This window comes from Nonomuraea sp. NPDC049725 (assembly GCF_040674795.1).
Lineage (GTDB): Bacteria > Actinomycetota > Actinomycetes > Streptosporangiales > Streptosporangiaceae > Nonomuraea > Nonomuraea ceibae.
Window position 1 is genome coordinate 1 of record NZ_JBFANJ010000019.1, and the last position, 185,552, is coordinate 185,552.

Genomic DNA, 185,552 nt, shown 5'->3' on the forward strand with positions numbered 1-185,552 from the left:
GTTACATTCCGAACCCGGAAGTTAAGCTTCCCTGCGCCGATGGTACTGCACTCGGGAGGGTGTGGGAGAGTAGGTCACCGCCGGACAATCTTTCAAGAGAAGGCCCCGACATTCAGTGTCGGGGCCTTCTCTGCGTTGTGTGACGGAATAGGGCCCTCGGGGGTGATCCCGGGGGCCTTTTCGCGTTCTGGAGGCGAACCGGCCCTGCCCCTCGGGTATCTCCGGGGGCCTATTTTGCGTTATGTCGCGCGGGCCGAGGAGCAGCGGTCGCTGATGGCGGCGAGCTGGTCGAGGAGGTCCGCCGGTCCGTCCACGGTGAAGTCCAGGCCCAGGGCCGCCAGGTAGACCGCCAGGGCCAACGGGGTCGCCGCGCCGATGTGCAGACGGCATCGGCCGGCGTCGACGTGCTCGACCCTGGCCACCGGGGGGATGCGCTCGGCGACGACCTCGGCCGGCGCGTACACGGTGGCGATCGTGCGGCAGGGGCCGAGGACGGAGGCGACGCCCTTGGTCACGTACGCGATGACGTCGCCGTCCGGCAGCGGGCGGGCCGGGAAGGCGGGTCCGGGCGGGGTGCGCGGGGTGAGGCGGTCGACGCGGAAGGTGCGCCAGGCGTCGCGGCCGACGTCCCAGGCGACCAGGTACCAGCGGCGGCCCGTGGCGACGAGGCGGTGCGGCTCGGTGTCGCGCACGGTGACGTTGCCGTCGTGGTCGCGGTAGTCGAAGCGCAGCCGCCGCCGGTCGCGGCAGGCGGCGGCGAGCGTCGCCAGCAGCCCTGAGTCGACCGCTGGGCCGCTGCCGGGCACCGGGACCGTGTAGGCGGCCACGGCGCCCAGGCGGGGGCGTAGGCGGGCGGGCAGGACCTGTTCCAGCTTGGCCAGGGCGCGCAGCGACGTCTCCTCGATGCCGCCTACGGTGCCGGAGGCGGCCGTGCGCAGGCCGACGGCGACGGCGATGGCCTCCTCGTCGTCGAGCAGCAGCGGCGGCAGCCGGGCCCCGGGGCCGAGGCGGTAGCCGCCGGCGGTGCCGGAGGTGGCCGACACCGGGTAGCCGAGGCCGCGCAGGCGTTCGACGTCGGAGCGGATGGTCCTGGTGCTGACGCCCAGCCGCGCCGCCAGCTCCGGTCCCGGCCAGTCGGCGCGTGACTGCAGCAGCGACAGCAGGCGCAGCAGCCGTCCAGCGGTGTCCCGTTTCGCGCTCACCCGGACGATTGTCGCGCGCGTCGCGGAAGTCTTCCTTCCGCGAGCACCGGCAGGGTGAAGCGCGAGAGGGACGGACGACTGAAGGAGCAGGGAATGAACGCAGCCGCAGTGGTGACGGGCGGGTCGCGCGGGATCGGCCGGGCGGTGGTCGAGCGGCTCGTCGCCGACGGCGCCACGGTGGTCTTCAGCTACGTCGCCGACGAGCGGGCGGCGCGGGAGGTCGCGGACGGGCTCGGCGGGCGGGCGACGCCGGTGCGGGCGGATGCCGCCGACGTGGCCCAGATCGAGGGGCTGTTCGAGCGGGCGGACGAGGTGTTCGCGGCGGCGGGCGCCGGGCCGCTGACGGCGCTGGTGAACAACGCGGGCGTCCTGCGGCACGCGCCCATAGCCGAGGTGACGCCGGAGGCATATGACGAGGTGATGGCGGTGAACGCGCGCGGCGCGTACTTCACGCTGCGCGAGGCCGCGCGGCGGATGGCGGACGGCGGGCGGATCGTGAACGTCTCCACCACCGGGACGGCCTGGCCGAGCCCCGGCGAGTCCGTCTACGTCGCCGGCAAGGCGGCGATCGAGCAGCTCACGCGGGTCGCGTCACGGGAGCTCGGGCCGCGGGGGATCACGGTCAACTGCGTGTCGCCCGGCGCGACCGACACCGACCTGCTGCGGGAGGGCGTGCCGCGGGAGGCGTACCAGGCGGTCGCGCACATGACCGCGCTCGGCCGGGTGGGCACGCCCGCCGACATCGCCGCCGTCGTCGCGCTGCTGCTCAGCCCCGACGCGGGCTGGCTCACCGGCCAGAACCTGCGCGCTGACGGCGGACTGGTCTAGAGATGACGCAAGGAGGGCCACCCCCAGCAGCCGGGGTGGCCCTTTCTTGCGTTCGGATGCCCAATCAGACGCGCTGCCACAAAGCGGGCACGTTGGGAGGTTCCCAGCCGGGAGCGGCTGTGTGCCCCTGAAGGCAGCGATACGTCGCGCCACCATAGGTGACCTGGGCACCCGCCTGGTAGGTCACCCCTGCCTGCCAGGTACCCCCGCCCGGAGGCGGAGTCGTGGGGGAACCGGTCGGCTGCGGGCCGCCGGGGACGTTCAGCACGAAGTCGAACGTCGCCTCCCTGCCCGAGCCGACCGTGCGGACGTTCATCAGCAGTCTCGGGTCGAAAATCGAGTCGGTGTTGTTGCGCGGTTCGCCCGGGAAGTACGTCTGCGTGGTGAGGACCGGCCGGTTGGGCGCCTGGACCTTCATGTGGATGTGCCGCGTGCGGCCCGGGTACAGGCCCGGCACGATCGTGGTGAGCTTGTAGGCGCCGTTGGCGTCGGTGAACTGGTGGCCGCGGAAGTTGAAGCCCACGTTGTCGTAGGCGCCGTTCCGGTCGGCCTGCCAGAAGTCCAGCAGCACGTTGGCCAGCGGCTGGCACGCCAGCCCGAACACGTACCCGCTGACGGTGAGCAGGGTGCCGCTGCCCGGCAGGGTCGAGCGGCGAGGTGAGTTGGGCTTGAAGTACGGGCCCTCGGTCTGGGGCGGCGTGGGGTCGTCGCCGTCGTCACAGAACGGGGTGGGCTCCAGCGGCCCGCTCATGTCGCGTGCGAGAGCCGGCACCTGACCGATGAGCAGGGGGGCCGGCGCAGCTATGAATGCCGCTCTCAGTAGCGTCTTCCGGGTGATGCCCTTGTCCGGGTCGCGAGTGTTCTCGCCTTCCACGATGGCCTCCTCGTAGGAGCCTGCCGGGGGGTGAGGCAGGCTGTTTCCCAAGGTGACACCTGGTGGACGGGGTGAGTACCCTCCAACGTTCTATACAGTCCACGATATGATTCCCCGCGTGGTGACCCGCTTCCCGAGGTCAGTAGGCTGAGGGGGTGGATTTTCGTGGGGTTGAACGCGCCATCATGGAGCGGGGCGTCGAATGGGACTTCGAGCCGACGCTCGACCGGATCGCGGCTCTTCTTGACCTGCTCGGCTCGCCTCAGCGGGCCTATCCCGTCGTGCACATCGCCGGCACCAACGGCAAGACGAGCACGGCGCGGCTGACCGAGGTCCTGCTCAGGGAGCGCAACCTGCGGGTGGGCCGGTTCACCAGCCCCCATCTGGTCACGATGCGCGAGCGGATCACCGTCGACGGCGAGCCGCTGAGCGAGGAGCGGTTCACCGAGGTCTACGAGGAGATCGCGCCCTACGTCGAGCTGGCCGACACGCAGGGGCGGCGGATCCAGTTCTTCGAGATGCTGACCGCGATGGCCTACGCCGCGTTCGCCGACACGCCGGTCGACGTGGCCGTGATCGAGACCGGCATGGGCGGCTCCTGGGACGCCACCAACGTCGCCGACGGCACCGTGTCCGTGATCACCCCGATCTCGCTCGACCACACCGACCGGCTCGGCCCCGACGTCGAGAGCATCGCGAAGGAGAAGGCCGGCATCATCAAGCCCGGCGCCACCACCGTGCTCGCCCAGCAGGAGCTGGCCGCCGCCGAGGTGCTGATGCGCCGCGCGGCCGAGGTGGGCGCGGTCGTGGCCCGCGAGGGCCTGGAGTTCGGCGTGCTCAGCCGCGAGGTGGCCGTCGGCGGCCAGCTGCTGACGCTGCGCGGCCTCAAGGGCGTCTACGACGAGGTCTACCTGCCGCTCTACGGCGCCCACCAGGCGAGCAACGCCGCCTGCGCGCTGGCCGCCGTCGAGGCGCTCACCGGCGGCGACGACCCGCTCGACCTCGATCTCGTACGGCACGCGTTCGCGCAGGCGTCGTCGCCGGGCCGCATGGAGATCGTCCGGCGCAACCCCACGGTGGTCGTCGACGCCGCGCACAACCCCGGCGGGATGCAGGCGACGCTCGACGGCATCCACGAGGCGTTCGACTTCGCCAAGGTCGTCGGCGTGGTCGCGGTCATGGCCGACAAGGACGTGACCGGGCTGCTGGAGCTGCTGGAGCCGGTGCTCGACCAGATCGTCGTCACCCGCAACTCCTCGCCCAGGTCGCTGTCGGCGCAGGAGCTGGGCGAGCTGGCCGAGCCGCTGTTCGGCGAGGACCGGGTGCACGTCGTCGAGCGCCTCGACGACGCCATCGACCTCGGCATCGGGATCGCCGACGCCGAGGGCGAGTTCAGCGGCACCGGTGTGCTCATCACCGGGTCCGTGATCACGGCGGGAGACGCCCGCCACCTGCTGAAGGCGGAGGGCGCCTGATGGACTTCCAGGTCACGCCCGGCATGCGCAGGCTGGGCGCCAGCGTGCTCGGCATGGAGGCCGTCGTCGCCGGGCTCACCACGCCGGTGGCCATCAGCGTCGGCGGGGTGGCGCCCGCGCTCGCGGTGACGGTCGGGATCGGGCTGGCGCTGCTCTGCGTGGTCGGCGCGGGCCTGCTCAAGCGCCCGGCCGGCTACGTCGTGGGCAGTGTCGCGCAGGTGCTGGCGATCGCCGCCGGGTTCGTGGTGCCGGCCATGTTCGTCCTCGGGGCGATCTTCGCGGCGCTGTGGATCACCGCGATTCTCGTCGCTCGGCGTGTCGAGGGCGTGACTTCCCGCTAAAGTCGGGCTTCATGGCCGTCCCCCCATTTCAGCGGTCCTCCGGCACCGCGACTCAAGGCGCGAGGTCCGGGTGGCTGTCCGACGCCGTGCTCGGGCTGCTCATCGTGGTCACGCTGCCGCTGGCGATCGTCGCGATCCCCAACACCGTGTCCGTGGTCGCCGACCTGCTGCCCGCCGAGATCGACCGGCTCGGGCTGATGCGCGCCCACGGCCTCGCCCTGCCGGCGATGATGCTGACCGTGCCGCTGGCCGCCGTGGCGCTGCGCCGGGTGAAGGTCGCCCACCTGCTGCTCGGCGGGCTGCTGCTGCTCGCCGTCGCCGACGCCGCCGGCGGCTATGCCGGGTCGGCGTTCCTCGTGGGCGTGCTGCGGGTGGCCCACGGCGTGGGCGCCGGGCTGCTCGTGCCCGCCACGCTTGCCGCCGCCTGGGACCGGCCGCCCGTGCTGCGCGCGCTGTGGACCGGCATGCTGGCGCTCAGCCTGCTCGGCGCGCAGGCGCTGGCGCTGTGGCCGCTCGACGGCGTGACGCGCTGGCAGGTCACCCTTCAGCCCTATCCGCTGGTGACCGGCATCGCGCTCGTGCTCGCGGCCGCCTACTTCGTGCTGTGGCTGGTCGGCGAGCGGCCCGCCGCCCCGCGCCTGCGGGCCAAGGAGCGCAGCCGCCTGCTGCTGGCCACCGTGCCCGCCGCCGGCATCGCCGTCGTCGCCATCAGCACCGCGAGCCAGGACTGGCGGGCCGGGCTGGTGGTCCTGCTGGCGCTGCTCGCCATCGCCGGGCTGCTCGCGCTGGCCACGGTCGGCACCCGGGAGAGCCGCACGCTGGCCTACACGATGGTGGCCGTCGGCGTGGTGCTGCTGCCGACCGTCGCGCAGGTGACGTACGTGGAGATGGGCGGGCTCGGCGGGCCGGGGCTGCGCGGGCTGTGGCTGCCGTTCTGCGTGGCGGGGGCGCTGGCCGTGGCGGCGGCGGTCGTGGTGCGGCTGTCGTCGGTGACGAGCGCGTGGGTGACGCCGCTGGGGCTGCTGTCGATGGTCGTCGGGCTCTGCTCGGTGCGGGTCGTGGCGCCGTCGCCCGACGGGCTGGTGCTCGTCGTGCCGTTCACGCTGCTGGCGGTGGGCGCGGCGGTGGCGATCACGGCGGCGCTCGGCCAGGTGGGGGCCGGGGCGGGCATGTTCGGGCTGGCGCTGTGCCTGCCCGGGGTGCTGGCCGGCTACCTGCTGGGCACCGGTGTGCAGATGGTGGCCCTGGAGGGTGACCGGACCAGGCAGGAGCTGGTCGACAGCTTCGTCACCGCGCTGCACCTGTGGGCGCTGGCGGGCGGGTTCTTCGTGGTGGCGGTCATCGTGCTGGCCGCGGTCGTGGCCAGGCGCGCTCCCTCCTCGGAGGACGTACTGGATGTACAGGACGTGCAGGATGAGGCCGGTGACGGCGGGGAGCCGGAGCCCGCGGTGGTGGGCGCGGCGGTTCAGCGGGACGGCGAGGAGGACGACGAGGACCGGCCGACCGGGGTGATCCCCCGAATCGGCGTGCAGCCGTTGCCGCAGGCGCGCGACGGCGAGGAGGACACGGCGCCCGTGCCGCCGCCCGCGGCGTCCCCGGAGGACGGCGAGCGGGCGTGACGGGACGGTAAGCTGTGCCGCAGTTTCCGCGACCTGTTCAAAGGAGAACCTCAAGTGTCCGAGCGCACTCTTGTCCTGATCAAGCCCGACGGGGTGAAGCGCGGCCTCATCGGTGACGTGATCGCCCGTGTGGAGCGCAAGGGCCTCAAGGTCGTGGCGATGGACCTGCGCACCCTCGACGCCGACACCGCCAAGGCGCACTACGCCGAGCACTCCGAGCGGCCGTTCTTCGGCGAGCTCGTCGAGTTCATCACCTCGGGGCCGCTGGTCGCGATGGTGCTGGAGGGCCCGCGTGCCGTCGAGGCGTTCCGCGCGCTGGCCGGGCTCACCGACCCGGTGAAGTCGGCTCCCGGCACGATCCGCGGCGACCACGCGCTGGAGATCGGCGAGAACGTCGTCCACGGCTCCGACTCGCCGGAGTCGGCCGCGCGGGAGATCAAGATCTTCTTCCCGGACCGGTTCTGATCACCTGCCCCTGATCACGGGGGCACGCTCAGGAGTGCTCGTCAGGCAGGCCGCCTGGCGGGCACTTTCGCGTTTGCGGACAACGTACCCGGCGCGGTCGGGTGGTATCGCGCAATACGGGCAAAATCGGGGTTGGGGGTGGGGCGGGAGAATTTTGTGGGGCGCGTGGGCTCGTTGCGGGGCGTGGTGGGTACGTCACGTTACGATTCGAATTCGATCCGTAGTCATTCGCGAACGACGTTACGGAAGGCTCCGTTCCCCATGGGCAGCAAGCTCGCCTTTCTAGGCCGTGACATGGCGGTCGACCTGGGCACCGCCAACACGTTGGTGTACGTCCGTGGCCGCGGCATCGTCCTCAACGAACCGTCCGTCGTGGCGATCAACACCTCGAGTGGGAAGATCGTCGCGGTCGGCATCGAAGCCAAGCGCATGATCGGGCGCACGCCCGGCAACATCGTGGCGGTCCGGCCGTTGAAGGACGGTGTGATCGCGGACTTCGACGTCACCGAGCGGATGTTGCGCTATTTCATCCAACGGGTGCACAAACGGCGGCACTTCGCCAAGCCGCGCATCATCATCGCCGTGCCGAGCGGGATCACCGGAGTGGAGCAGCGGGCCGTCAAGGAGGCCGGCTACCAGGCGGGGGCGCGCAAGGTCTACATCGTCGAGGAGCCCATGGCGGCGGCGATCGGGGCCGGGCTGCCGGTGCACGAGCCGACCGGCAACATGGTGGTCGACATCGGCGGCGGCACCACCGAGGTCGCGATCATCTCGATGGGCGGCGTGGTGACCAGCCAGTCCATCCGGGTCGGCGGCGACGAGCTGGACCAGGCGGTGATCACCTTCGTGAAGAAGGAGTTCTCGCTGATGCTCGGCGAGCGCACCGCCGAGGAGATCAAGATGGCGATCGGCTCGGCCTGCCCCACCGGGGAGGAGGCGCACGCCGAGATCCGCGGGCGCGACCTGGTCAGCGGCCTGCCGAAGACGATCATCGTGTCGGCCGAGGAGATCCGCAAGGCCACCGAGGAGCCGGTCAACGCGATCGTCGACGCGGTCAAGACGACCCTCGACCGCTGCCCGCCGGAGCTGTCCGGCGACCTGATGGACCGGGGCATCGCGCTCACCGGCGGCGGCGCGCTGCTCAAGGGCCTGGACGAGCGGGTCAAGGCCGAGACGGGCATGCCGGTGCACCTGGTGGAGAACGCGCTCGACTCGGTCGCGCTCGGCTCCGGCAGATGCGTGGAGGACTTCGAGGCGCTGCAGCAGGTGCTGGTGCCGGAGTCGCGACGCTGATGAGAGACTCGCGCCAGGCCAGGCTGATCCTCGGCACGCTGCTCGCGGCGGCGCTGGTCATCCTGACCGTCGACCACCGCGCCGGCGAGAGCTCGCCGCTCACCCCGCTGCGGTCGGCCGGCGCGTGGGTGTTCGGGGCGGCCGAGGAGGCCGGCGGCGCCGTGGCCCGGCCCGTCGGCGGGTTCCTGCACGCGATCGCCGCGGCGCCGAGCGCCCAGGCCGACATCGAGCGGCTCAAGGCGGAGAACGCCCGGCTGCGCTCCAGCCTGTCCGCCGACCGCCTCGACGCGGCCCGCGCCGCCGAGCTCAAGCGGATGCTCGGGCTGGCCGGGCTGGGCGGCTACAAGGTGGTGTCCGCCAACGTGATCGCCCGGCGCGGCCAGCCGGGCTTCGAGGACGCCGTGCAGATCGACGCCGGCACCGACGACGGCGTCCGCACCGACATGACCGTGCTCAACGGCGACGGGCTGGTGGGCCGCGTGGTGCACGCCTCGGCCCGCACCTCCACCGTGGTCCTGCTGAGCGACCTGGCCTCGGCGGCGGGCGCGCGGCTGGAGGGCGGCCAGGAGATCGGCGTGGTGCACGGGGTGGCGGAGAACGGGCGGCTCCTGCAGTTCAAGCTGCTCGACTCCACCGCGCCGATCGAGCGGGGGGCGCGGCTGGTCAGCTTCGGCTCCCATCGCGGCGCGCCGTACGTGCCGGGGGTGCCGATCGGGGTGATCGAACAGGTGGAGTCGACTCCCGGGCAGCTCGTCCGGATCGCCTACGCCAGGCCGTACGCGGATCTGACCGCGCTGGACGTGGTGGGGGTGGTGGTGCAGGGGCCCGCCCGTGATCCGAGAGACGCGGTGCTGCCGCGCAGGGAGGGGGCTCGATGACGGCGGTCCTGGTGGTGCCGGTGGCGCTGCTGCTGCAGGTCATGCTGGTGAACCGGCTGCCGCTGCCCGCCGGGGGCGTGCCCGACCTGGTGCTGCTGGCGGTGGTGGCGGTGGCGCTGATACGCGGGCCGGCGGCCGGGGCGGTGATCGGGTTCTTCACCGGGCTGGTGGTGGACGTGGTGCCGCCGACGGCGCACGTCGCGGGGCTGTACGCGTTCGTGTTCGCGCTGGTCGGCTACCTGGCCGGGCGCGGGGCCGGCGGGCGGGTCACCACCGTGGCGCTGTGCGTGGTGCTCGCGCCGCTGATGGCGGCGGCGGTGGGCGGGCTGATGTCCGACCCGAGGGTGACGATCTCCACGCTGACCGAGCAGGTTCCCGTGACCGTCGCCTACACGATGATCGCCGCGCCCGTGGTGATCTGGCTGGCGACCCGCGGCCGACGGCAGAGGTACGAGATATGACCCGGATGCGCACCCGGCTGGTCGTGATCCAGGCGCTCGTGCTGGTGCTGCTGGCGGCGCTGGCCGTCCGCCTGTGGCAGGTCCAGGTCGTACGAGGTCCCGAGCTCGTGCACCGGGCGACCGAGACGCGGACCCGCACGGTGATCGTGCCGGCGGTGCGGGGGCAGATCCTCGACTCCTCCGGGCGCCCGCTGGTGCGCAACAAGACCTCGCTGGTCGTCTCCGTCGACCGCACCGGGCTGGCCGGGATGCGCGACGGCGGGATGAAGGTGCTGGGCAAACTGTCGGAGGTGCTCAGCCGGCCCGTCGCCGAGCTGCGCAAACGCATCACGCCGTGCGGCCCCGGGGTGCCCAAGCCGTGCTGGACGGGATCGCCGTACCAGCCGGTCCCGCTGGACGAGAAGGTCGACACGCGTGAGGCGCTGCAGATCCTGGAGCGCCAGGAGGAGTTCCCGGGGGTCACGGCGGAGATCCACGCGGTCCGCGAGTACCCGGGCGGCCGGGCCGGGGCGCAGATGCTCGGCTACCTGTCGCCGGTGACGGAGGCGGAGCTGGAGAAGCGGGTCGGGCTGAAGGCCGCCTTCTCCGGCGTGGACCTGGCCGGGCGTGACGGGCTGGAGTACGTCTACGACGAGGAGCTGCGCGGCAAGGCCGGGCTGCGGCGGGTGCAGGTCGACCGGATGGGCAAGGCGCTCGGCGTGGAGAAGCAGGTCGAGCCCGTCAGCGGGCACCACCTGGTGACCAGCATCGACTCGCGGATCCAGGCGGTGACGGAGAAGGCGCTGCAGGACGCGATGAAGTCCGCGCCCGGCGCCGACGGGGGCGCGGCGGTGGTGCTCGACGCGAAGACCGGACGGGTGCTGGCGCTGTCCAGCGCGCCCGGCTACGACCCGGCGGTGTGGGCGGGCGGCATCTCCGCGAACATGTACAAGCATCTGCTGTCGGAGAAGTCCGGCAAGCCGCTGGTGTCGCGGGCGATCAACGGCCAGTTCGCGCCCGGTTCGACGTTCAAGGTGTCGTCGGTGGCCTCGATGCTGCGCGCCGGCTACCCGCTGAACGGCAAGTACAACTGCCCGGGGTCGGTCACGGTGGGCGGCCGGGCCTTCAACAACTTCCGCGGCATCCCGCTGGGCACGCTCAGCCTGCACCTGGCGCTGGTCAAGTCGTGCGACACGATCTTCTACCAGGCGGCGTACGAGCAGTATCTGCGCGACGGCGGCCGCACGCCGAAGAAGACGGCCAGGGAGGTGTTCGCCAACACCGCCCGCGGGTTCGGGTTCGGCGGGCCGACGGGGATCGACCTGCCGGGCGAGTCGGCCGGGCGCATCCCCGACCGCAAGTGGAAGAAGGAGATGTGGGCGCTGACCAGCGCCACCAACTGCAAGCGGGCCCAGACCGGCTACCCCGAGGTCAAGGACGGGGCGCGGGCGGCGTTCCTCAAGCGGCTGGCGCACGAGAACTGCACCGAGGGGTTCGTGCTGCGGCCCGGTGACTCGGCCAACTTCTCCATCGGGCAGGGCGACGTGCTGGTGACGCCGCTCCAGCTCGCGCGGGCGTACGCGGCGCTGGTCTCCGACGGCAAGGTGCGCAGCCCGCGCATCGGCTGGGCGCTGGTGCGGCCCGACGGCAAGGTGGTCAAGACGATCCCGGTGCCGGTCGTGGGCAAGCTCCCCGTCACCGAGAAGGAGCGGCTCTACATCAAGAACGCGCTCAGCCAGGTCGCCTCCGACGGCACCGCGGCCGGGGCGTTCGCCGGCTTCCCGATGGACAAGGTGCGCATCGGCGGCAAGACCGGTACGGCGGAGGTGTGGGGCAAGAAGGACACCTCCTGGTTCGCCTCGTTCGCCCCCACGCAGAACCCGCGCTTCGTCGTCGTGGCCATGGTGTCGCAGGGCGGCATGGGCTCCCAGACCGCCGCGCCCGCCGTGCGGCAGATCTACGAGGGCATCTTCGGCATCAAACGGCCCGCCGCGCTGCCCGGCGGCAAGCCCGTGTCGCGGCTGCCCAGGTTCGCCCCCGACGGGACGGTGATCTGGCAATGAGCGCGCTGGCGCCCGGACGGCGCTCGTTCGCCAGGCGGGCCTTCGGCGCCGAGTCGCCGGTGTGGCGGCTCGACGGGGTCCTGCTCGTGGCCGTCCTCGCCCTGTCGGTGATCGGCACGCTGCTCGTCTGGTCCTCCACCCGCACCTGGGCGCCCGGCTCCACCGGCCTGCTCAAGAAACACCTGCTCAACGAGACGATCGGGCTGGCGCTGTGCGGCGTGGTCGCCTCCGTGGACCACCGGGCCGTGCGCGCCTACGCGCCCGTGCTGTTCCTGCTCTCGCTGATCGGACTCGGGCTGGTGCTCTCGCCGCTCGGCGCCACGATCAACGGCTCGCACTCGTGGATCCTGCTGGGCGGCGGGTTCGCCGTGCAGCCGTCGGAGTTCGCCAAGGTCGGGCTGCTGCTCATCACCGCGATGCTGCTCGCCCAGCCCGCCGAGGGACGCGACCGGCCGAGGCCGCTCGACATCGTGCTCGCCCTGCTCGCCGCCGCGGTGACGCTCGTGCTCGTCATGCTCCAGCCCGACCTCGGCACCGCGCTCGTGCTCGCCGCCATCACCGCCTCCGCGCTGGTGATCTCCGGGGTGCGCAAGCGGCTGATCGCGCTGCTGGCCCTGGTCGGCGCGGCCGGGGTCTTCAGCGTGTTCTACTTCCAGATGCTGGAGGACTACCAGGTCGCCCGGTTCACCGCGTTCGTCGACCCGAACGTCGACCCGCGCGGCGTCGGCTACAACAGCACCCAGTCGCTCATCGCGATCGGCTCCGGGCAGCTGTTCGGCAAGGGGCTGCTCGGGGGCGGGCAGACCACCGGCAGGTTCGTGCCGGAGCAGCACACGGACTTCATCTTCACCGTGGCGGGCGAGGAGTTCGGCTTCCTAGGCTCGGTCACGGTCGTGCTGCTGCTCGGCGTCGTGCTGCTGCGCGGCCTGAAGATCGCCCGGCAGTGCGAGGACCGGTTCGGCACGCTGGTCGCGGGCACGATCGTGTGCTGGTTCGCGTTCCAGACGTTCGTGAACGTGGGCATGACGATCGGCATCATGCCGATCACCGGCCTGCCGCTGCCGTTCGTCTCCTACGGTGGCACCGCGACCTTCGCCAACCTGATCGCCGTGGGCATGCTGCTGTCGATCCGCTCCCGGCAGCGCCCCTACGCCTAGGGCGTCCCAGCCACGGTACGGGTTTCGCTACCCTGGGTGTCATGCCTGTCGAGTCGATTTTTCCCCGCCTGGAAGCGCTGCTGCCCAAGGTGCAGAAGCCGATCCAGTATGTCGGGGGTGAGCTCAACTCGACGGTGAAGGACTGGGACTCCGCCGACGTGCGCTGGGCGCTCATGTATCCCGACGCGTACGAGGTCGGGCTGCCCAACCAGGGCGTCGCGATCCTCTACGAGATCCTCAACGAGCTGCCCGGCACCCTGGCCGAGCGCACCTACGCGGTCTGGCCCGACCTGGAGGCGCTCATGCGCGCCGAGGGCGTGCCCCAGTTCACCGTCGACGCCCACCGGCCGGTGCGCGCCTTCGACGTGCTCGGCCTGTCGTTCTCCACCGAGCTCGGCTACACCAACATGCTGACCGCGCTCGACCTGGCCGGGATCCCGCTGGTCGCCGCCGACCGTGGCGACGACGACCCGATCGTGCTGGCGGGCGGCCACGCGGCGTTCAACCCCGAGCCGATCGCCGACTTCCTCGACGCGGCCGTGCTCGGCGACGGCGAGCAGATCGCCATCGCCATCTCGGAGGTCATCCGGGAGTGGAAGGCCGAGGGCAGGCCCGGCGGGCGCGACGAGCTGCTGATGCGGCTGGCCGAGTCCGGCGGCGTCTACGTGCCCAAGTTCTACGACGTCGACTACCACCCCGACGGCCGCATCAAGCGGGTCGCGCCCAACCGTCCCGACGTGCCGTGGCGGGTGCACAAGCACACGGTCATGGACCTCGACGAGTGGCCCTACCCGAAGAAGCCGCTGGTCCCGCTGGCCGAGACCGTGCACGAGCGGTTCAGCGTGGAGATCTTCCGCGGCTGCACCCGGGGCTGCCGGTTCTGCCAGGCGGGCATGATCACCCGTCCGGTGCGCGAGCGGTCGATCACCACGATCGGCGCGATGGTCGAGAACGGGATCAAGGAGTCCGGCTTCAACGAGGTCGGCCTGCTGTCGCTGTCGTCCGCCGACCACAGCGAGATCGGCGAGGTGGCCAAGGGCCTGGCCGACCGCTACGAGGGCACCAACACCTCGCTGTCGCTGCCCTCGACCCGGGTCGACGCCTTCAACATCGACCTGGCCAACGAGTTCTCCCGCAACGGGCGGCGCTCCGGGCTCACCTTCGCCCCCGAGGGCGGCTCCGAGCGCATGCGCAAGGTGATCAACAAGATGGTCACCGAGGAAGACCTCATCCGCACCGTCACCGCCGCCTACTCCCAGGGCTGGCGGCAGGTCAAGCTCTACTTCATGTGCGGGCTGCCCACCGAGACCGACGAGGACGTGCTCGGCATCGCCGATCTGGCCAAGAAGGTCATCCAGGCCGGTCGTGAGGCCACCGGCTCGCGCGACATCCGCTGCACCGTGTCCATCGGTGGCTTCGTGCCCAAGCCGCACACCCCGTTCCAGTGGGCGGGGCAGGCCGACCACGAGACCGTCGACCGGCGGCTCAAGGCGCTGCGCGAGTCGCTGCGCGGCGACAAGCAGTACGGCCGGGCCATCGGCTACCGCTACCACGACGGCAAGCCGTCCATCGTGGAGGGGCTGCTGTCGCGCGGCGACCGGCGGGTCGGCGCCGTCATCCGCGCCGTGTGGGAGGACGGAGGGCGCTTCGACGGCTGGAGCGAGCACTTCTCCTACGAGCGCTGGATGGCCGCCGCCGCCAAGGCCGGCGTCGACGTCGACTGGTACACCGTGCGCGAGCGCGAGGAGAACGAGGTCCTGCCGTGGGACCACCTCGACGCGGGCCTCGACCGCGAATGGCTCTGGCAGGACTGGCAGGAGGCCGTCTCCGGCGGCGAGGTCGAGGACTGCCGCTGGACCCCCTGCTACGACTGCGGCGTCTGCCCGACGATGGGCACCGAGATTCAAATCGGACCGACGGGTAAGAAACTCCTTCCCCTCACGGTGATCTAGCCGCGCTCGGTGGCCGCCCGGTGTCACGCCGTACATGATCCTGAGACGTGCAGGCGTCCGGGCGGCTTATCCTGAGATGAAGGAACTCTGACACGGGAAGGACGACAAGGCTCTGAAACCTGTTCCCGATGGGCCCCCGCCCGCGCCGACGACGCAGCGCCTTCGCGTGCGCTACGCCAAGCGCGGACGCCTGCGCTTCACCAGTCACCGCGACATCTCGCGGGCCGTCGAACGAGCGGTCCGCCGTGCCGGCATTCCGGTGGCCTACAGCGCGGGTTTCTCGCCTCATCCGAAGATCTCCTACGCGGGAGCGGCGCCGACCGGCGTCGCCAGCGAGGCCGAATACCTCGAGATCGGCGTCACGACGCCGTGCGATCCGCAGCAGGTCAAACGTGACCTCGACGAGTCGCTGCCGCCTGGTCTCGACGTGCTCGACGTCGTCGAGGCGGCCCCCGGAGCGCTGGCCGACCGCCTGGAGGTCTCCGAGTGGGAGGTGCGGCTGCCCGGTGCCGACCGCGAGCTCGCCGAAGTCGCGGTGGAGAAGTTCCTCGCGGCGGGCACCGTGGAGGTCGAGCGCCTCACCAAGAAGGGCCCGCGCCGCTTCGACGCGCGGGAGGCCGTGCTGAGGCTCACGGCGCTGAGCGCCCCGGACTCGCAGGGATCAGAGGGAACAGACAGAACTGCAGCTCAGGTGGGCGGACAGTCGTGTGTCATACTGCGCATGGTTGTTCGGCACATGACTCCTGCCGTTCGACCCGACGATGTGCTCACAGGGCTGCGCCTTGTGGCCGACTTCGCGCCGCCGGTTCCCCCCGAGGTGACCAGGCTGGCGCAGGGGCCGCTCGACGCACGCACCGGTGCGCTTGCCGACCCGCTCGACCTGGACCGCGAGACTACGCGCGGCGGCGAGGCGGGACCGGCGGGTGAGCACGTCGCCGGTTAAGGAAGCGCCCTGCCGGGCGCTGCCGCTGACAGGACTTGGCGCCATGCCCCCGCGAGGGGGCGTGGCGGACAACGAGACACGAGAGCTCCTGCGCGGCGCGGCGACGCGCCCGGGAGCTGACGGGAGAGCGCCCGCATGCTCGACGAGAACGAGCCCAACGCCGGGGCCCAGGGCCCCGACGGGGAGACAACAGAACAGACCAAGGTGACCAAGCGCCGCGCGGCCAGCCGCCCGGCCGGGCCGCCGCCCGAGCTTCCCGAGACGCCGGCCGCCGCGCCGGCCACCGGACCCATCACCGTGGTCGCCGCCCAGGCGGCCCCGTCGGTGGCGGAAGGGCGTCCCCTTCCGAGCACCGCCGCGCAGCGCGCCGCCGGACGGCCGGAAGACCTCATCGCCGCGCGGCCGGCCACGGCCGAGGTGACGAGCCCGGCCGAGGCCGCCGTGGCCCAGGCCGTCGAGGAGCCGGCCGGGCAGGACGCGCAGGCCGCCGAGGAGGCGGTCAAGCCCAAGAGGGCGACGCGGACCCGGTCGACCGCCACCACGACGCGCCGCCGTACGACCAAGAAGGCCGCCGAGGCGGCCGAGGCGGCTGCGGACGGTGCCGAGGGCGCCGCCGAGGGTGCCGTGACGGCTCCTGAGGGTGCCGTGGCGGGCGCGGAGAGTGCCGTGGCGGTCCCCGAGACCGCCGCTGCCGCCGTGACGCCGGAGGCGGCCCCCGAGGCCGCGGAGGCGCCCGTCAAGCGCCGCCGCACCCGCAAGAAGGCCGAGCCCGAGGAGACCGTCGCGACCGCGCCCGCCGAGGCCGTCGCGGAGCCCGTCGAGCCCGTCGAGGCCGTCGAGGCGGCCGAGGCGCCGGTCGAGCGCGCGGATGACGACATTCTGGAGATTCTGCCCGAGGACGAGCCCCTCGACGACGAGCCCGCCGGCGAGGACCTGGACGAGGAGGACCGGCCGAGCCTGCTGGCCGACCCGTTCGGGCTGACGGTGCGCCGCGAGGACCAGCCCGGCACCGCGTTCCAGCGGCCCGCCGCGATCTTCGCGCCGCTGTTCCAGGCGCCCGACCCGTCGCAGGCCAAGCCGGTGCGGCCGGAGCCCCAGCCCCAGCCCGCCGTCGAGGTGAGCGAGGACGAGGCCGAGGACGAGATCACCGCCGAGGACGAGGGCGACGACACCTCCGACGAGCAGGAGGAGGAAGAGGGCGCCGGTCGCCGTCGCCGCCGCCGCAGGGGCGGCCGCGGGCGCGGCAAGTCCCGCGAGCGCGACGAGTCCGACGAGGGTGACGAGGGCGAGGACGAAGGCGACGAGGAGCAGGGCGAGGAGCCCCAGGAGGAGGCCTCCAGCTCGCGCCGCCGCCGTCGCCGCCGCCGCAGGGGCACCGACGACGAGGGTGGCGAGACCACGCCCGACGACCCGCCCAACACGGTGGTGCGCATCCGCGCGCCCCGCTCGGGCCGCTCGGCCGCGCACGACACCTCCGCCGACGGCGTGCAGAGCGTCCGCGGCTCCACCCGGCTGGAGGCCAAGAAGCAGCGCCGCCGCGAGGGCCGCGAGCTGGGCCGCAGGCGCCCGCCGATCATCACCGAGTCGGAGTTCCTGGCCCGCCGGGAGTCCGTCGACCGGATGATGGTGGTGCGCCGCCAGGGCGACCGCACGCAGATCGCGGTGCTGGAGGACGGCGTCCTCGTCGAGCACTACGTCAACCGCGAGGCCAGCCAGTCCTACGTCGGCAACGTCTACCTCGGCAAGGTGCAGAACGTGCTGCCGTCGATGGAGGCCGCGTTCGTCGACATCGGCAAGGGCCGCAACGCCGTGCTGTACGCGGGCGAGGTCAACTTCGACACCGCCGGGCTGGAGGGCCAGCCGAAGCGGATCGAGTCGGCGCTGAAGTCCGGCCAGTCGGTGCTGGTGCAGGTCACCAAGGACCCGATCGGCCACAAGGGCGCCCGCCTGACGTCGCAGATCAGCCTTCCCGGCCGCTACCTGGTGTACGTGCCGGACGGGTCGATGACCGGCATCAGCCGCAAGCTGCCCGACAAGGAGCGCACCCGCCTCAAGAGCATCCTGAAGAAGGTCATGCCGGAGAACGCCGGCGTGATCGTGCGCACCGCCGCGGAGGGCGCCTCGGAGGAGGAGCTCGCCCGCGACGTGGCCCGCCTGTCGGCCCAGTGGGAGAACATCCGCAAGAAGGCCAAGTCGGCCAGCCCGCCCGAGCTGCTCTCGGCCGAGCCCGACCTGACCATCCGGGTGGTGCGTGATGTCTTCAACGAGGACTTCACCTCGCTGGTCGTCCAGGGCGACGAGGCGTGGGAGACGGTCGACGAGTACGTCAAGTACGTCGCGCCGCACCTGGGCGAGCGGCTGTCGAAGTGGGACCCCGGCCAGGGCGACGTGTTCGAGTCGTACCGGATCGACGAGCAGCTCGGCAAGGCGATGGAGCGCAAGGTGTGGCTGCCCAGCGGCGGCTCCCTGGTGATCGACCGGACCGAGGCGATGACCGTCGTCGACGTCAACACCGGCAAGTTCACCGGCCAGGGCGGCAACCTGGAGGAGACGGTCACGCGCAACAACCTGGAGGCGGCCGAGGAGATCGTCCGCCAGCTCAGGCTGCGTGACATCGGCGGCATCATCGTCATCGACTTCATCGACATGGTGCTGGAGTCCAACCGCGATCTGGTGCTGCGGCGGATGCTGGAGTGCCTGGCGCGCGACAGGACCAAGCACCAGGTGGCCGAGGTGACGTCGCTGGGCCTGGTCCAGATGACGCGTAAGCGGGTCGGTCAGGGCCTCCTGGAGGCGTTCTCGACCCCCTGCGACTGCTGCAACGGGCGTGGCCTCATCGTCTCCACGGAGCCGGTGGAGAGCCGGTCCGAGCCGCGGGGCACCCAGGGCAAGATGGCGGTGGAGAAGGCGGTCTCGGACAAGGTGTCCGCGGCCAAGGACTCCTCCGGTCGTGATACCGTGACCGGTGCGCTTGAAGACGTCCCGTCCGAGGACGACCAGGCAGGACAGACTTCCGGCAGGGGGCGGCGACGCTCTCGCCGAGCCAAGTCCGCCGACTAGTTCGGTGGGCTTCCGATGAATCGTCCGGTTCGCCTAGGGCCCCGGTCATCCGGTACTCTAGTCAACCGGTGCGTCAGGTGACGTGCCCTGTTGGCGCGCCCCCCGGTTCGTCGGTTCCGGATGAGCCGAATGACGGGCGCAGCATTCGGAGTCAGCGGCCATCCCGCACGGGATGGCCGAGGGATCGCAACAGTGAGTCAGTAGAAGGGTTCCGCGGTGTACGCGATCGTTCGTTGCGGCGGCAGGCAGCAGAAGGTCTCCGTCGGTGACGTCCTCGAGGTGGACAAGGTCGCCGGCGAGGTCGGCTCTTCGGTTTCGCTGCCGACGGTGCTCGTCGTCAACGACGGCGATGTGACCACGGAGGCGGGCAAGTTCACGGTCAGCGCCGAGATTCTCGGTGAGACCAAGGGCCCCAAGATCCGCATCCTCAAGTACAAGAACAAGACCGGTTACAAGAAGCGCCAGGGTCACCGCCAGCGGTACACCCAGGTGAAGATCACCGGTATCGACCAGGCCTGATCGGGAGTTTGAGAGATGGCACACAAGAAGGGCGCGTCGTCCACCCGGAACGGCCGCGACTCCAACGCTCAGCGCCTGGGCGTCAAGCGCTTCGGCGGCCAGCTGGTCAACGCGGGCGAGATCATCGTCCGTCAGCGTGGCACCCACTTCCACCCCGGCGACAACGTCGGCCGCGGTGGCGATGACACGCTGTTCGCGCTGGCCGCGGGCCACGTGCAGTTCGGCACCAAGCGCGGTCGCCGCGCGGTGAGCATCGTCCCGGTCGCGGAGTAAATCTCCAGCGCCACGGGTTGTACGAAGGGGTGGATCGTCTTCCGGTCCGCCCCTTCTTGCTGTTGTGAGACGCCCGTGAGGGCTGATGGAGGAGAAGCTCAATGCCGGACTTCGTGGACCAGGTGGTTCTGCACGTCAGGGCCGGTGACGGAGGAAACGGCTGCGCCTCCATCCACCGGGAGAAGTTCAAGCCGCTAGGCGGCCCCGACGGGGGCAACGGCGGGCGCGGCGGCGACGTGATCCTGGAAGTGGATCCCAGCACCGCCACGCTGCTCGACTACCACCGCCGCCCGCACCGCAAGGCCGACAGCGGCAAGCAGGGCCAGGGCTCCAACCGCGACGGGGCCAACGGCGCCGACGTGATCCTGCCCGTGCCCAACGGCACCGTGGTCAAGGACGCCTCGACCGGCGAGGTGCTCATCGACCTCGTCGGCACCGGCACCCGCTACGTGATCGCGCAGGGCGGCCACGGCGGCCTCGGCAACGCGGCGCTGGCCAGCACCAAGCGCAAGGCGCCCGGGTTCGCGCTGCTCGGCGAGCCGGGCGACGCGCTCGACGTGATGCTGGAGCTGAAGAGCGTCGCCGACGTGGCGCTCGTCGGCTTCCCCAGCGCCGGCAAGTCGTCGCTGATCGCGGCGCTCAGCGCGGCCAAGCCGAAGATCGCCGACTACCCGTTCACCACGCTGATCCCCAACCTGGGCGTGGTGACCGCGGGGGAGACCGTGTTCACCGTCGCGGACGTGCCCGGGCTGATCCCCGGCGCCTCCGAGGGCAAGGGCCTCGGCCACGAGTTCCTGCGCCACGTCGAACGCTGCGACATGCTCGTGCACGTCATCGACTGCGCCACGATGGAGCCCGGCCGCGACCCGGTCACCGACTACGAGGTCATCGAGGCCGAGCTGCACGCGTACGGAAAGCTGGAGGGCCGGCCGCGCATGGTCGTGCTCAACAAGGCCGACGTGCCCGACGCCCGCGAGCTGGCCGAGCTGGTGCGCCCCGACTTCGAGGAGCGGGGGCTGCGCGTGTTCACCGTGTCCGCCGCCACGCACGACGGGCTGCGCGAGCTCACGTTCGCGATGGGCGAGTGGGTGGCCGCCGCCCGGGCGAACAAGCCGGTCGAGGAGCCGACGCGGCTGGTCATCAGGCCCAAGCAGCTCGGCGACACCGGGTTCAAGGTGCGCCGGGTCAACGAGAACATGTTCCAGGTCACCGGTGAGAAGCCCGAGCGGTGGATCCGGCAGACCGACTTCACCAACGACGAGGCCGTCGGCTACCTCGCCGACCGGCTGGAGCGGCTCGGCGTGGAGGAGGAGCTGGTCAAGGCCGGCGCCACCGCCGGGGCCGAGGTCGTCATCGGGTCGATGGAGAACGGCTACGTCTTCGACTGGCAGCCGACGCTCAACGCCGAGGCCGTCCGGCAGGGGCCGCGCGGCACCGACAGCCGGCTGGGGTGAGGATCTTCCGGGGGCGAGCCGCTACCCTCTGAGAGGACGCCCCCTCGTGAGGAGCATGGTCCCTTCGGGAGAGGTGCTGTCCCTTCCGAGGGGGCGTCTCCGTACGGGCCGCGCGCCCGTCCCCGCGCCCGTCCCCGCCCGATGCCCGCGCAGTGCCCGGGTTGGGGGAGGGGCGGGCTCGGATAGGGTTTGAGCGTGCGGGAACGGATCAGCTCCGCGTCGCGGGTCGTCGTCAAGGTCGGCTCGTCGTCGCTCACCACCTCCCAGGGCATGATCGACGTGGACCGGGTCGACGCGCTCGTCGACGTGCTGGCCGCCAGGCGCGGCACCGGGACGCAGATCGTGCTCGTCTCCTCCGGCGCCATCGCCGCCGGGCTCGGCCCCCTCGGGCTGGCCGCGCGACCGCGTGACCTCGCCACCCAGCAGGCGGCCGCCTCCGTCGGCCAGGGCGTGCTGGTCGCCCGCTACACCTCCTCCTTCGCCCGCTACGGCCTGCGCGTCGGCCAGGTGCTGCTGACCGCCGACGACATGATGCGCCGCGCCCACCACGCCAACGCCCGGCGCACGCTCGACCGGCTGCTGGAGCTCGGCATCGTGCCGATCGTCAACGAGAACGACACCGTCGCCACCGACGAGATCCGGTTCGGCGACAACGACCGGCTGGCCGCGCTCGTCACCCATCTCACGCGCGCCGACGCGCTCGTCCTGCTCTCCGACGTCGACGCGCTGTACGACGGGCCGCCCAGCCGCAGCGGGTCGCGGAGGCTGGCGGAGATCCACGGCCCCGAGGACCTGGCGGGCGTCGAGCTGGGCAAGGGCGGCTCGGTCGGCACCGGCGGCATGGTCACCAAGGTGCAGGCGGCCAGGATCGCCACCGGCGCGGGCGTGCCCGTGGTGCTCACCGCCGCCGCCCACGCCGCCCACGCGCTGGCCGGGGCCGACGTCGGCACCTACTTCCACCCCGGCGGCCGCCACCCCGGCACCCGGCTGCTGTGGCTGGCGCACGCCACGACCGGGCGCGGGCGGCTGCACCTCGACGACGGCGCCGTCGAGGCGGTCGTGTCGCGGCGCAAGTCGCTGCTGCCGGCCGGGGTCACCTCGGTCGAGGGCGAGTTCGCCGCCGGCGACCCCGTCGACCTGTGCGCGCCGCGCGGCCGGGTGGTGGCGCGCGGGCTGGTCAACTTCGACGCCGGCGAGATCCCCGGGCTGCTCGGCCGCTCCACCCGTGACCTGGCCAGCGAGCTCGGTCCGGAATATGAACGCGAGCTGATCCACCGCGACGACATCGTCATACTGGAGACCCACAGCTGACGCCCTGATGAGGAGCACGCGATGTCCGAAGAGTTCCTGAAGGTCGCCCGCGCGGCACGTGAGGCCGCCGCCGAGCTGGCCCCGCTGCCGCGGGCGCCGAAGGACCGGGCGCTGCGTGCCGTCGCCGACGCCCTGGTCGCGCACGCCGCCGAGCTCGTCGAGGCCAACGCCGCCGACGTCGAGCGGGCCAGGGAGCAGGGCATCTCCGAGGCCATGATCGACCGGCTGCGGCTCGACGAGGCCCGCATCGGCGCGATCGCCGAGGCGGTGCGCCAGGTGGCCGACCTGCCCGACCCGGTGGGCGAGGTCGTCCGCGGCTCGACCCTGCCCAACGGGCTGGAGCTGCGCCAGCTCCGCGTGCCGCTCGGCGTCATCGGCATCATCTACGAGGGCCGCCCCAACGTCACCGTCGACGCCGCCGCGCTCTGCCTCAAGAGCGGCAACGCGGTGCTGCTGCGCGGGTCCTCCAGCGCCTACTCCTCCAACACGGCGCTGGTCGAGGTCATGCAGGAGGCGCTGGCCGGCACCGACGTCCCGGCGGGCGCGGTCCAGCTCGTGCCGGGGCAGACGCGCGACTCGGTCAAGGAGCTGATGCGCGCCCGCGGGCTGGTCGACGTGCTCATCCCGCGCGGCGGCGCGTCGCTGATCAACTCGGTGGTCGAGGAGTCGACGGTGCCGGTGATCGAGACCGGCGTCGGCAACTGCCATGTGTACGTCGACGCCGAGGCCGACGTCGACCTGGCCGTGCAGATCCTGGTCAACGCCAAGGCGCAGCGGCCCTCGGTGTGCAACGCCGCCGAGACGTTCCTGGTGCACGCCGACGTGGCCGACGCGTTCGTGCCCAAGGCGCTGGCCGCGCTCGCGGACGCCGGCGTGACCGTGCACGGCGACGACCGGATCGCCGGTTATGGCGAGGTGGTGCCCGCGACCGAGGACGACTACCGCGCCGAATACCTCTCGCTCGACATCGCCGCCGCCGTCGTCGGCTCGCTGGAGGAGGCCGTGGCCCACATCAGGCGCTACGGCTCCGGCCACACCGACGCCATCGTGACCCGCTCGCAGGGCGCCGCCCGCCGGTTCGTGTCGCTGGTCGACTCGGCCGCCGTCGCCGTCAACGCCTCCACCCGGTTCACCGACGGCGGCGAGTTCGGGTTCGGCGCGGAGATCGGCATCTCCACCCAGCGGCTGCACGCGCGCGGCCCGATGGGGCTGCCCGAGCTCACCTCCACCAAGTGGGTCTACACCGGCGAGGGCCACCTGCGCACCGCCGAGGGCACGGTAATCCCCGGGCCAGGATGCTGACCGGATCCGGTAGCGGGCGGTGTGTCGGCCGCTGACGCCCCGCGCGCGCCGCGTTGACTGGGGCCCATGGAGATCGTCATCGCCCTGGGCTCCGCCGCGGCCGTGCTGTTCGGCGCCGACCGGCTGATGCTCTGGCTGGAGAGGCACGGGCACGTCCGCTGGCGGCGCACGCGCCGCGTCCCGCCCGCGCAGCAGCCCACGGCCGGCCTCGACAGCCTGCTGTCCGAGCAATCGTCGCGATAAACCTGCGCGTGCTCCGGCGCGCCGCGGCCCTTCCTCCTGGCCTCGGCGCTAGGGTTGTATCCCTTATGGGCGCGCCGAGCGGGGAGGGACGGTGAGCAAGCTCGGCAAGGTCGGGCCATACACCCTCCTCGAGCGGCTTGGCCGGGGCGGCATGGGCGAGGTCTACCTCGCCAGCGCACGCCGCGGCGAGCGCGTCGCGCTGAAGGTGCTGCACGACCTCAACCAGGACGACTCCTCCCGCGTCAGGCTCGAACGCGAGGTGCGCGCGCTGCGCCGCGTCGAGAGCCCGTACGTGGCCACCGTCCTCGACGCCGATCTCGCGTGTGCCAGGCCCTACCTGGTCATGGAGCACATCGACGGCTCGACGCTGCTCGACCTGGTGCGCCAGGAAGGGCCGCTGGACCTGCCCCGGCTCATGCAGCTCGCGCAGGGCATCGCGGCGGCGCTGGCCATCATCCACGCGGCCGGGGTGGTCCACCGCGACCTCAAGCCCGGCAACATCATCATGGGCGCCGACGGGCCGGTGCTCATCGACTTCGGCATCGCGCAGGTGCTCGACGCGACCCGGCTCACGATGACCGGCACGTTCCTCGGCACGCCCGGCTACACCGCGCCGGAGATCTTCGCCGACGAGCAGGTCGACTCGCCCGCCGACGTGCACGCCTGGGCGGCGACGGTGGCGTTCGCGGCGACCGGGCGGCCGACGTTCGGGCGGGGGACGGCCGAGGCTCAGATGTACGCGGTCCTCAACGGGCAGGCCGACCTCAAGGGCGTGCCCGTGGCGCTGCTGCCGCTGGTGCGGGCCGCGCTCAACCGGGAGCCCGGCAAGCGGCCCACGGCGGCGCTGCTGGCCGACCGGCTGGCGCGGCTGGCCAAGGCCACCGGGGCCGATCCTGACGTCCGGGCCGCCGGGGACGAGGCCAAGGGGGCCGCCGCCCGCGCCCGTACGGGTGAGGACGGGTCGTCGCGGGGGCGGACGAACGACGAGGCCGCCGCGTCGCGGACGGAGGGCAAGGTGCCCGCGCCCCGGCGTACGGGCGTGGACGGGAAGGGCGGGCGCGGCCGTCCGGGGCTGGAGGGCAAGACGCCCGCGCCCCGCAACCGCGCGGGCGACACCCCCGTCCCCCGCAGCGCCTCCGGGGACGGTCCCCGTGGCCGGTCGGGAGACGCCGCCGCGCCCCGCGGCGGCACCGGTGACACGCCGGTGCCGCGGAGCCGGGCCCAGGAGGGCACGGGGACGCGCAGGGGCGGGGAGGTGCCCGCGCCGCGCGGCCGAGCGGGGGACACGCCCGTTCCCCGCAACAGGGCGGGTGACGCGGCCGTTCCTCGCAACAGAACGGGTGACGCGGCGGTTCCCCGGGGGCGGGCCGGGGAGGCGGCCGTTCCTCGGGGGCGGGGTGCGGAGGGGCCTGCGGCGGCGGTGCGGAGCCGGGGCGGCGACGGGAAGAGCGCCGTGGTGCGGAGCCGGGCCGACGACGGGAAGGTGGCGGCGGTCCGGAGCCGGGCCGGCGACGGTGTGAAGGCGGCGCGCTCGCGCGGCAGGGCGCAGGCGGGCGGCGGACGGCTCAGGTCCGAGACGGCGGCCACCACGCTGCCGGCGGGCAACACCGCGCTGCTGCTGCTCGCGGTGCTGGCCGTGCCGTGCGTGGTGGCGTCGGTGATGTGGCCGATCGCCTGCGTCGGCATCACCGCCGTGTTCGTGGTGCTGATCAGGACGTGCTGGATGAGCCACTGGATGGTCAGGAAACGCGCCTCACGGCGGGTGCGGGTGACGCTGCGGGTGCTGCTGTTCCCGTTCGCGCTGACGGGGGCGGCGACGACGGCGGCGGTCTGGCCCGGGGTGCCCGCGGCCGTGGCGGCGGGCGGTGCGCTGTGGATCACCGGGGGCGGCGAGATCGACTCCACCTGGTGGCAGCAGCCCGCGCCGGTGACCGCGGCGGGTGTGGTGTTCGGGATGTTGTGCGGCGGCATCACCGGGCGGGAGATCGAGCGGATCGGCGCCCGGCTGCCTGAGCTGCGCAGGGAAGGGCTGCGCGCACTGGCCGTGCTGGGCGGTTTCGTCGCCCTGTGCGCGGCTGCCGTGCGCGCGATCGCCCTGCTGCTGTGAGACTGCCGCCGAGAGAGCGCGCGGTGAGAACGTAGGTGTTCGGGTGTGACGGACGGTGAGCCGGGCGGCGGGTCAGCCCTGGCCGCCGTCGCGGCGCGCGAAGCGGTTGAAGATGCGCTCGCCGGCGTTGACGGCGCCCTCGGCCACGTCGCGCAGCACGCCGATGAACGGGTCCTGGGACTCCGACCACGAGCGGCGGTAGGACTCGGCGGCGGCCTTCATCTCCTCGGTGACGCGCGCGTTGGGGTCGTCCTCGCGGCGCGGGTAGTCGCCGCCGATGATGCGGTCGTACTCGCCGCTGCGCTGCCACTTGTCGAGCTCGGCCACGCGAACCACGGCGAACGGGTGGGTGGTGCCGAGCAGGTTGAGCACCTTGAGGAAGCCGTCGCGCAGGTCGCCGGCGGTGTCGTACTCGGCGTACTGTTCCAGGAACGCCTCGATGTTCATCTCGTGCGTGTAGTCGCCGCCGGCGAGCTTCATCAGCGCGCGCTTGGCGGCCTCGGGGTTCTGGCTGGTGAGCAGGCCGCCGCGGTCGGAGGAGAGCTCGGACTTGCGGTACCACTCCTCCAGGCCGGCCACGATCGCGCGCAGGCCGATGTAGCCGAGCGGGATCCAGGCGACGCGGGCGGCGAGGCGGGTGAGGATGTCGAGCATGGTGCGGTAGACCGCGTGGCCCGACAGGATGTGGGAGGTCTCGTGGCCGATGACGAAGCGCTGCTCCTCCTCGTTCATGAGGTTGAGCAGGCCGGTGGTCACGACGATGAACGGGTCGTCGAAGCCGATGGCCTTGGCCTGGACCTGCGGATCCTGCTGGACGTAGATCTCCGGGATGCGGTGCAGGTCGAGCGTGTAGGCGGCGTCGCGGCCCATGTCGTAGAGGGAGCGGAACTGGGTCTCGCTCACGCGCACGGCGGAGGCGAGATACATCAGGCGGAGACGCCGCTCGCTCACGAGACCGGACATCTGCTTGAGCACCGTGTCGAACCCGCTCAACTTGCGCAGAGCGACCAGAGCCGACCGGTCTGCGGGGTGTTCGTAGGCACGGGAAGAGATGCCGGGCAGTTGGACGCGGCTGCGGTCCGGGGTGGTCGTCATGCCCGGCATGCTACGTCCGCAACCGGTGTGATGCGCGGTCATCATCGAGGGGGGTGCCCGCATGTTGGGGAGAGAGTCCGCGTAAGGTCCGTTTCATGATGAACGCGCCTGGTGTCCAGGGGAAGCGACGCGTGGGTGTTATGGGCGGTACGTTCGATCCCATTCACCACGGTCACCTGGTCGCGGCCAGCGAGGTCGCTCACCATTTCAATCTCGACGAGGTCGTGTTCGTGCCCACGGGCAGGCCGTACCAGAAGTCGGAGCGGGAGGTGTCCGCGCCCGAGGACCGCTATCTGATGACGGTCATCGCGACGGCGTCGAACCCGCGCTTCTCCGTCAGCCGGGTGGACGTGGACCGGCCGGGACCGACGTTCACCATCGACACCTTGCGGGACATCTCCCGGGTCTACGGGTCCGGGGTGGAGCTGTACTTCATCACCGGGGCCGACGCCCTCGGCGCCATCCTCGGCTGGCAGGACGCCGAGGAGCTGTTCGACCTGGCGCACTTCGTCGGCTGCACCCGGCCCGGGCACACGCTGCACGACCCCGGGCTGCCCGAGGGGCGCGTGACGCTGCTGGAGATCCCGGCGCTGGCGATCTCGTCGTCGGAGTGCCGGCAGCGGGTCGAGAAGGGCGAGCCCATCTGGTATCTCGTGCCGGACGGCATCGTGCAGTACATCAACAAACGCGGCCTCTATCACGCCCACGGCTGACGCGCGTGAGGCGGGGCGGCTGAAAAGGGTACCCTCAACATAAGGGCATGTTGCCGACACAGGAGGACCGACCCGCATCGTGACAGCATCCGACAGAGCCGTCCAGCTCGTGCAGATCGCCGCCGAGGCGGCCGCCGACAAGCTGGCCGACGACATCCTCGCCTACGACGTCAGCGAGCAGCTCGTCATCACCGACGCCTTCCTGCTCTGCTCCGCCACGAACGATCGCCAGGTCCGCGCCATCGTCGACGAGATCGAAGACAAGCTGCGCACCGAGGCCGACGCCAAGCCCGTCCGCCGCGAGGGCGAGCGCGAAGGCCGCTGGGTGCTCCTCGACTACATCGACATCGTCGTGCACGTCCAGCACGAGGAGGACCGCACCTTCTACGCCCTGGAGCGGCTGTGGAAGGACTGCCCGGCCATCGGCCTGCCGGAGAGCGTGATGCAGGCCAACATCCAGAGGGCCCGCACTTGAGCAAGCGCATCGTCTGCCTCCGGCACGGGCAGACCCTGTGGAACGTCGAGCACCGCTTCCAGGGCCATTCCGACATCCCGCTCGACGAGACCGGGATCGCCCAGGCGGCCCGGGCGGCCTCGCTGCTCGCCTCGCTCCGGCCCACCCTCATCGTCTCCTCCGACCTTCAGCGGGCCAACGAGACGGCCCTCGCCCTGGGCCGGATCGTCGGCCTGGAGGTCGGCGTCGACAAGGACTTCCGCGAGCGCGGCGGCGGTCAGTGGGAGGGCCTGACCCGCGAGGAGATCGCCGCCCGCTGGCCCCAGGAGTACGTCAACTGGGAGGCGCCCGACGGCGAGGCCGTGCCGGACGTCGCCGCCCGGGTGGGCGCCGCGATGCGCCGCTGGGCCGCCAAGCTCGACGACGACGGCCTGCTCGTCGTCGCCTCGCACGGCGCGGCGCTGCGGCTGGGCATCTGCGAGCTGCTGGGGCTGCCGCAGGAGCTGTGGTCGGCCATCGGCGGGCTCGGCAACTGCTCGTGGTCGGTGCTGGAGGAGGGCCGCCGGGGCTGGCGGCTGCTCGAGCACAACGCGGGCACGCTGCCCGAGCCGATCAGCAGCGACGACAGTCCCGACGCGGAGGGCCGGCGCTGACGCGGTCCGCCGGCGTGACGGCGCCGGCGGTCTTCGGCGTGCCCCCAGGCAGCGCATCGGGCAGTGCGTGCCCCCGGACAGCGCGTGCCTCCTGACAGCGCGTGCCCCGGGCAGCGTAGGCAGCGTGGGCAGCCGCGATTATGCGAATCCCGCGGATGGCTATATGCTCTCCGAGCGCCGCAAAGAGCACACTCCGCGCGGTGACCAGGGGCTATGGCGCAGTTGGTAGCGCGCCTCCATGGCATGGAGGAGGTCTGGGGTTCGAATCCCCATAGCTCCACCCCTCAGCACGTTTCCCAGCCCGTCATCGTGGTCATCACGGTGGCGGGCTTTTCCGTGTCCCGGATGACCCGAGCCGGAGGCTGACGGAGGGAGAGGCGGACATGGGGTCGCTGCACGAGATCGGGCCCGGCGTCTACGCGTGGGTGCAGCCGGACGGCACCTGGTGGCTCAACAACGCCGGGGCCGTGGCCGGCGACGACGGACTCGTGGTCGTCGACACCTGCGCGACCGAGCGGCGCACCCGGCGCTTCCTCGGCGCGCTGGCCGAGGCGACCGGTGGCGCGCCGGTGCGGGTCGCGGTCAACACCCACCAGCACGGCGACCACGCGTACGGCAACAGCGTGCTGCCCGCCGAGACCGTGATCTTCGGGCACGAGGCGATGCGGGCGGCGCTGCTCGTGGATCCGATCATCGACGGGTGCCCGCCCGTGTGGGAGCCGGTGCCCGACTGGGGGAACGTGACGCGCCGGCCGCCCTCCGTGGTGTTCCGCGACGAGGTGGCCGTCTACACGGGCGGGCGGCGGGTGGAGTTCCGGCATCCCGGTTACGCCGCGCACACGCCGGGGGACGTGGTGGCGTGGCTGCCGGAGGAGCGGGTGCTGTTCAGCGGGGACCTGCTCTTCCACGGGCTGACGCCGCTGGTGTTCATGGGGTCGCTGGAGGGGGCGCTCCGGTCGCTCGACTGGCTGGCGGCGTTCGGCGCCGAGCGGGTGGTGCCGGGGCACGGGCCGCTGACCGACGCGGCGGGGCTGCCCGGGGTGCTGGCTGCGCACGAGCGCTACTACCGGTTCGTGCTGGACGTCGCGCGGGCGGGGCGGGCCGGGGGGCTCACGCCGCTGGCCGCCGCCCGGGAGGCCGACCTGGGCGAGTTCGCGGGGTGGGCGGACGCGGAGCGGCTGGTGCTCAACCTGCACCGGGCGTACGCGGATGCCGAGGGCGCGGAGATGGACCTGCTCGCCGCCCTCGGCGACGCCGTGGCCTACCACGGGGGGCCGCTGCCGACGTCGGTCTGACTCGGGATCATGGCCGCGGAGCCCGTACGCGCCGGTCCGGACTCCGTGCGCGGGGGATTCGGCGGGGGCCGGAATGCGCAACATTCCATACTTACCGGACACGAAGGAAAGTTTCAATAGGGTCATAAAGCAGGAAAATTTCTGCCCGAAAATCATTGACCACGGGGGTTAACACTCGGAAAGCTGGCCGCGAAGCCCAGGTGAAAGGACCGGCCGATGGTCACTGTCCGAGCGTTCGCCGCGGGGGACGAGGGCTCCCTCGTCGACGCCTGGAACCGGAGCATGCCAGGCGACCCCACGACCGCCGGGTGGCTGCGCGACTGCGTGCTGCTCGACCCGAACTTCGACCCCGGCGGCCTGCGGGTGGCCGTGGCGGACAGCCGCGTGGTCGGCTGCGCGTACGGGGTGCGCAGGCGGACGCCGCTCGCGCCGGGCACGGACCTGGAGCCCGGCATGGGATGGATCCCGTTCTTCTTCGTCGCGCCGGAGCACCGGGGCCGGGGGCTGGGCCGGAGGCTGATGGAGGAGGCGCTGGGCTTCCTCGACGGCAGGACGGTGGACTTCGCCTCCTACACGCCCGGCTACGTGCTGCCGGGCGCCGACCCCGAGCTCTATCCCGACGGGTTCCGGCTGCTGGGCGCGCTGGGGTTCGAGACGCTGTACTCGCCGGTCGCGATGGACCGGACGCTCGTCGGCTACGTGGCACCGGACGAGGCGGGCGAGCTGCGGGCCGCCCGTGAGGCCGAGGGGTACGCGTTCCGGTCCCCGGTGGACGGGGAGCTGCCGGAGCTGATCAGGTTCGCGGCCGAGGAGTTCAACCCGGACTGGGGCGAGGCGATCAGGCGCCACGCGAACCCCGACCGCATGGTCATCGCGACAAAGGGCGGCATCGTCGGGTTCGCGCTGTACGGGGCCTACCGGGGCATCCCCGAGAGGTTCGGCCCGTTCGGGGTCGACCCGGCGCAACGCGGCACCGGCCTAGGCAAGATCCTCCTGCATCTCACCATGACCAGGATGCGCGCCGAAGGGCTGCACTCGTCGTGGTTCCTGTGGACCGGCGAGACCAGCCCGGCCGGTCACCTCTACACCAAGGCGGGCTACGAGATCACCAGGCGGTTCCACGTGATGAGGCGGCCGGCATGACCCACGTCCTGGCCATCGGCGCCCACGCGGGCGACCTCGACCTGACGGCGGGCGCCGTGCTCGCCCAGCACGTCCTGCGCGGCGACCGCGCCACGCTGCTGCACCTGACGCTCGGCGAGCGCGGCCACCCGCGCATGAGCGTCGCCGACTACGCCGAGCAGAAGCGCGAGGAGGCCGAGACGTTCGCCGGGCAGATCGGCGCGGGCGTGCGCTTCCTCGACTACGAGGACGGCCTGCTGCCCGAGGACGACGACGTCAAGATGCGGGTCGGCGACCTGATCAGGGAGCTGCGCCCGGACGTGATCCTCACCCACTGGGGCGAGTCCATCCACAAGGACCACGCCCGCACCCACCGCATCGTCCAGGACGCCCGCTTCTACGGCGGCCTGAAGACCCTGGCGCGCGACCTGCCCGCCTACTGGGCCGGCGAGCTCTACTACGCCGACAACTGGGAGGACGCCGACGGCTTCACCCCGGACGTGTTCGTCGAGCTGAGCGACGAGGCGTACGAGATCTGGTCGCAGGCCATCACCGGCTACGCCTACGCCAGGGGCGAGACGTACGGATTCCCGTACGTGGACTACTACCGGGCGCTGACGGTCGTGCGGGGCGCCCCGGCGGGGTTCCGGCGGGCGCAGGCGTTCGCCGCGCCGAAGGGGTCGCGGAACCTGCGGACGAGCTACTTCGGAAAGGCGTCGCAATGAAACGCAGCCTGGCGGCCGTGGCGGCCCTGGTCCTGGCGGTGGCGGGATGCTCCGGCGGCGGTGGCGCCGGGGCCGGGCGGACGGCGAGCGCGCCCCCGCTGATCATCCACGCCATCGACTCGGGGACGTTCCAGGAGAACTTCAACCCGTTCCACCTCGAAGGCGTGAACTTCGGCACCAGCGGGATGATCTACGAGACGCTGGAGTTCTTCAACCGGCTCAAGCCCGGCGAGGTCACCCCCTGGCTGGCGCTCAAGCACGAGTGGTCCGAGGACGGCAAGTCGCTCACGTTCACCCTGCGGCAGGGCGTCAAGTGGAGCGACGGCAAGCCGTTCACCGCCGAGGACGTCGCCTACACGTTCGAGATCATCAGGAAGCACCCCGAGCTCAACAAGAGCGCGCTGGAGCTGGAGGGCGCCGAGGTGCTGGCGCCGGACAAGGTCCGCGTCGACTTCGCCGGCACCTCCTACGCCAAGCTGTTCAACATCGCCGGGAACACGCCCATCGTGCCCAAGCACGTGTTCGAGAAGCAGAACCCGGTCACGTTCACCAACCCCAAGCCCGTCGGGACCGGCCCGTACACGCTGTCGTCGTTCAACGCCCAGCTGTACGAGATGGCGAAGAACCCGGGCTACTGGCAGCCGGGCAAGCCCGAGGTGCCGGTGCTGAAGTTCCCCGCCTACACGGCCAACGGCGTGCAGACGGCGCTGCGGCAGGGCGAGGTCGACTGGGCGGGCGCGTTCGTGCCCGACATCGAGAAGATCTACGTGCAGGGCAAGCCGGAGACGAACAAGTACTTCTTCCCCGCCGAGGGCGTCGTCGCGCTGCTGCCCAATCTGACCCACCCGGTGCTGTCCAAGCCCGAGGTGCGCAAGGCCATCAGCCTGGCCATCGACCGGGAGAAGATCGTCCGGGTGGCCGAGCGCGGCTACACCAAGGTCGCGCACCCGACCGGCATCCCGATGCCCGGCGGCGAGGCGTACCTGCCGCCCGAGCACAAGGACGCCGCGTTCACCGTCGACCCGGCCGAGGCCAAGGAGCTGCTGAAGGGCTTCGACCCGGGCGAGCTGAAGTTCGAGCTGCTGGTGCCGTCGCCGTTCACCGACTGGGTCAACGCCGCCCAGCTCATCCGCGAGGACCTGGCCAAGGTCGGCATCACCGTCGAGACCCGGGGCGTGGCCTTCCAGGACTGGGTGTCGAAGGTCGGCAAGGGCACCTTCGACCTGTCGATCCGCGCCACCCCGGCCGGGGCCGAGCCGTACTTCCAGATGCGCTCGATGCTCTACGGCAAGCTGGCCACGCCCGTCGGCAAGTCGGCCACCGGCAACTACCAGCGGTGGAAGGACGCCGAGACCGACCGGCTGATCGACGCCTACGCCGCCACCGAGGACGAGGCCGAGCACCACAAGGCCACCCAGGCGCTCGGCCGGATCATGGTGGAGAAGCTGCCGACGCTGCCGCTGTTCTACAGCCCGAGCTGGGCCCAGTACCGCACCGACAAGTACGTCGGCTGGCCGAGCGAGCAGGACCCGTACGCGATGCCGTCGCCCTACACCTCACCCGACGCGGCCGTGGTGCTGCTGCGGCTGAAGCCGGCGGGCACGTGAGGTTTCTCGCCAGGCGGCTCGGGTTCTACCTGCTCACGGCCTGGGCCGCCGTCACGCTCAACTTCCTCATCCCGCGCCTCATGCCGGGCGACCCGGTCGACCTGCTCGTGGCGCGGCTGAAGGGGAACGTGGACCCGGCCGCGATCGACGCGATGAAGCGCGCGTTCGGCATCAGCGACGCCAACCTGTGGCAGCAGTACGTGGACTACCTGGGCAACCTGTCGCGGGGTGAGCTCGGCCGGTCGATCACGTTCTTCCCCACCGAGGTGTCCACGGTGATCGCCGACAGCCTGCCGTGGACGATCGGGGTGGTCGGCGTCGCCACGCTGATCAGCTACGTGGCCGGCACCGCGCTCGGCGTGCTCATGGCGTGGAGGCGCGGCACCTGGCTCGACGGGGTGCTGCCCGCGGCCACGTTCATGCACGCGGTGCCGTACTTCTGGGTCGCGCTGGCGCTGGTGTTCGTCTTCGGGGTGACGCTGGAGTGGTTCCCCGTCAGCCGGGCGTACGCGCTGGACGTGGTGCCGGGGCTGACCGGGGAGTTCGCCGGCAGCGTCGTCTACCACGCGGCGCTGCCCGCGATCACGATCGTGCTCGCCTCGATGGCCGACCGCATCCTCGGCATGCGCAACGTCATGGTGACCACGCTGGGCGAGGACTACGTGGTGATGGCCGAGGCCAAGGGGTTGACGTCGCGCCGGGTCATGTGGGCGTACGCGGCCCGCAACGCGATCCTGCCCAACATCACCAGCTTCGCGCTGTCGCTCGGCTTCGTGGTGGGCGGCTCGGTGCTGACCGAGATCGTCTTCTCCTATCCGGGCATCGGGTCGATGCTGCTCAAGGGCGTGGAGAACGAGGACTTCCCGCTCATGCAGGGCATCTTCCTGGTGATCTCGCTGGCCGTGCTGGTCGCCAACTTCCTGGCCGATCTGGCGTACGTGATCCTCGACCCCAGGACCAGGCAATGAAGATCAAGATCGGGGCGGGCATCCTCGCCTTCTTCGCGCTGGCCGCGATCCTCGGGCCGCTGCTCATCGACGCCGACCCGGCCGCCACCAGCGACGCCGGCCTCCAGGGGCCGTCGGCGGCGCACTGGCTCGGCACCACCCAGACCGGGCAGGACGTGCTCGTCCAGCTCGTCTACGGGGCCCGCGTGTCGCTCGGCGTCGGCGTGCTCTCGGCGGTGATCGCCACCGTGCTCGCCGTCGCCGTCGGGCTCGTCGGCGGCTACTTCGGCGGCGCGGTCGACGAGGTGCTGTCCGTGCTCACCAACATCTTCCTGGTGCTGCCCGCGCTGCCGCTGATCATCGTGCTGGCCGGCTACCTGCCGCAGCGCGGCGTCGCCTCCGTCGCCGTGGTGATCGCCGTCACCGGCTGGGCGTGGGGGGCGCGCGTGCTGCGCGCCCAGACCCTGTCGGTACGCCGCCGCGACTTCGTGGAGGCGGCCAGGGCCGGCGGCGAGGGGGCGTTCCGGGTGGTGTTCTTCGAGATCCTGCCCGTGCTGCTCCCGGTGATCGCCACCAGCTTCCTCGCCACGGTCGTCGCGGCGATCCTGGCCGAGGCCGGGCTGTCGTTCCTCGGCCTGGCCGACCTGTCCACGGTGAGCTGGGGCAGCATGCTCTACTTCGCGCAGAACGGCCAGGCGCTGCTCATCGGCGCGTGGTGGTGGTTCATCCCGCCTGGGCTGTGCATCGCGCTCATCGGCACCGGGCTGGCGCTGGTCAACTTCGGCATCGACGAGATCGCCAACCCGCGCCTGCGCACCGTCAAGCCCGCGCGCCGAAGGCCCGCGCGTGAAGGGAAGGTGAAGGCGTGAACGTCCTGGAAGTACGCGGCCTCGGCGTCGACTACCAGTCGGCCACGGGCGCCGTGCACGCGGTCGCCGACGTGACGCTCGACCTGCGGCGCGGCGAGATCCTCGGGCTCGCGGGGGAGAGCGGCAGCGGCAAGTCCACGCTGGCCAACGCCGTCGCCCGGCTGCTGCGCCCGCCCGCCGCGATCACCTCCGGCTCGGTGCTCTACCGGCGGCGCGACGGCACCGAGGCCGACGTGCTCGCGCTCGGGCCGAAACAGCTGCGCGCCTTCCGCTGGAAGGAGCTCGCGGTCGTCTTCCAGAGCGCCATGAACTCCCTCAACCCGGTCGCCACGATCGGCGCCCAGATCGACGACGTGCTGCGCATCCACGCGCCGGACCTGTCGCGCAAGGCCCGCGCCGCCCGGGCCGCCGAGCTGCTCCAGCGCGTCGGCATCAACGCCGACCGGCTGCGCGGCTACCCGCACGAGCTGTCGGGCGGCATGCGCCAGCGCGCCGCGATCGCCATCGCGCTCGCGCTCAACCCCGAGATCATCATCATGGACGAGCCGACGACCGCGCTCGACGTGGTCGTCCAGCGCGACATCCTGCACGAGATCGGCGCGCTGCGCGAGGAGTACGGGTTCGCCGTCGTGTTCATCACCCACGACCTGTCGCTGCTCATGGAGATCTCCGACCGCATCGCCGTCATGTACGCCGGCCGCGTCGTCGAGGTCGGCACCGCCAGGGCGCTGCGCACCGCGCCCCGCCATCCGTACACCGAGGGGCTGCTGCGGTCCTTCCCCCGGCTGCGCGGGCCGCGCGAGGAGCTGCTCGGCATCCCCGGCACCCCGCCCGACCTGCGCTCGCCGCCGCCCGGGTGCGCCTTCCACCCGCGCTGCCGCCACGCCTTCGACGGCTGCGCCGACGAGCGCCCGGCACTGCTGCCGGTGCCGGGCGGCGAGGTGGCCTGCCGCCTCAACGAGGGCGCCGGGCTCGGAGACGGGGGTGCCGGGGTCCGAGACGAGGGCGCCGGGGCCGACGACGAGGGCGCCGGAGCTGACACTGCCGCACGGGAGGCGTCGTGATCGTCCTGGAAGGGCGCAACCTCACCAAGCACTTCACCGCCGCGCGCGGCCGGTGGGGGCGGCGGCCGCCGGTGCGGGCCGTGGAGGACGTGTCACTGGCGCTGCGGGCCGGGCGGGTGAGCGCGCTGGTCGGCGAGAGCGGCTGCGGCAAGAGCACGGTCGCCCGGCTGCTCGCCCAGGTCTACCCGGCCACCTCCGGCGACGTGCTGCTGCGCGGCGAGGTCGTGCGGGCGCACCGGGGAGCGGCGTTCCGCTCCTACCGGCGGCAGGTGCAGCTCATCTTCCAGGACCCGTTCGCCTCGCTGAACCCCTTCCACCGGGTCCGCTACCACCTGGCCAGGCCGCTGCGCGTGCACGGCCACGCCAAGTCCGACGCGCACGAGCGGGAACTGGTCGCCGAGCTGCTCGAACGCGTCAGCCTGACGCCCGTCGACCAGTTCATGGACAAGCTGCCGCACGAGCTGTCCGGCGGGCAGCGGCAGCGCGTCGCGATCGCCCGCGCGCTGGCGGTGCGGCCCGTCGCGCTGATCGCGGACGAGCCCGTGTCCATGCTCGACGTGTCGATCCGGCTCGGCGTGCTGCGGCTGCTGGAGAAGCTGGCCGACGAGAGCGGGCTGGCACTGCTCTACATCACGCACGACATCGCCAGCGCGCGCTACTTCGCCGAGGACATCACGGTCATGTACGCGGGCCGGCTGGTGGAGAGCGGGCCCGCCGAGGCGCTCACCCAGGCGGCGCGGCACCCGTACACGCGGCTGCTGCTGGAGTCGGCGCCGGACCCGGACCGGGTGACGCCGCGCGAGCGGCAGCGGCACGGTGAGCCGCCCAGCCTCGCCGACCCGCCCGGCGGGTGCCGCTTCCACCCTCGCTGCCCGGTGGCGCTGCCGGTCTGCTCGACCACGGTGCCGGGGCGCACCGAGCTGGGCGACGGCCGCTGGACGCACTGCTGGGAGGCCGCCGGGGACTGATCAGAACGAGCCGCCGCCCCCGCCGCCGCCCTCACCGGGGCTGTGGCTCGGCGTCCCGCCGGGCTGGCCCGCGTGATAGCCGTGGTCGCTGTAGGAGCGGCCGGCACGGCCGCGCGCGGGACCGGACCGGCGGCTGAGCGGGCGGCGGGCGCGGCGTTCGACGAGCACCAGGACGCCGGTCACCAGCACCGCCATCCCGGCGAACACCCACCAGGTGCCGTCGTAGGTCTCCGTACCGACCGGGCCGCAGGCTGCGCCGCCCGCCGAGGTCACCGGCTGACGCCCGGCGCGCAGCTCCGCCAGCGTGGCCGAGCCGTCGCCCTCGCCGCGCAGCACCTTGCCGCCGGTGCTCGGCAGGTCGAGCCGGGCGGGCGGGAAGGCCAGGTCGAGCGCGAGCGCCTGGGCGCCGGGCACGGCCCGCGCGCTCGCCCTGGTCACCTGCCCGGCGGGCCCGGCGGCCAGCCTGCTCGCGGGCTGCCCGAACGCCTGGTGCCCGCCGCTCCCGGGCGGTCCGGGCAGGCGGACCGTGACCTCCAGCAGGTCCACGCCGCCCCGCCAGTGGGCGCCGCGCACCGGCAGGTGCAGGAAGGCGTGCCCGCCGAACACGGTGACCGCGTTCTTCAGCGTGTAGCCGAGCCGGAACGTCCGGGTGCTGCCGGGCGTGGCGGCCAGGTGCCACACCACGCGGTGCGGCCCGTCGGTCCCGCACGCCCGCTCGCTGTAGGTCCCGGCGCGTCCCGAGGCGTCCGGCTCCGCCGGGGCCACCTGCTCGTAGGCCGCGGACTCGCGTACCGACACGTCCTCCACCACGACGCCGGGCGCGCGCGGGATGTCCACGTACGCGCCCTTGCCCGGGCTCCGGTACGTCAGCGTGTGCTCCTCGACCACGGCCACCGTGCCGTCGGCGCGGACGGTGGCCGTGATCTCCGCTCTGGGCTGCGTGACGTGCGGCCCGGCGACCGGCTGCGGCAGCAGCCCGGCGGCCAGCACCATCAGCAGCATGCGCAATGTCGCCCCCGAAGTGCTGGTTGATCCTTTTGCGGCATTCTGTCCGGAGGCGCTTGCAGCTCGCTTAACCGGCGCGGTAGAGGCCGACCATCCGCTCGGCGACGGCGAGCAGCCGTTCGCGCAGCTCGGGCGGGCTGATCACCTCGGCGTCCGCGCCCAGCCTGAGGAACTCGCCCGTCGCGTGCTCGACCGACTCGATCGGCACCGTCACCCGGGTCCAGCCGTCCGCCTCCGGTTCGGCGCTCTCCCGCGCCGCCGCCGCCACGCCGGGCGTCATCAGGCCGGGCAGCCGTTCGAGCCCGCCCGGAGACAGCCGCAGCACCGCCTCGCCGCGCCGCAGCCGCGCCTCGAACTCCACCAGGTACGCCTGCCAGTGCGCCGCCAGGTCGAACCCCGCCGGCCTGGCGAACCGGCCCGGCAGCGGGTGCAGGTCGAGGATCTGCGACACCCGGTACGTGCGCACCTGCTCGTCGCAGCGGGCCACCAGATACCAGCTCCCGGCCTTGACGACCAGGCCGTACGGCTCCAGCCGCCGCTCGACCTCCTGCGGGGCGCGCCAGCGGCGGTAGCGGACCCGGACCGGGCGCTCGTTCCACACCGCCTCCGCCACGGCGGGCAGGTGGGCCACCGGCTCCCGGTCGCGGTACCAGCCCGGGGCGTCGAGGTGGAAGCGCTCCCTGATGCGCCCGGCCCGGTCACGCAGCTCCACGGGCAGCGCCGCCATCAGCTTGAGCTGCGCCGCCGTCACCACCGCGCCCAGCCCCAGTTCGGCGGCCGGACCGGGCAGCCCGGCCAGCGGCAGCGACTCGGCCTCCTCGGTCGTCAGCCCGGTCAGCTTGGTCCGGTAGCCGTCGAGCAGCCGGTAGCCGCCCCTCGGCCCGGCGTCGCCGTAGAGCGGGATGCCGGCCGCGTGCAGCGACTCCACGTCGCGGTAGATCGTGCGCACCGACACCTCCAGCCGGTCGGCCAGCTCCCCGGCGGTCATCCGGCCGCGCGTCTGCAGGAGCAGGAGGATCGACATCAGGCGGGAAGCGCGCACATCGCTGACACTACCTGTCAGTGACCCGGCCGTACGGTGCCCGGCATGAACGATTTCGACTTCCTCGAAGGCACCTGGAACGTCCACAACAGGCGCCTGGTCAAGCCGCTCACCGGCAGCGACACCTGGGACGAGTTCCCCGGCCGGATCACCGCCACCCGGCACTTCGGCGGCGCCGCCAGCTTCGACGAGATCACCTTCCCCACCAAGGGCTTCAACGGGCTGACCCTGCGGCTGTACAACCCCGAGACGCGGCAGTGGTCGATCTACTGGGCCAACAGCTCCCGGGGCGTGCTCGACCTGCCGCCCATGGTCGGCGGCTTCGACGGCGATCAGGGCCTGTTCTACGCCGACGACCAGCACGAGGGGACGCCGGTGCGGTGCCGGTTCCTCTGGACGCTCCAGGGGCCGGACGCCTGCCGGTGGGAGCAGGCGTTCTCCGTCGACGGGGAGCGGACCTGGGAGACGAACTGGACGATGGACAGCGTCCGGGCGTGACCCTGGGCTACGCGCCGCCGTTCACCCAGAGCAGGAAGCCGGCGGTGAGCGCCGCCGCCAGCAGGGCGACCCCGCACACCAGGATCATCCACCACCACCCGGACTTGGCCGCCTTGGCCTCGTACACGGGCACGTCGGGGAGCATGTCCGGGGTGTAGGGCAGGCGGCGGGTGAACGAGCCCGGCGGGTCGTCCTGCCGGTGCGGGGGCACGGGCCCGCCCCCGTACGGCTGCGGACCGGGCTGGGGGCCGGGGTGCGGCCTCGGCCGGGACCCGGCCGGGGGAGCGGGGTACGGGCCGGACGGGGGCGCGGGGTGCGGCCCGGTCGGCTGCTGGGGCCAGCGGCGCCGGATCGTCACGTCGGGGTCGGGCTGGCCGGGCTGCTCTGGATTCATGGTCCCCTCGACGCGCGCGCGGAGCCGGATTTTCCCACCATTGTCACATCTCCTGTGGCTGCCCGAGGACGGCTCAGGCGGGCCCGTCGGCGGGCGGCTGCCACCCCGGCTGTGGCCCCTGCGGCCCCTGCGGCCCCTGCGGCCCGCTCGGCGGCTGCTGCTGCCAACCGGGCTGCGGCCCCTGCGGCTGGCCGTACGGGCCCTGCGGTCCTTGCTGCTGCCAGCCCTGCTGCGGACCCTGCTGCCAGGGCTGGGGCTGCTGCGGGGCCTGGGGGCCGGCCTGCTGGGGCGGGGTGCGGCGGGCGATCACGCCGGCGATCAGCAACGAGATGCCCGTCACCATGAGCGCGAAGGAGACCAGGTTCACCAGCAGGAAGACGACGTCGATGCCGCCCGGGCCGAACGACTCCAACAGAACGCCGATCATCAGCAACTGCGCGAGCCGCACCAGCGAGTCGAGGAACAGCGCGAGGCAGCCGAACATGCCGAGGGTCGCCCCGCGGCCGTGGTTGCGCCGGTTCATGCCCAGCAGCACGGTGCCGGCCAGCAGCAGCACGCTGATCAGGGCGGTGGTGCCGATCCCGACGTAGTTTCCGATGTTGAACATGCGGTTCAGGTCTCCAGCCCGTTGAGGGGATGTCCGCGTAGAGACGTTACGGGGTGGGACGCGCGAGATCCACCGCCTCACTCAGGGACTCCAGGTCGAAGTCACCCTGATGGCGCAGGCCGTTGACGAACAGGGTGGGCGTGCCGCGGACGCCGCCGGCGTGGCCGGACGCCTCGTCGCGGGCGACGCGGGCGCTCTGGGCGGGCACGTCCGGCCACGGTTCGACGCCGAGCCCGGCGGCGTAGCGGGCGAGGTCCTCGTCGGTGAGGTGGCGCTGGTTGCGGAACAGCAGGTCGTGCATCTCCCAGAACCGGCCGCCCCGGGCCGCGCCCTCCGAGGCCAGCGCGGCGGCGACGGCACGCGGGTGCACGGTGCGCAACGGGTAGTGCCGGAAGACGATCCGCAGGTCGGGGTGGCGGCGGCGCAGTTCCTGGAGCACCGGGTGGAGGCGGCCGCAGTAGGGGCATTCGAAGTCGCCGTACTCGACGATCGTCACCGGCGCGTCGGGCGGGCCGAGCACGTGGTCGTCCGGCCCGACGGGCTCGCTGAGCAGCACCGGCAGCTCCTCCTCCGGCTCCGTGCCCGGCGGGGCGCACACGCCGCCCCGGTCCCAGGCCAGCTTGAAGATCACCCAGCCGAGCAGCGCCGACATCAGCGACCCGGCCAGGATGCCGATCTTCGCCTCGCTGTGCACGAGCGGGTCCTCGAAGGCCAGGTCGACGATGAACAGGGCGACGGTGAACCCGATGCCCGACACCGCCGCGCCGCCGAGGATCTGGCCCCACACCAGGTTGCCCGGCAGCACGCCCCAGTTGAGCCGCAGCGGCAGCCAGGTGCCGAGCGTGATGCCGGTGATCTTGCCGAGGAGCAGGCCGAGCGCGACGCCGAGCGCGATGGGCGAGGTCGCGGCGGCCCGCAGCGTGTCGCCGTCGAGCCGGACCCCGGCGTTGGCCAGGGCGAAGACCGGCACGATGACGTAGCTGCTCCACGGGTGCAGGCGGAGCTGGAGCCGTTCGTTGACCGAGACCGCCCGGCGCACCAGCCGGGTGGCGCGCTCGGCCGCGCGCGGGCTGGGGGAGGAGGTGAACTCCTGCACGGCCTCCCCGGCGCGCAGCAGCTTGTGGTCGCTGGGCGCGTACACGAACACGAGGACGCCGAGCGCGATGCCGACCAGGGTGGGGTGGACGCCGCTCTCCAGCGTCGCCACCCACAGCGCGAAGCCGAGCACGATGTAGGCGGGCGCCCGCCAGATGCGCAGCCAGCGCAGGGTCACGATCGCGGCCAGCAGCAGGATCGCGGTGACCAGCGCGGGGACCACCAGCGTCGCGGTGTAGAAGATCGCGATGATCATGATGGCCAGGATGTCGTCCACGATGGCCAGCGTGAGCAGAAAGGCCCGCAGCGGGTACGGGCACCGGGCCCCCACGACGGCGAGCAGCCCGAGCACGAACGCGGTGTCGGTGGCGATCGGCACGCCCCACCCGGCGGCGCCGGGCCCGCCCGCGTTGAAGACGAGGTAGACGGCCGCGGGCACGATCATGCCGCCGAACGCGGCGATCGCGGGCACGGCGATCAGCCGCCGGTCGGCGAGCTGGCCCAGCCGCGCCTCGTACGAGATCTCCAGGCCGATGACGAAGAAGAAGATCGTCATGAGCCCGTCGTTCACCCAGTGGCGCAGGTCGAGGGAGAAGGTGGCGTCGCCGAAGGACAGGCCCATCGGGGTGTGCCAGAACGCCTCGTAGGTGTCGCCCCAGGGCGAGTTCGCCCACAGCAGGGCCAGCACCGTGGCCGCGAGCAGCACGCTGGTGCTGCCCGCCTCGGTCTTCAGAAACGCCCGCAGCATGCCCCGACCCCCTGAAGCCATGATCCCCGGCCGGCCTTCCGGGTTGGGTGAGGCGATGCGAGCCGAAAGGGTAAAGACCTGGAGAGCAGCAAACCAGTGAAATGACCCCCATTTATGGGTCTTTTCAGGAGGCGGCGGGCTCGTTACGTTCCAACAGCGTGCAAGAAATCGGGGGACACCGAAACACTCACCCTCTTCGCGGAGGAGCCATATGCGCTTCCACCTCCCCAAGGGAGTGGCCCGAGCCGGCACCCTGGCCGTGGCCCTCACCCTTCCGCTCGCGCTGGTCACCCCGGCCCAGGCGGACCCGAGCCCCTCGTCGCTCGCCAGGTCCGTCAAGGCGCAACTCGTCACCCGGCACCTGGAGGCGTTCCAGCGGATCGCCGACGCCAACGGCGGCACCCGGGCCTCCGGCACCCCCGGCTACGACGCCTCCCGCGACTACGTGGCCGGGCAGCTGCGCCGTGCCGGATACCGGGTGACGCTGCAGCCGTTCGAGTTCCCGTTCTTCCAGGAGAACGCCACGGCGGCCATGCAGCGCGTCTCGCCGAACCCGCGCACGTTCACCCCGACGCCGCCGGACGGCAGCTCGGTCGGCGAGTTCGCGACCATGACCTACTCCGGCTCCGGCGACGTCACCGCCACCCTCCAGAACGTCGACCTGCAGCTCCCGCCGCCGCCCACCCCCGGCTCCACCTCCGGCTGCGAGGCCGCCGACTTCGCCGGGTTCACGCCGGGCAACATCGCGCTCGTCCAGCGCGGCTCCTGCGACTTCCGGGTCAAGGCGGAGAACGCCCAGGCGGCAGGCGCCGTCGCCTTGATCATCTTCAACGAGGGCCAGCCCGGCCGCACCGACACCCTCCAGGGCACGCTGGGCGTGCCCGTGACGATCCCGGTCGTCGGTACGAGCTTCGCCGTCGGCCAGGAACTGGCCGCCACCGCGGGCACCGTGATGCGCGTGGCGACCGACACCGAGAGCGAGATCCGCGTCACCCACAACGTGATCGCCGAGTCGCGCGGCGGCAACCCGGACAACGTCGTCATGCTCGGCGCCCACCTCGACAGCGTGGTGCCCGGCCCCGGCATCAACGACAACGGCACCGGCAGCGCGGGCATCCTGGAGACCGCCCTGCTCATGTCGCGGCTGCCGACGGTCAACAAGATGCGCTTCGCCTGGTGGGGCGCCGAGGAGCTGAACCTGCTCGGCTCGGAGCACTACGTGGCGAACCTGACGCCCGACGAGCTGGCCAGGATCAAGCTGTACCTGAACTTCGACATGATCGGCTCGCCGAACTTCGCGTACAAGATCTACGACGGTGACGACTCCGACGCGACGGGCGCGCCGGCCGGGCCGCCCGGATCCGCCGAGATCGAGCAGACCTTCGCGCGCTACTTCGACACGCTGCGCCTGGGCCACGTCGGCACCGACTTCGACGGCCGCTCCGACTACGGGCCGTTCATCGCGGCGGGCATCCCCGCGGGCGGGCTGTTCACCGGCGCCGAGGGCGTCTAGACGCCGGAGGAGCAGGCGCTGTTCGGCGGCACCGCCGGCGAGCCGTACGACCCGTGCTACCACAAGGCGTGCGACACGATCGCCAACGTCAGCACCAAGGCGCTGCTGGTGAACACCGGCGCGATCGTGCACTCGGCCGTCACCTACGCCTACGACCGGAGCCTGCCGGGAGCGGGCGGCGCGCGCACGACAGCGGCCAAGGCGAGTGCCGCCGCTGTGACCGCGCAGGTGCAGGCCACCCGCTGACCGGGTGAGGGGAGCGGCGCGGGCCGCTCCCCTCCAGGTCACAGCCCGCGCAGGTAGGCCAGCGACGGCATGAAGAAGTACTCGCCGCCCTTCATCGTGACCGTCTGGGGCACCTGCCGGTGCGGCGGCGACTGCTCCGGCTCGCCCCACACCTTCGGGAAGGTGACCTTGACGTCACGCGCCCCCTGGCCGATCACCGGGTCGTGGCCGGTGGCCGGGCGCTCGAAGTCCGGGTTGTCGGCCCAGCTCTGCTGGGTGAACTCGAACTGGTCGAGCAGGCTGCTGTTGAAGGCCATGAACAGCAGGCCCACCTCGCCGCTCGGGCGCGTGTGCGGGGGCGCGTCGTCCCACGGGTCGTCGGCGCGCTCCCCGTAGGTCTGGCCCCGCCTGGCCATGAGCACCTCACGGCCGAACGAGCGCGGGTTCGTCTTCCTGATGTGCCCGCTGAACGGGCACTTCGTGCCGTCCGGGTCGGCGTCGAAGGTGAAGTCGTTGACCACCGGGCCGCCGCCCGCCTTCGGCTTGAGCGTGAGCGGGGTGCCGTCCTTGAACCGGCCGACGAGCATCGCGCCCGCCCGGTCGCGGTCGGCGCCCGTCAGGCCCAGGCTGTCGGCCAGCTCCTGCTCGATCTCCTTGAACGCGCGGACGTTCTGCTCCAGCTTGCGGAAGACGAAGTAGCTGCCGAAGTGGCGCTCCGGGTCCGGCGCCAGCGGGTCCGGCACCAGGACGCCGCTCAGCGGGAACGCCGGGTTCCAGTGCTTCCCGGGCTCCTTGTCCACCTCGTCCTTGAGGAACAGCGGCTGGCTGCGGCCGTCGACGTAGCCGAAGTGCTCGATGCCGTCGCCCGCCGGGTTGCGCATGCCCTGGCCGCTCTCCTCGCCCAGCAGCCGGGCGCTCTCGGGCAGGTCGCGCAGGAACCGCTCGCGCAGCGCCGCCACCGGCTCCGGCTCGGCGTCGCCGATGAGGATGACGGCGTGGATCTCCCGCTGGTAGCAGTTCTCCCACTCCTCCACCGGCGGGTCGTTCACCTCGGCGACGCGCCGCTTCATCCCGTCGCGGAACACCACGTCGCCGAACCTGCGCATGTCCTCGACCGAGTGGCCGAGGTCGCGGTAGCCGGCCTTGCTCAGGCCGACGCCCACGTACGGGGTGCCGCGCCGCCCGTCGCGGGCGTGGTCGCGCACCTCCTTCAGGTGCTCGCGGGCCGACTTCATGCTGGTCACCGCGATCTTCCTCAGGTAACGCCTGCCCTCCGCGACGTCGTTGAAGCGGACGAACAGCACCGTCAGGTGCTCGCGGACGTGCGCGCGCAGGATGTTCGGCTGGAGGTTGTCCAGCATCGCCCTGGTGTCGGCGTCGAGCGTGGCCGAATCCCAGGCCAAGGGCTGTTCGTTGGTCAGGTCGACTGGCATGGCCGAGTCCTCTCCCCGTTGGCGAATCGTGTTCGTGCCCGGGCCCCTGCCTCTAAGGACTCCCGGGAGAGGCAGAAGGTTTCCGCGAAGGGGACTTTCTGATTTCCCGATCCCCGGGCTACCCCGGCGGTCGTATCCGGCGGCCACCCTCAGGGAGGATTCGCCGCCCCCGCGCGGGTGGCAGCGTGGGGGCATGGACGTGTTGCGGACGGCGCTGGGCGCCGCATGCCTGGTGTACGGGGTGGTCTTCGCCGTGGCGGCGCTGCTGCACGCCGGGATCGCGGTGGTGCCGCTGAGCCAGCCGGTGATCGTCCCGGCCGCGATCGTGGAGACGGCCTGCGCGTGCGCGCTCGCCGTGGCCGGCTACGGCGCGCTGGCGCGGCGGCCGTGGGCGTGGGACGGGATCGTCTACGCGCACGCCGCCGCGCTGTCGGGGGTGCTGCTGGGCATCCTGGCCGTCGCGTTCGGCGCGACCGACCCCGACCCGCTGCTCGACTGGTATCACCGCTCGGTCGCCGTGCTGCTCGGGATCGGGCTGGGCGGCGCCTTCTACGTCTCCAGGGTGCGCAGGTAGGCGGCTGCCTCGGCGACCTGCTCCTCGGTGAAGACCCGGATGCCGTGCTCCTCCAGCAGCGCCGTCGTCACGCCCTGACCGGCGACCCGGCGGCCGGCGAACGTGCCGTCGTAGATCGCCAGCGCGCCGCACGACGGGCTGCCCTCCTTGAGCACGGCCAGCCGCGCCCCGGCGTCACGGGCGGCGGCCAGCGCGGCCCGCGCGCCGGCCACGAACTCGGCGGTGACGTCGGAGCCGTCGGCCGCCAGCACCCGGGCCGTCCCGGCCAGCACCGCCGCGCCGCCCGCGCCGCCCTCGATCTCGGCGGCCGGGCGCGGGATCGCCAGCCCGCCCTCGACCTCCGGGCAGAACGGCACCAGCCGGCCCTCCCGCCACCAGGCGGCCAGCCGCTCGTCGGAGCTGGTCTTGGCGCCGCCGTCGTAGCGCACCCGACGGCCCATCAGGCACGCGCTGACCAGGATGCTTTCCACGCCTTCGATCCTATGAGCGCGATCGGGGCGAGCGGGACGGCGGCCAGCGCCAGCACGCAGCCGAAGACCCACGCGTACGGCCGGTCCGTGCCCGCCCGGGTGAACACCTGGAGCAGCACGGCCGCCAGCGCGACGCCCACCGGGGACGCGACCCGTACGGCGATGGTGCTGAGCGTGGTCGCGGCCGGGAGCGCGGCCCGGTCCAGGGTGCGGAACGCGGCGGCCATCAGCGACGGCGACACCAGCCCGTGCCCGAGCCCCAGCACGAGCACCGGCAGCACCCCGCCCCACGCCGCGTAGCCGGCGATGCCCGCCACCACCAGCGCCACCCCGGCGGTCGCGACGCCGCGCGGGCCCCGGCTGTCGGTGAGCCTGCCCGCGAGGGGCATGGTGAGCGCCGCGCCGACGCCCAGGGGGGCCAGCAGCAGGCCGGCCTCCAGCGCGCTGCCGCCCTGGGCGAGCTGGCTGTGCAGCGGGATGAGCACGATCACGCCGAACGCCGCCGCCGAGTAACAGGCCAGCGCCGCCACCGCCGCCGCGAACGCGCGGTCGCCGAACAGCCGCAGGTCCACGAGCGCCGGCGGCGTCCGCGGCCCCCGTGCCACGGGCGCCGCCGGGGTCCGCAGGCCGCGTGCGACGAAGGCCGCCAGCAGGGCCGCGCCGATCCACAGCGCCGGATGGGCGGGCGAGGCGCCGTCGCCGACCTCCGACAGGCCGAACACCAGCGCCGCCAGCCCGGGAGACAGCAGGGCCAGCCCGGCGACGTCCAGCCCGGCCGCCCCGGCGGGCTCGTCGCGCGGCAGCAGCAGCGCCGCCGCGACCAGCGCGGCGGCGCAGACGGGCAGGTTGACCAGGAACAGCCAGCGCCAGCCCGGCCCGTCGAGGAGCACGCCGCCGAGCACCGGCCCCGCCACGGGCGCCAGCATCGCCGGCACGGAGATCAGCGCCATCGCCCGGCCCATCCGCTCGGGGCCCGCCGCCCGCGCGAGCATCGCCTGCCCGACGGGGAGCAGCAGCCCGCCGCCGAGCCCCTGGAGCGCGCGGAAGGCCACCAGCGAGCCCACCGACCAGGCGGCGGCGCACAGGGCCGACCCGGCGCCGAACAGCAGCAGGGAGACCAGCCACACCTTCCGGGCGCCGAACCTGCCGACCGCCCAGCCCGAGAGGGGCACGGTCATCACCAGGGCGAGCAGGTAGCCGGTCGCCACCCACTGCGTGTCGGCCAGGCTCGCGCCGAACCCGCCCGCCAGGGGGCCGAGCGCCACGTTGACGATCGTCGTGTCGAGCATCGTCATGACCACGCCGAGCAGCACGACTGCCCCGGTGGTCCGTACGTCGTCTCGCATGCCGTACAGCGTATCACTTTCGTACACTGTAGCGGCTGGCTTAGGATGGCGGTGTGAGTTCCGTCTGGTCACGCCCCGCGCCGCAGCGGCGCCCCGCGCTGACCCGGGAGGCGATCGTCGCCGCAGCCGTGGCCGTCGCCGACGCCGAAGGGCTGGCCGCGGTCTCCATCCGCCGCGTCGCCGCCGAGCTCGGCGCCCGCGCGATGAGCCTCTACACCTACATCGAGCGCAAGGAGGACCTGCTCGCGCTCATGCTCGACGAGATCAGTGCCGAGCTCGACACCGGCGAGCCGCTGCCCGCCGACTGGCGCGAGGCGCTGGTCCGGCTCGCCAGGGCCGAGCGCGACCTGGTGCGCCGCCACCCCTGGCGGGTCGAGCTGATCTCCCAGCCCGTCGCCGTCGGCCCCAACGGGCTGCGCCACGTCGAGCGCAGGCTGTCCGCGTTCGACGGGCTCGGCCTGGACCGGCTCCAGACCTGGCGCGCGATGGCGGCGGTCGTCGACTACGTGACCGGCTTCGTCGTCCGCGAGGCCGCCGAGCGCGCCCGGCCCCGCGCCGACGGCGTCAACGACGCCGAGCGCGCCGCGCTCGCCGAGCCCTACATCCGCGACCTCGTCGCCACGGGCGAGTTCCCCCGGCTCGCCCCCATGATCGAGCAGGGCGTGCGGGGCGCCGACGACACCTTCGAGCGCGGCCTGCGCTGGGTGCTGGACGGAATCGAGGGCGACCTGCCCGGGCGATAGCCTTGCCCCCGATGAACACCACCGTCGCCACGATCGTCATCGCCGGCTCGCTGCTGCTCGCGCTGGCGAGCCTGATCACCGCCATCCGCGACCGGCCCATGGGCATGGTCCTGCTGGGCGGCTTCGCCGTCCTCGAAGTGGCCGTGCTCGTGCAGCTCGGCATCGTGATCGCGGCGGTGGCCGGCGGCGCCGGGCCGGACGACACCGTCACGCTCTTCGGCTACCTCGGCGGCATGGTGCTCATCCCGCCCGCCGGGGTGTTCCTCGCCCTGGCCGAGCGCAGCCGGTGGGGCCCGGCGATCCTGGTCGTGGCCGGGTTCGCGATCGCGGTGATGACCGGGCGGGTGCTGCAGATCTGGCAGGGCGTCGCATGAGCCACGCCCCCATCGGCGCCGGTCCCGGCCGCGCGCTGATCGCCCTGTACGGGCTGTTCGCGCTGGCCGCCGGCGCGCGGGCCGGCGTGCAGATCGCCACCCGGTTCGGCGAGGCGCCGCTGGCCTACTCGCTGTCGGCGTTCGCCGCGCTCGTCTACGTGCTGCTCACCGTCGCCCTCGTGCGCGGCGCCCGGCGGCTCGCGCTGGCCGCGCTCGGCATCGAGCTGGCCGGGGTCCTCGTCATCGGCACCGCGAGCCTGCTCGACCCGGCCGCCTTCCCCGACGCCACCGTGTGGTCCGGTTACGGCCGCGGCTATCTGTACATTCCACTGGTGTTGCCGCTGGTGGGCCTCTACTGGCTGCTGCGCAGGCGTTAGCGAGCCGTCTGGACGGGCAGCAACGTCACCCATGAGTACGATCGAACACTCCGTAGACGTCAATGTTCCCGTCAGGGTCGCGTACGACCAGTGGACCCAGTTCGAGAGCTTCCCCGAGTTCATGGAGGGCGTCGAGTCCATCAAACAGCTCACCGACACGCGCACGCACTGGATCACCGAGATCGCGGGCGTCAAGCGCGAGTTCGAGGCCGAGATCACGGAGCAGCACCCGGACGAGCGCATCGCCTGGCGGTCGATCGACAAGCCGAGCCAGTCCGGCGTGGTCACCTTCCACCGGCTCGACGCCGACACGACCCGGGTCAAGCTCCAGATGGAGTACGACCCGCAGGGGTTCGTGGAGACCGCCGGTGACTGGCTGCAGCTCGTCAAGCTCCGCGTCCGCGGCGACATGGAGCGGTTCAAGACGTTCATCGAGTCGCGCGGCGGCGAGACCGGCGCCTGGCGCGGCGACGTGCCCGGCCCGCACCAGCACGGCTCCAGCCTCGGCGGGAGCGACCGGCCGATGCCGCCCGGCACCGTAGGCGGCGGCGACCCGTACTCCGACGGTCCTCCGCTGCCCCCGCCCGGCCCGCTGGGCGGCACCCACGACGACCCCCCGCAGGGACCGCGCCCGGTCCTGTAGACGCTCAGGAACGGTCCCGCAGGCAACCGAAGGCCCCCGGCTCAGCCGGGGGCTTTGCCATGTCCGCGTCCCGGTTGAGCGGGGAGTTTGTCAGGTTGCGGAATAGATGCGCGTTTTGGTCCTGTTAAGATGATGATTCATCCCATGATTAGATGAGTGGAGGACCAGACCCGGCATGACTGTGCTCGCCGCCCCCGAGTCCCGAGGAAGAACCAACTCCCTCGCCTGGCTCCTCGTGCTGGGAATCGTCCTCGCGGCCCTCAACCTGCGCACCGCCGTGACCAGCGTCGGCCCCCTGCTCGACCAGCTCGCCGCCGGCCTCGGCATGACCAGCGTCGGGACCGGCCTGCTCACCACGCTGCCCGTGCTGGCCTTCGCCACAGTCGGCGCGATCACGCCCACGCTGGCCCACCGCGTCGGGCAGCACCGCCTGCTGCTGCTCGCGCTCGTCACGCTCGGCGCCGGCATGCTCGTCCGGGCGCTCGTCGACTCCGCGCCGGTCTTCCTGCTCAGCAGCGCGGTCGCGCTCTCGGGCGGCGCGGTCGGCAACGTGCTCATCCCGTCGCTGATCAAGCGCCACTTCCCGGCCCGCACCGGGGTCATGACGACCGTCTACACCACCGCCCTGGCCACCGGCACCATGCTCGCCGCCGCGGCCACCGTGCCGATCGAGCGCGCCTCCGGCGACTGGCACGTCGCGCTCGGCGTGTGGGCCGCGTTCGCCGCGATCGCCGCCGTGCCGTGGCTGGCGCTGCTGCGCAGCGAGCCGGAGCGCGCCAAGGCCCGCGCCGGCGCCGGCATGCGCAGCCTGGCCAGGAGCAAGCTGGCCTGGACGGTCGCCGTCTACTTCGGCACCCAGTCGATGATCGCCTACATCATGTTCGGCTGGCTGGCCACGATCCTCACCGACTCCGGCTACACCACCGCGCAGGCCGGGATGGTCCTCGGCGTGTTCACCGCGCTGAACATCCCCGTCTCCGTCCTGATCCCGGTCGTCGCCTCGCGCTTCCGCGACCAGCGGCCCATCGTGGTCGGCCTGGTCGTCGCCTACGTCATCGGCTTCTTCGGGCTGTGGTTCGCGCCCGCCTCGACCGCGCCGGTCTGGGTGGTGTTCGTGGCGATCGGCATGGGCTCGTTCCCGCTCGCGCTGACCATGCTGGCACTGCGCACCCGCACGCCCGAGGCCACCGGCGCGCTGTCGGCGTTCGGGCAGAGCGTCGGCTATCTCATCTCCGGCGCCGGTCCGCTCCTCGTCGGGGTGCTGCGCGAGGCCGGCGGCGGCTGGGCGCTGCCGTACACGATGATGCTGGCCGTGATCGTCGTCCAGCTCGTGAGCGGCCTGTACGCCGGGCGCAACCGATACCTGGAGGACGAGCGCTCTGCCAGGATGACGGGGTGAACTCGACAGTCGTCACCTTCCCGCACGGTCATGTCAACGGCCGTTCCACGATCGTCGGGGCCGTGCCGGTGGGGGAGCGGCACGGCCTCGTCACCGCCGAGACGCCCTTCCACCCGCTCGACCACACCTGGCCCGACCAGCCCGCCGACCGGGGGACCATCGGCGGGCTGACCGTCGTGGACTGCGTGACCGGCGCGCTGCCCGGCTCCGGCGGCGAGATCGCGCTCGGCTCCGGCATCCCGGTGCGGCGCGGCTCCGACGGCTGGCGGTGGCTGGTCGTGCACGTGACCGAGGAGCCGCTGCCGGTCGGCGCCGAGGTCGACCTGGTGGTCGACGCCGGCCACCGGGCCGCGCTCTCGGCCGGGCACACCGCCTGCCACCTGGCCGCGCTCGCGCTCAACGCCGCGCTGGCCGGGCGCTGGCGCAAGGAGACCGCCGCCGACGGGCTCGGCCACCCCGACTTCGACCAGAGCGCGATCACCTCCTCGCGGATCGTCCCGTACGGGAGCGTGGACGTCTACCGGCTGGGCAAGTCGCTGCGCAAGAAGGGGTTCACCGCCGAGGGGCTGGACCCGGCCCAGGTCGCGGCCGAGGTGAACGAGCGGCTCAAGGGCTGGGTGGCGTCCGGCGCGCCGGTGCGGCTGGATGTGCCGGGGCCGGAGCTCACCGCCCGCCGCACCTGGTCGTGCGCGCTGCCCGAGGGCGAGGCGTCGATCCCGTGCGGCGGCACGCACGTCGGCTCGGCCGCCGAGCTGGGTGAGGTCACGGTCGAGCTGGCCCTGGAGGAGCAGGCGCTCACCATGCGCACGACCGTGACGCCGTGAACCGTCAGCACGCGCTGACAGCCATAAGCGTGTCAGCGCGTGTTGACAAGCGGGTGCTTGTCAGCGCATGCTGACAGCATGAGCGTCACCGAACTCGCCGAAGCGGCGGCCGATCGCGACCCGGGCACCGGCCTGGCCGCCGTCGCCGCACTCCGGGTCCTGCTGGAGGAGCTGGAGGCCATGCACGTCTCCAACGCCCGCGCCCAGGGCTGGTCCTGGGAGCAGGTGGCCGACGCGCTCGGCGTCAAACGGCAGTCCGCCCACCGCAAGCACGCCCGCCGGATCGGGAGGTAACACGATGCTGACGAGATTCACCGACGGCGCCCGCCGCACGATGATCAGGGCCGGCACGCTCGCCCTCGACGCCGGCCGGCCCGTCCTCGACACCGACCTGCTCCTGCTCGCGCTGGCCGAGATCCGGCCCTTCACGCTCGACGCCTTCACCGCCACCCCCGAGGCCGTGCGCGAGCACGTCGACACCGGCGACGCCCGCGCGCTGCTGGCCACGCTCGGCATCGACCTCGCCGAGGTGCACCGCCGCACCCGCGCCGGGGCCGACCGGCCTCACCTGTGGCGGCTGCGCCGCACGCCGCTGCGCCCGCTGCGCGTCGTGCTGTACGGGCCGCTCGGCGCGATCCCGCTGGCCATGCACGCCCGCAAGGCCGTCGAGGTGGCCCAGTGGAAGCCCGGCCCCGTCACCGGCGAGCGCCTGCTGTGGGGCCTGCTCGCCGACGGCGCCAACGGAGCCGGCCGCATCCTCCACGCGACCGGCGTCGACCTGCCCCGGCTCGTCGACGAGGCCGGCATCCCGCGGGCCGTTCACGCCTGATCGACGGCCAGGCGGGTCAGCTTGTCCGGGTTGGCGATCAGGTAGATCGTCTCGATCCGCCCGTCCACGACGACGAGGGACGCCACGGTCACCACGCGTCCCGCCGCCCGGATCACCGCCGCCGGGCCACCGTTCACCTCCGCGACGTCGAACGACAGCTCCGCGTCCGGCGGCGTGCCCACCGACGCCAGGAACCGGGCGATCCCCTCCTCCGAGCCGATCGACACCAGCCAGCGGGAGATCGGGTCCGCCCCCGTCATCACCCGCAGCGGCGCCCTGGCCTTGCCGCCGCTGTCGGTGATCAGCGTGACCTCGTCGGCCAGCAGCTCGATCAGGCCGCCGAGGTCGCCGTTCGCCGAGGCGCCGATGAAGCGCTCGGTGATGCGCCGCCGGGCCGCCCGGTCCGCCTCGTAGCGCGGCCGCTTCTCCCGCACGTGCTCGCGCGCCCGCCTGGCGAGCTGCCGGGTGGCCGCCTCGCCCCGCCCGATCACCTCCGCGATCTCCCCGAACGGCAGGTCGAACGCCTCCCTCAGCACGAACACGGCCCGCTCCAGCGGCGACAGCGTCTCCAGCACCACCAGCAGCGCCAGCTCCACGCTGTCGGCCAGCTCGGCGTGCTCGGCCACGTCCGGCGTCGTGCCCACCGGCTCCGGCAGCCACGGACCCACGTACGACTCCCGCCGCGAGCGCGCCCATCGCAGCCGGTCCAGCGCCAGCCTCGACGTCACCCGCACCAGGAACGCCTTCGGGTCGGCGATCTCGCTCTCGTCCACCCCGGACCAGCGCAGCCACGCCTCCTGCACGACGTCCTCGGCGTCGGCCATGCTGCCCACGATCCGGTAGGCCACCCCGATCAGCAGGCGGCGATGTTCTTCGAAGGTAGACATGAACCCATAGACGTATCACGGCCACCTGGGCGTGACACGGGGGTGCCGAGATTCCGATACACTGGCGTCGCATCGCAAGGGGCTATGGCGCAGTTGGTAGCGCGCCTCCATGGCATGGAGGAGGTCTGGGGTTCGAATCCCCATAGCTCCACCCACGATCGGCGAAGGCCCCGGGGACGTCCCCGGGGCCTTCGCCGTGCTGCCCGTCAGTAGCGGTAGTGCCGGTGGTGGCGCCGCTTGCCGAAGGACTTGCTCACGTGGAAGCCGCCGGGCAGGCGCACGGTGACGTGACGGCGGCCGTCGGGCGTCGTCGACACGTGGAAGCGGCGGTTGCCGAAGCTGTGGCCGACGCCGTGCCGTGAGAGGTTGACCCGGAACGGGCCCACCTTGATCGACTTTCTGTAGTGCCAGCCCACTGCCCCTCCTCCGGAGTACGCGTCGTTCTCCTGGTGAAACGATCGGCGTCCGCGCGAGGTTCCCTGCCCCATTGCACGAATGTCATCGAATGGGCTGATCGCCCAATGAAAGTTTCATTCTGATCTGCGGGAGAATGTCGCGCTCGCTATGCTCCGAACGCATTCGACGCCGATCGACGAGGTGGCTCATGGGCGAGGGAACCCCCAGCTGGACGCATCAGGACCCGGATTACCTGCCGCCGGAGATCGACGCGAGCAAACCCAGCATCGCCCGCGTCTATGACGCTTTCCTGGGCGGCAAGGACAATTTCGCGGTCGACCGCGCGATAGCCCTGGAAGGCATGAAGCATTTCCCCGACGGCGGCGAAGGCGCCCGGCAGAATCGCGCGATGCTTTTCCGCGGCGTGCGCTACATGACCGAGCAGGGCATCGACCAGTTCCTCGACCTCGGCTCCGGGCTGCCGACGATGGACAACACCCACTCGGTCGCCCAGCGGATCAACCCGCGCGCCAAGGTCGTCTACGTCGACAACGACCCGATCGTGCTCGCCCATGCCCGCGCGATCCTGCAGACCAACGACAACACCCGGGTCATCACCGCCGACCTGCGCGAGCCGGAGGCGATCTTCGAGCATCCGAAGGTGGCCGGCTTCCTGGACTTCTCCCGGCCGATCGGCCTGCTGCTGGTGGCCGTCGTGCACCATCTGGGCGACGAGGAGGGCCCGGAGGAGCTGGTCGGCACGTACAAGGCGAAGCTGGCGCCGGGCAGCTTCATGCAGCTCACGCACTTCTGCTCGTGCGCGCCGGAGGTGCGGGCGCTGGAGGGCGTCCTGCTGGCGATGCTGGGCACCGGGCGGGCCCGCGACCTGAAGGAGATCGTGCGCTTCTTCGACGGGCTGGAGCCGGTCGAGCCCGGCGTGGTGCACGTGCCGCTGTGGCGGCCGGAGCAGCCGGTCGAGCTTCCCCTCACGCTGGGCGGCGTCTGCATCGCGGGCGGCGTGGCCCGCAAACCCTGACCGCGCCGCCGGTGACGCGGCCGTAATCGAACCGACGCTTGACGAGACTGGTTGTTAACGTTCACAGTCTTCCCAAGCCCGGAAAGGAGCACGGCTGTGGCATCCATCCAGGGGCGCCGCCCGCCTGTCATGGCCGACGTGGCCAGGGAGGCGGGAGTGTCCCACCAGACGGTCTCCCGCGTGCTGAACGAGCATCCCAACGTGCGCGGCGAGACCCGCACCAGGGTTCTGGAGGCGATCGACAAGCTGGGCTACCGCCGCAACCTCGTCGCCCGCGCGCTGGTCACCAGGCACTCGCGCACGCTCGGCGTGGTCAGCTTCGACACCACCCTGTACGGCCCCGCCAGCACGGTCTACGGCATCGAGCAGGCGGCCCGGGCGGCCGGTTACTTCGTCAGCATCGTCAGCCTCAAGTCCATCGACAGGAGCGGCGTCCGCGACGCCCTCGACTACCTGGCTGACCAGGGCGTCGACGGGATCGTGGTGGTCGCCCCGCAGCGGTCGGCCGCCCAGGCGCTGGCCGACCTGCCGCTCGACATCCCGGCCGTCGCGGTCGAGGGCGGCGAGGCCGGCGACGTGCCGGTGGTCTGCGTGGACCAGGTCGAAGGGGGCAGGCTCGCCACCGAGCACCTGCTCTCGCTGGGACACGAGACGGTCTGGCACGTCAGCGGGCCGTCCGACTGGCTGGAGGCCGAGGGCCGGGTCGCCGGGTGGCGGGCCGCGCTGAAGGCGGCCGGCCGGGAGACGCCGGAGCCGCTGGCCGGTGACTGGAGCCCGCGTTCCGGTTACGAGGCCGGTCGCCGCCTGGCGGCCATGCGCGACGTGAGCGCGGTCTTCGTCGCCAACGACCAGATGGCGCTCGGCGTGCTGCGCGCCTTCACCGAGCAGGGGGTGAGAGTGCCCGGTCAGGTGAGCGTCGTCGGCTTCGACGACATCCCCGAGTCGGAGTTCTTCTCGCCGCCGCTCACCACTGTCAGGCAGGACTTCGGCGCGGTCGGCAGGCACAGCATCGGCATGCTGCTGCGCCAGATCGAGGGCGGCGGCGAGCATGAGCGGCTCGTCGTGCCCCCGGCCTTCGTCCGGCGCGCGAGCACCGCTCCGCGCTGACGGGCGGAGCGGCCGGACGGTGAACGCCGTCCACAAAATGTTAACGCTCACAATTTCAGAAAGGACACCCCCCACGTGTTGAAGAAGATCTCTGTGCTGGTGGCGGCCGTCGTCGCCCTGGCCGGATGCGGCTCGAACGGCGGCTCGACCGGCAGCGGCCCGGCGGGCGGCGCGGGCGACTCGATCACCATGGGCTTCTCCCAGGTCGGCGCCGAGAGCGGCTGGCGCACCGCGAACACCAAGTCCGTGCAGGAGTCGGCCAAGAGCGCCGGCATCGAGCTGAAGTTCTCCGACGCCCAGCAGAAGCAGGAGAACCAGATCAAGGCGCTCCGCTCGTTCATCCAGCAGAAGGTGGACGTGATCGCGTTCTCGCCGGTGGTGGAGTCGGGCTGGGACACCGTGCTCAAGGAGGCGCAGAACGCCAAGATCCCGGTCATCCTGACCGACCGCGCCGTCGACTCCAAGGACACCTCGCTCTACAAGACCTTCCTCGGCTCCGACTTCGTCGAGGAGGGCAAGAAGGCCGGCCAGTGGCTGGTGGAGGAGTACAAGGACGAGTCCGGCCCGGTCAACATCGTCGAGCTGCAGGGCACCACCGGCTCGGCCCCGGCCAACGACCGCAAGGCCGGTTTTGCCGAGGTCATCGGGGCCGACCCCAAGTTCAAGATCATCGCTTCGCAGACCGGCGACTTCACCCGGGCCAAGGGCAAGGAGGTCATGGAGGCGTTCCTGAAGTCCAACCCGGACATCGACGTGCTGTACGCGCACAACGACGACATGGGCCTGGGCGCGATCGAGGCCATCGAGGGCGCGGGCAAGACGCCCGGCACCGACATCAAGATCATCACGGTGGACGCCGTCAAGGACGGCATGCAGGCCCTGGCCGACGGGAAGATCAACTACATCGTCGAGTGCTCCCCGCTGCTCGGCCCGCAGCTCATGGACCTGGCCAAGAAGGTCGTCGCGGGCGAGCAGGTGCCGCCCCGCGTGGTGACCGAGGAGACCACGTTCACCCAGGAGCAGGCCAAGCAGGCCCTGCCCAGCCGCCAGTACTGATCCCAAGGGGCCGGGCCGCGGCCCGGCCCCGCCACCGGAAGGGGATGGCGATGGCCACACCCGCGCCGGTCCTGCGGATGAGCGGGATCGGCAAACAGTTTCCTGGCGTGCGCGCGCTGGACGGCGTGGACCTGAGGCTGCTGCCCGGCGAGGTGCACGCGCTCATGGGCGAGAACGGCGCCGGGAAGTCCACCCTGATCAAGGTGCTGACCGGCGTCCACCAGGCCGACGAGGGCGCGATCGAGCTGGCCGGCCGGTCCGTCGCGTTCGGCAGCCCGCTGGAGGCCCGCCAGGCCGGCATCAGCACCGTCTACCAGGAGGTCAACCTCTGCACCAACCTGTCGGTCGCGGAGAACATCCTCATCGGCCGCGAGCCCCGCAGGTGGGGCCGCATCGACTGGAAGCGGATGCGGGCCCGCGCCCGCGAGCTGCTCGCCCGGCTGGAGCTGGACCTGGACGTGTCGGCGCCGCTGTCGGCCTACTCGCTGGCGATCCAGCAGATGGTGGCGATCGCCCGCGCCCTCGACGTCGAGGCCCGGGTGCTCATCCTGGACGAGCCCACCTCCAGCCTGGACGCCGACGAGGTGGGCCAGCTCTTCCGGGTGATGCGCAGGCTCAAGGACGACGGCATCGCGATCCTGTTCGTGTCGCACTTCCTGGACCAGGTGTACGAGATCTCCGACCGGATGACGATCCTGCGCAACGGCCGGCTCGTCGGCGAGTACCCGACGCGCGAGCTCAGTCAGGTCGACCTCGTCGCCAAGATGATCGGCCAGGAGCTGGCCGCGCTCGACCGGCTGCACGGCGAGGCCGCGGCCTTCGACCGGCCCCTGGTGGAGGCCCGCGAGCTGGGCCGTGCCGGGGCCATCGAGCCGTTCACGCTCACGATCCACGAGGGCGAGGTCGTCGGGCTCGCCGGGCTGCTCGGCTCGGGCCGCACGGAGGTGGCCCGGCTGCTGTTCGGCGCCGACCACGCGGGCGGTGGGCGGGTGGCGGTCGGCGGCGCGCCCGCGTCGCTGCGCACCCCGCGCGCCGCGATGGGCCACGGGATCGCGTTCTGCTCGGAGAACCGCAAGGCCGACGGCCTCATCCCGGACCTGACCGTCCGCGAGAACATCATCCTCGCGCTCCAGGCGACCCGGGGCTGGACCAGGCCGGTGCCGCGCGAGCAGCAGGACGAGCTGGTCGAGCGCTATGTCAAGGCGCTGCGCATCAGCCCGCCCAACCCCGAGCACCTGGTGCGCGACCTGAGCGGCGGCAACCAGCAGAAGGTGCTGCTGGCCCGCTGGCTGATCCTGGAGCCGCGGCTGCTCATCCTCGACGAGCCCACCCGCGGCATCGACGTGGGCGCCAAGACCGAGATCCAGCGCCTGGTCGCCGAGCTGTCCGGCGGCGGCATGGCGGTGCTGTTCATCTCCGCCGAGCTGGAGGAGGTGCTGCGGCTCAGCCACAAGGTCGCCGTGCTGCGCGACCGGAGGCTGGTCGCCGAGCTGCCCAACGGGCCCGAGCTCACCACGGACGTGCTGATGGAGACGATCGCGAGCGGAGGCCGTACGTGATGGCGGCGATGCGGCGGCTGATCTGGCCGCTCCTGATCCTGGCCGCGCTGTTGCTGGTCAACGTGGCCTTCATCCCCGGCTTCCTGTCGGTGGAGGTGCGTGAGGGGCACCTGTACGGGAGCCTGATCGACATCCTGCGCTTCGGCGCGCCGCTCATCCTGGTCTCGCTCGGCATGACGCTCGTCATCGCGACCGGCGGCATCGACCTGTCGGTGGGCTCGGTGGTGGCGATCTCCGGCGCGCTGGCGTGCCTGCAGCTCAGCCAGGACCAGGGCGTGTTCACCGCGATCGTGCTGGCCCTCGGGCTGAGCACGCTGCTGGGCGCCTGGAACGGGTTCCTGGTGGCCGGGATCGGCATCCAGCCGATCATCGCGACGCTGATCCTCATGGTCGCCGGGCGCGGCCTGGCCCAGCTCATCACCGACGGGCAGATCATCACCGTCAACGACCCGGCCTACAAGCTGATCGGCGGCGGCTACTGGCTGACCGTGCCGTTCGGCGTCCTCGTCGTGCTGGCGGTGCTGGCGATCACCGCGTTCCTGACGCGGCGGCTGGCGCTGGGCCTGCTCATCGAGTCGGTCGGCGGCAACGCCGAGGCCAGCCGCCTGGCCGGCATCCGCGCGCGCGGGATCATCGTCATGGTGTACGCGTTCGCGGCCCTGTGCGCGGGCGTCGCCGGGCTCATGATCAGCTCGAACGTGTCGAGCGCCGACGGCAACAACGCCGGGCTCTGGATCGAGCTGGACGCCATCCTGGCCGTGGTCATCGGCGGCACGTCGCTGGCCGGCGGCCGGTTCTCGCTCGGCGGGACCGTGCTCGGCGCGCTCATCATCCAGACGCTGACCACGACGATCTACTCCGTCGGCGTGCCGCCAGAGACCACGCTGCTGTTCAAGGCCCTCGTGGTGGCGGTGGTCTGCCTCGTGCAGTCGCCGGCGTTCCGCGAGAAGGTGTTCCACCGCCGGCGGCGGCCGTCCTCCGCCCGCCCGGCCGAGGAGAAGGTGCGGGTGACGGCATGACGACGCTCTCCCTGGGCGGCGGGCGGGCCGTCCCCGCCAGGTACGTCCCGGTCCTGGTGACGGGGTGCCTGTTCGCGGCCATGTTCGTGGTGGGCGGGATCCGCTACGAGGGGTTCGCCAGCGGGCAGGTGGTGCTCAACGTCTTCATCGACAACGCGTTCCTGCTGGTCGTGGCCGTCGGGATGACGTTCGTGATCCTGACGGGCGGCATCGACCTGTCGGTGGGCTCGGTGGTGGCGCTGTCGACGATGATCTCGGCGAGCCTGATGGCCGGGCCGGGCTGGCCGCCGTACGTGGTGGTGCCGCTGGTGCTGCTCGTGGGGTCGGGCCTGGGCCTGCTCATGGGGTGGCTGGTGCACGCCTTCGACATCCAGCCGTTCATCGTCACGCTGGCCGGGATGTTCCTGGCCAGGGGGCTGTGCTACACGATCGGCACGGAGTCGATCCCGATCGAGGACGCCACGTTCACGGCGTTCGCGCAGACCAGGATCGACCTGTTCGCCGATCTGTGGATCTCGCCGAGCGTGGTGATCGCGGCCGTGGTGGTGCTGGCGGCGGCGTACGTGCTGCACTACACGCGGCTGGGCCGGGCCGTCTACGCCACCGGGGGCAGCGAGCAGTCGGCGCTGCTCATGGGGCTGCCGGTGGGCCGGACGAAGGTCGCCGTCTACACGATCTCCGGCTTCTGCTCGGCGCTCGGCGGGGTGCTGCTGTCGTTCTACATGCTCTCCGGGTACGGCCTGCACGCGGTGGGCATGGAGCTGGACGCCATCGCGGCGGTCGTCATCGGCGGCACGCTGCTGACCGGGGGCACCGGGTTCCTGTTCGGCACCGTGCTGGGCGTGCTCGTGCTGGGGCTGATCCAGACGATCCTCAGCTTCGAGGGGACGCTCAGCTCGTGGTGGACGAAGATCTTCATCGGCCTCCTGCTGTTCGCCTTCATCCTGCTGCAGCGGCTGTTCTCGGCCCGGAGACGCCCCTGACCTGGCCACCTGTGGTTACCGGACCGTTTCCGGGAGGTTACCGTCGTCCATTGACACCAGCGTTGTTAGCGATAACAATCAGCCCAGACGTAATGCGAACTTTGTTCCGGTTTATCACGGTTTAGCACCGCAACCCCCATACGAGGAGAGTCAAGGATGAGGTTGGGACGAATCGGGGGCGTGGTGTCCGCCATCGCGCTCGCCGCGACCATGACGGCCTGCGGCTCCGCCCAGAAGACCATCGACGCCGAGGCGTCCGAGGCCGCCGCGGGCGGCAACGCCGGCGCCCTCGTCGGCGTCACCATGCCGACCAAGTCGTCCGAGCGGTGGATCCACGACGGCGACAACGTCAAGAAGCAGCTCGAAGCCCTCGGCTACAAGGTCGACCTGCAGTACGCCGAGAACGACATCCCCACCCAGGCCAACCAGATCGAGAACCAGATCACCAAGGGCGCCAAGCTCCTGATCGTCGCCTCGATCGACGGCACCGCGCTGACCTCCCAGCTCCAGCAGGCGGCCGACAACAAGATCCCGGTCATCGCCTACGACCGGCTCATTCGCAACAGCCCCAACGTCGACTACTACGCCACCTTCGACAACTTCAAGGTCGGCGTCCAGCAGGCGACCTCGCTGCTGCAGGGCCTCGGCGTCGACAAGGGCGAGAAGGGCCCGTTCAACGTCGAGCTGTTCGGCGGCTCGCCCGACGACAACAACGCCACGTTCTTCTGGAACGGCGCCATGTCGGTGCTCCAGCCGAAGATCGACGACGGCACGCTGAAGGTCAAGAGCGGCCAGACCGACTTCAAGACCGCCGCCATCCTCCGCTGGGACCCGGCCACCGCGCAGAAGCGCATGGAGGACATCCTCACCAAGACCTACACCGGCGGCGCCGAGGTCGACGGTGTCCTGTCGCCCTACGACGGCCTGTCCATCGGCATCCTGTCGGCGCTCAAGAGCAGCGGCTACGGCACCAGCGGCCAGCCCTACCCGGTCGTGACCGGCCAGGACGCCGAGCTCGCCTCGGTCAAGTCGATCGTCGCCGGTGAGCAGTACTCCACCATCTTCAAGGACACCCGCAAGCTCGCCGAGGTCACCGTCAAGATGGCCGACGCCGTGCTCAAGGGCGGCAAGCCCGAGGTGAACAACACCAAGGACTACGACAACGGCACCAAGGTCGTCCCCTCGTACCTGCTCGACCCGGTGATCGTGGACGAGAGCAACTACAAGGACGTCATCATCGGCGGCGACTACTACACCGAGGACCAGCTCAAGTAGGAGCGCGCTCCGGGGGCGGCACGCCCCCGGGGCCCTCCCGGGCGAGGGGCTTGAGACATGACCGACCACATCTTGCGGATGAGCGGGATCACCAAGACGTTCCCCGGCGTGAAGGCGCTGCAGGACGTCACCCTGTCGGTGCGACGGGGCGAGATCCACGCCATCTGCGGCGAGAACGGCGCCGGGAAGTCGACGCTGATGAAGGTGCTGTCCGGCGTCTATCCGCACGGCACGTACGAGGGCGAGATCCACTTCGACGGCGAGCGGGGCGAGTTCGGCGGCATCCGCGACAGCGAGCGCGCCGGCATCGTCATCATCCACCAGGAGCTCGCGCTCAGCCCGCAGCTCTCGATCGCCGAGAACATCTTCCTCGGCAACGAGCGGGCCAGGCGCGGCTTCATCGACTGGAACCGCACCAACTACGAGGCCGCCCAGCTCATGGCGCGCGTCGGCCTGCGCGAGAACCCGACGACCGTCGTCTCCGACATCGGCGTCGGCAAGCAGCAGCTCGTCGAGATCGCCAAGGCGCTGTCGAAGGAGGTGAAGCTGCTCATCCTCGACGAGCCGACCGCCGCGCTCAACGACGACGACTCGGCCCACCTGCTCGACCTGCTGCGCGGCCTGCGTGACGAGGGCATCACCTGCGTGATCATCTCGCACAAGCTCAACGAGGTCACCGCGATCGCCGACTCCGTCACGATCATCCGCGACGGCCGCACGATCGAGACCCTCGACATGGCCACCGACGCGGTGACCGAGGACCGGATCATCTCCGGCATGGTCGGCCGCGCCCTCGACAACCGCTACCCGCCGCACGAGCCGACCATCGGCGCGGAGGTGCTGCGCATCGAGGACTGGACCGTGCACAGCCCCAGCCAGCCGGGCCGCAAGGTCGTCGACGGGGCGGCGCTCACGCTGCGCCGCGGCGAGATCGTCGGCCTGGCCGGGCTCATGGGCGCGGGCCGCACCGAGCTGGCGATGAGCCTGTTCGGCAGGACGTACGGGGTGAACATCTCCGGCAGGGTCTTCAAGGACGGAAAGCCGATCGAGATCCGCACCGTGCAGGACGCCATCCGGCACGGCATCGCGTACGCCACCGAGGACCGCAAGCGCTACGGCCTCAACCTCATCGAGGACATCAAGCGCAACGTCTCGGCCGCCGCGCTGTCCGGGCTGTCGCGCCGGGGCTGGGTCGACGAGCACGAGGAGTACGCGGTCGCCCAGCGCTTCCACAAGAGCATGAACATCAAGGCGCCGAGCGTGTCGAGCGTCGTCGGCAAGCTGAGCGGCGGCAACCAGCAGAAGGTCGTGCTGTCCAAGTGGATCCTGACCGAGCCCGACGTGCTCATCCTCGACGAGCCCACCCGGGGCATCGACGTCGGCGCCAAGTACGAGATCTACACGATCATCAACAGGCTCGCCGACGAGGGCCGGGCCGTGCTGGTGATCTCGTCGGAACTGCCCGAGCTGCTCGGGCTGTGCGACCGCATCTACACCCTCTCCGAGGGCCGCATCACCGGTGAGGTGCCGCGCCGGGAAGCGACGCAGGAACGCCTCATGCATCTCATGACCAAGGGACAGGAGTAGCTCCAATGAGCAGCATCACGCCCGCCGGCGTCCAGGCCGGCACTCAGGGCGGCGGGGGAGGGGAGCCGCGGCGGCCCGGCCGGGTGTCACTCGGCGGCCTGTCGCTCAACCTGCGGGCCAGCGGCATCTACATCGCCTTCGCGCTCATCGTCGTGTTGTTCTCGGTGCTCACCGACGGGGCCCTGCTCACGCCGCAGAACATCTCCAACATCATCGTCCAGAACTCCTACGTGCTGATCCTGGCGATCGGCATGATCCTGGTCATCATCGCCGGGCACATCGACCTGTCGGTGGGCTCGGTGGTCGCGGTAACCGGGGCGCTGGCCGCGGTGCTCATGGTCAACATGGGCCTGCCGTGGCCGCTCGCGCTGGCGCTCACCGTGCTGGCCGGCGGGCTCATCGGCGCCTGGCAGGGCTACTGGATCGCCTACTTCGGCATCCCGGCGTTCATCGTGACGCTGGCGGGCATGCTGCTGTTCAGGGCGCTGACGCTGACCGTGCTCGGCAACCGCGGCATCGGCCCGTTCCCCGACCAGGTCCGCACCCTGGCCAACGGCTTCACCAGCGGCTACCTGGGCAACGTCGGCCTCGGCGCGCTCGGCGGCGCCGACCTGTTCAGCCTGCTCATCGGCGTCGTCGCCATCGCCGGCATGGTCACCGCCCAGTGGCGCTCGCGCGCCGCCCGGGCCGGCTACGGCCAGAGCGTCGAGCCGATGGCGCTGTTCGCGCTCAAGATGGCCGCAGGCGCCGCGGTCATCCTCTTCCTGGTCGTGCAGCTCGCCCGCTTCCACAACCTGCCCTGGGTGCTGGTGCTGCTGGCGATCCTGGTGCTGGCGTACTCGCTGATGGCCAACCGCACGGTCTTCGGCCGGCAGATCTACGCGATCGGCGGCAACCTCCAGGCGGCGGTCATGTCCGGCGTCAAGGTCAAGAAGGTCGTCTTCTGGATCTTCGTCAACATGGGCGTGCTCTCGGCGATCGCCGGCATCATCTTCGCCGGGCGCCTCAACCAGGCGGGCCCGACGGCCGGCAACAGCTTCGAGCTCGACGCGATCGCGGCGGCCTTCATCGGCGGCGCGGCCGTGCAGGGCGGCGTGGGCAAGGTCGTCGGCGCGATCACCGGCGGCCTCATCATGGCCGTGATCAACAACGGCATGTCCCTGATCGGCTCCCCGAGCGAGCGGGTCATGCTCGTCAAGGGCGCCGTCCTGCTGGCCGCCGTCGCCTTCGACGTGTGGACCAAGCGCAGGGCCGGCGCCGCGGGCTGACGGCCGCGCACTACGATCTGCTAGCCGACGGAAGGAGAGAGCGTGGGAGCGATCCCCAGGCGACGCCTGCCTGTCATGGCCGACGTGGCCAGGGAGGCGGGCGTGTCGCACCAGACGGTCTCCCGCGTGCTCAACGACCATCCGAACGTCAGGGCCGACACCCGCGCCCGCGTCGAGGCGGCCATCACCAGGCTCGGCTACCGGCGCAACCTGACCGCCCGCGCGCTGGTCACCCGGCGCTCGCGCACGCTCGGCGTGATCAGCTTCGACACCACCCTGTACGGGCCGGCCAGCACGATCTACGGCATCGAGCAGGCGGCCAGGACGGCGGGCTACTTCGTCAGCATCGTCAGCCTGAAGTCGATCGACGCCGACAGCGTGCGCGACGCCATCGCCTACCTGACCGACCAGGGCGTCGACGGGATCGTGGTGGTCGCGCCGCAGCACTCGGCCAGCCAGGCGCTGGAGAGCCTGCCGATCGGCACGCCGGCCGTCGCGGTGGAGGCCACCCACCGGGCCGACATCCCGGTGGTCCGCATCGACCAGGCGGAGGGCGCCGCGATGGCCACCCGCCACCTGCTCGACCTGGGCCACGAGACGGTCTGGCACGTCAGCGGCCCGGCCGGCTGGCTGGAGACCGAGGGGCGGCTGCGGGGCTGGCGCGAGGCGCTGGAGGAGGCGGGGCGGCCGGTGCCGGAGCCGCTGACCGGCGACTGGAGCCCGCGCGCCGGCTACGAGGCGGGCCGGCGGCTGGCCGCGACGGCCGGGGTCACGGCCGTCTTCGCCGCCAACGACCAGATGGCGCTCGGCGTGCTGCGCGCGCTCTCCGAGGAAGGAGTGAAGGTGCCCGGCCGGATCAGCGTCGTGGGCTTCGACGACATCCCCGAGTCGGCGTTCTTCTCGCCGCCGCTCACCACCGTCAGGCAGGACTTCGACGTCGTGGGCCGCCACTGCATCGAGATGCTGCTGCGGCAGCTCGACGCCGGGCCCGGCCCGTACGAGAGGCTGGTCGTGCCGCCCGGCTTCGTCGTCAGGTCCAGCACCGCACCGCCGGCCGCCGCCGCAGGGTAAGAACCACGTGGCAGCCGTCCCCATCGAACCCCCATGGAGTCACATGTGAACGCTAACAAGTTCGTGGTCGGCGTGGACTTCGGCACGCTCTCCGGACGCGCCGTGGTGGTCCGCGTGTCCGACGGCGCCGAGCTGGGCAGCGCCGTCCACGAGTACGCCCACGGCGTCATCGAGCGCGAGCTGCCCGGCTCGGACGTCCGGCTCGGGCCCGACTGGGCGCTGCAGTCGCCGCAGGACTGGATCGACGTGCTGCGCGTCGCCGTCCCCGCGGCCGTCGCGGCGGCCGGGGTGTCACCCGCCGACGTGATCGGCATCGGCACCGACTTCACCGCCTGCACCGTGCTGCCCGCCACCGCCGACGGCACGCCGCTCTGCTTCGAGACCCCCGAGCTGCCGCACGCCTGGCCCAAGCTGTGGAAGCACCACGCCGCCCAGCCGCACGCCGACCGCATCAACGCGCTGGCCGCCCGGCGCGGCGAGAGCTGGCTGCCCCGCTACGGCGGCAAGATCTCCTCCGAGTGGGAGTTCGCCAAGGCCCTCCAGGTCCTGGAGGAGGACCCCGGCACGTACGAGCGCGCCGAGCGGTGGATCGAGGCCGCCGACTGGATCGTCTGGCAGCTCACCGGCGTCGAGAGCCGCAACATCTGCACCGCCGGCTACAAGGGGATCTTCCAGGACGGCGGCTACCCGTCCGAGGACTTCCTCGCCGAGCTGAACCCCGCGTTCGCCGGCTTCACCGGCAAGCTCGCCACCGGCCAGGTCGGCGAGGACGCGGGCAAGGGCGTCCGGCTGGCCGCGCTCGGCGCGCCCGCCGGCACCCTGTCCGCGCGCGCCGCCGCCTGGACCGGGCTGCCCGAAGGCGTCGCCGTCGCCGTCGGCAACGTGGACGCGCACGTCACCGCCGCCGCCGCGGACGCCGTCGCCCCCGGCCGGATGGTCGCCATCATGGGCACCTCCACCTGCCACATCATGCCCAGCGACCGGCTCGCCGAGGTGCCCGGCATGTGCGGCGTCGTCCGCGACGGCATCGTGCCCGGCCTGTGGGGCTACGAGGCCGGGCAGTCGGCCGTGGGCGACATCTTCGCCTGGTTCGTCGACGCGTTCGTGCCCGCCGCCTACACCCGGCGGGCCGCCGAGCAGGGCGTCAGCGTGCACGCCCACCTGACCGCGCTGGCCGCCGAGCAGGCCGTCGGCCAGCACGGCCTGGTCGCCCTCGACTGGTTCGGCGGCAACCGGTCCGTCCTGGTGGACCACAACCTGTCCGGCGTCGTCCTCGGCCAGACCCTCGCCACCAGGCCCGAGGACGTCTACCGGGCGCTCATCGAGGCCACCGCCTACGGCGCGCGGACCATCGTGGAGACGTTCGAGAAGTCCGGCGTCCCCGTCGAGGAGTTCGTCGTCGCCGGCGGCCTGCTGAAGAACCCCTTCCTCATGCAGGTCTACGCCGACGTGCTGCGCCGCCCGCTGTCGGTGATCGGCTCCGACCAGGGCCCCGCACTCGGCTCGGCCATCCACGCCGCCGTCGCGGCGGGCGCCTACGACGACATCCAGGCCGCCGCCGCGGCCATGGGCAAGCGCACCGAGGCCGCGTACGTGCCGGACGAGGCCAGGGCCGACGCCTACGACCGGCTCTACGCCGAGTACCGGGACCTGCACGAGCACTTCGGCGACGGAAAGGCGCTGCACCGGCTGCGCGCGATCAGGAACGAGGCCAGAGCATGAGGAAGACCGTCAGCGACCTGCACGCCGAGCTGGTCCGCTACAACCTGGTGGCCTGGACGGCGGGCAACGTCTCCGGCCGCGTCCCCGGCGAGGACCTGTTCGTCATCAAGCCCTCCGGCGTCTCCTACGACGAGCTGTCGCCGGAGAACATGGTGGTCTGCGACCTCGACGGCAACCTCGTCGAGGGCGCGCACGCGCCGTCCAGCGACACGGCCGCGCACGCCTACGTCTACCGCAACCTGCCCGAGGTCGGCGGCGTGGTGCACACCCACTCCACCTACGCCTCGGCGTGGGCGGCGCGCGGCGAGGCCATCCCGTGCGTGCTGACCGCGATGGCCGACGAGTTCGGCGGCGAGATCCCCGTCGGGCCGTTCGCGCTGATCGGCGACGACTCCATCGGCCAGGGCATCGTCGAGACGCTCAAGGGCCACCGCTCGCCCGCCGTGCTCATGCGCAACCACGGCGTGTTCACCATCGGCAAGACGCCCGAGGCCGCCGTCAAGGCCGCCGTGATGTGCGAGGACGTGGCCCGTACCGTGCACGTCGCCCGCCAGCTCGGCGAGCCGCTGCCGATCGCCCGCGACGACGTCGACCGCCTGTACGACCGCTATCAGAACGTCTACGGACAGAGGAGCCCGCGTTGAACATCTGGTTTCTGACCGGCAGCCAGGGGCTGTACGGCGAGGACACGCTGCGGCAGGTCGCCGAGCAGTCGCGGCGCATCGCCGAGGCCCTGCCGGTGGCCGTCGAGTGGAAGCCCGTGCTCACCGACGCGGCCGCCATCCGGCGCGTCATGCTGGAGGCCAACGCCGACGACTCCTGCGCCGGCGTCATCGCCTGGATGCACACCTTCTCCCCGGCCAAGATGTGGATCGCCGGGCTCGACGCGCTGCGCAAGCCGCTGCTCCACCTGCACACGCAGGCCAACGTGGAGCTGCCGTGGAGCTCCATCGACATGGACTTCATGAACCTCAACCAGGCCGCGCACGGCGACCGCGAGTTCGGCCACATCCAGACGCGGCTCGGCGTGCCCCGCAAGACCGTCGCCGGGCACGTCAGCGACCCGGCCGTGGGCGAGCGCATCCTGGCCTGGGAACGCGCCGCCAAGGGCGTGGCCGAGGTGCGCACGCTGCGGCTGGCCCGGTTCGGCGACAACATGCGCGACGTGGCCGTCACCGAGGGGGACAAGGTCGAGGCGCAGCTCCGCTTCGGCGTCTCCGTCAACACCTATGGCGTCAACGACCTGGTCGAGGCCGTGGACTCCGCCACCGACGCGGACGTGTCGGCGCTGGTCAAGGAGTACGCCGAGCTGTACACCGTGGCCCCCGAGCTGCTCGGCGAGCGCAACGAGTCGCTGCGCTACGCGGCCAGGATCGAGCTGGGCCTGCGCCGCTTCCTGGAGGACGGCGGGTTCCGCGCGTTCACCACGAACTTCGAGGACCTCGGCGGCCTGCGCCAGCTCCCCGGCCTGGCCGTGCAGCGGCTCATGGCCGACGGCTACGGCTTCGGCGGCGAGGGCGACTGGAAGACCTCGGTGCTGCTGCGCACGCTCAAGGCGATGTCTGACAAGGCGATGTCTGACAAGGAGCGGCCCGGCGGCACGTCCTTCATGGAGGACTACACCTACGACCTGACGCCCGGCGGCGAGCTCATCCTGGGCGCGCACATGCTGGAGGTGTGCCCGTCGATCGCGGCCGGCACCCCGTCGTGCGAGATCCACCCGCTCGGCATCGGCGGCCGGGAGGACCCGGTCAGGCTCGTGTTCGACGCCGAGCCCGGCCCCGGCATCGTCGTCGGCCTGGCCGACATGGGCGACCGGTTCCGCCTGGTCGCCAACGAGATCGACGTGGTGACGCCGCCCCAGCCGCTGCCCAAGCTGCCGGTGGCCCGCGCCGTGTGGCGCCCGCGCCCCAACCTGCGCACCTCCACCGAGTCGTGGCTCACCGCCGGGGCGCCGCACCACACCGTGCTGTCCACGGTCGTCGGCCGCGAGGAGCTGACCGACCTGGCCGAGATGCTGGGCGTCGAACTGGTGATCATCGACGCGGAGACCACGACCGAGCGGTTCACCAAGGAACTGCGCTGGAACCAGGCCTACTACCGCCTGGCCCAGGGGTTCTGACCGTGTGGGAAGGTGGGGCCGTGACGCTGACGAACTGGGCTGGAAACACCACGTTCCGGGCAAGCCATCTGCACCGTCCCACCTCCCTCGACGAGCTCCGGCGTGCCGTCACCGGCGCGCCCCGGGTGCGGGCGCTGGGCAGCGGCCACTCGTTCAACGACGTCGCCGACACCCCCGGCGAGCTGGTGTCCCTCGACCGGATGCCGTACCTGGTGGAGATCGACGAGGCCGCGCGCCGGGTGCGGACCGGGGCGAGCACCACCTACGCCGCGCTCGCGCCCGAGCTGCACGCGCGCGGGCTGGCGCTGGCCAACCTGGCCTCGCTGCCGCACATCTCCGTCGCCGGCTCGGTCGCCACCGGCACCCACGGCTCCGGCGTCGCCAACGCGAGCCTGTCGGCGGCCGTGTCGGAGCTGGAGCTGGTAACGGCCGACGGCTCACTCGTCACGCTGCGGCGCGGCGACGACGGCTTCCCCGGCGCGGTCGTGGCCCTCGGCGCGCTCGGCGTCGTCACCGCGCTCACCCTCGACCTGGTGCCCGCCTTCGAGCTGCGGCAGTACGTACGCGAAGGCGTGCCCGCCGACGCGCCGTTCGGCGAGCTCATGGCCGACGGCTACAGCGTCAGCCTGTTCACCGACTGGCGCGACACCCGCGCGTGGGTCAAGCGTGACGCCGAGCTCAGCGGCGACTGGTTCGGCACCACCGCCGCCGGCGGGCCCCGCCACCCGGTGCCCGGCATGCCACCCGGCAGCTGCACCGGGCAGCTCGGCGTCCCCGGGCCGTGGCACGAGCGGCTGCCGCACTTCCGGGCCGACGCGCCGCCCAGCAGCGCGGGCGACGAGCTGCAGTCGGAATGGCTGATGCCGCGCGAGCACGCCGCCGACGCGCTGCGCGAGCTGCGTGCCGTCGGCGGGCGGATCCGGCCGGTGCTCCAGATCGCCGAGGTGCGCACGGTCGCCGCCGACGACCTGTGGCTCAGCCCCTCCTATGGGCGCGACAGCGTCGCCGTGCACTTCACCTGGGTCAAGGACCCCGCCGCCGTGCTGCCCGTGATCGAGCTGGTGGAGGACGTGCTGGCGCCGTTCGACCCGCGGCCCCACTGGGGCAAGCTGTTCACCCGCCTGCCGGCGTGTCCCGAGCGGTTCGGCGAGCTGGTGCGCCGCTACGACCCGCACGGGCGCTTCGCCAACGACTTCACCCGCCGGCTGCTGGGAGAGTAGCGCCGCCGGCTCCTGCTGGGGCCCGTAGCGTCCGCGCCCGGTTTCCCGGCTACTGCCGGGGGAGTAGCGTGCGCGGCCGGGCTTGCGTCCGGCGGCGTACGGCGGGACCGGTCCGGCGGACGATGCGCCAGGGCGGCCGGCGGGCGATCGTATAGGGCATGATCCCCCATGCCTTCCGGTTCGGCGTCGTCGCCGGCCGCTCGCCCGACTGGGCCGGCCTCGCCCGGCGCGCCGAAAGCCTCGGCTACTCGACGCTGCTGGTCCCCGACACGCTCGGCACGCTGGCGCCGTTCGCCGCCTGCGCCGCCGCGGCGACCGCCACCACCACGCTGCGCGTCGGCACGTACGTGCTGTGCGCCCCGCTGCGCCACCCGCAGGCCGTCGCCTGGGAGACGGCCACGCTGCGCGAGCTCAGCGGCGGCCGCTTCGAGCTCGGCCTGGGCGCCGGCCGGGCGCACGCCGAGGCCGACGCCGCCCGGCTCGGCCTCTCCTTCGGCACCCCCGGGCAGCGGATCGAGCAGGTCGCCGCCACCGCCGACGCCGTCGAGGACGTGCCGGTCCTCATCGCCGCCGCCGGCTCCCGGCTGCTGCGCGTCGCCGCGGCGCGGGCGGCCACGGTCGCGGTCGCGCTGCCGCCCAACGGCACCGAGGCGCAGCTCGCCGCCCGCCTCGACGAGCTGTACGAGCTGGCCGGCGACCGCTTCGACGACCTGGAGCTGAACGTCAACGTCGCCGCCGTCGGCGAGGAGCTGCCCGCCTGGCTGACCGCCCGGTTCGGCCCGCCCGGCGACGACGCCGTCGGCGTGCTGCCCGGCGGCCCTGACCAGATCGTCGAGACGCTGACCAGGCGCAGGGACAAGCTCGGCGTGTCGTACGTGACCGTCCCGGCCGACCGCATCGACGCCTTCGCACCCGTCGTGGAACGCCTCGCCGGTACCTGACCGGACCTGACAGGTATGACCGGCATGCTGGGCGCATGATCGCACAAGGACCCTTCGACACCGCCGGCTGGAACGCCGAGCCGCCCTTCGACGACCGCGACGGCGTCTCGCTCGGGCGCGTCTCGATGAGCAAGACCTTCCACGGCGACCTGACCGCCACCAGCGTCGTCCACCTCACGGTGGTGTCCACGCCGGTGGCGGAGTCGAAGGCGTACGTGGCCGTCGAACGCGTCGACGGAGTCCTGCACGGGCGCAGGGGCTCCTTCGTCGTCCAGCACAGCGCCGCCGACGACCGGGGCGCCCAGTCGCTGCGGGTCAGCGTCGTCCCCGACTCCGGCACCGGCGAGCTGGCCGGGCTGCGCGGCGAGATGACGATCGGCATCGCGCCCGACGGCGCCCACTCCTACAGCTTCGACTACACGCTGGCAGGCTGAGCCGCCCCCGCCGTCAGAGCCCTTCGGGGACCGTGGTCAGGCGGTTGAGCAGGGGGACCAGCTGCTCCTCCTCGTAGTCGAGGTGCGCCTCCAGCTCGGTGGCCAGCCGGTCCAGCTCCTCCCGGACGCCGTCGCCCGTGCCGCTGAGGGCGCGGACGCGGGCGAGCAGCCCGGCCACCACGTGATGCTCCCTCCGCAGCCGCGCCAGCACCTCCGCCAGCTCGGGGTGCTCGCCGTCCAGGTGCGGGAACAGCACCGAGTCCTCGCCCTCGTGGTGCGCGTGCAGCGCGTCGCAGAACGCCAGGCAGTGCTCCCGCAGCTCCGGCGCCCCCTGAGTCCCTTGGCGCAGGGCGGCGAGCTGCCGCCGGAACCCGTCGTGCAGCTTCACCAGCTCATCACCCAGCGCGACCATCCGCTCCGTCATACTGCCCCTTCCGTCTATTTTTCATACGCGTATAGAAAGTAGCATCCAGGGGAACCACTCGCCACGCCCCCTCCGGCGTGAAACGGCCGAGACCTGATGATTCGGTGGACCGAGGCAGGACGACAACGCGAAGCGGCCTGGCGATCGGCCGCCGCAGCGCCACCACCCGCCCGCGTGGCGCGGGCCGGCGACCGGACGAACGCACCACCGCCTACCAGCTGGCCTGCGAAGGCACCGCCCTGCTCTGGCGGGGCGACTTCCACAACGCCCGCCAGCTCCTCAGCGCGCTCGGCCGCCGTCTTCTCCCCGGTACGCGGCGAGTACGTGAACCTGGTCGCCGAGGCGCCCCTGCCGTCCGGACGCGCTGCCTTCGACATCGGCACCGGCACCGGCGTGCTGGCAGCCCTCCTGGCCCGTCGCGGCGTCCGGCACGTCGTGGCCACCGACCTCGACCCCCGCGCCGTCGCCTGCGCCGGCGAGAAGGCCGACCGCCTCGGACCCCAGGGACCTCTCAGAGCCGACTGCTCAGAAGGGACCACCACCCTCTGGCGCCTCACCCACGGCTGACACCATGTGCGCAGCCGTCACGGGATGAGCCGATACAGGCCACGGCCGACCCGTTCCAGGTCGTCGTAAGTCCTCGCCGCGTTGTCCGGCGCGTTTCGGCACATGTGCCCGGTGACCATGGTCCGGATCGTCGTATCCGCGTACCGAGTGCCGCGATCTTTCATCTCACTGAGGACCTGGGCCGGAGTGAAGGTGGCGCCTCCGCTTCGGGTGAGCAAGGCGTGGATCGCCATGAGAATCTCCTGCCGCACACCCTCCCGGCTCCCGGCTGACATCTCGTGAGGTTGTACGAGCACAGGCATCGGGTCGTCGGAAGCATCGTCGGCGGCAAGGCTCGCGGAGGCCGGATCCGGAGGCGCCCCCAGCGGATCCACCTCGTACACAGCCAGCCGTAGCCCGTCATCCACCTCGATCAACACGTCGCGCCACGCCTGGACGTGGTGGGCGGCCAACTCGGCGCCGATGATCTGGGCAGCGGTCGTCGGCAGCTTCGCCGTGTCGGCCGGGCGCAGGCTGATCCGCTCGCCTTCGATGGTCATGCCGTACCGCCGGGCGGCGCCGGTCATGTATCGGCGCAACCGTGCCGTCTCCACATAGACGAAGAGACGCTTCGCCACTCCTGGGAACGCGGCGAGCCGATAGAAGTCCTTGAGCACCTCGCCCAGCGCCATGGTCCACGCCGCGTTCTTCTCGTTCGGTTCTCGTGGGAACTTGAACTCGATCACGACGGGCGGATGATCGTCGACCACCAGATCGATACGCGAGCCCCTGAGCGCCGGATGGGGCCATTCCGCGCGAAGAGCGGCAGGGGCGACGCCCGCGTCGACCAGAGCCCGTGCCGAGGCGAACCGCACGGTGTCCTCCGTCAGCAGCGGGCCCAGACCATTGTGCCGATGAGCACGAAGCTCGGCAGCGACCGCCTCCCAAACTGGGCGCGCGATGCTCTCGTTCACCGGGCCCACTACGCGTCAATCTTGAAGTATTGGGTGGCCTGCTCGATGCTGAACTTCGACCGGAGTCTGCAGGCTGAATTCTGGTTGGCGAACATGCCGGGCTTCCACAATGCCTGGCCGCGTGGAACCGTCGCCTGCCAGTCCACTGGCACGACCCACTCACGACGATCTTGCTCGTCCTGGGGAGCCTCGGTGTGGACGTAGCTGCCCGCCAGGTCGAGCTCCTCCATCCTCCGGGTGACTCCGCCCGTGCTGAGAAGGGCCTCCGGGTAGGGACGTGCCTCAGCTGTGACGGTTCCGACGCCGACGTACCCTGACTGCGGTATGTGGACGAACACCCGGGCGCCGACGGGCAGCGCCCGCAGGGTTCTCGAGTAGAAGTCTCCGCCGCCGGCGGAGACGAAGCCGTAACGGCGCGCGTCTTCCCAGTTGCGTCCCCCCGGCTCGTCACCGAAGGCGACGTACCAGTCCTGTCCGTTCCAGGGCTCCTTCTTGCCGCGGCTCGTGGAGTTGGCGGCCGGGCTGGCGGCTTTGACGTCGTCCATCAGCCAGGTGCGCGCCAGGTAGGACCGCCCATCGTCTTCGAAGTAGCGGAAGAACAGCACGTTGACCGGAACCTGGTGCTCCGTGGCCAGATAGGTGACGATTCGCTCGGTAGCTGCGTCAATCTCACTGGCGACGACCGTCAGCGTATGACCGGTGTTAAGTGATTCGGGAGGGTTTGTGCCGAACCATTCCGCAAAAGCCTGATCGAACTCGCCGCTGTGTCCTCGTCTTCTCGCATAGTCGTCGTAGATGGCGCGGATCTCCTCATTGGTGAGGTTCCGCACCCACGAGCCGTAATCCAGAACCTGCGCCACGACATCCCGCGGAGTCCGGTCTCGCTTCAGTTCCAGGACGTGCAGCGCCCCCTCGGCGTCGATGCCGAGGAGGTCGATGAACTTGCCGTGTGCTGTCGGGACCTGCCTGCCGATGAGGAGCACGGGCAGCCCCAGGATGCTCGGGTCGGTCTCCAGCAGCTCTTCCAGCCGTGATTCCCGGGGCATCTTCGACGTCCCCACCTTGACCGGCTTGCCATCGACCCGCCACAGCCCGATCTCCAACGGCACGGCACGTACCTCCAACGCCCTAGACCGAAGCCTGGCCCCGATCGAGGCGGAGCAGGCAATGGCGTCGATACCCCCGTCAAGGGCGAGGAGTGTTTCCGTCTGGCGATCGTCATCAAGTCGCAAGCAACTCCGATGGGCACCACCCGTGTCAAGAAAGCGGGGTGCGGGGGGTGGTGAAGGTGCGGCGGTAGGCGGAGGGGGTGGTGTGCATGGCCCGGGTGAAGTGGTGGCGGAAGGTGACCGGGCTTTCGAAGCCTACGGCGGCGCCGACCTCCTCGACCGGGGCGGCCGTGGACTCCAGGAGGGGGAGGCTGGCGGCGATGCGCTGGGCGATGACCCAGCGGAGCGGGCTGGTGCCGGCCTGACGCTTGAAGTGCCGGATGAAGGAGCGTTCCGAGAGGCTTGCCGCTCTGGCCAGGTCGGCGACGGTGATGGGGTGGGCCAGGTGGGCCAGGGCCCAGGACATGGCGCGGGACACGGCGTCGTCGCCGCCGACCGGTGTCACCGCCGCCTCCACGTACTGGGCCTGGCCGCCTTCCCGGTGCGGGGGGATGACGAGGCGGCGGGCGACGGCGTTGGCGACGCGGGGGCCGTGGTCGGCGCGGATGAGGTGGAGGAGCAGGTCGAGGCCGGCGGCGCTGCCGGCGCTGGTCAGCACGTCGCCGCCGTCCACGTACAGGACCGAGGGGTTGACCTGGACGGTGGGGAAGCGTTCGCGGAGGAGGGGCGCGTACTTCCAGTGGGTGGTGGCCTCGCGTCCGTCGAGGAGGCCGGCGGCGGCGAGGGCGAACGCGCCGGAGCAGATCGACACCATGCGCGCGCCGCGCTCGTGGGCCTGGCGCAGGGCGGCGACGAGGGGCGCGGAGACGGGGCCGCGGACGTCGGCGACGCCGGGCACGATGACGGTGCCGGCCGAGGCGAGCGTGTCGAGGCCGTGTTCGGCGTGGAGGGTGAAGCCGCCGACGGCGCGCAGCGGCCCGGCGGTCTCGGCGCACACCTTGAGGTCGTACCAGGGGACGCCGAGCTCGGGCCGGGACAGGCCGAAGATCTCCACCACGCAGCCGAGCTCGAACGGCGACATCCTGTCGAAGGCGAGGACGGCGACCGTGGGAGGCGGAGCGGGCGGGGGCATGTCCGGATGTTAGCCCGCGCCTCTCAGCGGCAGAGAACTGGTCATGTACATACAGGGCGTGCAGACCGTTCTGCCGGACCACCGCTACGAGCAGGAGGAGATCACCGAGGCGTTCTCCCAGCTCACGGCGGCGGACGGGGAGCTGCTCAAGCGCTTCCACAGCGCCACCGGCGTCACCGGGAGGAACCTGGCGCTGCCGCTCGAGGACTATCCGAAACTCGACTCGTTCGAGCGGGCCAACGAGATGTACGTGGAGATCGCCCTGGACCTGGGGGAGCGGGCGATCGCGGGGGCGCTGGAGAGGGCGGGGCTGCCGCCGGAGAAGGTCGACCATCTGGTGTTCTGCTCCACGACGGGGCTGGCGACGCCGTCGCTGGACGCGCGGCTGGCCAAGCGGGCGGGGTTGCGCGCGGATGTGAAGCGGGTGCCGGTGTTCGGGCTGGGCTGCGCGGCGGGGGCGTCCGGGCTGTCGCGGTTGCACGACTATCTGCGTGGCTGGCCGGAGCAGACGGCGTTGCTGGTGTGCGTGGAGCTGTGCTCGCTGACGATCCAGCGGGACGACACCTCGATCGCGAACCTGGTCGCGAGCGGGCTGTTCGGGGACGGGGCGGGGGCGGTGGTCGCGACGGGGCACGGCGAGGGCCGGGAGGTCGTGGCGACGCGCAGCAAGCTCTATCCGGACACCGAGCACCTGATGGGCTGGGAGGTGGGCGGTCACGGCTTCCGCATCGTGCTGGACGCCGAGCTGCCCGCGTTCGTGGAGTCGGTGCTGGCGGGGGACATCAGGACGTTCCTCGCGGATTACGGGCTGACGCCCGACCAGGTGGGCACCTGGATCTGCCATCCGGGCGGCCCCAAGGTGATCGACAAGATCGTGGCGAACCTGGCGCTGCCGCCGGAGGCGCTGGAGGTGACCTGGCGGTCGCTGCGCGAGCACGGCAACCTGTCGTCGGTGTCGGTGCTGCACGTGCTGCAGGAGACGCGCGGACGCACGGGGGAGCCGGCCGTGCTGCTCGCCCTGGGGCCGGGGTTCTCCGCCGAGCTGCTCCTGCTGCACTGGTGAGCGCGTACCTGGTCCTGATCGGGCTGGTCGTCGTGGAACGGCTGGCCGAGCTGGTGGTGGCCCGCCGCAACCTGGCGTGGGCGCGCTCGCGGGGCGGCGTCGAGCACGGCGGGCGGCACTATCCGTGGATCGTCGCGGCGCACGTGGGCCTGCTGGTGGCGGCGCCGGCGGAGGTGTGGCTGCTGGGGCGGCCGTTCCTGCCGGCGCTGGGCTGGCCGATGCTCGCGCTCGTGCTGCTCGCCCAGGCGTTGCGCTGGTGGTGCATCGCCAGCCTGGGCAGGCGCTGGAACACGCGGGTGGTCGTGCTGCCGGGCGTGCCGCTCGTCACGTCGGGGCCGTACCGGTGGCTGCGCCATCCCAACTACGTCGCGGTGGTCGTGGAGGGGATCGCGCTGCCGCTGGTGCACACCGCGTGGCTGACCGCGCTCGCCTTCACCGTGGCGAACGCGGCCCTGCTCACGGTGCGGATCAGGGTGGAGGAGCGGGCGCTGGCCTGATCAGGGCTTGGAGACGGGGATCCGTTCCAGGCCCTCGGGCTCCTTGCCGGGGTACGTGCCGGTCAGGAGGGTGCTGACCGTGTAGAGGTGCCAGGCGGTGGCGGGCTTCTTGACCACCGGGTCGGCGAACAGGGCGCGCACCTCGTCCGGGTTCACGACGGGGGTGAGCGCGTCGAGGTTGCCGAGCACCTGCTGCCGCAGCACGTCGGTGAGGTCGGGGCCGGGGCTGGTGCGCCAGCTCCAGCCGCCGCCGGTCTTGGTCGTCGGCATGTGGGGCGGCGGCACGTGGGTCCGTTCCCACCAGCGGGGCGGCTTCATCCCTTCGACGAACCGCCACGGCTTCCCTTCGATGGGGACATCCCGCAGCTCGGGGGCGAATCTCAAAATAAGCGAATAAATCACCTCTTCCGAGAGTCGCCAGCCCTGGTCCAGCGCCAGCGCGGCCCGTACCACCCGGTTGTCCAGGAACGGCCGGACCGGGTCGCCCCGCCGCAGCGACCCCGCGCGAGCGCTGGCCTGCCAGCGGCCGACCTTGTACCAGATGTAGATGTGGTCCAGCGCCTCCAGCCGGTTCTTGCGCGCCTGCCAGGGCTTGGCGAGGGCGCGGGCGTGCTCGTTCGCCTCGGCGGTGAACAGCTTCTCGTCCTTGTAGAACGTGTTGTTGATCCGGCGCAGCAGGGCCTTGTCGCTCAGGTCGGTCTGGAGCAGGTTCAGGCTGCCCGCGCGCAGGGTCTCACCGCTCTGCCCGGACATGGTGGGCTTGCCGGAGTAGGGGAGGTAGCTCACGATCGTCTCGTACGCCGACGTCATCCCCTCGCAGGTGCGCAGCGTCTCCCACGCCCGGCTCAGCGGGTGCTCCACCAGCACGGCGTCACGCTCGGCGGTCTGCTGCGGGGCGATCACCGTGTGCTCGACCTTGAGCTGGGTGGCGATCTGCCGGGCCAGGATCACGTCCGGGTGCGTGTCGAGCCCGTTCGTGGTCACCCGGAACGGCACCCGCGCGGCGTGCAGCAGCGCGGCCAGGATGCGGGTGTCGCGCCCGCCGGTCAGCGCCAGGTTGACCGGCTCGCCCAGGTCGCGCAGCGGCGCGACGGTCGCCAGCAGCGCGTCGGCCAGCTCGCCGATCGCCGCCCGCTTGCGCCGCGCCGTGTCCGGCGCGCCCGCCGCCTCCGGCAGCGGCGTCTCCGTGATCGTCCGCTTCCCGTCGCGCACGTCGATCCGCGAGCTCGGGCGCAGCGCCGTCACTCCCCGGTACGGCGTCTCGTCCGACAGGAAGAAGCCCTGGCGGATCATCGTCTGGAGGGCGAGCACGTCATGGTCGATCCGGTCGGCCTGCTGCGCCGCCAGGTGCACGAGGAGCGCCCGGCTGCCCACCACGTGCAGCTCGGGCGTCTCGGCGTAGAAGACCGGGCAGACGCGGTTGATCGCGGTCGCGGCCGACAGCTCGCCGTCGCGCGCCACCCAGGCGGAGAAGCAGCCGCCCACGTCGCCGGCCGACGGGTCGCCGAGCAGCCGGGCGGCGTCGGCCGGGTCGGCCAGGTGGCCGTTCAGCCCGAGCACCCGCCCGCCGCTCTCGGTGAGCAGCGGCGGCTGCCGGGAGTCGTCGGGCTCGTTCGACCAGCCGAACAGCGACACCCCCCGGCCGTGCCACTCGCCGCCCCGGATCACCTCGGGAGGCACCGGGAAGGCGGTCTCGATAACGGATCGGACCTTGTCCAGGACACGGGCGGGGATCTCGTGGCCCTTCGCGGCCAGCCCCAAATAGACGCGCACGACGACCATGCCTACCGGATATCACCGGTTCACCACAATCGATCACGCGTGGATCGCGGTTTGCCGTCGCTTGCGTCACCGGCCCGGCCACACCGGGGATCGGAGCCGTCATACGGCCTGGAGGTGGCAAAAGCGATGAAATTTCGTCCGTTAATGGCAACTGTCGGAATCGCCGGGCTGCTCGCGCTCGCCGCGTGCGGCGGCCCCGGAGGTCAGCCCAGCGCCGGCGAGCGAGCGGCCCCCCAGGAAGCCCCCCGGGCCACGGCCCAGGCCGAGGACCAGACAGGGCAGGACCGGACCGGGCGGGACCAGGAAGACCGGAAGAACGAGGAACAGGACACGACCCAGGCGCAGATCTCCACGTTCGCCCTGGACGTGGACACCGCCTCGTACGCCTACACGCGCCGCGTCCTCCAGGAGGGCCGCTGGCCCGAGCCCGCCCGGATCCGGCCCGAGGAGTTCGTCAACTCCTTCAAGCAGGACTACGCCGAACCCCCGGACGACGGCTTCACCGTCCACACCGACGGCGCCCGCCTCGACACGCCGGGCCAGGCCGTCCTGCGCGTCGGCCTGCAGACCCGCCGCTCCTCCGCCGAGGCCCGGCGCCCCGCCAACCTCACCTTCGTCATCGACGTCTCCGGCTCCATGGCCGAGACCGGCCGCCTGGACCTGGTCAAGCAGGCCCTGCACACGCTGCTCGACCAGCTCGCCCCCGGCGACCAGGTCTCCGTCGTGGCCTTCAGCGACCAGGCCAGGGTGCTGGCCACGATGACCCCGCTCACCGCCAGGGACGACCTGCACCGGGCCGTCGACCAGCTCACCACCGAAGGCGGCACCAACCTGGAGGCCGGCCTCGTCCTCGGCTACCGGGAGGCCGCCGCCGCGCACCGCCCCGCCGCCACGAACCGCGTCATCCTGCTCTCCGACGGCCTGGCCAACCAGGGCAGCACCGCCTGGCAGGCCATCCTCGACCGGGTCAAGGAGCACGCCGGGCGGAAGATCACGCTCCTGACCGTCGGCGTCGGCCGCGAGTACGGCGACGAGCTGATGGAGCAGCTCGCCGACAACGGCGACGGCGCGGCCGTCTACGTCTCCACCCAGGAGGAGGCCGACAAGATCTTCGCCGCCCAGCTGCCCGCCAGCATCGAGCTGCGCGCCCGCGACGCCAAGGCGCAGGTCGTCTTCAACCCGTCGGTGGTGGAGAGCTACCGGCTGCTCGGCTACGAGAACCGCGCCCTGGCCACCGAGGAGTTCCGTGACGACTCGCGTGACGGCGGCGAGATCGGCCCCGGCCACGCGGTCACCGCGCTGTACTCCGTACGCCTCAAGGCCGGAGCCGAAGGCCAGCTCGCCACCGCCACCGTGCGCTGGCAGGACCCCGACACCCGCGCCCCCAGCGAGGCCACCGGGGCGGTGACCGTCGCCGACCTGGCGGAGACCCTGTGGCAGGGCGCGCCGCTGCGGCTGCAGGTCGACGTGCTGGCCGCCGCGTTCGCCCTTCACATGCGCGACGGGGAGGCGTTCGGGCTCGGCCTGCCCGCGCTCGGCGAGCACGCCAGGAGGCTGGCGGGCGCGGCCGAGGACCCGATGGTGGGCGAGCTGGCCGATCTCATCGCCAAGGCGGGCGCCGTGACCTCCTGAAACGCCGTCCGGCGGCGCGCGGGCCGGGCGCGCCGCCGGATAAAGGCGTACAGAGGGGTGGCTGGAGTCCGTTAGACTGATGCACGCATCGCAAGGGGCTATGGCGCAGTTGGTAGCGCGCCTCCATGGCATGGAGGAGGTCTGGGGTTCGAATCCCCATAGCTCCACCCCTCGTCGCGGCCCTCTGGTGGCCGCCGTCCGTCACAGGCCCAGAGAGGCGAGTTCCGCCCTGGTCGTGACGCCCAGCTTGGGATACGCCTTGTAGAGATGGTGCCCGACGGTGCGCGGGCTCACGAACAGCCGCTCGGCGATCTCCCGGTTGCTCAGCCCGGTCGCCGCCAGCCGCACGCTCTGCAGCTCCTGCGGGGTGAGCCGGTCGGCCAGCCCCGCCGCGTGGTCGCGCGCCGCACGGGTCTCCCCGGTGGCGCGCAGCTCGGCCCGCGCCCGCTCCGCCCAGGGACGCGCGCCCAGCCGCTCGAACGTCTCGGCCGCGCCGCGCAGGTGCGTGCGGGCGTCGGCGGTGCGCCGGTCGCGCCGCAGCCGCTCGCCGTAGAGCAGCGCGGTCCGTGCCTGCTCGAACGGGTAGGTCCGCATCCGTACGGCCCGCTCGAACAGGTCGGCGTCGTCGGCGATCAGCGCCCGGCAGCGCAGCGCCACGGCCTCGGCCCACGGCTGCGCGACCCGGCCGGCCCAGGACGCGAACAGCTGAGTAGCGGCCTCGGCGGGCCCCCTGCGCCCGAGCCGCACCGCCGCCTCGACCAGGATCGGCAGGTGCCCCATCACCCCCATCGGCCGCGAACCGGACACCACCGACTCCATCCGGTCCAGCGCCGCCTCGTGCCGCCCCAGGCCCAGGTCGAGCAGGCTCAGCGCGACCACCGCGTGCACCGCGCTCGGCGCGAGGTCACGCTCGATCGCCTCGGCCGCCAGCTCCCGGCAGCGCTCCTCGTCGCCCTCGACGGCGGCCAGCTCCGCCAGGGTCACCGACAGCTCGATGCGCGGCATGCGCTGGCAGGTGTCGGCGGCGATCTGCAGCCCGTCGGCCAGCGTGGCGCGCGCGTCGGCGTGGCGGCCGGTGAACAGCAGGGTCCGCGCCAGCACGGCCTGCACGGCGGGCAGCACGCCGAGCGCCCCCCGCGCCCGGCACTCCCGCTCCAGCGCGGAAGCCAGGCGCATCGCGCCCTCCATGTCGCCGATGACCAGGTGCAGCCGGGCGAACAGCAGCCGGTCCTGGAGGTCGTCGTGGGGCGGCCCGGCCAGCAGCTCCCTCAGGGTCTCGATGCCGCCGTCGTCGAGCCGGTTGGTGGCCAGCGCCGCCGTGGCCAGCCGGTGCACGTCGGAGTCAGGCGGCACGCAGGCGGCGATCCGGTCGAGCGCCGCGAAGTCGTTGGCCCGCCAGGCCGCCCGCGCGGCGCCGCGCAGCAGGGCGGGCAGCTCCGCCGGGGTGACCTGCCCGGCCGACTCGAACAGCAGGGCGTGCGCCTCCTCCGTCCGGCCCAGCCCGTCGGCGATCACCGCCTTGAGCGCGGCGGCCTCCGCCGAGGCGCCGACCTGGCCGGTCAGGCGGTCGGCCCGCTCGAACTGGCCCGCATCGGCGGCGGCGCGGGCCGCGGCCAGCAGCCTGCGCTCGCGCGTGACCGGGTCGGGGGTGAGGGCGGCGGCGCGTTCGTAGGCGGCGGCGACGGCCGCGTGGCCCCGCCGCTCCCCGGCCCGCAGCGCCGTGCTCTCCAGGGCGGCGGCCACCCGCTCGTCGGGGCCCGTCGCCGCCGCCGCGAGATGCCAGGCCCGCCGGTCGCCGTCCAGGACCTCCGCCAGCGCGCGGTGCGCCTCGGCCCGCCGGCTGGCCGTCGCCCCCTGGTAGGCGGCGCTCCTCATCAGCGGATGGCCGAAGACGAGCCGGTCGCCGTCGATCCGCAGCAGCCCGGCCGCCTCCGCCGGGTCGAGGTCGGGCAGGCCCGCGCCCAGCCGCCCGGCGGCCCGCAGGACGGCGGCCGGCTCGCCGGTGTCGTCGGCCGCCGCCACCAGCAGCACCGTCCGCGTCGCCGCGGGCAGCGCGCCGATCCGGTCGCCGAACGTCCGCACGATCCTGTCCCGTACGGGGACGGGCCCGGGACCCGGCGTGAGCCCCCCGGCGTCACGACTCCGGCGGGCCCGGGCCAGCACGCGCAGCGCCAGCGGGTTGCCGTCCGCCTCGGCCAGCACCTCCTCGCGCACGTGCGGCGGCAGGTCGCCGACCAGCGCCCGCGCCGCCTCACCCGTCAGTCCGCCCAGGCGCAGCTCCGGCAGCCCCGTCGTGGGGAAGCCGGGAGCGTGCGGCTCGCGTACGGCGAACATCATCACCACGCCCTCGGCCCGCAGCCGGCGCGCGGCGAACAGCAGGGCGGCGGCGGAGGCGCTGTCGAGCCACTGGGCGTCGTCGACCAGGCACAGCAGCGGCGCCCGCTCGGCCAGCAGGCCGAGCACCGCCAGTCCGATCATGAACGTGTCGCCGTCACCGTCACTCCCGGCCAGCCCGAGCGCGCCCGCGAGCGCGGCGGCCTGGCGGGGCGGGAGGGCGTCGAGGCGGTCGAGGAGGCCGCCGGTGAGCAGGCTGAGCCCGGCGTACGGCAGCTCGCTCTCCGCCTCGATCCCGGTCGCGCGGAGCACGTGCATGCCGTGGGCTCGGGCCAGGCCGGCGGTGTGGTCGAGCAGCGCCGTCTTGCCGATGCCCGCCTCGCCGCGGACGACCAGCGCCCCGCTCGTGCCCTCGCGGGCGGCGGCGAGCAGGGCGCCGACCGCCGCCTTCTCCTCCGTCCGCCCCCGCAGCATGCCTCAGAGGCTACCGCCAGTGATCGGCCGCCCAGGCGCGGTAGGTCCTGGCCGGGCGGCCGGTGAGCTCCTCGACGGTCGCGGTGACCGGCTCGGGCTCGGGAGCCGGGCCCGTCATCCTGGCGACCAGCCCCTCGGCCACCTCGGCTCCGAAGACGGCCGCGTACTGCTCCCTGACCTCCTCCGGGGACGGCTGCTCGAAGCGCAGCTCGCGCCCCAGCACCTCCGACAGCACGGCCACCCGCTCGGGCGCGGTCAGCGCCTGCGGCCCGGTCAGCACGTGGGCCGTCCCGTCGTGCCCCTCGCCCGTGAGGACGCGCACGGCCGCGGCCGCCACGTCGGCCTCGTGGATGTGGGACCGCGCCCACCCGGCGGACGGCTCGCGGACCACGCCGTCGCGCCGGATGCCGTCGGCCCACTTGAGGTCGTTGGCCGCCAGCCCGGTGATGCGCAGGAACGTCCACGCCGAGGCGTGCTCCCTGATCAGCCGCTCGATCTCGGCGTGCGAGGCGTTGATCGGGTCGCCCGCGCCCGCCGCCGCGGAGGAGAAGTAGACGACGTGCCTGCCCGCCAGCCTCTTGATCGTCTCGGGTGCGGCATGGTCGGCCCGGAGCGTCGGCCAGACGAGGAAGACCTTGCTCACGCCCTCCAGCGCCGCGTCGAGCGAGCCCGGCACGGCCAGATCGCCCTCGGCCACCGGCACGGGCAGCCGCGCCCGGCCCCTGTCACGGGCCAGCGCCCGCACCCCCGGCACCCCGGCCGCCGTCAGCTGCCTGACGACCTCGCCGCCCACGCGGCCTGTCGCCCCTGTCACCAGAATCATGCCTCGACGGTAGGAGCGGCCCTGCCCGGTCAGCATCAGTCGATCGACTGATGCTGACGGTCACGGCGCGACCGTAGCGTCGGCGTCATGAACGAGACGATTCTGGTGACAGGCGCCACCGGCCACACCGGCGGGCACGTGGTGCGGCAGTTGCACGAGCGCGGCGGCGTGACGATCAAGGCGTTGACCAGGGACCCCGCCAAGGCGGAGTTCCCCGAGGGGGTGCTGGCGGTCAAGGGCGACCTGAGCGATCCCGCCTCCCTCGACGAGGCGCTGGAGGGCGTGACCAAGATCTTCCTGGTGTGGCCGACGATGTTCGCCGAGCGGTCGCCCGGTGTGGTGATCCCGGAGCTGGCGGCCCGGGCACGCCGGATCGTCTACCTGTCGGCGGGCGGCGCCGAGACCAACGACGACCCGGACAACGCCTCGCACGGCCGGATCGAGCAACTGATCAGGCAGCACGCCCAGGAGTGGACGTTCCTGAGGTCCGGCGGCCACATGAGCAACGACCTCGGCACCCCGGTGCCCGCCGACGGCGTGGTGCGCGGGCCGTTCCTGAGCTGGGCGCGCTCGCAGATCCACCCCCGAGACCTCGCCGCGGTGGGCGTGCGGGCGCTGCTCACCGACGACCTGCTCAACACGGCGACGCCGATGCTGACCGGTGAGGAGCTGATGACCGGCGCCGAGCGGATCCAGGTCGTGGCCGAGCTGGTCGGCAGGCCGGTGAAGAGCGTGGAGGAGCTCGCGCCCGAGGAGGCCAGGGAGTGGTTCCTGGCGTGGGTGCCGCCGGAGGACGTGGACGCCGTCATGGCGACCATGAAGGAGGTCGCCGCGCGGCCCGAGCCGGTCGTCCCGGCCGTCCGGGAGATCCTCGGCCGGCCGGCCACGCCCTACCGGGAGTGGGTGCTCGACCACCTGCCGGCGTTCGTGGAGCCGACCGCCGAGGGCGTCGGCCTGGCCTTCGTCAGCCTGGTCAACCGGGGCGAGAGCGCCGCCGTGACCCGCCACCTGATGGCGTCCGGCCAGGTCAGCGGGCCGGTCGAGGGGCCCTACCTGCGGGCGGGCGACGACCGGTTCGCCGTGCGGTTCACCGCCGAGTCCGCCGTCGGCCTCTACACCGTGCGCGACGGGCGGATCGTCGCCGAGGAGCGCTTCTCCACGCCGTGAACCCCGGGGCCCGGCTCGCCCGGCCGGCGCGAGGACTGCTATGAAGGCAGGCCGGGAGAAGAGGGGCGTCTTGCTGGAGATCTTGACCTTCGTGCTGCTGATCGGCCTGTTGCTGCTGGCGCTGGCCTGGCCGGTGGCGGTGCTCGCCGTTCTCGCGCTCGCCGCCCTGTCCTGGTGGCGCCACGGGCGGCGGCCGGCGTGGGCGCCGCCCGCCGTGGCGGCGGCCACGGCCCTCGCCGCCTACGGCTACGGGCTGAGCACGACGACGTTCGGGGCGTGGACGGACCCGGACGACCGGTGCGGGCTCGCCAGGCCCGACCTGTACGCCTACGGTCATCGCGGCCCGGAGTCCGGGGCGCTGAGCATGTGGCCGCTGGGCGACACCACGTGCGGCCCCGACCTGGTGCCCGGCTTCGTCAATCCGCTGATCGTGGGATCGGCGGCGGTAGCGGTGGCGGCGACGGTGGCGCTGGTGGCCCGGCGTCGCCGGGCGGCGCTCGCGGGGGAGCGGGGCTAGTCCTTGGGGCTGGTCTTCGAGTCGAGCCAGTCGTCGATCAGCGCGGTGAAGTCCTCGCCCGTGTGGTGGTTGACCCAGGCCGTGAACGACGCCCGGTCCTGGCCGGTGTTGCGGTGCTCCTGGGCCCAGGCGCGGGTCATGGCGAAGAACCGCTCGTCGCCGATCCGCTCGCGGATCTCGTGCAGCATCAGCGCGGGGCCGTAGTAGATGTTGCTCCCCGCGAACCAGTCGCGCCGGTAGTCGCCGGGCGGGCCCTGCCTCTTGCGCAGGTCCCTCTCGTGCACGCGCACGTCGGCCATGAGCTCGTCCATCGTGCCCGGCTCGTGGTCGGCGTGCCACTGGAGCTCGAAGTACATGGCGAAGCCCTCGTTCAGCCACACGTCCTTCCAGGTGCGCGGGCCGACGCTGTCGCCGAACCACTGGTGGGCGAGCTCGTGCAGCACCACGGAGGGCTTCAGGTACTCGCCGCCGAGGGTGATCATCTGCTGGGTCTCCATGCCGGTCTCGCTGGTGGAGACCAGACCGGCGCTGGGGAAGGGGTACGGGCCCACCCTCTTCTCCATCCAGCGGATCAGCTCCGGCGTCCGGCGGGCCACCGGCAGGGCGGTCCTGGCGTCGCCGGGGCGGATCCAGTAGGTGATCGGGAGGCCGCGCGGCCCCTTGTCCCGGTGCAGCCGGTACCGGTCGGCGGTGAACAGCGTCAGGTAGCTGGCGACCGGGTCGGTCGACCTCCACAGGTAGGTGGCCTTGCCGCCCTTCTCGCTCCTGCCCCGGTACGTGCCGTGCGCGACGCCCGCCCAGCCCTTGGGCACGGTGATGGCGACGTCGTAGAGTGCCTCGTCCGACGGGTGGTCGTTCACCGGGAACCAGGTGAAGGCGCCGTAGGGCTCCTGCAGCGCCCAGATGGACCCGTCGAACTGCGGCTGGGCGCCGAGGTAGCGGAGGTCGTAGCGCCGCTGCCCGGAGGTGTGCGGCTCGGGCACGCCGTGATAGCGGACGACGACCCGGGCGCCCTGGTCGGCGGCGAGCTGGGCGGGCAGCGGGATCGTCAGGTCGTCCTTGCGCCGCTGCGGCTTGACGGCCCTGCCGTCCACGGTCACCTTGTCGATCTTGAGGGCGTGGCCGAAGTCGAGCCTGATCTCGCTGATCGGCTCCACGGCCCGCAGGGTGAGCGTGGCGGTGCCCGTCAGGGTGTGGGCGGACGGCTTCCAGCCCAGCTTGAGGTCGTAGTGGAGGACGTCGATCGACGGGTTGCCGTAGGCCGGGTAGACGGGATCCTCGACCGGCTGCGAGCGTCCCTTGGCGTAGGGGGTCAGGTCCACCGGTGGGGAGGCGGTGACCGCCGAGGCGGTGCCGCCGCTGGTGGCGGTCAGCGCCGCAGCCAGGACGAATATGGATAATCTCCGCATCCGCGTCAGCCTAGGGATCTTGGGAGCGCGTGTCGAGACGCGTCAGGACATGACGTACAAGACCCTTTTGGTATGGGGTGGGAGGGTGGAGCCGCGTTACCCTGCGCTCAGAATCGGGTTCTGAGCCATAGGGAGAGCCATGCCGGACAACCTCGTCTTCCGCCAGCCCCCGACCTTCGACAGCCTGGAGGAGGAGCGACTGCATCGCAAGCAGCGGCTCGCGGCGGCGCTGCGCATCTTCGGCAAGTTCGGCTTCGAGGAGGGGATCGCCGGGCACATCACCGCCCGCGACCCGGAGCTGACCGACCACTTCTGGGTCAACCCGTTCGGCATGTCGTTCAAGCACATCACGGTCAGCGACCTGCTGCTCGTCGACCACGACGGCAACGTGGTCGAGGGTGACCGGCCGGTCAACCGGGCGGCGTTCGCCATCCACTCCCAGGTGCACCAGGCCAGGCCCGACGTGGTCGCGGCGGCGCACAGCCACTCGGTCTACGGGCGGGCCCTGTCGGCGCTCGGCCAGACCATCGAGCCGATCACCCAGGACGCCTGCGCCTTCTACCGGGACAACGCCCTGTTCGACGACTACACGGGCGTGGTGACCGAGGTGGAGGAGGGCAAGCGCATCGCCGCCGCGCTGGGCGGCAACAAGGCCGTCGTGCTGCGCAACCACGGCCTGCTCACGGTCGGGGAGACGGTCGACTCGGCCGTCTGGTGGTTCGTCACGATGGAACGCTCGGCCCAGGTGCAGCTCGTCGCCAAGGCCGCCGGGCAGGTCGTGCCCATCGAACCGGCCAACGCCGCGCTCACCCATTCGCAGGTCGGCACCGAGCTGGCCGGCTGGGTGAGCTTCCAGCCGCTGCACGACCAGATCGTCCGCGAGCAGCCCGACCTGTTCGACTGACGGCTAGGCGCGGGCCACGCCGGCCAGGATGCCCGGCCGCTTCAGGTCGGGCGCGGCCGGCGGCGCCTGCGGGTCCCAGTCGGCGACCGGGACGAGGCCCGGCTCCAGCAGGTCGAGGCCGCCGAAGAAGCCGGCGATCTGGTCGCGGTCGCGCCGCGCGATGCCGCCCGCCGCCGTCGCCGCGTAGACCTGCTGGCCGGAGCGTGCCACCCCGTCGTCGGCGTCGCCCGCGTAGATGTGCGACAGCACCAGGTGGCAGCCCGGCCGCAGCCGCTCGCGGATCCGCGCGGTGACGCGCGCCGCCTCGGCGTCGTCGGTGACGAAGTGCAGCACCGCCACCAGCAGCACCGCGTACGGGCGCGTCAGGTCGAGGTGGCCGGTGACGCGCGGGTCGTCGAAGATCGCGTCGGGGTCCCTGAGGTCGCCCTCCACGGCGATGGCGCCCGCGTCGCCGGCCAGCAGCGCCCGCGCGTGGACCTGGACGATCGGGTCGTTGTCGACGTAGACGACGCGCGAACCGGCGGCGTGCCGGCGGGCCACCTGGTGCACGTTGTCCTGGGTGGGCAGGCCCGCGCCGATGTCGACGAACTGGCGGACGCCGGCGTCGGTCAGCTCGCGGACGGCCCGGCCCAGGAAGGCGCGGTTGGCGCGGGCGATCTCGCGGGCGTCGTTGCCCATCTGGCGGCCGATCTCGATCATCCGCTCGGCCGCCTCCCGGTCCGAGGCGAAGTTGTCCTTGCCGCCGAGGTAGTAGTCGTACATGCGCGCGACGCTCGGCACCCGCACGTCGATCCCGGCGGGCGCCTGCTCGGGGCCGCTCACGCGACCACCCCTCTCGTGGACGACACGTAGACGATCTTCCCGGAGGCGATTCTAGGCACGCCGGAACGTGTGCCGATAGGCCAGCGGCGAAACCCCCACGGCGGCGTGCAGGTGCTGGCGCAGCGACACCGCCGAGCCGAACCCGGCCCGCCGCGCCACCTCCTCCACGCCCAGATCGGTCGTCTCCAGCAGGTGGCGGGCGTGCTCGACGCGCTGCCTGGTCAGCCAGCGGGCCGGGCTCATCGCCGTCTCCTCGCGAAAGCGCCTGGTGAACGTCCGCACGCTCATCCCGGCGTGCCCGGCCAGCGCCTCCAGGTCGAGCGGCGCGTCGAGCCGCGACAGCATCCACGCGCGGGTGGCGGCGGTGCCGTTGCCGGAGGCGGGCGGCAGGTGGCGCTCGATGTACTGGGCCTGGCCGCCCTCCCGCCACGGCGGCATGACGCACCGCCTGGCCGCGCGGTTGGCCACCTCGCTGCCGTGGTCGCGCCTGACCACGTGCAGGCACAGGTCGAGCCCGGCGGCGACCCCGGCCGAGGTGAGCACGTCGCCGTCGTCGATGAACAGCACGTCGGGATCGAGCCTGACCTTCGGGAACAGGGCGGCGAAACGGGCGGCGTCGCGCCAGTGGGTGGTGGCCCGGCGGCCGTCGAGCAGCCCCGCTGCCGCCAGCACGTACGCGCCGGTGCAGATCGACATCACCCGGGGCCGCCCGCGCAGCGCCTCGCGCAGCTCGCCGGGGATCGTGCCGTCGCGCATCACCTGGCCGCCGTGCACACCCGTGACCACGACCGTGCCGGCGGTGTCGAGCACGTCCAGGTCGTGGTCGGGCAGCACGCTGTAGCCGGCCGAGCAGCGCACCGGCGCCCGGCCCGGCGAGCACGTCACCACCTCGTACAGCTTCTCCCCGGCCGGCGACTCCGCGGTCCAGAACACCTGGCCCGGCACGCCCAGGTCGAGCGGGGCGAACTGGTCGAGCACGACGACCGCGATCCGATGCGCCATGGCCGGATTCTTTCACATCATGGCCAACCGGCCACTCGCGGCCATATCGGCAGTTGTCCAAGGATGGACGCATGACTGTGAGCACCACCCCTGCCAGGCGCGTCCGGGTGCACCGGGCCTGGTTCGTCGCGGCCGTCGCGTTCGTCGCCATCCTCGGCGCCGCCGGCTTCCGCGCCACCCCCGGCGTCCTGATCACACCGCTCCAGGAGGAGTTCGGCTGGGGCAAGGGCGTGATCTCGCTGGCCGTCTCGATCAACCTGGTGCTCTACGGCCTGACCGCGCCGTTCGCCGCCGCGCTGATGGACCGCTTCGGCATGCGCCGCGTCGTCTCGCTGGCGCTGCTGCTCGTCGCCGTGGGCAGCGGGCTCACGGTGCTGATGACCGCGACCTGGCACCTGATGCTGCTGTGGGGCGTGCTCGTCGGGCTCGGCACCGGGTCCATGGCGCTGGTGTTCGCGGCCACGGTGACCGACCGGTGGTTCGTCCGGCACCGCGGCCTCGTCACCGGCGTGCTCACCGCGGCGGGCGCCACCGGGCAGCTCGTCTTCCTGCCCGTGCTCGCCCACCTGGCCCAGGGGCCCGGCTGGCGGGTCGCCTCCCTGGCCGTCGCCGGGTCGGCCCTGGCCGTGGTGCCGTTCGTGTGGTGGCTGCTGCGCGACCGGCCCGAGGACGTGGGCACCACCGCGCTCGGCGCCGACCCGGACGCGCCGCGTACCCCGGCCTCCACCGTGAACGCCGCCGTCCGCGCGCTCACCGTGCTGCGGTCGGCGGCCCGTACGCGCCCGTTCTGGTATCTCGCGGGCGGGTTCGCGATCTGCGGCGCCAGCACGAACGGGCTCGTCAGCACCCACTTCATCCCGGCGGCGCACGACCACGGCATGCCCGAGCCGATGGCCGCCGGGCTGCTGGCCGTGATCGGGATCTTCGACATCGTCGGCACCGTCGCCTCCGGCTGGCTCAGCGACAAGGTGGACCCGCGCATCCTGCTCGGCGTCTACTACGCGCTGCGCGGGCTGTCGCTCATGGTGCTGCCGAGCCTGTTCGCCGCCACCGCCGAGCCCAGCATGCTGATCTTCATCGTGTTCTACGGGCTGGACTGGGTGGCGACCGTGCCGCCCACGGTCGCGCTGTGCCGCAGCGTCTACGGGACCGACGGGGCCGTGGTGTTCGGCTGGGTGTTCGGCGCGCACCAGGTCGGCGCCGCGATCGCCGCCGTCGGCGCCGGGCTCGCCCGCGACCAGCTCGGCGCGTACGACGTCGCCTGGTACGCCTCCGGCGCCCTCTGCCTCCTGGCCACCGGCATGTCCCTGGCGATCAGGCATAGTAAGGGGCGATGAACGACGCAGAGCTGATGGTCCTGCCCCTCGTGGTCAGGATCGAACGGGCCACGCCCCCCGAGCGCACCGACGCCCTGGAGGCCGCGGCGACGGCCGTGCTGAGCCTGCTCGACGACCCCGGCGAGTGGGCCGCCGAGCTGCATGCCTGGCAGTCCACCGGCAAGATCCGCAAGGTGGTGCGGCGGGCCAGGGGCGCCGAGTGGCGCCGGGCGCTCGCGCTGCCCGGCCGCACGATCGAGCACCGCAGCGCCGAGGTGCGCGTGCACCCGCCGGTGCCGCTCGACGACTGGCCGCGCGACCTGGCCCGGCTGCAGGTGTCCGGCACCGAGCTCGCCGACACGCGCGAGCCCGGCCCGGCCGAGCCGCCGGTCCTGTGGGAGAACGCGCGCCTGGCCATGTCCGCGGGCAAGGCGATGGCGCAGGCCGGGCACGCCGCCCAGCTCGCCTGGTGGGCCAGCGACGACGCCGGGCGGGCGGCCTGGCGGGAACGCGGCCTGACCGTGTCGGTGCGCGCCGCCGCCCGCGAGCCGTTCGACGCCCTGGCCGCCGCCGGGCTGCCGGTGGTGCGCGACGCCGGGTTCACCGAGATCGAGCCCGGCTCCAGCACGTTCGTCGCCGACGTCCCGTGGCTGCGGGCCGACTCGGCTAGAGCGTGAAGACGTCCGCCAGCACCCCGCCCGCGGGCGTGATCCGCGCCGGTGACGGGCTGTCGTAGACGACCATCAGCCGCCCGTCGTCGAGCAGCGCCAGGCCCTCCGGATGGTCGCAGCCGACACCGTACGGAAGCTCCAGGACCGTCTCCAGCTCGTCCGCCGGGACCAGGAGCTCGCGCCGGGCGCCGATCCGCCAGCGCACCACCCGCACCGGCCCGTCCAGGTCCATCGTCGGCCCGGCCAGCAGCAGGAGCGAGCCCCGGTCCGGGCACATGTCGCGCACGCCGAGCCCGCCCAGGTCCAGGAAGTGCTTGCGGCACGGCTCGGCCAGGCTCAGCCGGCCCAGGCCCGCCTCCTGCGGCCGCAGCTCCAGCACCACCGCCCAGCCGCGCAGCACCGGCCCGCGCAGTCCCAGGTAGACGCGGCCGGCGGTGACCGCGATGCCCTCCACGTCGAAGCCGTTGTCCTTGCCCGGCAGCGCCAGGAACGGCCCCAGGTGCGGGTCGTCGCGCAGGTGGCCGGTCAGCTCGCGCGGCCCCGACATGATCGCGCCGGGCTGCGGCGCGCCGGTCCGCGGGTCCAGCGGCAGCCGGACGAGGATGAACCGGTTCTCCTCCCGCACCACCGTGGCCAGCCGGGCGGAGGCGCGTCCGGGGTCCTTGGACTTGACCTTCTTGCGCTTGAGCGCGTGCGAGCCGGTCAGCCACAGGAAGCCGTCGGACCTGGCCAGGCCCTCGATGTCGGCCTCGTCGTCCGGCCCGGCGGGCAGGTCCACGTAGTCGGCCAGCCGGTGACCGCGCTGGTCACCGTAGTGCTCGCCCGTCCACGACAGGTGCTCGAACGTGGCGGTCTCGTCGCCGGCCACCCACAGCCCGTGCGGGCTCTGCCGGACCGCCGACAGGTTCGTGTGCGTCCGGGCGGTCCGGGACGCGAGGTCGAAGCGGAGCTCTACCTGTTCCACGCAGTCATGATGACACTTCGATAGCTTCCGCCACTTAAAGGGCTGTTATGCCGTACGCTCCCGTCGTGCTCGATGGGGAAGACGGGACAGAGGGTGCCCGAGTGAAGACCAAGATCCGGCCTGGCAGCCCTCCGCCCAAGCGCTCCCGCATCGGGGACCTGCGCATGGGGGTGGTCTACCGCGGGCTCGCCGTCGTGGCGGTCGTGGCCGTCGCCGCCGTCACCGTGGTGCTCGTCCGCCCCTCCGACCCGGACGAGGCAGGGCAGCGGCCGATCGCCGCGCCATCGGCCGTGCCCGCCTCGTCCGCGCCACCCGCGTCCACCCCGCCGGCCTCGCTCGATCCGGCTCCGACGCCCGTCGCCGTCGACTCCACCCCCACCCCCAAGCCGGGCTCGTCGCTCGCGCCCGGCTACACGGCGATGGAGGCCCTGTACGCCGACGACCGCCTGCCGAGACTGCCCGCCAAGATCCGGCGGCTGAAGCTGCCCGCTCCCGCCAAGCGCCTGCTGAAGGACAAGCGCGCCGGCCTCGCCCTGCCGGACCTCGGCCGCCCCTGGAAGACGTACGGAGCCGCGCCGTTCACCAGCAAGCAAGTGCTGCCCAAGCTGCGCGGCGACAGCAGGCGCGGCATGCTCGTGAGCTGCCCGGTGCCGATCAAGCCGCAGAAGTCCCCCCGCGACACCGCGCTGCTGGCCGCCCGCTGGACGCTCAACCACCACCCCGAGGGCGCCAAGGTCCGCTGGCTGGCCTCCCAGCCGGTCAAGCGCGGCTGGATGCTCGTCTACCAGGTCTCGTACGGCAAGCGCAGCTCGCGCGCGGCCGTCGTGGTGGCCGACAGCGGAATGGCCAAGCCGGGTTTGGCGTTTGTGACAGTGCCTGACTCGCAGCGCAAGAGGTGGCGCGACATCACGCGTGTGGTCTCCGGGGTGCGTGTCCTAGGCTAATTGATCATCATTGCGGCGATTTGGGGGAGTGGCGCCGTGGAAGAACGGACTGGATCGCCGCAGGTGCCGAAGAAGGGCAAGGTCAAGCCGCCCTGGCGGGCCGAAGGGCTGCCCGGCACCCCAGGCGGCCGCCCGAAGATCAACTGGTGGCGGTTCGCCGTCACCCTGCTGGTCGTCTACGCGGCGTTCTTCTTCGTCTCGTCCTTCTTCGACAGCAACCAGGTCGAGACCGTCTCCTACACCGAGTTCACCAAGCAGGTGAACGGCGGGAACGTCAAGGAGATCTACGCCACCGGCCTGTCGGTCGAAGGTCATCTCAAGAGCGCGGCCAAGGACCCCGGCAGCGGCAACCAGTCCTATACGGACTTCCGCACCGAGATCCCCACCTTCGCCAACACCGACCAGCTCTCGCAGCAGCTCAACGCGGCAGGCGTGGAGATCAAGGCGGAGCCGCTCACCTCGGGCCGCGGCTTCTTCCTCAACCTCCTGCTGTCGCTGCTGCCCGTGCTGCTGCTGGCCGGGCTGTGGATCTGGATCATGCGCCGCGGCGCCAGCATGATGGGCGGCGGCGGGCTCGGCGGCCTCGGCAAGTCGAAGGCGGCCAAACCCCTCGAAGCGGGGCAGGTGCGGGTCACGTTCGAGGACGTGGCGGGCATCGACGAGGTGGAGAACGAACTCGTCGAGATCGTCGACTACCTCAAGGATCCCGACAAGTACCGCAGGCTCGGCGCCAAGCTGCCCAAGGGCGTGCTGCTCGCCGGCCCGCCCGGCACCGGCAAGACGTTGCTCGCGCGGGCCGTCGCCGGCGAGGCCAAGGTGCCCTACTTCTCGGCCAGCGCGTCCGAGTTCATCGAGATGATCGTCGGCGTCGGCGCGTCCCGGGTCCGCGACCTGTTCGAGGAGGCGCGCAAGGTCGCCCCGTCGATCGTGTTCATCGACGAGATCGACGCCATCGGCCGGGCACGCGGCGGCGCGGGCGGCATCGGCGGCCACGACGAGCGCGAGCAGACGCTCAACCAGATCCTCACCGAGATGGACGGCTTCTCCGGCGCCGAAGGCGTCATCGTCATCGGCGCCACCAACCGGCCCGAGGTCCTCGACCCGGCCCTGCTGCGGCCCGGCCGCTTCGACCGCACCGTCCAGGTCGGCCTGCCCGACCAGGCCGGCCGCACCGCCATCCTCGGCGTCCACAGCAGGGGAGTGCCGCTCGACGGCGCCGTCAGCCTCGACCAGCTCGCCAAGACCACGCCCGGCATGACCGGCGCCGACCTCGCCAACCTCGTCAACGAGGCGGCCCTGCTCGCCGCCAAGCGCGGCAAGGAGAAGGTCGGCATGGCCGACTTCGCCGACGCGCTGGAGAAGCTCCAGCTCGGCGCCGCCCGCAGCATCGTCATGCCCGAGGACGAGCGCACCCGCACCGCCTACCACGAGGCCGGGCACGCCCTGCTCGGCATGCTCCAGCCCGGCGCCGACCCGGTCAGGAAGATCTCCATCATCCCGCGCGGCCGGGCGCTCGGCGTCACGCTGTCCACCCCCGACACCGACCGCTACGCCTACGACGAGAAGTACCTGCGCGGCCGCATCACCGGCGCGCTCGGCGGCATGGCGGCCGAGGACGTCATCTACGGCGTCATCACCACCGGCGCCGAGAACGATCTGGAGCAGGTCACCATGATCGCCCGCGGCATGGTCGGCCGCTGGGGCATGTCGGCCAAGGTCGGCCCGCTCACCATCCTGCCCAGCGACGGCCAGCCGCAGGCGTCGCCCGCCACCCTCGCCATCGTCGACGAGGAGGCGCGGCGGATCGTGGACGAGTGCTACGCCGACGCCGTGCGCATCCTGCGCGAGAACCGCGACAAGCTCGAAGGCATCGTCGCCGCCCTGCTGGAGCACGAGACCCTCGACGAGGCCACCGCCTACGGAGCCGCCGGTTTGGCCAAAAGTTAGCGAGGGGCCGACGTAGGCTCGGCCCACGCCGGGGAACGACCATCGGAACGACGATCGGGAGGACTTGGCGTGACTCTGACGGACCAGCTCGTCGCCGAGCTCGGCGATCCCGGCCTGGAGCAGCTCGCCGGGATGCTCGGCACCGACCCGGCCACGGTCCGCGAGGTCCTCAGGGCGGCGACCGGCGTCGTCGTCGCCGGCATGGTCCGCAGCTCCGAGCACCCCGACGGCGCCGAGGCGCTGCGCGGCGCGCTCGACGACCACGTCGACGCCGACCCCTTCAACGGCGACGTCGCCACCCTGGCCCGCGACGGGCAGAACATCCTCGCCCACGTCCTCGGCGGCCAGGGCGCCGACCACGCCGCCGACGCGCTCGCCGACCTGACCGGCCTCGACTCCGCCGCCCTGGTCAAGGTGCTGCTCCTGCTCGCCCCCATGGTCATGTCACTGCTCGCCGACCGCGCCGAACGCGCCGGCATGAGCACCCAGGACATGACCGCCGAACTCCGCCGCGAGCGCGCCGCCGTCCCCGCCGCCCTCGAGCCCCTGCTCGCCGACCTCCTCGGCGCCCCGTCCTCGCCCACGCGGTCGCCGCACGCCGAATGGTGACCGGTAGGCTGACCCGGTGATCGTTCTGGCCTCAGCTTCTGCCGCCCGCCTGGCCCTGCTGCGCAGCGCCGGACTCGACCCCAAGGTGATCGTGAGCGGGGTCGACGAAGAGGCGTTCACCGCCCACACCCCCGCCGCCCTCGCCCTCGTGCTGGCCAAGGCCAAGGCCACCGCCGTCGCCGAACGGCTGGACGAAGGGCTGGTCATCGGCTGCGACTCCATCCTGGAGCTCGACGGCCGCCCCTACGGCAAGCCCGCCTCCGCCGAGGAGGTCGCCGAGCGCTGGCGGATCATGCGCGGGCGCACCGGCAGGCTCGTCACCGGCCACTGCGTCATCGACGTCGCCGCCGGCCGCCAGGCCGCCGAGACCGCCACCACCGTCGTCCACTTCGGCCAGCCCACCGAAGAGGAGATCGCCGCCTACGCCGAGACCGGCGAGCCGCTCAACCTCGCCGGCGCGTTCAGCATCGAAGGACGCGGCGGCTGGTTCGTCGACGGCATCGAAGGCGACCACGGCAACGTGCTCGGCCTGTCGCTGCCGCTGCTGCGCCGCCTGCTCGACGAGCTCGGCTACGCGGTCACGCCGCTCTGGCGCTAGCGTTTGCGACATGCGATCAATGCGCGACTTCGCCGCCGGCGTCGGCTTTTTCCTGCAAGGCGTGGGCTGGGTCGCCAGAAACGGGCGGTGGTGGCTGTTCGGGCTCATCCCGGCGCTCATCGCGTTCGCCGTCTACGTGGCGGCGCTGTACCTCCTCGGCACCAACGCCGGCACGCTGGCGGAGTTCCTGACGCCGTTCGCCGACACCTGGTCGTGGCGTGAGGCGTTCCGCACCGCGATCGCCGTCGCGCTCTTCCTCGGCGGGCTCGCCCTGGCCGTGCTCACGTTCACCGCGCTGACGCTGGCCATCGGGGAGCCGTTCTACGAGAAGCTGTCGGCCGCCGCCGACCCGCTGCCCGACGCCGAGGAGCAGCCCTGGTGGCGCACGCTGCCGCGCTCCATCCGCGACAGTCTCGTCACGCTGGGATACGTGCTGCTGTTCACGATCCCGCTGTTCTTCCTCGGGTTCGTGCCGGTCATCGGGCAGACCGTGGTGCCGGTGGTGGGGGCGGCGGTGTCCGGGTTCTTCCTCACCGTCGAGCTGACCACGCTGGCGCTGGAGCGGCGCGGGCTCGTCAGGAAGCAGCGGTTCGCGCTGCTGCGGGGCAGCAAGGCGGCGTCGCTCGGGTTCGGGGTGGTGGTGTTCGTGCTGTTCCTGGTGCCGTTCGTGGCGGTGATCGCGATGCCGGCGGCGGTGGCGGGCGCGGCCTTGCTGGTCAGGCACCGCCTCGCCCCCGGAGCGCCCGCCACCCCGCCCCCGGCCCAGCCGTGAGCGAGCTGTAGCACCTGGCGGGCTTGTTCGCAGGGCGCCCTTGCCGTTTGTTCACCGGGGTGCCCTCTCCACGCCGCTTGTCCACAGGCCGCACCCCCGCTGCGCCGTCCGTCCACAGAACCCGTTCCACCCGCCTCCCGCACCCCTCGTCCCCGGCATCCTCCATGCCATGACGACGAACACCTCCGAGCCCTGCCTCACCCTGACCAGCCCCGCCGACATCCTGGCCGCCGTGCCCTACCTGGTCGGCTTCCACCCGGCCGACAGCCTCATCGTGCTCGGCATCGCCCAGGGCCAGGCCAAGGTCGCCGCCCGCTGGGGGCTGCCGTTCCCGCCCGGCACCCTCGACCCTCTGGCGGCGCTGATCGCCCGCGAGAAGCTGGCCCAGGTCGTCGTGGTCGGCTACGGCCCGGGCGAGCGCGTCACCCCGGCCGTCGACGAGGCCAGGGCCGTGGCGGCGAGGGCGGGCGTGGAGGTCGCCGAGGCCATGCGCGCCGACGGCGGCCGCTACTGGTCCTACGTCTGCGACAGCACCCGCTGCTGCCCGCCCGAAGGCACCCCCTACGACCCGACGTCGAGCCGCGTCGCCGCCGAGGCGACCGTGCGCGGCCTGGTCGCCCTCCCCGACCGCCAGACCCTCGAACGCACCCTCGCCCCGGTCACCGGCCCCGTCCGGATGGCGATGCGCCGGGCGACCTCAGCCGCCGTCGCCGAGCTGACCAGCGGGCTCGCGGCAGACCCTGACCCCGACGCGTACGCCCGCCGCTTCGTGACCGGCGGCCTGGCCAGGCTCCACGCCGCCCTCGCACGCGACGACCGGCTCAGCGACGCCGACGCCTCCCGGCTCGGCCTCGACCTGGCCGTCATCCGGGTGCGTGACGAGGCGTGGACGCTGATGGACGGCTCCCATGCCGCCCTCTGGAAGGACCTCACCCGCCGCCTGGAGCCCCGCTACGTACCGCCGGCGGCCACGCTGCTGGCGATGGCGGCCTGGCGGGCGGGCGACAGCATCACCGCCACCATCGCCCTCGAACGCGCACTGAAGGCCGACCCGCATTACTCGATGGCCAACCTGCTCATGCACGCCCTGCAGAACCTGCTCTCACCCGGCATGGTCGACGCCCGCCTCCCGACACCGGCGGAGCTCGACACGGCGATGGGCGAGCCTCACATCGGCTGGCTCGTCCCCCTGCTCGCCACCCTCGACGACGGCGACCAGGCCTGCGCCTGAGCCGTTCCGGCGTGGCTGCGGGTCAGAGCCCGCCCTCCTCGCGCCGCCGCCGCTCGTTGTAGGCCCGCATCCGGGGCGGATACCCGGTCAGCTGCACGTCGTAGACCGGAAGGGCGAGGTCGCGCGCCACCTTGTGGATCACCGCGGGCGAGCCGACCCGGCGCCGCGTCCACTCCCCGTCGTCGGCGACGGCCACGGCGGTGGTGTCGGTCGCGAACGTCTCGGGCTCGACGTAGAACTCCACGCCGCGCCGCGACCGGGCGAAGGCGATCAGCGCTTCGATGTCGGCGTCGGTCGCCTCACGATCGAACTTAGCGATCTTCGGGCCGCGCCGCCGCCGGAGGCCGTAGCGGTCTCGCCATCTCATGCATCCTTTTTATACCGTCAAGTGGTACTAGTGCGCATGCCAAGCGTTGCCCCACCTCTGCGAAAAGTGCCTATTCCCGCCATCCGCCCAGCTCAAGCCCCGATCCAGCCCCTCCGCATTTACCAAATTGCCTGCCACGATCCCCTCCCCGGATGACGGTTTCCGAAGCCCCGTTTCTTGCGCCCACCCCGAATATCACCCCCGAACACCACCACCCCGAAGACCATTCGCCCACACAGGACGAATCCGGTCACCCATCACCCTGAATCCCGGGGTCGCGATCTCGGGGATGCCTCGGGGTATCACCCGATGCCACGACCGGCCGCCGTGACGCAGTATGTGAGGAGACCGTCAGCGCTGCGGCCGGCAGGTTCCGGCGAGGGGGCGGCGCTACCGAAGGAGAGGCATGGGCGTTATGGCTGGGGTACCGACACCCCCGGGGCAGCTGCCGCCGGCTCATCTGCGCGTCACCAACGAGGACCGCGAACACGTCGTCGAGCACGTCAAGGCCGCCTACAGCGAGGGCCGCTTCGACAAGCTCGAGTTCGACGAGCGGCTGGAGCGCGCGATGACGGCACGCACGCACGGCGACCTGATGCCCATCATGACGGAGCTCTACGGCGCCAACGCCGTGCCCCGCCTGGCCGCGCCCCCGCGCATGCCCGCCGCCCGCCCGGAGGCCCCGCCGGAGAGCAACGAGCGCCTCGGCGCCTCCGCCGCCCACCTGCTCGCCCTCGTCGGCTTCCCCATCCTGGGCCCGCTCGTCCTGCTCCTCACCGGCGGCAAGACGTCCCCGTACATCCGACGCCACGCCATGGAGGCGCTCAACTTCCACCTGACGGTCACGGGCGCCACGTTCCTGCTGCCCTTCACCGTCATCGGCGTCGTGCTCCTGCCCTTCATCTGGGTGGGCGCCGTCATCCTCTCCATCGTCGGCGGCGTCTCCGCCCTCTCCGAAGGCACCTTCCGCTACCCCTTGACCCTCCGCCTGATCAAGTAGCCCGCACCCCAAGGCCCCTGGCCCACCACCGACCCCCCAACCGCCGCCACCCGCCTGCCAGCCCGCCCCCGCTGCCCACAGCGGCCCCGGTCGGCGGCATCCTGGGGGAGCAGTTCGCGGTTGGGGAACTACGGTCGCCTGCCTGCTCGCGGTTGGGGCCCTGCGGTCGCTGGCCAGCCCGGGGTGTCGCAGCCCGCAGCGCCTCCCTCTGGCACCTCGTGGTCGTACCCGGTCCCTGCATCAGGCGTGCCACACCACCGCTCACGCTGCCTCGCCTTCGCGGCACCACCGCTCACGACGCCTCGGCTTTCCGGGCCCGCGGCACCGCGCGGGCCCGGCGTCCCACGCTGCGCGCACCTGCGCCTGCGCCTGCTGCACACCCGCGCCCCCGTCCCGAGCGCCGCCCGCCCAGCGCCTGCCCGCACCTCCCACCCCGCACCCCTGCGGCTCGCCCCGCGCACGCGCACCCGCGCGTGTGCGCAGCACGGCCGCGCACACGCGCCCTTAGGTGCGTGTGCGCCCGCACTGGCGTGCCAAGTTCCCGCCCCACGCTCCGCGCGCCTGCGCCCGCACCCCGTACTGGGCCCGCCTGGGCTCGCGCCCGCACCCCGCGCGCCTGCGCCAGAACCCCGCATGCCGCGCGGCACACTCCCCGCACCCGCACCCGCACCCGCACCCGCACCCGCACCCGCACCCGCACCCGCACCGGCACCCGCACCGGCACCCGCACCGGCACCCGCACCGGCACCCGCACCGGCACCCGCACCGGCACCCGCACCGGCACCCGCACCCGCGCGTCGGCTGCCTCGTCCTCGCGGCTGCACTAGCACGCCGCTGCCCCGCCCTGCGGCGTTCGCGCCTCCGCCTCCTGCGCTGCGTTTGCGTCCCGCCGTGACCTCGTCCCGTGGGTCGCGCCCGGAACGCGCGGTCCACGGGCGGTGCGGGCAGTCCGGAAGAGGTGGCGCGCTCGTTTGCGAGGGGGTGCGCCCGCTAGCTGAGCCTTCCGTGCCCCAGGACGGTCACGACGGTCCGGAAGGCCACGACGGTCGGGAAGGCCACGACGGTCGGGAAGGCCACGACGGTCGGGAAGGCCACAAACGGCCACAACGGCCACCACGGCCAACGGCCAGGGCGCCGGGCCGGTCGGGACGGCGGGGCGGTCGGGGCGGCCCAGGGTAGCCCGGCGCGGCCGGGGCCAGCAGCGTGCCCCTGAAGTGCAGGCGGGCTGCCCTGGTGCAGCGGGCTCCGTGGTCTAGGGGCGGGGGAGGCCAGGGGGTGCCGGGGTGGGCGGGGTGGTGAGGAGGCCACGGGACAGCGGGAAGGCAAGGGGGCGGGGAGGCAGGGGACGGGGAGGCAAGAGGACGGCCGGGAGGGTAAGGGCCAGAGAGGCGTGACGGCGGGGCAAGGGGCAGCAAGGCGGGAAGGACGGTGGGAGGTCAGGGGGATGTGGGGAGGAAGGCCGTGGCGTGGGATTGGGCCCACTGGTGGAAGGTGCGGGGTGGGCGGCCGGTTACCGTTTCGACGTCGGGGTGGACGGTCGATTCGTCCAGGGTGCCGGTGACGTAGAAGTCGAAGAAGGCGTCCACGTACTCCTCCGGCGTGGTGCGCAGCATCTCGGCGCGGGCCTCGTCGTCGGGCAGGGCCTGGACGGTGAGGTCGCGGCCGAGTACGGCGCCGAGGATGCGGACCCGGTCGGCGGGCAGCAGCGGTTCGGGCCCGGTTGGCTGGTAGACGCGCTCGGCGTGGCCGTCGTCCAGCAAGGCGCGCACCGCCACGGCGGCGATGTCGGCCGGGTCGACGACCGCCTGGCGGACGCCCGCGAACGGGACCCGTACGACGTCGCCCGCGGCGAGCTGCGGCAGCCACTGGAAGGCGTTGGACATGAACGCGCCGGGCCGCAGGAAGGTCCAGGCCAGCCCGGACTCCCGTACGGCGCGTTCGGACTCGGCCATGTAGCGGGTGACGGCGTTGGCCGGGCCGCCGAGGGCGGCGGAGCCGCCCGACAGCAGCACCACGCGCTGGACGCCGGCCTGGCGGGCGGCGGCCAGGAGGGCGGGCGCGCCGGGGTAGCCGGGCAGCAGGAAGAGCGCGCGGGCGCCGTCGAGCGCGGGGCGCAGGGACTCCGGTTCGGTGAGGTCGCCGGTGACCCATTCGACGCCGGGCTCGGGGGCCCGGTGGGAGCGGGTGACCGCGCGTACGGGGGCGCCTTCGGCGGCGAGCGCGCGCACCACCTCGCCGCCGACGTTGCCCGTGGCGCCGGTTACCAGGATCATGACGTCTCCTCTTGCCGGGAACTGCGTGACACGGGGGACATCCTGGTACGGGACCGGCTCGGAGATCCAATACCTGCTTCCATAGCCGGTGGCTATGGCGGAGCGGTCAGATCTGCCAGGCGTCGTCACGCAGCAGCTCGACGGTGGCGCCGTCGTGGGTGATGCCGGTGACGGTGACGTCGGGGCCGCCGACCATGAAGTCGACGTGCACGGCGGAGACGTTGATCCCGGCTGCCGCGCGTTCGGCGGGGGCGAGGTCGCGCAGGTGGGCGGGCACGCCGGGCGGCAGCCCAGCGCCCCAGGCCAGGTGGCAGGTGGCGTTCTCGTCCAGCAGCGTCTCCAGGTACGTGACGCCGGACCGCCCGACCGGCGAGGAGCCGTCGACGAGCGCCAGTTCGCCGAGCCTGGCGGCGCCCGGGTCGGTGGCCTGGTGGGTGCGTACGACGTCGGCGCCGGAGGTGGCGCGCACCTCGGTCACGACGCCGCCGGCGAAGGTCAGTTCCAGGTCGCGGATGACGCTGCCGTCGAGCGAGAGCGGGCGGGTCGAGCGGACGGTGCCTTCCACGCGCCGGTGGTCGGGCGTGGTGAACACCTCCTCGGTGGGCAGGTTCGCCTGGAACGCGTGGCCCTGGACCGATTCCAGCCGGGCGGCGGTCCAGTGCGCGCCGGGCAGCAGGCCGACGGTCAGGTCGGTGCCGGGGCCCTGGAAGCGTACGGCGTCCAGGCGCAGGGAGGTGAGCGTGGCGGCCCGGTCGAGCAGTTCGGCGATCCGCTGCTTCCAGGCGGCGACGGGGTCCGGGTGGTCGAGGCGCAGGATGGGGCGCAGGCACTCCCACAGCCGGGTCACGTCCGGCTCGCCGAAGATCGCGCGGGCCCACTCGGCGGTCGGGCAGGGCACGATGACCCAGCGGGCCAGGTTCTCCAGTTGCAGCCGCTGCCTGGAGATCAGGTGCGGCATGCGGTCCAGGCCGGCGCGGACCTGGTCCTGTCCGGCGAGCAGGTCGGGGGCGGCGGCGCCGCGCAGGTTGAGCAGGACGCCGCACTGCCGGGCCAGCTCCTCGTTGCGGGCGTCGAGCCAGGCCGGGACCTCGCCCAGCGTCCCGCCGTCGGCGTGACGGACGCGGGAGAGCTTGGCGTACGGGTCGAAGTACCAGATGTCGACATAGCGGGCGCCCCGGGCGTAGGCGGCCTCGGTGAGGGCGCGGGCCAGCGGGGCGTGCTCGATCTCGGCGTTGATCAGCACCAGGTCGCCGGCCGTGATCGGCGCGGCGACGTCGAGCACCACGTCGGCGTAACGGGACAGCTCGGCGGCGGGAACGGTCATGGCGTGCTCCTGGGGGGACGGCCGGCGGGACGGGTGCCCGGGAGTTCGAGGAGCAGCGCGGTCATGCTGACCTTGACCCGGTCGCCGGACCGGGGCGGGCCCGCCTTGCCGTGGACCAGGGCGACGGCCTGGTCGATCAGGCCCACGACCTCTTCCCAGACCTCCCGGTCGAGCCACACCTCGGCGTCCATCGACAGGCGCTGCTCGGTGGCCTCGGCCAGCCGCCGCGACAGGTCGGCGCTCAGCGCCTCGTGCAGCAGGCGGCGGCCGTCGGCGCGGTCGAGCCGGGCGGCGCTGGAGGGGTCGTAGCGGTAGCGGCGGGGCGGGCGCCCCTTGCCCTCGCGGGGCTGCTGCTCGTCCACCCGTTCCAGGAACCCGGCCTCGGCGAGCTGGCGCAGGTGGTAGCTGGCCGAGGCGTGCGCGATGCCGAGCTCGTCCGCGACCTCGGCGGCCGACAGCGAGGCGCCGGTCAGCAGGGACACGATGCGGATCCGGAGCGGGTTGGCCAGGGCCCGCAACGGGACGAGACCCTGGTCCGTTTCCCAAGACATGTTGGGATTATGGCATTTCCCAACGAGTCTTGGGAATATCCCGCGTCAGCGGGCCAGGACCTCGTACGTGACGCGCATGTGGCCGGCGTTCGTGTTGCCGATCCGGGCGAAGGCGGCCCGGGACAGGTCCAGGCAGCGCCCGCCGATGTACGGGCCGCGGTCGTTGATGCGCACCGTGACCGACTTGCCGGTGGACGGGTTCGTGACGCGGACCTTGCTGCCGAGCTTCAGGGTCTTGTGGGCGGCCGTCATGGCCGACGGGTCGAAGCGCTCGCCGCTGGCCGTCATCTGCGGCTCGTGGTAGAACGACGCGCCGCAGGAGCCCGAGGAGATCACGCGGGGTTTCCTGGCAGCCGCCTTCCGCGCCGCCGTCGCCGATCTGGTGGGTTTGGCCGAGGCGGAGGGGGAGGCCGAAGGGGAGGGGGAGGTGGTGGCGGGGGCGGGGGCCGCGCCGAGAGCCGGGGCGTCGTCGGCCGGAGCCGGGGTGCCGGAAGGGGTGCCAGAAGGGGTGCCGGCGGCGGGGCCGGTAGCGGGGCCCGCGGGTGCGTCGGCGGGGGAGAGGGCGGTGGGCTGCTTGTGCGAGTCGTCATGGGAGACGGCGGCCCAGGCGGTGGTGGAGGCGACGGCGATGACGGCCGCCCCTGCCGCGACGGCCACCCAGCGGCGCCTGGCGGGGGACGTACGGCTGGAAGGGGTGTGGGGGAGGTTGTGCTGGCCCAAGGTAAACCACGGTCCTCGGTAGGGGAAGGGGCACGGAAAGGCCAGAACCGGGGCAGAGGGGGGCGCACGTCGGCCGATCCACAGGCGGGGAGGGGGATGCCCCGCGACGTGCACGAACATACGCGACAAACAACAGGCAAAGGCAACCTAATGCCTGGTTAAGTGACGTAAGTCACTCAAATGGGGATAAATCGCCCAAAGTGGATCAAATCATCAAAGATCGGACGGTCTCCACCGTGTCGGCGTCGGCGGCCCGCTTGTCGAGCCGGTAACGCAGCACGCGGGCGAACCGCAGCGCCATGCCGCCCGGATAGCGCGGCGACCGCTGCACGCCGTCGAAGGCGATCTCCACCACCAGCTCCGGCCGCAGCGTGACCGTCCACCCGTCGACGGGACCGTCGGCCAGCTCCAGGAAGCGCTCGGTCTGCCAGGCGAGCAGCTCGTCGGTCAGGCCCTTGAACGTCTTGCCGAGCATGACGAATCCGCCCGTCTCCGGGTCGCGGGCGCCCAGGTGAAGGTTGGACAGCTTGCCCTCGCGGCGGCCGTGACCCCATTCGGCGGCCAGGACCACCAGGTCGAGCGTGTGGCGGGGCTTGACCTTGATCCAGCCCGCGCCCCGGCGGCCGGCGGCGTAGGGGGAGGCCAGGGACTTGACCACCAGGCCCTCGTGCCCGGCCCTGACCACGTCGGTGAAGAACTTCTCCGCCTCGGCCACGTCGGAGGTGACCAGGCGGGGCGTGAGCAGGCCGGGCGGCACGGTGCGGGCCAGGACCTCCTGCCGCTCGGAGTAGGGCAGGTCGAGCAGGTCGGCGCCATCCACCCGCAGCGCGTCGAAGAAGAACACGTGCAGCGGCGTCTTCTCGCGCAGCTCGGCCACGTTGGTCCGGCTGCTGGTGCGCGCGGCCGTCACCTGGAACGGATGCGGCCGGCCGTCGGGGCGCAACGCGATCACCTCGCCGTCGAGCACCAGGTCGTCGGCGGGCAGCCCCAGCACCGCCTCGGCCAGCTCCGGCACCTGCGCGGTGATGTCGTCGAGGGTGCGGGTGAACACGCGGACCTCGGCCCCCGAGCGGTGCGCCTGCACGCGGATGCCGTCGAGCTTCCACTCCAGCGCGGCCGGGGTGCGGGCCTTCTCCAGGGCGGCGGCCACGTTGGGCGCGCTGCCCGCGAGCATCGGGGAGACGGGCCGGCTTACCTCCAGGCGGAACTCGCGCAGCTTGTCCACGCCGCCCGCCAGCGCCGCCGCGCCGACCGCGGGCAGCCAGCCGCGCAGCGTCAGGGCCCGGCGGACGTCGGCCGACGGCGCGCCGGACGCCTTGGCGACCGCCTCGATCATGACGCCGTCGAGCGCGCCCTGCCGCAGCTCGCCGCCGAGCAGCTTGAGCATGAACGCCTGCTCCTGGCTCGTCAGCCCCGCGAACAGCTCGGCGACCAGCGCCTTGCGGGCCGCCTGGGAGCCCTGGCCGGAGACGGCCTTGATCCTCGTGAGCAGGGCATCGACGGTGGTGAGGGTCGCGGTGGCGGCCAGCTTGGGGCCGGGCAGCTCCTGGAGCGTGCGCCAGCCCACGCCGATCTGGCGCTGCGGCAGCTCGCCCGACAGATAGGCGATGGCGATCTCCGCCTCGCCGGGGCCGACCCGGCCGAGCAGCTCGGCCAGATGGCCGATCTTGCCGAGCCGCGCGGACGTGCGCGTCACGGCCTCCGACACTCGCACCACGTCGATCAGAAGCACACCGCTATCGTGCCTCACCCAGCCGACAAATTCCGCTGCCGGGCACCCACGAAACCGCCGAATGTCCTGCGGCGACCGCCGGACGCGCCGCGGCGGAACCTGCGGCGACCGTCAGAGGTGCCGCGGCGGACGGGCGGCGAGCTGCCGGAGGTGCCGCGGCGCAGGAGCGGACGGGGGCCGCCCCTGCGCCGGTGCGGCGTGCGGTCAGCGAACGCCGAGCAGGTCGACCACGAAGATGAGGGTCTCCCCGCCCTTGATCCGCGCGCCCGCGCCGGCGGCGCCGTAGCCGAGGTGCGGCGGGATGACGAGCTTGCGCCGGCCGCCGACCTTCATGCCGGCCACGCCCTGGTCCCAGCCCGCGATGACGCGGCCCGCGCCGAGCGGGAACTCGAACGCCTGGCCGCGGTTCCACGACGCGTCGAACTCCTCGCCGGTGGAGAAGGCGACGCCCACGTAGTGGACGCTGACGTTCTGACCAGGCTTGGCCTCGGGGCCGTCCCCTACGGTGATGTCCTCGATCTCCAGGTCGGCAGGCGGGTTGCCCGCCGGGAAGTCGATCTCCGGCTTCTCGAGTGCCACGAAGTGCTCCTGTTGACGATGTGAATGAACCTGACGACTCTATGCCGTCGGGATATCGTCATCGTCCATGCCCGCCCTTTCACCCGATGCGATCCTGCTGTCCGGGCGCGTCGCCGTGGTCACCGGGGCCGCCTCCCGGAGCGGGCGGGCGATCGCCGAGACCCTGCGCGCCCTCGGCGCCCACCTGGCGACCTGCGACCGCGCCACCCCACGGCACGACCCCCGCCCCACCCCGCCGGATGCCGGCCGTCCCGCGCCGCCTGACGGCTCCCGGCGCGGCGGGTCGTACGGCGGGGTGAGGCCCGAGCCGGCGGGCGGGCCGGCGATGACGGTGGACGTACGGGATCCGGTGGCGGCCGGGGTGTTCGCGCGGGCCGTGGAGGAGCGGTGGGGCCGGGTGGACGTGCTGGTCAACGCCGGGCCCGAGGCGAGGCCCGTCCCGCTCGCGGAGCTGCCGGAGCGGGACGGGCGCCGGCTGGTCGACGAGGGGTTCACCCGCGTCACCGGCATGGTGCGGCGCCTGCTGCCGCTGATGGGCGCGGGCGCGTCGATCGTGAATGTCGTGTCAGGCGACGGCCCGGTGCGCGCCCTGGTGGAGAGCCTGACCGGGTCGCTGGCGGCGGAGCTGCGCCCGCGCGGCGTCCGCGTGAACGCGCTCGTCCTGGAGACTCCGGAGGCCGACCCGGCGGGCCCGGCGCTCTTCCTGGCGGGCCCGCTGTCGGCCGGGGTCTCCGGCGTCACCCTGCGCGTCAGAGGCTGACGTCACCAGCTCTGGTGCAGCGGCATCCCCTCCGCGTAGCCGGAGGAGCTCTGGATGCCGACGACGGCCTGCTCGTGGAACTCCTCCAGGGTGCCCGCCCCGGCGTACGTGCACGAGGAGCGCAGCCCGGCCACGATGGCGTCGATCTGGTCCTCCACGCTGGGCCGGCGCGGGTCGAGGTACATGCGGGAGGTGGAGATGCCCTCCTCGAACAGCGCCTTCCTGGCCCGGTCGAACGCGCTGTCCTCGGCGGTGCGCAGCCGGACGGCGCGGGCGGAGGCCATGCCGAAGTTCTCCTTGTAGCGGCGGCCGTCGGCGTCGGTGCGGGCGTCGCCCGGCGACTCGTACGTCCCGGCGAACCAGGAGCCGATCATGACGTTCGCGGCCCCGGCGGCCAGGGCGAGCGCCACGTCGCGGGGGTGGCGGACGCCGCCGTCGGCCCACACGTGCCGGCCGAGCCGGCGCGCCTCGGCCGAGCACTCCAGGACGGCGGAGAACTGCGGCCGGCCGACGCCGGTCATCATGCGCGTGGTGCACATGGCGCCCGGCCCGACGCCGACCTTGACGATGTCGGCGCCTGCGTCGACCAGGTCGCGGACCCCGGAGGCGGTCACCACGTTGCCGGCCGCGACGGGCACGCCGGGTTCGAGCGCGCGCACGGCGCGCAGCGCGGCGATCATCTTCTCCTGGTGCCCGTGGGCGGTGTCGACGACCAGGCAGTCGACCCCCGCGTCGAGGAGCTCCTTGGCCTTGGCGGCGACGTCGCCGTTGACGCCGACGGCGGCGGCGATCCGCAGCCTGCCCTGGTTGTCCACGGCGGGCTGGTAGAGGGTGGCGCGCAGCGCGCCGGTGCGGGTGAGGATGCCGACGAGGCGGCCCTCGGCGTCGACGATGGGGGCCAGCCGGTGGCGTCCCTCGTGCAGCCGGTCGAAGGCGGTGCGCGGGTCGAGCCCGGCGGGCAGGGTGAGCAGCTCGCTGGACATCACCTGGGAGAGCTGCGTGAACATGTCCACGCCCTGGCAGTCGGCGTCGGTGACGACGCCGACGGGCCGGTTCTCCCAGTCGACGACGATGACCGCGTTGTGCGCCCGCTTGGGCAGCAGCTGCAGCGCCTCGCCGACGGTGTCGTGGGCGGTGAGGGTGAGGGGGGTGTCGTGCACGAGGTCGCGCTTCTTGACCCAGTCGACGACGTCGGCGACCACGTCGAAGGGGATGTCCTGCGGGATCACGGCGATGCCGCCGCGGCGGGCGATGGTCTCGGCCATGCGGCGGCCGGCGACCGCGGTCATGTTGGCCACGACGACCGGGATCGTGGTGCCGGTTCCGTCGTGCGTCGACAGGTCGACCGCGAGACGGGAGTTGACCGAGGAACGCGACGGCACCATGAAGACGTCGCTGTAGGTCAGGTCGTACTGCGGCTCCATGCCGTTGAGAAATTTCACGTTCATCCATCTTATGAGGTAACAGGTCCTACCTAGGGAATTCCCCCTTTGTGGTGGGCTTATGATCGGCCCGGACACTTCTGGGGGATGGAGGGGCGTGTGGACGTCACCAATCGGGACGAGATGCTCGTCGTGGGGTTCGCGGTGCGCACCACGAACGCCGACGAGATGGATCCCGCGCGGGCCAAGCTGCCCGCGCTGTGGCAGCGGGCGGGGGCGCCGGGCGCGTTCGCGCACGTGCCGGGCCGGGTGGACGAGAACCTGTACGCGGTGCTGACCGACTACGAGAGCGACCACCACGGCGCCTACACGCAGATCGTCGGCATCGCCGTCCGCACGGTGCCGAGGCTGCCGGAGGGCATGGTGGCGGTGCGGGTGCCGGCGGCGCAGTCGCTGCTGGTGGAGGCGCGCGGCCCGATGCCGCAGGCGATCGTGGAGGCGTGGCAGCGGGTGTGGAAGCACACCGAGTCGGGCGGCACGCCGGCCCGTTCGTTCGGCACGGACCTGGAGGTGCACCACCCGGGCGGCGCCGACCTCTACGTGGCCGTCTAGGGCAGCCCGAGTGCGGCGGCGGCGGCCTCGACGGCGACGGGCTTGACCTCGTCCAGGGCCAGGTGGGCGTACTCCACGGCGCAGTCGGACATCCCGCCGAGCCCGACGGTGGCGCGGACCTGCTGGGCCACGGTGAGCTCGTCGCCCAGCAGCAGGAAGACCAGCCGCCGCCGCCAGGCCATGAAGCGCTCGCCCATGTCGAGGTAGGAGAGCGTGTTGAGGTCGCGCAGCATCATGGAGATGACCTCGCGGTGCCGCCAGACGAGGTCGAAGTAGTCCTCCAGCAGCCGCCTGGGGTCGCCCCGCTCCCGGCCCGTGACGAACCGGTCGATGTCGTCGATCATCGGCTCGATGATGCTGCGGACCAGGTCGTCGCGTGAGGCGAAGTGGTAGTAGAGGGCCGGCTTGGTGATGCCGAGCCGGTCGGAGATCTGGCGCAGGCTCGTCTGCTGGATGCCCTGGAGCGCGAACAGCTCGCGCGCCACTGCCTGGATGCGGGTCTTGGTGTCGCTGGGCCTGGCCATGCTCCAAGCGTAATCCTTACCTCCCGTTAAGTAAGCCCTTGCGCCTTCGCCGTGCACCCACTTACCATCCGTTAAGTAAGGAGGTGCTGCCATGCGCGTACTCATCTCCGGCGCCAGCGTCGCCGGACCCGCACTGGCTTACTGGCTCACCCGATACGGATTCGAGGTCACGGTCGTCGAGCGCGCCCCCGCGCTGCGCAAGACGGGCGGCCACGCGGTCGACCTGTTCAGGCCCGCCCTGGACATCGCCGGGCGGATGGGCGTCCTGGACCGGATCCAGGAGATGAAGACCGGCACGGAGCGGCTGACCATGTACACCGAGGGCCACGAGCGCCCGGTGGTGGTCGAGCTGCGCAGGATGATGGCCGGGGTCTCCGACCGGCACGCCGAGATCATGCGCGACGACCTGGGCGAGATCTTCTTCGACGCCACCCGGGACGACGCCGAGTACGTCTTCGGCGACTCCATCACCGCGATCTCCGGCGACGGCGAGGTGACGTTCGAGCGCGGCCCGGCGCGGCGGTTCGACCTGGTGGTGGGCGCCGACGGGCTGCACTCCAACGTGCGCCGCCTGGTCTTCGGCCCCGAATCGGACTTCTCCACCTGGATCGGCGCCTACCTGGCCGTCGTCTCCGTCCCCAACTTCCTCGGCCTGGACGCCACGGTGGAGGGGCTGAGCGGCGTCGGCAGGATGGCGGCGCTGTACGGCGCGGCCCGCCTGCCCGACGCGCGGGCGCTGTTCATGTTCCGTCCCGCCGAGCCGATCGACTACCACTACCGCGACGTGGAGCGGCAGAAGGACCTGCTGCGCGAGCACTTCGCCGGCTTCGGCTGGCACGTGCCCCGGCTGCTGGCCGAGCTCGACACCACCCCGGCGTTCTACTTCGACTCGATCACCCAGCTGCGCCTGGACTCGTGGTCACGCGGGCGCGTCACGCTGGTCGGCGACGCCGGTTACTGTCCGGGCCCGGCCGTCGGCGGCAGCACCAGCCTGGCCGTGGTGGGCGCGTACGTGCTGGCGGGCGAGCTCGCCGCGGCCGGCGGGGACCCCGCGCGGGCCTTCCCGGCCTACGAGGCCGAGATCGGCGAGTACGTGCGCCGCAGCCGCTCGTTCGCCGTGTCGGCGGCCAGGAAGCTGGTGCCGGGCAGCCCGGGGGGTCTGTGGGCGCTGCGCGCCGCCGCCGGGCTGATCGGCCTGATGCCCGCCGGGGTGACCCGGGCGGTGTCGAAGCTGGGCGCCCGGGGGGTCAGGCTGCACGACGAGATCGCGCTCAAGGACTACACCGCCCACGAGGTCCGTACGGCGGCGCGTCCCTGAGCACGGTCAGGCCAGCACGCCCTGGGCGCGCAGCTTGGCCGCGGCCTCGGCGTTGATCCCCCACGCGGACAGGTCGGCGAGCCGGGTCGCGGGCGACAGGTCGGGGGCGGGCGCGCCCACCAGGCGCGGCGCGGGCGCGGGCTGGCTGAGACCGCCGGACTCGACGAAGGCGCCCCTGGCCACGTTGTGGGGATGATCGGGCGCCTCGGCCATCGACAGCACCGGCGAGACGCAGGCGTCGGAGCCGTCGAACACGGCCTCCCACTCGGCCCTGGTCCGGGTCCGGAACTCGGCGGCCAGCCGCTCGCGCAGGGCCGGCCACTGGGCCCGGTCGTCGCGGTCGGGCAGGCCGGTCAGGCCCATCAGCCGCACCATCGTGTCCCAGAACTGCGGCTCCAGCGCCCCCACCGCCAGGTACTGGCCGTCGGCGGTCTCGTACGTGTCGTACATGGGGGCGCCGGTGTCGAGCAGGTTGGTGCCGCGCGGCCCCCAGAAGCCGCCGCGCACGCCCTGGTAGAACATCGCGAACAGGATCGCGGCGCCGTCGACCATGGCGGCGTCGATGACCTTGCCCTGGCCGGTGCGCTCGCGTTCGAACAGGGCCAGCAGCACGCCGTAGGCGAGCATGAGGCCGCCGCCGGCGAAGTCGCCCAGGATGTTGATCGGCGGGGTGGGCTTGTCGCCCTCGCGGCCGAGCATGGACAGCACGCCGGAGATCGCGATGTAGTCGATGTCGTGCCCGGCGGTGGGCGCCAGCGGGCCGTCCTGGCCCCAGCCGGTCATCCGGCCGTAGATCAGGCGCTCGTTGACCGCGTGGAGGTCGTCCGGGCCGATGCCGAGCCGTTCGGCCACGCCGGGCCGGAACACCTCGATGACCACGTCGGCGGCGCGGGCCAGGTCCTTGAACGCCGCCACGCCGTCGGGCGACTTGAGGTCGAGCCCGATCGTGCGCTTGCCGCGGTCCATCACGTCGGTCCTGGGCCGGTCGGAGACCGCGCCGACCCGGTCGACGCGCAGCACCTCGGCGCCGTGGTCGGCGAGCATCATCCCGGCGAACGGCCCCGGCGCGAGCCCGGCCAGCTCCAGCACCCGGACTCCGGCCAGCGGGCCCTGGCGTCCCTCGGTCATCGGCATCCCCCTAGTAGAACAACATTCGGTGAGTCGTGGCAAGACGCTCGCCGGACAGGCCATCAGAGACGTGTGAGGTATGGGAAACTTGCCCACTATTCGGGTGGTCTACAGGGGTAGGACATGGATTCGGAGAGCAGCGAGCTGATCGCCAAGCGCTACCGGTTACTGCGCGAGCTCGGCCGCGGGGGCATGGGCGTGGTCTGGGAAGGCCGGGACACGCTGCTCAACCGGCCCTGCGCGATCAAGGAGGTCGTGCTGCCCGACGGCCTGCCCAAGGCCGAGCGGGACCGCATGCTGGTGCGCACCGCGCGGGAGGCGCGCACGGCGGCCAAGCTCAACCATCCGTCCGTCGTGGCGATCTACGACGTGGTGGAGGAGGACGGCCGGCCCTGGATCATCATGGAGCTGGTGCCCGCCCCTTCGGTCGAGCAGGTCGTGGCCGCCTCCGGCGCGCTGCCCGTGCGCGAGGCCGCCGACGTGGGACGGCAGGTGCTGTCCGCGCTGCGCGCCGCGCACGAGCTGGGCGTCCTGCACCGCGACGTCAAGCCCGCCAACATCCTGCTGACCGGCGAGGGCCGGGCGGTGCTCACCGACTTCGGCATCGCCACCGCCGAGGGCGACTCCTCGCTGACCAGCACCGGCATGGTGACCGGCTCGCCCAGCTTCCTGGCCCCGGAACGGGTCCGCGCCGCCGAGGCCGGGCCCGCCTCCGACCTGTGGTCGCTGGGCGCCACCCTGTACGCCACGATGCTCGGCCGCTCGCCGTTCGAGCGGGGCGAGCCCATGGCCACGCTCAACGCGCTGCTCAACGAGGAGCCGGACTACCGCAGGATCCCGCCCGCCATGCACCCCGTGCTCAAGGGGCTGCTGCGCAAGGAGCCGGAGGAGCGGCTGACCGCCGAGCAGGCCGACGAACTGCTGGCCGCCATCGGCGCGACCCGGCCCGCCCACGCCGACCAGCACGTCCCGGACAAGAAGCCGGGCCGGTCCGGCCGTACGCTCATCGCGGCCGTCACGGCGGCGGTCGTGGTCGTGGCGGCGGGCACGATCACCTACCTGCGCGCCTCCGCGCCGCCCGAGGTCGCGCGCAAGCAGGTGGCGCACGCGGCCGCGACGAGCCCGATGCCGAGCCCGCCGGCCACCACGCAGGCGCCCACGCCCACCGTCACCACCACCCCGACGCCCACGCCCACCCGGACGCGGCCGCCGGTGCGCGCCTACGTCTCGCGCGACGGCTGGACGATCAGGCGGCCCATCGGCTGGCGGGGCGCGCTCAACGAGTCGTTCACCGAGTGGACCCGCCGCGACCGGGCCGGCCACCTGGGCGTCGAGGCCGTCTACGCCAAGCTCGACCCGCACCAGCTCCTGCGCGACGCCGAGGAGGTCTTCCGGCAGAACGGCGCCGAGGTGCGGAACCTGGGCCGCCGGACCGTCATGCACCACGGGACCAAGGCCGTGGAGTGGGAGTTCACCTGGACCGCGGGGGAGGGCGCGCCGTGGGCGGCGCCGGGCACCCGCTACAGGGAGGTGCGCCGCGCGCTGGCCGTGGGCGACACCGCCTACATCCTGTCGTGGACGTTCGACGAGACCCAGTGGCGGCGCAACACCCGCCTGATGCGCCAGGTGATCGGGAGCTTTACCGTAGGCGCATGACGCCGTGGAACCTGCTGGCACTCCCGCCCCTGCCCGAGGAACTCCTGCGCAAGATGCTCGCCCCGCTGGGCGAGCGGGTGTCGGTGCGCGCGCCCGCCGCCCGCGACCGTGACGCGCTGCTGGCCGCGCTCGCCGGCGCGGAGATCGTGCTCGGCGACTGGACGGGCGAGCTGACGCTCGACGCGCGGGCGGTGGCGGCGGCGCCCCGGCTGGCGTTCCTGCAGCAGCCGTCCGTGGGCGTGGACGGCCACGACCTCGCCGCGCTGGCGGCGGCCGGCGTGCCGGTGGCCAACACGGCGGGCGTCAGCGCGACCGCCGTGGCCGAGTGGTGCCTGGCCGCCGCGCTCGCGCTGTCGCGCAAGCTGGCCGAGGCCGATGCCGCCGTCCGCGCCGGCGAGTGGCCGCAGCAGGCGCTGCGCCCGGCCGAGCTGCGCGGGCGCGAGGTCGGCGTCGTCGGCTACGGCCCGATCGGCGTGGCCTGCGCCGGGCTGTTCCGGGCGCTCGGCTGCGAGGTGTCCTACTGGACGCGCACGCCCCGCGAGGAGCCCGGCTACCGCGACCTGGACGCGCTGCTCGGCTCCAGCGACGTGGTGGTCGTGGCGATCGCGCTGTCGGAGGAGACGCGCGGCCTGGTCGACCCCCGGCGGCTGAGGCAGGGCGCGCTGCTGGTCAACGCGGCCAGGGGCGGGGTGGTCGACCAGGAAGGGCTCGTCGCCGCGCTGCGCGAGGGCCGGCTCGGCGGCGCGGCGCTCGACGTCTTCGACACCGAGCCGCTGCCAGCGGGCGACTCGCTGCGCGAGCTGCCGGGCGTGCTGCTGTCGCCGCACGTCGCCGGGGTCACCTCCGAGGCCACCGGAAGGCTGCTCACGGCCACCCTGGACAACCTCGCGGCGGCGCTCGACGGGCGGCCGGTGGCCCACGTGGTGAACGGCGTTTCTCCGATCATCCGGAGGAAATTCGCGGATTCGCCTGTCTTGTAGGGTTTCGAGCTGACACGATGAAGAGTTTTCGTGCGTTTAACGACCCCGGTCTGTTCCGGGGATGTGCCGGAGAGATACGGTCTTGTCGACGATCTCTACCGGGCTCAAGGGGGTGCTTGCGTGATGACGACGATGTCCACACACCGGCGGGCAGTAGAGGACATCCGGCGGTCCTATGCCGAGATCCCGGGCGACGCCGCGCCGCGCCTGGCCAAGGCCACGTCCAACCTGTTCAGGTTCCGCGACGCGGGCAAGACGGCCAAGCTGTCGGCACGCGACCTCGACGAGGTCATCAGCGTCGACCCTGAGACGATGACCGCCGAGGTCCAGGGCATGACCACCTACGAGCACCTGGTCGACGCCACGCTCCCGCACGGCCTGATGCCGTACGTGGTGCCGCAGCTGAAGACCATCACGCTCGGCGGCGCCGTGACCGGGCTCGGCATCGAGTCCACCAGTTTCCGCGACGGCCTGCCGCACGAGTCGGTCGAGGAGCTGGAGATCCTCACCGGCGACGGCCGGGTGATCGTCGCGCGTGACGACAACGAGCACCGCGACCTGTTCCGCGCGTTCCCCAACTCCTACGGCACGCTGGGCTACGCGCTGCGCATCCGGATCAAGCTCCGCAAGGTCGAGCCGTACGTGCACCTGACCCACATCAGGTTCACCGACGCCGCCAAGTGCATGCTCGCCATGCAGGAGATCAGTGAGAGCATGGTCCACGACGGCGAGCGGGTCGACTTCGTCGACGGCGTCTTCTTCGACCCGCAGGAGCTGTACATCACGGTCGGCCGCTTCGCCGACCGCGCCCCGTACGTCTCCGACTACACCGGCATGCGGATCTACTACCAGTCGATCCGCAAGCGCAACCGCGACTGGCTGACCGTGCGCGACTACCTGTGGCGCTGGGACACCGACTGGTTCTGGTGCTCGCGCGCGTTCGGCGTGCAGCAGCCCGTGGTGCGCTCGCTGATGCCGCGCCGGTGGATGCGCTCCGACGTCTACCGCAAGCTCGTCGCCCTGGACCGCCAGTACGGGGTGACGGCCAGGATCGACCGGTGGCGCGGGCAGCCGGTGCACGAGCCGGTCATCCAGGACGTGGAGGTCCCGGTCGAGCGCGGCGCGGCGTTCCTGGAGTTCTTCCACGACAAGGTCGGCATGACGCCGGTGTGGATGTGCCCGCTGCGCGCCGGCTCACGCTGGCCCCTCTATCCGCTGGAGCCGGGCAAGCTCTACGTGAACTTCGGCTTCTGGGGCATGGTCCCGCTGCCCCGGGGACAGTTCGACGGCTACTACAACCGGTTGATCGAGAACGCGGTGCACGAGCTCGACGGGCACAAGTCGCTCTACTCGACGTCCTTCTACGCCCGTGATCAGTTCTGGGAGCTGTACAACGGTGACGGTTACTGGCCGGTCAAGCGGGAATACGACCCGGGCGGTCGCCTGCTCGACCTGTACGACAAGTGTGTACGGGGAAGGTGATGGCAGATGGCTCTCGCGTCCATCTTCGAGAAAATCGTAGGCTCGGACGCCAACATCGCGTTCATGGCGTATGACGGCACCAAGGCGGGGCCTGACGGCGCCGACATCGCGATAGAGGTCAAGTCCCCGATCGCGGTCGCCTATCTGGCCCAGGCTCCGGGTGAGCTGGGTCTGGCCAGGGCGTATGTCTCCGGTCACATCGACGTGCACGGCGACCTCTACACCCTGCTCGACCGCATGTGGAACATCACGACCAACGACCTGACGACCGCGGAGAAGCTCGCCGCGGTGCGGTCGCTGGGCGTCAAGCCGCTGCTCATGCGGGTGCCGCCGCCTCCGCAGGAGATGCGGCAGAGCACGCTGGCCCGGCTCGGCTCGCGGCACGCCAAGCAGCGTGACGCCGAGGCGATCCACCACCACTACGACGTGTCCAACCGCTTCTACCGCTGGGTGCTCGGTCCGAGCATGGCCTACACGTGCGCGGCCTTCCCTGAGGAGGACTCCACGCTGGAGGAGGCGCAGTTCGCCAAGTTCGACCTGGTGGCCAGGAAGCTCGGGCTCAAGCCCGGGATGCGGCTGCTCGACGTCGGGTGCGGCTGGGGCGGCATGGTCATGCACGCGGCCGAGCACTACGGGGTCAAGGCGCTCGGCGTGACGCTGAGCAAGCAGCAGGCCGAGTGGGCCCAGAAGGCGATCGCCGACGCCGGGTTGCAGGACCTGGCGGAGGTCCGCTACATGGACTACCGCGACGTCACCGAGTCGGGATTCGACGCGGTGAGCTCGATCGGCCTGACGGAGCACATCGGCGCGGCCAACCTGCGCTCCTACTTCACGTTCCTCAACGGCAAGCTCAAGCCGGGCGGGCGGATGCTCAACCACTGCATCACGCGGCCGACGGGGACCGAGAGGACGTTCAACAAGGGCGGCTTCATCAACCGCTACGTCTTCCCGGACGGGGAGCTGGAGTCGGTGGGCACGCTGATCCGCCACATGGAGGACCTCGGCTTCGAGATCCGCCACGAGGAGAACCTGCGCGAGCACTACGCCAAGACCCTGCGGGTCTGGTGCGACAACCTCGACGCCAACTGGGCCGACGCGGTCGAGGAGGTCGGCATGGGCACCGCCCGCGTGTGGGCGCTGTACATGGCCGGCTGCATCGTCGGCTTCGAGCGCAACAAGGTGCAGCTCCATCAGGTGCTGGGCGTCAAGCTGGACGAGGACGGCCGCTCCGGCATGCCGCTGCGCCCGGCCCGCGACTGGCCCTGATCAGCGGTCCAGCACTTCGTGCAGCGTCTTGGCGAACTCGGCCGGGTGCGTGAGGAAGCCCACGTGCCCGCCGGGAAACTCGGCGATGTCGATGCCGAGCCGCTCGGCCAGGATCTCGGCGGTGCGGCGGCCTGGCGTGTGATGCGTCTCGGCGCCGCTCGCCAGCGTGAACGGGCCCTGGCGCAGGGCCTCCTCGTCCGGCAGGTAGCCGGTGAACGAGCACAGCTCGTAGCGCAGGCAGAACTCCAGGTTGGCCGCCACCCGGGCGAGCATCTCGGCGACCGGCGCGGGCAGCGCCGGGTCCGGGTCGGGCGGGGCCGGCACGCCCAGCGCCTCCGACAGCCGCCGCACCGCGGGCCCGGCGCCGTCGCGGTCGAGGGAGTCGCGCACCTCCGCGAAGAGCGCCCGCCAGCGCGCGGCGTCGGGTAGCAGCTCGGTCAGCAGCGGCTCGTGCGCCACCAGCGCCCGCACCTGCTCGGGCCGCTGGGCGAGCAGGTGCATGCCGACCATGCCGCCGTAGCTGGTGCCGAACACGTAGGCGGGCTCGGCGGTGAGTGCGCGCACGAGCAGGTGGGCGTCGCGGGCGTGCTCGGGCAGCCGCTGCTCGCCCGCCGGCCCGGTCAGGCGGCTGCGGGAGTTGCCGCGCGGGTCGTAGGTGATCACCGTGTAGAGGTCGGCGAGCTGCTGGGCGAGCGGCGCGTACAGGCCGGCGTCGCCGTCGCCGCCGTTGATCAGCAGCAGGACCGGTCCGGCTCCCCGCACCTCGTAGTACAGCTCCGCCCCGGGCACCGCGAGCCTGCCGCTGTCCATCGTCGTCTCCCCGTGATTGACCTGTTTCCCGTTCTGATCGTCCGTGGGAGCCGGGACGTTTCTCCGTGATGCCAACAACTGTAGGCCAACAACTGTTGACTTCGTTGGCCGCGCTGTCTAGCGTGATGCCTACAAGCGTTGGCAATTGGAGGAACCCATGGACGTCCTCATCGTCGGAGCCGGTCCCGTCGGCCTCACCGCCGCCCTCGTGCTCACCCAGCGCGGACACGCGGTGACCATTCTCGACGCCCAGGCCGAAGGCGCCAACACCTCGCGCGCCGCCGTCGTCCACGCCCGCACCCTGGAGCTGCTGGAGCCGTACGGAGTGGCCGCCGCCCTGGCCGGGCGTGGCGTCCACACGCCCCGCTTCACCATCCGCGACCGCGACCGGCTGCTCGTGCCCGTCCCGTTCGGCGACCTGCCCACCCGCTACCCGTACACGCTGATGATCTCCCAGGCCGACACGGAGGCGTTCCTGCTGGCCCGCCTGGAGGAGCTCGGCGGAAAGGTCCTGCGCCCGGTCACGCTGACCGCCCTGGAGCAGGACGCGGGCGGCGTCACCGCCACGCTCGACGACGGCCGGCGGCTGCGCGCCGCCTACCTGATCGGCGCCGACGGCATGCACAGCACGGTACGGGAGGCCACCGGCATCCCCTTCGACGGAGGCACGTACGCCGAGTCGTTCACCCTCGCCGACGTGCGGCTGAGCGGCGGCGTGCCGCACGACGAGGTCATCCTCTACTTCTCGCCCGCCGGGCTCGTCGTGGTCGCGCCGCTCCCCGGCGGCCTGCACCGCGTCGTCGCCACCGTCGCCGAGGCTCCGCGCGAGCCGGACACCGCGTTCGTCCAGGCGCTGCTCGACGCCCGGGGCCCGAAGGCGTCGCCCGCCGTCGTGCACGAGGTCGTGTGGGGCTCGCGCTTCCGCGTCCACCACCGCGTCGCCGGCACCTTCCGCCGGGGCCGCGTCCTGCTCGCCGGGGACGCCGCGCACGTGCACTCCCCGGCCGGCGGCCAGGGCATGAACCTCGGCATCGAGGACGCCGTCACCCTCGCCGAGCTGCTCGCCCGCGTCCTCGACGGCGAGCCCGACACCCTGCTCGACACCCACACGGCCACCCGGCGGCCCGTCGCCGGGAAGGTCGTCGCGCTGGCGGGCCGCCTCACCCGCCTGGCCACCGCCCGCGCCGCCTGGCGTCCGCTGCGCAACCTCGTCCTGACGGCCGCGGGCCGCCTCCCGGCCGTGCGCCGCCGCCTGGCCTGGCAGCTGTCCGGCCTCGACCGCCGCTGACCGGGCTCACGCCGCCCTGAGCAGCTCGATCAGCGCCGAGATGCTCTGGTCGCCGCGCCCCTGCGCCACGGCCCGCTCGATCAGGTCGTGCATCGGCGCCTGCCAGGAGACGTCCACCCGCGCCTCGTCGCCGAGCGCGCGCTCCTCGTCCAGGCTCGCGTGGAAGAGCCCGATGGCGGAGGCGGGCTCGCCGTAGTCGCCGGAGTCGATCTCCCTGGCCAGCTCCGGCAGCACGGACCCGATCATCTCCAGCCATTTGACGGAGTACGGCACCAGCGTGCGCGCCTCCAGGCCCCGGGCGGTCACCAGCGCCGCGCCCTGAAGGAACCCCAGCAGCGCCGGCAGCAGGATGCCGCCCACCGCGCTCTCGTACAGCGCCGCCAGGTCCGGCTCCTCGCCCAGGTGCACGGTGTCGCCGCCGAGGACGCGCAGCGTCTTCTCGTGCTCGTCGAACACCGCCCGGTCGCCGCTGTAGTAGAGCAGCGTGTCCGGCGCGCCCACGGCGGAGGGCACGTTCTTCACCGCGCCGTCGAGGAAGCGGGCGCCGTGCCCGGCGGCCCAGGCCGCCAGGTCGCGGGCCGCCGCGGGCGTCCCGCTGTTCAGGGTGACCAGGGTGCGCCCGGCCAGCGCCCCGGCGGCCGGCTCCAGCGCCTCCCGGGTGGCGGCGTACGTGGTCAGGCAGGCGACGACGAGCGGGCTCGCCGCGACCGCGCCGGCGACGTCCGCCGCCCGCTCGGCTCCCCGGGCGACCAGGGGCGCGGCCTTCTCCGGGGTGCGGTTCCACACGGTCGTCCGGAGCCCGGCGTCGACGAAGGCCCCGGCCAGCGCCGCGCCCATCGAGCCCAGGCCGAGAACGGTCACGTCGGTCATAGGTATTCTCCCATCGGTTGATCAGGTCACATGCTGGCCCCTTCGCTGACATTTGCTCAAGTACCTACTATTTTGTCGGGTACTGACATCGAGGTAAGTGAGGCGCTGATGACACGGACCTTCACCTGCGGGCTCGACGCCGCCATCGCCGTCATGGGCGGCAAGTGGAAGGGCCTGATCCTGTTCGCGCTGGGCGAGGGCCCGGTGCGGTTCGGCGAGCTGCGGCGCGCGGTGCCCGGCATCAGCGAACGGGTGCTGATCCAGCAACTGCGCGAGATGGAGGCGAACGGCCTGGTGCATCGCGAGGTCTACCACCAGGTGCCGCCGAAGGTCGAGTACTCGCTGACGGAGTTCGGCCAGTCGCTCAACACCGCCCTCGCGCCGCTCGGCACCTGGGGAGAAGAGCACCTCGACCGCATCGAGGCCCTCTTCTAGCCGACTTCTAGCCGCCCGTCCCGAGCTCGCGCGCCACGAACCCGGCCCGCTCCTCGACGCTCGCCCGGGGCAGCACGACCAGCTCGTAGCCATATTCCTGGTACGCCGCCACGCAGGCCTCGTAGGTGCGCTCGGCCTCGGCGAGATCCTGCTTGCGCTCGGCGTCCCGCTCGTAGATCTCCGGCCACGGCGGCGCCGCGAACACCCGCCCGTAGCGCACGGCCCGGGCGGCGGCGCGCACGTGCGGCGGGACCGGCAGCCCCGACAGCGTGAGGTAGGCGGCCACGTCCACCACGCCCCGGTCGAACAGCACCGTGCCCTCCTCAGGGGCCTCCCGGTAGGAGCGCAGGTCGAAGGAGAGCATCAGCTCGGCGAACAGCCCGGGATCGGCCCACGGCAGCGCGGCGCCGCCGATGGCCGCCTGCTCCCGGATGATCGCCCGGCCCGCCTCCGGCATGGCGGCGAGCCCGCGTCCGCGCAGAGCCTCGACGAGCGTGCTCTTGCCGGACCCGGGCCCGCCGGTGAAGACGACGTACATGGGACAACCATCCCACCGCCCGGTGGTCAGGCCGTCGCGCAGGGGGAGCCGTTGAGGGTGAAGGCGGCCGGCTCGGCGGTGTTGCCCGAGTGGGTGGCCTGGAAGCCGAACGACGCCGACGCGCCCGGCGCGATCGCCCCGTTGTAGGCGACGTTCCTGGCCGTCACCTGGCCGCTCGACGGCGACAGCGTGGCGTTCCACGCGCCCGTGACGCTCTGGCCCTGCGGCAGCGTGAAGGCCAGCGACCAGGCCGACACCGGGGTGGAGCCGGTGTTCGTGATGGTGACCGCGGTCGTGAACCCGGTGTTCCAGGTGCTCATCGTGTACGTGACGCGGCACCCGCCCGGCGGCGGCGTCGCCGTGGTCGTGGCCGTGGGCGTGATGCTCGGGGAGGTCGTCGGGCCGGGCTCCGACAGGCCGAGGAAGTCGATCGTGGCCCCGGCCATCCCGCCGACCGGCAGGCTGTGGCCCACGCCCTGGAGGCTGACGGCCTCGACGGCCACGTTCGTGCCGGTGCCGCCGTAGCGGGTCCTGGTCCAGGACGGCTGCGGCTGGTCGGTGCGGGCGGGCGTCTGGCTCAGGCCGTGGACGTTCGTCCACTGCTTGATCTGCTCCTGGAAGTTCGGGTAGCGCAGCGTGCTGTCCTCGGTGCCGTGCCAGATCTGCATGCGCGGCCGGGCGCCGCCGTAGCCCGGGTAGGCGGCGCGGACCAGGTCGCCCCACTGCTGCGGCGTCCGGCTGATCTGGCCGTTGGCGCACGCGCTGTTCCAGCTCGACCCGTCGGTGGTGGCGAAGCAGCCGAACGGCACGCCCATGTACGACGCGCCCGCCTCGAACACGTCAGGGTAGGCGCCGAGCAGCACGTTCGTCATCATGCCGCCGGACGAGGCGCCCACCGCGTAGGTGCGGCCGGGGTCGGCGCCGTAGCGCTGCTCGACCCAGCGGACCATGGACACGATGCCGACCGGGTCGCTGCCGCCGTCGTGCCGCAGCGCCTGCGGCGAGGAGACGTCGTAGCAGGAGCCGCTCCTGGTGGCCGACGGGTAGATGACGATGAACTTGTGCCGGTCGGCCAGCGAGGCGAACTCCGTGCCGGAGTAGAACGCCGGCCCGGACCCGGTGCAGTAGTGCACGGCCACCAGCACCGCCGGGCGCGCGCCGACGCCGTCGGGCACGTACAGGTGCATGCGCAGGCCGGTGGGGTTCGTGCCGAAGCCGGTGACCTCCGTCAGCTGGGCCGAGGCGGCAGGCGGCGCCAGGGCCAGCGCCGCCGCGGCGATCGCCACGGCCGCCGCCACGGCTCCCGCGATCCGGGATCTGATGCTCATCGAGTTCCTCTCCCTCGAACTGAAACATTTCGAGTGTGGACAGAAAATTTCGATCGAGCAATGCCCGGACGATGACGCCCTCCCGGCACGCAGCTGGGAGGGCGTCGGCCGATGAAAGTTTCGGCGTCAGCGCAGCTCGCGCTTGAGGATCTTGCCCGTCGCCGTCATCGGGAGCGCGTCACGGAACTCGACCACCCGCGGGTACTTGTAGGCCGCCATGGCCTCGCGGCTCCAGGCGATCAGGTCGTCCTCGGTCAGCGACGATCCCGGGGTGCGGATCACGTACGCCTTGATCTCCTCGCCGTGGGAGTCGTGCGGGACGCCGACGACGGCGGCCAGCGAGACCTCCTCGTGGCCCATGAGGACCTCCTCCACCTCGCGCGGGTAGACGTTGAACCCGCCGCGGATGATCATGTCCTTGGCCCGGTCGATGATGGAGTAGTAGCCGTCGGCGTCCCGGGTGGCGATGTCGCCGGTGCGGAACCAGCCGTCGCGCATCACCTCGGCGGTGGCCTCGGGGCGGCCGTAGTAGCCCTTCATGACGTTGTGGCCGCGCACCGCGATCTCGCCCGGGCCCTCGCCCTCGACGGTCTTCCAGTCGGGGTCGACCAGCCGCATCTCCACGCCCCAGATCGGGGTGCCGATCGTGCCCGGCTTGGTGGGCCGGCCGAGCTGGTTGAAGCTCGCCACCGGCGAGGTCTCCGACAGGCCGTAGCCCTCCAGGATCGGGATGCCGAACGTCTTCTCGAAGTCCTTGAGCACCTCGACCGGCGAGGCCGAGCCGCCCGCCACCGCGATCCGCAGCGTGGACGGGGCCTCCTCGCCGTCGGCGTGGATCTTGGTGAGCAGGGCCCAGTACATGGTCGGCACGCCCGCGAAGAACGTGACCCCCTCGGCGCGCATGATGGCCAGCGCCTCGCCCGGCTCGAAGCGCGGCATCAGCACCAGCGTCGCGCCGCGCATGAAACCGGTGTTGAGGATGACCGTCTGCCCGAAGGAGTGGAACAGCGGCAGCACCGCCAGATAGGTGTCGCCGCCCTCGGTGCGCGGAAACATCTTGTCGTTGACCATGACGTTCATGACCATGTTCTGGTGGCTGAGCTCGGCGCCCTTGGGGCGGCCCGTGGTGCCCGAGGTGTAGAGGATGACCGCGGTGTCGTCGGGCGCGGTCTGCACGGTCTCGAACTCGCCCGACATCCCGCCCAGCGCCGCCCAGATCGACTCGCCGTACTCCGACTCCGTGGCCAGCGCCGTGGCGGGCAGCACGAAGAAGTGCTCGCACCCCTCGGCCGCCTCGAACCCCGCCTTGCCGCGCTCGCCCAGCGGCAGCTCCGGCGTGCCCTCGAAGCAGAACAGCGCCTTGGCGTCGCTGTCGTCGAGGTGGTAGGCGATCTCCCGCGACTGCAGCAGCACGTTGAGCGGCACCACCGTCGCCCCGGCCTTGAGGATGCCGAAGTAGACGAACGGGAAGTAGGGCAGGTTGGGACAGGCGATCGCCACCTTGTCGCCCTTGCCGATGCCGCGCGACACGAGCAGGTTCGCGACCTGGCAGGCCACCGTGTCGATCATGGAGTAGGGCAGTCGCATGTCCCCGAAGACGATCGCGGTGGCATCCGGGGTGTTGCGCGCGCTGTCCTCCAGGACGCTCGACAGGTTGAGCATGCCTTTCCTCCCTCATCCAGGTGCTTGGGCACATCCTGTCAGCCTGACCATACCGACTGGTAGGTAACAGAGGTCACAAGTATGTATGGACGCGCCCCGTCGCCTGGAGTAAGCAAGTAGCACATCACTGAGGAGTGGCCATGGAGTACGACTACGTGATCGTCGGAGCCGGTTCGGCAGGGTGCGTGCTGGCCAACAGGCTGTCGGCGGACCCGGCGGTGACCGTCGCCCTCATCGAGGCCGGAGGCCGCGACGACAAGCTGGAGATCCGCATGCCCGCGGGCTTCGCCAAGCTGTTCAAGACCGGCTACGACTGGGACTACACCACGGCCAAGCAGAGTGAGATGGCCGGGCGTGAGCTCTACTGGCCGCGCGGCCGGGTCCTCGGCGGCTCCTCGTCGATCAACGCCCAGATGTGGGTGCGCGGCTGCGCGCTCGACTACGACCAGTGGGGCGTGCCCGGCTGGACGTACGAGGACGTGCTGCCCTACTTCAAACGCGCCGAGCGCCGGGTCGGCAGCAACCACGGCGGCGTCTACGGCACCGACGGGCCGCTGTTCATCTCCGGGCTGCGCAGCCCCAACGTCACCACCGCCGCCTTCCTCAAGGCGTGCGACGAGCTCGGCCTGCGGCGCGCCGACGAGATCAACGGCCACGTCAACGACGGCTACGGCCCCACCCCCGTCAACCAGGACCGCGGCCGCCGCTGGAGCGCCGCCGACGGCTACCTGCGCCCCGCGCTCAAACGCCCCAACCTCACCCTGATCACCGAGGCGGACGTGAACCGCGTCGTCTTCGACGGCAGGCGCGCCGTCGGCATCGAGCACAGCGGCGGCGCCCAGGTCAGGGCCCGGCGGGAGGTCATCCTGTCGGCGGGCGCCATCGGCTCCCCCTACCTGCTCATGCGCTCCGGCGTCGGCGCCGCCGACGAACTGCGCGACGCCGGGATCGCCGTCGTCCACGAACTGCCCGAAGTGGGCAAGAACCTCCAGGACCACCTGTCGTCCGGCGTGTTCGTCGCCTGCAAGCAGCCGGTCACGCTGACCAAGGCCGAGTCCCTGGGCAACCTGCTCCGCTACATCGTGCTGCGCTCCGGCATGCTCACCACGAACGTCGGCGAGGCCGTCGCGTTCATCCGCACCACGCCCGCCGAGCCCGCCCCCGACATCGAGCTGATCTTCGCGCCCGGCCCGTTCATCGACCACGGCCTCACCCCGCCCACCGGCCACGGCCTGACCGTCGGCGTCATCCTGCTCCAGCCCGAGAGCCGGGGCCGCATCGGGCTCAACGGCCGCGAAGTCCTCGTCGACCCCGGCTACCTGACCAAGGAAGCCGACGTGAAACGGCTCGTGGCCGGGCTCAAGGTGGCCAAGCAGGTGTTCGCCAGCGCCGCCATGAAGCCGTACGCCGGCGGCCCGATGCCCCCCTACACCGCGCCCGAGACCGACGACGAGCTGGCCCAATGGGTACGCGAGCGCGGCGAGACCCTCTACCACCCGGTCGGCAGCTGCCGCATGGGCGCCGACGAGGACGCCGTCGTGGACCCGCAACTGCGCGTGCGCGGCCTCGACGGGCTCCGGATCGCCGACGCGTCGATCATGCCGACGCTCAACCGCGGACACACCCACGCCCCCGCCATCATGATCGGCGAGAAGGCGGCCGACCTCATCGCGGCAGGCTGACCCGTGGAGATCCGGACGATCCACGCCAACGGGGTGGAGTTCGCGTACCTCACCGCCGGGGACGGGCCGCTCGCCCTCTGCCTGCACGGCTTCCCCGACACCGCACACACCTGGCGCCACCTCGTGCCCGCGCTCGCCGCCCGCGGCTACCGCGCCGTCGCGCCGTTCATGCGCGGCTACGCGCCCACCGAGATCCCCGCCGACGCCGCCTACGGCGGCGACGCGCTCGCCGCCGACGCCCTCGCCCTGCACGAGCGGCTCGGCGGCGACGACTCGGCCGTCATCGTCGGCCACGACTGGGGCGCCGTCCCCGTGTACGCCACCGCCGACCGCTTCCGCGCCGCCGTCGCCCTCGCCGTCCCGCCGCCCGCCGTCCTCCGCGCCGCCTTCCTGCACTACGAGCAGCTCAAACGGTCGTTCTACGTGTTCCTCTTCCAGACCGGGCTGGCCGAGACCGCCGCGTCGGCGCCCGGGTTCCTCGAAGGGCTCTGGGCCGACTGGTCACCCGGCTACGACGCCACCCACGACCTGGAGCTCGTCCGCCGCAGCATCGGCGACCCCGCCCACCTGTCGGCCGCCATCGGCTACTACCGGGCCATGCTCGGCGCCACCCCGCCCTCCGGCCGCCACCCCGCCGCCGGAGCCGCCGCCGCCACGCCGATCCTCTACCTCCACGGCGAACGCGACGGCTGCATCGGCGCCGACCTGGTCAAGGACGCCGCCGCCGCGCTGCCGCCCGGCTCCCGCGCCGAACCCGTCGCCGGCGCCGGGCACTTCCTCCACCTGGAGCGCCCGGCGGCCGTCAACGACCTCGTCCTGTCCTGGCTCGGGCCCGCCCGGGGCTGAGCACGACCAGCTCCGGGTGCCGGCCCGACAAACTCACCCGCACCCTCTCCCGTACGGTGAAGCCGTCCGGCACCCCGTCGTGCACCAGCGCCACCACCAGCCCGTCCGCCGCCAGCACCCGCCGCACCTCCCGCCACAGCCTCCCGGGATCCCCGGCCAGCAGCCCGCCCGCCGCGACCTGACGCCCCCACGGCGGATTCACCAGCACCCGATCCACCACCCCGTCCCCCAGCGGAACCCGCCCTCCATCCGCCACCCCCCACCAGAACCCACCGGAAGCGACCGCCACGGGCCCGTCTGCCCTGGAGACGGCCCCGGCGGCGGCGAGCTCCTCCGCGGGGGCGCGGGTGACGGCGGGCTCGCCGGCGGGCGGCCGGTGGGCGTCCGCCGACTCCGGGCGCAGCGGCCCGCCCGGCCTGGTTTCGGCGGGCGTGCGCGGGGTGTGCCCGTTCTCCGGGGACCGTGGCCTGTCCGGCGCGGGGCCGTCTCCGGTGGGCGTCATCCCGTCGAAGGAAGGCGTTGGGGCGGTGTGCAGGTGGGTGGCGTTGGTGGTGGCGGCCGTGATGGCGGCCGGGTTGTGGTCCAGGCCGAGGAAGCGGGCGTGGGGGGCGAGGGCGGCGGCCTCGAGGAGGGTGGTGCCGGCGCCGCAGCAGGGGTCGAGCACGGTGCGGGCGCCGTCGAGGCGGGCGAGGGCCGCCATGGCGGCGGCGAGCGGCGGGTGCAGGCTGCCCGGCACGGACCCGAGCTTGTACGGCCGGCGGTGCAGGGGCCGGGCCGCCAGGCGCAGGCCGATGACGGCGCGCTCGCCCTCGATCGTCACCCGGAACGCCAGGCATCCGGCGGGCGGCACGGCGCCGCCGGTGCGCGAATGGTAGGGCAGCCGCAGCCGGCGGCCCAGCTCGGCCCCGACCGCGTCCTCGATGTCGTGGCGCGTGTAGGCGCGCCGCCCGACGAACGTGGCCGACACCTCGACCCCGAGCGCATCCCGGTGCGGGAGCGGGCGGGGCGGCAGGGCGCGGAGGGCGCGGAGGGCGCGGGCGGCGGCCGACAGGCGGCGCAGGGCGAGGCGGCCGTGGCCGACCCCGTCCACCACGGCCGCCACCAGCAGCACGTCGTCGGCCGTCCGCAGCCCCAGCAGCCCGGGGCCGGGGTCGGCCGTGTCGAACCAGACCTCGCGGTGGCGCAACCCGCGGACGGAGCCGAGCCGGGAACGGTGGATCTCAGCTGCGACCAGGGGTTCGGTGCCATGCACCGTCCTGGCCACGGCAAGGGTGTGCACGTGTCCTTCTCCCATGGAGCGACCCGGGACGGCGGCCGGCCGTCCCGCATCGCCGGCGGTGGGTCATCCGCGACCCGCCGGCGGATCGCTAGCCGAGGAGGAAGAAGAACGTCATGCCGGTCACCGTAGCCACCGTCCGGCCCGGCTCGCCACACATTTTCCGGCCACGTACGTACGGTGTACGTCGAAAGCATTGACGTACCGGCACCGAGGCTCGAATGATGGCCCCATGAGCGTCGTTGACTTCGACCTGTCCGACCGCGATTTCTGGGCCAGGCCCATGGGCGAGCGCCGGGAGGCGTTCGACCGGCTGCGCCGCCTGGACAGCCCGGCCTTCTTCGAGGAGCCGGAGATCTCGTTCGCCCCGAAGGGCCCCGGCTACTACGCCCTGGTCCGGCACGCGGACATCCTCGAGGCCAGCCGCACCCCGGAGGTGTTCTCGTCGGGGGAGGGCGGCGCGACGAACATCCCGGACATGCCGGCCGAGTTCGCCGAGTACTTCGGGTCGATGATCAACATGGACGATCCCCGGCACGCCCGCCTGCGCCGGATCGTCTCGCGCGCGTTCACGCCGAAGATGATCAAGCAGTTCGAGACCGACGTGGAGTCGGCGGCCGTCAGGATCGTCGACGACCTGCTGGCCAAGGGTCCCGGCTGCGACTTCGTCACCGAGGTCGCCGCCCGGCTGCCCCTGAAGATCATCTGCGACATGATGGGCATCCCGGAGCGCGACTACGGCTTCGTCTTCGACCGGTCGAACATCATCCTCGGCGGCTTCGACCCCGAATACACCGGCCCCGACCTCGGTCAGCTCGCCGAGAAGCTGCTCACCGCCGGCATGGAGCTGCAGCAGCTCGTCCAGGACCTGGCCGCGCACCGCGCCGAACACCCGACGAACGACCTGACCTCGTCCCTGGTCAACGCCAACATCGACGGCGAGCAGCTCACCCTTCAGGAGCTCGGCTCGTTCTTCATCCTGCTCGTCGTGGCCGGCAACGAGACCACCCGCAACGCGATCTCGCACGGCCTGCGCCTGCTCACCACGAACCCTGACCAGCGCGCGCTGTGGCTGAGCGACCCGGAGGCGTATACCGGCACGGCGGTCGAGGAGATCGTCCGCCTCGCCTCGCCGGTCAACTTCATGCGCCGCAAGGTCACCCGCGACCACACGATGAACGGCCACCTCTACCGCAAGGGAGAGAAGGCCGTCCTCTACTACTGGGCGGCCAACCGCGACCCGGCGGTGTTCGAGGACCCGGAGCGGTTCGACATCACCCGCCACCCGAACCCGCACGTCGGCTTCGGCGGCCCGGGCCCGCACTTCTGCCTGGGCGCCCACCTGGCCCGCCGCGAGATCACGGTGATGTTCCGCGAGCTGCTGCGCCGCGTCCCCGGCATCGAGGGCGGCACGCCGGACCGGCTGCACTCCAGCTTCATCAACGGGATCAAGCACATGGAGTGCGCCTTCTAGCGCCCGGGCCTACCCCTGGGCGGTCACCTTCAGCCGGTTGATCACGGTGTTGAGGTCGGGGCGCAGGTTCTCGCCCTCCTCCGGGACCGACATGTAGACGACGGCCGGCAGCTCGGCGCCCGTGTCGAGCGCGGCCGTGACGATCGTGGCCTTCTCGCTCGCGGACGTGAGCGCGTACGCGATGAGCATGCCCTTGGCGTCGCCCACGGTCAGCTCCTGCTGGGCGATCTTCTTGACCCGGTTGGGCATCTCGAACAGGCGCTTGCGCGCGTCGACCACGACCGCCTTGATCGCCGGCTCCAGCTCGCCCGGCTTGGCGTAGGACGAGGCCAGCCGCTCCGGGAGCGGCCCGGTGAGCACCTGCGCGGCCAGGTTGGTGCCGACCATCGCGTACTGGCGGGTCTCGAAGCCGTACGTGCCCTTCACCGTGGGCCGCTCGTCCAGCCGCCAGGTGCCGCCGAGGCGCGGGACGGAGATGCCGGCGGCGGCGTCGGGCAGCGTGCCCGTCACGCCCGACGCCTTGCCGGGGAACTTCGGCAGCCGGGGGATCGTCGAGGTGGTCTTCTGCGGTCCGGGCGGCGGCGTCTTCGCGGTCTCCTGGGCGGCGGGCGGCGTCTCCTTCGCCCCGGCGAGCGGACCGGCGAGGAACGCCCAGAGCAGGCCCGCGACCAGCGCGATCGCGACCGAGCCGGCCAGCGCGTAGATCCAGATGGGCTTGCCCTCCTCCAGGGTCTCGGGCTCGCCCATCTCGTTGTAGTCGTCGCCGAAGACGGTGTCCCAGAGCTGCTGCTGGCGCTCGGGGGGAGGGGTGCGCGAGCCGCTGATCTGGCCGGCCGTGACGAACGGGCGGTCCGGGTCGGACGGGTCGCGGCTCAGGTTCGCGCCCGGCCTGCCGTGCTGCGCCTGGTGCTCGCCCGGCTGCTGGTGCGGGTCGTGCGCCTGGTCGAGGGGCTGGATCGGCTGCTGCTGCGGCTCGGCGACGGGCGCGGCGTGCGGCTGCCCGTGCCCGGGGGGCTGCGTGTGGCCGGGGGATTGCGTGTGCCCGGGGGTCTGTCCGTGGCCCTGCGGGTGTGCGTGGCCCTGCGCCTGGACCTGGGAGTACGTCATCGTGCGCTCGTCGGCGGCCTGCGAGGTCGGCACCACCGGCTGGTCGGGCGGGGGCGCGCTGTACGGGGTGTCCAGCGGCGAGGGGGACTGGTGGCGGGGCGCGGCGGAGTCCTGCGGCGGCCAGGGGGCGGGGGAGCTGAGGTTCGCCCAGGCGCCGGGCTGCGCTGCGGGCGGCTCCGACCACGCGGGCGCCGGGTCCGCGGGCTGCCCGGGGGACGGCTGTCCAGCGGTGTGCTGTCCGGTGGTGGGCCAGGACGTCGGCACCGGCTCGGCGTCGCGCTGGGCGGGCTGGGCCTCGGGCCGGGTGGCGTCCGCCCAGGAGAACTGCTCGGGCTGCGACGACCGGCCGGGCGGCTCGGGCCAGGCGGCGGCGGGGGGAGCCTCGGGCCAGGCGGTGGGCGGCTGCTGGGCCGCCGGAGGCGTTTCGGGCCAGGAGGTCGGGACATCCTCGCGCGGGGCCTCGGGCCAGGACGGTGGCAGGTGAGGTGCTCCGGAATGCTCCGTTGCCATTGCTGCCGGCCCTCCTGTGGTTATGTCCGGATTCGACGTGCTGTGCATGATCTCATGGGATTTTCCAGGAGACCCAGCCGGCTCCGCAGGGAAACGGGCGAAGCCGTGCGGATCGGTCGGCGGATCCTGCTGGGGCAGGTCGGCCTCCGGTCGTTCCGGCTCAGCTGAATGCACCACGGCGACGAGAGTATTCTAATGGGACATATGAGGTCACAACGGATCTATCACCATCAGGTCTCACCGGCCTGAAGGCTCCATTGTGCCCGCCCGCGCCGCTTGAGCGCCTGCATTCGGTTGAAGAGGTGCGCTAGGCTTGACCTATGCGTTCCGCGACCCTGCTTCTTAGCGGGCCGCGACGGCCCTGAAGATCTCGCCGTCGCGGCTGCCCCTCGTCCTGCATACGAGGGGTTTTTCTATGGGTCCGAGTCAATCAGAAGGACAACCGCCGTGAGTGAGTACGACCCGCAGGCGCTGCAGGCCAAATGGCAGCAGCGATGGGAGGAGCTGGACCCGTTCCGGGCGAGCGAGGACGCCGCCGACCCGCGCGAGCGGCGCTACATGCTCGACATGTTCCCCTACCCCTCCGGCGACCTTCACATGGGCCACGGCGAGGTGTTCGCGATCGCCGACGTGGTCGCGCGCTACTGGTTCCAGCGCGGCTACAACGTCCTGCACCCCATCGGCTGGGACTCCTTCGGCCTGCCCGCCGAGAACGCCGCGATCAAGCGCAACGCCCACCCCGCGGAGTGGACCTACGCCAACATCGAGACGCAGGCCAACTCGTTCAAGCGCTACGGCATCTCCTTCGACTGGTCGCGCCGCCTGCACACCAGCGACGCCGACTACTTCCACTGGAACCAGTGGCTGTTCAACCGCTTCTTCGAGCGCGGCCTGGCCTACCGCAAGGGCGGCCTGGTCAACTGGTGCCCCAACGACCAGACCGTGCTGGCCAACGAGCAGGTCGTGGCCGGCAAGTGCGAGCGGTGCGGCGCGGACGTCGTCAGGCGCGAGCTGACGCAGTGGTACTTCAAGATCACTGACTACGCGCAGCGCCTGCTGGACGACATGGACCAGCTCGAAGGCGGCTGGCCCGAGCGCGTCATGACCATGCAGCGCAACTGGATCGGCCGCTCCGAGGGCGCCGACGTGCTGTTCCAGATCGAGGGCCGCGACGAGCCCGTGCACGTCTACACCACGCGCCCCGACACGCTGTTCGGCGCCACGTTCTTCGTGGTCGCGGTCGACGCCGCGCTGGCCGACGAGATCGTCACCGACGAGCAGCGCCCCGCGTTCGAGGCCTACCGCGCCGAGGTCGCCAAGCTGAGCGACATCGAGCGGCTGTCCACCGACAAGGAGAAGACCGGCGTCTTCCTGGGCCGCCACGCGATCAACCCGGTCAACGGCGAGCGCATCCCCGTCTGGGCCGCCGACTACGTGCTGTCCGACTACGGCCACGGCGCCATCATGGCCGTGCCCGCCCACGACCAGCGCGACCTCGACTTCGCCCGCAAGTTCGGGCTGCCGGTCAAGGTCGTCGTGCACACCGGGCTGGCCGATCCCGGCGAGACCGGCGAGGCCACGCCCGGCGAGGGCCGGCTGGTCAACTCCGGCCCGCTCGACGGCCTGACCAAGGCCGAGGCCATCGCCAAGATCATCGAGATCCTGGAGGTCGATGGCAAGGGCGCCGGCGCGGTCAACTTCCGGCTGCGCGACTGGCTGCTGTCGCGGCAGCGGTTCTGGGGCACGCCGATCCCGATCATCCACTGCGGCGACTGCGGCGAGGTGCCCGTCCCCGACGACCAGCTGCCGGTCACGCTGCCCGACCTGCGCGGCGAGGCGCTGTCGCCCAAGGGCGTCTCCCCGCTGGCCAGCGCCACCGACTGGGTCAACGTCGAGTGCCCCAAGTGCGGCGGCCCGGCCAAGCGCGACACCGACACCATGGACACCTTCGTCGACTCGTCCTGGTACTTCCTGCGCTACTGCTCGCCCGGCTACACCGAGGGCCCGTTCGACGTCGAGCAGGTCCGCAAGTGGGGCCCCATCGACCAGTACGTGGGCGGCGTCGAGCACGCGGTGCTGCACCTGCTCTACTCGCGCTTCTTCACCAAGGTCCTGTACGACATGGGCATGGTGAGCTTCACCGAGCCGTTCCTGCGCCTGCTCAACCAGGGCCAGGTGATCAACGGCGGCAAGGCGATGTCGAAGTCCCTGGGCAACGGCGTCGACCTGGGCCAGCAGATCGACGACTACGGCGTCGACGCGGTCCGCCTGACGATGGTGTTCGCCGGCCCGCCGGAGGACGACATCGACTGGGCCGACGTGTCGCCGGCGGCGTCGCAGAAGTTCCTGGCCCGCGCCTTCCGGGTGATGGACGAGACGGCCAGCGAGCCGGGCGTCTCCTTCGAGGGCGGCGACCTGGAGCTGCGCAAGATCACCCACCGGACCATCGACGAGGTCACCAAGCTGGTCGACTCCTACCGCTTCAACGTCGCGGTGGCGCGCATGATGGAGCTGACCACGGCCGCCCGCCGGGCGATCGACTCCGGCCCCGGCGCCGCCGACCCGGCGGTGCGCGAGGCCGCCGAGGCGCTGGCCGTCATGCTGTCGCTGGTCGCCCCCTACACCGCCGAGGAGGGCTGGGAGCGGCTGGGCCACACCGGCGGCACCGTCGCCAAGGCGGGCTGGCCGGTCGCCGACCCGGCGCTGCTCGTCCAGGAGTCGGTCACCTGCGTCGTGCAGGTCGCGGGCAAGGTGCGCGAGCGGCTGGAGGTCCCGCCCGGCATCTCCGAGGACGAGCTGCGCGAGCTGGCCCTGGCCTCCGAGAAGGTCCAGGGCTACCTCCAGGGCACCCCGCGCAAGGTGATCGTGCGGGCGCCCAAGCTGGTCAACATCGTCCCCTGACGCTCACAGCCGGCGCAGGGCCGGCAGGAGGTCCTTCTCCGCCCAGGCGAAGAAGGGCTCCTGCTGGTCGGCGCCGATCTGCACGAGCGCGACGTGGGTGTAGCCGCCGTCGAGGTAGGCGCGCACCGCCTCCACGACCGCGTCCACGTCGTTGCCGCACGGCACGCTCTGCGCGACGTCGTCGGGGCGTACGGTCGAGGCGGCGGCCGCGAAGTTGACCGGGCCGGGCAGCTCGGCCATGACCTTCCAGCCGCCGACGCCCGACCAGCGCCACAGCCGGTGCGCGCGTTCCTTGGCCGCCTCGGCGTCGGTGTCGTAGGAGAGCGCGAGCTGCCCGTACACCGGCTTGCCCGAGCCTCCGGCGTCGGCGAACGCGCTCACCACCTCCGGCATCGGGTCGTTGATGACCAGGATGTCCCCGTACTCGGCGGCGAGCCGCGCCGAGCTGGAGCCCGAGGCGGCGATCGCGATCGGCACCGGCTCCTCGGGCAGGTCGTACAGCTTGGCCGAGTCGACGTCGTAGAACTCGCCCTGGTAGGTGACGTAGCCGCCGCCGAACAGCTCGCGGATGATCTGCACGGCCTCGCGCAGCATGCGGTGCCGCACGTCGGCGGACGGCCAGCCCTCGCCGATGACGTGCTCGTTGAGGTTCTCGCCGGCGCCGAGGCCGAGCGTGAACCGGCCGCCGCTCAGCACGCCCATCGTGGCCGCCTTCTGCGCCACCACCGCCGGGTGGTAACGCATGATCGGGCAGGTCACGTACGTCATGAGCGGCAGCCGGGCGGTGGCCTGGGCCGCGGCGCCGAGCACCGACCAGGCGTACGGTGAATGGCCCATCTCCTCGACCCACGGGAAGTAGTGGTCGGAGATGACCGCGTAGTCGAAGCCCGCCTGTTCGGCCCGGGCGGCGAAGTCGACGAGCTGCCGGGCGGGCGTCTGCTCGCACATCAGGGTGTAGCCGAATTCTGCCATGATGTCCGGACTACCCGGCTTCGTACAGGCTAGTTACCGGCCGGTGGAGATCAATGATGGTCCGCCAGTTCCTCCACCACCAGGCCGAGCCCGATGCCCAGCAGCCAGATGTCCTTGACGATGCCGATGCCCTCCTGCGACGGGCGCAGGCTGCCCTCCTGGCGCAGGCCCGGCGTCTTCAGGTAGAGCCCGATCAGCCCGCCCGCGAACCCGGTCAGCGCCACCCCGGCCAGCAGCGACGGCACCACGGGCAGCAGCAGGGCGGCGCCGAGCGCGATCTCGGCCTTCGACAGCAGCTTGACGAACCGCTGCGGCTCCAGCTTGCCCAGGAACGGATACGGGACCGTCGCCATCCCGTGCACCCCGGCGGCGGTCTGTTCGTCGGCGTGCGCCTTGGACAGGCCGGAGTTCAGGATGATCGCCCCGGCGGCGATCCTGGGCGGCATCTGGTGAGCGCGTGCGCAGAGTCTCATGCCCTGCTCCTGCCCCTGACGTGCGCGGCTGTCCGCTGAGCGCGGAAATTATCCTCTACGGTTCGATGGGCTGCGCATTAGTGTTCAGCTGTGACAACTGGCGCTTACCTGAGATTCCCGCACCTAAACGGTGACCTCGTCACCTTCGTCGCCGACGACGATGTCTGGCTCGCCCCCGTGACCGGCGGCCGGGCCTGGCGGTTCACCGCCGACCGGACCCCCGTCTCGGCCCCGCGTTTCTCCCCCGACGGCAGCCGCATCGCCTGGACCAGCACCCGCGAAGGCGCCCCCGAGGTGTTCGCGGCCGAGCTCGACGGCGGCGAGGGCGAGCGGCTCACCCACTGGGGCTCCGCCTCCACGCAGGCGCGCGGCTGGAGCGACGACGGCAGGCCCCGCGCGATCAGCGCCACCGGCCAGGGCGGGCGCAACAGGACGTGGGCGTACGAGATCCCGCTCGACGGCGGCCCCGCCACCCGCCTGCCGTACGGCTGGGTGAGCGACCTGTCCACCAGCGGCGATCGCGTGGTCACCGTGTCGCCGATGTGGCGCGAGCCGTCCGGCTGGAAGCGCTACCGGGGCGGCACCGCGGGCAAGATCTGGATCGACGCCGACGGCACCGGCGAGTTCACCCGGCTGTTCGCCGACAGCGCCGCCCAGCACTGGGCCGCCATGTGGATCGGCGACCGCATCGCCTTCCTCGCCGACACCGACGGCACCGGCAACCTCTACTCCGCCCTGCCCGACGGCTCCGACCTGCGCCGCCACAGCTCACACGACGCGTTCTACGCCCGCCACGCCGCCACCGACGGCGAGCGTGTCGTCTACTCCCACGCCGGAGACCTGTGGCTGCTGGAAAGCCTGGACGCCGAGCCGTACCCGCTCGACATCCGCCTCGGCGGCCCCCGGCCGGCCCGCGCCCGGCGGCCCGCCCCCGCCCGCGTCGGCGGCTTCTCACCCGACACGTCCGGACGCGCGAGCGCCGTCGAGATCCGCGGCACCGCCCACTGGCTCACCCACCGCGACGGCCCCGCCGGCGCGCTGCGCGTCGAGCCCGGCGTCCGCGTCCGCCTGCCGCGCGCCCTCGGCTCCGACGGCCGCGCGATCTGGGTCTCCGACGCCACCGGCGAGGACGGCCTGGAGATCGGCACGCCCGGCGGCGAGATCCGCACCCTGGCCGCCGGCGAGCTCGGCCGCGTCCTCGAACTGGAGGCCGCCCCCGACGGCAAGCACGCCGCCGTCGCCACCCACGACGGCCGGCTCCTCGTCGCCGACCTGGAGACCGGCGACCTGCGCGAGCTCGACCGCACCGGCTACGGCGACATCAGCGGGCTGACGTTCTCGCCCGACTCCGCCTGGCTCGCCTGGGTGCACCCGCACCACAACCCGCTCTCGCAGATCAAGATGGGCCGCCTCGACGGCACCTCCGTCATCGAGGTGACGCCGCTCCGCTTCGCCGACTACGACCCCGTTTTCACCAAGGACGGCAAGCACCTGGCGTTCCTGTCGGTACGCACCTTCGACCCGGTCTACGACGCGCACGTCTTCGATCTGTCGTTCCCCGCCGGCTGCCGGCCGTACCTGGTGCCGCTGCGCGCGGGCACGCCCTCCCCGTTCGACCCGAGCCTCCAGGGGCGCGGCTTCAACGGCGAGGACGACCACCCCACGCCGGAAGAGAAGAAGAAGGACAAGGACGACACACCGCCGCGCACCGAGGTCGACCCCGAAGGGCTCGCCTCCCGCGTCGTGCCCGTTCCGGTCCCCGCCGCCCGCTACGGCAACCTGCGCACCGCCAAGGACGCGCTGCTCTGGCTGCGCCACCCGCTGTCCGGCCAGCTCGGCGACGGCACCGAGCAGACCGGCGAGGTCGTCCTGGAGCGCTACGACCTGGCCAAGCGCGCCAAGTCCGAGCTCGGCAAGGAGATCCGCGCCTTCGAGGTGAGCGGCGACGGCACCCGCCTCGTCCTCAACGGCAAGAACGGCCTCCAGACCCGCCCGGCCGGCGACGGCGACGACGTCGTCACCATCGACCTCGACCGGGTCTCCGTCCAGCTCGACCCCGTCGCCGAATGGCGGCAGGGCTACCGCGAGGCCGGGCGGCTCATGCGCGACCACTTCTGGCGCGCCGACATGAACGGCGTCGACTGGCAGGCCGTGCTCGACCGCTACGAGCCGCTGGTCGAGCGGATCGGCTCCCACTCCGAGCTGGTCGACCTGCTGTGGGAGGTGCAGGGCGAGCTCGGCACCTCCCACGCCTACGCCATCGCCAACGGAGCCCCCGTCGACCCGCGCCGCCGCCAGGGCCTGCTCGGCGCCGACCTGTCCCGCGACGACGACGGCACCTGGCGCGTCGCCCGCATCCTGCCGGGCGAGACCTCCGACCACGACGCCCGCTCGCCGCTGCTCGCGCCCGGCGTCGCCGTCCGCGCCGGTGACGCGATCGTGGCCGTGAACGGCCGGCCCGTCGACCCGGCGCGCGGCCCGCTGCCCCTGCTCGCGGGCACGGCGGGCCACCCCGTCGAGCTCACCGTACGGGCCGGCACCGGCGGCGAGCCGCGCAAGGTCGTGGTGACGCCCATCGCCGACGAGCTCCGGCTGCGCTACCACGACTGGGTGGAGAACCGGCGCGCCTACGTCCGCGAGGCGTCCGGCGGCCGGCTCGGCTACCTGCACGTGCCCGACATGGTCGCCGCCGGCTGGGCGCAGTTCCACCGCGACCTGCGTACGGAGATGGCCCGCGAGGGCCTGGTCGTGGACGTGCGCGAGAACGGCGGCGGGCACGTCTCCGAGCTCGTGCTGGAGAAGCTGTCACGCCGGGTCACCGGCTGGATCCAGGTGCGCGGCAACCAGCCGATGCGCTACCCCGAGGACTCGCCGCGCGGCCCCGTCGTCGCCGTCACCGACGAGTACGCCGGATCCGACGGCGACATCGTCAGCGCCGGGATCAAGAACCGCGCCATCGGCCCGCTCGTCGGCGTCCGCACCTGGGGCGGCGTGATCGGCATCGACTCCCGCTACTCGCTGGTCGACGGCACCGCCGTCACGCAGCCGCGCTACTCGTTCTGGCTCGAAGGGCCCGGATGGGGGGTGGAGAACCACGGCGTCGACCCCGACGTCGAGGTCGTCATCACCCCGCAGGACCGTGTCGCCGGGCGCGACCCGCAGCTGGAGAAGGCCGTCGAGCTCGCGCTCACCGCGCTGGAGGAGACCCCGGCGGCCACCGCCCCGGACCTGCCGCCCCTGCCCTGACCCGAGACATGCGGGGCGCCCCGTACGGCCGGTTTCACGACGACGCCCGAGGGTCGCCCCGCCCGGCGGCCCTCACGACACCCGAGGGTCGCCCCACACGGCGGTCGAGGTGAAGCAGGTTTCCGCCTCCGTCCGCAGGATCACGACGCTGGCCCCGTCGAGGGTCACGTCCATCGTCGCCGGCCGCTTGAGCTGGGCGGCGACCGAGCCGACCTCCTCGTCGGAGTCGGGCTGGCCGTCCTCGTCCCGGTCGGCGAAGACCGTGAACGTCACCGCCTGCTCACTGTCCTCGGCCTCGGCGAGCCCCACCGTGGCCTCGAACCGCTGGTAGCCCTTGCCGAGCGGGAAGACCGTCGTCGCCATGTTCGTCCCGCAGTCGGTCGCGAAGCCGAGGCTGTGCCGGTAGGTGTGCCCGCCGATCCGCTGCGTGCCCTTGATCGGCGCGGACTCGGTCGGGGTCAGGCTCGACAGGAGGAGGGCGCCCTCCGTGAGCGCCGACCGGCCCGGCTCCGGCGACGTGCCCGCCGGCTCCGTGATGGTCGCCGTCGCGGTGACCGTCACCGTGGCCGCCGGCGACGGCGTCACCTGCGCCGCCTGGCTGGCCCCCTCGTCCTTACCGGCCAGGTAGGTCATGTAGGCCACGACCACGCCCGCCAACGCGGTGATCACCGCGGCCAGGATCTGCCCGTTGCGCCCCTCGCGCGCGGCTTTGACCGCGGGGTCGTCGTCGTCGCGTGGCTCTGTCGTCATTCATCCTCGGCTGGGGGTTACGCGGAGTGAGGAATGACGATCATATCGTCACCGAGGCGATTCTACGCAGGATCTCCTCCAGAACGGGCCGGCCGGTCGCGAAGTTCAGCCGGACGAACGTCTCCCCGCCCGGCCCGAACGCCGCCCCGTCACTCAGCAGCACCCCGGCCTCCCGCTCCAGCACCTCCGCCATCCCCGGCCGGCCGTAACCCAGCCATGCCAGATAGGTGGCCTCCGGCACGCGGTACGTGACGCCTTCCGGCAGGCCGGACGCGATCAGGTGCCGGTTGTGGTCCAGCAGCGCCCGCGTCTCCTCCAGCCACGCGTCGCCGTGCCGCCACGCCGCGACCGTCGCCTCCACGCCGAACACGCTCGGCGACCCGAACACGAACTCCGGCTGCGCGTCCAGCGCCTTACGCGCCGCCGGCGCTCCCACGTGCGCCACCGAGCAGCGGATCCCCCCCAGGTTGAACGCCTTCGTGGCCGACGTCAGCGTCACGGTACGGTTCGGCAGGATCGTCGCGAACGGGATGTGCCGGTGCGGCTCGTACACCAGGTCGGCGTGGATCTCGTCCGAGATCACCAGCAGGTCGTGCCGCTCCGCGTGCTCCGCCAGCTCCTCCAGCTCCGCCCGGGTGAACACCCTGCCGGTCGGATTGTGCGGATTGACCAGCAGCAGCACCCGGCATCCCGTCAGATCCGGCACCTCGAACCGCCACGAATCCCCGTCCGCCACCATCGGCACCGGCCGCAGCGGCCGGCCCATCGACTCCAGCGTGCCCAGGAACGGGTGATAGGCCGGAGTGTGCAGCGCCACCGCGTCACCCCGCTCGGTGCAGACGTGCAGGAGCACCTGCAGGGCCTGGTTCAGGTCGGAGTACGTGCGCACCGACCCCGCGTCCGCCGCCCAGCCGAACCGCGCGGCCATCCGCTCCGCGAACGCCTCCGCCAGCGGCTCGCACTGCGGGCTGTCCAGCCACACCGGGTAGCCCAGGTCCCCGTCGGCCCGCCGCCGCAGCGCCTCACGCACCGCCGGGGCCGTGCGGAAGTCCATGTCGGCCACCCACGCGGGAATCACCCCCGGGGCGGCCTTCGCCCACTTCAGTCCGTCATTGGATGCCTTGAAGTCCTTGCCCACGAATGCGTCGCTCACCCGATCAGTGTAGAAACATCCGCATTCGTCCACCGAGCCGGTCCGCCCGCCGAGCCGGTCCGTCCACCGAGCCGGTCCGCCCCCTCAGGCCGACCGGCCTTCTCGCGCCTCACGTCGCCAAGGGCGGCCGCCTCGGCCTTCCCCTCGCCCAGAGGCCTCCACCTCGCCCAGCGGCGGACCAGGGGCTACTTCACCCAGCGCCCTTCACCGCCCCCAGCAGCCTTGAGCACCCCCAGCGGCCTTGACCGTGCCCAGCGGCCTCTACGGCGCGCGGCGGCTTTCACGTCGCCGAGGTTCACGTCGCCGAGGTTAGACGGCGCAGCAGCCGCGCCGTACTCCGCCGCCGCCCCCACGCGATCACACCACTCACCACGAGGAGCGCCAACGGCAGCACCACACTGCCCCCGGACACGAACGCCTCCGTCACCACGGCCCCCGCCATCAGCCCCACGAACGCCAGCCCCGCGAGCCCCGCCAGCGCCGGCACCAGCAGCGCCACGGCCCCCGCCACCTCCAGCACCCCGACCAGCTGCCGGAACCAGTCTCCCCAGCCGATCGCCTCGAACGTCGACGCCGCAGGCTCCGCCTCAGCGAACTTCGCCAACGCCCCCATTACGAACCAGCCCGCCGCGACCACCTGCAGCACCCACAGAGCGAACCCGCCCACCTTGCTCTTGTCCATGCAACCGACGCTACGAAGCCCCTGCAGGACGCGGAATCGCCCTGCCTACCGGACCAGGGTGCACCTAGATGCACCACCCCCGCACACGCCCGCCGAGCCGAACGAGAGAAGCACGCCCCGACCGGGAAGCCGCACAGGGGTGGGCGCAGGCAGCCGCGAGTTGCCCCCTAGTACGAGGACCACGCTCATCTCCCGCCGAACCTCAGACTGGAGCACGGGCCAGTGGATCGGAGGGGAGGGAGGGCACGAGGAGGAGGGGCCGAGGGTCGGCACGGGCGCCGTGCGGCAGTGGCACCGTGCGGCGGCCCGGACTGGGCCTGCGGCGGCTGGGGCCGGGCCTGGGACAGGGGCCGGGGAGGCGACTAAGGCTGGGGCCGCGCCTTGGGCCGGGCCGCGCCTTGGGCCGGGCCGCGCCTTGGGTCGGACGGCGCCTGAGGCCGGGACCGGGGGCTGGGGCGGCGACTGGGACGGGGCAGCGGGCGAAGGGCCGGGGCGGGCCTGGGCCGCGCCTGGCGTCGGGCGGCGACTGAGGCGGGACCGAGGGCTGGGACGGGGCTGCAGGGCGAGGGGCCGGGGCGGGCCTGGGCCGCAGCTGTGGCCGGGCTGGCGCCGTCGTCGGTAGGTGGGGCCAGGGGTGAGCCGGAGGCAGCGGAAAGCGTGCGTGCCGCGGATGCAGGAGGGGGCATCCGCGGGCACGCCGGGAGGGGGCTCGTGTCGACCGGCTCGGGCAAGAGGGTGGGGGCCCGGGCCGGCGTCGAAGGTCAGAGGCGGCGGAGGACCGCTACGACCTTGCCGAGGACACTGGCCTCGTCGCCCGGGATGGGCTCGTAGTTGGGGTTGTGCGGCACCAGCCAGACGTGGCCGTCCTTGCGCTTGAACGTCTTGACCGTGGCCTCGCCCTCGATCATGGCGGCCACGATGTCGCCGCTCTCGGCGACCGGCTGCTGGCGGACCACGACCCAGTCGCCGTCGGCGATGGCGGCGTCGATCATCGAGTCACCGGCGACCTGGAGGAGGAACAGCGTGCCCTCGCCGACAAGCTGCTTGGGCAGGGCGAAGACGTCCTCGACGCTCTCCTCGGCGAGGATCGGGCCACCGGCGGCGATGCGGCCCACGAGCGGGACGTAGGCGGCGGTGGGCCGGCTGACGGGCGACTCGTCGTTGGAGGCGTCGGGGTCGACCCAGAGCACCGGCTCGCCCGGCAGGCGGACCTCAAGCGCGCGCGGGCGGTGTGGGTCACGCCGCAGATAGCCCTTGCGCTGCAGGGCGGTCAACTGGTGCGACACGCTGGACGTGCTCGTCAACTGCACGGCTTCGCCGATCTCGCGCATGGACGGCGGATAGCCGCGCTGCTGCACCGAGTCGCGGATCACCTCAAGGATCTTGCGCTGCCTCGGGGTCAGCCCCAGGGAGTCACGTCGGCGCACCGCGAGGTCGGTGACCCCGTTTGCGTCGTCCCGCTCGCTCATGCTCTGCCTCCTCGCCCGGCGGGCCGCCTTACCGGCACCCCTCCCGGTCCGTGGTCTTGATGTCGCACACAGCGACCGTATCGCTCTTGAAGATCATCTTCAAACAATTGTTCGAGTCTTCCTCGAAATCGGTCGCGGCGTGGTGTACAACATCGTACGGGAGTTCGATCGACATCGTGTTCGATATGCCGATCTTTATGTGGCCCGTTTCGCGGGCCGCGACGGCGGGAGGTCAATCGTGCGAACGACCACAATCACAGACGCGACCAGCGACGACGTCAATCATCTCACCCTCATCGCCGACGCCACCCAGGACAGACGCCCCGCCCGGGCGCACGGGGAATCCGGGGGCGGGGACGCGGAGGCAGGGGGCGGGGAGGCCGGGGGGCGAGCGAGGGGGAAGGTGAGCGGGCGTTCGAGAACTCGCGGGGGAGGCGCTGGGCGGTCATACGGGGACGGGGAGGGCATTCGGCGCGCCGGCCTTTCGGCGGGAGGTTCGGGGAGCCGTGGCGTGACCGGCTCCGCGGGTGGTGGCGCTGGGGAGCGCGGATCGGCAGGGAGTCGTGGCATGGGGGAGCGTGGGCAAGCGCGGGGGCGTGGTGTAGGCGACCCCGGCGCGGCGGGACGGGGCACGGGCGGGCCAGGCGTGGCGGGTCGTGGCGCGGGTGGGCCTGGTGTGGCAGGTCGTGGCGCGGACGGGTCTGGTGTGGCGAGACAGGGCACGGGCGGACCTGCCGACGTGGGCGACCCCGGCGGGGCGGGCCGGGGCGCGGGCGGGCCTGGCGCGCCGGGACGGGGCGTGGGTGGGCGTACGGGCGGGGGTGCTGGGGAGCGGCCTCGGTTGTGGCTGGTGCCGCCGCCCCGGGCCGAGGTGGGGGGCGACGGGATGGACAGTACGGGCCGAGAAGGTCGGCGGGTTCGAGGAGGCGTACGGGCGGCGCGGCGGCGCGGAGGTGCACCGGTGCGGCTCGTGAAGCCGGAGGGCGCGGCGTCCCCGGGGCGGCCGGGCATGGTGCTCGTGCAGGGCTCGGGCAAGGGTGCCGCGCGACGCTCGGCGGACGGGGCGGCGTGGCGCTCCGGGGAGGAGGGCGTGCCAGGGCGCCAGGGAGACGCGGCTCCGGGGCGGCGAGGGCGCAGGGTGCGGGTGAGGCGAGGTGGCCAGGCTTCGGTGTGGTGGGGAGGTGAGGCTCCGGCGCAGTGCGGGGGCAAGGCGTCGGCGCGGCGGGGAAGCGCGGCGCTGGCGCGACAGGGAGGCAAGGCGGCACGGCGGGGAGGCAAGGCGGTGCGGCCGGGAGGCAAGGCGACGCGGCAAGGGCAGAGGGTGCCGGTGCGGTTGACGCGGCGGGGGAGGGCGGTGCTGGTGATGGGGGTGGCGCTGCTGTCGCTGGCCGGGTTCTGGCTGGGGACGCGGGCGGCGAGCATGGCGGAGGCCGAGCCCGCGACCCCGGCCCAGGTCGGCGCGCCGTGGATCGAGGTGCAGCGCGGCGACACGATCTGGACGATCGCCGACGCCATGGCCGGGGAGGGTGAGGACCCGATGGCGATCGTGGCGGAGATCAGGCGGCTCAACGGGTTGCCCGATTCGCTCATCCGGACGGGCACCAAGTTGTACGTGCCGGCGTCGCCGTGAACTGAGGGGCGAGGGCGTCACACGGGGGAAGCGGTGTGACGCTGGTTCACGCGCGAGCGGGGGCGCAAACGGCGTGACAGGGGACCGCTGCGGTGACGGATGTGACATCGCCGGGGGCGACACGCCCGGGGAGGGCGGCAGTGCCGCGCCTGATCAGCGACTTCCGCGGCGGGGGGTCGCTCAACTTGCGTTCATGGTCGCGCGCTTCTACGGTTGGACCACAACATCTAGTAGTTACACCGATGTAGTTCACCACACCTTGTGTTTACGCGACCGCTCCACGGACAGCCGTGGAGTGTGCGCGAGCGTACCGGGGCGCGGGTTCGGCGCATGTGGTGACCCGGGGTCCGAGGAGGCGTACGCGCGTGCATTGTCCGTTCTGTCGCCACCCCGACACGAGGGTCATCGACAGCCGCTCCACGGAGGACGGCGCGGCGATCAGACGCCGTCGCACGTGCCCCGACTGCGGGCGACGCTTCACCACCCAGGAGACCGTACTCCTCATGGTGAGCAAACGCAGCGGGGTGACCGAGCCCTTCTCCAGGGACAAGGTCGTCGCGGGCGTGCGGCGGGCCTGCCAGGGCAGGCCGGTGAGCGAGGACTCGCTGGCCCAGCTCGGCCAGAGCGTGGAGGAGGCCATCCGCGCCAAGGGCGCGGCGGAGATCCCCTCCAACGAGGTGGGGCTGGCGATCCTCGGGCCGCTGCGCGCGCTCGACGAGGTGGCCTATTTGCGTTTCGCATCGGTATATCGCGGCTTCGAAAGCCTGGCGGACTTCGAAGCCGAGATCTCTCAGTTGAAGGCGGAGAAGGGGGAGTCATGACGGAGACGGCCAGCGGTTCAGTCACGCGCGGAGGAAACGGTGGAAAGCGCCCGCGCAAGGGCCTGAAGATGAAGCGGATCTTCACCAAGCCCGGCGTGCATCCGTACGACGACGTGACGTGGGAGCGCCGTGACGTCGTCATGACCAACTGGCGCGACGGCTCGGTCAACTTCGAGCAGCGGGGGGTCGAGTTCCCCGAGTTCTGGTCGGTCAACGCCGCCAACATCGTGACGACCAAGTACTTCCGCGGCGCCGTCGGCACCCCGCAGCGCGAGTTCAGCCTGCGCCAGCTCGTGGACCGCGTCGTGGGCGTCTACACGCGCACGGGCGTCGAGCACGGCTACTTCGCCACCGACGAGGACGCCGAGATCTTCGACCACGAGCTGAAGCACGCCCTGATCCACCAGGTGTTCGCCTTCAACTCGCCGGTCTGGTTCAACGTGGGCACCCAGTCGCCGCAGCAGGTGTCGGCGTGCTTCATCCTCTCCGTGGACGACCAGATGGAGTCGATCCTGGAGTGGTACAAGGAAGAGGGCGTGATCTTCAAGGGCGGTTCCGGATCGGGCGTCAACCTGTCGCGCATCCGCTCGTCCAAGGAACTGCTCTCCAGCGGCGGCACCGCCAGCGGCCCCGTGTCGTTCATGCGCGGCGCCGACGCGAGCGCCGGCACGATCAAGTCCGGCGGCGCCACCCGCCGGGCCGCCAAGATGGTCGTGCTCGACGTGGACCACCCCGACATCGAGGAGTTCATCGAGACCAAGGCGCGTGAGGAGGACAAGGTCCGCGCGCTGCGCGACGCCGGGTTCGACATGGACCTGGGCGGCAAGGACATCGTCTCCGTCCAGTACCAGAACGCCAACAACTCGGTGCGCGTCTCCGACGAGTTCATGCGCGCGGTGGAGAAGGGCGGCGAGTTCGGGCTGCGCGCCCGTCTCAGCGGCGAGGTGATCGAGACCGTCGACGCCCGCGACCTGTTCCGTAAGATGGCCAAGGCCGCGTGGGAGTGCGCCGACCCGGGCGTGCAGTACGACGACACGATCAACGACTGGCACACCACCCCCGAGACCGGTCGCATCACCGCCTCCAACCCGTGCAGCGAGTACGTCCACCTGGACAACTCCTCCTGCAACCTGGCCAGCATCAACCTGCTGAAGTTCCTGAAGGACGACAACTCCTTCGACGTCGCGAACTTCGTCAAGCTGACCGAGCTGATCATCACCGCGATGGACATCTCGATCTGCTTCGCCGACTTCCCGACGGAGAAGATCGGCGAGACCACCCGCGCCTACCGCCAGCTCGGCATCGGCTACGCCAACCTGGGCGCGCTGCTGATGGCGACCGGCCACGCGTACGACTCCGACGGCGGCCGGGCGGTGGCCGGGGCGATCACGTCGCTGATGACCGGCGTGTCCTACCGCCGCAGCGCCGAGCTGGCCGGGGTCGTGGGCGCGTACGACGGCTACGCCCGCAACGCCGAGCCGCACAAGCGCGTGATGCGCAAGCACGCCTCCGCCAACGACGGGCTGCGCACGATCGGCTCGATGGACGCCAAGATCCACGCCGAGGCGACCCGCCAGTGGTCGGAGTGCCTCAAGGTCGGCGAGAAGAACGGCTACCGCAACGCCCAGGCCAGCCTGCTGGCCCCGACGGGCACCATCGGCCTGATGATGGACTGCGACACCACCGGCATCGAGCCGGACCTGGCGCTGGTCAAGTTCAAGAAGCTGGTCGGCGGCGGCTCCATGCAGATCGTCAACCAGACGATCCCGCGCGCGCTGCGCCAGCTCGGCTACCAGCAGGAGCAGATCGAGGCCATCGTCGAGTACATCGCCGAGCACGGCCACGTCGTCGACGCCCCCGGCCTGCGGCATGAGCACTACGAGGTGTTCGACTGCGCGATGGGCGAGCGGGCGATCGCGCCCATGGGCCACGTGCGGATGATGGCCGCCACGCAGCCGTTCCTGTCGGGCGCCATCTCCAAGACCGTCAACCTGCCCGAGTCGGCCTCGATCGACGACATCGAGCAGGTCTACATGGAGGGCTGGCGGCTCGGCCTCAAGGCCCTGGCCGTCTACCGCGACAACTGCAAGGTCGGCCAGCCGCTGTCGGCCGGCGGCACCAAGAAGGACGAGGCCAAGCCGGACGCCGAGCCCGAGGTCAAGGTCATCGAGGTCAACCGGCCGACCCGGCGCCGGATGCCCAACCAGCGGCCGAGCACCACGACCCGCTTCACGGTCGGCGGCGCCAAGGGCTACATGACCGCTTCGTCCTACCCGGACGACGGGCTGGGCGAGGTCTTCCTCAAGATGTCCAAGCAGGGCTCCACGCTGGCGGGCGTCATGGACGCCTTCTCGGTGGCGATCTCCATCGGTCTCCAGTACGGGGTGCCGCTGGAGACGTACATGAGCAAGTTCGTCAACATGCGGTTCGAGCCGGCGGGCATGACGGACGACCCGGACATCCGGATGGCCACGTCGGTGATGGACTACATCTTCCGCCGCCTGGCGCTCGACCACCTGCCCTACGAGGAGCGGGCGGCGCTGGGCATCTTCTCGGCGGCCGAGCGGGCGGCGCAGCAGCGCGGCGAGGACCCGGCGGCGCTGCAGGAGACGGTCGACCGCGAGGCGCTGGCCCAGTCGGCGCCCATCGAGGAGAAGCCGAAGCCGGAGCCGTCCAAGGAGCTGACGCTGGAGAGCCACCAGCGCTTCACGGCCGACGCGCCGCTCTGCATGACGTGCGGCACCAAGATGCGCCCGGCGGGCAGCTGCTACGTCTGCGAGGGCTGCGGCTCCACCAGCGGCTGCAGCTGACGGCACCCGGGGGCCCGGGCGCGCGCCCGGGCCCCCGGCCTGTGCCGGAGCGGGTGCTCAGAGCGGCGGGACGAGGGTGAAGTAGCGATCGAGCAGGGCCCGGTCGCCGCGCACCGCGAGCCGGTCGGCGCTGACGCGCTGCCACAGCCAGAGCATCAGGTCCGAGGCCGTGCCGGTGAGCTCCACGTCGGCGGGCCCTTCGGTGAGGCGCACGTCGTCGCCGTCGAAGCGGACCGTCCACGTGCCGGGCCCGTCGTCGCGGCGGAAGGCGTACGTCTCGCCCGCGCCCGGCGGGGCCTGCGCCATCGCCCGGCGCAGCGGGGCCATGACCTCGAAGGTCTGGCCGATCGCGTCGGCAGCCAGCGAGCCGTCCACGGGTCGGGCGGTGGCGGGGGCGGCGGCGTCCTCGGCGTCCCAGCGGTGGACGGCGGCCTCGATGGCCTGCATGCGGATCCAGAAGCCGACGCTCTGGTCCTGCGACCACGTCCACACCCGGGTGCCGGGCCCGGCGCTCGCGAACTCCTCGGCCAGGGCGGCGGCGCCCTCGGCGAACCAGGTCACCATGCCGTCCGGCAGCGGGCCGGTCGTGGGGGTGTGGCCGGGGCGGGGCCAGCCGGTGGTGTCGGCGGGCAGGGCGAGGACGGCCGGGCCGGGCGAGGCCGGCGGCTCGGTGAGCCGGTTCGCGATCAGGTGGGCGACGTGGCGGTGCACGCCGCCCAGGTGCCGGACGAGGTCGGCCACCGCCCAGCCGGGGCAGGTCCGCACCAGGGCGGCACCGGCTGAGCGGGCGGCGGCGGCGAAGGCGGTGGTCTCCTTGCGGAAGTGCGCGAGGTGGTCCATGCCTCCGACTCTCGCACGAGCGGACGGCCGGTGGCGGGTGCCCGGAATTCACCCGCCACCGGCACGCTTCTACTGGCGCAGGCCGGCGTCCAGCGCGTTGGTGAGGGTGCCGGAGGCGGTGTCGCCCGACATCTCCCACACCATCGCGCCGAGCAGGCCCTTGCTCTTGAGCCAGGCGGTCTTCTTCTGGATCGACCAGACGTCGTCGAAGCTCCACCACTGCCCGTTGTTGCCGGTGTAGCAGTAGGTGGCGACCGCGGCCTCGTCGTGCCTGACCGTGCAGCCGGGCACCGAGGCGAGCAGGTTGCTGTAGCCGCGGGTGCCGGCCTCCTCCTGGAACTGGCCGGGAGCGGCCCCGACGGCCGACTGCCACTCGCCGGACTTGCCGCCGTCGGCGACCTGCTGCCAGCCGCGGCCGTAGTAGGCGAGCCCGATGGTGATCTTCCTCGGGTTGACCCCCGCGTCCAGGTAGACGTCGACGGCCTTCTCCACGCTGAAGTCCGGGTTGTACGGGCTGTCGGCGTCGAGGTAGAGGTTGCCCTGGTGGCCGGTCCGGTTCGGCTCCCAGGAGTTGTCGCTGCCGGCCCCGTGGAAGTCGTAGCCCTGGACGTTGAAGATGTCCAGATATTTCGCGACTTCGGGGAGGTCCCAGCCGGCCTCGATCTTGACCGGGTCCGCCGGGGTGAAGGCCGTCAGGTCGTAACGCTTGCCCGTGGTCTGGGTGAGCGCGTCGAGCTGCCGCCTGAACTCGGCGATCAGCAGCGTGTTGTTCTCCTTGTCCTGCGGGCTGATGTGGTTGCCCGGGTGCCCCTCGGCGCCCGGCCACTCCCAGTCGAGGTCGATGCCGTCGAAGATGCCGGCCCCGGTCCCCGGTCCGCCCGCCGCGTTGTACACGGGCAGGTTGCCCTTGATGTAGATGTCGATGCAGGAGGAGACGAACTTCTTGCGCGCCGCGTCCGTGGCCGCGACGTCGGAGAAGTACTTCGAGTACGTCCAGCCGCCCAGCGAGATGAGCACCTTCAGGTGCGGGTGCTTGGCCTTGAGCTTCTTGAGCTGGTTGAAGTTGCCGCGCAGCTTCTCCCAGCCGGTGTCGGCCACCCCGTCCACCGACTGCGCGGAGCTGAACGGCCTGCCGTAGTCGGCCTCGGCGTCACCGGCGCCGTCGCCCTGGTTGGGGTCCTGCGGGTTCTGCGTGGTGCCCTTGGTGACGCCCTGCAGGCAGGTCAGGTTGACCGGGTCGATGTTGGCGAAGGCGTAGTTGATGTGGGTGAGCTTGGCCGCGGCCCCGCTGGTGTCGAGGTTGCGCACGAAGTACTGGCGGCCGTAGATGCCCCACTGGACGAAGTAGCCGACGCGGGCGTGCCCGTTCTCGACGATGTCCGCGGTGGTCACCTCGACGGCGGCGCTGGCCGGCGACATGTTGTCGTACAGGTCCCTGGCCTTGACCGTGAACGTGTACTTGGTGGACGGCGACAGCCCGGAGACCGTCGCGGTGGTCCCGGTGACGGTGGTCGCCAGGGTGGTGCCGGTGTAGACCTCGTAGCTGGCCACGCCGGAGTTGTCCGTGGCGGCGTTCCAGGCGAGCGTGACGCTGGAGGAGGTCTTGCCGGTGCTGCGGAGGTTGCCCGGGGCGGTGGGCGCCTGGGTGTCGTCCGCCGGGTTGTTGGTCCGCACGGTCACCGGCGAGGAGGCCGGCGAGAGCGTGCCCTTGCGGTCCTTGGCCTTGACGGTGAACGTGTAGGAGGTGTTGGGGGTCAGGCCGGTGACGGTCGCGGTGGTGCCGGTGACCGTGATGGCCCGCTCCGTGCCGTTGTAGACCTCGTACCCGGTGATCGGCAGGCTGCCGGGGGTGGCGGCGTCCCAGGCCAGGGAGACGGTCTTGGTCGTCTTGACCGGGGAGCGCAGGTTGCCGGGCGCGCCGGGCGGTGCGTCGGGGGTGCCGTCGCAGTTCACGTCGTTGATGCGGCAGCTCGTCGGCTCGGCGCCGGACCTGCTGACGGTGAACGCCGGGCTGTAGGGCTCGGTGGTGCCGCCCGCCGCGACGTTGGTGTTGTAGTGGGCGGGGGTGAGGGTCACCGTGCGGCCGCTCTGACTGAGCGAGCCGTTCTGCGCGTTGCTCGCGGTGACGCCCTCGGGCAGGTCGAAGACGATCGACCAGCCGTTCAGCGCGGCGGTGCCGTTGTTGGCGACGACGAACTTGGCCGAGCTGCCGGTGACCTCGTACGTGGCGCTGACCGGCGGCGGGGCGGGCGGTTCCTCACCGGTGCCGTCGCAGTTGGCCCGGTTGATCGTGCAGTTGGCGGGCTGGGCGGCCGCGCTCAGCGAGAACTTGGGGCTGAACGGCTCGGTGTTGCGGCCCGGCTGGATGGTGTTGATGTAGTAGGCGGGGGTGAGCGTCACCTTCGTGCCGGTCTGGCGGAGGGTGGCGTTCTGGGGGCTGCTCGCGGTGACCCCGGCGGGCAGGTCGAAGACGATCGACCAGCCGGTGACGGAGGTCGTGCCGGGGTTGCTGACGACGAACGTCCCGGTGGTGCCGGAGAGGGAGAAGACGGCGACGAGGCGGCTCGCTGCCTGCGCGGGAAGAGCGCACAGGGCGACGATCACGAGCACGGCGATCAGGGGGGCGGCTAATCGGCGCACGTACGGAACCCTTCTTTAAGGAAAGTTTCCTAACAATTACGCGGATCGTAAGCCTCTCTGACCCGTCTGGCAAGGGGTCAGCCCATGCCGAGCAGCCTGGCGAAAGTCTGGACGTCGGAGATGACCCAGTATTCTGCGAACCGGCCGCCCTCGGCCCGCAGGAGATCGTGGCCGCTGAAGGCGATCCGGGTGCCCGGCGCCGCCGTCGCGCCCGGCATGCCGCCCCGGTAGGAGCCGGCGAACGTCCACCTGGCCGCCACCAGGTCGCCGTCCACCACCGGCCCCACGTCGAGCGTGACGGACACGTCGGCGAACGGCTCGTGCCCCTGTCGCAGCACCTCCACCAGCTCCGCCGGGCCGCGCACCTCCCGGCCCGGCCAGTGCCCGGCGAAGTCCGGGGTGACCAGCTCGTGGGCGAGCTCGAAATCGCCGTTCCACATCTCCAGCAGCCAACGCTCGTACAACATCCTCATGACCACTCACTACCCCGCAAGTGAACGGCAACCGGGCCCGCCATAGTGGGTGCATGACCGTTCCGACACGCTCCGTCATGCTCGCCCAGCGTCCCAGCAAAGCTTTGATCATCGCCCTGGTGATCTCCAGTCTGCTGGCGCTCGGCGTGCTCGTGGTGCTGCTGGTGGCCGGCGGTCCCGCCGGGTTCGGCCTGTCGGCCGTGCTGGCCGTGGCGCCGCTGCCCGTGCTGCTGGCGGCCGTGCTCTCCCTCGACCGGCTGGAGCCCGAGCCCAAGCTCCACCTCGCCTTCGCCTTCGCCTGGGGCGCCGGCGTGGCCGTGGTGATCGCGATCGCGCTCACCGTGGCCGGGCAGGCGCTGTTCGCCCGCGCCGGCTACGGCACGCAGACCGTCGACGCGATGGGCGCCGTCTTCCTCGCGCCGGTGATCGAGGAGGCGCTCAAGGGCGCGGCGCTGGTGCTGCTCCTGCGCCGCCGCCGGGAGATCGACGGGCTGACCGACGGCATCGTGTACGCGTCCATGGCCGGACTCGGGTTCGCGGCCGTGGAGAACGTCGGCTACTACCTGACGGCGTTCGGCGAGGAGGGCGTCGGCGCGGCCCTGCAGCTCTTCGTGATCCGCGGGCTGATCGACCCCCTCGGGCACCCCATCTACACCTCGCTCATCGGGGTCGGGGTCGCGTACGCGCTGACCCGGCGCAACGCCGCCCGCTACGCCGCGATCCCGCTCGGCTACCTCGGCGCGGTCTTCCTGCACGGGCTCTGGAACGGCGCGGCCGTCACGGGCTCACTCGCCTGGCTCGGCGGCGCGTACCTGGTGATCATGGTGGCGCTCGTCGCGCTGATCGGGATCACCGCGCGCGAGCGCCGCCACCTGGTCGCCCGGATGGGCGCCTACCTGCCCGGCTACGAGCGGACCGGGCTGGTCACCGACGCCGACATCCGCATGCTGACCAGCATCCCCGCCCGCCGGACCGCCCGCCGCCAGGCCAGGGCCGCCGGGCTCGGCCGCGCGATGAGCGACTACCAGCAGGCGGCCACCGAGCTCGTCATGCTCCACCTGCGAGCCGAACGGGAGCACCTGCCGCCCGACCGGTTCGCCGCCGAACGCGACCCGCTGCTCAACGCGATGGCGGTGGCCCGCCGCTGGTGATGTGAGGGGCCCTGCGACAATGGTCGCCGGCCCCCCGAAGGGAGAACAAATGAGCTGGGCGGAGATCCGGTCCGAAGACGAGCTGCGCGAGCTGCTGGGCGAGGTGATGCCGCGGGCGGCCACCAAGGAGCGCACCCGCCTGCACGAGCGTGACCGCCAGTGGCTGGCGGCCTCACCGTTCTGCCTGATCGCCACCTCCGACGCCGACGGCAACTGCGACGTCTCGCCCAAGGGCGACCCCGCCGGCTTCACGTACGTGATCGACGACAGCACGATCGCCATCCCCGATCGCCCCGGCAACCGCAGGGCCGACGGGTTCCGCAACATCCTGTCCAACCCGCACGCCGGGCTGATCTTCTTCCTGCCGGGCCGCAACGAGACGCTGCGCGTCAACGGCCGGGCCCGGCTGATCCGCGAGGCGCCGTTCTTCGACGAGATGATCGTCAAGGGACACCGGCCGAAGCTGGCACTCGTCGTGGAGATCGAGCAGATCTTCTTCCACTGCGCCAAGGCGCTCATGCGCAGCGCCCTGTGGAAGCCCGAGCAGTGGGGCCCCGACCCGCTGCCCTCCCACGCCGCCCTCGTCAAGGAGGTGCAGGTGACGCAGGAGTCGCTGGCCGAGCTGGAGTCCTACTACACGGAGGCCTCCTACACCAAGAAGCTCTACAGCTAGGCGGCGGGAGCCGGGCCGCCGGGGAAGCGGATCACATTGCGGCCCGTGTAGGCGCGCAGGTCGACGACCTTGGGATCGCGTCCCTGGACATGGCGGCGGCCTGCCGAGCCGATGTCGCGGATCTTGTGCCTGGCGACGCGCGGCGGCACTGCCACTAGCCTCTTCAACGTGAGCCCCCCGTGATGTTCTTGTTACCTATGTTATCTACAGATACCTCTGTAAGACGGGTGTAAGCGGTGTGTCAGTAGGGAAGTCGGCGGCCTGATGGCGTCCGCAGGTCGGCGTCCGTGTTCTGATCCGTGTTCTGATCCGCGTTCTGGTCCGGGCGCCGGCTGCTCGCCGGCTTGCTGATCCGCACTCGTCGCATCGTCGGCCCCTTCCCCGGTGGTCACAGCGCGAGTGTGCGCCGTGCCGCTTGACGGGTGGTTGCCGACAACCTAGCGCCCGCTTGCGGGGCCGCTCAAGGCATTTGCGGGTCCGCGCCCCTTTCTAGGGGCTGCCGGGCGTCGCGCGGACGGCGACGGCCGCTGAGGCAGCGCACACCTCCGGAATCGGGCGGGTTCGTGCACAATGACGGTTCCGGGGCGGCCGGATGTGACAATCCAGGGGATGAGAAATCCGCTCCCGCCGCTCGTCGCCGTGTGCGCGGCCTGGGGCGTCTTCTGGGGGTCCTGGTCGGCGCTGCTGCCCGCGGTCAAGGAGCACCTCGGCACGTCCACGGCCGGTCTCGGGCTGGCGCTGGCGGCCACGCCGGTGGGCGCGATCCCGGCGATGGCGCTGGCCGGGCGGCTGGCCCGGGGGCGCGAGCGGGGCGCGCTGGCGCTGTGCTCGGCCCTGTTCGCGCTGAGCGTGCTGGCCGTCGGCCGGGTCGACACGCCCGCCCAGCTCGCGGCGGCGCTGCTCGCGGTCGGCGCGACGAGCGGCGCGCTGGACATCGCGCTCAACCTGGCCACCGGCCGGGCCGAGCGTGAGAGCGGGCGCGGGCTCTTCCAGCCGGTGCATGCCGCCTTCCCCGTCGCGGTCATCGTCGCCGCGCCCGCCACCGGCCTGGCCCGCGACCTCGGCGCCGGGACGACGGCGGTGCTGGTGACCGCCGCCGCGATCATGCTGGCCGCGGCGGCGACGGCGCTCGCCCTGCCGCCCGGCCGCGGCCCGGCCCCCTCCGGCGGCGACGGGCACCGGCGGCGCTGGACGGCGGCGGTCGTGCTCGGCGTGCTCGCGGCCGGTGTGCTCGCCGTCGAGAACGCCGTCGAGCAGTGGTCGGCGCTGCTGCTGGAGACCCACCAGGGCGCCTCGCCGCTGCTGGCCGGCGCCGCACCCGCCGCCTACATGGCCGCGCTCACCGCCGGCCGGCTCGTCGTGCACGCCCTCCCGCGCCTGCCGGAGCGCGCCCTCTACCTGGTGGCGGGCCTCGGCGGAGGCGGCGGCATCGCGCTGGCGGGCCTGGCCGGGACGCCCGCCCTGTCGCTGGCGGGGTTCGCGCTGACCGGGCTGGCGCTGGGCCCGGTGGTGCCCGCCATGCTCAGCCGCGCCGCCGCCGGCGACCCCACCGGCACGCAGGTCTCCGCCCTGTCGGCCATCTCCTACACCGGCTTCGTGGTCAGCCCGCTGCTCATGGCCGCGCTCGCCGCCTGGTTCGGCCTGCCCGCCGCGCTCGCGGCCATCGGGCTGCTGGCGCTGCCGCTGGTCGTCCTGGCCGTCGCTTCCCGGGGTCCTGAATAGGGCGCCGCATCGGGGAGAGGAAACCCTTGAGCGCGGAATGCCACCGGCGCTCCGAGATCAAGGGGGATCACCATGGCCGTCTGCGAGAACTGCGGCAACGACTACGACATGTCCTTCGAGGTGCACGCCCAGGGCGCGGTGCACACGTTCGACTCCTTCCAGTGCGCGATCCAGGCCATGGCGCCGATCTGCGAGCACTGCGGCACCAAGGTCATCGGCCACGGCGTCCAGTCCGGCGAGCACTGGTACTGCTGCGCCCACTGCGCCCGGCAGGAGGGCACCCGCGGCATCGTCGACCGCGTCATGGCCGGCGCCAGTGCCTGAGGGCGCTGTGGCGCGACCATAAATAGGGAAATATCCCTATCGTTTTGGATCTGTGTGGGTCGTTACGCTCCTCCTGGTTCTGATGACAGGGAGGGCGCGGGTGCGCGGCAACGGAGCAGGGAGGTGGCTGCCGGCGTTCCTGGTGCTGGCGGCCGTCTGGGGGAACAGCTTCTTCTTCATCAAGGTCGCCGTCACCGAGCTGCATCCGCTGCAGGTGTCGTTCGGGCGGATGGCCGTCGGCGCCGCCGTGCTGCTCGCCGCGCTGGCCGTCAGCCGCCGCGCGCTGCCGCGCGACCCCCGGCTGTGGGGCCACTTCCAGGTCGCGTCCGTGGTGCTGACCACGCTCCCGTTCACGCTGTTCGCCTACGGGGAGCAGTACGTGTCCTCCGTCGTCGCGTCGATCTGGAACGCGACCACGCCGCTGTGCACCCTGGCCTTCACGCTGCTGCTGCGGGCCGAGAAGCCGACCGCCGGGCGGATGGCCGGGCTCGGCGCCGGGTTCGCGGGCGTGATGGTGGTGCTGGGCGTGTGGCAGCCGATCAGCGGCGGGCAGCTCGGCGGCAGCCTCGCCTGCTTCGGCGCGGCCCTGTGCTACGGGATCGGGGGCGCGTACCTGGGGCGGTTCGTCACCGGGCGGCGCAGCGAGCCGCCGGTCGTGCTGGCCACCGGGCAGCTCCTCAGCGGGACCGCGCAGCTCGGGGTGATCACGCTGCTGGCCGGGGTGCCGCTGGTCGACACCGACGTGGCCGCGGACGTCTGGTGGAGCCTGCTGGCGCTCGGCGGGCTCGGCACCGGGGTGGCGTACCTGCTGCTCTACTGGGTGCAGAAGCAGGCCGGGGTGACCACGACCTCGACCGTCACGTACCTGCTGCCGGTGTTCGCGGCGCTGTCGGGCGTGCTCGTGCTGGACGAGGGCCTGACGTGGAACCAGCCGGTCGGGGCGCTGATCATCCTGGCGGCCATCGCGCTCACCCAGGGCGTGATCAGGCCGCTCAAGAAGCGCGCCCCGGCGCCGGCCGCCTAGTCGGGCGAGGTCGTCCGGCGGCCCCGCGCGGGCGGCTTCTTCCGCCCGGCCACCAGCGTGTCGCCGGGGGTGGGGCCGGGCTCACCGGCGGGCTCGGGGTCCGTGCGGCCGGGTCGCGGGTGCGGGGCCGTGTCGTCCGGCGCGGGCTCGGCCGAGGGCTTGCCCCTGGCTGCCGGCGCGCCCTTGGCGGCGGGCGGTGTCCTGGGCGGTGTCCTGGGCGGTGGCGCGGGGTCGTCGGCCTGCTCCGGCGGGGCGGCCGGGCGCGATGGGGTGGCCGGGTGCGAGGGGGTGGACGGGCGGGGCGGGGCGTCAGGGTCGCGCAGGCTGGCGATGACCGCGTCGGCCTCCTGGTCGGCCGCGAACTCGCCGGCCGCCTCCGACTCCCTGCGCCGGATCACCACCATGTGGTCCACCGAGAGCCGCCCCGCGCCCACCACGGCGAGCAGCAGCGAGGTCGCCCCCAGCAGGATGAGCTCGTTGAGCGTGATCGGGTTGAGCGGCGGCGCGACCGTCAGCACGGCCACGGCCTCGGCGAACAGGATCAGCCCCATCACCGACACCAGCAGCCCGGCGATCAGCAGCGCGCCGCCGATCAGCTCGGTCATCATGGTGATCGTGGCCCAGGCCCGCGGCGCGGGGGCGCCCTGCGACTGGAACTGGACCCCGGTCTGGGCCAGGCCGATCTCCAGCTTGCGCCAGCCGTTGGCGAAGAAGATGCCGCCCACGCCCACACGGGCGACGAGCGCGGCGAGATCACGGAGGGCCTGTCTCACGGTTGTTGTCTGCCCTAATCGGGACATCACACACCTCAATCACGGCGCAGCAGCATGGCCACGGCGACGGCGGTCAGGCTGAGCAGGACGACGCTCACGACCACGGTCGTGTGCAGGGCGTTGACGAAGGCCCAGCGGGCCGCGTCGAGCAGCGCGTGGCCGGCGCTGCCGCCGACCCGGTCGGCCACGTGGGCGGCGCCGGCGAGCGACTGCCTGGCCTGGTCCATGTCCGCGCCGGGGACGCCGGGCACGGCCGGCAGCGCGGGGGCGTACACGATGGTGGTGATCGTGCCGAGCACGGCGACGCCGAGACCGGCGCCCAGCTCGTAGGCGGTCTCCTCGATCGCGGCGGCGCCGCCCGCCTGGGACTCGGGAGCCGCCGACATGATCGTGTCGGACGCGGCCAGCAGCGCGACCTGGACGCCGAACCCGATGCCCACGAAGCAGCAGGCCAGCATGACCGGATGGCTCTCGACGCCCCAGGTCAGCGTCGGGGTCAAGGAGAGGGCGACGAGGCCGAGGCCGCCGCTCATCGTGGCGCGCATGCCGAGGCGGGGCAGGAGGTGCGCCGCCGCCAGCCCGCCGGCGACGGCCGAGACGACCAGCGGCAGCATCCGCAGCGCCGCCCGGATCTCGCTGTCGCCCAGCACGAGCTGCAGGTACTGCGCCAGCATGAGCTGCAGCCCCACCAGCGCGAACACGCCCAGCAGCACCCCGGCGACCCCGGTGGTGAACGCCCGCCGCCGGAACAGGCCGACCTCCAGCAGCGGCGCGGCCAGCCGGGTCTGCCGCCTGACGAACCACACCAGCAGCGCCACCCCGGTCAGGAACACCGCCACGGCCGCGCCGAACGGCATCAGGCTGCCCGAGCCCGCCTCCTTCAGCCCGAACGCCAGCGCCAGGATGCCCAGCACCGACAGCGCGGCGCTGGGCGCGTCCCACGGGTGACCGGCGCGCCCGCGCGACTCCGGCAGCAGGCGCACGGCGGCGGGCAGCAGCACGAGCAGGATCGGCACGTTGACCAGGAAGACCGCGCCCCACCACCAGCCGACGAGCAGGCCGCCGACCAGCGGGCCCACGGCCGCCCCCGCGGCGGCCACGGCGCTCCACACGCCGAGCGCGATCGTCCGCTCGCGCCGGTCGGTGAACACCTGGCGGATCAGCGACAGCGTGGCCGGCATGATCATCGCGCCGCTGACGCCGAGCGCCGCCCTGGACAGGATGAGCGCCAGCGGCGTGGTCGACAGGGCCGCCGCCGCCGAGGCCAGGCCGAACAGCACGAACCCCGCCAGCACCAGCCGTTTGCGCCCGTAGCGGTCGCCGAGCGAGCCGAACATGATCAGCAGCGGGGCCACGACCAGCGAGTAGACGTCCACGATCCACAGCAGTTGCACCGCCGACGGCTCCAGGGCGGCGGTGAGGGCGGGGACCGCGATGTGCAGGACGGTGGCGTCGACCGTGATCAGCAGCAGGCTCAGGCAGAGCAGGACCAGGACGGCCCAGCGGTTGTCCCGGGGTTCGTGGTCGGCGCGGCGGGCGAGGGGCGCGGCCTGGGTGACGGTCATGGACCTCCTTGCAGGCCGATCCGTGCGCAAGCGGGCCCGCATGAACTTGCGTGGCAGCTTAGGCCATGTCACCCGATGGGTGTAGCGGTATCGGTTGATCCGGAATACCGTTCGCGGCCTGATCCCTGGGCGGCGCCGGGGCCGCTGCATAGAATCTTGTTCTATGCGAATCCTCCGCACCCCCCACGACCGGTTCGCCGATCTGCCCGGATTCCCGTACGAGGCCCGCTACGCCGACGTGGGCGACGGGCTGCGGATGGCCTACGCCGAGGCGGGGCCCGCCGACGGGGAGCCGGTGGTGCTCCTGCACGGCGAGCCGTCCTGGTCGTACCTCTACCGCGACGTGATGCGCGAGCTGGCCGCCGCCGGGCTGCGCGCGATCGCGCCGGACCTCATCGGCTTCGGCCGCTCCGACAAACCGGCCGAACAGGGCGACCACAGCTACGCCCGGCACGTCGAGTGGACGCGCGCCCTGCTGTACGACGCGCTCGGCCTGACCGGCGTCACCCTCGTCGGCCAGGACTGGGGCGGGCTGATCGGCCTGCGCCTGGCCGCCGAGCACCCCGGACGCGTGGCCAGGATCGTCGCCGCCAACACAGGGTTGCCGACCGGTGACAATCCCATGCCGGAGGTGTGGCACCGGTTCAAGGACGCGGTGGCGTCCGCGCCGGAGCTGGACATCGCCAGGTTCGTCCAATCGGGCTGCGCCACGAGACTGCCGCCGGAGGTACGCGCCGCCTACGACGCCCCCTTCCCGGACGAGTCGTACAAAGCGGGCCCGCGGGCGATGCCCGGCCTTGTGCCGTACGCGCCGGACAACCCCGCCTCGGCCGCCAACCGCGCCGCCTGGCAGGTCCTCACCACGCTTGACCGGCCCTTTCTCGTCGCCTTCTCCGACGGCGACCCGATCACCGCCGGGATGGCGCCCGTCCTGCGCCGGTCCATGCCGGGGGCGGCCGGCCGCGCCCATCCGGTCATCACGGGCGCCGGCCACTTCCTCCAGGAGGACGCGGGCGCCGAACTCGGCCGGCACATCGCCGCTTTCGTCAGCTCCACCTAGCGTGTCAGGTCCGCCCAATCGACGGCCCGGTGCGGTATAACCAGGGGCGGACCGGGGAGGCGTGATGCAGGAGTCCAGCAGGACCCGGGCGGCGGGGCGGGCCGGGGTGCGGGATCTGTTCGAACAGGTGCGCGTGCGCTATTTCCGGCTTCCGCCGGCCGCCCGCCGTGTGATGTACGTGGTCGTCCTGGTGGGCTCCGTCGGCCTGTCGGTGGCGCTCGGTGGCGCGCCGGACAAGACCTTCTTGATCACGTTTGCGGTGCTCTCTTTCGTCGCGCTGGCGCTGCACTTCCCGCGCGCTGCCGCGACGCTGCTGGTGGTGGCCGCATGGGCGTGCCTGCTGCCCGTGTTCGAGTTGCTGTTTCAGGCACCGTTCACCTCGACGCTGCTCCTGCTGCTGGCGCTGCCGGTGGCTGCGGGGGCGCACCTGATCCGGTGGGTCGCGCCCTGGGTGACGGCGCTGCTGGCGCTGGTGCCCGCCGGGGCGCTGGCCGCCGCCGTCTCGCTGGTCTCCGAGAGCCTGGCCGTCTGGGTCGCCTACGGCGCCGCCGCCGCCGTGCTCGGCTACCGCTTCCTGCTGGCCCGCCGCGCCAGGTCCGAGCTGACCGCCGAGGAGCAGGTCCGCGTACGGGCGCGCGAGGGCAGGCCGGAGCCGGTGGCCGACAAGGCGCCCGCGCTGCCGCAGATCTCCGTCGAGGAGGCGCTGGCCGAGCTCGACGGCATGATCGGGCTGGCCCCGGTCAAGGAGCAGGTCCGCTCGATCGCCGCCTCCATCGAGGCGTCCCGGCTGCGCGCCGAGGCGGGCTACACGGCCGGGCGTCCCACCCGCCACTTCGTCTTCCTGGGCCCGCCCGGCACCGGCAAGACCAGCGTGGCCCGGACCCTCGCGAAGATCTTCTACGCGTTCGGCCTGCTGGAGACCCCGTACGTGGTCGAGGGGCAGCGGGCCGACCTGGTCGGCGAGTTCCTGGGCGCGACGGCGATCAAGACGAACGAGCTGGTCGACCGGGCGCTCGGCGGCGTGCTGTTCATCGATGAGGCGTACGGCCTGATCAACTCCTCCGACGGCCAGCCCGACCGGTTCGGCGCCGAGGCCGTGCAGACGCTGCTCAAGCGGGCCGAGGACGACCGCGACCGGCTGATCATCATCCTGGCCGGCTACGAGCAGGAGATGACCGCGTTTTTGTCCAGCAACCCCGGCCTGGCCAGCCGCTTCGCCACCCGCGTGCGCTTCCCCACCTACTCCGCCGGGGAGCTGGCCGAGATCACCGAGCTGCTCCAGCGGCAGCGCGGCGACACCATGCGCCCGGAGGCCAGGGCGGCGCTGCTCGGCATGTTCGAGGACGTGCAGCGGCGCGGCCTGGTCGACGAGCTGGGCAACGCCCGGTTCGCGCGCAGCCTGGTCGAGGCCGCCGCCCAGGCCCGTGACGTGCGCGTGGTCGGCGCGGGCGGCACCCCGACCACCGAGGACCTGGTGACGACCACGACCGCCGACGTGACCAAGGCGTTCGACGAGCTGACGGCCCGCTTCCGCGGCTACGTGGCCACGCCCACGCTGGAGGAGGCGCTGGCCGACCTCGACAGGATGGCTGGGCTGGCCCCGGTCAAGCGGCAGGTGCACGCGATCGCCGCCCAGCTCCAGGTGGCCCGGATGCGCCAGGAGCGCGGGCTGCCGACGCCGCCGCAGACGCGCCACTTCGTGTTCGTCGGCCCGCCCGGCACCGGCAAGACGACCGTCGCCCGCGTCGTGGGCCGGGTGTTCGCCGCGCTCGGCCTGCTGGCCCGGCCCGACGTGGTCGAGGCGCACCGCGCCGACCTGGTCGGCCAGCACCTGGGCGCGACGGCGATCAAGACGAACGAGCTGGTCGACCGGGCGCTCGGCGGCGTCCTGTTCATCGACGAGGCCTACAGCCTGGTCAATCCCGGTTACTCGGGCGGCGACGCGTTCGGGGCCGAGGCCGTGCAGACGCTGCTCAAGCGGGCCGAGGACGACCGCGACCGGCTCGTCATCGTGCTGGCCGGCTACCAGCGCGAGATGGACGTCTTCCTGGCCTCCAACCCGGGCCTGGCCAGCCGATTCAACCAGCGGGTGACCTTCCCCAGCTACGCGCCGCGCGAGCTGTCGGAGATCGCCGTGCTGCTGGCCGAGCAGGCGGGCGACCGGTTTGACGAGGAGGCGCTGGGCGACCTCGACGAGGTGTTCACCTGGGTGTGCGGCGAGCGGCTGATCGACGGGCTCGGCAACGGCCGCTTCGCCAGGTCGCTGTTCGAGCGCGCGGCCATGCGCCGCGACGTGCGGCTGGCCGCGCTGGCCTCGCGGGGCGAGTCGGCCAGCTCCGCCGACCTCACCACGATCACCAGCGACGACGTCCGCACCGCGGTCGACGAGCTCTCCGGCCGCTGACCGCCCCGCCGAGGGTCTGACCAGGGCTTTCCGGACGTTAACCAGACGCCCCCTTGACATGTGCCTGCGCCCGGATGGTCGCGGAATGTAGCACGATGGCCACACGCCGTTCGTAAGGGGGGACGATGGCGGGGTTCCTGGCCCGCAGGCTGCTCGGCTCGGTCGTGCTGGCCGCCGTCGCCGCCAGCCTCGCCTACCTGCTGGCCGCCGCCGCCCTCGACCCGCGCGCCAACTACGCCGGGCGCACCCCGCAGCCGCCGCCCGCCGCCGTCGACGCCCAGCTCGCCGCGCTCAACCTGAACGACCGCACGCCGCTGTTCGAGCGCTACCTGACCTGGGCGGGCGGGGTGCTGCGCGGCGACTTCGGCAGGAGCGTGACGGGCTCGCCGGTCGGCGACGACCTGCGGCGGCGGGCCGGTGTCACGCTGCGGCTGGTCCTGCTCGGGCTGGTGTGCGGCAGCGTGCTCGGCGTCGCCGCCGGGGCCGCCGCGGCGGTCAGGCAGTACGGCTGGTTCGACCGGCTGTCGGCGGGCCTGGCCTACCTGCTGCTGGCGATCCCCGTCGTGGTGCTGGCGAACGTGGCGATCCTGGGCGGCACCTGGGCCAACGACCACCTGTTCGGCCGCCGGGTCCTCCTGGTGGGCGGTGAGCGGTCCGCCGGGCTCGACGCCGGGCTCTGGGCGGGGCTGCTCGACCGGCTCCAGCACCTGGTCCTGCCGACCGTGACGCTGTCGCTCGGCCTGATCGCGGTCTTCAGCCGCTACCAGCGCAACCTGATGCTCGACGTGCTCGGCGCCGACTACCTGCGCACCGCCAGGGCCAAGGGGCTGAGCAGGCGGCGGGCGCTGGTCCGCCACGGGCTGCGCACCGCGCTCATCCCGGTCGCGACCTACTTCGCCTTCGTGTTCGGCACGCTGCTCACCGGCGCCGCCTTCACCGAGAAGATCTTCGGCTGGCACGGGCTGGGGGAGCGGCTGATCAGCGCCGTCTTCACCAACGACGTCAACACCGTCGCGGCGATCTCGTGCCTGGCCGCGCTGGCCGTGCTGTGCGCGTCGCTGGCCGCCGACCTGCTGCACGCGGCGCTCGATCCCCGGGTGAGGGCGGGATGACGCTCTCGGAGGAGGAGGTCGCCGGCGAACTCGGCCCGGAAGTGGCCGCGCCGCCGTCCCGCGGGCGTGTGCTGGCGCGGCGCTTCCTCGCCTCCCGGCAGGGGCGGGCCGGGGTCGCGGTGCTGGCGCTGATGTTCGCGCTCGCGTTCGCCGGGCCGCTGCTCACCCCGTGGTCGCCCGCGGACAAGGACTTCACCGCGTTCCTGGCGCCGCCGTCGTCCCGGCACTGGTTCGGCACCCTGCAGACCGGCGCCGACGTGTACGCGGTCACGCTGTGCGGGCTGCGGCGGTCGCTGATCGTCGGCCTGCTCGCCGCCCTGGTGTCGACCGCGCTGGCCGCGCTCGCGGGGGCGTTCGCCGGCTACTTCGGCGGCTGGACCGACCGGGTGCTCGGCTGGGCCGCCGACCTGCTGCTCGCGCTGCCCGCCTTCCTCGTCCTGGCGATCATGTCGCCGTTGTTCGGGTCGGGGCAGTGGCCGCTGTTCGTGATCGTGCTGGCGCTGTTCCTGTGGATGGTCACCGCCAAGATCGTCCGGGGGATGACGATCTCGCTCAGGCAGCGCGAGTTCGTCCGCGCCGCCCGCTACCTCGGCGTCCCGCCCGTGAAGATCATCTTCTCGCACGTGCTGCCCAACCTGTCGTCCCTGCTCATCGTGGACGCCACCGTCAACGTCAGCGCCGCCATCCTCGCCGAGACGTCCCTGTCGTACTTCGGCCTCGGCATCCAGCCGCCCGACGTGTCGCTCGGCACGGTCATCGCCGACGGCTCCCGGACCGCGATCTACGCGCCGTGGACGTTCTGGTTCGCCGCCGGGCTGCTCGTCGTCACCGTGCTCGCGGTCAACCTGGCCGGCGACGCGCTGCGCGACGCCTTCGACCCCGGCGCGAAGGGGCCGCGATGAGCCCGGTCCTGGAGGTCGACGGCCTGGAGGTCGCCTTCGGCGACGTGCCCGTCGTGCGCGGCCTCAGCTACGAGCTGCGGGCCGGCGAGGTGCTCGGCATCGTCGGCGAGTCCGGCGCGGGCAAGTCCGTGGCCGCCGCCGCCGTGCTCGGCCTGCTGCCGCCCGAGGCCAAGGTCGCCGGCTCGGTCCGGCTGCACGGCCGCGAGCTCGTCGGCGCCTCCGAGCGCGAGCTGGCCCGCGTACGGGGCCGGTCCGTGTCGATGGTGTTCCAGGACCCGCTGTCGGCGCTCACCCCCGTCTACCGGGTCGGCGACCAGATCGCCGAGGCGGTGCGCGCCCACCACCGGGTCACCCGCGAGCAGGCCGCCGTCAAGGCCGTCGACCTGCTCGACCTCGTCGGCATCCCCGACCCGGCCCGGCGCGCGCTCGCCTTCCCGCACGAGTTCTCCGGCGGGATGCGGCAGCGCGCGCTCATCGCCATGGCCGTCGCCAACGACCCCGACGTGATCATCTGCGACGAGCCCACGACCGCGCTCGACGTCACCGTCCAGGCCCAGGTGCTGGAGGTGCTCAAGAAGGCGCAGCGCCGGACCGGCGCCGCCATCGTCCTGATCACCCACGACCTCGGCGTGGTCGCCGGCTTCGCCGACCGCGTCCTGGTCATGTACGCGGGCCGCCCGGTCGAGGTCGGCGACGTGGACGACGTCTACTACCGCACGCGGATGCCGTACACCGCGGGCCTGCTCGGCTCGGTTCCGCGCGTCGACGGCGGCGGGAGGCGGCCGCTGGTGCCGATCGAGGGCGGCCCGCCCGAGCCCGGCAGGCTGCCGCCGGGCTGCCCGTTCGCGCCGCGCTGCCCGATGCGGGTGGAGGCGTGCGACGACCGGGAGCCGCCGCTGTTCGAGGTCGAGGCCGGGCACCGGGCGGCCTGCATCCGCTGGGCCGACGTGCACAGGGCCGACGTCCGCCGGGACGGCGCCGAGCGGCCCGCGCCGCCGCGCGAGCCGGTGACCCGCCGCCCGCGCACGGTGCTGGAGGTCGAGGGCCTGGTCAAGCGCTACCCGCTGACGCGCGGCACGCTGTTCAGGCGGCGGACCGGCACCGTGCACGCCGTGGCCGGGATCAGCTTCGACATCCGCGAGGGCGAGACGCTCGGCCTCGTCGGCGAGTCGGGGTCGGGCAAGACCACGGCGCTGACGCAGATCCTGGAGCTGGCCAGGCCCGAGGAGGGCCGCATCGTCGTCCTCGGCCGCGACACCGCCCGGCTCACGCCCGCGCAGCGCGCCGCGATCCGGCGCGACATGCAGGTGGTCTTCCAGGACCCGGCGGCCTCGCTCGACCCGCGCATGACCGTTCACGACATCCTCGCCGAGCCGCTGCGCGCCCACCGCCGGGGCGCGCCCGAGGGCCGGGTGGCCGAGCTGCTCGCCCTGGCCGGGCTCGACCCCGCCTGCGCCGCCCGCCACCCGCGCGAGCTGTCCGGCGGCCAGTGCCAGCGCGTCGCCATCGCCCGCGCGCTCGCCCTAGAACCCCGGCTGCTCGTCCTCGACGAGCCTGTCTCCGCGCTCGACACGTCGATTCGCGCGGGCGTGCTCAACCTGCTCGGCGCGCTGAAGGACCGGCTGGGCCTGTCCTACCTGTTCGTCGCGCACGACCTGGCCGTGGTCCGCCACCTGGCCGACCGGGTCGCCGTCATGCAGCTCGGCAGGATCGCCGAGATCGGGCGCGCCGAGGCCGTCTACGCCAGCCCGGCGCACCCGTACACGCAGGCGCTGCTGTCGGCGGTCCCGCTGCCCGACCCGGTGCGCGAACGCTCGCGCGAGCGCATCCTGCTCGACGGCGAGCCGCCCAGCCCGGCCGACCCGCCGTCGGGATGCCGGTTCCGTACCCGATGCCCGACCTTCCGGGGCGTGCTGACGGCCGAGGAGCGCAGCCTGTGCGTCGAGACCGAGCCCGAGGTGCGGCCGCTCGGCGAGGACCAGGCCGCCGCCTGCCACTACGCCGAGAAGCTCGCCGTCGTCTGACAGGAGTACCGTTGAAAGCAACTCATTTCGTGGCCGCCGCGACCGCGGCGCTGGCGCTGGCGGCGTGCGGCGGGGGCGGCGCCGTGGTCGTCCGCCCCTCCGGAGACGCGGTGATCAAGGCGTCCGACCTCAACCCCGTGCCGCGCGAGCAGGTCAAGGACGGCGGCACGCTGCGCTGGGGCGTCAACGAGTTCCCCGCCCAGTGGAACAGGCACCACGTCGACGGCCACCTCGCCGTGGCCGCGGCCATCACCGACGCGCTGCTGCCGCGCCCGTTCGTGTCGGACGACAGGGCGCGCATCTCCGTCAACCACGCCTACCTGATCGACGCCCGCGTCACCGCCACCACGCCCAAGCAGGTCGTCACCTACGAGCTGAACCCGCGCGCCCGATGGTCCGACGGCAGGCCCATCACCTGGGCCGACTTCCGCGCCCAGTGGCAGGCGCTGGACGGCGGCGACCCGGCCTTCCCCATCGCCTCCTCCACCGGCTACCAGGACATCGAGAGCGTCGAGCGGGGCCGCGGCGACCACGAGGTCGTGGTGACGTTCGCGCGGCCGTTCGGCGACTGGCGGGCGCTGTTCGGGCCGCTGCTGCCCGCCTCCGCCAACGCCACGCCCGAGGCGTTCAACACCGCCTGGCTCAACCGCATCCCCGTCACCGCCGGGCCGTTCAAGGTCCAGGGCATCGACCAGACCGCCAAGACCGTCACGCTCGTGCGCGACGACGCCTGGTGGGGCGACCGCGCCAAACTGGACAGGATCGTCTTCCGGGCGGCCGAGCAGGACTCGCTCATCGGCATGTTCGGCAACGGCGAGCTCGACCTGGCCGACATCGGCCCGTCCGCCCCCGACCACGCCCGCGCCGCCGCCACGCCAGGCGCCGAGGTCCGCCGGGCCGCCGCGCCCGACTTCCGCCACTTCACGCTCAACGGCTCGCGCGGGCCGCTCCGCGACCTGCGCGTCCGCCAGGCCGTCCAGCTCGGCCTCGACCGGGAGGCCATCGCCCGCTCCGACCTGCGCGGCCTCGACTGGCCGAGCACCCCGCTCAACAGCCACTTCTTCATGACCACCCAGCAGGGCTATCGCGACAACGCCGGCGACCTCGGCGCCCACGACCCGGCACGCGCCGCCCGGCTGCTCGACGAGGCGGGCTGGCGGCTCGACCCCCGCACCGGCCCGGTCCGGCACAAGGACGGCCGCCCGCTGGAGCTCACCTTCGTGGTGCCGTCCGGCGTGCAGATCAGCAAGTCCGAGGGCGAGCTGGCGCAGAACATGCTCGCCGCGATCGGCGTGAAGCTCGCCATCCGGGCCGTGCCCAGCGACGACTTCTTCGCCAAGTACGTGATCCCCGGCGACTTCGACATCGCGCCGTTCGCCTACATCGGCACCCCGTACCCGGTGTCGAGCAGCTACGGCGTCTACGCCCACGCCGCCGACGGCAAGACGTGGAACGCCAACTTCGGCCGCACCGGCTCGGCCGACATCGACGCCGCCATGGCCCGCGCCGCCCGCAGCCTCGACCCGGACGAGGCCCGCGCCGAGGCCAACACCGCCGACCGGCTCATCTGGCAGCAGGTCAACGTGCTGCCCCTCTACCAGCGGCCGCAGCTCGTCGCCGCCCGGCAGAACCTGGCCAACGCGGGCGCCCGGGGCTTCCAGACGCTGCGCTACCAGGACATCGGCTACACCCGCTGACCCGGACTGTCGGCCCGGCCGTGTACAACTGGCCGCGTGACGATCCATCTGAGCTGGCCGCAGATCCTCGCCTGGCGGCTGCGCCGGCAGTTCGTGAGCGGCCCCGGCGGGCCGGGCGCCGTGGAGATCGCCCGCCGGCTGTGCGGGGTGCAGGCCCAGGTGGCCTCCTCCGCCCAGCACGCGGTCGCCGTCCGCGCCGTCTCACCCGACCCCGGCGAGGTCGAGCGGGCGCTCTGGGACGAGCGCACCCTGGTCAAGACCTGGGTCATGCGTGGCACCCTGCACCTGCTGCCCGCCGACGAGCTGCCCGGCTACTGCGCGGCGCTGAGCACGCTGCGGTTCTGGGAGAAGGGCTCCTGGCAGCGCGGCCACGGCGTCACCGCCGCCGAGATCGCCGCCATCGTCGAGGCCGTCCCGCAGGCGCTCGGCGACACGCCCAAGACCAGGGAGGAGCTGGTCGACGCCGTCGTCGAGGTGACCGGCGACGTCCACCTGCGGGAGGCGCTCACCTCCGGCTGGGGGGCGCTGCTCAAGCCGCTCAGCCGCCTCGGCGAGCTGTGCTACGGCCCGCCGCGCGACGGCCGCGTCACCTTCACCGCGCCCCGCGCCTGGCTGCCCGGCTGGCCCGCCGAGCTGCCGCCGCAGGAGGAGGCGGGCGTGCGGATCGCCCGCGCGTTCCTGGCCGCCCACGGCCCCGCCACGCCGGAGATGCTCGACGGCTGGCTGTTCGGCGGCGTCGCCAGGAAGGCCGTGCTCAAGGGCTGGTTCCGCGACCTGGCCGGCGAGCTGACCGAGGTCGAGGCCGGCGGCCACACCCTGCTGGCGCTCACCGAGCACCTCGACGACCTGGCCGCCGCCCGGCCGGCGGACGAGGTCCACCTGCTGCCCGGCTTCGACCCCTACATCCTCGGCGCGCCCCGCTCCCTGGAGCCGCTCGTCCCGGCCGCCGTCAAGGCCAGGGTGAGCCGCCAGGCCGGCTGGATCTCCCCGGTCGTCCTCCACCAGGGGCGCGTCGCCGGCGTGTGGGAGGCCAAGGCCGGCCGGGTCACCACCGACCTGTTCGAGCCCGTCCCCGGTGATCCGCTCGCCGCCGCCGTCTCCCGCGCCGAAAAGCTGATTGCCGGGGCCGCCGCCGGGTAGCCGGGCGGGGTGCGGCTCGACGAGTGGTTCCTCACCCGCGAGGAGCGGGGCAACCCGGCCACCAGGCTCGGCGCCTGGACGACCGGCAACCTCGTGCGCCCGCTCGTCCACGGCGCCGCCTACTTCGCCGACCTGCGGGCCGCGCTCGACCGGCTCGGCAAGGGCGACCTGCTGCTGTTCGCCGACTGGCGAGGCGACCCCGACGAGCGGCTGACCGGCGACGGCCCCGGCGTGGCGAGCGCCATGGCCGCGGCGGCGCACCGGGGAGCGCTCGTCCGGGGCCTGATCTGGCGCTCCCACCTCGACCGGCTGCGCTTCAGCGCCGCGGAGAACCGCCACCTCGGCGAGGACATCGAGGCCGCCGGCGGCCAGTGCCTGCTCGACACCCGGGTCCGCCCCGGCGGCTCGCACCACCAGAAGTTCGTCGTCCTGCGCCACGACGGCGACGCCGCCGCCGACGTCGCCTACGTCGGCGGCATCGACCTGTGCCACAGCCGCCGCGACGACGCCGCGCACCGCGGCGACCCGCAGGCCGCGCCCATGCCGGACGTCTACGGCGACACCCCGCCCTGGCACGACGCCCAGGTGGCCGTGCACGGCCCCGCCGTGGCCGACGTGGAGACCGTCTTCTGCGAGCGCTGGGACGACCCCGCCCCCGAGACCCGCCAGCCGCTGCGCCGCCTGCGCGACCACGTCGAGCGGATGGACGACGTGCCCGCCCTGCCCGACCCCGGCCCGCCGCCCGCCCCGGCCGGCACCCACGCCGTGCAGCTCCTGCGCACCTACCCCTACCGGCGATCCGCCTACCCGTTCGCGCCCCTGGGCGAGCGCAGCGTCGCCAGGGCCTACCACAAGGTGCTGGCCAGGGCCCGGTCCCTGGTCTACCTGGAGGACCAGTACCTGTGGTCCACCGAGGTGATCGAGCCGTTCGCCGCCGCGCTCGAACGGGAGCCCGGGCTCCGCATGATCATCGTGGTGCCGCGCCACCCCGACCAGGACGGCTGGCTCGCCGCCCCGGCCAGCCTCATCGGCCGCGCCGACGCGCTGGCCAGGCTCCGGCGCGCCGGCGGCGACCGGCTCGGCGTGTACGACCTGGAGAACCACGCCGGCACCCCCGTCTACGTGCACGCCAAGGTGTGCGTGGTCGACGACGTGTGGGCCTCGATCGGCTCCGACAACGTCAACCTGCGCTCGTGGACGTACGACTCGGAGCTGAGCTGCGCCGTCGTCGACGAGGAGCCCGACCCGCGCCCGCCCGCCGGGGCCCGCAAATTCGCCCGCGACCTGCGGCTGCTCCTGGCGGGCGAGCACCTCGACCGCGACCCGTCGGGCCTGTGCGACCCCCGCGACGCGTTCGAGGCGTTCGCCGCCTCGGCCCGCGCGCTCGACGCCTGGCACCGCGACGGCCGTCGCGGGCCCAGACCGCCCGGCCGGCTGCGCCCGCACCCCGAGCCCAGCCTCGGCCGCGTGCGCAGGATGCTGGCCCAGCCGCTCTACCGGCTCGCCGTCGACCCCGACGGGCGGCCCCCGGCGCTGCGCCGCTCCCGGCGGTTCTGACAGACTCGCGAGCATGCAGCGCCCCTTCCGCCAGGTCGACGTGTTCACCTCGACGCCCTACGGCGGCAACCCGCTCGCCGTCGTGCTCGACGCCGGCGGGCTGACCGGCGAGGAGATGCAGCGCTTCGCCCACTGGACGAACCTGTCGGAGACCACGTTCCTGCTGCCGCCCGCCGACCCCCGCGCCGACTACCGGGTACGGATCTTCACCACCACGTCCGAGCTGCCGTTCGCCGGGCATCCGACGCTCGGCACCTGCCACGCCTGGCTGGAGGCGGGCGGCGTCCCGCGCGACTCGCGGACCGTCGTCCAGGAATGCGGCGCCGGGCTGATCCGCGTGCGCGGCGACGACCGCGGCGACCTCGCCTTCGCCGCGCCGCCGCTGCTGCGCTCCGGCCCCGTGGACGAGACGCTGCTGACCGGCCTCGCCGCCGCGCTCGGCATCGCCAGGGACGACGTCGTCGACGCCGAATGGGCCGACAACGGCCCCGGCTGGGTCGCGCTCCTGCTCCGCGACGCCGACGCCGTCCTCGCGCTGCGGCCCGGCCGGGTGCCCGTCGACGTCGGCGTGGCGGGCCCGCACCCCGCCGGATCGCCGTACGCGTACGAGCTGCGGGCCTTCTGCCCCCACGACGGCGGCACGACCGAGGACCCGGTGACCGGCAGCCTCAACGCCTCGGTCGCCCAGTGGCTCCTGCGCACCGGCCGCGTCACCGCCCCCTACACGGTCAGCCAGGGCACCGCGCTCGGCCGCGCCGGCCGCGTCCGCATCACGGCCGAGGGCGACGACGTCTGGGTGGGCGGCTCGGTCGTCACCCGCGTCAGCGGCCACGTCAGCCTGTGACGCGGAAGCGCACCTCGTCCCCGGGCCGCAGCTGCGCCGCCACCCCCAGATCCGCCTCACGCACCACCGCGATCACCGGGTAGCCGCCCGTCGGCGGATGGTCGGCCAGGAAGACGATCGGCTGCCCGCTCGGCGGCACCTGCACCGCGCCCGCCACCATGCCCTCGCTCGGCAGCTCCCCCTCCCGGCCGCGCGCCAGCTCCGCGCCGCGCAGCCGCACCCCCACCCGGTTGCTGTCCTGGCTCACCTCGTACGGGGCCGCGCACAGCGCCGCCAGGGCCCCCTCGGCGAACCAGTCGTCACGCGGGCCCCTCAGCACCCGCAGCGCCGCCGGCCCCGGCCCCGGAATCGGCGCCAGGTCCACCCCGATCCCGCCGTGATCCGCCGCGTCGCCGATCGGCAGCCTCGTCCCCGGCGCGAGCGGAGGCGGCCCCAGGCCCGACAGCGAATCGGTCGACCGGCTGCCCAGCACCGGCTCCACCGCCACCCCGCCGCGCACCGCCAGGTACGTTCGCAGCCCCCACGCCGGCGCCCCCAGCGCCAGCTCGCCGCCCCCGGGCACCCAGAACGGCACCCCCATGCCCGCCCGCGCGGGACCCCCCACCGGGCACGGCGCGCCCGCCAGCGCCACCCACGCGCCACTCCCGAACCGCAGCCGCAGCCCGCCGAACGTCGCCTCGATCCCCGCCAGCCCCTCCGGGTTGCCGACGAGCCGGTTCGCCAGCCGCAGGCTCGCCTCGTCGGCCGCCCCCGAACGCGGCACCCCCAGATGCGCCAGCCCCCGGCGCCCCAGATCCTGCACGGTCGCGTACGGACCGGACCCGAGCACCTCGATCATGCAGCCTCGATCATGCGGCCTCGAAGCGCACGCGGGTCCCCGGGCGGAACGCCGACGGCGGGTGCGCCGTCACGTCCCACACCCGCAGCCCCGTCCTGCCCAGCAGCCGCCACCCGCCCGGCGACGCCGCCGGATAGACGGCCGAGTACGGCCCCGCCACGGCCACCGACCCCGCGGGCACCGACGTCCGCGGCGTCGCCAGCCTGGGCACGTGCAGCACCGGGTCCAGCCCCGTCAGATACGCGAACCCCGGTGCGAACCCCAGCCAGCCCACCACCAGCTCCCGCCCCGTGTGCCGGGCCACCACCTCGTCCACCGGCACCCCGGCCAGCTCGGCCACCGACTCCAGATCCGCCCCGTCGTAGACGACGGGCACCCGGACCACGTCCCCCTCCTCGGGCGCCTCCGTCACCCCGGCCGCCGCGCACCGCCGCAGCAGCTCGCCCAGCCGCGCCCGCAACCCGCCCTGCTCGGCCCCCGGAGCCACCACCAGGACCGTCTCAGGCCCCGGCACCACCTCCACGACCCCGGGCGGCCGTTCGGCCCTCAGCGCGGCGTCCAGCCGGTGCGACACATCCAGCGCGCCCGTCTCCACGAGCAGCCCGTGCTCCCCGACCCGCCGAATCACCCGCCCGCCTCCCGGCGACCACGCCCGCCCCTCCGCGCTGACGCCCCCACGAGGCCCCCCGGCCGGACCGGGCCACGGTCCCCTTGGAGTGGCCCCCACTCTCTCGCCGAAGGCCACGCGCCCTCCAGCGGGCGCGCGCTCGTGGCGGCGCGGTGCCCTGCCCCGGGGAGGTGCGCCCGCCGGAGCGGGCGACGCCCCTTCCGAAGCAGCCGCTGCTCCCTCCCGCGAGGCCGCGCGCCCTCCAGCGGGGACGCACCCTCCAGGAAGCGCGCGCCATCCAGCGGGGGCGCGCCCTTGGCAGCGCGGTGCCCCGCCTCCGGGAGGTGGGGCCCTTGCCGGAAGGGGGCGCCGTTCCGGTGGTCCGGCAGGGGGGTGGCCTTTGCGTGTCCACCGGGGGTGGGGGTCTGGCGGGAGGGGAGGGGGCGGGGTGGGAGGCGGCGGGAGGGGCTCTCGCGGGCCGGGCGGAGGGGGGAGGGCGTCTCGCGGGGAGGGAGTTCGCGCGAGGGGAGGCGGCGGGGCGGCAGGGGCCGCGAGGGGGCGGTCATGCGAAGGCCTGGAGGACGACGCCGGCGGCCAGGAGGTCGTCGCGCACGGTGCGGGCGAGGTGGACGGCGTCGGGCGTGTCGCCGTGGACGCAGAGGGAGCGGGCCTTGACCGGGACCTCGGCCCCGTCGACGGAGATGACCGACCCGGACAGGGCCATGCGGACGGCGCGGGCCGAGACGTCGGCGGCGTCGTGCAGCACGGCGCCGGGCAGGCGGCGGGGGAGCAGGGCGCCGTCGGCGGTGTAGGCGCGGTCGGCGAACGCCTCGGCGACGGTGGGGACGCCCGCGGCGGCGGCGACGGTGTGGACCACGGAGCCGGGCAGCGTGAGCACCGGTAGCGCCGGGTCGTAGTCGGCGATGGCGCCGACGACGGCCTCGGCCTGCTCCCGGTCGCGGCAGATGCGGTTGTAGAGGGCGCCGTGCGGCTTCACGTACGAGACGCGGCCGCCCATGGCGCGGGCGATGCCGTCGACGGCGGCGAGCTGGTAGAGCACCTCGGCGCAGAGCTCCTCGGGCTCGACCTCCATCTCCCGGCGCCCGAAGTGGGCCAGGTCGCGGTAGGACACCTGCGCCCCGATGGACACCCCCCGGTCGACGGCGGCGGCGCAGGTGCGCCGGATGGTCACCGGGTCGCCGGCGTGGAAGCCGCACGCGACGTTGGCGCTGGTGACGATGTCGAGCAGCGCCAGGTCGTCGCCGAGCCGCCAGATGCCGAAGCCTTCGCCGAGGTCCGCGTTCAGGTCCATCACCATGACCCCATCATGGCGTGAGCGGCTACCTCGGCGCGACGAACAAGGTCTGAGTCGCGCTGCCGACTTCGCCGTCGAGGTCGTACAGGGTGGAGCGGGTGAGGCCGCGCCCGGACGGGCCGATGGCGGTGGCGGCGTCGAGGCAGATCCACTCGCCGGCGGGCGCGCGGAACAGGGAGATGGTCAGGTCGACGTTCACGAACAGGTGGGTGTCGAAGCCGAGGGCGAGGCTGATGCCGTTGCCGCTGTCGGCGAACAGCGCCAGCCGCTCCATCGGCGTGATCTCCTCGCCGTCGACCAGCGGCACCCGGCAGCGGCCCCACGCGGTGGCGGGGCCGGGCTCGTCGGGGCCGCCGCGGGCGAAGCGCCATTCGGTGGCGCGCCCGTAGCCGAAGTCGGTCGAGATCCACGACTCGCCCTGCGGGCCGGGCAGGGGCGGCGGGTCGGCGGCGGGGGTGGCGGGCGTGGGAGCCTCGCGGATGCGCCACGCGGTGGCCCGTACGTGCTCGCGGCCGCCGCCGCTCACCGACGCCGACAGGCACTGCACGCGCTTGCCGTCGCGTACGACGTCGGTGCGTACGTCGAGGTCGCCGACGGGGACGGGACCGAGCACGTCGACGGCCAGCCGCGCCAGATCGAGGCCGGGACGGGGCGCGGTGAGCGCCAGCTCGTGCACGAGCAGCGCCGTCACCGGCCCGAGGTGCTGCGTGGCCGGGTCCCACGGGCCCTGGGTGTGCTCGGAGGCGCGGTAGCGGCCCGGCGCGAGCCGCGTGTACATGGCCATCAGATCTCGTCGGGGATGTCGGCGATGTCGTCGAGCGCGGCGGCCAGCTCCTCAGGGTCGCCGCCGATGCGCTCGGCGATCTCGATGAGCACGTGGAGCACGTCGTGGCGGTCGTGGCCGAGGTCGAGCAGCCGCTGGGCGGCCTCCCACAGCTGCGGCGGGTCGCCGTCCCACAGGCGGGTGGCGATCTCCTCGTGCCACGCCAGGTGCTCCTCGTCGATCGCGCCGACGTGGTCGATCTCCAGGAGGGTACGGCGGTCCGCCGCGTCGGCGGGGTTGAGCCGGTCGAGGTCGACGCCGTTGTGCACGCCCTGCAGGAACGGGAACGCGAACGCCCGTCTGGCCAGCGCCGACAGGTCGCCGTCGGGCAGCAGGCGCTCCAGCAGCGGCCGGTCGATGCCGAACGACGTCGGGTCGCGGTAGGCCTCGGGGAACTTGCCGATCGCCCCCCACACCGCGTCGAGCGTGGCCTTGAGCCCCTGCTCGGGCAGGCCGGTGCGGGCGGCGGCGAAGCGCACCCAGGCCGACAGCGCGTGCGGCATCGCCTCCTGCTCGGCCTGCGAGAGCATGACCTTGCGCGGCAGCCAGTCGAGCAGGAACGTCTCGCACTTGGTCGGGCTGACCCGCAGCGGCCGGCCGAAGTCCTGCTCGCAGCCGTAGTCGATGATGTGGTCGGCGCACCGGGAGGCGGCCGACGGGTCCGACAGGTGCTCGGCGGCGTCGGAGGCGAGGAACTCGGCGGCGAGCATCGCCCGCCGCTCGCGGCTGTAGGGGGCCTCGATGTGCAGCGGGGCGGGCCGCTTGCGGCCGGGCGGCAGCGCCTTGAGGCGGGCGCGGGCGAAGGCGTGGTAGGCGCTGTAGCTGTCGCTGACGGGCGGCGGCGTCTTGGGCTCGCCGGTGGCCTTCATCGCCGATTCGAGCAGTGCCCTGGCCTGCTGCGGCTCGATCTCCTCGAACAGCAGCATCGGGTTGCCCGCGGCCTCGGCCCTGGCCTGCTCCAGCAGCTTGTCGACGTGGGAGGACACCCAGGCGTCGCGCGCCATGCCGGACATGTTGTGGTCGACGACCATGACCAGCGCGTGCCGGTCCTGGTTGTGGCGGGGGGTGGAGTCCTCGTTCCAGCGGTAGGCGAAGGTGCAGATGACGGTGTCCTGGTCGCCGTAGGCGTCGCGGGAGACGTAGCAGCCGGTGGGCTTGACCGCGCCCACCCGGTCGGCCCAGCCGGGCCTGGCCACGCCGGACTCCATCATGGCCAGCGCCGCGCCCTCGGCCTTGGCGCCCTGGCGGGCGGTGCCGAGGTAGGCCAGGCAGATGAGCAGCGTCAGGGAGGCGGGGGTGCCGGCCTTGGCGGCGTAGTCGACCAGCCCCTCACCGAGCACCTGCTCGACGTCGCCGCCCCGCACCTTCCTGCCCCACCAGGCCCCGACCATGTCGGAGACCATCAGCTCCGCGTCGAGCGGGCTGCGCACGGCCAGCAGCTCGCGGGCCGCCTGCACCATCTCCTTGAACACGTCGTCGGGCGGGGGGCTCTCCCGGGGATCTCGTCGGTGTCGGCGCACGCCCTCACTCTCTCGCATTCCAGGCGGAAACGGTGCGCAGAACGCGGCCCGGTGACTCCGATGTTATCGAGGGGCGCGCGGCGGCGGCGCGGAGTTGACGATCGCGAGCAGGTGTTCGCGGGCGATCCGCTCCACGATCTCGGGTGTCGCGGTGATGCCGAGGTGCTGCGCGCACACGCACACGTCCTCGACGCACCGGTCGATGGTGTCCACGGGCACGGTCAGGAACTCCTCGGCCAGCCTGAGACTGACCGGCTCCTTGAGGAAGCGTGTGGCCAGAGCGAGCATAGGTGTGAGATTCCTCTGGATGCCCCAGGGCAAACCCCCAGGAATGGACGCAGGTGACTTGCGCTCTCATTTCATCTTTTCTCGGGCTGGTGTCAAGCCTCCACGACGGCTGTCTTCGCTTCTCGGGAGCGGCTTTCGTGCGAAGCTGTTCCCATGCGCATCCAGCTCACCCAGCGCGCGGAGGCCGACGAACTGCTCGGCCGCAGTCCGCTCGCCCTGCTCGTCGGCATGCTGCTCGATCAGCAGGTGCCGATGGAGTGGGCGTTCACGGGCCCTTACACCATCTCCGAACGGCTCGGGCACGAGCTCACCGCCGAGGAGATCGCGGCCTGCGACCCCGAGGCGTTCACCGCGCTCCTGGCCGCCAAGCCGGCGGTCCACCGCTACCCCAAGTCGATGGCGGCCCGCGTCCAGCAGCTCGCCGCCTACCTCGTCGAGCACTACGACGGCAAGCCCGAGCGCATCTGGACCGAGGCAGCCGACGGCAAGCAGTTGCTCAAACGACTGATGGACCTTCCGGGATACGGCAAGCAGAAGGCCCAGATATTTTTGGCATTGCTGGGCAAGCAGCTCGGGGTCCAGCCGCAAGGATGGCGCGAGGCGGCCGGCCCCTATGGCGAGCAGGGGTCCTACCGTTCGGTCGCGGACGTGGTCGACGCCGACAGCCTGGGCAGAGTGCGCGCCACCAAGCAGGCGGCCAAGCGGGCGGCGAAGGCCGAGTAGCCTGATCTTGCTGCGCAACGTGGAGCGATTTTGACAGGATGCGTTGACCGTATGGCGGCCGGGGCTTCCGTCCGCGCCCGCCCATCGCAGATGATGTACTGCAGAATCCGGTCGCCCGGAGCTGCGCTACGCCGATACACGATTATGGAGATGTGCCGCGTGGGAGACCCTGGCACGCGACGGAGGTGCCGACCATGAGCGCCGAGACCTCCGTTCCCCGTCCCCGGGAGTCGGATGTGGACGTCTCAGACTCCGCCCTCTTCGAGGGCCTGCTGTCCGAGGCAGAGTTCGCCTTTGCCTTCTTCGACACCCAGACCCGCGTCCTGCGGGTCAACGACGTGTTCGCCGAGGTCGTCGGCGTGCCCGCCGAGCGGCTGCTGGGACGCGCGCCGTCCGAGACGCTCGCGGCCGACCTCAGCCAGCTCATCACGCACGGCGTCCAGGCCGTCATCGGCAGCGACGCGCCGGTCTCCGAGCGGCCCGTGCGGGTGCGCGCGACCGGCGGCGAGGCCCGCTACTGGTCGGTCTCGTTCTCGCCGGTCCACGACGCCGACGGCGCGCTGCAGGCCGTCGCCCTGGCCGGGCTCGACGTGACCGAGAGCCGCCTGGTCGAGGAGGACCTGCGCCGCAGCGAGGAGCGCTACCGCTCCCTGGTCGAGGCGCAGTCGCAGCTCGTCTGGATCACCTCGCCGACCGGCACGGTGGTCGAGGACGCCCCGCAGTGGCGCGCCATCACCGGCCAGGGCCTGGAGGAATACCTGGCGGCCGGCTGGCTGGACGTGGTCCACCCGGAGGAGCGTCAGCAGACCGAGGAGGCCTGGAAGGAGGCGCTGCGCGGCCGCACCATGTTCGAGTGGAACTACCGCGTGCGCACCCGGGCCAGCGGCTACCGCCACTTCGAGGTCCGCGCGGTGCCGATCATCCGGCACGGCAGGGTCGTGGAGTGGGTGGGCGCCAACACCGACGTCACGCCGCAGCGCGAGGCCGAGGAGATGCGCGGCAGGCTGACCGACCAGCTCGGCGCCGCCGCGCTGCGCACCGCCCGGCTCCAGGGCGCCACCGCCATACTGGCCGAGGCGCTCACCGTCGAGCAGGTGGTGCAGGTCATCATCGACGTCGGCCGCACGGCGCTGGCGGCCGACCGGTCGGCCGTGGCGCTGCTCGACACCGACCGGGCGGCGCTCAAGCTGATCAACGGCGAGGGCGTCCCCGAGGCGTCCGGCGCCGCCGGCGAGGAGATCCCGCTGTCGAGCTCCAGCGTGATGACGATGGCGGTCAACAGCCGGCGGCCGGTGTTCGCCGAGTCGCCCGAGAGCCTGAAGGCCCAGCTGCTGGAGGCGGGCGGCGACGAGCAGGTGCTGACCAACTACCTGGCCAGCAGCGACGAGCGCGCCTGGGTCGGGCTGCCGCTGCTGGCGGCGGGCCGGGCGCTGGGCGCGCTGCGGTTCTCGTTCACCCGGCCGCAGAAGATCTCCCAGGAGGACGGCGTCTTCCTGGAGGCGCTGGCCGGTCAGTGCGCGCTGGCCGTGGAGCGCGCCACGCTGTTCGAGCGCGAGCACCGCACCGCCGAGACGCTGCAGCGCAGCCTGCTGCCCGACCGCCTGCCGGTGGTCAGGGGCCTGGAGCTGGCCCAGCGCTTCCGCTCGGGCAGCCGTCACGTGCAGGTCGGCGGTGACTGGTACGACGCGTTCGTGCTGCAGGACGGCCGCGTGGCCGCGGTCGTCGGCGACGTCATGGGCAAGGGCGTCAAGGCGGCGGCCGGGATGGGCCGCATCCGCAACGCCATGCGGGCGCTGGCGCTGACCAACCCGCCGCCCGCCGCGGTTCTCACCGGCCTGGACCGGGTCTTCGACGCGACCGAGGAGGAAGAGCAGGTCACCACCCTGGCCTACATGGTCGTCGAGCCGTCGACGGGCGAGGGCACGCTGGCGCTGGCCGGTCACCCGCCGCCCGTGCTGGTTTCTCCGCAGGGCACGGCGATTCTCTGCGACGCGGAGCCGGGCACCCCGCTAGGCTGGCCGACCAGCCGTAGGCAGTTCCGGTTCGTGGTGCCGCCCGGCCATACCGCCGTGCTCTACTCCGACGGCCTCGTCGAGAACCGGAAGCGCGGGCTGGATGCCGGTCTCGCAGAGATTTGCAGTGTTGTGACCGAAGCGCCGCCTGAGGTCGTGAGAAGTCCGCACATGTTGCTGGACTTCCTGGTCGACCGGATGTTGTCGGGATATGAGCAAGATGATGACGTTACCGCCCTGGCCATTCACGTGCCGCCCGCCACGAAGAGTGACTGAATGAAACAGTCATAAGGGTTGCTTTCGGATATCAGTGGCGCGCTTACGTACGCACTACTCTCTTGGTCGGCCTAGGGTGGAGGTCAACCGCCGGGAGGTGGCCGTATGGAGTGCGTGGTCGTGCCAGAATGCTGGACAGGTCCGTCGCGATCCGCACGGCCTCACCGATCTCCGAGAGAGGCATCAGCCCCCCAGCGGGCATCTGGGTCCATTGTCGCCACGCGTTCGTTCGAGAGGTGTTCGTGTCGCCTGCAAGTTCGACTCGCTCGAAGCCACAAGAGCTGAACGAGCCCGTCATTCAGCGACTGCTCGAGCGTGGGCGCTCGCAGGGTTTCCTCGAGTCTGAGGACGTCCGTCAGGCCTTCGAGGAGGCGGACATCCCCATGTCGCACGCCGCCGCGTTCTTGCGGAACCTCAGCAAAGAGGGCGTGACCGTGGTGGTGACCGCCGCGGATTCGGCTGCGCCGAAGAAGAAGTCTCGAGGCTCAGCAAAGCGCCAGACCGCCGCGCCCGTCAAGACCAAGACGGCGGCGGCCGCCAAAGAGCAGCAACCCGAGACCGTGACCGCGGTCGTGGGCACCGCCGAAGCAGAGCCGGCGGCCAAGAAGCCGGCTCCCGCCAAGAAGGCCGCTCCTGCGGCCAAGAAGGCCGCCGCGCCCGCCAAGGCCGCGCCTGCCAAGAAGGCCAAGCCGGACAGCGCTGGGCCTGCCGACAACAAGCCGAAGGGCCCCGAGGGTCCCAAGGCCGACGCCGACGACGACGAGGACATCGAGCTCGACGGCGACGTGGAGCTGGACGACCTCGAGGACATCGACGTCGAGGAGATCGCCGACGACGCCGACTCCACCGACGAGGCCGACTCCGACGACGACGACTCCGACGACGAGCCCAAGGTCGTCGCCGAGGCCGCCGCCGTGACCGCCGAGAAGAGCGAGGACGAGGTCCTCATCCTGTCCGACGACGACGATGACGCCCCGGTCGCGCAGGTCGCCGCCGCCGGCGCCACCGCCGACCCGGTCAAGGACTACCTCAAGCAGATCGGCAAGGTCCCCCTGCTCAACGCCGAGCAGGAGGTCGAGCTGGCCAAGCGCATCGAGGCCGGCCTGTTCGCCGAGGAGCAGCTGGGCGGCGAGAGCGACGGCCTTCCGGTCGACGTGCGCGCCGAGCTGGAGTGGATCGCCGAGGACGGCCGCCGGGCCAAGAACCACCTGCTGGAGGCCAACCTCCGCCTGGTGGTCTCGCTGGCCAAGCGCTACACCGGCCGCGGCATGCTGTTCCTGGACCTGATCCAGGAGGGCAACCTGGGCCTGATCCGCGCGGTGGAGAAGTTCGACTACACCAAGGGCTACAAGTTCTCCACCTACGCCACGTGGTGGATCCGGCAGGCGATCACCAGGGCCATGGCCGACCAGGCGCGGACCATCCGCATCCCGGTCCACATGGTCGAAGTGATCAACAAGCTGGCCCGCGTCCAGCGGCAGATGCTGCAGGACCTGGGCCGCGAGCCCACGCCGGAAGAGCTCGCCCGCGAGCTGGACATGACCCCCGAGAAGGTGGTCGAGGTCCAGAAGTACGGCCGCGAGCCGATCTCCCTGCACACCCCGCTGGGTGAGGAGGGCGACAGCGAGTTCGGTGACCTCATCGAGGACTCCGAGGCCATCGTGCCGGCCGACGCCGTCAGCTTCACGCTGCTGCAGGAGCAGCTCCACTCCGTTCTCGACACGCTGTCGGAGCGCGAGGCGGGCGTCGTGTCGATGCGGTTCGGCCTCACCGACGGCCAGCCCAAGACGCTGGACGAGATCGGCAAGGTCTACGGGGTGACGCGCGAGCGCATCCGGCAGATCGAGTCCAAGACCATGTCCAAGCTGCGTCACCCGTCGCGCTCGCAGGTCCTGCGCGACTACCTGGACTAGGTCCCAGCACGGAGAAAAAAGGGGGGTGGGGGGCCCGCGGGGCGCCCCCCCCCTATTTAGGGGGTTAGGGGTGGGCGGCGAGCTTGGGGGGGGGGGGGCGGAAGGGGGAGCCCGGGGGGGGGCGGGGCG

Annotated in this window: 170 protein-coding genes, 3 tRNA genes and 1 rRNA gene; 115 read left to right on the forward strand and 59 right to left on the reverse strand. The window is 72.6% G+C overall.

Features of this window, described 5'->3' with window-relative positions; all coding sequences use genetic code 11:
- Nucleotides 1-86, forward strand: a 5S ribosomal RNA gene (gene rrf, locus AB0J53_RS36710); the annotation flags it as partial.
- 153 nt (nt 87-239) lie between these two features.
- Here the strand turns inward: rrf and AB0J53_RS36715 are convergent.
- Entirely contained in the window at nt 240-1,202 is a 963-nt protein-coding gene (locus AB0J53_RS36715) for a transcriptional regulator (RefSeq protein ID WP_364180815.1), read from the reverse strand.
- A gap of 93 nt (nt 1,203-1,295) precedes the next feature.
- On the opposite strand from AB0J53_RS36715, the gene AB0J53_RS36720 reads away from it, so the two are divergent.
- Nucleotides 1,296-2,030 (forward strand): SDR family oxidoreductase, encoded by a 735-nt coding sequence (locus AB0J53_RS36720; RefSeq protein ID WP_364180818.1) that lies wholly within the window; start codon nt 1,296-1,298, stop codon nt 2,028-2,030.
- A gap of 64 nt (nt 2,031-2,094) precedes the next feature.
- Here AB0J53_RS36720 and AB0J53_RS36725 read toward each other — a convergent pair whose 3' ends face one another.
- Nucleotides 2,095-2,802, reverse strand: coding sequence for a carbohydrate-binding protein (locus AB0J53_RS36725; protein WP_308125823.1), 708 nt, complete (start codon nt 2,800-2,802; stop codon nt 2,095-2,097).
- A 287-nt stretch (nt 2,803-3,089) separates the two neighbouring features.
- Between AB0J53_RS36725 and AB0J53_RS36730 the strand changes: the two genes are divergently transcribed.
- From AB0J53_RS36730 to AB0J53_RS36820, 19 genes are all read left to right on the forward strand, one after another.
- Nucleotides 3,090-4,379: a folylpolyglutamate synthase/dihydrofolate synthase family protein gene (locus AB0J53_RS36730; protein ID WP_219506901.1), complete on the forward strand. Its 1,290-nt coding sequence runs from the start codon at nt 3,090-3,092 to the stop codon at nt 4,377-4,379.
- Nucleotides 4,379-4,720, forward strand: coding sequence for a DUF4233 domain-containing protein (locus AB0J53_RS36735; protein WP_357588694.1), 342 nt, complete (start codon nt 4,379-4,381; stop codon nt 4,718-4,720). Before AB0J53_RS36730 ends, AB0J53_RS36735 begins: the two co-directional genes overlap by 1 nt.
- Nucleotides 4,721-4,731: 11 nt before the next feature.
- On the forward strand, nt 4,732-6,339 hold the full coding sequence (locus tag AB0J53_RS36740) for a hypothetical protein (protein ID WP_364180822.1): 1,608 nt from the start codon (nt 4,732-4,734) through the stop codon (nt 6,337-6,339).
- 54 nt (nt 6,340-6,393) lie between these two features.
- On the forward strand, nt 6,394-6,804 hold the full coding sequence (ndk, locus tag AB0J53_RS36745; protein WP_080046153.1) for a nucleoside-diphosphate kinase: 411 nt from the start codon (nt 6,394-6,396) through the stop codon (nt 6,802-6,804).
- A 261-nt stretch (nt 6,805-7,065) separates the two neighbouring features.
- Nucleotides 7,066-8,097 (forward strand): rod shape-determining protein, encoded by a 1,032-nt coding sequence (locus AB0J53_RS36750; protein WP_219506885.1) that lies wholly within the window; start codon nt 7,066-7,068, stop codon nt 8,095-8,097.
- Nucleotides 8,097-8,975 (forward strand): rod shape-determining protein MreC, encoded by an 879-nt coding sequence (mreC, locus tag AB0J53_RS36755; RefSeq protein ID WP_364180827.1) that lies wholly within the window; start codon nt 8,097-8,099, stop codon nt 8,973-8,975. Before AB0J53_RS36750 ends, mreC begins: the two co-directional genes overlap by 1 nt.
- Nucleotides 8,972-9,436: a rod shape-determining protein MreD gene (gene mreD, locus AB0J53_RS36760; RefSeq protein WP_357588691.1), complete on the forward strand. Its 465-nt coding sequence runs from the start codon at nt 8,972-8,974 to the stop codon at nt 9,434-9,436. Before mreC ends, mreD begins: the two co-directional genes overlap by 4 nt.
- The gene (gene mrdA, locus AB0J53_RS36765; protein ID WP_364180830.1) at nt 9,433-11,478 is read left to right on the forward strand and encodes a penicillin-binding protein 2; all 2,046 of its coding nucleotides are present in this window, start codon (nt 9,433-9,435) and stop codon (nt 11,476-11,478) included. Before mreD ends, mrdA begins: the two co-directional genes overlap by 4 nt.
- Nucleotides 11,475-12,635 (forward strand): rod shape-determining protein RodA, encoded by a 1,161-nt coding sequence (rodA, locus tag AB0J53_RS36770; RefSeq protein WP_219506881.1) that lies wholly within the window; start codon nt 11,475-11,477, stop codon nt 12,633-12,635. The genes mrdA and rodA overlap by 4 nt, the downstream gene beginning before the upstream one ends.
- Before the next feature lie 41 nt (nt 12,636-12,676).
- Complete coding sequence (locus AB0J53_RS36775; protein ID WP_357588689.1) at nt 12,677-14,587, forward strand: TIGR03960 family B12-binding radical SAM protein; 1,911 nt, start codon at nt 12,677-12,679, stop codon at nt 14,585-14,587.
- Nucleotides 14,588-14,753: 166 nt separating this feature from the next.
- Nucleotides 14,754-15,530 carry a TIGR03936 family radical SAM-associated protein gene (locus tag AB0J53_RS36780; protein ID WP_308125822.1) on the forward strand — a complete coding sequence of 259 codons (777 nt, stop codon included), beginning with the start codon at nt 14,754-14,756 and terminating at the stop codon, nt 15,528-15,530.
- A 135-nt stretch (nt 15,531-15,665) separates the two neighbouring features.
- On the forward strand, nt 15,666-18,590 hold the full coding sequence (locus AB0J53_RS36785) for an Rne/Rng family ribonuclease (RefSeq protein ID WP_364180834.1): 2,925 nt from the start codon (nt 15,666-15,668) through the stop codon (nt 18,588-18,590).
- 216 nt (nt 18,591-18,806) lie between these two features.
- Nucleotides 18,807-19,109 carry a 50S ribosomal protein L21 gene (gene rplU, locus AB0J53_RS36790; protein ID WP_049575732.1) on the forward strand — a complete coding sequence of 101 codons (303 nt, stop codon included), beginning with the start codon at nt 18,807-18,809 and terminating at the stop codon, nt 19,107-19,109.
- A gap of 15 nt (nt 19,110-19,124) precedes the next feature.
- Nucleotides 19,125-19,382, forward strand: a complete 258-nt coding sequence (rpmA, locus tag AB0J53_RS36795; protein WP_049575729.1) for a 50S ribosomal protein L27 — start codon at nt 19,125-19,127, stop codon at nt 19,380-19,382.
- 101 nt (nt 19,383-19,483) lie between these two features.
- Entirely contained in the window at nt 19,484-20,836 is a 1,353-nt protein-coding gene (obgE, locus tag AB0J53_RS36800; protein WP_357588685.1) for a GTPase ObgE, read from the forward strand.
- 195 nt (nt 20,837-21,031) lie between these two features.
- A complete protein-coding gene (proB, locus tag AB0J53_RS36805) occupies nt 21,032-22,147 on the forward strand; it encodes a glutamate 5-kinase (RefSeq protein WP_357588683.1) in 1,116 nt (371 codons plus the stop codon).
- A gap of 21 nt (nt 22,148-22,168) precedes the next feature.
- Nucleotides 22,169-23,449 carry a glutamate-5-semialdehyde dehydrogenase gene (locus AB0J53_RS36810; protein WP_364180839.1) on the forward strand — a complete coding sequence of 427 codons (1,281 nt, stop codon included), beginning with the start codon at nt 22,169-22,171 and terminating at the stop codon, nt 23,447-23,449.
- A 66-nt stretch (nt 23,450-23,515) separates the two neighbouring features.
- Nucleotides 23,516-23,692: a hypothetical protein gene (locus AB0J53_RS36815; protein ID WP_219506869.1), complete on the forward strand. Its 177-nt coding sequence runs from the start codon at nt 23,516-23,518 to the stop codon at nt 23,690-23,692.
- A 91-nt stretch (nt 23,693-23,783) separates the two neighbouring features.
- Nucleotides 23,784-25,799, forward strand: a complete 2,016-nt coding sequence (locus AB0J53_RS36820) for a protein kinase (RefSeq protein ID WP_364180843.1) — start codon at nt 23,784-23,786, stop codon at nt 25,797-25,799.
- A gap of 72 nt (nt 25,800-25,871) precedes the next feature.
- On the opposite strand, the gene AB0J53_RS36825 is transcribed toward AB0J53_RS36820, so the two are convergent.
- Nucleotides 25,872-26,894 carry a M48 family metallopeptidase gene (locus AB0J53_RS36825; protein WP_219506865.1) on the reverse strand — a complete coding sequence of 341 codons (1,023 nt, stop codon included), beginning with the start codon at nt 26,892-26,894 and terminating at the stop codon, nt 25,872-25,874.
- Nucleotides 26,895-26,989: 95 nt separating this feature from the next.
- Between AB0J53_RS36825 and nadD the strand changes: the two genes are divergently transcribed.
- The 12 genes from nadD (at nt 26,990) to AB0J53_RS36885 (ending at nt 37,311) form a co-directional block, all read left to right on the forward strand.
- Entirely contained in the window at nt 26,990-27,607 is a 618-nt protein-coding gene (nadD, locus tag AB0J53_RS36830) for a nicotinate-nucleotide adenylyltransferase (RefSeq protein WP_357588675.1), read from the forward strand.
- Between the two features lie 79 nt (nt 27,608-27,686).
- Complete coding sequence (gene rsfS, locus AB0J53_RS36835; RefSeq protein ID WP_219506860.1) at nt 27,687-28,082, forward strand: ribosome silencing factor; 396 nt, start codon at nt 27,687-27,689, stop codon at nt 28,080-28,082.
- Nucleotides 28,079-28,714, forward strand: a complete 636-nt coding sequence (locus tag AB0J53_RS36840) for a histidine phosphatase family protein (protein ID WP_219506858.1) — start codon at nt 28,079-28,081, stop codon at nt 28,712-28,714. The genes rsfS and AB0J53_RS36840 overlap by 4 nt, the downstream gene beginning before the upstream one ends.
- 207 nt (nt 28,715-28,921) lie before the next feature.
- Nucleotides 28,922-28,994 (forward strand) — tRNA-Ala (locus AB0J53_RS36845).
- A gap of 103 nt (nt 28,995-29,097) precedes the next feature.
- Nucleotides 29,098-30,009 carry an MBL fold metallo-hydrolase gene (locus tag AB0J53_RS36850; protein WP_364180848.1) on the forward strand — a complete coding sequence of 304 codons (912 nt, stop codon included), beginning with the start codon at nt 29,098-29,100 and terminating at the stop codon, nt 30,007-30,009.
- Nucleotides 30,010-30,225: 216 nt separating this feature from the next.
- Nucleotides 30,226-31,152 (forward strand): GNAT family N-acetyltransferase, encoded by a 927-nt coding sequence (locus AB0J53_RS36855; RefSeq protein WP_364180850.1) that lies wholly within the window; start codon nt 30,226-30,228, stop codon nt 31,150-31,152.
- Entirely contained in the window at nt 31,149-31,856 is a 708-nt protein-coding gene (locus tag AB0J53_RS36860; RefSeq protein WP_364180853.1) for a PIG-L family deacetylase, read from the forward strand. Before AB0J53_RS36855 ends, AB0J53_RS36860 begins: the two co-directional genes overlap by 4 nt.
- The gene (locus AB0J53_RS36865; RefSeq protein ID WP_364180856.1) at nt 31,853-33,463 is read left to right on the forward strand and encodes an ABC transporter substrate-binding protein; all 1,611 of its coding nucleotides are present in this window, start codon (nt 31,853-31,855) and stop codon (nt 33,461-33,463) included. The genes AB0J53_RS36860 and AB0J53_RS36865 overlap by 4 nt, the downstream gene beginning before the upstream one ends.
- Nucleotides 33,460-34,431: an ABC transporter permease gene (locus AB0J53_RS36870; RefSeq protein WP_364180859.1), complete on the forward strand. Its 972-nt coding sequence runs from the start codon at nt 33,460-33,462 to the stop codon at nt 34,429-34,431. Before AB0J53_RS36865 ends, AB0J53_RS36870 begins: the two co-directional genes overlap by 4 nt.
- Nucleotides 34,428-35,279, forward strand: coding sequence for an ABC transporter permease (locus AB0J53_RS36875; protein WP_364180862.1), 852 nt, complete (start codon nt 34,428-34,430; stop codon nt 35,277-35,279). The genes AB0J53_RS36870 and AB0J53_RS36875 overlap by 4 nt, the downstream gene beginning before the upstream one ends.
- Complete coding sequence (locus AB0J53_RS36880) at nt 35,276-36,343, forward strand: ABC transporter ATP-binding protein (RefSeq protein ID WP_364180865.1); 1,068 nt, start codon at nt 35,276-35,278, stop codon at nt 36,341-36,343. The genes AB0J53_RS36875 and AB0J53_RS36880 overlap by 4 nt, the downstream gene beginning before the upstream one ends.
- Nucleotides 36,340-37,311 carry an ABC transporter ATP-binding protein gene (locus AB0J53_RS36885; protein ID WP_308125819.1) on the forward strand — a complete coding sequence of 324 codons (972 nt, stop codon included), beginning with the start codon at nt 36,340-36,342 and terminating at the stop codon, nt 37,309-37,311. Before AB0J53_RS36880 ends, AB0J53_RS36885 begins: the two co-directional genes overlap by 4 nt.
- On the opposite strand, the gene AB0J53_RS36890 is transcribed toward AB0J53_RS36885, so the two are convergent.
- Nucleotides 37,312-38,313: a DUF2207 domain-containing protein gene (locus AB0J53_RS36890; RefSeq protein WP_364180869.1), complete on the reverse strand. Its 1,002-nt coding sequence runs from the start codon at nt 38,311-38,313 to the stop codon at nt 37,312-37,314.
- A 70-nt stretch (nt 38,314-38,383) separates the two neighbouring features.
- Nucleotides 38,384-39,358, reverse strand: a complete 975-nt coding sequence (locus tag AB0J53_RS36895) for a YafY family protein (protein ID WP_364180872.1) — start codon at nt 39,356-39,358, stop codon at nt 38,384-38,386.
- 45 nt (nt 39,359-39,403) lie between these two features.
- Here AB0J53_RS36895 and AB0J53_RS36900 point away from each other — a divergent pair, with 45 nt between their 5' ends.
- Complete coding sequence (locus AB0J53_RS36900; RefSeq protein WP_219506846.1) at nt 39,404-39,856, forward strand: hypothetical protein; 453 nt, start codon at nt 39,404-39,406, stop codon at nt 39,854-39,856.
- 7 nt (nt 39,857-39,863) lie between these two features.
- Here AB0J53_RS36900 and AB0J53_RS36905 read toward each other — a convergent pair whose 3' ends face one another.
- From AB0J53_RS36905 to nhaA, 3 genes are all read right to left on the reverse strand, one after another.
- The gene (locus AB0J53_RS36905) at nt 39,864-40,250 is read right to left on the reverse strand and encodes a hypothetical protein (RefSeq protein ID WP_364180875.1); all 387 of its coding nucleotides are present in this window, start codon (nt 40,248-40,250) and stop codon (nt 39,864-39,866) included.
- A gap of 73 nt (nt 40,251-40,323) precedes the next feature.
- Nucleotides 40,324-40,857: a hypothetical protein gene (locus AB0J53_RS36910; RefSeq protein WP_364180878.1), complete on the reverse strand. Its 534-nt coding sequence runs from the start codon at nt 40,855-40,857 to the stop codon at nt 40,324-40,326.
- A 46-nt stretch (nt 40,858-40,903) separates the two neighbouring features.
- The gene (gene nhaA, locus AB0J53_RS36915; protein WP_364180881.1) at nt 40,904-42,700 is read right to left on the reverse strand and encodes a Na+/H+ antiporter NhaA; all 1,797 of its coding nucleotides are present in this window, start codon (nt 42,698-42,700) and stop codon (nt 40,904-40,906) included.
- Between the two features lie 211 nt (nt 42,701-42,911).
- On the opposite strand from nhaA, the gene AB0J53_RS36920 reads away from it, so the two are divergent.
- Together AB0J53_RS36920 and AB0J53_RS36925 are read left to right on the forward strand one after the other, a co-directional pair.
- The gene (locus tag AB0J53_RS36920) at nt 42,912-44,213 is read left to right on the forward strand and encodes a M28 family peptidase (RefSeq protein WP_364180884.1); all 1,302 of its coding nucleotides are present in this window, start codon (nt 42,912-42,914) and stop codon (nt 44,211-44,213) included.
- Nucleotides 44,214-44,321: 108 nt separating this feature from the next.
- A complete protein-coding gene (locus tag AB0J53_RS36925; protein ID WP_364180887.1) occupies nt 44,322-44,459 on the forward strand; it encodes a hypothetical protein in 138 nt (45 codons plus the stop codon).
- Nucleotides 44,460-44,497: 38 nt separating this feature from the next.
- Here the strand turns inward: AB0J53_RS36925 and AB0J53_RS36930 are convergent, their stop codons facing one another.
- Nucleotides 44,498-45,871, reverse strand: coding sequence for a hypothetical protein (locus AB0J53_RS36930; RefSeq protein WP_364180889.1), 1,374 nt, complete (start codon nt 45,869-45,871; stop codon nt 44,498-44,500).
- A 193-nt stretch (nt 45,872-46,064) separates the two neighbouring features.
- Between AB0J53_RS36930 and AB0J53_RS36935 the strand changes: the two genes are divergently transcribed.
- Nucleotides 46,065-46,445: a hypothetical protein gene (locus tag AB0J53_RS36935; RefSeq protein ID WP_219506836.1), complete on the forward strand. Its 381-nt coding sequence runs from the start codon at nt 46,065-46,067 to the stop codon at nt 46,443-46,445.
- Here AB0J53_RS36935 and AB0J53_RS36940 read toward each other — a convergent pair.
- The gene (locus AB0J53_RS36940; RefSeq protein WP_364180892.1) at nt 46,421-46,915 is read right to left on the reverse strand and encodes a DUF523 domain-containing protein; all 495 of its coding nucleotides are present in this window, start codon (nt 46,913-46,915) and stop codon (nt 46,421-46,423) included. The genes AB0J53_RS36935 and AB0J53_RS36940 overlap by 25 nt on opposite strands.
- Nucleotides 46,885-48,261, reverse strand: a complete 1,377-nt coding sequence (locus tag AB0J53_RS36945; protein WP_364180894.1) for a DHA2 family efflux MFS transporter permease subunit — start codon at nt 48,259-48,261, stop codon at nt 46,885-46,887. The genes AB0J53_RS36940 and AB0J53_RS36945 overlap by 31 nt, the downstream gene beginning before the upstream one ends.
- A 53-nt stretch (nt 48,262-48,314) precedes the next feature.
- On the opposite strand from AB0J53_RS36945, the gene AB0J53_RS36950 reads away from it, so the two are divergent.
- From AB0J53_RS36950 to AB0J53_RS36985, 8 genes are all read left to right on the forward strand, one after another.
- Complete coding sequence (locus AB0J53_RS36950) at nt 48,315-49,004, forward strand: TetR/AcrR family transcriptional regulator C-terminal domain-containing protein (protein ID WP_364180897.1); 690 nt, start codon at nt 48,315-48,317, stop codon at nt 49,002-49,004.
- Between the two features lie 11 nt (nt 49,005-49,015).
- Nucleotides 49,016-49,378: a hypothetical protein gene (locus AB0J53_RS36955; protein WP_357588649.1), complete on the forward strand. Its 363-nt coding sequence runs from the start codon at nt 49,016-49,018 to the stop codon at nt 49,376-49,378.
- Entirely contained in the window at nt 49,375-49,755 is a 381-nt protein-coding gene (locus tag AB0J53_RS36960; protein WP_219506825.1) for a hypothetical protein, read from the forward strand. The genes AB0J53_RS36955 and AB0J53_RS36960 overlap by 4 nt, the downstream gene beginning before the upstream one ends.
- Nucleotides 49,756-49,786: 31 nt before the next feature.
- The gene (locus AB0J53_RS36965) at nt 49,787-50,398 is read left to right on the forward strand and encodes an SRPBCC family protein (protein ID WP_364180902.1); all 612 of its coding nucleotides are present in this window, start codon (nt 49,787-49,789) and stop codon (nt 50,396-50,398) included.
- A 175-nt stretch (nt 50,399-50,573) separates the two neighbouring features.
- Nucleotides 50,574-51,797 carry an MFS transporter gene (locus AB0J53_RS36970; RefSeq protein WP_364180905.1) on the forward strand — a complete coding sequence of 408 codons (1,224 nt, stop codon included), beginning with the start codon at nt 50,574-50,576 and terminating at the stop codon, nt 51,795-51,797.
- Entirely contained in the window at nt 51,794-52,621 is an 828-nt protein-coding gene (locus AB0J53_RS36975; protein ID WP_364180908.1) for a metal-dependent hydrolase, read from the forward strand. The genes AB0J53_RS36970 and AB0J53_RS36975 overlap by 4 nt, the downstream gene beginning before the upstream one ends.
- 78 nt (nt 52,622-52,699) lie before the next feature.
- A complete protein-coding gene (locus AB0J53_RS36980) occupies nt 52,700-52,915 on the forward strand; it encodes a helix-turn-helix domain-containing protein (RefSeq protein ID WP_219506817.1) in 216 nt (71 codons plus the stop codon).
- A gap of 4 nt (nt 52,916-52,919) precedes the next feature.
- Entirely contained in the window at nt 52,920-53,450 is a 531-nt protein-coding gene (locus AB0J53_RS36985; protein WP_219506815.1) for a Clp protease N-terminal domain-containing protein, read from the forward strand.
- Here AB0J53_RS36985 and sigJ read toward each other — a convergent pair.
- Nucleotides 53,441-54,337, reverse strand: a complete 897-nt coding sequence (gene sigJ, locus AB0J53_RS36990; protein WP_364180913.1) for an RNA polymerase sigma factor SigJ — start codon at nt 54,335-54,337, stop codon at nt 53,441-53,443. The genes AB0J53_RS36985 and sigJ overlap by 10 nt on opposite strands.
- Before the next feature lie 78 nt (nt 54,338-54,415).
- Here sigJ and AB0J53_RS36995 point away from each other — a divergent pair.
- A tRNA-Ala gene (locus AB0J53_RS36995) sits at nt 54,416-54,488 on the forward strand.
- A gap of 55 nt (nt 54,489-54,543) precedes the next feature.
- Here AB0J53_RS36995 and AB0J53_RS37000 read toward each other — a convergent pair.
- Nucleotides 54,544-54,753, reverse strand: a complete 210-nt coding sequence (locus AB0J53_RS37000; RefSeq protein ID WP_219506809.1) for a DUF4236 domain-containing protein — start codon at nt 54,751-54,753, stop codon at nt 54,544-54,546.
- Between the two features lie 188 nt (nt 54,754-54,941).
- Between AB0J53_RS37000 and AB0J53_RS37005 the strand changes: the two genes are divergently transcribed.
- The 16 genes from AB0J53_RS37005 to AB0J53_RS37080 all read left to right on the forward strand — a co-directional run bounded on the left by AB0J53_RS37005 (nt 54,942) and on the right by AB0J53_RS37080 (nt 73,133).
- Nucleotides 54,942-55,769, forward strand: a complete 828-nt coding sequence (locus AB0J53_RS37005) for an SAM-dependent methyltransferase (protein WP_357588642.1) — start codon at nt 54,942-54,944, stop codon at nt 55,767-55,769.
- A 129-nt stretch (nt 55,770-55,898) separates the two neighbouring features.
- Nucleotides 55,899-56,876 (forward strand): LacI family DNA-binding transcriptional regulator, encoded by a 978-nt coding sequence (locus AB0J53_RS37010; protein ID WP_364181173.1) that lies wholly within the window; start codon nt 55,899-55,901, stop codon nt 56,874-56,876.
- 75 nt (nt 56,877-56,951) lie between these two features.
- Nucleotides 56,952-57,932 carry an ABC transporter substrate-binding protein gene (locus tag AB0J53_RS37015; protein WP_364180918.1) on the forward strand — a complete coding sequence of 327 codons (981 nt, stop codon included), beginning with the start codon at nt 56,952-56,954 and terminating at the stop codon, nt 57,930-57,932.
- A 50-nt stretch (nt 57,933-57,982) separates the two neighbouring features.
- Nucleotides 57,983-59,491 (forward strand): sugar ABC transporter ATP-binding protein, encoded by a 1,509-nt coding sequence (locus tag AB0J53_RS37020; RefSeq protein ID WP_219506803.1) that lies wholly within the window; start codon nt 57,983-57,985, stop codon nt 59,489-59,491.
- An 8-nt stretch (nt 59,492-59,499) separates the two neighbouring features.
- Entirely contained in the window at nt 59,500-60,510 is a 1,011-nt protein-coding gene (locus tag AB0J53_RS37025; RefSeq protein WP_364180922.1) for an ABC transporter permease, read from the forward strand.
- Nucleotides 60,507-61,493: a galactofuranose ABC transporter, permease protein YjfF gene (yjfF, locus tag AB0J53_RS37030; protein WP_364180925.1), complete on the forward strand. Its 987-nt coding sequence runs from the start codon at nt 60,507-60,509 to the stop codon at nt 61,491-61,493. Before AB0J53_RS37025 ends, yjfF begins: the two co-directional genes overlap by 4 nt.
- A 156-nt stretch (nt 61,494-61,649) precedes the next feature.
- Nucleotides 61,650-62,768, forward strand: a complete 1,119-nt coding sequence (gene chvE, locus AB0J53_RS37035; RefSeq protein WP_246645166.1) for a multiple monosaccharide ABC transporter substrate-binding protein — start codon at nt 61,650-61,652, stop codon at nt 62,766-62,768.
- A gap of 57 nt (nt 62,769-62,825) precedes the next feature.
- Nucleotides 62,826-64,355, forward strand: coding sequence for a multiple monosaccharide ABC transporter ATP-binding protein (gene mmsA, locus AB0J53_RS37040; RefSeq protein WP_219506799.1), 1,530 nt, complete (start codon nt 62,826-62,828; stop codon nt 64,353-64,355).
- A gap of 5 nt (nt 64,356-64,360) precedes the next feature.
- A complete protein-coding gene (mmsB, locus tag AB0J53_RS37045) occupies nt 64,361-65,623 on the forward strand; it encodes a multiple monosaccharide ABC transporter permease (protein WP_357588638.1) in 1,263 nt (420 codons plus the stop codon).
- Nucleotides 65,624-65,698: 75 nt separating this feature from the next.
- The gene (locus AB0J53_RS37050; protein ID WP_364181175.1) at nt 65,699-66,694 is read left to right on the forward strand and encodes a LacI family DNA-binding transcriptional regulator; all 996 of its coding nucleotides are present in this window, start codon (nt 65,699-65,701) and stop codon (nt 66,692-66,694) included.
- A 33-nt stretch (nt 66,695-66,727) separates the two neighbouring features.
- The gene (gene araB / locus AB0J53_RS37055) at nt 66,728-68,416 is read left to right on the forward strand and encodes a ribulokinase (RefSeq protein ID WP_364180930.1); all 1,689 of its coding nucleotides are present in this window, start codon (nt 66,728-66,730) and stop codon (nt 68,414-68,416) included.
- Nucleotides 68,413-69,060, forward strand: a complete 648-nt coding sequence (locus AB0J53_RS37060; RefSeq protein WP_219506795.1) for an L-ribulose-5-phosphate 4-epimerase — start codon at nt 68,413-68,415, stop codon at nt 69,058-69,060. Before araB ends, AB0J53_RS37060 begins: the two co-directional genes overlap by 4 nt.
- On the forward strand, nt 69,057-70,538 hold the full coding sequence (araA, locus tag AB0J53_RS37065; RefSeq protein ID WP_364180934.1) for an L-arabinose isomerase: 1,482 nt from the start codon (nt 69,057-69,059) through the stop codon (nt 70,536-70,538). Before AB0J53_RS37060 ends, araA begins: the two co-directional genes overlap by 4 nt.
- A 20-nt stretch (nt 70,539-70,558) precedes the next feature.
- On the forward strand, nt 70,559-71,758 hold the full coding sequence (locus tag AB0J53_RS37070; RefSeq protein ID WP_364180937.1) for an FAD-binding protein: 1,200 nt from the start codon (nt 70,559-70,561) through the stop codon (nt 71,756-71,758).
- 158 nt (nt 71,759-71,916) lie between these two features.
- Nucleotides 71,917-72,699: an LLM class flavin-dependent oxidoreductase gene (locus AB0J53_RS37075; protein ID WP_364180940.1), complete on the forward strand. Its 783-nt coding sequence runs from the start codon at nt 71,917-71,919 to the stop codon at nt 72,697-72,699.
- Between the two features lie 35 nt (nt 72,700-72,734).
- Nucleotides 72,735-73,133 (forward strand): DUF3224 domain-containing protein, encoded by a 399-nt coding sequence (locus AB0J53_RS37080; RefSeq protein ID WP_364180943.1) that lies wholly within the window; start codon nt 72,735-72,737, stop codon nt 73,131-73,133.
- A gap of 13 nt (nt 73,134-73,146) precedes the next feature.
- Here the strand turns inward: AB0J53_RS37080 and AB0J53_RS37085 are convergent, their stop codons facing one another.
- Nucleotides 73,147-73,557, reverse strand: coding sequence for a hemerythrin domain-containing protein (locus AB0J53_RS37085; RefSeq protein ID WP_364180946.1), 411 nt, complete (start codon nt 73,555-73,557; stop codon nt 73,147-73,149).
- A 324-nt stretch (nt 73,558-73,881) separates the two neighbouring features.
- On the opposite strand from AB0J53_RS37085, the gene AB0J53_RS37090 reads away from it, so the two are divergent.
- Nucleotides 73,882-74,124, forward strand: coding sequence for a methyltransferase domain-containing protein (locus tag AB0J53_RS37090; RefSeq protein WP_364180949.1), 243 nt, complete (start codon nt 73,882-73,884; stop codon nt 74,122-74,124).
- 17 nt (nt 74,125-74,141) lie between these two features.
- On the opposite strand, the gene AB0J53_RS37095 is transcribed toward AB0J53_RS37090, so the two are convergent.
- The 3 genes from AB0J53_RS37095 to AB0J53_RS37105 all read right to left on the reverse strand — a co-directional run bounded on the left by AB0J53_RS37095 (nt 74,142) and on the right by AB0J53_RS37105 (nt 77,318).
- Complete coding sequence (locus AB0J53_RS37095) at nt 74,142-75,077, reverse strand: hypothetical protein (protein WP_364180952.1); 936 nt, start codon at nt 75,075-75,077, stop codon at nt 74,142-74,144.
- An 8-nt stretch (nt 75,078-75,085) separates the two neighbouring features.
- Nucleotides 75,086-76,186, reverse strand: coding sequence for an endonuclease NucS domain-containing protein (locus AB0J53_RS37100; protein ID WP_364180955.1), 1,101 nt, complete (start codon nt 76,184-76,186; stop codon nt 75,086-75,088).
- A 148-nt stretch (nt 76,187-76,334) separates the two neighbouring features.
- Nucleotides 76,335-77,318 carry a helix-turn-helix domain-containing protein gene (locus AB0J53_RS37105; RefSeq protein WP_364180958.1) on the reverse strand — a complete coding sequence of 328 codons (984 nt, stop codon included), beginning with the start codon at nt 77,316-77,318 and terminating at the stop codon, nt 76,335-76,337.
- A gap of 58 nt (nt 77,319-77,376) precedes the next feature.
- Between AB0J53_RS37105 and AB0J53_RS37110 the strand changes: the two genes are divergently transcribed.
- The gene (locus tag AB0J53_RS37110; protein WP_364180960.1) at nt 77,377-78,381 is read left to right on the forward strand and encodes a 3-oxoacyl-[acyl-carrier-protein] synthase III C-terminal domain-containing protein; all 1,005 of its coding nucleotides are present in this window, start codon (nt 77,377-77,379) and stop codon (nt 78,379-78,381) included.
- Nucleotides 78,378-78,878: an isoprenylcysteine carboxylmethyltransferase family protein gene (locus AB0J53_RS37115; protein ID WP_219506778.1), complete on the forward strand. Its 501-nt coding sequence runs from the start codon at nt 78,378-78,380 to the stop codon at nt 78,876-78,878. Before AB0J53_RS37110 ends, AB0J53_RS37115 begins: the two co-directional genes overlap by 4 nt.
- Here AB0J53_RS37115 and AB0J53_RS37120 read toward each other — a convergent pair whose 3' ends face one another.
- Nucleotides 78,879-80,660, reverse strand: coding sequence for an asparagine synthase-related protein (locus AB0J53_RS37120; protein WP_364180965.1), 1,782 nt, complete (start codon nt 80,658-80,660; stop codon nt 78,879-78,881).
- Between the two features lie 144 nt (nt 80,661-80,804).
- Between AB0J53_RS37120 and AB0J53_RS37125 the strand changes: the two genes are divergently transcribed.
- Nucleotides 80,805-82,292: a von Willebrand factor type A domain-containing protein gene (locus tag AB0J53_RS37125; protein ID WP_364180968.1), complete on the forward strand. Its 1,488-nt coding sequence runs from the start codon at nt 80,805-80,807 to the stop codon at nt 82,290-82,292.
- 94 nt (nt 82,293-82,386) lie between these two features.
- Nucleotides 82,387-82,459 (forward strand) — tRNA-Ala (locus AB0J53_RS37130).
- Nucleotides 82,460-82,493: 34 nt separating this feature from the next.
- Here the strand turns inward: AB0J53_RS37130 and AB0J53_RS37135 are convergent.
- Both AB0J53_RS37135 and AB0J53_RS37140 read right to left on the reverse strand, forming a co-directional pair.
- Nucleotides 82,494-85,100, reverse strand: coding sequence for an AAA family ATPase (locus AB0J53_RS37135; protein WP_364180971.1), 2,607 nt, complete (start codon nt 85,098-85,100; stop codon nt 82,494-82,496).
- A 10-nt stretch (nt 85,101-85,110) separates the two neighbouring features.
- The gene (locus tag AB0J53_RS37140) at nt 85,111-85,923 is read right to left on the reverse strand and encodes an NAD(P)H-binding protein (protein ID WP_364180974.1); all 813 of its coding nucleotides are present in this window, start codon (nt 85,921-85,923) and stop codon (nt 85,111-85,113) included.
- A gap of 87 nt (nt 85,924-86,010) precedes the next feature.
- Between AB0J53_RS37140 and AB0J53_RS37145 the strand changes: the two genes are divergently transcribed.
- Together AB0J53_RS37145 and AB0J53_RS37150 are read left to right on the forward strand one after the other, a co-directional pair.
- On the forward strand, nt 86,011-87,090 hold the full coding sequence (locus tag AB0J53_RS37145; protein WP_364180977.1) for an NAD(P)H-binding protein: 1,080 nt from the start codon (nt 86,011-86,013) through the stop codon (nt 87,088-87,090).
- Nucleotides 87,091-87,160: 70 nt separating this feature from the next.
- Complete coding sequence (locus AB0J53_RS37150; RefSeq protein WP_364180980.1) at nt 87,161-87,607, forward strand: hypothetical protein; 447 nt, start codon at nt 87,161-87,163, stop codon at nt 87,605-87,607.
- On the opposite strand, the gene AB0J53_RS37155 is transcribed toward AB0J53_RS37150, so the two are convergent.
- Complete coding sequence (locus AB0J53_RS37155; protein ID WP_364180983.1) at nt 87,604-89,016, reverse strand: M1 family metallopeptidase; 1,413 nt, start codon at nt 89,014-89,016, stop codon at nt 87,604-87,606. The genes AB0J53_RS37150 and AB0J53_RS37155 overlap by 4 nt on opposite strands.
- A 139-nt stretch (nt 89,017-89,155) precedes the next feature.
- Between AB0J53_RS37155 and AB0J53_RS37160 the strand changes: the two genes are divergently transcribed.
- Nucleotides 89,156-89,920: a class II aldolase/adducin family protein gene (locus AB0J53_RS37160; protein WP_219508290.1), complete on the forward strand. Its 765-nt coding sequence runs from the start codon at nt 89,156-89,158 to the stop codon at nt 89,918-89,920.
- Nucleotides 89,921-89,923: 3 nt separating this feature from the next.
- Here the strand turns inward: AB0J53_RS37160 and AB0J53_RS37165 are convergent, their stop codons facing one another.
- Both AB0J53_RS37165 and AB0J53_RS37170 read right to left on the reverse strand, forming a co-directional pair.
- A complete protein-coding gene (locus AB0J53_RS37165; protein ID WP_364180987.1) occupies nt 89,924-90,742 on the reverse strand; it encodes an SAM-dependent methyltransferase in 819 nt (272 codons plus the stop codon).
- A gap of 51 nt (nt 90,743-90,793) precedes the next feature.
- On the reverse strand, nt 90,794-91,744 hold the full coding sequence (locus AB0J53_RS37170; RefSeq protein ID WP_219508292.1) for a helix-turn-helix domain-containing protein: 951 nt from the start codon (nt 91,742-91,744) through the stop codon (nt 90,794-90,796).
- A 71-nt stretch (nt 91,745-91,815) separates the two neighbouring features.
- Between AB0J53_RS37170 and AB0J53_RS37175 the strand changes: the two genes are divergently transcribed.
- Both AB0J53_RS37175 and AB0J53_RS37180 read left to right on the forward strand, forming a co-directional pair.
- Nucleotides 91,816-93,081: an MFS transporter gene (locus tag AB0J53_RS37175; protein ID WP_364180991.1), complete on the forward strand. Its 1,266-nt coding sequence runs from the start codon at nt 91,816-91,818 to the stop codon at nt 93,079-93,081.
- A complete protein-coding gene (locus tag AB0J53_RS37180) occupies nt 93,078-93,737 on the forward strand; it encodes a peptidyl-tRNA hydrolase (RefSeq protein WP_246645586.1) in 660 nt (219 codons plus the stop codon). The genes AB0J53_RS37175 and AB0J53_RS37180 overlap by 4 nt, the downstream gene beginning before the upstream one ends.
- Here AB0J53_RS37180 and AB0J53_RS37185 read toward each other — a convergent pair.
- Nucleotides 93,727-94,695 (reverse strand): DUF3616 domain-containing protein, encoded by a 969-nt coding sequence (locus AB0J53_RS37185; protein WP_364180994.1) that lies wholly within the window; start codon nt 94,693-94,695, stop codon nt 93,727-93,729. The genes AB0J53_RS37180 and AB0J53_RS37185 overlap by 11 nt on opposite strands.
- Before the next feature lie 101 nt (nt 94,696-94,796).
- On the opposite strand from AB0J53_RS37185, the gene AB0J53_RS37190 reads away from it, so the two are divergent.
- The 6 genes from AB0J53_RS37190 (at nt 94,797) to AB0J53_RS37215 (ending at nt 100,796) form a co-directional block, all read left to right on the forward strand.
- The gene (locus AB0J53_RS37190) at nt 94,797-95,639 is read left to right on the forward strand and encodes a hypothetical protein (RefSeq protein ID WP_357588609.1); all 843 of its coding nucleotides are present in this window, start codon (nt 94,797-94,799) and stop codon (nt 95,637-95,639) included.
- A gap of 36 nt (nt 95,640-95,675) precedes the next feature.
- The gene (gene ftsH, locus AB0J53_RS37195; RefSeq protein ID WP_308125898.1) at nt 95,676-97,586 is read left to right on the forward strand and encodes an ATP-dependent zinc metalloprotease FtsH; all 1,911 of its coding nucleotides are present in this window, start codon (nt 95,676-95,678) and stop codon (nt 97,584-97,586) included.
- Between the two features lie 69 nt (nt 97,587-97,655).
- Nucleotides 97,656-98,195: a DUF937 domain-containing protein gene (locus AB0J53_RS37200; protein ID WP_219508296.1), complete on the forward strand. Its 540-nt coding sequence runs from the start codon at nt 97,656-97,658 to the stop codon at nt 98,193-98,195.
- A 16-nt stretch (nt 98,196-98,211) separates the two neighbouring features.
- Nucleotides 98,212-98,793, forward strand: a complete 582-nt coding sequence (locus AB0J53_RS37205; RefSeq protein ID WP_219508297.1) for a nucleoside triphosphate pyrophosphatase — start codon at nt 98,212-98,214, stop codon at nt 98,791-98,793.
- A 10-nt stretch (nt 98,794-98,803) separates the two neighbouring features.
- Complete coding sequence (locus tag AB0J53_RS37210) at nt 98,804-99,565, forward strand: EI24 domain-containing protein (protein ID WP_364181000.1); 762 nt, start codon at nt 98,804-98,806, stop codon at nt 99,563-99,565.
- A 169-nt stretch (nt 99,566-99,734) separates the two neighbouring features.
- Nucleotides 99,735-100,796 (forward strand): DUF4192 domain-containing protein, encoded by a 1,062-nt coding sequence (locus AB0J53_RS37215; RefSeq protein ID WP_364181003.1) that lies wholly within the window; start codon nt 99,735-99,737, stop codon nt 100,794-100,796.
- A 22-nt stretch (nt 100,797-100,818) separates the two neighbouring features.
- On the opposite strand, the gene AB0J53_RS37220 is transcribed toward AB0J53_RS37215, so the two are convergent.
- On the reverse strand, nt 100,819-101,163 hold the full coding sequence (locus tag AB0J53_RS37220) for a hypothetical protein (protein WP_138713462.1): 345 nt from the start codon (nt 101,161-101,163) through the stop codon (nt 100,819-100,821).
- 415 nt (nt 101,164-101,578) lie between these two features.
- On the opposite strand from AB0J53_RS37220, the gene AB0J53_RS37225 reads away from it, so the two are divergent.
- Entirely contained in the window at nt 101,579-102,163 is a 585-nt protein-coding gene (locus tag AB0J53_RS37225) for a DUF1707 and DUF4870 domain-containing protein (protein WP_219508299.1), read from the forward strand.
- 530 nt (nt 102,164-102,693) lie between these two features.
- Nucleotides 102,694-102,990 (forward strand): hypothetical protein, encoded by a 297-nt coding sequence (locus AB0J53_RS37230; RefSeq protein WP_364181007.1) that lies wholly within the window; start codon nt 102,694-102,696, stop codon nt 102,988-102,990.
- A 609-nt stretch (nt 102,991-103,599) separates the two neighbouring features.
- Here the strand turns inward: AB0J53_RS37230 and AB0J53_RS37235 are convergent.
- The 6 genes from AB0J53_RS37235 to AB0J53_RS37260 form a co-directional block, all read right to left on the reverse strand.
- A complete protein-coding gene (locus tag AB0J53_RS37235; protein ID WP_364181010.1) occupies nt 103,600-104,436 on the reverse strand; it encodes an NAD(P)H-binding protein in 837 nt (278 codons plus the stop codon).
- Between the two features lie 106 nt (nt 104,437-104,542).
- Nucleotides 104,543-105,760: an aminopeptidase gene (locus AB0J53_RS37240; protein ID WP_364181013.1), complete on the reverse strand. Its 1,218-nt coding sequence runs from the start codon at nt 105,758-105,760 to the stop codon at nt 104,543-104,545.
- The gene (locus AB0J53_RS37245) at nt 105,757-106,311 is read right to left on the reverse strand and encodes a helix-turn-helix domain-containing protein (RefSeq protein ID WP_364181016.1); all 555 of its coding nucleotides are present in this window, start codon (nt 106,309-106,311) and stop codon (nt 105,757-105,759) included. Before AB0J53_RS37245 ends, AB0J53_RS37240 begins: the two co-directional genes overlap by 4 nt.
- Nucleotides 106,312-106,356: 45 nt before the next feature.
- Nucleotides 106,357-107,031: a septal ring lytic transglycosylase RlpA family protein gene (locus AB0J53_RS37250; protein WP_364181019.1), complete on the reverse strand. Its 675-nt coding sequence runs from the start codon at nt 107,029-107,031 to the stop codon at nt 106,357-106,359.
- Nucleotides 107,032-107,236: 205 nt separating this feature from the next.
- The gene (locus AB0J53_RS37255) at nt 107,237-108,763 is read right to left on the reverse strand and encodes an ATP-dependent DNA ligase (RefSeq protein WP_364181022.1); all 1,527 of its coding nucleotides are present in this window, start codon (nt 108,761-108,763) and stop codon (nt 107,237-107,239) included.
- 204 nt (nt 108,764-108,967) lie between these two features.
- Nucleotides 108,968-109,342, reverse strand: coding sequence for an FKBP-type peptidyl-prolyl cis-trans isomerase (locus tag AB0J53_RS37260; RefSeq protein WP_219508305.1), 375 nt, complete (start codon nt 109,340-109,342; stop codon nt 108,968-108,970).
- A gap of 67 nt (nt 109,343-109,409) precedes the next feature.
- On the opposite strand from AB0J53_RS37260, the gene AB0J53_RS37265 reads away from it, so the two are divergent.
- On the forward strand, nt 109,410-110,102 hold the full coding sequence (locus AB0J53_RS37265; protein ID WP_364181025.1) for an SDR family oxidoreductase: 693 nt from the start codon (nt 109,410-109,412) through the stop codon (nt 110,100-110,102).
- A 2-nt stretch (nt 110,103-110,104) separates the two neighbouring features.
- On the opposite strand, the gene AB0J53_RS37270 is transcribed toward AB0J53_RS37265, so the two are convergent.
- Nucleotides 110,105-111,544: a GuaB1 family IMP dehydrogenase-related protein gene (locus AB0J53_RS37270; RefSeq protein ID WP_364181028.1), complete on the reverse strand. Its 1,440-nt coding sequence runs from the start codon at nt 111,542-111,544 to the stop codon at nt 110,105-110,107.
- A 99-nt stretch (nt 111,545-111,643) separates the two neighbouring features.
- On the opposite strand from AB0J53_RS37270, the gene AB0J53_RS37275 reads away from it, so the two are divergent.
- On the forward strand, nt 111,644-112,096 hold the full coding sequence (locus AB0J53_RS37275; RefSeq protein ID WP_364181031.1) for an effector binding domain-containing protein: 453 nt from the start codon (nt 111,644-111,646) through the stop codon (nt 112,094-112,096).
- Here AB0J53_RS37275 and AB0J53_RS37280 read toward each other — a convergent pair.
- Nucleotides 112,093-112,620, reverse strand: a complete 528-nt coding sequence (locus AB0J53_RS37280; protein ID WP_219508309.1) for a TetR/AcrR family transcriptional regulator — start codon at nt 112,618-112,620, stop codon at nt 112,093-112,095. The two genes, AB0J53_RS37275 and AB0J53_RS37280, sit on opposite strands and share 4 nt — an antisense overlap.
- 91 nt (nt 112,621-112,711) lie before the next feature.
- Between AB0J53_RS37280 and AB0J53_RS37285 the strand changes: the two genes are divergently transcribed.
- Nucleotides 112,712-113,938, forward strand: a complete 1,227-nt coding sequence (locus tag AB0J53_RS37285; RefSeq protein WP_364181035.1) for an FAD-dependent monooxygenase — start codon at nt 112,712-112,714, stop codon at nt 113,936-113,938.
- A gap of 6 nt (nt 113,939-113,944) precedes the next feature.
- Here AB0J53_RS37285 and AB0J53_RS37290 read toward each other — a convergent pair whose 3' ends face one another.
- Nucleotides 113,945-115,066 (reverse strand): CaiB/BaiF CoA-transferase family protein, encoded by a 1,122-nt coding sequence (locus AB0J53_RS37290; RefSeq protein ID WP_364181038.1) that lies wholly within the window; start codon nt 115,064-115,066, stop codon nt 113,945-113,947.
- 123 nt (nt 115,067-115,189) lie between these two features.
- Here AB0J53_RS37290 and AB0J53_RS37295 point away from each other — a divergent pair, with 123 nt between their 5' ends.
- The 4 genes from AB0J53_RS37295 (at nt 115,190) to AB0J53_RS37310 (ending at nt 120,450) form a co-directional block, all read left to right on the forward strand.
- Nucleotides 115,190-116,722 carry a serine/threonine-protein kinase gene (locus tag AB0J53_RS37295; RefSeq protein ID WP_364181041.1) on the forward strand — a complete coding sequence of 511 codons (1,533 nt, stop codon included), beginning with the start codon at nt 115,190-115,192 and terminating at the stop codon, nt 116,720-116,722.
- Nucleotides 116,719-117,702 carry an NAD(P)-dependent oxidoreductase gene (locus AB0J53_RS37300; protein WP_364181044.1) on the forward strand — a complete coding sequence of 328 codons (984 nt, stop codon included), beginning with the start codon at nt 116,719-116,721 and terminating at the stop codon, nt 117,700-117,702. Before AB0J53_RS37295 ends, AB0J53_RS37300 begins: the two co-directional genes overlap by 4 nt.
- A 123-nt stretch (nt 117,703-117,825) precedes the next feature.
- Nucleotides 117,826-119,184 carry an FAD-binding oxidoreductase gene (locus AB0J53_RS37305; RefSeq protein WP_219508314.1) on the forward strand — a complete coding sequence of 453 codons (1,359 nt, stop codon included), beginning with the start codon at nt 117,826-117,828 and terminating at the stop codon, nt 119,182-119,184.
- Between the two features lie 6 nt (nt 119,185-119,190).
- The gene (locus AB0J53_RS37310) at nt 119,191-120,450 is read left to right on the forward strand and encodes a cyclopropane-fatty-acyl-phospholipid synthase family protein (protein WP_364181047.1); all 1,260 of its coding nucleotides are present in this window, start codon (nt 119,191-119,193) and stop codon (nt 120,448-120,450) included.
- On the opposite strand, the gene AB0J53_RS37315 is transcribed toward AB0J53_RS37310, so the two are convergent.
- Nucleotides 120,451-121,260, reverse strand: a complete 810-nt coding sequence (locus AB0J53_RS37315; protein ID WP_364181049.1) for an alpha/beta fold hydrolase — start codon at nt 121,258-121,260, stop codon at nt 120,451-120,453.
- Between the two features lie 157 nt (nt 121,261-121,417).
- On the opposite strand from AB0J53_RS37315, the gene AB0J53_RS37320 reads away from it, so the two are divergent.
- Entirely contained in the window at nt 121,418-122,548 is a 1,131-nt protein-coding gene (locus AB0J53_RS37320; protein WP_364181052.1) for an FAD-dependent oxidoreductase, read from the forward strand.
- A 6-nt stretch (nt 122,549-122,554) separates the two neighbouring features.
- Here the strand turns inward: AB0J53_RS37320 and AB0J53_RS37325 are convergent, their stop codons facing one another.
- Nucleotides 122,555-123,418 carry an NAD(P)-binding domain-containing protein gene (locus AB0J53_RS37325; RefSeq protein WP_364181055.1) on the reverse strand — a complete coding sequence of 288 codons (864 nt, stop codon included), beginning with the start codon at nt 123,416-123,418 and terminating at the stop codon, nt 122,555-122,557.
- 108 nt (nt 123,419-123,526) lie between these two features.
- Here AB0J53_RS37325 and AB0J53_RS37330 point away from each other — a divergent pair, with 108 nt between their 5' ends.
- The gene (locus tag AB0J53_RS37330) at nt 123,527-123,853 is read left to right on the forward strand and encodes a helix-turn-helix domain-containing protein (RefSeq protein ID WP_219508319.1); all 327 of its coding nucleotides are present in this window, start codon (nt 123,527-123,529) and stop codon (nt 123,851-123,853) included.
- A 7-nt stretch (nt 123,854-123,860) separates the two neighbouring features.
- Here AB0J53_RS37330 and AB0J53_RS37335 read toward each other — a convergent pair whose 3' ends face one another.
- The 3 genes from AB0J53_RS37335 to AB0J53_RS37345 form a co-directional block, all read right to left on the reverse strand.
- The gene (locus tag AB0J53_RS37335) at nt 123,861-124,391 is read right to left on the reverse strand and encodes an AAA family ATPase (RefSeq protein ID WP_364181060.1); all 531 of its coding nucleotides are present in this window, start codon (nt 124,389-124,391) and stop codon (nt 123,861-123,863) included.
- Between the two features lie 26 nt (nt 124,392-124,417).
- Complete coding sequence (locus tag AB0J53_RS37340) at nt 124,418-125,719, reverse strand: PHB depolymerase family esterase (RefSeq protein ID WP_364181063.1); 1,302 nt, start codon at nt 125,717-125,719, stop codon at nt 124,418-124,420.
- A 126-nt stretch (nt 125,720-125,845) separates the two neighbouring features.
- Nucleotides 125,846-127,381 carry a long-chain fatty acid--CoA ligase gene (locus AB0J53_RS37345; protein WP_219508322.1) on the reverse strand — a complete coding sequence of 512 codons (1,536 nt, stop codon included), beginning with the start codon at nt 127,379-127,381 and terminating at the stop codon, nt 125,846-125,848.
- A gap of 140 nt (nt 127,382-127,521) precedes the next feature.
- Here AB0J53_RS37345 and AB0J53_RS37350 point away from each other — a divergent pair, with 140 nt between their 5' ends.
- Both AB0J53_RS37350 and AB0J53_RS37355 read left to right on the forward strand, forming a co-directional pair.
- A complete protein-coding gene (locus AB0J53_RS37350; protein WP_364181066.1) occupies nt 127,522-129,063 on the forward strand; it encodes a GMC family oxidoreductase N-terminal domain-containing protein in 1,542 nt (513 codons plus the stop codon).
- Between the two features lie 3 nt (nt 129,064-129,066).
- The gene (locus tag AB0J53_RS37355; protein ID WP_364181069.1) at nt 129,067-129,909 is read left to right on the forward strand and encodes an alpha/beta hydrolase; all 843 of its coding nucleotides are present in this window, start codon (nt 129,067-129,069) and stop codon (nt 129,907-129,909) included.
- On the opposite strand, the gene AB0J53_RS37360 is transcribed toward AB0J53_RS37355, so the two are convergent.
- Nucleotides 129,866-131,188 (reverse strand): methyltransferase domain-containing protein, encoded by a 1,323-nt coding sequence (locus AB0J53_RS37360; protein WP_364181072.1) that lies wholly within the window; start codon nt 131,186-131,188, stop codon nt 129,866-129,868. The two genes, AB0J53_RS37355 and AB0J53_RS37360, sit on opposite strands and share 44 nt — an antisense overlap.
- Before the next feature lie 229 nt (nt 131,189-131,417).
- On the opposite strand from AB0J53_RS37360, the gene AB0J53_RS37365 reads away from it, so the two are divergent.
- Nucleotides 131,418-132,659, forward strand: coding sequence for a cytochrome P450 (locus AB0J53_RS37365; protein ID WP_364181074.1), 1,242 nt, complete (start codon nt 131,418-131,420; stop codon nt 132,657-132,659).
- A gap of 9 nt (nt 132,660-132,668) precedes the next feature.
- On the opposite strand, the gene AB0J53_RS37370 is transcribed toward AB0J53_RS37365, so the two are convergent.
- A complete protein-coding gene (locus tag AB0J53_RS37370; RefSeq protein WP_364181077.1) occupies nt 132,669-134,276 on the reverse strand; it encodes a hypothetical protein in 1,608 nt (535 codons plus the stop codon).
- A gap of 447 nt (nt 134,277-134,723) precedes the next feature.
- Between AB0J53_RS37370 and leuS the strand changes: the two genes are divergently transcribed.
- Complete coding sequence (leuS, locus tag AB0J53_RS37375) at nt 134,724-137,177, forward strand: leucine--tRNA ligase (RefSeq protein WP_364181080.1); 2,454 nt, start codon at nt 134,724-134,726, stop codon at nt 137,175-137,177.
- A gap of 3 nt (nt 137,178-137,180) precedes the next feature.
- Here the strand turns inward: leuS and AB0J53_RS37380 are convergent, their stop codons facing one another.
- Both AB0J53_RS37380 and AB0J53_RS37385 read right to left on the reverse strand, forming a co-directional pair.
- A complete protein-coding gene (locus AB0J53_RS37380) occupies nt 137,181-138,149 on the reverse strand; it encodes a TIGR03557 family F420-dependent LLM class oxidoreductase (RefSeq protein WP_357588571.1) in 969 nt (322 codons plus the stop codon).
- 50 nt (nt 138,150-138,199) lie between these two features.
- Complete coding sequence (locus tag AB0J53_RS37385; protein ID WP_357588569.1) at nt 138,200-138,622, reverse strand: hypothetical protein; 423 nt, start codon at nt 138,620-138,622, stop codon at nt 138,200-138,202.
- Nucleotides 138,623-138,712: 90 nt separating this feature from the next.
- On the opposite strand from AB0J53_RS37385, the gene AB0J53_RS37390 reads away from it, so the two are divergent.
- Nucleotides 138,713-141,868, forward strand: a complete 3,156-nt coding sequence (locus AB0J53_RS37390) for a PDZ domain-containing protein (RefSeq protein WP_364181085.1) — start codon at nt 138,713-138,715, stop codon at nt 141,866-141,868.
- Nucleotides 141,869-141,940: 72 nt separating this feature from the next.
- On the opposite strand, the gene AB0J53_RS37395 is transcribed toward AB0J53_RS37390, so the two are convergent.
- The 4 genes from AB0J53_RS37395 to lexA form a co-directional block, all read right to left on the reverse strand.
- The gene (locus tag AB0J53_RS37395) at nt 141,941-142,618 is read right to left on the reverse strand and encodes an NPCBM/NEW2 domain-containing protein (protein ID WP_364181088.1); all 678 of its coding nucleotides are present in this window, start codon (nt 142,616-142,618) and stop codon (nt 141,941-141,943) included.
- A 40-nt stretch (nt 142,619-142,658) separates the two neighbouring features.
- The gene (locus tag AB0J53_RS37400; RefSeq protein WP_364181091.1) at nt 142,659-143,771 is read right to left on the reverse strand and encodes an aminotransferase class I/II-fold pyridoxal phosphate-dependent enzyme; all 1,113 of its coding nucleotides are present in this window, start codon (nt 143,769-143,771) and stop codon (nt 142,659-142,661) included.
- 295 nt (nt 143,772-144,066) lie between these two features.
- On the reverse strand, nt 144,067-144,453 hold the full coding sequence (locus AB0J53_RS37405; protein WP_364181094.1) for a DoxX family protein: 387 nt from the start codon (nt 144,451-144,453) through the stop codon (nt 144,067-144,069).
- Between the two features lie 761 nt (nt 144,454-145,214).
- The gene (lexA, locus tag AB0J53_RS37410) at nt 145,215-145,922 is read right to left on the reverse strand and encodes a transcriptional repressor LexA (RefSeq protein WP_364181097.1); all 708 of its coding nucleotides are present in this window, start codon (nt 145,920-145,922) and stop codon (nt 145,215-145,217) included.
- Between the two features lie 656 nt (nt 145,923-146,578).
- On the opposite strand from lexA, the gene AB0J53_RS37415 reads away from it, so the two are divergent.
- The 4 genes from AB0J53_RS37415 to AB0J53_RS37430 all read left to right on the forward strand — a co-directional run bounded on the left by AB0J53_RS37415 (nt 146,579) and on the right by AB0J53_RS37430 (nt 151,183).
- Complete coding sequence (locus AB0J53_RS37415; RefSeq protein WP_364181100.1) at nt 146,579-146,896, forward strand: hypothetical protein; 318 nt, start codon at nt 146,579-146,581, stop codon at nt 146,894-146,896.
- Nucleotides 146,897-147,255: 359 nt separating this feature from the next.
- Nucleotides 147,256-147,552 (forward strand): LysM peptidoglycan-binding domain-containing protein, encoded by a 297-nt coding sequence (locus AB0J53_RS37420; RefSeq protein ID WP_246645630.1) that lies wholly within the window; start codon nt 147,256-147,258, stop codon nt 147,550-147,552.
- Nucleotides 147,553-147,917: 365 nt separating this feature from the next.
- Nucleotides 147,918-148,373: a transcriptional regulator NrdR gene (nrdR, locus tag AB0J53_RS37425; RefSeq protein ID WP_219508337.1), complete on the forward strand. Its 456-nt coding sequence runs from the start codon at nt 147,918-147,920 to the stop codon at nt 148,371-148,373.
- On the forward strand, nt 148,370-151,183 hold the full coding sequence (locus AB0J53_RS37430; RefSeq protein WP_219508338.1) for a vitamin B12-dependent ribonucleotide reductase: 2,814 nt from the start codon (nt 148,370-148,372) through the stop codon (nt 151,181-151,183). Before nrdR ends, AB0J53_RS37430 begins: the two co-directional genes overlap by 4 nt.
- A 57-nt stretch (nt 151,184-151,240) precedes the next feature.
- Here AB0J53_RS37430 and AB0J53_RS37435 read toward each other — a convergent pair whose 3' ends face one another.
- The 3 genes from AB0J53_RS37435 to AB0J53_RS37445 form a co-directional block, all read right to left on the reverse strand.
- A complete protein-coding gene (locus AB0J53_RS37435) occupies nt 151,241-152,023 on the reverse strand; it encodes a maleylpyruvate isomerase family mycothiol-dependent enzyme (RefSeq protein WP_364181105.1) in 783 nt (260 codons plus the stop codon).
- A gap of 69 nt (nt 152,024-152,092) precedes the next feature.
- Entirely contained in the window at nt 152,093-154,663 is a 2,571-nt protein-coding gene (locus AB0J53_RS37440) for a glycosyl hydrolase family 18 protein (RefSeq protein ID WP_364181108.1), read from the reverse strand.
- Nucleotides 154,664-154,740: 77 nt separating this feature from the next.
- Nucleotides 154,741-155,136, reverse strand: a complete 396-nt coding sequence (locus AB0J53_RS37445) for an ester cyclase (protein ID WP_364181111.1) — start codon at nt 155,134-155,136, stop codon at nt 154,741-154,743.
- Nucleotides 155,137-155,189: 53 nt separating this feature from the next.
- On the opposite strand from AB0J53_RS37445, the gene AB0J53_RS37450 reads away from it, so the two are divergent.
- Both AB0J53_RS37450 and AB0J53_RS37455 read left to right on the forward strand, forming a co-directional pair.
- On the forward strand, nt 155,190-156,287 hold the full coding sequence (locus AB0J53_RS37450; RefSeq protein WP_364181114.1) for a PrsW family intramembrane metalloprotease: 1,098 nt from the start codon (nt 155,190-155,192) through the stop codon (nt 156,285-156,287).
- A 49-nt stretch (nt 156,288-156,336) separates the two neighbouring features.
- Complete coding sequence (locus AB0J53_RS37455; protein ID WP_364181117.1) at nt 156,337-156,960, forward strand: pyridoxamine 5'-phosphate oxidase family protein; 624 nt, start codon at nt 156,337-156,339, stop codon at nt 156,958-156,960.
- Here AB0J53_RS37455 and AB0J53_RS37460 read toward each other — a convergent pair.
- Nucleotides 156,957-157,127 (reverse strand): hypothetical protein, encoded by a 171-nt coding sequence (locus tag AB0J53_RS37460; protein ID WP_219508351.1) that lies wholly within the window; start codon nt 157,125-157,127, stop codon nt 156,957-156,959. The two genes, AB0J53_RS37455 and AB0J53_RS37460, sit on opposite strands and share 4 nt — an antisense overlap.
- A 442-nt stretch (nt 157,128-157,569) precedes the next feature.
- Here AB0J53_RS37460 and AB0J53_RS37465 point away from each other — a divergent pair, with 442 nt between their 5' ends.
- The 3 genes from AB0J53_RS37465 to AB0J53_RS37475 all read left to right on the forward strand — a co-directional run bounded on the left by AB0J53_RS37465 (nt 157,570) and on the right by AB0J53_RS37475 (nt 160,030).
- Nucleotides 157,570-158,682: an MFS transporter gene (locus tag AB0J53_RS37465; RefSeq protein ID WP_364181120.1), complete on the forward strand. Its 1,113-nt coding sequence runs from the start codon at nt 157,570-157,572 to the stop codon at nt 158,680-158,682.
- 72 nt (nt 158,683-158,754) lie between these two features.
- A complete protein-coding gene (locus AB0J53_RS37470; RefSeq protein ID WP_219508345.1) occupies nt 158,755-159,006 on the forward strand; it encodes a hypothetical protein in 252 nt (83 codons plus the stop codon).
- 100 nt (nt 159,007-159,106) lie between these two features.
- The gene (locus tag AB0J53_RS37475; protein WP_364181123.1) at nt 159,107-160,030 is read left to right on the forward strand and encodes a DMT family transporter; all 924 of its coding nucleotides are present in this window, start codon (nt 159,107-159,109) and stop codon (nt 160,028-160,030) included.
- Here the strand turns inward: AB0J53_RS37475 and AB0J53_RS37480 are convergent.
- Together AB0J53_RS37480 and AB0J53_RS37485 are read right to left on the reverse strand one after the other, a co-directional pair.
- Nucleotides 160,027-160,803, reverse strand: a complete 777-nt coding sequence (locus AB0J53_RS37480; protein WP_364181126.1) for a DoxX family membrane protein — start codon at nt 160,801-160,803, stop codon at nt 160,027-160,029. The genes AB0J53_RS37475 and AB0J53_RS37480 overlap by 4 nt on opposite strands.
- A 35-nt stretch (nt 160,804-160,838) precedes the next feature.
- A complete protein-coding gene (locus tag AB0J53_RS37485; protein ID WP_364181129.1) occupies nt 160,839-162,368 on the reverse strand; it encodes an MFS transporter in 1,530 nt (509 codons plus the stop codon).
- 163 nt (nt 162,369-162,531) lie between these two features.
- Between AB0J53_RS37485 and AB0J53_RS37490 the strand changes: the two genes are divergently transcribed.
- From AB0J53_RS37490 to AB0J53_RS37530, 9 genes are all read left to right on the forward strand, one after another.
- Nucleotides 162,532-163,428, forward strand: a complete 897-nt coding sequence (locus tag AB0J53_RS37490) for a haloalkane dehalogenase (RefSeq protein WP_364181132.1) — start codon at nt 162,532-162,534, stop codon at nt 163,426-163,428.
- 64 nt (nt 163,429-163,492) lie between these two features.
- Nucleotides 163,493-165,832: an AAA family ATPase gene (locus AB0J53_RS37495; protein WP_364181135.1), complete on the forward strand. Its 2,340-nt coding sequence runs from the start codon at nt 163,493-163,495 to the stop codon at nt 165,830-165,832.
- Nucleotides 165,833-165,957: 125 nt separating this feature from the next.
- Nucleotides 165,958-166,944, forward strand: coding sequence for an ABC transporter permease (locus AB0J53_RS37500; protein WP_364181138.1), 987 nt, complete (start codon nt 165,958-165,960; stop codon nt 166,942-166,944).
- Nucleotides 166,941-167,846 carry an ABC transporter permease gene (locus AB0J53_RS37505; protein WP_364181141.1) on the forward strand — a complete coding sequence of 302 codons (906 nt, stop codon included), beginning with the start codon at nt 166,941-166,943 and terminating at the stop codon, nt 167,844-167,846. Before AB0J53_RS37500 ends, AB0J53_RS37505 begins: the two co-directional genes overlap by 4 nt.
- Nucleotides 167,843-169,870 carry an ABC transporter ATP-binding protein gene (locus tag AB0J53_RS37510; RefSeq protein WP_364181144.1) on the forward strand — a complete coding sequence of 676 codons (2,028 nt, stop codon included), beginning with the start codon at nt 167,843-167,845 and terminating at the stop codon, nt 169,868-169,870. Before AB0J53_RS37505 ends, AB0J53_RS37510 begins: the two co-directional genes overlap by 4 nt.
- Nucleotides 169,871-169,881: 11 nt before the next feature.
- Nucleotides 169,882-171,567 (forward strand): ABC transporter family substrate-binding protein, encoded by a 1,686-nt coding sequence (locus AB0J53_RS37515; RefSeq protein WP_364181146.1) that lies wholly within the window; start codon nt 169,882-169,884, stop codon nt 171,565-171,567.
- A 36-nt stretch (nt 171,568-171,603) separates the two neighbouring features.
- Entirely contained in the window at nt 171,604-172,707 is a 1,104-nt protein-coding gene (locus AB0J53_RS37520) for a winged helix DNA-binding domain-containing protein (RefSeq protein WP_364181149.1), read from the forward strand.
- Between the two features lie 9 nt (nt 172,708-172,716).
- On the forward strand, nt 172,717-174,264 hold the full coding sequence (locus tag AB0J53_RS37525; protein WP_364181152.1) for a phospholipase D-like domain-containing protein: 1,548 nt from the start codon (nt 172,717-172,719) through the stop codon (nt 174,262-174,264).
- A gap of 13 nt (nt 174,265-174,277) precedes the next feature.
- Nucleotides 174,278-175,108, forward strand: a complete 831-nt coding sequence (locus AB0J53_RS37530; RefSeq protein WP_364181155.1) for a PhzF family phenazine biosynthesis protein — start codon at nt 174,278-174,280, stop codon at nt 175,106-175,108.
- On the opposite strand, the gene AB0J53_RS37535 is transcribed toward AB0J53_RS37530, so the two are convergent.
- The 6 genes from AB0J53_RS37535 to AB0J53_RS37560 all read right to left on the reverse strand — a co-directional run bounded on the left by AB0J53_RS37535 (nt 175,098) and on the right by AB0J53_RS37560 (nt 180,499).
- Nucleotides 175,098-175,946 (reverse strand): biotin-dependent carboxyltransferase family protein, encoded by an 849-nt coding sequence (locus AB0J53_RS37535; RefSeq protein WP_364181158.1) that lies wholly within the window; start codon nt 175,944-175,946, stop codon nt 175,098-175,100. The two genes, AB0J53_RS37530 and AB0J53_RS37535, sit on opposite strands and share 11 nt — an antisense overlap.
- Before the next feature lie 10 nt (nt 175,947-175,956).
- Entirely contained in the window at nt 175,957-176,574 is a 618-nt protein-coding gene (locus AB0J53_RS37540) for an allophanate hydrolase subunit 1 (protein WP_364181161.1), read from the reverse strand.
- A gap of 541 nt (nt 176,575-177,115) precedes the next feature.
- Nucleotides 177,116-177,871: a 5-oxoprolinase subunit PxpA gene (locus AB0J53_RS37545; RefSeq protein WP_364181164.1), complete on the reverse strand. Its 756-nt coding sequence runs from the start codon at nt 177,869-177,871 to the stop codon at nt 177,116-177,118.
- A gap of 22 nt (nt 177,872-177,893) precedes the next feature.
- Nucleotides 177,894-178,652, reverse strand: coding sequence for a thioesterase family protein (locus tag AB0J53_RS37550; protein WP_364181167.1), 759 nt, complete (start codon nt 178,650-178,652; stop codon nt 177,894-177,896).
- On the reverse strand, nt 178,652-180,151 hold the full coding sequence (locus AB0J53_RS37555; RefSeq protein WP_219510304.1) for a hypothetical protein: 1,500 nt from the start codon (nt 180,149-180,151) through the stop codon (nt 178,652-178,654). Before AB0J53_RS37555 ends, AB0J53_RS37550 begins: the two co-directional genes overlap by 1 nt.
- A 123-nt stretch (nt 180,152-180,274) precedes the next feature.
- Complete coding sequence (locus tag AB0J53_RS37560) at nt 180,275-180,499, reverse strand: hypothetical protein (protein ID WP_219510286.1); 225 nt, start codon at nt 180,497-180,499, stop codon at nt 180,275-180,277.
- A gap of 153 nt (nt 180,500-180,652) precedes the next feature.
- Here AB0J53_RS37560 and AB0J53_RS37565 point away from each other — a divergent pair, with 153 nt between their 5' ends.
- The 3 genes from AB0J53_RS37565 to AB0J53_RS37575 all read left to right on the forward strand — a co-directional run bounded on the left by AB0J53_RS37565 (nt 180,653) and on the right by AB0J53_RS37575 (nt 185,423).
- Nucleotides 180,653-181,222, forward strand: a complete 570-nt coding sequence (locus tag AB0J53_RS37565; protein WP_219510285.1) for an HhH-GPD-type base excision DNA repair protein — start codon at nt 180,653-180,655, stop codon at nt 181,220-181,222.
- A gap of 194 nt (nt 181,223-181,416) precedes the next feature.
- Complete coding sequence (locus tag AB0J53_RS37570) at nt 181,417-183,510, forward strand: SpoIIE family protein phosphatase (protein WP_219510284.1); 2,094 nt, start codon at nt 181,417-181,419, stop codon at nt 183,508-183,510.
- Between the two features lie 242 nt (nt 183,511-183,752).
- Entirely contained in the window at nt 183,753-185,423 is a 1,671-nt protein-coding gene (locus AB0J53_RS37575) for an RNA polymerase sigma factor (RefSeq protein WP_219510283.1), read from the forward strand.
- Nucleotides 185,424-185,552: the final 129 nt, after the last annotated feature.

What these genes read in the sequence shown, in the direction of transcription:
- AB0J53_RS36740 (WP_364180822.1), top strand. Translation starts at nt 4,732, where the DNA reads ATGGCCGTCCCCCCATTTCAGCGGTCCTCCGGCACCGCGACTCAAGGC.
- AB0J53_RS37565 (WP_219510285.1), top strand. Translation starts at nt 180,653, where the DNA reads ATGCGCATCCAGCTCACCCAGCGCGCGGAGGCCGACGAACTGCTCGGC.
- AB0J53_RS36900 (WP_219506846.1), top strand. Translation starts at nt 39,404, where the DNA reads ATGAACGATTTCGACTTCCTCGAAGGCACCTGGAACGTCCACAACAGG.
- AB0J53_RS36965 (WP_364180902.1), top strand. Translation starts at nt 49,787, where the DNA reads ATGAGTACGATCGAACACTCCGTAGACGTCAATGTTCCCGTCAGGGTC.
- AB0J53_RS37160 (WP_219508290.1), top strand. Translation starts at nt 89,156, where the DNA reads ATGCCGGACAACCTCGTCTTCCGCCAGCCCCCGACCTTCGACAGCCTG.
- AB0J53_RS36945 (WP_364180894.1), bottom strand. Translation starts at nt 48,261, where the DNA reads ATGCGAGACGACGTACGGACCACCGGGGCAGTCGTGCTGCTCGGCGTG.
- AB0J53_RS37305 (WP_219508314.1), top strand. Translation starts at nt 117,826, where the DNA reads ATGACGACGATGTCCACACACCGGCGGGCAGTAGAGGACATCCGGCGG.
- AB0J53_RS36935 (WP_219506836.1), top strand. Translation starts at nt 46,065, where the DNA reads ATGGACGTGTTGCGGACGGCGCTGGGCGCCGCATGCCTGGTGTACGGG.
- AB0J53_RS37290 (WP_364181038.1), bottom strand. Translation starts at nt 115,066, where the DNA reads ATGACCGAGGGACGCCAGGGCCCGCTGGCCGGAGTCCGGGTGCTGGAG.
- AB0J53_RS37265 (WP_364181025.1), top strand. Translation starts at nt 109,410, where the DNA reads ATGCCCGCCCTTTCACCCGATGCGATCCTGCTGTCCGGGCGCGTCGCC.
- AB0J53_RS37385 (WP_357588569.1), bottom strand. Translation starts at nt 138,622, where the DNA reads ATGAGACTCTGCGCACGCGCTCACCAGATGCCGCCCAGGATCGCCGCC.
- AB0J53_RS37125 (WP_364180968.1), top strand. Translation starts at nt 80,805, where the DNA reads ATGGCAACTGTCGGAATCGCCGGGCTGCTCGCGCTCGCCGCGTGCGGC.
- AB0J53_RS37535 (WP_364181158.1), bottom strand. Translation starts at nt 175,946, where the DNA reads ATGATCGAGGTGCTCGGGTCCGGTCCGTACGCGACCGTGCAGGATCTG.
- AB0J53_RS37235 (WP_364181010.1), bottom strand. Translation starts at nt 104,436, where the DNA reads ATGATCCTGGTAACCGGCGCCACGGGCAACGTCGGCGGCGAGGTGGTG.
- AB0J53_RS37005 (WP_357588642.1), top strand. Translation starts at nt 54,942, where the DNA reads ATGGGCGAGGGAACCCCCAGCTGGACGCATCAGGACCCGGATTACCTG.
- rpmA (WP_049575729.1), top strand. Translation starts at nt 19,125, where the DNA reads ATGGCACACAAGAAGGGCGCGTCGTCCACCCGGAACGGCCGCGACTCC.
- AB0J53_RS36860 (WP_364180853.1), top strand. Translation starts at nt 31,149, where the DNA reads ATGACCCACGTCCTGGCCATCGGCGCCCACGCGGGCGACCTCGACCTG.
- AB0J53_RS37280 (WP_219508309.1), bottom strand. Translation starts at nt 112,620, where the DNA reads ATGGCCAGGCCCAGCGACACCAAGACCCGCATCCAGGCAGTGGCGCGC.
- AB0J53_RS37310 (WP_364181047.1), top strand. Translation starts at nt 119,191, where the DNA reads ATGGCTCTCGCGTCCATCTTCGAGAAAATCGTAGGCTCGGACGCCAAC.
- AB0J53_RS37140 (WP_364180974.1), bottom strand. Translation starts at nt 85,923, where the DNA reads ATGATTCTGGTGACAGGGGCGACAGGCCGCGTGGGCGGCGAGGTCGTC.
- AB0J53_RS36735 (WP_357588694.1), top strand. Translation starts at nt 4,379, where the DNA reads ATGGACTTCCAGGTCACGCCCGGCATGCGCAGGCTGGGCGCCAGCGTG.
- AB0J53_RS37210 (WP_364181000.1), top strand. Translation starts at nt 98,804, where the DNA reads ATGCGATCAATGCGCGACTTCGCCGCCGGCGTCGGCTTTTTCCTGCAA.
- AB0J53_RS37105 (WP_364180958.1), bottom strand. Translation starts at nt 77,318, where the DNA reads ATGCCCCCGCCCGCTCCGCCTCCCACGGTCGCCGTCCTCGCCTTCGAC.
- nadD (WP_357588675.1), top strand. Translation starts at nt 26,990, where the DNA reads ATGATGAACGCGCCTGGTGTCCAGGGGAAGCGACGCGTGGGTGTTATG.
- AB0J53_RS37155 (WP_364180983.1), bottom strand. Translation starts at nt 89,016, where the DNA reads ATGCGGAGATTATCCATATTCGTCCTGGCTGCGGCGCTGACCGCCACC.
- AB0J53_RS37500 (WP_364181138.1), top strand. Translation starts at nt 165,958, where the DNA reads ATGGCGGGGTTCCTGGCCCGCAGGCTGCTCGGCTCGGTCGTGCTGGCC.
- AB0J53_RS37320 (WP_364181052.1), top strand. Translation starts at nt 121,418, where the DNA reads ATGGACGTCCTCATCGTCGGAGCCGGTCCCGTCGGCCTCACCGCCGCC.
- AB0J53_RS37085 (WP_364180946.1), bottom strand. Translation starts at nt 73,557, where the DNA reads ATGACGGAGCGGATGGTCGCGCTGGGTGATGAGCTGGTGAAGCTGCAC.
- AB0J53_RS37510 (WP_364181144.1), top strand. Translation starts at nt 167,843, where the DNA reads ATGAGCCCGGTCCTGGAGGTCGACGGCCTGGAGGTCGCCTTCGGCGAC.
- AB0J53_RS37365 (WP_364181074.1), top strand. Translation starts at nt 131,418, where the DNA reads ATGAGCGTCGTTGACTTCGACCTGTCCGACCGCGATTTCTGGGCCAGG.
- AB0J53_RS37020 (WP_219506803.1), top strand. Translation starts at nt 57,983, where the DNA reads ATGGCCACACCCGCGCCGGTCCTGCGGATGAGCGGGATCGGCAAACAG.
- lexA (WP_364181097.1), bottom strand. Translation starts at nt 145,922, where the DNA reads ATGAGCGAGCGGGACGACGCAAACGGGGTCACCGACCTCGCGGTGCGC.
- AB0J53_RS36960 (WP_219506825.1), top strand. Translation starts at nt 49,375, where the DNA reads ATGAGCCACGCCCCCATCGGCGCCGGTCCCGGCCGCGCGCTGATCGCC.
- araB (WP_364180930.1), top strand. Translation starts at nt 66,728, where the DNA reads ATGGAGTCACATGTGAACGCTAACAAGTTCGTGGTCGGCGTGGACTTC.
- AB0J53_RS37075 (WP_364180940.1), top strand. Translation starts at nt 71,917, where the DNA reads ATGATCCCCCATGCCTTCCGGTTCGGCGTCGTCGCCGGCCGCTCGCCC.
- AB0J53_RS36810 (WP_364180839.1), top strand. Translation starts at nt 22,169, where the DNA reads ATGTCCGAAGAGTTCCTGAAGGTCGCCCGCGCGGCACGTGAGGCCGCC.
- AB0J53_RS37465 (WP_364181120.1), top strand. Translation starts at nt 157,570, where the DNA reads ATGAGAAATCCGCTCCCGCCGCTCGTCGCCGTGTGCGCGGCCTGGGGC.
- AB0J53_RS37325 (WP_364181055.1), bottom strand. Translation starts at nt 123,418, where the DNA reads ATGACCGACGTGACCGTTCTCGGCCTGGGCTCGATGGGCGCGGCGCTG.
- AB0J53_RS37490 (WP_364181132.1), top strand. Translation starts at nt 162,532, where the DNA reads ATGCGAATCCTCCGCACCCCCCACGACCGGTTCGCCGATCTGCCCGGA.
- AB0J53_RS37570 (WP_219510284.1), top strand. Translation starts at nt 181,417, where the DNA reads ATGAGCGCCGAGACCTCCGTTCCCCGTCCCCGGGAGTCGGATGTGGAC.
- AB0J53_RS37145 (WP_364180977.1), top strand. Translation starts at nt 86,011, where the DNA reads ATGAACGAGACGATTCTGGTGACAGGCGCCACCGGCCACACCGGCGGG.
- mmsA (WP_219506799.1), top strand. Translation starts at nt 62,826, where the DNA reads ATGACCGACCACATCTTGCGGATGAGCGGGATCACCAAGACGTTCCCC.
- AB0J53_RS36985 (WP_219506815.1), top strand. Translation starts at nt 52,920, where the DNA reads ATGCTGACGAGATTCACCGACGGCGCCCGCCGCACGATGATCAGGGCC.
- AB0J53_RS37350 (WP_364181066.1), top strand. Translation starts at nt 127,522, where the DNA reads ATGGAGTACGACTACGTGATCGTCGGAGCCGGTTCGGCAGGGTGCGTG.
- AB0J53_RS37470 (WP_219508345.1), top strand. Translation starts at nt 158,755, where the DNA reads ATGGCCGTCTGCGAGAACTGCGGCAACGACTACGACATGTCCTTCGAG.
- AB0J53_RS37435 (WP_364181105.1), bottom strand. Translation starts at nt 152,023, where the DNA reads ATGGACCACCTCGCGCACTTCCGCAAGGAGACCACCGCCTTCGCCGCC.
- AB0J53_RS37300 (WP_364181044.1), top strand. Translation starts at nt 116,719, where the DNA reads ATGACGCCGTGGAACCTGCTGGCACTCCCGCCCCTGCCCGAGGAACTC.
- AB0J53_RS37025 (WP_364180922.1), top strand. Translation starts at nt 59,500, where the DNA reads ATGCGGCGGCTGATCTGGCCGCTCCTGATCCTGGCCGCGCTGTTGCTG.
- AB0J53_RS36930 (WP_364180889.1), bottom strand. Translation starts at nt 45,871, where the DNA reads ATGCCAGTCGACCTGACCAACGAACAGCCCTTGGCCTGGGATTCGGCC.
- AB0J53_RS37295 (WP_364181041.1), top strand. Translation starts at nt 115,190, where the DNA reads ATGGATTCGGAGAGCAGCGAGCTGATCGCCAAGCGCTACCGGTTACTG.
- AB0J53_RS37330 (WP_219508319.1), top strand. Translation starts at nt 123,527, where the DNA reads ATGACACGGACCTTCACCTGCGGGCTCGACGCCGCCATCGCCGTCATG.
- AB0J53_RS37080 (WP_364180943.1), top strand. Translation starts at nt 72,735, where the DNA reads ATGATCGCACAAGGACCCTTCGACACCGCCGGCTGGAACGCCGAGCCG.
- AB0J53_RS37335 (WP_364181060.1), bottom strand. Translation starts at nt 124,391, where the DNA reads ATGTACGTCGTCTTCACCGGCGGGCCCGGGTCCGGCAAGAGCACGCTC.
- AB0J53_RS37370 (WP_364181077.1), bottom strand. Translation starts at nt 134,276, where the DNA reads ATGGCAACGGAGCATTCCGGAGCACCTCACCTGCCACCGTCCTGGCCC.
- AB0J53_RS36920 (WP_364180884.1), top strand. Translation starts at nt 42,912, where the DNA reads ATGCGCTTCCACCTCCCCAAGGGAGTGGCCCGAGCCGGCACCCTGGCC.
- AB0J53_RS37175 (WP_364180991.1), top strand. Translation starts at nt 91,816, where the DNA reads ATGACTGTGAGCACCACCCCTGCCAGGCGCGTCCGGGTGCACCGGGCC.
- AB0J53_RS36815 (WP_219506869.1), top strand. Translation starts at nt 23,516, where the DNA reads ATGGAGATCGTCATCGCCCTGGGCTCCGCCGCGGCCGTGCTGTTCGGC.
- AB0J53_RS36875 (WP_364180862.1), top strand. Translation starts at nt 34,428, where the DNA reads ATGAAGATCAAGATCGGGGCGGGCATCCTCGCCTTCTTCGCGCTGGCC.
- AB0J53_RS36910 (WP_364180878.1), bottom strand. Translation starts at nt 40,857, where the DNA reads ATGTTCAACATCGGAAACTACGTCGGGATCGGCACCACCGCCCTGATC.
- sigJ (WP_364180913.1), bottom strand. Translation starts at nt 54,337, where the DNA reads ATGTCTACCTTCGAAGAACATCGCCGCCTGCTGATCGGGGTGGCCTAC.
- AB0J53_RS36785 (WP_364180834.1), top strand. Translation starts at nt 15,666, where the DNA reads ATGCTCGACGAGAACGAGCCCAACGCCGGGGCCCAGGGCCCCGACGGG.
- AB0J53_RS37455 (WP_364181117.1), top strand. Translation starts at nt 156,337, where the DNA reads ATGAGCTGGGCGGAGATCCGGTCCGAAGACGAGCTGCGCGAGCTGCTG.
- AB0J53_RS37180 (WP_246645586.1), top strand. Translation starts at nt 93,078, where the DNA reads ATGAACGACGCAGAGCTGATGGTCCTGCCCCTCGTGGTCAGGATCGAA.
- AB0J53_RS36850 (WP_364180848.1), top strand. Translation starts at nt 29,098, where the DNA reads ATGGGGTCGCTGCACGAGATCGGGCCCGGCGTCTACGCGTGGGTGCAG.
- nhaA (WP_364180881.1), bottom strand. Translation starts at nt 42,700, where the DNA reads ATGCTGCGGGCGTTTCTGAAGACCGAGGCGGGCAGCACCAGCGTGCTG.
- AB0J53_RS36970 (WP_364180905.1), top strand. Translation starts at nt 50,574, where the DNA reads ATGACTGTGCTCGCCGCCCCCGAGTCCCGAGGAAGAACCAACTCCCTC.
- AB0J53_RS37450 (WP_364181114.1), top strand. Translation starts at nt 155,190, where the DNA reads ATGACCGTTCCGACACGCTCCGTCATGCTCGCCCAGCGTCCCAGCAAA.
- AB0J53_RS37485 (WP_364181129.1), bottom strand. Translation starts at nt 162,368, where the DNA reads ATGACCGTCACCCAGGCCGCGCCCCTCGCCCGCCGCGCCGACCACGAA.
- chvE (WP_246645166.1), top strand. Translation starts at nt 61,650, where the DNA reads ATGAGGTTGGGACGAATCGGGGGCGTGGTGTCCGCCATCGCGCTCGCC.
- AB0J53_RS37050 (WP_364181175.1), top strand. Translation starts at nt 65,699, where the DNA reads ATGGCCGACGTGGCCAGGGAGGCGGGCGTGTCGCACCAGACGGTCTCC.
- AB0J53_RS36750 (WP_219506885.1), top strand. Translation starts at nt 7,066, where the DNA reads ATGGGCAGCAAGCTCGCCTTTCTAGGCCGTGACATGGCGGTCGACCTG.
- AB0J53_RS37220 (WP_138713462.1), bottom strand. Translation starts at nt 101,163, where the DNA reads ATGAGATGGCGAGACCGCTACGGCCTCCGGCGGCGGCGCGGCCCGAAG.
- AB0J53_RS37315 (WP_364181049.1), bottom strand. Translation starts at nt 121,260, where the DNA reads ATGGACAGCGGCAGGCTCGCGGTGCCCGGGGCGGAGCTGTACTACGAG.
- mmsB (WP_357588638.1), top strand. Translation starts at nt 64,361, where the DNA reads ATGAGCAGCATCACGCCCGCCGGCGTCCAGGCCGGCACTCAGGGCGGC.
- AB0J53_RS37340 (WP_364181063.1), bottom strand. Translation starts at nt 125,719, where the DNA reads ATGAGCATCAGATCCCGGATCGCGGGAGCCGTGGCGGCGGCCGTGGCG.
- AB0J53_RS37120 (WP_364180965.1), bottom strand. Translation starts at nt 80,660, where the DNA reads ATGGTCGTCGTGCGCGTCTATTTGGGGCTGGCCGCGAAGGGCCACGAG.
- AB0J53_RS36890 (WP_364180869.1), bottom strand. Translation starts at nt 38,313, where the DNA reads ATGCTGCTGATGGTGCTGGCCGCCGGGCTGCTGCCGCAGCCGGTCGCC.
- AB0J53_RS37495 (WP_364181135.1), top strand. Translation starts at nt 163,493, where the DNA reads ATGCAGGAGTCCAGCAGGACCCGGGCGGCGGGGCGGGCCGGGGTGCGG.
- AB0J53_RS37445 (WP_364181111.1), bottom strand. Translation starts at nt 155,136, where the DNA reads ATGAGGATGTTGTACGAGCGTTGGCTGCTGGAGATGTGGAACGGCGAT.
- mreC (WP_364180827.1), top strand. Translation starts at nt 8,097, where the DNA reads ATGAGAGACTCGCGCCAGGCCAGGCTGATCCTCGGCACGCTGCTCGCG.
- AB0J53_RS37505 (WP_364181141.1), top strand. Translation starts at nt 166,941, where the DNA reads ATGACGCTCTCGGAGGAGGAGGTCGCCGGCGAACTCGGCCCGGAAGTG.
- AB0J53_RS37430 (WP_219508338.1), top strand. Translation starts at nt 148,370, where the DNA reads ATGACGGAGACGGCCAGCGGTTCAGTCACGCGCGGAGGAAACGGTGGA.
- AB0J53_RS37225 (WP_219508299.1), top strand. Translation starts at nt 101,579, where the DNA reads ATGGCTGGGGTACCGACACCCCCGGGGCAGCTGCCGCCGGCTCATCTG.
- AB0J53_RS37135 (WP_364180971.1), bottom strand. Translation starts at nt 85,100, where the DNA reads ATGCTGCGGGGGCGGACGGAGGAGAAGGCGGCGGTCGGCGCCCTGCTC.
- AB0J53_RS37240 (WP_364181013.1), bottom strand. Translation starts at nt 105,760, where the DNA reads ATGACCGTTCCCGCCGCCGAGCTGTCCCGTTACGCCGACGTGGTGCTC.
- AB0J53_RS36955 (WP_357588649.1), top strand. Translation starts at nt 49,016, where the DNA reads ATGAACACCACCGTCGCCACGATCGTCATCGCCGGCTCGCTGCTGCTC.
- AB0J53_RS37215 (WP_364181003.1), top strand. Translation starts at nt 99,735, where the DNA reads ATGACGACGAACACCTCCGAGCCCTGCCTCACCCTGACCAGCCCCGCC.
- AB0J53_RS37550 (WP_364181167.1), bottom strand. Translation starts at nt 178,652, where the DNA reads ATGGCCATGTACACGCGGCTCGCGCCGGGCCGCTACCGCGCCTCCGAG.
- AB0J53_RS37555 (WP_219510304.1), bottom strand. Translation starts at nt 180,151, where the DNA reads ATGGTGCAGGCGGCCCGCGAGCTGCTGGCCGTGCGCAGCCCGCTCGAC.
- AB0J53_RS36720 (WP_364180818.1), top strand. Translation starts at nt 1,296, where the DNA reads ATGAACGCAGCCGCAGTGGTGACGGGCGGGTCGCGCGGGATCGGCCGG.
- AB0J53_RS36855 (WP_364180850.1), top strand. Translation starts at nt 30,226, where the DNA reads ATGGTCACTGTCCGAGCGTTCGCCGCGGGGGACGAGGGCTCCCTCGTC.
- AB0J53_RS37560 (WP_219510286.1), bottom strand. Translation starts at nt 180,499, where the DNA reads ATGCTCGCTCTGGCCACACGCTTCCTCAAGGAGCCGGTCAGTCTCAGG.
- AB0J53_RS37245 (WP_364181016.1), bottom strand. Translation starts at nt 106,311, where the DNA reads ATGTCTTGGGAAACGGACCAGGGTCTCGTCCCGTTGCGGGCCCTGGCC.
- AB0J53_RS36730 (WP_219506901.1), top strand. Translation starts at nt 3,090, where the DNA reads ATGGAGCGGGGCGTCGAATGGGACTTCGAGCCGACGCTCGACCGGATC.
- AB0J53_RS37285 (WP_364181035.1), top strand. Translation starts at nt 112,712, where the DNA reads ATGCGCGTACTCATCTCCGGCGCCAGCGTCGCCGGACCCGCACTGGCT.
- mrdA (WP_364180830.1), top strand. Translation starts at nt 9,433, where the DNA reads ATGACCCGGATGCGCACCCGGCTGGTCGTGATCCAGGCGCTCGTGCTG.
- AB0J53_RS37545 (WP_364181164.1), bottom strand. Translation starts at nt 177,871, where the DNA reads ATGGTGATGGACCTGAACGCGGACCTCGGCGAAGGCTTCGGCATCTGG.
- AB0J53_RS37010 (WP_364181173.1), top strand. Translation starts at nt 55,899, where the DNA reads ATGGCCGACGTGGCCAGGGAGGCGGGAGTGTCCCACCAGACGGTCTCC.
- AB0J53_RS37345 (WP_219508322.1), bottom strand. Translation starts at nt 127,381, where the DNA reads ATGCTCAACCTGTCGAGCGTCCTGGAGGACAGCGCGCGCAACACCCCG.
- AB0J53_RS36905 (WP_364180875.1), bottom strand. Translation starts at nt 40,250, where the DNA reads ATGAATCCAGAGCAGCCCGGCCAGCCCGACCCCGACGTGACGATCCGG.
- AB0J53_RS37060 (WP_219506795.1), top strand. Translation starts at nt 68,413, where the DNA reads ATGAGGAAGACCGTCAGCGACCTGCACGCCGAGCTGGTCCGCTACAAC.
- AB0J53_RS37170 (WP_219508292.1), bottom strand. Translation starts at nt 91,744, where the DNA reads ATGGCGCATCGGATCGCGGTCGTCGTGCTCGACCAGTTCGCCCCGCTC.
- AB0J53_RS36775 (WP_357588689.1), top strand. Translation starts at nt 12,677, where the DNA reads ATGCCTGTCGAGTCGATTTTTCCCCGCCTGGAAGCGCTGCTGCCCAAG.
- AB0J53_RS37380 (WP_357588571.1), bottom strand. Translation starts at nt 138,149, where the DNA reads ATGGCAGAATTCGGCTACACCCTGATGTGCGAGCAGACGCCCGCCCGG.
- rodA (WP_219506881.1), top strand. Translation starts at nt 11,475, where the DNA reads ATGAGCGCGCTGGCGCCCGGACGGCGCTCGTTCGCCAGGCGGGCCTTC.
- AB0J53_RS36865 (WP_364180856.1), top strand. Translation starts at nt 31,853, where the DNA reads ATGAAACGCAGCCTGGCGGCCGTGGCGGCCCTGGTCCTGGCGGTGGCG.
- mreD (WP_357588691.1), top strand. Translation starts at nt 8,972, where the DNA reads ATGACGGCGGTCCTGGTGGTGCCGGTGGCGCTGCTGCTGCAGGTCATG.
- AB0J53_RS37530 (WP_364181155.1), top strand. Translation starts at nt 174,278, where the DNA reads ATGCAGCGCCCCTTCCGCCAGGTCGACGTGTTCACCTCGACGCCCTAC.
- AB0J53_RS36980 (WP_219506817.1), top strand. Translation starts at nt 52,700, where the DNA reads ATGAGCGTCACCGAACTCGCCGAAGCGGCGGCCGATCGCGACCCGGGC.
- AB0J53_RS37395 (WP_364181088.1), bottom strand. Translation starts at nt 142,618, where the DNA reads ATGACGACAGAGCCACGCGACGACGACGACCCCGCGGTCAAAGCCGCG.
- yjfF (WP_364180925.1), top strand. Translation starts at nt 60,507, where the DNA reads ATGACGACGCTCTCCCTGGGCGGCGGGCGGGCCGTCCCCGCCAGGTAC.
- obgE (WP_357588685.1), top strand. Translation starts at nt 19,484, where the DNA reads ATGCCGGACTTCGTGGACCAGGTGGTTCTGCACGTCAGGGCCGGTGAC.
- AB0J53_RS37405 (WP_364181094.1), bottom strand. Translation starts at nt 144,453, where the DNA reads ATGGACAAGAGCAAGGTGGGCGGGTTCGCTCTGTGGGTGCTGCAGGTG.
- AB0J53_RS36825 (WP_219506865.1), bottom strand. Translation starts at nt 26,894, where the DNA reads ATGACGACCACCCCGGACCGCAGCCGCGTCCAACTGCCCGGCATCTCT.